The following is a 230,686-nucleotide window of genomic DNA, read 5'->3' on the forward strand; positions in this document are numbered from 1 at the left end:
CAGCGCCGCCGCCCTCGTTCAGTGAGTGGGCTTATAGAACTAACCCCTTTTCCAAGTCAACACACCAAACCAAAGTTTTTTGACATTTTTGTAACAGGTTGAAAATGAAGGGCTTTTAGCGCCTTCCGCTCAAAGCGAAGAAATTCGCCGCCCGATCGGGCGGTTTTTGAGATTCGTTTTCGCCGAATCCCGAAAGAATGGCTTCGGCGAGGGAGGCAAGGTCTATATGGGAAGCCCGACGGGGAATTCCAGGTGCTTGCCTATGACGCGCCTCACTGGCTAGTCTGGGAGGAAAGAACGACCCGGCGAAGTGAAGGACGCTTATTCTCGATGAAGAACGGCCGGCCGGCGCTATCCTTGCCTATAAGACGATGACAGGGCGAAAGTGACAATCAGTGCATCATTGCCGGAGCTTCCGGTTTCCCATGTCCTGCCGGCCGTCGGTGCCGCCCTGGGCGAGCAGAAACGCGCCGTCCTTTCCGCACCCCCCGGCGCCGGCAAGACGACGCTGGTGCCGCTTTACCTGCTTGACCAGGCCTGGCGCGGCGACGGCAAGATCATCCTACTGGAGCCGCGGCGGCTGGCAGCGAGGGCGGCGGCAAGCCGAATGGCGTCATTGCTCGGCGAACAGGTTGGCGGCACGGTCGGCTACCGCATGCGCCTCGACAACAGAATATCGGCGGCGACGCGGATCGAGGTGGTGACCGAAGGGGTTTTTGCCCGAATGATCCTCGACGATCCGGAGCTCACCGGTGTCTCTGCGGTGATCTTCGACGAATTTCATGAGCGTTCGCTCGATGCCGATTTCGGGCTGGCGCTGGCGCTCGATGTTCAGTCGGCGCTGCGCGAGGATTTGCGTATCCTCGTCATGTCGGCGACCCTCGACGTCGAACGTGTGGCAGACCTTCTCAACCATCCGCCTGTCATCGAAAGCCTGGGGCGCAGCTTTCCGATCGATATCCGCTACCAGGATCGGACGGGCGGCGAGCGCATCGAGGATGCGGTCACACGGGCGATACTCGATGCCCATGCCGATGAAACCGGCTCGATCCTCGCTTTCCTGCCCGGCCAGGCGGAAATCACCCGAACCGCGGAACGGCTGCAGGGACGATTCGGACCCGAGACACTGATTGCACCGCTCTATGGCAATCTTGGCCAGAAGGAGCAGGACGCGGCAATCCGGCCGGCATCGAAGGGCACGCGCAAGATCGTGCTTGCGACGTCGATCGCCGAAACCTCGATTACGATCGACGGCGTCAGGATCGTGATCGACAGCGGGCTGCAGCGCCTGCCGGTGTTCGAGGCGTCGACCGGGATCACACGGCTGGAGACGGTGCGCGTGTCGCGGGCGTCCGCCGATCAGCGGGCGGGCCGTGCCGGGCGAACCGAAGCGGGCATCGCCGTCAGGCTGTGGCACCAGGGACAGACAGCGGCCCTGCCGGCCTTCACGCCACCGCAGATCCTGTCCAGCGATCTTTCCGGGTTGGTGCTCGATCTTGCCCATTGGGGCGTTCAGGATCCGGCATCGCTTGCCTTTGTCGACCAGCCGCCGGAGACGACGCTTAAGGAAGCGCGGGTGCTGCTTGGCCAGCTCGGTGCGCTCGACAAGGATGGGGCGCTGACAGCGCGCGGCAAGGTGATGCGCGATCTCGCTTTGCCGCCGCGGCTCGCGGCCATGGTCGTTTCCGCAGGCGAATCGGGGCACGCCCGGGATGCGGCATTGATCGCCGTGCTTCTCACCGAACAGGGGCTAGGCGGAACCAACATCGATATCGAGGAGCGGCTGCGACGCTTCAGGGCCGAGCGCGGCGAAAGAGCGGAGGCCTCGCGGCGACTGGCGGGGCGGCTGGCGAGCGGCCTCGACAGAGTCACTGCAACGGCGCCGGCGCTTGCGGGCCCGTTGCTGCTGCATGCATTCCCGGATCGAATCGCGCTTCAGCGCGGCGGGCGCGGCCGATTCGTCATGGCGAACGGGCGCGGCGCGGAACTGCCTGAGACCGAGAGGCTGGCCGGCAGTCAGATGCTTGTCATCGCCGACCTTACCGGCCGGGCGGCGCAGGCGCGGGTTCTGGCGGCAGCCGAGGTGACCCGCGGCGATATCGACGCCGAGCTGCCCGGCGAGATCAAAACCGGCGATCAGATCTTCTTCGACCGGCAAAGCCGGCAGATACGGGCGCGGCGGGCAACCCGGCTCGGTGCGATCGTCTTCGAAGAGACGCCCTTGCCGCGACCTTCCGGGCCAACGGTCACCCAGGCGCTGGTGGAGGGGGTGCGCGAGCTCGGGCTCGATCACCTCGCCTTCTCGAAGGAGGCCGTGCAGCTTCGCGAGCGGATCGGATTCCTTCACCGGACGATCGGCGAGCCGTGGCCCGATGTCGGCGACAATGCCCTGCTTTCCCGGCTGGACGACTGGTTCGGCCCCTATCAGACGGAAGCCCGCGGCCTCTCCGAAATTTCCGCAGCCGGGCTTTCGAACGGGCTGATGTCCTTGGTGCCGCACGAGTTGCAGCGCGACCTTAGCCGACTTGCGCCGACCCATTTCGAAGCGCCGACCGGCCAGAGGCATCCGATCCAATATGAGGGCGAGGAGCCGGTGCTGACGATCCGCGTGCAGGAGCTGTTCGGGCTGAAGCAGCACCCGGCGATCGCCGGAGGCCGTCTGCCGCTGCTGCTCGAACTGACCTCGCCGGCGCACCGGCCGATCCAGACGACCCGCGACCTGCCAGGCTTCTGGGCCGGTTCATGGAAGGATGTGCGCGCCGATATGCGCGGCCGCTATCCCCGGCATCCCTGGCCGGAGCGGCCGGAAGACGCCTTGCCGACGACACGGGCGAAACCGCGTGGTACATGAGGGCCATTTGAGGAGCCCTCGGCATGATCGACAAGACGGAAAGCCATACGCTGGAGGACCGCCATAGCAGCCGCAGGCTGCGCCTGCAGACGCTGGTGCGGCTGCGCTGGCTTGCGGTCGGCGGGCAGGCGCTGACGGTGTTCATCGTGGCCTTCTGGCTGAAATTTCCCTTGCCGCTGATTGCCAGCTCGTCGCTGATCGCCGCGCTTGCCTGGGTGAACTTCTACCTGACGATCCGCTATCCGCCGACACACCGGCTGGAATCGCCGGCCGCCTTTGCGCTGCTCGGCTTCGATCTTCTGCAGCTCTGCGCGCTGCTTTTCATCACCGGCGGCCTTGCCAATCCTTTCGCAGCCCTCGTCTGCGTGCCGGTCATCATCTCTTTTGCCTCGCAGCCGATCCGTTACAGCACGGCGCTGATCGGCTTTGCGATGGTCTGCATCACCGTGCTTGCCTTTTCGCCGTTTCCGCTGCCGTGGTTCGACGGCGTCGAGATCAATGTCCACAACGTCATGCAGTTCGGCGTCTGGTGCTCGATCGCCTCGACGATGGCATTCGCCGCCTTCTATGCCTACCGGGTGTCGATGGAAGCGAGCCAGCTTGCCGATGCGCTGGCCGCGACCGAACTGGTGCTGCAGCGGGAAAAGCATCTTTCGCAGCTCGACGGACTGGCGGCGGCCGCCGCCCACGAACTCGGCACGCCGCTTGCGACGATCAGCGTCGTCGCCAAGGAAATGGAGCGGGAACTCAAGGACGACGATCGTTTCCGCGAGGATGTGATGCTGCTGCGCAGCCAGAGCGAACGCTGCCGTGACATCCTGCGGCGGCTGACGACACTGTCCTCGGAAGGCGAAGCGCATATGCGGCGGCTGCCGCTTTCCTCGATGATCGAAGAGGTCGTCGCGCCGCACCGGGAATTCGGCATCGTACTGGAGCTGATCGAAAAGAGCCCGCGCAAGGACGAGCCGGTGACCGACCGCAATGCCGGCATCATGTATGGGCTCGGCAATCTGATCGAAAACGCCGTCGATTATGCGCGGGAGAAAGTCAGGATCACCGTCGAGCATGATCACGATAAAGTGCTGATCGTCATCGAGGACGACGGCAACGGTTACGCCCCCGATATTCTGACGCGGATCGGCGAGCCTTACATGACCAGGCGGCAGAAGGAGGATACGGCGGGCGGCCTCGGGCTCGGGCTTTTCATCGCCAAGACCCTGCTGGAGCGCTCGGGGGCATCTTTGATTTTCGAGAATCGCGACCCGGAAAGCGCGGGCGCACGTATCCGGATCGAATGGCCGCGCATGCTAATCGACGCAAATTCGACAAAGTGACTTTGTCGGCATAAGTAGGATATAAGCGGTTGACGCAGATCGGGCGTTCAAGCGCCAGGGCAAGACGATGACAGAACAAAATCACGAAAATTTCGCCGCCGGGGGTGAAGACCATATCGGTCCCGACGCCAGCCTGCTGATCGTCGACGATGACGGGCCGTTCCTGCGCCGGCTGGCCCGGGCTATGGAGACACGCGGTTTCCAGGTAGAGACGGCCGAATCAGTGGCGGAAGGTGTTGCGAAATCGAAAGGCAGGCCGCCGAAATATGCGGTGGTCGACCTTCGGCTCGGTGACGGCAACGGGCTCGACGTCATCGAAGCGATCCGCCAGCGGCGCGACGACACCAGGATCATCGTGCTGACCGGCTACGGCAATATCGCAACGGCGGTGACCGCCGTGAAGCTTGGCGCCGTCGACTATCTGGCAAAGCCTGCGGATGCCGACGACGTCTTTTCGGCGCTGACGCAGCGGGCGGGCGAAAAGGCGGAGCTTCCCGAGAACCCGATGTCGGCCGACCGGGTGCGCTGGGAACATATCCAGCGGGTCTACGAAATGTGCGAGCGTAACGTCTCGGAAACGGCGCGCCGGCTCAATATGCACCGGCGCACGCTGCAGCGCATCCTTGCCAAACGGGCGCCGAAATAGGCGAGACATCCGTCAGACATCATCGACGGTGAACGGCTTTCCGTTCGCCCATTCGGCCATCATCAGCCTTTGGGCGGCGGCACGCGAGAAATTGAGCGTGACGGATTTTCGCGTCGCCGGGGCCATGCGGTGTTCCGGCGCCTCGCGAATCATATGGGCGCCATAACCATCCGAGAGGAAAAGCCCGCACTCCTCGGGAAAGATGTCGAGCGGCACATCCTCGTGAGTCGCGAAGAACAGGCGGTCGCAATGCAGCCTGTATTCCGGCCACTTGCGATCGACTCTGAAATCCTCGATCGACGTCTTGATTTCGACGATCCAGACCTCGCCTTTTTCCGAAACGGTGATCAAATCGGCGCGGCGGCCGCTGGCCAGCGGCAGTTCGGGCAGCACGGCGTGGCGCATTTCATGCAGCAATATCTGCGTTCCCCGCCGCACCATCATGGCTCTGTCCGATTGCCGGCCATCGATTAACGGATTGTTATTGTAAACGCTCAAAATCGTCATGGATAACCATCCCAGGGGCTGGCGAGTTGTTGCAAAAAAACCATGCGCTTTTAATTTGCGCGGCAGACGGATTTGTCGCGCTGCAGTAGCCTTGCAAAGCGCAAGTTAATCGAAAATAAACCATAATCAACGATGGTCGAAAGACTGTTCTCCTTGCCCCAAAACTTCAAGAGTCATCTATGCGCATCCGCAATGCATTCCCGGTACTTGGCCTGCTGACGACGCTCGCACTGGCCGGTTGCTCCACGACATCAGACAGCGCATCCGTCGACGACAAGGGCGCAGGCCCGACCGTACAGACAGCCCAGATCTTCAACGACGCCTATGGCGTAACGAAGGATGCCGGATACTCTCTGCCGGCGATCCCGATCGACAGGGTCAAGCCGCAGTTCCGCCGCCAGGTCGTCAGCTACCAGACCACGGAGCGTCCCGGAACGATCATCGTCAACACGCGCGAGCGCTTCCTCTATTACATCCTGGCCAACGGCAAGGCGATGCGCTACGGCATCGGCGTCGGCAAGCAGGGCTTCGCATGGGCCGGCACCGCCTACGTCGCCTGGAAGCAGGAATGGCCGACCTGGCACCCGCCGAAGGAAATGGCCGTTCGCCGCCCAGACGTCGCCAAGTATGTCGAAGACGGCATGGGCCCGGGTCTCAGCAATCCGCTCGGCGCGCGCGCCATGTATCTCTTCAACGAGGACGGCAAGGACACGCTGTTCCGCCTGCACGGCACGCCGGAATGGGCTTCGATCGGCACTGCCGCTTCCTCGGGCTGCATTCGCCTGATGAACCAGGATGTCATCGACCTTTACAGCCGCGTCCGTCCCGGCAAGGGCACGTCCAAGGTCGTCGTCATCCAGTAAGCTAGAGACCGAATTCGGTATAAAAAAGGCCGCCGGACTGTCGTCCCGGCGGCCTTTTTCTGTTCCCGGCTATACTCTCAACCAGCCAGCTTCGCCTTCAGCTCGAGGCGGCGGCGGTGAAGCACCGGCTCGGTATAGCCGTTCGGCTGCTCCCTGCCCTTCAAGACGAGATCGAGAGCGGCCTGGAAGGCGATCGAGCCGTCGAAATTGCCTGCCATCGGCCGGTAGGCGGGGTCCGCCTCGTTCTGCCGGTCGACGACGGCGGCCATGCGCTTCATGGTTTCGACGATCTGAGCCTCGCTGACAACCTTGTGATGCAGCCAGTTCGCCATGTGCTGGGCCGAGATGCGCAAGGTGGCGCGATCCTCCATCAGGCCGACATTGTTGATGTCGGGCACCTTCGAGCAGCCGACGCCCTGATCGACCCAGCGCACGACGTAGCCGAGGATGCCCTGGGCATTGTTGTCGAGTTCGCGCTGGATTTCCTCCTGAGACCAGTTCGGCCGCACCGCAACCGGCACCGAGAGAATGTCGGAGAGCTTGGCGCGGGCCCGGTCCTTCAGCCCCTGCTGAACCCTGGCGACATTGACACGATGGTAATGGGTGGCGTGCAGGGTTGCAGCCGTCGGCGACGGGACCCAGGCGGTGTTGGCCCCGGCCTTCGGGTGGGCGATCTTCTGTTCCAGCATCGCCGCCATCAGATCCGGCATCGCCCACATGCCCTTGCCGATCTGGGCGTGGCCGGCGAGGCCGCATTCGAGACCGATGTCGACGTTCCAGTTCTCATAGGCTGAAATCCAGGCTGCCTGGCGCATGTCGCCCTTGCGGATCATCGGGCCTGCTTCCATCGAGGTGTGGATTTCGTCGCCGGTACGATCGAGGAAACCGGTATTGATGAAGACCACGCGCTCGCGGGCAGCGCGGATGCACTCCTTGAGATTGACCGTCGTGCGGCGCTCCTCATCCATGATACCCATCTTGATGGTGTTGCGCGGTAGCCCAAGCGCATCTTCGACCCGCGAAAAGATCTCGACGGCGAAGGCGACCTCCTCGGGCCCGTGCATCTTCGGCTTGACCACATACATGGAGCCGGCGCGGGAATTCTTCCTCCGGCCAGCCGGGCCGATATCGTAAAGTGCGATCAGGCCGGTGATGACGGCATCCATGATGCCCTCAGGCACTTCATTGCCGTCCTTGTCGAGAATCGCCGGATTGGTCATCAGGTGGCCGACATTGCGCACCAGCATCAGCGAGCGGCGATGCACTTCGAAGGCGGTGCCATCCGGGCCTGTATATTCCAGATCCGGGTTAAGCTTGCGGATGAAGCTCGCCCCGCCCTTTGCCACCTCCTCCTGCAGATCGCCCTTCATCAGGCCGAGCCAATTGCTGTAGACGACGACCTTGTCCTCGGCATCGACGGCGGCAATCGAATCCTCACAGTCCATGATCGTAGTGATCGCCGATTCCAGCCAGACATCGGAAATATGAGCCGGATCGGACTTGCCGATGGCCGTCGTCGCGTCGATGACGATCTCGATATGGATGCCGTTGTTCTTCAGGAGAATATGCGTCGGGGCGGCGGCATCGCCGCGATAGCCGGCAAAGTGTCCGTCATTCCCAAGCGATATCTGTTCGCCGTCGATCGATCGGAGGGCGAGCGCTCCATCCTTGACGGCGAAACTGCCGACATCCTTCCAGTGGCTCTCCTGCAGCGGCACCGACGTATCGAGGAAATCGCGCACCCAGGCGATGACCTTCTCACCGCGTTTCGGGTTGTACCCCCTGCCCTTTTCGGCGCCGTCACCCTCGGGAATGGCGTCCGTGCCATAAAGCGCATCATAGAGCGAGCCCCAGCGGGCATTGGCGGCGTTCAGCGCATAGCGGGCGTTCATGACGGGAACGACCAACTGCGGACCGGCGATCGAGGCGATCTCGGGGTCGACATTTTGGGTCGACACCTGGAAGTCCGATCCCTCAGGCAGGAGATAGCCGATTTCGCGCAGGAAGGACTGGTAGTCGTCCATATCCGCAGGCGCGCCATGCCGGCGATACCAGTCGTCGATCTTGAGCTGCAGCTCGTCGCGTTTTGCCAGCAGCGCCCGATTCCTCGGAGCGAGGTCGTGGACGATCGCCGAAAAATCGGCAAAGAACTTGTCCGCATCGACCGCCAGGCCCGGCAAAACTTCCTGGACGAGAAAATCATGAAGGACGGCTTCGACGGCAAGCCCGTTCTTATCAATGCGGCTCATGCGGCATTCTCCCTGCAACAACTGTCATGCTGCCACTTTGCCCGGCTTTCATTCACAGTCAATTCCGCAATAATTCGAAAGATTTATGCCACTCGGGAAACTATGCGCGGCGTCACGTGCATCGGCAGGCCGTTCTGCGGCTGCGTCGTCAGCTTCTGCACCGGCCAGGGGTTGGTCTCATCGGTGGAATCGAAGCGATAGCGATGCATCAGGACGGCAAGGGCAATCACCGCCTCCTGAAGAGCAAAGGTTGCGCCGATGCAGACACGCGGACCGGCGCCGAAAGGCAGGAACTGGAAACGGCCGATAGAACCGCGATTTTCGGGCAGGAAGCGCTCGGGCATATAGGCGCGCGGCCTGTCCCAATAGAGTTCGTGGCGGTGCAGCGTCCAAGGCATGATCAGCACCGTGACCCCAGCCTCAAGCTCGACCCGCTCGCCCTTGGGGCTTATCCAGGAATCATCCGCTATGGCGGCGCGATTGATGGATGGCGCCGGCGGATAGAGGCGCAACGTCTCCTCGAAGGCGGCGCGCGTCTGCGGCATCATATCCAGCCATGCCACTGGTTCGGCCCCGGTGGCGAGCACCGCGTCGATTTCCGCCTCCATCGCCTCGCGGATATGCGGGCTGTTCGAGACGCAATAGAGCGTCCAGGCCAATGCCCGAGCCGTGGTCTCATGGCCCGCGCCGATAAAGGTCAGGATATTGTCTTCGATTTCTTCCTTCGTCAGCCCGTCGGGGCCGGCCTGCTCCAGCAGCAGGGTCAGGAAATCTTCGGGCGCCGTGCGGCGATCCGCCTTCATCTTGGCGAGCCGCATATCCATCGTGTCGCGTACGATGGTGCGGAATTTCTCCAGCACTTTCTGCCCGCCGATGCGTGTCACACGTGGAACCCAGGCCGGTGCGCGCATCAGATCCATCGGATCGACGCGGCCCATGCGATGCAGGAGCGCGTTGACGTCATCGGCGAAATGGCCGCTCGAGGTGACGATTTCACCTGAAAATAACGTGTCGGCCAGAATCGCGAAGGTCAGCTCGGTCATATCGGTGCTGATGTCGAAAATTGCCCCCGCCTCGCCCCCGCTCTGATATTTGCAGGCATAGTCTTCCGACTGGCGCAGCATCTGCCCGGCAAAGCCCTGGGCATGGCGAGGTGTGAAAACCGGCGCCACCGCCTTGCGTGATCTTTTCCAGACAGAACCTTCGGCAGTCAGAAGACCGTCGCGGAGGATCGGCCGCAGGACGAGCTGGCGCACATCCGACATGCGGTAATTATTGGCATTGTCGACCAGCACATGCTTGATCAGGCCGGGATCGTTGACGATCAGCGTCCTCTGGCCGAAGAAATTGGTGCGGATCCAGGGCAGCGTGTAGGACGGTTCGCCCCAGAGCTCGAGCGGGTTGCGCAGAATGGTGCGGATGATTTCCAGCCGGCTCGGCGGCGCAGTGCGCGGCAGCGGCGCCGGCGGAACGAAGGGATCAGGACGCATGTCCATCGGAAAAGCCTTTCGGGGAAGATCGACGCCTTCCCGTCAGGCTTGAAGCTAGAGCAGGCCCTTGAGTTCGTCCAGCTTGTCGTTGATCAGCCAGCCGTAATAATTCTCCTCGGGCCAGACAGCCGTGCCGGAAGCGCGGTTTTTCGCAGCAAGGGCTGCGGCGCGCTGGCGCGAGTTGCCGACATTATAAAGCGTCGCGGTCAGGCCGGGATTGCCCGAAATATCCATGCCGGCAATCTCCTTGTAATCGTCGATCGACCGGCGGATCGAGGCGGCGACGAAGGCGAGCGAGATATCGGGATCCATGATCGCCCTGTAGACGGCGCCGGCATTCTTCTCGTTCAGCTTCGGATAGCCGGAGACGCGTGACACGAGATCGGAGAGCATCAGCGCCGTCAGCGGATTGACCTGGCCGAGGCCGAAGGTCTGGCCGGCATAGAAGGGCTGAAAGAAGACTGCGCTGAAGCGGTTGTTGGGGAAGCTCTCGCCACCCACCGTCTTGCCGCGGAAATCGCTTTCCCAGACATCCTCGCGGCAGGACCAGAGCGTGTAGGAATCACTCTTGGCCTTGCATTCGGCAAATTGCGGCCGCGCCACGAAATCGTCGACGTTTTCGCCGTCATAAGCGAAGCGGAAGCTTTCTCCGGCATAGGAAGCAGCCTTGACATAATAGGCCTGCAGCCGGTCGTAGGCGTCGACATTATAGGTGTGTTCGCCGACGATCGCGCCGACGACATGGATGGGATTGATGCCGTAAGCGCTGGAGACCTTGCGGATCTTGCCCATCAGCTCGCGATCGGTCGCCAAGAGCTCGTGGACCTTTTCATATTTCAGATCGAAGCTGCTCTTGGTTCCCTTGGTGCGCCTGACGGACGCGCCCGGAATATCGGGCTGCTCGGCATGACGGTTGCCGGCCGGCACCGTCTGCATGGCGAAGGCAGGCGCCGAATTCACCAGGGCAGCGGCAATCAAAAGGCTTGTCAAAAGGCGTCGCACGATCCGCTATCCCGTCCCGTTCCATCGTCCTGTTTGCGATGCGGCTGACTGGACCAGAATCTTGGCCGAATAAAGCCGGAGCGGAAAACAAAACGGGCCTTCACTAAAAAGGAAAAGGCCCGCTGTCGAGAGAGCGTTCGTCACAATCCGGCATTCACATCGGGAAAGACATGGACCGGTGCGCCGATATCACAGAATGAAGCGCGAGAGATCGGTATTCTGGGCGAGATCACCGACATGTTCGCGCACATAGGCGGCATCGATGGTGACGGCCGTGCCGCCGCGATCGGGCGCATTGTAGGAAATATCGTCCAGGACCCGCTCCATCACCGTCTGCAGACGGCGGGCGCCGATGTTTTCGACGGAGGAGTTCAGATGCACGGCGACATCGGCGAGCGCATCGATCGCGTCGTCGGTGAATTCGAGGCTCAGGCTTTCGGTTTCCATCAGCGCACGGTACTGGCGGATGAGACTCGCTTCCGTCTCGGTCAGGATCCGGCGGAAATCCTCCTTGTTCAACGGCCGCAATTCGACACGGATCGGCAGGCGGCCCTGCAGCTCGGGAAGAAGATCCGACGGTTTGGAGACATGGAAGGCGCCGGAGGCGATGAAGAGGATATGGTCCGTTTTCACCGGCCCGTATTTGGTCGAGACCGTCGTGCCTTCGACGAGCGGCAACAGGTCGCGCTGGACGCCTTCGCGCGAAACGCCGGCGCCCATGCCGCCGTCACGGGCGGCGATCTTGTCGATTTCGTCGAGGAAGACGATGCCGTCATTCTCGGTGGAGCGAACGGCCTCGCGCTGAATCACCTCATTGTCGATCAGCTTGTCGGATTCATCGCGGATCAGGTCGGTATAGGAGGCCTTGACCGTGGTGCGGACCTTCTTGGTGCGTCCGCCCATCGCCTTGCCGAACATTTCCGACAGGTTGAGCACGCCGATATTGGCGCCCGGCATGCCGGGTATTTCGAAGCCGCCCATGCCGGAACCGGCATCGGCCACCTCGATATCGATTTCCTTGTCGTCGAGTTCGCCGTCCCTCAGCTTCTTGCGGAAGCTTTCGCGGGAGGCGGGCGATGCGGTGGTGCCGACCAGCGCATCGAGAACACGCTCCTCGGCGCTGACATGCGCCTTGGCCTGGACCTCGATCCGTTTCTTCTCACGCACCAGACCGATGCCGACCTCGACCAGATCGCGGATGATCTGCTCGACATCGCGGCCGACATAGCCGACTTCGGTGAATTTGGTGGCTTCCACCTTGATGAAGGGCGCGCCGGCGAGTTTCGCCAGGCGGCGGGAGATCTCGGTCTTGCCGACACCGGTCGGGCCGATCATCAGGATGTTCTTCGGCATGACTTCGTCGCGCAGGCTCGGGTCGAGCTGCTGGCGGCGCCAGCGGTTGCGCAGCGCGATCGCAACGGCGCGTTTGGCATCATGCTGGCCGATAATGTAGCGGTCGAGTTCGGAAACGATCTCGCGGGGGGAAAAAGTCGTCATTGCCTGTCATTCTCCTGGCGGTCCGGGGCCATCAACAGCACCCGGCCGCAATTCCTCTTTGTTCGCCGCAGCAGCGGCCGGAAGACCTGACGGTCAGCCTTCGACATCCAGCGTTTCCACCACGATATTGTGGTTCGTATAGACGCAGATGTCGGCGGCGATTTCGAGGGCGCGGCGCGCGATCTCTTCGGCCGATTTATCGGTATCCATGAGCGCGCGGGCGGCGGCGAAGGCAAAATTGCCGCCCGAACCGATCGCCGTCGTGCCATGCTCGGGCTCCAGGACGTCGCCATTGCCGGTGATCGCCAGCGTGATCGACTTGTCGGCGACGAGCATCATGGCTTCGAGATTACGCAGGTATTTGTCGGTGCGCCAGTCCTTGGCGAGCTCGACGGCGGCGCGCATCAGCTGACCGGGATATTGCTCCAGCTTCTTCTCAAGCCTTTCGAGCAGGGTGAAGGCATCGGCGGTGGCGCCGGCAAAACCGGCGATCACCTCACCCTTGCCGATGCGGCGCACCTTGCGGGCATTGCCCTTCATGACGGTCTGGCCGAGGCTCACCTGGCCATCGCCGGCCATCACCACCTTGCCGCCTTTTCGAACTGTAATGATCGTTGTCATCAAACACCTGTCTGCCCACGACGCGGGCTTTTACCTCGACCGCACATCGGCCCTGTTGAGCCCTATGTAAGCAGGCCGGCGCCGTTTGCAAATGGGCGGGCTTTTCTCTTGCCCGGCTTCTGGATATTTGCCGATACGCCTGATAAGGAACGGCCTTATTCCGATGGAGGGCCATATGGCCGAGACCGCAGCAAGCCGCACGGGCAGCGTTTCCCGCAAGACCAACGAAACCTCGATTTCCGTCTCCGTCAATCTCGACGGCACCGGCAAATCGAAGATTTCGACCGGCGTCGGCTTCTTCGACCATATGCTCGACCAGCTTTCGCGGCATTCCCTCATCGACATGGAGATCGAAGCCAAGGGCGACCTGCATATCGACGACCACCACACGGTCGAGGATACCGGCATCGCCATCGGCCAGGCGATCTCCAAGGCGCTCGGCGACCGGCGCGGCATCACGCGCTACGCCTCGATCGATCTCGCCATGGACGAGACGATGACCAAGGCCGCGGTCGATCTTTCCGGCCGGCCGTTCCTCGTCTGGAACGTCGCTTTCAGTGCGCCAAAGATCGGCACGTTCGACACCGAGCTCGTTCGCGAATTCTTCCAGGCGCTCGCCCAGAATGCCGGCATCACCTTGCATATTCTCAACCATTATGGCGCTAACAATCACCATATTGCCGAGACATGCTTCAAGGCCGTCGCCCGCGCATTGCGCACGGCGACAGAGATCGATCCGAGACAGGCAGGCCGCGTTCCCTCGACCAAGGGCACGCTCGTCTGAGCCCTCAAGGGAGCGGCGACAATGACATCCAGCTATATCTTCCTGACACCGCCCGGCAGCGCAGGCACGCGCCTTGACGAGACGCGCGTGATCCGCGACGGCTTCACATGGCTCGGTCTGCTGTTTCCATGGGCCTGGCTGCTGGCCCATCGGCTGTGGCTATATGCGGCGGCCGCCTTTCTGCTGCAGGCGATCGGCGGCGCACTGATGGACGAGCCGGGTCTCTGGCCGGCGGGCGCGGCACTCACGCTGGGCGTGAACCTGCTGGTCGGCCTCGAGGGCCAGAATCTCCGTATCCGCAACCTCGCCGGCAAGGGCTGGAATGAAGACGCACTCATTGCAGCCGATACGATCGGCATTGCCGAAGACGTCTACTTCTTCGACAGGGCGGCTCCTGCGGCCGGGGATGACGCCGCGACACCGGACTGGCAGAACAAGAGCCGGCCGAACGGCCCGCATGGCCAAGCGACATCGCTTGGTCTCTTTGGTTTTGATGGAGGACGCTGACGATGCGCGTCGCGATTATCGACTATGGCTCGGGCAATCTGCGCTCGGCCACCAAGGCTTTCGAGCGGGCCGCCCGTGAGGCGGGCATCGATGCGCATATCGATCTCACCGACAGGGCCGAAAATGTTGCCGCCGCCGATCGTATCGTGCTTCCGGGTGTCGGCGCCTATGCCGATTGCCGGCGCGGCCTCGATGCCGTGCCCGGCATGGCCGAGGCGCTGATCGAGGCCGTCGAGAAGAAGGCGCGGCCGTTCCTCGGCATCTGCGTCGGCATGCAGCTCATGTCATCGCGCGGCCTCGAGAAGACCGTGACGCAGGGCTTTAACTGGATCCGCGGCGACGTCGTCGGGATGACGCCCGACGACCCGCAACTGAAGATCCCGCAGATCGGCTGGAACACGCTCGACCTGCAGCGGGACCACCCGGTCCTCAACGGCATTGCGACCGGCCCGCAGGGGCTGCATGCCTATTTCGTGCATTCCTACCATCTTGCCGCCGAGAACGCCGAGGATGTCATCGCGACCGTCGACTATGGCGGTGCGATGACCGCTCTCGTCGGACGCGACAACATGGTCGGCGCCCAGTTTCACCCGGAAAAGAGCCAGAAACTCGGCTTGGCGCTGATCGCCAATTTCCTGCGCTGGAACCCGTAATAGCTCAGCCTTATTTCCCCTTTATGGAAAAGGCGGAACAGGAGTGCGCTCGATGCCGGCGTCGCGGAAATCAGGCAAGGTGTTCTACACGCTGAGACCCTCCAGAGAAGGCCTGCCTCCCTTCTCGGACATCCGGCTTCCCGACGGAACGATCATCCGCCGTGTCGATGAGACCATTCACAAAAGAGCGCTTTCCAATGCAGCCAAGGCGTTGAAAGAAAGGCTGGACCGATGACCCATGAATTCCTTGCCGGCAGCGAGAATTCGCAGCTGCGCGCCAACGGCATCAACGCCGCCGACATCACTGAAGCCGTGCTGGAATTTTATATCGAAGGCGAGGACGATCTGATCGGCCTGCTTGGCTACGCCCTCTACGAGCGGCAGAGGCGCGACTTCGTCCTCAGCTATCGCAAGCGCAATGCCGGCCGGTCGCCCAATGAGGCCGAGCTTGCCGCGATCGCCGGCAATTATCTCTCGACCGACCTGCGCAATACGCTGCGCGACCGCGCCTCGCAGATCCTGTCGAGTTATGCCGAAACCTATGTGGAGGCGATGGAGCCGGAAATCCGGCTGGCCGCCGTCAACAGCCAGGCGCTGCGACAGGTGCGCGACATCGAAAAATCGATGAAGCGGCGCCTCGGCTTCTGGCGCCAGGTCCGTGCCGGCTTTACCGTCACCCTGCTCCTTCTTCTGCTTTTCGGCGCGGCCACCATTGCCGCTGTCTTTTTCCACTCGGATATCGTAGATGCGTGGAATGCGCTGATGGTACCGACCACTCTACGGACGTAAGACGATATGATCCTTTTTCCCGCGATCGACCTGAAGGGCGGCCAATGCGTCCGCCTGAAGCTCGGCGACATGCAGCAGGCGACGGTCTACAACACCGATCCGGCCGCCCAGGCGACATCCTTCGAAGAGCAGGGTTTCGAATGGCTGCATGTGGTCGATCTCGACGGCGCGTTTGCGGGACATTCGGCCAATGGCGACGCCGTCGAAGCCATCTTGAAGGCAACGAAAAATCCGGTACAGCTCGGCGGCGGCATCCGCACCCTCGATCATATCGAAGCCTGGCTGTCGCGCGGGCTGCGGCGCGTCATTCTCGGCACCGTTGCAGTCAGAAATCCTGATCTGGTCATCGAGGCCTGCCGGAAATTTCCCGGCCACGTCGCCGTCGGCATCGACGCCAAGGGCGGCAAAGTGGCCGTCGAGGGTTGGGCGGAGGCGTCCGAACTCGGGATCGTCGAGCTCGCCCGGAAATTCGAGGGCGCCGGCGTTAGTGCGATCATCTACACCGATATCGACCGGGACGGCATCCTTGCCGGCATCAACTGGGCTTCGACGCTGGAGCTTGCCGAGGCCGTTTCCATTCCCGTCATCGCCTCCGGCGGCCTTGCCTCGCTCGACGATGTCAGGCGTTTGCTGCAGCCGGATGCGCAGAAGCTCGAAGGGGCGATTTCAGGCCGGGCGCTTTACGACGGCCGTATCGATCCCAAAGAGGCGCTGGCGCTGATCAAGGCCAACAGGGCAAAGGAGACCGCATAATGACCCTTAAAGCCCGTGTCATTCCCTGCCTCGACGTCAAGGACGGCCGCGTCGTCAAGGGCGTCAACTTTCTCAATCTCGTCGATGCCGGCGATCCGGTCGAAGCGGCCAAGGCCTATGATGCGGCCGGCGCCGACGAACTTTGCTTCCTCGACATCACCGCTTCCTCGGACAATCGTGAGACGATCTTCGATGTCGTCTCACGCACCGCCGACCAATGCTTCATGCCGCTGACGGTCGGCGGCGGGGTGCGCAGCATCGCCGATATCCGCAAGCTGTTGCTGTGCGGCGCCGACAAGGTCTCGATCAATTCGGCAGCGGTCAGCAATCCGGATTTCGTCACGGAGGCGGCCGACAAGTTCGGTGACCAGTGCATCGTCGTTTCGATCGACGCCAAGCGCAGACGCACACAGGCGGTTGGCGGCGACAATCTCAGCGCCTGGGAAATCTACACGCATGGCGGCCGCAACGCGACCGGCCTCGACGCCGTCGAATTCGCCCAGAAGATGGTCGAGCGCGGTGCCGGCGAGCTGCTGGTCACCTCGATGGACCGCGACGGCACCAAGGTCGGCTACGATCTGGAACTGACGCGGGCGATCGCCGATGCGGTGCGTGTGCCCGTCATCGCGTCGGGCGGTGTCGGCGACCTCGACGACCTCGTCGCCGGGGTCAAACAGGGCCATGCCAATGCCGTGCTCGCCGCGTCGATCTTCCATTTCGGCACCTATTCCGTCGGCGAGGCGAAGCACTATATGTCGAAGTGCGGCATCGACATGCGTCTCGACTGAACCTTGAAAGCGGACATATGAGCGGATTTTCCCTTTCCGATCTCGAAAGCATCGTCAAAGAGCGGTCGGCGGCCTCGCCGGAGCAATCCTGGACAGCCAAGCTCGTCGCCGCCGGCCAGCCGAAAGCGGCCAAGAAGCTCGGTGAAGAGGCGATCGAAGCCGTGATGGCGGCGGTGACCGGCGACCGCGACAATCTGACATATGAAGCCGCCGATGTGCTCTATCACCTTTTGGTCGTATTGAAGATTGCTGAAATACCGTTAGAGAATGTCATGGCCGAACTCGAGCGCAGAACCGCGCAGTCCGGCCTCAAGGAAAAGGCCGGCCGGCAGAGTTCATGAGTATCGCGACTGAGATTATCGGGGTGCCGGAAACGTTGGATCACTTCCAGTCGGACTCCTATTCGCCCTACCACTTCTTCTCTTCCGAACAATGGGCGAAGTTCCGCGCCGATACGCCGCTGACGCTGACCAGCGACGAGGTCAAACGTCTGCGTTCGATGGGCGACCCGATCGACCTCGACGAGGTCAGGCGCATCTATCTGTCGCTGTCGCGGCTGCTGTCGGCGCATGTCGAATCCTCGCAGATGCTGTTCGAGCAGCGCAACCGCTTCCTCAGCCTCTCCGATGTGACGAAGACTCCCTTCGTCATCGGCATCGCCGGCTCGGTCGCCGTCGGAAAATCGACCACCGCCCGTATCCTCAAGGAGCTTCTGGGACGCTGGCCTTCCAGCCCGAAGGTCGATCTCGTCACCACCGACGGCTTCCTTCATCCGAATGCCGTGCTGCAGCGGGAAAAGCTGATGCAGCGCAAGGGTTTTCCGGAGAGTTACGACACGGCGGCGATCCTGCGCTTTCTCTCGGCAATCAAGGCCGGGCAGCCGGATGTCAAGGCACCGAGCTATTCGCACCTGGTCTATGACGTGCTGCCGGACGAATACAAGATCGTCGACCGGCCCGACATCCTGATCTTCGAGGGCATCAACGTGCTGCAATCGCGCGACCTGCCGGCCGGCGGCAAGATCGTGCCGATGGTCTCCGATTTCTTCGACTTCTCGATCTATATCGATGCCGCCGAAGACCAGATCCACAACTGGTACGTCGCCCGTTTCATGCGGCTGCGCGAGACCGCCTTCCGCGATCCGAACTCCTTTTTCCATCGCTACGCCTCGATCAGCGACGCGGAAGCGCTCGAAATCGCCGGAGATCTCTGGGCGAATATCAACCTGAAAAACCTGCGCCAGAACATCCTGCCGACGCGGCCGCGTGCCGATCTCATCCTGAAAAAGGGCAAGGATCATCTGATCGAGCAGGTCGCGCTGCGGAAACTATAGCAGGCGCTATTCCGATCCTCACGGATTGACGCGGCGCAGCGTCAGATTGATGCGGCCGCCATTCTTCAACAGCGTCGAGGTCGCCGGATGAATGCGGTCGACGCCATGGAAACAAAGCCTCCCCTCGCCGCCCAGAACGACCAGATCACCGCTCGCAAGCTTGAAAGATAGCGTGCGATCATTGCGGTTGAGACCGCCGACACGAAAGAGGCAGCTATTGCCGAGCGAGATCGAGACAACCGGCGCCTGTAGATCCCTCTCGTCCCTGTCCTGATGCAGGCCCATGCGCGCTTCGTCGGAGTAGAAATTCACCAGACAGGCTTCCGGCGGCTTGTCGTAACCGGCCACATCATTCCAGATAGCGAGCAATTCCTGCGGCATATCCGGCCAGCGCCTGCCGGTTGCCGGATGCGTCGGCTGGTAGCGGTAGCCGCGCTCCTTGTCGGTCACCCAGCCGAGCGGCCCGCAATTGGTCATGCGCACCGACATCGGCTTGCCGGTGCCGGGCATGACCGGCGCATAAAGCGGCGCCTCGGCGACAATGGTGCGGATCACCTCGACCAACGCCTCCTGGCGCGCCCGGTCGAGATAGCCGGGAAGATGGCGAATACCGCTTAAGAGTTCGGGCATGTCAGTCGCCGCTGCTGCCGCCAGGGCGGCCGCGCATTTTCTTGACTTCCGAGCGGCCGGATTTTTCCTTCAGGCGGCGTTCGACCGAACCCTTGGTCGGCCTGGTCTTCTTGCGCGGCGGCGGCGGCGGTTTGGCGGCCTCCAGAATCAGCTCCTTCAGCCGCTCGCGCGCATCCTCTCTGTTGCGGTCCTGGCTGCGAAACCGGCTCGCCTCGATCATCAGCACGCCGTCCTTCGACAGGCGCCGGCCGGCGAGCTTGACCGCATTGGCCTTGACGCGATCATTGAGCGACGGCGAATTCGGAATGTTGAAGAACAGCTGGACCGCGGTCGACACCTTGTTGACATTCTGCCCGCCGGGACCGCCCGCCAGAACGAACTGTTCCGTCAGCTCCCATCCGGCGATGGTGATCCTGTCATCGATATAGAGCGCGTCGCTGGCCATGCGGCGTTCTATCTCACATCGGCGGCGAATTGAAAATATCGACCGTCAACCGAAAAACCCGGCAATCCTGCGATGCCGGGTTTCACGTGAGTCAGAGAATCTGTTTAAGGCGAGCTTCGCTTATTCGGCCGCAACCTTTACGCCCGGGGCCGCGTCGCGGACGCCGCCGTCGACGTGATCCTCGAATTTGGCGAAGTTGGCGATGAACATCGAGACCAGCTTTTCGGCCTGCGCGTCATAGGCTGCCTTGTCGGCCCAGGTCGAGCGCGGGTCGAGGATGCTGCTGTCGACACCGTTGACGGAGACCGGCACGGCGAAGCCGAAGTTGGTGTCCGCACGGAATTCGACCTGGCCGAGTTCGCCGGTGAGGGCAGCCGCGAGAAGGGCGCGCGTCGCCTTGATCGGCATGCGCTTGCCGGTGCCGTAGGCGCCGCCGGTCCAGCCGGTATTCACCAGCCAGCACTCGACGCCATGACGGCTGATCAGCTCCTTCAGCAGGTTGCCGTATTCAGCCGGATGCCGCGGCATGAAGGGCGCACCGAAGCAGGTGGAAAAGGTCGCTTCCGGCTCGACGACACCTTTTTCGGTGCCGGCCACCTTGGCGGTGTAGCCGGAAAGGAAGTGATACATCGCCTGGTCGGGCGTCAAACGGGCGATCGGCGGCATGACGCCGAAGGCATCGGCGGTCAGCATGATGATCGTCTTCGGATGCCCGGCCCGGCCGGTTTCCGAGGCGTTCGGGATGAAATGCATCGGATAGGCGCAGCGGGTGTTCTCAGTCAGCGAGCCGTCATCGAAATTCGGCTCGCGGCGCTCGTTCAGCACGACGTTTTCGAGCACGGTGCCGAAACGCTGCGTCGTCGCGTAGATTTCCGGCTCGGCTTCGGCCGACAGACGGATGGTCTTGGCGTAGCAGCCGCCTTCGAAGTTGAAGATGCCGTTTTCGCTCCAGCCGTGTTCGTCATCGCCGATCAGCGTGCGGGCCGGATCGGCCGACAGCGTCGTCTTGCCCGTGCCGGACAGGCCGAAGAACACTGCCGCATCACCGTCCGGACCGACATTGGCCGAGCAGTGCATCGGCATCACGCCCTTGGCCGGTAGCAGGTAATTGAGAACGGTGAACACCGATTTCTTCATTTCCCCGGCATAGGAGGTGCCGCCGATGAGGACGAGACCATTGGTCAGGTCGCAGGCGATCACCGTTTCCGAACGGCAGCCGTGGCGGGCCGGATCGGCCTTGAAGCTCGGCAGATCGATGATCGTCAGCTTCGGCGCGAAGGCCGGCAGCGCTGCGGCCTCGGGGCGGATCAGCAGATTGCGGATGAACAGCGAATGCCAGGCAAACTCGGTGACGACCCGGGTCGGCAGCGCATGGCCTTCTTCGGCACCGCCGACGAGATCCTGGACGAACAGGTCCTTGCCGGCGGCATGCGCCAGCATATCCGCACGCAGTAGAGCGAAATGCTCCGGCGAGAGCGGCTTGTTGTTGTCCCACCAGATTTCGCCATCGGTATTGCTGTCGCGAACGACGAACTTGTCGCGTGGCGAACGGCCGGTGTGCTGGCCGGTGAGGGCCCGCAGCGCACCCTGAGCAGTCAGTTCGGCTTCGCCCCGGCGGATCGATTCTTCATAGAGCGCGGCGGCGGAAAAGTTGTAGCGGACGCTGGCTGCGCCGCCCAATCCAACCGTTGCCAGCTCTGTTGCCGGGTTATGAACTCCGAACATTTCCATGGCTAGTTCCCTTCGCTCAGGCTCGTTGCCGTTAAAACTAATCGCGAAAATACGGGCAGAAATTTTAAAACACAAGAGACAAAACTTGAAAAAATATAGTAATATCAATTATTTAATCGATTTAAATTTAGCGCCATAATTTTAAATCGTTTTAGATGGGGACGTTGAAACATTTTACCGCACCACTCAAGATTGCCTTCGAAATCCATGACAATCTTTCCCTTTATCTTTGCCACAATTTGTTCCACCTTTATCCTCCATAAGCGCATCCGGTCATTGAGACCGCCTGGGGAAAGCAAATCCGGGAGATTGCGCACTGATGACGGAGACCAACACCATGCCGACAATCGCGCTCGTTGATGACGACCGCAACATCCTCACCTCGGTGTCGATCGCACTGGAGGCCGAAGGATATAAGGTCGAGACCTATACGGACGGTGCTTCGGCCCTCGACGGCCTTCTGGCGCGGCCGCCACAGCTGGCGATCTTCGATATCAAGATGCCGCGCATGGACGGCATGGAATTGCTGCGCCGGCTGCGGCAGAAGTCGGACATTCCCGTCATCTTCCTCACCTCCAAGGATGAGGAGATCGATGAACTCTTCGGCCTGAAAATGGGCGCCGACGATTTCATCACCAAGCCGTTTTCGCAGCGCCTGCTGGTCGAGCGCGTCCGCGCCGTGCTGCGCCGCGCCTCAAGCCGTGAAGCCGCAGCCGCCGGCGCCAGCCCCGCCGGCGCGCCGAAGAACGGCGCCGTGCAGCAGGCCCGCTCGCTGGAGCGCGGGCAGCTGGTCATGGATCAGGAACGCCATACCTGCACCTGGAAGGGTGAGGCCGTGACCCTGACGGTCACCGAATTCCTGATCCTGCATTCGCTGGCGCAGCGCCCCGGCGTCGTCAAAAGCCGCGACGCGCTGATGGATGCAGCCTATGACGAACAGGTCTATGTCGACGACCGGACCATCGACAGCCACATCAAGCGGCTGCGTAAGAAATTCAAGATGGTCGACAACGACTTTGATATGATTGAAACGCTCTACGGAGTGGGATACCGCTTCCGCGAAGCAGCCTGAGTCCAAACGGCGCAGCGCGAGACATAGTTGAGGGCTGCGGGCCGGTTCATCCGGCCCCGCCCTTCGAAAGGGCCAGTCATTGGCACAGTTGGTGCAGGAAAGGGATCTCGACGATGCGGAGGGCGTGAGCACCCGTCGCGTCCGAGGCCGCCGTTGGTCGCATCCCTTCACGCTGATCCGCCGCATCTTCGGCAATGCCGTGTTTTCGAGCCTGACACGGCGCATCGTCTTCTTCAATCTCGTCGCACTGCTGGTGCTCGTCGGGGGTATCCTCTACCTCAACCAGTTTCGCGAAGGGCTGATCGACGCCCGCGCCGAGAGCCTGTTGACGCAAGGCGAGATCATCGCCGGCGCTATTTCGGCTTCGGCATCGGTCGATACCAACTCGATCACCATCGATCCGCAGAAGCTGCTCGAGCTGCAGGCCGGCCAGAGCATCACCCCGGTGCCGAACGACGAAGACCTCGAATTCCCCATCGATCCCGAGAAGGTCGCGCCGGTGCTGCGCCGGCTGATCTCTCCGACACGCACGCGCGCCCGCATCTTCGATGCCGATGCCAATCTGCTGCTGGATTCGCGCCATCTTTATTCGCGCGGCCAGGTGCTGCGCTTCGACCTGCCGCCGGTCGAGGAGGAGAAGCAGACCTGGAGCGAATGGTTTGCCACCCTGTTCAACAAGGCGCTGCAGCCCGGCAACCTGCCGCTCTACAAAGAAGCGCCGGGCGGCGACGGCTCGATCTATCCTGAGGTGATGAACGCGCTCACGGGCGTGCGCGGCGCCGTCGTGCGCACGACCGAAAAAGGCGAGCTCATCGTTTCCGTCGCGGTGCCGATCCAGCGTTTCCGCGCCGTGCTCGGCGTGCTGCTGCTGTCGACACAGGCAGGCGACATCGACAATATCGTTCATGCCGAGCGGCTTGCCATCATGCGCGTCTTCGGCGTCGCCACGCTCGTCAACGTGCTGCTTTCGCTGGTGCTCTCGTCGACGATCGCCAACCCGCTGCGCCGCCTTTCAGCCGCCGCCATCCGGGTGCGCCGCGGGGCCAAGACACGTGAGCAGATTCCTGACTTCTCCGCCCGCCAGGATGAAATCGGCAATCTTTCCATTGCGTTGCGGGAAATGACGACGGCGCTCTACGACCGCATCGATGCGATCGAGAGTTTCGCCGCCGATGTCAGCCACGAACTCAAGAATCCGCTAACGTCGCTGCGGAGCGCCGTCGAAACGCTGCCGCTTGCCCGATCCGACGATTCCAAAAAGCGGCTGATGGACGTTATCCAGCACGATGTCCGCCGGCTCGACCGGCTGATCAGCGATATCTCCGACGCTTCCCGCCTCGATGCCGAGCTCGCGCGTGTCGATGCCGGTTCCGTCGACATGGAGGTGCTGTTGCGCGACCTCATCGAGGTTTCACGCCAGGTCAGGAGCACCAAGAAGCAGGTGGAGATCGAATATGCGATCGAACGCAAGCCGAACGTCAAGACACGCTTCGTCGTCAACGGCCACGACCTGCGCATCGGCCAGATCATCGCCAACCTGATCGAGAATGCCCGCTCCTTCGTGCCTGAGAAGGGTGGCAAGATTACCGTGCGGCTGGTGCGGACACGTTCGCGCTGCGTCACCACGATCGAAGACAATGGCCCCGGTATCCAGGCTGAAAATATCGACCGCATCTTCGAGCGCTTTTATACGGACCGGCCGGAATCGGAAGGCTTCGGGCAGAATTCGGGGCTCGGCCTGTCGATCAGCCGCCAGATCGCCGAGGCCCATGGCGGCTCGCTGAGAGCGGAGAATATCACCGATGCCGAAGGCGGACAGGTGCTCGGTGCCCGCTTTATCCTCGCTTTACCAGTCGATGCCGCCGCATGACCGCGGCTCACAACATCCATGCGACCGCGATCATCGTCGGCAGGACGGGGCTTCTGTTCAGCGGCCCATCCGGTTGGGGAAAATCGATGCTGGCCTTCACCTGCATGACCGAGGCGCGCCGGCTCGGGCTGTTCACGGCGCTGGTCGCCGACGACCAGGTTCTTCTTTCTGAAAAGACCGGCAGCGTGGTGGCCACATGCCCGCCATCGATCGCCGGGCTGATCGAACTTCGCGGCACCGGCATCGTCCGGCAGGAGCACGTGCCCCGGGCCACGATGCATTATGCCGTGCTCCCGGGCAGTGCTTCCGGTGAAAACCGCGTGCCTCCGGAGGGCGAAATCGTCAGCCTCGCGCCCGGTTTTTCGCTTCCCGCATTGCGGTTGCTCACAGGCGTCTCTTCACCGCTTGCAATCCTGATGGCGAAAGCACCGGATATCGGGCATTGACGCCTTCCGGATTGATCAATCTGCCTTATATATTCGCATTTTTATCTTGCACTTCGGCTTTTCATCGCCAAGATGTGCCCCCACCGGTGGACGTAATTGCTGCATTGCGATATTGGGGCCACCGTTGGCGTATATGGGAGCAGTAATATCATGATCGGACTTGTGCTTGTCACTCATGGCAAGCTGGCTGAAGAGTTTCGTCATGCTGTCGAGCACGTCGTCGGTCCTCAGAAATTCATCGAGACGGTCTGTATTGGCCCCGAAGACGACATGGATCAAAGACGGCAGGATATTCTGGAAGCTGTTTCCGGTGCCGATGACGGCCATGGCGTCGTCATTCTGACCGACATGTTCGGCGGCACGCCGTCCAATCTTGCCATTTCAGTTATGAGCAGCGGCCATACCGAAGTGATTGCCGGCGTCAACCTGCCGATGCTGATCAAGCTCGCCGGCGTGCGTGGCGAGAACAACATGGAGAAGGCGCTGGTGGAGGCTTCCGAAGCCGGACGGAAATATATCAATGTCGCGAGCCGTGTGCTCAGCGGAAAATAACGGCCCTTCATGACATCGCTCTCCCGGGAACTCCTCATTATCAACAAGCGCGGCCTTCACGCGCGCGCCTCCGCCAAATTCGTGCAGATGGTCGAGACCTTCGATGCCGCCATCACCGTTTCCAAGGACGGAATGACGGTCGGCGGCACCTCTATCATGGGCCTGATGATGCTGGCGGCAAGCCCCGGCTCGAGCGTCGTCGTCTCTGCAAGCGGCAGCCAGGCCGAGGAAGCCCTCGAGGCCCTTGACCAGCTGATCCAAAACCGGTTCGGCGAAGAGATGTGAGCAAGTTTGAACTTGCTGCATAATTTTATCCTTAGATCGATTCCGATTTAAGGAATTCTGCAGCGGGTCCCGCTCATATAAACATATAAAGACTTCTTTATATCCTTATTGCCTTCCCATCCGAAGCCTGCTAAACGGCGGATATGCCGTGCGCTAGAGCATGCCGCATCGAACCTGCTTCATGCGACGCGCTTCAGCTCTCTTTTTTGTGCATCTCGTTGTCCCGGAACCGCTGCACATTTCCGGGCGACATGCATCAGGACGCGGCCCATCCGTCGCGCGGTCATCTTTCGCGCCTGCGCCAATTTTGAGACGTTTTTCAGCCTGGAGGCCTCTATGAGCACTGAAAAAGATTATGTCGTCGCCGATATCGGGCTTGCGGATTTCGGCCGCAAGGAAATTACCATCGCCGAAACCGAAATGCCGGGACTGATGTCCTGCCGCACCGAATTCGGCGACGCAAAGCCGCTGAAGGGCGCGCGCATTACCGGCTCGCTGCATATGACCATCCAGACGGCCGTGCTCATCGAGACGCTGGTGGCCCTCGGCGCCGAAGTCCGTTGGGCCTCGTGCAACATCTTCTCGACGCAGGATCACGCCGCTGCCGCGATCGCCGCCGCCGGCGTTCCTGTTTTCGCCATCAAGGGGGAGTCGCTTGAGGATTACTGGGTCTATACCGACAAGATCTTCCAGTGGGCCGATGGCGGCCTTTCCAACATGATCCTCGATGACGGCGGCGATGCCACCATGTACATCCTGCTCGGCGCCCGCGCCGAAGCCGGCGAGGACGTGCTGTCGCATCCGCATTCCGAGGAGGAGGAAATCCTCTTCGCCCAGATCAAGAAGCGCCTTGCCGCTTCGCCTGGCTGGTTCACCAAGCAGCGCGACGCGATCAAGGGCGTCACCGAGGAAACGACGACCGGCGTCAACCGCCTGTACCAGCTCAGCCAGAAGGGCCTGCTGCCCTTCCCGGCGATCAACGTCAACGATTCCGTCACCAAGTCGAAGTTTGACAACAAGTATGGCTGCAAGGAATCGCTGGTCGACGGCATCCGCCGCGGCACCGACGTGATGATGGCCGGCAAGGTTGCCGTCGTCTGCGGCTATGGCGACGTCGGCAAGGGTTCTGCCGCTTCGCTCTCCGGCGCCGGCGCCCGCGTCAAGGTGACCGAAGCCGATCCGATCTGCGCCCTGCAGGCCGCCATGGACGGTTATGAAGTCGTGCTGCTCGAGGACGTCGTTTCCTCGGCCGATATCTTCATCACCACCACCGGCAACAAGGACGTCATCCGCATCGACCATATGCGTCAGATGAAGGACATGGCGATCGTCGGCAATATCGGCCATTTCGACAACGAAATCGAAGTTGCAGCACTGCGCAATCTCAAGTGGACCAACGTCAAGCCGCAGGTCGACCTGATCGAATTCCCCAAGGGCAACCGCATCATCCTTCTTTCCGAAGGCCGCCTGCTCAACCTCGGCAACGCCACCGGCCATCCGTCCTTCGTGATGTCGGCCTCCTTCACCAACCAGACGCTGGCGCAGATCGAGCTCTTCACCAAGCCCGATCAGTATTCCAACCAGGTCTATATCCTGCCGAAGCATCTCGATGAAAAGGTCGCGCGACTGCATCTCGACAAGCTCGGCGTGAAGCTGACGCAGCTTTCCGAGGAGCAGGCTGCCTATATCGGCGTATCGCCGAAGGGCCCGTTCAAGTCCGACCACTACAGATATTGATCTGATCGTTAATATCCACAAGATGTAGAAGCCGCGGCATTGACAAATGTCGCGGCTTATTTTTTGGGCGCTCCCTTCCCGCCGATTCCCTTCCGAAGTATTGTTTTAAGACTTGATTCGTGGCGCCGGACCCTGTCCGGCCGCTGCGGAAATGGGATGTCTTGTCGTAATGCGGCACATTGAAGGACGGAGACATACCGCGGATGTCGGAAATGAAAAACAGCCTGCCCGGTCAGGCGGATGACGGCGTTTGCGCCGATCGCCGCCCGCTGATCGCAGGCCAACAACATCAATCTGCAACGGCACACGAGGCCGCAAAGCAAGAGCATGGATCATTGGCGCGCTTTTTGAAAGCCTGCGCGGCCGGCACGGCGCTTGCCGCGCTGGCGCGGCCGGTTCTGGCACAGGGCGAGCAGCAGGCGGCGGCCTCGGCTCACCTCTTCACATCCTCGCAGGTTGTCGGCGTTTCCGTCGTCATCGGTGTCATATCGGCAGCACTGCTGTCGACGCTGTGGCTGGTCCGCCAGCGCGGCAATCTGGAAAACGAGAGCCGGGAAATCCGCTCGGCGCTTTCCGATGCCCAGCAGCGCATTTCGCAATACCAGGCGCTGATCGCCGACAAGAACCGACGGATCGTCATCTGGGACGGCAATGCCCGTCCCGAGCTGCTCGGCCAGCTTCCGCCCGAGACCGGTGCGCCGCAGGACGGCGAATTCCTGGCCTTCGGCCTCTGGCTGAAGTCACGTTCGGCCGCCGATCTGGAAAAGGCGATCGACCGGCTGCGCGACGGGGCACAGAGCTTCGACATGGTGGTGGAAACCATCCGCGATGAAATCCTCGAGGCGCAGGGCCGGGTTTCCGGCGGCCGCGCCTTCGTCCGTTTCGTGGCGCTCAACAATCTGCGCGCCGAGCTTGCGGAACTCCGGATCGAGCGCGACCGGCTGATGACCTCGATCTCGGCCTTCCAGACCATGCTCGACGCGATCGACATGCCGGCCTGGCAGCGCGATCCGGCCGGCCGCCTCACCTGGGTCAACCAGGCTTATGGCGAGGCCGTCGAAGCGCGCTCGCCGCAGCAGGCGATCAATGAAGGCCGCGAGATGCTGACGACCGTTGCGCGCGAACGCATTCGCGCCACGGTGACGCCGGAATCGCCCTTCCACGACACGATCTCGACGGTGGTGCACGGCAACCGCACGTTCTTCGATGTCGTCGACGTCAGGCTTCCCGGCGGCTCGGCCGGCATCGCGATCGATGTGTCGGATATAGAGGCGGTGCGTGCCGAGCTGGAACGGACGCTGAAGAGCCATGCCGAAACGCTCGACCACCTCGCCACGCCCGTCGCCATCTTCGACGGCGACCGCCGACTGCAATTCTACAACCAGGCTTTCGTTGCGCTCTGGGAGCTGGATATCGCCTTTCTCGAAGGCCGGCCCGACAATAGCGAGCTACTCGAGCGGCTGCGGGCCGCCAAGAAACTGCCGGACCAGCTCAACTGGAAAAGCTGGAAGGAAGCAGCCCTTTCCGTCTATCGCGCGCTCGACACGCAATCCGACCTCTGGCACCTGCCGAACGGGCAGACATTGCGTGTCTTTGCGACCGCCCATCCGCAGGGCGGCGCCACCTGGGTGTTCGAAAATCTGACCGAGCAGGTCGATCTCGAAACGCGCTACAACACACTGGTCAAGGTGCAGGGCGAAACGATCGACCATCTTTCCGAAGGTGTGGCGGTGTTCGGCCCGGATGGACGCATCCGCCTGTCGAACCCGGCCTTCCGCGCGCTCTGGGGGATCACCGAAACCGAAGCCAAACCCGGCACCCATATCCGCGCGCTCGGCGAGGCCTGCGCGCCGTCCTATGACCGGCCGGATGGCTGGAAAGCCTTTGCGGAACTGATCACCAGCTTCGACGACGAACGCCGTTCGGGCCAGGGAACGCTGGAACTCTTCTCCGGCCTGGTGCTCGACTATGCCGTCATCCCGCTGCCGAACGCCCAGACCATGCTGACCTTCGTCAATATGACGGACAGCGTGCGTGCCGAGCGGGCGCTGACCGAGAAGAACGAAGCGCTGCGCAAGGCCGATGAACTGAAGAACGATTTCGTCCAGCACGTATCCTATGAGCTGCGCTCGCCGCTGACGAATATCATCGGCTTCACCGACCTTCTGCGCACCCAAGGGGTCGGGCCGCTGAACGAACGGCAGGCCGAATATATCGACCATATCTCGACCTCGTCCTCGGTTCTCCTCACGCTCGTCAACGACATTCTCGACCTCGCAACCGTCGATGCCGGCATCATGCGGCTCAACTATGCGGAAATCGATCTCAACGACCTGCTCGACGACGTCTCGATGCAGATCGCCGATCGCCTGCATGAAAGCGGCGTCGCGCTCGAAATCACCGCGCCGGCCTACCTCGGCTCGATCGTTGCCGACCCGCAGCGGCTGAAGCAGATCCTGCTGAAGCTGCTTTCCAATGCGGCGAATTTTTCGCCCGAGGGCACCTCGATCGCGCTGGAATGCCATCGCGAGGGCACGGATTTCGTTTTCTCCGTCAGCGATCGCGGCCCCGGCATCTCCCCTGATATGATCGCCACCGTCTTCGACCGCTTTGCCACGGGCGCAAAAAGCGGCAAACGCGGCGGCGCCGGCCTCGGCCTGTCGATTGTCGACAGCTTCGTCAGCCTGCATCATGGCGACGTGACGATCGACAGCGAGCCGGGCAAGGGCACGACCGTCGTCTGCCGCATCCCCTCGGTCGATATCCCGCATTCCGCTGCCGCCGAATGACGACCGGCGATACGATCTCGGTTTTGCTGAAGGACGAAGCGGCAACCATCCGCTTCGGCGAAGACCTGGCGCTGGCCCTGAAAGCCGGCGACTGCCTCGCCCTTTCCGGCGATCTCGGTGCGGGCAAATCCTCGCTCGCCCGGGCGATCCTCCGCGCCATCGCCGACGACGAGCGGCTCGAAGTCCCGAGCCCGACCTTCACGCTGGTGCAATCCTACGATCTGCGCTTGCCCGTTTCGCACTTCGATCTCTACCGGCTCGGCCATCCAGACGAACTGACGGAACTCGGCTTCGACGAGGCCCTGGAGAACGGCATCTGTCTCGTCGAATGGCCCGAGATGGCTGAGGGCGAACTGCCGGCCGAGCGCATTGCACTGCGGCTGGACCATGAAGGCAGCGGCCGCCGGGCAACGATCAAAGCCGCCGGCGCACAAGCTCTGCGCATCCATCGTGTTCTGGCGATCCGCGATTTCCTCGCCAAGGCCGGCTATCCCGATGTCAAACGCCGCTTCCTGACCGGCGATGCGTCGCTGCGCGCCTATGAAGCGATCTATCCGGATGGTGGCCCGCGGAAAATACTGATGGATTGGCGCCCGCATCCCGAGGGACCGCCGGTCCATGACGGCAAGCCCTATCCCAAGGTCGCGCATCTCGCACAGAATGCCTATCCTTTCGTTGCGATTGCCGATGTGTTGCGCGCGCGGGGTTTTGCGACGCCGGAGATTTATCAGGTCGATTATGAGCAAGGCATCCTGCTGATCCAGGATCTCGGCACCGAAGGGGTGCTCGCTGACGACGGACGGCCGATCGCCGAACGTTACCGGCAAAGCGTCGTCTGCCTTGCCCATCTTCATTCCATGCAGATCCCGCAGGATATTCCTGTTTCGACAACGCATACGCATCACATTCCGGACTTCGACCGCACGGCAATGAAGATGGAAGTGCAGCTTGTGCTCGATTGGCACATCGCCTGGAAGCGCGGTACACCGCCCACGGATGCCGAACGGGCGGAGTATCTGGCGATCTGGGATGCGCTCATCGACGAGCTCGCCACAGCCGAGAAGAACCTGCTGCTGCGTGACTTCCATTCGCCCAATATCATCTGGCGCGAAGAGGAAAGCGGTATTCGCCAGATCGGCATCATCGACTTCCAGGATGCGATGATCGGCCCGACCGCCTATGACCTTGCATCCATCGTCCAGGATGCGCGCGTGACGATCGAACCAGGGCTTTTCCGACAGCTTATGGACGATTATCTCAGCCTTCGGCGCGCCCAGGGCGGCTTCGACGAAGCCGGATTCATGAAAGCCTGGGCGATCATGTCGGCGCAGCGCAACTGCAAGCTTGCCGGCCTTTGGGTACGGCTGTTGCAGCGCGACGGCAAGCCCGGCTATCTCAAACATATGCCGCGAACGCTCGCCTATCTCCAGGTCGCGTTCGAGCACGAAGCGCTTGCCCCCTTGCGCGATTGGTGCGCAAGGGCTGGAATAGGCCAGAGCGAATCATAAGTTCCGGATCAGGATGACCATCAGACAAGCCATGGTACTGGCCGCGGGTCTCGGCACCCGCATGCGCCCGATCACCGACACGATCCCGAAGCCGCTGGTGAAGATCGACGGCAAGCCGATGATCGACTACGCGCTGGATTCGCTGGTTGCGGCCGGCGTCGAGCGGGCTGTTGTCAACGTCCACCACTTTGCCGACCAGATGCTCGACCATCTCGAGGCTTATCGCGGCCTCGACATCGTCGTATCGGACGAGCGGGAGGCGCTGATGAATTCCGGCGGCGGACTGGCGAAGGGGCTGACGCTGCTGAACCGCGACAATATCTTCGTCATGAATGCCGATCTCTTCTGGATCGGCGAACAGCCCGGGCGGCCAACGAACCTGCAGCGCTTAGCCGGATTCTTTGATGCTGAGCGCATGGACATGGCGCTGCTCTGCGTCGGAATCGACGATACGACGGGTCACAACGGCAAGAATGATTTCAGTCTGGCGGCCGATGGCCGGCTGACGCGCTATCGCGACGATCCCTCCAATCCGGTCGTCTATGCCGGAGCGATCGTTATGAACCCGTCGCTGCTCGACGACGCGCCGCAGGATGCCTTCAACCTCAATATCTATTTCGACAAGGCGATCGCGCGCGGACGGCTTTTCGGCATGGTGCTCGACGGCCATTGGCTGACGGTGGGAACGCCGGAGGCGATCGGCGAAGCGGAGGAAACGATCCGCAGGTTGCGGACGTTCGCGTGAGATATGACGGAGCGGCACGAGCCACGCATTCTGACGATCCCGGCGGGCCTCTCCTTCCTGAAAACGCTGGCGACGACGCTTTGCGACGGCCGGCTGACGCCGCTCTTCCGGCATGAGGCCGACGATCCGCTGTCGCTTGCCAGGGTAACGATCTATCTGCCGACCCGGCGCGCCGTGCGTGTGCTGCGTTCGGAATTCGTCGATCTGCTCGGCGGCCGCTCCGCGATCCTGCCGGTCATCCGTCCTCTCGGCGAAACCGACGACGACAGCGGTTATTTCGACGAGGCGCTGCCGGCAACGATCGATCTTGCCCAGCCGCTGTCGAATACCGCCCGTCTGCTGGAGCTTGCCCGCCTCATTCTCGCCTGGCGGAATAAACTGCCGGAAATCGTCCGCCACATTCATTCGGATTCGCCGCTGGTGGCGCCGGCAAGCCCGGCGGATGCAATCTGGCTCGCCCGCAACCTTGCGGAACTGATCGATTCCATCGAAACCGAAGACCTCGACTGGTCGGAACTGTCAAAACTCGACACCGGCGATTACGCCGCCTGGTGGCAGTTGACGGCGGAATTCCTGCAGATCGCCAGCGCATTCTGGCCGGAACGGCTTTCCGAACTCGGCAAATCCTCGCCGGCGCGGCACCGAAACGCCATTCTGCGGGCCGAAGCAAACAGGCTTTCGGCAACGAAGCCCGCTGGACCGATCATAATCGCCGGTTCGACGGGTTCGGTTCCCGCCACCGCCGATCTCATTGCCGCCGTCGCCAATCTGCCCGAGGGCGTCATCGTGCTTCCGGGCCTTGATCTCTCCATGCCGGAACGGCACTGGCAGATGGTGGCGCCGGAGCTTTCGCCGGGCCAACACGCCAATCCCGCAAGCCGAAGCCACCCGCAATATGGCCTGTCGTCGCTGCTCAAGCGGCTGAAGCTCACGCGGGCCGACGTCACCCTTCTCGACAGGCCGGAAGCCGATCTCGACCGGCGCGCCGAAATCCTGTCCCGGGCGCTCGTGCCGGCTGAGGCGACCAGCGATTGGGGCGCCTGGAAGAGCGAGCTGCCGGAGGGCGCGTTCTCTTCAGCTTTCGCCGATGTCTCGCTGATCGAAGCCGCCAACGAACGCGAGGAAGCGACCGCGATTGCCATTGCGCTCCGGCTGGCATTGGAAAGATCGGGGCAGGACGGCGAAAGCCGGGCCGCCCTCATCACTCCCGACCGCAATCTCGCCCGCCGGGTGATGGCGGAACTTTCCCGCTTCGGCATTCTCGCCGACGATTCGGCCGGCACGCCGCTTGCGGCCACACCGCAGGGCACGTTGCTGCAATTGCTGCTGGAGGCAGCACTGCGCCCGGGCGATCCGGTGGCGATCGTCTCGCTGCTCAAACATCCGCTGGCACGCTTCGGCCTGGAACGCGACGCATTGATTTCCGCCACCGAGGCGCTCGAACTGCTGGCGTTGCGCGGCGGCGTGGCGGAGGTCGATATCAGCAGGCTCGAGCCGTTGCTGACCCAGCAGCTTGCCGAACAGGCGCAGGACAGGCACGCGCCGCAATGGCGAAAGGCGCTTTCGCCCGACGCCGCCGAGGCCGCCTACGACCTTGCCCGCCGGGTCACACAAGCGACCGAGCCGCTGGCTTCGACCGTGATCCGGCACCGGCCGGAAGATCGCGGGAGGACGGCTGGTTTCACCTTGTCCGAATGGTCAGAGCGCACCGGCCGCTCGCTTGAAGCGGTGGCGGCCGATCCGCACGGCAATCTCGCCGATCTCTGGTCCGGTGAGGCGGGAGATGCGCTCGCCGCCCTGCTCGGCGAAGTGATCGACACCAGCGGCCAGATGGAGGCCGACGGGCCGCAATGGATCGACATCATGGCAGCGCTTGCCGCCGGTCATGCGGTGAAGCCGCGCGCGCTCAGCCATCCCCGCCTCTTCATCTTCGGCACGCTGGAAGCCCGCCTGCAGAGCGTCGATATGCTGATCCTCGGCGGCCTGAACGAGGGCACCTGGCCGGGGCAGACCGCCAACAATCCCTTCATTCCCCGCATGATGAAGACGGAGATCGGACTGGAGCCGCCGGAACGGCGCATCGGCCAGCTGGCGCATGACTTCGAGATGGCGAACGGCACACGCCATCTGATCTATTCGCGCGCGCTGCGCCAGGGCTCGACACCGACCGTCGCTTCGCGCTGGCTGCAGCGGCTGCTGGCGCTCGCCGGAGAAGGGTTCGAAGCGGAATTGAAGGGACGCGGCAACCGCTTCCTCCAATGGGCCGGCCTGATCGATCGCGGAGAAGCCCAGGCACCAGCACAGCGACCCTCGCCGAAACCACCGCTGGCACTGCAGCCGAAATCCTACTCCTTCAGCGAAGTCGGCCGGCTGCGCCGGGACCCCTATGCCATCTATGCCCGCCGCATCCTGCGTCTCGATCCCGTCGATACGTTCAACCGCGATCCGGGAGCGGCCGAACGCGGCACGCTCTACCACAAGATCATCGACCGGTTCATTCGCGAAGCCCATGTCGCCGGCACACCTGAGGCAACAGCGGCGATGGAGCGTATCCTTTCCGAGCTTTTCGACATGGAGCAGCTGCCGCCGCATATCGATGCCGTGTGGCGACCACGTTTTCGTGCGGTGGCCCGCGCCTTCCTGGATTGGGAGGCGGGGCGGCGGCCCGGCATTCGCAAGACGCTGACGGAGGTGCGCGGCGGCATCGAACTGGAACCGATCAATATCCGGCTCAACGGTGTTGCCGACCGGATCGATGTCACCGGGCCGAACGCCGCCGATATCATCGACTACAAGACCGGCTACAATCCCTCGCCGACGCAGGCACGCGTGCTTCTCGATCCGCAGCTTGCGCTCGAAGCAGCGGCCTTGCGCGGCGGCGCCTTCCGCGATGTCGGCAGTCTCGTGCCGCAGGATCTGCTCTATGTCCGCCTGCGGCCGGGACGCCGTTTTCTGGTCGACACCGTCAACAATGAGAGCTCGGCGCGCAGCGATAAGGCGAAATCGGCGATGGATCTCGCCGAGGAATCGATCGACCAGCTGGTGAAGTTCGTGACGCTGCTGCAATCCGGCGAGAAAGGCTTCACCTCGCGGCTCGTCCCAGCGCAGCAATTCGATTTCGGCGGCGACTACGATCATCTCGCCCGCGTCTCCGAATGGTCGACGGCAGAAACCGAAGAAGGCGGCGGCGATGAGTGACGTGACCGCGCTTCCCAATGGCGACGATCCGGGCACCTGGATCGGCTGGACGACGATCCAGCAGGCGATTGCATCCGATCCCGAGCGCTCGGCATGGGTCTCGGCCAATGCCGGCTCCGGCAAGACGCATGTGCTGACCCAGCGCGTCATCCGGCTTCTGCTTGCCGGCGCGCGGCCTTCCGCCATTTTATGCCTCACCTATACCAAGGCTGCCGCCTCCGAAATGTCGAACCGCGTCTTCGAACGGCTGGCGGACTGGGTGGTGCTCGACGATGAAGACCTTGGCCGGCGGATCACCCAGATCGAGGGGACGGCGCCTGACGGAATAAAGCTTGCCGAGGCCCGCCGGCTGTTTGCCAAGGCGCTGGAGACACCCGGCGGACTGAAGATTCAGACGATCCATGCCTTTTGCGAGGCGCTGCTGCATCAGTTTCCGCTGGAGGCCAACGTCGCCGGGCATTTCTCGGTTCTCGACGACCGCGCAGCAGTGGCGCTGCTCTCCGACGCGCGCCGGGCGCTGCTGACGGCTTCCGCGCCTGAGGGAGACAGCGCCCTTGCCGAGGCATTCGCCTATGTGCTCGATCTCGGCGACGAATCCGGGCTGGAGAACCTGCTCGCCGATATCGTCGCCAACCGCAACGCCATCCGCCGTTTTACGGCGACGGCCGAACGGCAGGGCGGTGTCGCGATGGTTTTGCGCGAAAGGCTCGGCCTTGCCGCCGATGACACGGAAGGCCGGATCGCGGCGCAATATTGGCCGTTGCCTGAGCTTTCCGGCGGCATGCTGGAGCTTTATCTGTCGCTTGCCGACCAGAAGGGAGGCGCGAAAGCGCAGGAAGTTGCCTACGGCCTCAGGCTTGCCGGGCGGGAACGCGATGACGCGAAGCGCGCCGAGTTTCTCGAGAAAATCTTTCTGACGGCGAAGGGCGAACCGAAGGCGGATTCACAATTCACCGTCAAGGCCATGCTTGCCGAAGCACCGCAGCTGGCGGGCGCCATCGCCGCTGCCCGCGCCCATGTCGCTGCAAGCCGCGACCGGCTGAAACTGATGCGGATTTATGGCGCGACGCATGCCGCCCTCGTGCTCGCGGACCGGCTGAATCACGACTATGAGGAATTGAAGAAGCAGCGCAGCCAGCTCGATTTCGAGGATCTGATCACCCGCACCGCCGACCTGCTGACGAAAAGCGGCGTTGGTCCCTGGATCCACTACAAGCTCGATCGCGGCATCGACCATATCCTCGTCGACGAGGCGCAGGATACCAGCCCGATCCAGTGGAGCGTCATCCAGTCGCTCGCCGAGGATTTCTTCTCCGGCGAAAGCGCCCGGCCGATCGTGCGCACGCTCTTTGCCGTCGGCGACGAGAAACAGTCGATCTATTCCTTTCAAGGGGCGCGGCCCGAGCGGTTTTCCGAGGAAAACGACCGGACGCGGCGGCGCGTATCCGACAGTGGACAGAATTTTTCTTCCGTGCGCCTGCCGCTTTCCTTCCGCTCAACCGCGGATGTGCTCGAGGCCGTCGACCATATTTTCAGGGAACCCGGCAATGCGCGCGGCCTCAGCGCGCTTAACGAACCGGTCGTGCATCGCTCCAGCCGCATCGGACATCCCGGCGCCGTCGATCTCTGGGAGATGGTCGCGCCTGAGGCGGTGGTGAAGGAGGAGGACTGGACGGCACCCTTCGACGCGACGCCGGAAAGCGCGCCGGCCGCAATCCTGGCGAGGCGGATCGCCCATTCGATCGGTGCGCTCGTCGGCCGCGAGACGATCGTCGACAAAGGCCGGGAGCGGCTGATCGAAGCCGGCGATATCCTGGTGCTGGTGCGCAAGCGCGACGCCTTCGTCAACGCCTTGACGCGCGCCTTGAAACGCCGCGGCGACATTCCGGTCGCCGGGGCCGACAGACTGGTGCTGACCAGCCATATCGCCGTGCAGGATCTGCTGGCGCTCGGCCGTTTCCTGCTGCTGCCGCAAGACGATCTTTCACTCGCCGCCGTGCTCAAGAGCCCGCTTTTCGATCTTTCCGAGGACGACATTTTTGCGATCGCCGGCCTGCGCGGCGATAATGAGAGCGTCTGGAGCCATCTCAAACGCTTCGCCGCCGACGGCACCGAGCGTTTCCGCGCCGCCGTGGAGAGGCTGGAGCTGTTCCTTCGGCAATCCAGGAGCCTGTCGGTTCATGATTTCTATGCGCGTGTGCTGGGCAGCCATGGCGGGCGGCGACAATTCCTGGCCCGGCTCGGCACCGAGGTCAGCGATATCCTCGACGAATTCCTGACCTTCACGCTCGACCACGAGAGCGCCGGCCTTCCCGGGCTGCAATCCTTCATCTCGACGCTGGAGCTCGAAGCCCCGGTGGTCAAGCGTGAGCAGGACAAGGGGCGCAACGAGGTGCGGATCATGACGGTGCATGCCTCCAAGGGTCTCGAGGCTCCAATCGTTTTCCTGGTCGACGGCGGTTCGAAGGCCTTTACCCATACCCATCTGCCGAAGCTTCGCCTGATCGAGACCGACGCCGACGAGCCGCCGATGCCCGTCTGGGTTCCCGTCTCCGATCTCGCCAATTCGCTGACGCAGAACGACGCCGTTCGTATCCAGATGCTGGCCGAAGAAGAATACCGCCGATTGCTCTATGTCGCCATGACGCGTGCCGCCGACCGGCTGGTCGTCTGCGGCTATCGCGGCGTGCGTGTGAGCAACGACACCTGGCATATGATGATCTCGACGGCGCTGCGCGACGACCATCCGCATGTCGAGGCGACCACATTCTCCGGTCCCGATGGCGAATGGCCGGGGCTCAAATGGCGTGTGCCGCGGGTGGAACGAAGCTTCGAGCGTATCGACCGCAGCCAGGAGCGCGGAAGCGAGGAGAGGCTGCCGGACGGTCTGTTGCGGCCATTGCCGCCGCAGGCCGAGCTGCCGCGGCCGCTCAGCCCCTCCGGCGCCGGGACGATCGTCGATGAAGATGAAGGCGGCTTGCTCGTCGTTTCGCCGCTGTTCGGCGAGACGGAGCGCAGCGATCGGTCGCTGGAGAAGGGCCGGCTGATCCATCGCATGCTGCAGGCGCTTCCCGAAATTCCGCCTGTCGAACGGGCTGATGCGGCAGGCCGCTATGCCGAGCGGGCGGCGCGGTTCTGGCCGGAAGCCGAACGGCGCAAGCTCGTCGATTCGGTTCTGAAACTATTGGACGAAGAAGGTCTGCAGGCCGTCCTCGGGGCGCAGGCCCAGCCCGAAGTCTCGATCATGGGCACCTTGACGCTGGAGGACAGGCGCTATGCCGTCTCCGGCCGCATCGACCGGCTTGCCGTGCTAGCCGATCGTGTCGTCATTCTCGATTACAAGACCAATCGGGTGCCGCCGACGACAGAGGCGGCCATCCCCTTCGCCCACCGGGCACAGTTGGCGATCTATCGCGAGATCCTGGCGCCGCTCTATCCCGACAAGCCTATCGACTGCATGCTCGTCTATACCGAGAACGCCTCGCTCTATACGCTGAGCGAAAAGGCGCTCGGTTTGGCGCTTGCAGGACTGAAGACAAAGTGAAATACCGGACATTGAAAATTTGGCACCGCAGCATCACATGTGGTTCAACACCCAATTCCTCTGAAGGAGCAGCCCATGGCTACCGTGAAGGTCGATATCAATAACTTCCAGTCGGAAGTTCTGGAATCCGCAGAACCCGTCGTCGTCGATTTCTGGGCTGAATGGTGCGGCCCGTGCAAGATGATTGCGCCGAGCCTTGAAGAAATCTCCGTCGAGATGGAAGGCAAGGTTAAGGTCGCCAAGCTGAATATCGATGAGAATCCGGAGCTTGCCGCGCAATTCGGCGTCCGCTCCATTCCGACGCTGGCGATCTTCAAGGGCGGCGAAGTTGCCGATATTTCGGTCGGCGCCAAGCCGAAGACCGCTCTTTCGAACTGGATTTCGAACGCTGCCTGATCGATTGATATCGCATTGATGAAAAAGCCCGGCTTCGACCGGGCTTTTTTCATGTCGTATTCTTCATTTCGCCCCTCACTTCGGAGGTGTGCCGTTGTCCGAAAGCACATCGCCGACGAGATAGAGAGAGCCGCCGACGAGGATGCGCGGCGGCAGCCCCTCCGGATCGAGCACGGTTTTGATGGCTTCCAGCGCATCGCCGACCGTCGACATCGGTTCGGCAACCAAGCCGGCATCATAAGCGGCGTTCGACAAGATCACCGGGTCGATCATCGCCTCGCTACCGCGGATCGGCACGCAGAAGACCTTCTCGACCAAGCCGGCGAAGGCCTTGAAATAGCCGACCGGGTCCTTGGTATTAATCATGCCGATGATGAGGAAAAGCGGCCGAGACTGGCGCTCCTCGAAATTGGCCATGGCTTCGGCGATCACTTCACCGGCACCGGGATTGTGCCCGCCATCGATCCAGATCTCGGCACCGGCGGGCGCATGCTGAAGCAGCCGGCCTTCGCCCAGGCGCTGCAGCCGGCCCGGCCATTCCACCGAATTCATCGCCTTTTCCATCATCGTCTCAGTGACGGTGAAACCCGCCGCCTTGACGGCGCGGATGGCGGCGGCGGCATTGGCATATTGATGGCGGCCCGGAAGGCGCGGCAGCGGCAGGTCGGCAAGACCGAATTCGTCCTGATAGACGAGCCGGCCATATTCCTCATGCGCCATGAAATCCTGCCCGAAAACGGCGCTCGGGCAATGCAGCCTTTCGGCCGTCGACATCAGCACGTCGAGTGCCGCGTCATATTCCTGATGACCGATGACGACGGGAAATCCCGGCTTCATGATACCGGCCTTTTCGGCAGCGATCAGCTCGACCCGGTCGCCGAGATAGGGCTGGTGATCCAGCGAAATCGGCATGATCACCGAGACGGCCGGATCGGAAATGACGTTCGTGGCGTCGAACCGGCCGCCGAGGCCGACTTCGATGATCGCGGCATCGGCCGGCTGTTCGGAAAACAGGATGAAGGTGACCGCCGTCAGGATTTCGAAGACGGTGATGTGCTGTCCGGCATTGGCATCGGCCACACGCCGCAGGGCCTCGGCAAAGACGGCGTCATCGACAAGCTGCCCGCGCCCGCCCGCCACACCGATGCGATAACGCTCGTGCCAATTGACGAGATGCGGCGAGGTGTGGACATGAGCGCTGTAGCTGCCGGCTTCGAGCAGAGCGCGGCAGAAGGCGGTGACCGACCCCTTGCCGTTGGTGCCGGCGACATGGATCACCGGCGGCAGTTTCCGGTGCGGATTGCCGAGCACATCGAGAAGACGAATGATGCGGTCGAGAGACAGATCAAAACCCTTGGGATGCAATCCCATGAGCTTGTCGATCTCCTGTGCTGCCTCACTCACCGCGGTTTGGCCTCTGGGTATCAATTCGGCACCCCGCCCTATCGGTTATCAGGCGCTCGCCGCCAGAGCGATCGCGCCGCCATTCATGGTATTCGCCACTGACACCGGCTTCTTCGTCAGGATCTTCAGGACCCGCGCCAGCGTTTCCGGGATATCGTGACGCTTGACGACCATATCCACCATACCATGTTCCAGCAGATATTCGGAGGTCTGGAAGCCTTCGGGCAGTTTTTCGCGCAAGGTCTGCTCGATGACGCGCTTGCCGGCAAAGCCGATTTCGGCGCCCGGCTCGGCCAGATGAATATCGCCGAGCATGGCGTAGGAAGCCGTGACGCCGCCTGTCGTCGGGTTGGTCAGGACGACGATATAGGGCTGACCGGATTCCTTCAGCAGGTCGACGGCAACCGTCGTGCGCGGCAGCTGCATCAGCGACAGGATGCCTTCCTGCATGCGCGCGCCGCCGGAAGCGGGGAACATCACCAGCGGGCACTTTTCCGAGGTCGCACGCTCGAAAGCCTTAACAATCGCTTCCCCGGCAGCCATGCCGAGCGAACCGCCGATAAAGTTGAATTCGTGCACGACCGCCACGAGTTTCAGCCCCTGCACCTTTCCGAGGCCGGCAAGGATCGTATCCTCCTGTTCGGTCTTCAGGCGGCTGTCACGCAGGCGATCGCTATATTTCTTCGAATCGCGGAATTTCAGCGGGTCCTGGGCGACCTTCGGCTGCGGCAGCGATTCATATTCGCCATTGTCGAACAGATCGGCGAGGCGAGCCTTGGCCGGCATCTTCATGTGATAGCCGGAGGCCGGAATGACCCATTTGTTGCCTTCCAGATCCTTGTGGAAGACCATTTCGCCGGTTTCCGGGCACTTGATCCAGAGGTTCTCCGGCACTTCGCGACGGCCCAGCATGGAATTGATCCGCGGGCGAACGTAGTTAGTGATCCAGTTCAACTCAATTCTCCTAACTGACTGGTGCCAATGTGGGCAAACTATTCGGCAGCAACAAGGCGCGCCGAACGTGTTCCCGTGGAAAGGCCGCGCACCAGCGTGGCAACAGCCTGAACCGTGTCCGCCGTCGCCTTGCCGTCAGCGGTCAAGCTCGTGGCGACCTGATTGACGATGGCGGTGCCGACAACGACGCCGTCGGCCGAACCGCCGATGACCTTCGCGTGTTCGGCCGTCTTGACGCCGAAGCCGACGCAGACGGGCAGTTGCGTGTGCTGCTTGATGCGTTCGACCGCGCCCGACACCAGCGACGGATCCGGTAGCGCCGAACCGGTGATGCCGTTCATCGAGACGTAATAGACGAAGCCGGAGGTGTTCTTCAAAACCTTCGGCAGGCGCTTCTCATCCGTCGTCGGCGTCGCCAAGCGGATGAAATTGATGCCTTTGCGGATCGCCGGGATGCAGAGTTCGTCGTCCATTTCAGGCGGCAGATCGACGACGATCAGGCCGTCGATGCCGGCAGCGATCGCGTCGTCGAGGAATGTCTCGACGCCGTAAATATAGATCGGGTTGTAGTAGCCCATCATCACGATCGGCGTGGCGTCGTTGGTCTTGCGGAAATCGGCCGCCAGCTGCAGCGTCTTCTTCAGCGTCTGGCCGCCTTTCAGCGCACGCTGACCGGCGAGCTGAATCGCCGGGCCGTCGGCCATCGGATCGGAAAAGGGCATGCCGAGCTCGATAATGTCGGAACCCGCTTCCGGCAGCGCCTTCATGATGCCGAGCGAGGTGTCGTAATCAGGATCGCCGCCCATGAAATAGGTCACAAGCGCCGGACGGCCCTCGGCCTTCAGCTCGGCAAAGCGTTTGTCCATGCGTGCGGTCATGTCTTACAGTCCCATTCCCAGAATCTTGCCGACGGTGAAGATATCCTTGTCGCCGCGGCCGGAGAGATTCATCAGGATGATCTCGTCCTTGCCCATCTTCGGTGCGCGCTTGATCACCTCGGCAATCGCGTGCGAAGGCTCGAGCGCCGGGATGATGCCTTCGAGGCGGGTCAGGATCTGGAAGGCCTCAAGCGCTTCGTGATCCATGATCGGCACATAGTCGACGCGGCCGGTATCGTTCAGCCAGGAATGCTCAGGGCCGATGCCGGGATAATCGAGACCGGCCGAAATCGAATGGCCTTCCTTGATCTGGCCGTCGCCATCCTGGAGCAGATAGGTGCGGTTGCCGTGCAGCACACCCGGAGAACCGGCGGTGATCGAGGCGCAATGTTCGTCGCCCTGCAGGCCCTTGCCGCCGGCTTCGACGCCGACGATCTTCACGGTGGGATCATCGAGGAAAGGATGGAAAATGCCGATCGCGTTCGAACCGCCGCCGACGGCAGCGACGACGAGATCCGGCAGGCGGCCTTCGGCTGCCAGCATCTGCTCTTTCGCTTCCGTGCCGATCACCGACTGGAAATCGCGGACCATCTCCGGATAGGGGTGCGGACCGGCCGCCGTTCCGATCAGGTAATAGGTATCCTCGACATTGGTGACCCAGTCGCGAAGCGCCTCGTTCATGGCATCCTTCAGCGTGCCGCTGCCCGCCGTCACCGGCTTGACCTCCGCGCCGAGCAGCTTCATGCGGAAAACGTTCGGCGCCTGACGCTCCACGTCGGTGGCGCCCATATAAACGACACAGGGAAGGCCGAAGCGCGCGGCAACGGTGGCCGAGGCGACACCGTGCTGGCCGGCGCCGGTTTCGGCGATGATGCGGGTCTTGCCCATGCGCTTGGCGAGCAGGATCTGGCCGATGCAATTGTTGATCTTGTGCGAACCGGTGTGGTTCAGTTCCTCGCGTTTGAAATAAATCTTCGCGCCGCCGAGTTCGGCCGTCAGCCGTTCGGCGAAATAGAGCGGGCTCGGGCGGCCGATATAATGGGCTCCGAGATGCTTCAATTCGGCCTGGAATGCCGGGTCGTTCTTCGCCTTATCCCACTCGTCCTGCAGATCGAGGATCAAAGGCATCAATGTTTCGGCAACGAAACGACCGCCATAGATGCCGAAACGGCCGTCTTCATCGGGCCCGGAACGGAAGGAATTCGGTTTAGGCGTTTCGTTCACTCTCAACTCCCTGAGGCCATGACAGGCGCATCCGCCTCTTCGACCGCATCGAAAAATTCATCGATCATTGCGACGCTCTTGACGCCAGGCGCGGTTTCGACACCCGAGGAGACGTCGATACCACGCGCCTTGGTCTTCACAAGCGCATCCGCGACATTGTCCTTGTTCAGCCCGCCGGAGAGCATGTAGTCGATGCTGCCGTCGAGCCAGCTCAAAAGGCTCCAGTCGAAGGAAATGCCGTTGCCGCCGGGCAGTTCCGAACCCTTCGGCGCTTTCGCGTCGAACAGGAAACGGTCGGCGATGCCGATATAGGCTTCAACGCGCTTCAGATCGTCGGCCGTGCGCACGGAAAAGACTTTCATGACCGGCAGGCCATAGAGCGCCTTGATCGTCAGCACATGTTCGGGGCTCTCGTTGCCGTGCAGCTGCAGAATATCCGGCTTCAACAGCGAGACGATCTCATCCAGCTCGTCATTGGTGGGATCGACGACGACGGCGACGATCTTCGCCTTGCCGCGTGCCGGTTCGGCCAGTTTACCCGCCAGGTCCGGCTCGATGTAGCGTGGGCTCTTTTCGAAAAAGATAAAACCGATATGGGTCGCGCCGCGTTTCAGCGCACGATCGATCGCTTCGGGCGTCTTCAAGCCACAGATCTTGATATCGGGTTTCATGGCAGCGAAGTGACACGAAATGCAGCAAGAGTCGAGCCAATTTGCGTGCTAGGCTGCATTTAGCGCCAACGTCGGTCAGTCGAAATCAATGGCGTGCAGCTGGCTTCCGTGCCGCTTCAGCCAGGATTTCGCTTCCTCCATGCCGGGGCAGAGCTTCTTGCAAAGCGCCCAGAAGCGAGGCCCGTGATTCATCTCCCTGAGATGGGCAACTTCGTGGGCGGCGAGATAATCGATCACCGAGGGCGGCGCCATGACGATGCGCCAGGAAAAGCTCAGATTTCCCTCCGATGAACACGAGCCCCAGCGGCTGCGCGTGTCCTTCATCGAGATCGAACGGATCGGCGCCCGGATCGCTGCGGCATGCATCGTCGCCAGCTTCACCAGTTCGGCGCGCGCCTCCTTCTTCAGAAAGGCCGCGATGCGCCGTCCGACATGTTCCTCCATTCCGCTGACGCGCAGCACCGGTCTGCCGTCTATCGAAACCGCCTCCGTCAGCCCGCGCAAGCTGCCGGTATGCTGGATGCGATGGGAAAGGCCGCGAAAGAGAATTTCGCCGCCGTCACGCAGGCCGGCATCGGTCGAAAACTTGGCAAGTTTGGTGAGCAGCCAACCCTGGTGCCGATCGAGAAAGGCATTGACCTCGCGCGCCGCAAGACCTTTCGGCACCGTCATCTTCAAGGCCCGGCCGCCCGGCTCGATGCGCAAGGTGATGCGCGTCGCCCGGTCGTGCTGCTTGATGGTCAACGGCATCAGCCGGCCGGCCACGTCAAGCGTCCGCGTTTCGGGCGGGGCCGGTTTCCGGGTTTTCGGCCTTGTCTTCAGAAGTGAGAACATGGCTATTTTCTATCCGATTCGCCGGCGGAGCGGACATAGAAAAACCGGCATCGGGAGATGCCGGTCATCAATTCAGCGTTCAGGCCGTCATGGCGTCTGGTATTCGGCGACCGGGCCATTGTCGTCACGCTTGGCGTTCTTGCGGTCACGCATGAAGCGATCGAACTCTTCCTGGTCCTTGGCGCGGCGAAGTTCGCGCATATAGGCGTCGAACTCCTCGCGCATTTCATCGAGCTTGCGGCGCTCTTCCTCGATCCGGTCGATCTCGGCCTTGCGCCAGTCGTCGAAGGCGACATTGCCGGTCGAGAAATGCGGGCGGCGACGGCCGTTCGAACGGCGGCAGGAGGCAAAGAAGCCATCGGTCGCCTGGTTGACGTCACGCTTGAAGCCGCGCAGACGGTCGCCGAAGATGATGTAGGCAAGCATGGCAAGACCCAGAGGCCAGAAAACCATGAAGCCGAGAATCATCAGGGCAATGGTAGCCGGAGTCCAATCCGGTCGAAGCAATGCTGACTGGTTCATCGTGCGGGTATCCTCGCTTTCCACGCCCGGCAGGATACCGAACGCTGAAATCGATGTGGTTACCGCAACAACCACCTTCAAGACGATTGCCCGCGAAATCGGACAAGGCCTTGAATCGGTTTTACTAATTCAGCTATGCCTGATTTAGGCCGTGCGGCCGCCCTTGATGACACGCGGGAGCGGCGGCTTGACGGCAGAACGGGAATGCCGACGGACGAAATCGAGGATGCGCGGCGCGATCTCGCGGCGGAACCGCGAGCCGTTGAAAACACCATAATGACCGACATCCGGCTGCAGATAGTGCATGCGCATATCTTCAGGAATGTTCACGCAGATCGTCTGTGCCGCCTTGGTCTGGCCGACCCCCGAGATATCGTCATTCTCGCCTTCGACGGTCAGAAGCGCCACTTTGCGGATCGCTGCCGGATCGACGCGTTTGCCGCGATGCATCAGTTCGCCCTTCGGCAGCGAATGCTTGATGAAGACCTGCTCGACCGTCTGCAGGTAGAATTCGGCGGTCAGATCCATGACTGCGAGATATTCGTCGTAGAAGTCGCGATGTTTTTCCGGTTCGCCGTCGTTCTTCACGAGATGCATGAAGAATTCCTTGTGGGCGACAAGATGCCGGTCGAGATTCATCGACATGAATCCCGAAAGCTGCAGGAATCCAGGATAGACCGGGCGCATGAAGCCCGGCTGCGGCCAGGGCACGTTCATGATGACATTGTCGGAGAACCACTGCAGCGACCGCTCCTGGGCGAGCTTGTTGACCGCCGTCGGGTTGATGCGCGTGTCGATCGGGCCGCCCATCAACGTCATCGACGCCGGCGACAGCGGATCATTGGCTTCCTCCATCACCGCAGCAGCGGCCAGCACCGGAACGGACGGCTGACAGACGGCGATCACATGCGTGTCGTGACCGAGGAAATGCAGCATCTCGATGACGTAGTCGACATAATCGTCGAAATCGAATCTGCCTTCCGTCATCGGCACCATGCGGGCGTCGATCCAGTCGGTGATATAGACATCGGCACTCGGCAACAGCGCCTCCACCGTGCCGCGCAACAGCGTCGCATAATGGCCGGACATCGGCGCGACGATCAGGATGCGCGGATCGTTGCCGCGGGCGGCGGCTGGAACACTGCGGGCGAAATGCAGGAGATTGCAGAAGGGCCGCGACCAGACGACCTCTTCGCGAACAAAAACCGTCTGATCGCCGATCGTCGTCTGCTTCAGCCCGAATTCCGGCTTGCCGTAGCGGCGCGTCGTGCGTTCGAACATTTCGAGACTTGCGGCCATCGTCCGGCCGAGCGGCGTATGCGAAAACGGATTGAGCGGATTGGCATAGGCAAACCGCATGATATCGGCCGCGGCGCGAAACGGCGCCATAGCGGCATGGTTCAATTCATAAAGCTGATAAAACAAAGGCGCCACCTTTCTCTATCGAAAAGATGACGCCGATTGAAAGGCATCGAATCTTTCCGTTACGCGGGCACGTTACTCAGACTAACAGTTTTTTGTTGCACAGCAACATGGACGAACCAGACCGCACAAGAAATGCCGGAGAAGTGACTCTCCGGCATCAGTATCGACTGGAAAACTTAAGTTTCTCAGCGGAAAGCGTCGTTAATGATCCGCTACGAAGGTCTGCTTCTGCGTGCCGAGACCCTCGATGCCAAGTTCGACCACATCGCCGGCCTTGAGATAATGTGGCGGTTTCATGCCCATGCCGACACCAGGAGGCGTTCCGGTGGAGATGACGTCGCCCGGATGCAGCGACATGAACTGGCTGAGATAGGCAACGATATGGGCGACACCATAGACCATGGTCTTGGACGAGCCGTTCTGCATCGTCTGGCCGTTGACCTTCAGCCACATGCCGAGGTTTTGCGGATCGGCGATCTCGTCCTTGGTGACCAGCCAGGGACCGATCGGTCCGAAGGTGTCGCAGGATTTGCCCTTGGTCCACTGACCGGCGCGTTCCGTCTGGAAGGCGCGCTCGGAAACATCATGCGACACGCAATAGCCGGCGACGTAATCGAGCGCGTCGGCTTCGCTGACATATTTCGCGGTCTTGCCGATGACGACGCCGAGTTCGACCTCCCAATCGGTCTTTTCCGAACCGCGCGGGATCCGGACGCTGTCATTCGGACCAACGATGGCCGAGGTCGCCTTCATGAAGATCACCGGCTCGGGCGGCACCGTGGCGCCGGTTTCGGCGGCATGGTCGGAGAAATTGAGGCCGATGCAGATGAATTTGCCGGTGCCGGCAACGCAGGCGCCGATACGACCGGGGGCAAGCTCCGGTAGGCTCTTCGGATCGATTGCCGCGATCTTTGCAAGGCCCGCCGGCGAGATCGCCTCACCGCCGATATCGGCAACGTGACCGGAAAGATCGCGGATCTTGCCATCGGCATCGAGAAGCGCGGGTTTTTCATTGCCCGCTTGGCCAACACGCATCAGCTTCATGGAATTCCTCCTCATGGAAAACGGATTTGCAGCCACCTATGAACGAATTATTCACCGGTGTCATTACGGCTTTGCCGCGAAGCGGTACGGCTTTCCTTGAAATTCGAATGGATTTCGGCCCAAACCGCATGAATTGCGGCCTTATGCTTTGAAAATTTCTGCAAGATCGGGACCGACGGGAACGATCCCTGCCGGGTTGAGACTTTCGATCGAGTAGTAGCCGCGCTTGATATGGTCGAGGTTGACCGTTTCCGCGATGCCCGGCCAATCCAGCATGCGGCGGCAGAAGGCGCGCAGCTTGGCATAGTCGGAAAGCCGGCGCAGATTGCATTTGAAGATACCGTGATAGGCGACGTCGAAGCGCACGAGGGTGACGAAGAGCCGGATATCGCTTTCGGTCGGATGCCCGGCGAAAAGAAAGGACCGATCCTCGAGCTGCGGCTCGACCCAGTCGAGGCAGGCAAAGACCTCGGCGAAGGCTTCTTCGTAAGCAGGCTGCGTGGTGGCGAAACCAGCGCGATAGACGCCGTTATTCAGGGCCGGATAGATACGGTCGTTGAAAGCATCGATCGCGTTGCGTCTTTCGGCCGGATAGAGATCGATCGGGTTTTTCGCCAGGTCGCCGAAGCCGCTGTTCAGCATGCGCAGGATATCGGCGGATTCATTGTTGACGATGGTCTTTCTCTGCTTGTCCCAGAGAACCGGCACGGTGGCCCGCCCGGTGAAATCCGGCGCCGCCCTGGAATAGATTTCGTGCAGATAGGTCGTGCCGTTGACATGATCCTCCGTCGCGCCGGGATAATCGCCGAAGCGCCAGCCCTGTTTTGTCAACAGCGGCTCGACGACGGAAACGGAAATGGTGTCTTCCAGCCCCTTCAGCGTGCGGCCGATCAGAGTGCGCGACGCCCAGGGACAGATATAGGCGACATAGAGATGGTAACGGCCGGCACTGGCTTTGAAGCCGCCCTCGCCGGTCGGCCCGGCGCTACCATCCGGCGTCACCCAGTTGCGGAAACTCGAGGTCTGCCTGACGAAGCCGCCCTTCTCGTCCTTTGCCTGGACGGGCTGCCAGTCCTCCGTCCATTTTCCCTTCACCAGCATGCACAACTCTCCGACCGATTGACTAGGCTTCCATTATCCTGCTTCGCCGGCGGTGTGAGGCCGCCTTTATGGAGACAGTCTGTACACCCCGACTGCGACGACGATACGCTTGCCAAGGCTGCGAAGCAGGAAATATGAGTGGCTGCAGTCCGAGATGAGATGGAGTTCGACATGCACCTCTCCCAAGCCGTCGTGCGCACCGAGCATGCAAGCCGCTACCTGCAGCAGCTCTGCAAACACTGGAGCCATAAATTCAGCGTCGATTTCGATCCGCATAGGGGCCGGGTGCCGTTCAGCGAGACGGCCGAGGTGACGTTTGCCGCCGACGATGCGGGCCTGACCATGATACTTTCCGTCGCCGATCCCGCACAGCAGGCAAGGATGCAGGGTGTCATCGACGATCACCTCAAGCGCTTCGCCTTCCGCGAGGAGCTCGACATCGTCTGGACGGACTGACCCAAGCCCCGATCCGAATTCCGCCTCCAGCTCCCGGAACCAGCATGACAAAAAGCAACAGCCGCGAATCCCAATATCCGATCGATCCGATGTTTCTCGACCGCTGGTCGCCCCGCGCCTTCACCGGCGAAATCATCGAGGAGGCACAGCTGCTCAGCCTGCTCGATGCCGCCCATTGGGCGCCCTCCTCATCCAACCACCAACCCTGGCGCTTCATCTATGCGCTCAAGGGTTCTCAGCATTGGGAGACATTCGTCGCATTGCTCGTCGACGCCAATCAGGAATGGGCTAGGAATGCGTCGGCGCTGATCTTCGTCGTGTCGCGCAGCTTTACCGGCGCGGCCGGTTCCGCCGAGGAAAAGCCCAGCTACACCCATTCCTTCGACGCCGGCACCGCCTGGGGATATTTGGCGCTCCAGGCCCGTCTCTCGGGGTTCTATGCCCATGGCATGGCCGGCATCAAACACGACGAGATCAGCAAGACGTTTGGCATTCCCGAGGGCTACCGGGTCGAGGCCGGTGTTGCCGTCGGCCGTCTGGCCGACAAGAGCGTCCTTTCCGAGCGCAATCAAGCGCGCGAATTCCCCAGCCAGCGCAAGCCGCTCTCCGAGGTGGCTTTCAACGGCCGTTTCGTCGCGAACTGAGCAATTCCAGCAAAAGTGGACGAAAAAGCCCCGCCGTTCACGGGGAGCGGCGGGGCTTTTATTGAAGAAATACCAATCAGATATCGAGGTTTGCGACGCTCAATGCGTTGTCCTGGATGAATTCGCGCCGCGGTTCGACTTCATCCCCCATCAGCCGGGCGAAGAGGCCGTCGGCATCGGTGGCGTCGTTGACCTTGACCTGCAGCAGCGAACGCACGTTCGGATCGAGCGTCGTTTCCCAGAGCTGCTCGGCGTTCATCTCGCCAAGACCCTTGTATCGCTGCATGGTCAGGCCCTTGCGGCCGGTTGCAAAGATTGCGTCGAGCAAGGCGCGCGGGCCTGAGATCTCGAGGTCGCCTTCGCGGCGATGCAGCGACGGCGGCGTCTGATAGATTTCCTTGAGCCGTGACGTCAGCTGATCGATGTGCCGGGCATCCGAGGAGCCGATCAGCGCCATGTCGAGCACGACGATCTCCTTGACGCCGCGGACCATGCGTTCAAGGCGCAGGCCGCCATCGCTGCTCAGATCGCCCTGCCAGCCGCGTTCGGTTTCCTCGGCGATAATGTCGAGACGGCGTGCCACCTCGCTCGTCAATGCCTGCGCTCTTGCCCGGTCGCTGACGAGCTCGGCATTGAGGGCACCGGCGATCGCCGCCTGTTCGATGACCGCACGATTGTAACGCGAATGGAGATTGTCGAGCAAAGCGCGCATGCGCAGCGCGTCGAGGATGACCTCGCGCAGATCCTGGCCGGTGCGGACTTCGCCGCTGCCGAGCTTCAGCGCCGCATCTTCCAGACCCTGGCTGATGAGATATTCCTCGAGCGCCTTTTCGTCCTTCAGATACTGCACCGACTTACCGCGCGCGACCTTATAGAGCGGCGGCTGGGCAATGTAGAGATGACCGCGTTCGATCAGCTCCGGCATCTGGCGGAAGAAGAAGGTCAGCAGCAGGGTGCGGATATGGGCGCCGTCGACATCGGCGTCCGTCATGATGATGATTTTATGGTAGCGCAGCTTCTCGGCATTGAACTCGTCCTTGCCGATGCCGGTGCCGAGCGCGGTGATCAGCGTGCCGATTTCCTGGCTCGACAGCATCTTGTCGAAACGGGCGCGTTCGACGTTCAGGATCTTGCCGCGCAACGGCAGGATCGCCTGGTTTTCGCGCGACCGGCCCTGCTTGGCCGAGCCGCCGGCCGAATCACCCTCGACGAGGAAGACTTCGGATTTTGCCGGGTCACGTTCGGAGCAGTCGGCAAGCTTGCCGGGCAGCGAGGCGATATCGAGAGCGCCCTTGCGGCGGGTCAATTCGCGCGCCTTGCGGGCAGCTTCGCGCGCCGCGGCGGCTTCGACGACCTTGCCGACGAGAATCTTTGCTTCACTCGGATGCTCTTCGAACCAGGTGTTCAGCGCCTCGTTGACGAGACTTTCGACAACGGGACGCACTTCCGAGGAGACGAGCTTATCCTTGGTCTGCGAGGAGAATTTCGGATCGGGCACCTTGACCGACAGAACCGCGGTCAGGCCCTCGCGGCAATCTTCGCCCTGCAGCGTCACCTTTTCCTTTTTGGTGATGCCGGAATTATCGGCATAGGACACCACCTGGCGCGTCAATGCCGCGCGGAATCCGGCCATATGCGTGCCGCCGTCACGCTGGGGAATGTTGTTGGTGAAGCAGAGCACGTTCTCGTGATAGCTGTCGTTCCACCACATCGCGACTTCGACGGTGATGCCGTCCTTTTCGCCGCGGATGGCGACCGGCTTGTCGACCAGCGACTTCTTGGCCCGGTCGAGATAGGCGACGAAAGCCTCGAGGCCGCCGTCATAGCGCAGTTCTTCCTGCTTGATATCGGAATGGCGCTTGTCGGTCAGCAGGATGCGCACGCCCGAGTTCAGGAAGGCGAGTTCGCGCAAGCGATGCTCCAGTGTGCCGTAGTCGAACTCCGTCATGGTGAAGGTATCGCTGCTCGGCATGAAGCTCACTTCGGTGCCGGTCTCGTTCGGCGCTTCGCCCGTGACCTTCAGCGGCGCATCGGCGACGCCATGGGTGAAGCTCATTTCATGGATGTTGCCCTGGCGGCGGATCTTCAGTTTCAGCCAGACTGACAAGGCGTTGACGACGGAGACGCCGACGCCGTGCAGACCGCCGGAGACCTTGTAGGAATTCTGGTCGAATTTGCCGCCGGCATGGAGCTGCGTCATGATGACTTCGGCCGCCGATACGCCTTCGCCGCTATGAATGTCGGTCGGGATGCCGCGGCCGTTATCGGTGACCGTCACCGAGCCATCCGGATTGAGCGAGACGGTGACGATGTCGGCATGGCCGGCAAGCGCTTCGTCGATGGCGTTGTCGACGACTTCATAGACCATGTGGTGAAGGCCGGAGCCGTCGTCGGTATCGCCGATATACATGCCGGGGCGTTTGCGCACGGCATCAAGGCCCTTCAGAACCTTGATGGAATCTGCGCCATATTCGGTGCTTACGCCGTTTTCCGTCGCGGATGTATCGCTCATTCTGTCGAGATTTTCCCTGTTGTCGTAAAGCTGCGGCGGGCCTTGCGAATCACCGGCTTCCTTCACTCTCGTATATAGGTTTTTTGGGCACACTTCCCAATGGCAAGTCCCCCGAACAAGGCATAAAACAGGGGATTATGACGCTTTTCCGTCGCCTTTGCCGCCATTTTCGAGAAGAGCCGATAGCCGGCCGATCTCGGCACTGTCAAGGTTGCGAATCCGCCGCGCCAATCGGTTGGCAAATTCGGTATATTCCGGCGGCAGGCCAGAGGTGTCGATGACGACACGCGGATCGGAGGAGCGGGCGAGCAGAAACAGTTCCTCGGCCTCATCCCAGATGATGTTGAAATAGCCGGCGATGCGCTGCAGCAGATCGAATGTCGGTAAACCACGCTTGCCATGTTCCAGCGCCGAGAGATAGGCGGGCGAGACATTCAGCGCTTCCGCCATCTCCTTCTGCGAGACACCCTTGCGCGCTCTCAGCCTGCGAACCGCCTCTCCGAAGGGGGTCATGGCCTTTCCCCATGCCGCCGCGACAGGCGAATGTAGAGCGCACCCTCACCGCCATGATGCTGTGCGGCCGACTCGTAGGAGGAAATCAGGTAGCGGAATTCCGGCTTCGAGAACCACAGCGGCACGGCCCGCTTCAGCGCGCCGTCGCTGCCCATCGAGCTGCCCTTGCCGGTGATGACCAAGACATGACGCATGCCGCGCTCGTGGGCGCGGATCAGGAAATCGAGCAGGATGGCATGAGCCTCGCTCTGCACCAGACCGTGCAGGTCGATCCGTGCTTCGAGCGCCAGCCGGCCCTTGGCGATCTTGCGCTTGACCGGCTTCTCCAGCGGATGATGCACGCCGGCCGATGGTTTCGAGACCGAAGGCGCTACTGGTTGCAGCGGCAGAGGCGCGGCGGATGCCTGCTTTCCGGCTTTCTCCTGTTCGGCGGCGGCTTCGGCCTCGACGAGAAAGGCATCGAGTTCATTCAACTCACCCGCCTTACCAGGCATCGGCCGGGTGCTGCGGGCAACCTTGCCCCAGAGGATCCTCTCATCGGCGCTGAGTTTTCGATCCCTGGCCATCAGTCGAACCGTCCGGCGGCGGCCTTGGGAATAAGGATGGTGAAATCGGCGTCGTTGCGGACGGTGCCGGCCGTTTCTCCCGCCAAATCCCCCGAGCCGGTGAAGATATCACCGCGCGCCGGGCCGACGATCGCCGAGCCGGTATCGAGCGCCAGCATCAGCCGGCGGAAGGGCCGGCCGTGATCGAGATGGGTGAGGCTTTCGGCGCGGATGAAAAAGGGAAAGCCGAATGTATGGATCAGCCGGTCGACGGCAAGCGAACGGCCCGCAAGAAGCGGCACCTTGGCCGCCGCGATCGGACCGGCCTGAAGATCGGCGGTTCGCAGGCTGATAGCTTGCGAGGGCGCCTCACGAAAGAAGATATAGGAGCGGTTATGCCACAGCACCTCGTCGACACGCTCGGGATTGCGCGCCAGCCAGGCCCGGATCGTCTGCATCGAGATGTCGGCGCGAGCAATCTCGCCCCGGTCGATCAGCAGCTTGCCGACCGCCGAGAAGGGATGGCCGGCCTTTGCAGCATAGGTGATGCGGCCGATACGGCCATCGCTGTAGCGCAAACGGGCCGCCCCCTGCACATGCACGAAGAAGACGTCGACCTTCGACTTCGCCCAGGCGATTTCGAGACCGCGGCCTTCGAGAAACCCCTGATCGATGGCGCGGCGATCCGGATAGGCAGCGATATGGCCGTCATGCAGGCGGGCGAATGCATAGGAATTGTCGAGCTCGGCGGGGCGATTGGCATCGTCGAGATCGATCAGATCGTCCGGGCGCCGGTAGAAAGGGAAACGGAAAACGTCGTCCGGCCGCTCCGACACCTCGATCTCAGGTTCGTAAAAGGCGGTGACGAAGCCGGGATTGCCATCCTTGCGGCGGATCAGGAAGGGGCGGCAATGCGTCTCGAAAAAAGCGCGCGCCGATGAGGGCGATGACGGCGTGAAATCCTCGGCGGCCAGCAGAAGCGGAAGCAGGTCTTGCGAACTCAGGCCGAGCGATCCGGTGCGGTAGGGTTTGACATCGCTGATCTGGCGGCGGCAGCGTCGCATGACCTCAAAAAGGCCGGAGGGATCATCATCCTTCCAGCCTTCCAGAGTGTCGAAGCTTATGGCCTGCAGGACGAAGTCCGGCGCGTGGTCACTCATGTTCCGATTCGGTCGCCACGAGTTTCCAGTTCGGATCGCGCGAGCGGGTGTCGCGGGCGAAGGTCCAGAGGTCATTGACCTCGGCGACGTTTTCGGCGTCGCCTTCGATCAGCACATCCGCCTTGTCGTAGGTCGCCGATATCAGCTGGCTGATGATACGCACGGTGATCTGCGCTTCGCTGCCCTTCGTCTCCGCATGGGTGAGTTCGGCCTTGTCGATGCCGACGAAGGTGGACTTCACCTTCTCGCCCCGGCTTTCGCGCTCGCCGATCGCCGCCTCGAAGCCGTCATAGACTTCGCGCGACAGCAGGTTCTTCAGCGTTTTCCGGTCGCCGTCGGCATAGGCCATGACGATCATCTCGTAAGCCATACGGGCGCCGTTCAGAAACTCCTTCGGGCTGAAGGCGGGATCGGCCTTGTTCAGCGCCCGCAGCGATTCGTTGAGCGGCGTTCCGGGTGCGGCGAAGGCATCGATGGCGGCGAAACGATCCTCATCCTCGCTCGTCGAATCGCGGCGCGGCAGCGTCACGACCTTGCCGGCATCGGCGGCTTCGGCCGGAGCCGCATCGCGCGGCGTATAGAGATCGCGCGGCGGCTTCTCATTTCCCGTGCGGCGGCCCAGCACGGAGCGGAGCTGAAAGAAAATCAGCACAGCCGCCACCAGGAAGAATAATGTGATGAAGTCGTTCGAACTCATATCGTATCGCAGCCGCCGTTAACATCTCTGATTTGTACTCCCATATAGTCTGCCTATACAGATGATTCAAATGATGGCTGGCATCTTCGCCGGCGCCAAGAGGAGACCGGCAAGCCCGGGACATGACGACCATGCGTTTTTCGATCCTGCCAGCTTTCATTCTGCTGCTGCCGCTCGCCGAAATTGCCGGTTTCGTCGTCGTCGGCCGGGCCATCGGATTGTGGCTGACGCTGGCGCTTGTCATGCTGGGCTTCGTTCTCGGGATGGTTCTGCTGCGCCGGCAGGGCATCGGTATTTTGCGCCGCATGTCGAGCGAAGGACGAAACGGGGTGATGCCGGGGCGCGAGTTGCTGCGGCCGGCGATGAACGTCATCGCCTCGCTGCTGCTGATCATTCCCGGCTTCCTCACCGATATCGTCGCGATCCTCATTCTCATTCCGCCGGTGCGCGAACTCGTCTGGCGGGCGATCGCCAAACGCTTCGTCACCGTCAATGCAGAGGGCGGTTTTTCCACCGGCCCAAAACCCGATTTCCGCGACCGCAAGCCGAATTCGAAGGTGGTCGATCTCGACGAGGAGGACTATCATAGGGAGCCGGACCGCAACTCGCCATGGTCGGGCAAACATCTTGGCGATTGAAGCACTTCGACCGATCAACGGCGCCAAGCGCCCAGGGTTGTAAGCCCTTCCCTGAAATGTTAGATGGCGGCACCATTCCCATGCCCCTCGAGGAAAAGCCAATGGCAGACGATAACAACAGCAACGGTGCGGCCAGCCCCACCCTTTCGATCCTTGCGCAATATACCAAGGATCTCTCCTTCGAAAATCCGGGTGCGCCGCGTTCGCTGCAGGCCCGCGACAAGGCGCCGACGATCAACATCAATGTGAACGTCAACGCCAACCCGCTTTCGGATACGGATTTCGATGTCGTGCTGTCGCTGAATGCCGAAGCCAAGGACGGCGACAAGACGGTTTTCCATGCCGAACTCACCTATGGCGGCGTCTTCCGCGTTGCTGGTTTCCCGCAGGAACACATGCTGCCGGTTCTCTTCATCGAGTGCCCGCGCATGCTTTTCCCCTTCGCCCGTCAGATCATCGCTGACGTCACCCGCAACGGCGGTTTCCCGCCGCTGATGATCGACCCGATCGACTTCACGCAGATGTTCGCTCAGCGCGTTGCCGAAGAACAGGCCCGCGCCAAGGTTCAGGCCGTTCCGAACTGAGCGGATGTTTTTTCTCTGAGATGCGGATGCCCGGGCTGGTCCCGGGCATTTTCAATTGAGGCCGGTTTAATTGCGGCCGGTTTGATCGAGGTTGGCGTATTTCGCCCAGATGCCTTTTTCGCCGAGCTTGGCGACGAGCGCCTCATGCGCCTGCGCCTCGGACTGGCTGAGGCGGGCGGCAAGCGGGCGGGGCCGCTCGAGCACGGATGCAATCACCACATCCTCTTCCTCCGCCCCATCGCCGCGACCATTCTGACCCGATGTAGCGGTCATGCTCAGGCCGAAAGCTGCCTGCCTGCCGCCGATCATCTCGATATAGACCTCGGCGAGCAGTTCGGAGTCGAGCAGCGCGCCGTGTTTGGTGCGGTGCGAATTGTCGATGCCGTAACGGCGGCAGAGCGCGTCGAGCGAATTCGGCCCCATCGGATGTTTGCGCCGCGCCATCGACAGCGTATCGACCACCCGCTCTGGCAGGATCGGCGGCAAACCGATCCGCGCCAATTCGGCGTTGATGAAGCCCATATCGAAGGTGGCGTTGTGGGCGATCCACTTGGCATCGCCGAAGAAGGCAAGGATTTCTTCGGCGACCTCCGCGAAAGGCTTCTTGTCCTTCAGAAATTCGTCGGTAATGCCGTGCACGGCGAGCGCATCCGGATGAACCTTCTGATCGCCGGGATTGATGAAGATATGGATCACGTTGCCGGTGGGGAAATGGTTGAAGAGCTCGATGCCGCCGATTTCGATGATGCGGTCGGCGCGATTGTCGAGGCCGGTGGTTTCCGTATCGAAGATGATCTCACGCATTCCGGAAATCTCCTTTGGCAATCCGTATTTTCAGGTCGGCGATAATCTCGAGCACCCGTTCCTTCGTCTCCGCGATACTGCGGCTGCTGTCGATCAGATAATCCGCCCGGCGCCGTTTTTCCGTGTCCGGCGTCTGGCGTGAGAGAATCATCTCGAATTTTTCCTCGGTCATGCCTTCGCGCGCAAGCACCCTCTCGCGCTGAATCTGTGGACCGGCGCTGACGACGACGACGACATCCACTCTTTCCCAGGCGCCGGTTTCGAAGAGCAGCGGAATATCAAGGACGACCATCTCAGCACCGGCGGCGCGCTGCCGCTTCAGAAATTGCGTCTCACGTTTGCGCACCAGCGGATGGACGATCGCTTCGAGGCGTTTGAAGCCATCGGGATCAAGCGCCAGCTGACGGCCGAGTTCGTGCCGGTCGACGGCTCCATCCTTCATCGTACCGGGAAAGGCGGCATCCACCAGGGGTGCTGCCTCGCCGGCATAGAGATCGTGGACCACGGCATCCGAATCGTTCAGCGGGATTCCAGCCTCGGCGAAGAGTTTGCCCGCCGTCGATTTTCCCATACCGATGGAGCCGGTCAGTCCGATCTTCAGCATCAATGGGCTTCCATATCCGCGATGATCAGCGCGCGCAGCGCGGCGTCGACGACGGGACGCTGGCCGAACCATTTTTCAAAACCCGGAACGGCCTGATGCAGCAGCATACCGAGGCCATCGACAGTGGAAAATCCCTGTTCTTGCGCCTGCGCCAGGATCGGCGTCTTCAAGGGGATATAGACGATATCGGTGACGACGGCGTCGGCTGCAAGCGGCGTGAAATCGAGCTGGGGTGCGACCTCGCCGTCCATGCCGAGCGAAGTGGTGTTGATGAAGAGGCCGGCGCCTTTCATGACTTCGGCAAGTGCTGCGGCCGGATGGGCGAAAACTTTCGGACCGAAGCGATCGGCCAGTTCACGCGCCCGTTCGACGGTTCGGTTGACGACGTGGATCTCTTTGAAACCGCGGTCTCGAACCGCCTGGATGATCGCCCGGCTGGCGCCGCCGGCGCCAAAGACGACGGCCGTGTCATGCCGGTCCCAGCCCGGATGACGTTCGTCGAGATTGGCGGTGAAGCCGCGGCCGTCGGTATTCGTCGCCTGCAGCAGACCGTCTTCCAGCCAAAGCGTATTTGACGCACCGAGCTCGTGCGATAATTCGTCAGGCTTGTCGGCGAGACGGAAAGCCAGCTCCTTATGGGGAATGGTGACATTGCCGCCGACAAAGCCGGAACTGCCATCCTTCAGCGTAGCGATGAAATCGGCAAAGGCCTCGGGCGCCACTTCATGGGCGCGATAGCTGCCTGGCAGACCCAGCGTCTTCAGCCAATATCCGTGGATCAACGGCGAGCGCGAATGCTTGATCGGAAAACCCGTGACAAAGGCTTTCGGCCCGAATGTTTCACGTGAATCACCCATCGATCGCTCCTAGGTCTCGCAATTTTTTTAAGAGAGGCAGCATGGGCAGGCCGAGGATGGTGAAATAGTCACCCTCGATTTTCTCGAAGAGCTGAATGCCCTCCCCCTCCAACTGATAGGCGCCGACGCTGGACAGCGCCCTGTCGCCAACCCGCGCCAGATGCCTGGCAATGAATTCCACCGTCAACGGCCGCATCGTCAGATCGGCATGGGCGAGATGTTCCCACACCACTGCACCATTGCTGACGATCGCGACGGCGCTGTTCAGCCGGTGGGTCACGCCGGAAAGCGCCTGAAGGTGGTTGGCGGCATCAGCCATATCGCGCGGCTTGTGGAAGACGCGATCGCCGAGCGACATCGTCTGATCCGAACCGATGACCAGTCTGTCCGGAAAACGGCTACTGACATCCTCGGCTTTGGCCTTGGCCAGGACGAGGGCCACCGCATCCGGTGTTGCGCCGGCTTTCTCAAGCGGCGCCTCGACCGCCCGTTCATCGATCCTTGCGGCATGCGCCTCAAAGGATAGACCGGCATTTTCCATCAGCATCCGCCGAAAGGGGCTCGACGATGCGAGGATGAGTTTCTGCGTCATGGGTTCCTCGATGGAGCGACTGCCGGTCAGCGCTTAACGCAGCTTCGGGCGCAGGGCAACGATTGCCGCGGCGGTTTCTTCGATCGAGCGGCGGGTCACGTCGATCAGCGGCCAGTTGTGGCGAGCGCAGAGCGAGCGGGCATATTTCAGCTCCTCGGAAATCGCGGCGCGATCGGTATAATGTTCACGATCGAAGCCATGCGTGGCGCCGAGGATGCGATTTTCGCGCACCTGGGAGATACGGTCGGTGGTGGCGATCAGGCAGACGATCAGCGGCTTGGTCGCGACGAACAGGCTTTCCGGCAATGGCACGCCATACACGATCGGAATGTTCGCCGTCTTGATGCCGCGGTTGGCGAGGTAGATGCTGGTCGGTGTTTTCGACGTGCGGCTGATGCCGATGATGACAACATCGGCGTCATTGTAATCGTCCGGCATCTGGCCGTCGTCATGATCCATGGTGAAATTCAGCGCTTCGATACGCGCGAAGTAGCCGGCATTCATCACATGCTGGGCGCCGACGCGACGGCGCGAGGGTGCACCGAGATAGATCTGGAACGCGTTCATCACAGGCTCCAGCACATTCACAGAGGCGACACCCATCTCGACGCAACGCTCGTCGATCAGACTGGCAAGCTCCCGGTCGACGATCGTATAGAGCACGATGCCGGGGGCGTCATCGATCGCCTGCAGAACCGGCAGCAGCTGCTTGCGGTTGCGGATCAGCGGATAGACATGTTCGATCGGCTGAGCGGATCTGAATTGTGCCGATGCGGCGCGGCCGGCAGAGATCAGAGTCTCTCCGGTTGAGTCAGAAATCAGATGCAGATGAAAGAAGTTCGTTCTGTTCTCCACGCTATTTTCCGCTGCCTGTTGAAAACACTGGATGAAAGAGAGCTAAGGCGGGGAGGCAGCTCCCGGCAAGGGAAAACATGCCTCTTTATCCACATTTCGAATTTTGCGGATCGGTTTCGGCGGGCCCTGTGGATGATGGGGAACAGGTTGATTTGTTGAGACCAGCTCCACAGCTTATCCACAGCGACAAGAAAAATCACCTGTCCGGAAGGATTTGGAATCATTTTCAGATTCGGCTTCTCCCCGAACTTTCCGCAGAATTGTGAAATGCTTCCAAGATTTTTTACGGGCACGCGACAAATGGCGTCGGCGGTGGATAGATTTTAATCCTTGATAGACACCGACTCTAAGAAATAGAAACCTTTTAAAATATCTTTGATTTTTTATAGGGAAGAAGCGCTTGAGCGAAACGCGCCGAAAGATCATGAGGGTTCTCGATGGCGAAAGCCTCTCCCCTCCTCCTCTCTGGCTGATGAGGCAGGCTGGGCGTTATCTCCCGGAATATCGGGAGACGCGGGCAAAGGCCGGAAGTTTCCTCGATCTCTGCTACACGCCCGATTACGCCGTCGAAGTGACATTGCAGCCGATCCGCCGTTATGGCTTTGATGCGGCGATCCTGTTTTCCGATATCCTGGTCATTCCTGACGCGATGAAACGGAATGTCCGCTTTACCGAGGGCCATGGCCCGGAGATGGATCCGATCGATGAAGCCGGTATTGGTCGATTGAGCGGGGAAGAGGTTGTCGATTATCTCCAGCCGGTTCTGAAGACGGTGCGGCGGTTGCGTGAGGAGCTGCCTGATGAAACGACGCTGCTCGGCTTCTGCGGCGCGCCCTGGACGGTTGCGACCTATATGATCGCCGGTCACGGTACGCCGGATCAGGCCCCTGCCCGTCTCTTCGCCTATCGCCATCCCCGCGCCTTCGAACATCTGCTGATGCTGCTTGCCGACGTCTCGGCCGACTATCTCGTCGCGCAGATCGATGCCGGCGCCGACGCGGTGCAGATCTTCGATTCCTGGGCCGGCGTTCTCGGCGAGAGGGAGTTCGAGGCGTTCGCGATCAGGCCGGTTGCGCGAATGATCGCTTCGGTCAAATCGCAGCGGCCGCACGCGCGGATCATCGCCTTTGCCAAGGGCGCTGGCTATCAGCTGAAAACATATCGTCAGAAGACCGGCGCCGATGCGATTGGCCTCGATTGGTCGGTGCCTTTGGCCTTTGCCGCCGAACTGCAGAAGGATGGACCGGTTCAGGGCAACCTCGATCCAATGCGCGTCGTTGCCGGCGGCCGGGCGCTGGAAGAGGGTATCGACGATATTCTGCAGCATCTCGGCCATGGACCGCTGATCTTCAATCTCGGCCACGGCATCACGCCACAGGCCGATCCCGAGCATGTGCGCCTGCTGGTCGATCGCGTGCGGGGGTCGACGTGACGGTGGAAAAGCAGACCGATCGCCGGCCCGGCGCCTATGCCCGCCGGCGCGCCCATTTTGCTTTGGCTTTCTTCGCCCTGATGGCGGTCGGGCTTTTTGCCTGGAACCCGGACAATCTCTATCTCTGGATCAAGGCGCTCCACATCATCGCGGTGATTTCCTGGATGGCCGGGTTGTTCTATATGCCGCGGCTGTTCATCTACCACACCGATGCCGAACCGGGTTCGGTGCAATCGGAAACTTTCAAGGTGATGGAGCGCCGGCTGCTTCGGGTCATCATGACGCCGGCGATGATGCTGACATGGATTTTCGGCCTCTATCTTGCCTGGTCGGTCTATGGATTCCAGGGCGGCTGGCTGCATGCCAAGATCGGCCTCGTCGTGCTGCTGACCGGTGTTCATATGTTTTTCAGCCGCGCCGTCCGAGCCTTCGAGCGAGATGAAAATCGCCGCTCCGCGCGCTATTGGCGCTTCATGAACGAGGCGCCGACCTTGCTGATGATCGTGATCGTGATCCTTGTCGTGGTCAAGCCGTTCTGAGGCGAAAATCGTCCTCAGGTTAAATTTGCTTCATTTTAAGCAGCCCTCTTGCGGCGGCGATAACGAGTCGCTATTTTCCGCGCACCTCATCTACGTGGCATGTGTGTAGAGTTCAGTCGTCTGCGAGCCCTTTCGCAGTACCGAATACGACCCAACATCGCCTTTCCCCTGCAAAATTGAAAAGAGTATTGGTCACTTCATGGCTGAAATGAAGCTTCAGGAACTTAAAAGCAAATCCCCGACGGATCTTCTGGCTTTCGCCGAATCGCTCGAGGTCGAGAATGCCAGCACGATGCGCAAGCAGGAGCTGATGTTTGCGATCCTCAAGATGCTCGCCAGCCAGGATGTCGAAATTATCGGCGAAGGGGTCGTCGAGGTTCTGCAGGATGGTTTCGGTTTTCTGCGGTCGGCCAATGCAAACTACCTGCCGGGTCCGGACGATATCTATATCTCGCCGTCGCAGATTCGCCGGTTCTCGCTCAAAACAGGCGATACGGTCGAAGGACCGATCCGGGGACCAAAAGAAGGCGAGCGCTATTTCGCGCTGCTGAAAGTCAACACCATCAATTTCGACGATCCGGAAAAGATCCGTCACAAGGTGCATTTCGACAATCTGACGCCGCTCTATCCGAACGAGCGCTTCAAGATGGAACTCGAGATCCCCACTTCCAAGGATCTGTCGCCGCGGGTGATCGACCTGGTGGCGCCGCTCGGCAAGGGTCAGCGCGGATTGATCGTCGCACCGCCGCGCACCGGTAAGACCGTGCTGCTGCAGAACATCGCTCATTCGATCACGGCAAACCATCCGGAATGCTATCTCATCGTTCTGCTGATCGATGAACGCCCCGAGGAAGTGACCGACATGCAGCGCTCCGTCCGCGGTGAAGTCATCTCCTCGACCTTCGACGAACCGGCTGTACGCCACGTCCAGGTGGCGGAAATGGTCATCGAAAAGGCCAAGCGTCTTGTTGAACATGGACGCGACGTCGTCATCCTGCTCGATTCGATCACCCGTCTTGGGCGCGCTTACAACACCGTCGTTCCCTCCTCCGGCAAGGTGCTGACCGGCGGTGTCGACGCCAATGCGCTGCAGCGCCCGAAGCGCTTCTTCGGCGCCGCGCGCAACATCGAGGAAGGCGGTTCGCTGACGATCATCGCCACGGCGCTGATCGACACCGGCAGCCGTATGGACGAAGTCATCTTCGAAGAGTTCAAGGGCACCGGCAACTCGGAAATCGTCCTCGACCGCAAGGTCGCCGACAAGCGCATCTTCCCGGCGATGGATATTCTGAAGTCCGGCACGCGCAAGGAAGACCTGCTCGTTCCTCGCCAGGATCTGCAGAAGATCTTCGTGCTTCGCCGCATTCTGGCGCCGATGGGGACAACCGATGCGATCGAATTCCTGATCGACAAGCTGAAGCAGACGAAGAACAATTCCGACTTCTTCGACTCGATGAATACATAATCCTTAGCCGGATTCATCCTACAGAAGCTGGGGGCATCCGAACGATGTCGCCAGCTTTTCTGTTTGGCAGGATCGATTCGGGTTGGAACCGAAACAGGCGATATTGGAATGTTGCATGATACGATCTTTGCGCTGTCGAGCGGTGCCACGCCCTCTGGTGTGTCGGTCGTTCGAATTAGCGGCCCGTTAACCAAGGAGATCTTGGTCGGGCTTATCGGATCAGTTCCGAGAGCGCGGTATGCATCGCGTCGAACAATTCGGACTCGTAACAATCAACCGATCGATAACGGCCTGGTATTATTCTTTCCCGCACCACACTCGTTTACCGGCGAAGACGTGGCCGAACTGCAGCTGCACGGCAGCAAAGCCGTGCTGGCGGCGTTGTTTCAAGAGCTTGGCGATGTTCCAGGCGCTCGAATGGCGGTTGAAGGTGAGTTCTCCCGCCGGGCTTTTGAAAACGGCAAGCTTGATCTCGTCGAAGTCGAAGGCTTGGCCGATCTCATCGGTGCCGAAACCGAGATGCAGCGACGGCTTGCTGTCGAACAGAGCGCCGGCGGGCTGTCCCTCATTTACGATTCGTGGGCGGAACGATTGACGCGCGCCCGCGCATTGATCGAGGCGGAACTCGATTTTGCCGACGAGGACGACGTCCCCGGTTCGGTGTCCGAGATGGTCTGGGCCGATATGGAAAGGCTGCGCCACGATATCGGCGAGCATCTCGCGGCAGCTTCGGCGGGAGAGATCATCAGGGACGGCTTCAAAGTGGTGATCGCCGGTGCCCCGAACGCCGGGAAATCCAGCCTGCTGAACGCTCTGGCTCAGCGCGACGTGGCCATTGTCACCGAGATCGCCGGAACCACCCGCGATATTCTGCAGGTCGATCTCGATATTGATGGCTATCTGATCAAGCTCTATGACACGGCAGGTCTTCGTCAGGCGGATGATCGTGTTGAGATGGAGGGTGTGCGGCGGGCCCGTGTTGCGCTTCGCGATGCCGATCTCGTGCTGCTGCTGCTCGACATGACGAACCCCTTACTCCCCGACGACTTGGACCCGGCTTTGCCGCATGTTACTGTCGGGACGAAGAAGGACCTTGGGGATGCCGTCTCGGCTCATTACGATCTGCAGATCTCGGCGGCAACCGGTGATGGCTTGCCGGAATTGCGACAGCTGATCGGCAAGAACGTCGCGACGCGGTTTACCGGCCTGTCCATGGCGGTCCCCAGTCGGCAACGGCATAAGGATTCGCTCACGAAATGTTTGGCGGCGCTTGAATTGGCGATATTGGCGACGGACATCAATCTAGAGCTGCGGACGGAACAGCTTCGCGTTGCTGCGGACTATTTGGGGAGAATTACCGGCAGAGTGGATGTGGAACAGCTGCTCGGGGTGATCTTCTCGGAGTTTTGTATCGGCAAGTGATTCACGTGAAACACCCGGTATATGCTAGGTCTCAGGTGATACGACTGCCGGATTTGGAGTCTCGGATGACCGACAATATCTATGATGTCATTGTGATAGGCGGCGGCCATGCCGGCTCGGAGGCTGCCAGCGCGGCCGCGCGCCTCGGCGCCAAAACCGCTTTGGTGACACATCGACGCGACACGATCGGCGTCATGTCCTGTAATCCCGCAATTGGCGGGCTTGGTAAAGGCCATCTGGTCCGCGAGATCGACGCGATGGACGGGCTCATGGGTCGCGTTGCCGACGTCGCCGGCATCCAGTTCAGGATGCTGAACAAGAAAAAGGGCGCAGCCGTGCGCGGACCTCGGACCCAGGCCGATCGAAAACTCTATCGTCTGGCGATGCTGGCGGCGATCGAGGCAACAGCCGGTTTGGATATTATCGAGGGCGATGCGTTCGATCTGCAGGTCGTGGACGGCCGCGTGGCCGGCGTGATCATGAAAGATGGCCAGGTGCTGACGGCGCCGGCCGTTGTTCTGACGACCGGTACCTTTCTCCGCGGCCTTATTCATATCGGTTCGGAAAAGACGCCGGCTGGCCGTGTCGGCGAAGCACCGTCGATCGGACTGTCGGCCACCCTGGCCAGGCTTGGATTGCGGTTGGGACGGCTGAAGACCGGGACACCGGCACGGCTGGACGGAAAGACCATCGACTGGCAGGCCGTCGGCCGACAGGGCGCCGACGCGGAGCTTATCCCCTTCTCACTGATGACCGACGCGATAGCCACGCCGCAGATCGAATGCGGAGTCACCCGGACGACCGAGGCGACACATCGCATCATTGTCGATAACATCATGCGGTCGGCAATGTATTCCGGTCAGATCGAAGGCGTCGGGCCTCGTTATTGTCCGTCTATCGAAGACAAGCTGGTCAAGTTCGGCGAGCGCGACGGACATCAGGTCTTTCTGGAGCCCGAAGGTCTGGACGATGATACCGTTTACCCGAACGGCATCTCGACATCGCTGCCGGCGGAGGTGCAGGCAGATTTCATTAAGACGATTCCTGGTTTGGAGAGGGCGAGAATCATTCAGCCGGGTTATGCGATCGAATATGATCATGTCGATCCAAGAGAACTGACGCCTTCGCTCGAAGTCAAACGGCTGAAAGGCCTGTTTCTTGCCGGCCAGATCAACGGCACCACGGGTTACGAAGAGGCGGCCGCCCAGGGTCTGGCCGCCGGGCTGAATGCTGCTCTGCGAAGCAGCGATTCGGATCCGTTTCATTTTAGCCGCACAAACTCCTATATCGGGGTGATGATCGACGACCTCACCTCGCGCGGCATTACGGAACCGTATCGAATGTTCACATCGCGGGCGGAGTATCGACTGACGCTGCGAGCCGACAACGCCGATATCCGCCTGACGCCGCTGGCGATGCGGCTTGAATGTGTGAGCGGGGAACGGGAACAGCGATTCACACGCTACCAGGCAGATATTGAGGCTGGTCGGAGGCTGCTGCAGTCACTGACTGTGACGCCGACCGAGGCGCGACGCGTTGGTTTGAACATCAATCTCGACGGTCAGCGCCGAACGGCCTATGACCTGCTCTCCTATCCAAATTATGATTTCGACACCCTTCGGAAAGTTTGGCCTGAAGAGCTGGGAACGATTTCAGGAAAGACGGCGGAAGCCTTGGAAATCGAAGCGGGTTATTCCGTCTATCTGGATCGACAGGCCGCGGCGATTGCCGATCAGCAGCGCGACGAAGACCGGCATATACCGGCCGATTTCGACTACGCCGCGCTGTCCGGGCTCTCGAATGAGCTTAAAGCCAAGCTCGGGGCGACGCGCCCTTTCAACATTGCCCAGGCTGCGATCGTCGAGGGAATGACCCCCGCCGCCGTCGCGTTGCTGCTCGTGCATTTACGTCGACGCAACTCTCCTGTGCGTCACAGCGCTTGATAAATTTGAGAGACTTTCAGAATGCGATTAAACGGCTTGCGTGTTTCACGTGAAACACAGGAACGGCTGCAGCACTTCGCGGCACTCTTTCAGAAGTGGGCAAAAGCCATCAATCTGGTGGCACCGTCGACGCTTGACGATCTTTGGAACCGGCACATTGCCGACAGCAGTCAGGTGTTTCAGATCCATCCAAAGCCGGTCACCTGGGTCGACCTCGGCAGCGGCGGTGGTTTCCCCGGCGTCATCACGGCGATCTTTCTGGCCGAGCTGCAGGACGGATGGGTGCATCTGGTCGAGAGCAACCATAAGAAAGCAGCCTTTCTTAGGACAGCGCTGCGGGAAACAAACGCCCGCGGCAGCGTGCACAGCACGCGAATCGAGGATGCTCATGCGGAGATTGGCGTGTGCGAGGCGATTTCGGCGCGGGCGCTCGCCGACCTCGACGGGCTTCTCGACTATTCCGCCGTCTGGATGCTGGGGACGAAAGATTGTCGCGGCTTTTTTCATAAAGGCCGGGATTACCTGAGGGAAATCGACAAAGCACGTGGTCGGTGGGAATTCGATCTGTTAGAACATAGAAGCGCCGTCGAGCAGGAATCTGTTATTTTGGAAGTATCAAATCTCCGGCGCTTGGTTTAACAGATCGGATATTGCGGCAATGGCTGGCGAACGACATCGGATTATCACCATCGCAAATCAGAAGGGTGGCGTTGGCAAAACGACCACCGCAATCAATCTGGCAACGGCGCTCGCTGCTATTGGCGAGCGGGTCCTGATCGTCGACCTCGATCCGCAGGGCAATGCCAGTACCGGTCTCGGTATCGACCGTCGAGATCGCAAGCTCTCCTCTTATGATTTGATGGTCGGTGAGCGCGGGATCACGGAGGTGACGCTGGAAACGGCGGTTCCTAATCTCTTTATCGTTCCGTCGACGATGGATCTGCTCGGCGTCGAGATGGAGATCTCGCAGCAGAGCGATCGGGTGTTCAAATTGCGCAAGGCCCTGTCCTCGCCCGAGGCCATGGCATTTTCGTATATTCTTCTGGATTGCCCGCCCTCGTTCAACCTGCTGACGATGAACGCGATGGCGGCAGCCCATTCGGTGCTGGTGCCGCTGCAATGTGAATTCTTCGCGCTTGAGGGGCTGAGCCAATTGCTCGAGACCGTCAGTCAGGTTCGCCGGACGGTCAATCCACGCTTGGATATTCAGGGAATCGTCCTGACGATGTTCGATGCACGTAACAATCTTGCCCAACAAGTGGTCAATGATGTGCGCACGCATCTCGGCGAAAAAGTTTACCACACATTAATTCCGCGCAACGTGCGGGTCTCCGAGGCCCCCTCCTACGGCAAGCCGGCTATTCTCTACGATCTGAAATGCGCCGGCAGCCAGGCCTATCTGCAGCTTGCCTCGGAGGTCATCCAGCGCGAGCGCCAGAGACTGGCCGCGTGATTATCATTGCAGGGTGAGTTTGGATCATGAATGACGATGTATCGAAAAGGCGATTGGGCCGTGGCCTTGCGGCGCTGATTGGCGAAATGGATCAGCCTGTCCCGGTGGAAGCGGAGCGGACGATCAGTGCCGACCGAATGATCCCGATCGAGTTTGTCAGCCGCAACCCGCGCAATCCTCGTCGTTTCTTCGACGACACCGAGCTGCATGATCTTGCCAGCTCCATTCGTCAACATGGGATCGTGCAGCCGATCGTCGTGCGGACGATGGGCCGGGATCAATATGAGATCATTGCCGGCGAGCGACGTTGGCGCGCCGCCCAACTGGCTGGCTTGATCGAAATCCCGGTCATTGTCCGCGACGTGGATGACAAGACGGCGCTGGAGATCGCCATTGTCGAAAACGTCCAGCGGGCTGATCTCAATCCGCTCGAAGAGGCGCTGGGTTACGAGCAGCTGATTGCCGAATATGGCTATACGCAGAATGATCTCGGCGAAATCATCGGCAAAAGCCGCAGCCATGTCGCCAACTCCCTGCGCCTATTGAAGCTGCCCGATCCGGTTCGCGATCTGCTGGCCGCCGGCAGCCTCTCGGCCGGGCACGCGCGTGCGCTGGTTTCGACGCCGGACCCGGCGGGTCTTGCCCGCACCATCGTCGCCAAGGGCATGTCGGTGCGTGACGCGGAAAAGCTGGCGCAAAACAATATCAAAGCACAATCCGAACCGCAGTTGGCCGCCTCGCGGCGGGATCAAAAGGATTCGGACACGCTGGCTTTGGAGCGGACGCTGTCCGATGCACTCGGTCTCGATGTTGCGATCAATCACAAGACGAGCGGCGGCCAGATCAAAATTTCATATAAGTCGCTGGAGCAGCTCGAAGAAATCTGCCGACTGCTTGAAAGGCGCTGACGTCTACTGCGCGAAACGCTTTTGTGCCGCAGCGACATGCGAGAAAATAAAGAGCTAAAGCGCGAGCGATTCTAAAAGATTGCGGCGTGCTTTAACGCCCGTCGTCCGGACGTCCAGCGCTTCGGGGTGGACATCGCATAACAGAGATTTGGTCAGGCGGATTTACGGCCGGATTGAAGGGTGGTGGACAGAAGCGTTTGCATCGCAACGCTGTCTTCCAGCACCTGTCGCCGTCGGCTTTGCAGAATGGCGGCCTGCAGGCGATTGGATTCACGCGCGATGCTTTCCGCGGTCCATTGGCGCAGCGCCTGCTCGATGATCGGCTTGCGGCGGAAATGCAGATGACGACCCAGCGTCTGCATGATCTGAGGCGCCTGCAGGCGTTTTTCTTCCATTTCGGCGCGCATCGTATCGAGAAGCTGAAACTGCTTCAGACAGGCCTGCAACACGAGAAAGATCGCGGTTTTCGAGCTGCTGATCTTCTGCATGGCGTGCAGAAAACCGTTGAGATCGCCACTCAAGATCGCATCGACGGCATCGTCAACCGAGATCGCACTGGCGTCGCCGATTATTTCGGTAACGTGATGTTCTTCCACCGTCTGGACGCCGCGGCAATAGAGAGCGAGTTTGCGCACCTCGTTGCGTGAAGCTATGCGGTCGCCGCCGATCAAGGCGATCAGCGCCTGGCGGGCGGCCGGCGTGATGCCGAGCTTCTCTGCGCTCAATTCGGTATCGATCAGGGCATTCAGGGCGCGGCTGTCATCGGCATAGGATGGGATCGTCATGATCGATCGCGCAGCCTCGGCCGTCTTGCGAAGCAGGGAACCTTTCTTCAAGTCTCCGGCTTCGACGATCAGATGGGCGGCTTCGAGCGGCTTGTCGGCCAGCACCGCCAGGGGATCGACAAGATATTTTTCATTGGCGGCGCCGCGGATCCAGATCAGTTTCTCGCCACCGAACAATCCGATGGACTGCGCTTCGTCGAGCAAGCGTCCGGGATCTTTCTGCAGGTCACCGATATCGAGCTTGGTCAGTGAGAAGGGATCATCGAGGGCGACACCGGTCTTGCCGGCAAGCAGACCGGCACGTTCGGACACGAGGCCGCGGTCCGGCCCGTAAATGACGAAGATCCGGTAGTTCCGCGCCGATTTCTGCAGGAAGGTTTCGAATTCGTGGGATTTTATCTCCGCCACATCTCCGCCCTCAGCGGCTGAGTGCAGCGGCGATATCGGCCCCGACGAATTCCGCCACCTGATCGGCCGCGCGATTCTCGGCATCCCGGATCGCCCGCTGCTTGGCGAATTCCTGGTCAGGGAAATCCACCAGGGCCGTGGTCGCGCGGTTGCCGGCCTTGATGACGTGGTTGTCGATCGTGGCGCGCAGCGTGTAGGTGACGGTAACCGTGACACGGCCGGCGCGCGAGGTATCGGCCGATTCCGTCAGCAGCGTGTCGGCCACAGAGGAGGTGGCGTGCAAGTCGACCTGATAGTCCGGCTTTTCAGCTTCGCCGGCACCACGCGATGCCAGGAAGATCAAGTGATTGCGGACCTGCTGCTCGACCCGGCTGCCCGCCGGGGAAAAGCCGACCGAGGCAAGCTTTTCGGTCAAGCCGGAATTTTCCGAATAAAGCGGCCGGACCTGGCAGGCAGAGAGAAAAGCCGCGGAGGCAAGGATCATGGCGATGCCGGCATTGCGAGCCAGCTTGCAAGCGATATCAGACGACAATGTTCACAATCCTTTGGGGAACCACGATGATCTTCTTCGGGGCCTGTCCGTTCAGCGCGTTCTTCACCGCATCCAGATTCAGCACGGCGTCGGTGACGGCATTCTGATCTGCGTCGCGAGAAATTGTCAATTCAGCGCGTTTCTTGCCGTTGATCTGGACCGGCAGGACGACATCGTTTTCGATGACGAGCGTTTCGTCGTATCGCGGCCAGCCGGTCCGGGCAAGCAGCCCGTCATTGCCGAGCGCTGTCCAGCATTCCTCAGCCAGATGCGGCGTCATCGGCGCGACCAGCTGAACGAGGATCTCGGCGGCATTGCGCACCGCTGCGCGATATGTCGCATCACCCTCGCCCGCCGCGACCCTGGTCATCGGCGCCGCCAGCGCGTTGACCAGTTCATAGATTCGGGCGACGGCCTTGTTGAACCAGAGCTTGTCGTAATCGTTCTCGACGGCCTTCAGGGTCCTGTGGGCGGCCTGCGAGATCGACAGTGCTTCCCCCTCGGTCGCCGGCGCAGGCGCGACCGCGGAAAGCGGTTCCGCGGCCTCGGAAATCAACCGCCACAGACGCTGGGTGAAACGATGGGCGCCTTCGACGCCGGCTTCGGACCAGATGACGTCACGCTCCGGTGGGGAGTCGGACAGAACGAAGAAACGGGCGGTATCGGCGCCGTAGGAGGCGATGATATCGTCGGGATCGACGACGTTCTTCTTCGACTTCGACATCTTCTCGATCGAGCCGATGGCGATCTCCTCGCCCGAAGTCAGCAGGAAGGCGCGGCGTTTGCCGTCGAGCTCCTCGATACGGAGGTCGGCCGGCGCCACCCATTCCCGGCTGCTCCCGGCCCCACGGCTATAGGTCTCATGAACCACCATGCCCTGGGTGAAGAGACCCTTGAAAGGCTCGGTGGCGGCGACATGGCCGGTCTCGCGCATGGCGCGGGTGAAGAAGCGGGAATAGAGCAGATGCAGGATCGCATGCTCGATGCCGCCGATATACTGGTCGACCGGCAGCCAACGGTTAGCCGCCTCAGGATCGGTCGGCTTTCCTTCCCAGGGCGCGGTGAAGCGGGTGAAATACCAGCTCGAATCGACGAAGGTGTCCATCGTATCCGTCTCGCGGCGGGCGTCCTTGCCGCAGGTCGGGCAAGAGACATGCCGCCAGGTCGGATGACGGTCGAGCGGATTGCCCGGCTGGTCGAAGGTAACGTCGTCGGGCAGCTTGACCGGCAGGTCTTTCTTCGGCACCGGCACGACGCCGCAATCATCGCAATGGATGACCGGGATCGGGCAGCCCCAATAACGCTGCCGGGAAATGCCCCAGTCGCGCAGACGGAAATTAACCTTGCGCTCGCCCTGCGGCGCATTGCCGAGCGAAGCCGCCGACAGCCGGTCGGCAACGATATTGAAGGCTTCCATGGTCGTCTTGCCGTCGAGGAAGCGCGAATTGATCATCACGCCATCGCCGTCATAGGCTGTGTCGCCGACGGAAAAACTCGCCGCATCGCCATCCCTCGGCATGACCACGGGCACGACCGGCAGGCCGTATTTCCGGGCAAAATCCAGGTCGCGCTGGTCGCCCGAGGGGCAGCCGAAGATCGCGCCGGTGCCATAATCCATCAGCACGAAATTGGCGACATAGACGGGCAGTTCCCAGGAGGGATCGAGCGGATGGCGGACGCGGATGCCGGTATCCATGCCCTTCTTCTCGGCGGTTTCGAGGGCGGCGAGCGAGGTGCCGGCGCGGCGGCACTCCTCGCAGAAGGCCTCGATGTCGGCATTCTTGGCGGCGGCATCCTTCGCCAGCGGATGATCGGCGGCAATCGCCAGGAAGGAGGCGCCGAACAGCGTGTCCGGCCGGGTGGTATAGACCGTGATTTCGGTTTCGCCGGCCGGCGCCGTTTCCGGCACGATCTCCCAGCGGACCGTCAGGCCTTCCGAACGGCCGATCCAGTTCTTCTGCATCAAGCGCACTTTTTCCGGCCACTGGTCGAGCGTATCCAGCGCATCGAGCAGATCCTGGCTGAAATCGGTGATCTTGAAGAACCATTGCGTCAGTTCGCGCTGTTCGACCAGCGCGCCGGACCGCCAGCCGCGGCCGTCGATCACCTGCTCGTTGGCGAGCACGGTGTTGTCGACCGGGTCCCAGTTCACCTTCGACTGCTTGCGGTAGACCAGGCCTTTCTCCAGGAAATCCAGGAAGAGATGCTGCTGGTGCTGGTAATATTCGACGTCGCAGGTGGCGAATTCGCGGCTCCAGTCGAGCGACAGCCCCATGGCCTTCAGTTGCGCCTTCATCGAGCCGATATTCTGGTAGGTCCAGGAGGCCGGATGCACGCCGCGCTCCATGGCGGCGTTCTCTGCCGGCATGCCGAAGGCGTCCCAGCCCATCGGATGCAGCACATTGTAACCGCGGGCGCGCTTGTAGCGGGCGACGACATCGCCCATGGCGTAATTGCGGACATGGCCCATGTGGATGCGCCCCGACGGATAGGGGAACATTTCGAGGACGTAATATTTTTCGCGCGGATCGGAATTGTCGGTCTCGAAGACCTTGTCTTCGTTCCATTTCTGCTGCCAGCGGGGCTCGGCATCGCGCGGATTATAACGTTCGGTGGCCATGTTATTCGAAATTCCGGAAAATCAGGGGAGGTTGGTCGAGACCTTCACCATGAAACCACCGTAGCGTCAAGTTTTGCAGGCGCTGCAAGCGCCCGATCTTCGTTGCGGCCAGGCGATTTCGCGAGAGCGGGTCTTGGCAAGCACAGATTGGCTGGTTAGTTCATTGCCAATCCTTTCATGCTGGTATGTCGAGGCAGAACGATGGAACTTCAAGAGCGGTTGAACGACGTGCGGTCGCGGATCGCGGCTGGTGAACGCCAGGCAGCCCGCGCTGCGGGTTCCGTTCAGCTCGTCGCGGTGTCGAAGACCTTCGAGGCGGAGGCGATCCGCCCGGCCATCGACGCCGGCCAGCGCGTCTTCGGCGAGAACCGGGTGCAGGAGAGCCAGGGCAAGTGGCCGGCGCTGAAGGCCGAACAGCCGGATATCGTGCTGCATCTGATCGGACCGCTGCAATCGAACAAGGCGGCGGATGCGGTGGCGCTTTTCGACGTCATCGAGACGGTGGACCGGGAAAAGATCGCCCGCGCGCTGGCCGAGGAGATGGAGCGGCAGGGCAAGAGGCCGCGGCTCTACGTCCAGGTCAATACCGGGCTCGAGCCGCAGAAGGCCGGCATTGCGCCTGACGACACGCTAGCTTTCGTCACCCTCTGCCGCGACGAGCTCGGTCTTTCCATCGAAGGTCTGATGTGCATTCCGCCGGCGGAGGAAAATCCCGGGCCACATTTCGCCCTGCTGGCAAAGCTCGCGCTCACATGCCGCGTCGAAAAACTGTCGATGGGCATGTCGGGCGACTATGAGACGGCAATCGCCTTCGGCGCCACCAGCGTGCGCGTCGGTTCCGCGATTTTCGGCGCGCGCTGATACTCTGCTTTGGTCGGGCTTCCCGTTCCCCTTCCCGCTGCCTAGATTAATCGAGGCTTGCATTCCTGGGGAGGAGCAGATGCAGAACGGCTATCATCAGGCCTATACGGCCTGGAAACGCGATCCCGAAGCCTTCTGGCGCGAAGCCGCGGCCGATATCGACTGGTTCAAGCCGCCGGAGCGGGTGTTTTCGCCAAATGATGGCGTCTATGGCCGCTGGTTCTCAGGGGCCGAGACCAATACCTGCTATAATTGCCTGGATCGGCATGTCGCTGCCGGACGCGGCGGCGAGACGGCGGTGATCTTCGATAGTGCGATGACCAGCGAGAAGCGCCGTTTTACCTATGACGACGTCCTTGACGAGGTGAAGGCCATCGCCGCGACGCTGGTCGATCTCGGCATCGGCAGTGGCGATCGCGTCATCCTCTATATGCCGATGGTTCCACAGGCGGTGTTTTCGATGCTCGCCTGCGCCCGCATCGGCGCGGTTCACTCCGTCGTTTTCGGTGGTTTTGCCGCCAGCGAGCTTGCCGCCCGCATCGACGATTGCGGTGCGAAGCTGGTGATCACCGCGAGCTGCGGGCTCGAACCCGGCCGCATCGTCGCCTACAAGCCCCTCGTTGACCAGGCGGTCGAGATGGCGCGTTCGAAGCCGGAGCGCTGTCTGGTGCTGCAGCGGCCGGAACTCCGGGCAGATCTCGTCAGCGGCCGCGATCAGGATTTCGAGGCGGCGGTGGCGCAGCATCGCGGCGCCGAGGTCGCCTGTGTTCCGGTCAAGGCGACCGACCCGCTCTACATCCTCTATACCTCCGGCACCACCGGCCAGCCGAAGGGCGTCGTGCGCGATAATGGCGGTCATATGGTCGCGCTCCACTGGTCGATGCGGAATATCTACGGGCTGAAACCGGGCGAGGTCTTCTGGACGGCCTCGGATATCGGTTGGGTCGTCGGACATTCCTATATCGTCTATGCGCCGCTGATTTCAGGCGTCACCACCCTGATCTTCGAGGGTAAACCAATCGGCACGCCGGATGCCGGCGCATTCTGGCGTATCGTGTCCGAATATCAGGTGCGGGTGCTTTTCACGGCGCCGACGGCATTCCGCGCCATCCGGCGGGAGGATGGCGACGGGGAACTGATGCGGCGGTATCCGATGCCGGATCTGCGGGCGCTGTTCCTCGCCGGCGAGAGGGCGGATCCGGAGACGCTGAAATGGGCGGAGCGCATGCTCGCCGTACCCGTCATCGATCACTGGTGGCAGACGGAGACCGGCTGGCCGATCGCCGCCAATCCGCTTGGCCTCGGCGCCCTTCCCGTCAAGCACGGTTCGCCGGCGCTGCCGATGCCCGGCTATGACATCGCCGTGCTCGACGATGCCGGCCATCCGATCGAGCCGGGAACGCTCGGCAATATCGTCATAAAGCTTCCCTTGCCGCCCGGCTGCCTGCCGACCCTCTGGAACGCGGACGACCGTTTCCGGTCGGCCTATCTCGACGAGTTTCCCGGCACCTACAAGACCGCCGATGCCGGCTATGTCGATGAGGACGGTTATCTGTTCATCATGTCGCGCACCGACGACATCATCAATTGCGCCGGTCATCGGCTTTCGACCGGGGCGATGGAGGAAGTCTGCGCCCGTCATCCCGATGTCGCCGAATGCGCGGTGATCGGGGTGATCGACAGGTTGAAGGGCCAGGTGCCGTGCGGTTTCCTGGTGCTGAAACGGAATGTTTCCCGCGAGGTGACGGCGATCGAATCAGAGGTGGTGGCGATGATTCGCGATCAGATCGGGCCTGTCGCCGCCTTCAAGATGGCCATCACCGTTAACCGATTGCCGAAGACACGCTCCGGCAAGATCCTGCGCGGCACGATGCAGAAAATCGCCGACGGCATACCCTGGAAAATGCCCGCAACCATCGATGATCCAACGGTTTTGGAGGAAATCGCCGAGGCGTTGCGCGGGCGCGGTCTGGGCTCTCTGCCGATGTGAAATTAAACATTCCGCAAGCCTAATTGAGGAATTGTTAACCATGTGATGCAAGGGTTTGTTAACGGCAAGGGCTTGCATAGCAGGCTTTGCATGACGCGGTCGCCGTTACCGGCCTGCTGCATAATTCCTTAAATCGGAATCGATTTAAGGACAAAATTATGCAGCAGTTGAAGTGCTGCAGCGTCCTTTGCGCGTCTGAAAAAACGCGCGGCGCTGTGGTCCGGAATGCCCTTTCTCCCAAGATTGTGGAACGGATCATGACAAGCATCCTTACCAACAACGCTGCCATGGCAGCGCTGCAGACTTTGCGCGGCGTAAACGACGGCCTCAAGGACACCCAGGGTCGCGTTTCCTCGGGTTATCGTGTCGAAAAGGCGGCTGACAATGCCGCCTACTGGTCGATTGCCACGACCATGCGTTCTGACAACAAGGCACTTTCGGCCGTCTCCGATGCGCTCGGTCTCGGCGCGGCCAAGGTCGATACCGCCTATTCGGCCATGGACAGCGCGCTCGACGTCGTCAGCGACATCAAGGCCAAGATTGTTGCCGCCACGGAAAAAGGCGTCGACAAGACCAAGATCCAGCAGGAACTCGACCAGCTGCAGGAGCAGCTGCTCAGCATTGCCCAATCGGCGTCTTTCTCCGGTGAAAACTGGGTCGCCGGCGCTGATGGTACGAAGAGCGTGGTTTCCTCCTTCGTGCGCGACGGCAGCAACGCCGTTTCGGTGAAGATGACGGACTATGTGCTCGATTCAGGCTCGCTCGGAAACGTGCTTTTCGGCATGACGAGCACGGGTGCGATCGAGACGAGCAGCGGTATCATCGGTACCGCCTTCAACGGAACCTATGGCGGCACCGTCATCGTCATGGCGTCGATCTACGATCTCGACATTACCGGCTTCACCCAGGGCCAGCTCGACGCAGCCTTGACCGGCGTCGAACTGGTTCTTGGCGCCATGACTGCCGCCGGCTCGGCGCTCGGCTCGATCTCGACCCGGATCCAGCTACAGGAAAATTTCGTCAACGGGCTTCACGATTCGATCGACTCCGGCGTTGGCCGCCTGGTCGATGCCGATATGGAAGAGGAATCAAGCAGGCTCTCGGCGTTGCAGACGCAGCAGCAGCTCGCCGTCCAGTCGCTGTCGATCGCCAACAGCTCGGCGCAGAACATCCTCACCCTGTTCCGCAGCTAAACCGACAGGCAATCCGCAACAAAAAACCCCGCCGATCAGCTCATATCGGCGGGGTTTTTCATGAGATCGTCGATCTCTCAGTACTGATCGTCGTCGTCTTCGTCCTTCGGCGCCGAGCGCAGCGAACTCAGCTTGCGGAAGACGGCGTCGGCGTCGATTTCCTTTTCCTTTTCTTCCTCGCGCTCGTAGCTCGGGCTCAGGCGCTCGGTTTCCTGGGCCGATTGCAGCGTCGCGCCAAGCTCGGCGGCGGTCGGCAGCGGCCGGCCCTTGGAAGCCTTCTCCACTTCCATGTCGAGATCGATTTGGCTGCAGAGGCCGAGCGTTACAGGATCCATCGGCGCCAGGTTGGCGGAGTTCCAGTGGGTGCGCTCGCGGATCTGCTCGATCGTCGATTTCGTGGTGCCGACGAGGCGGGAAATCTGCGCGTCCTTCAGCTCCGGATGGTTGCGAACGAGCCAGAGAATGGCGTTCGGACGGTCCTGACGCTTGGAAACCGGCGTATAACGCGGGCCGCGGCGCTTGGATTCCGGCACGCGCACCTTGGGTTCGGAAAGCTTCAGCTTGTGGTTCGGATTGGCTTCGGCGCGGGCGATCTCGTCGCGGGAGAGCTGTCCGGTCGAGATCGGATCGAGGCCCTTGATGCCCTGCGCGGCTTCACCGTCGGCGATCGCCTTGACCTCGAGCGGATGCAGTTTGCAGAACTGCGCGATCTGATCGAAAGACAGTGCCGTGTTGTCGACAAGCCAGATGGCGGTCGCCTTCGGCATGAGCAGTGTTTGAGCCATGGATATAGTCCTTCTATCGTCCGCGCCGGTCGCGGTCCGTGGATTGTCACCACAATGTCCGGGAAATATGCCGCTATATAACCGCACTGTCGCAGAATTGCAATTCTTCCGAAATGAAATGACCTTTGTCTAATTGCCGCCACGATGCGAGCTGCTATGAATTGCCGTGATTTGAAATCCGGGCCCTAAACCCACGCGGCCCGTCGCATGTTCCATGAGGAGGAGTTGCATGTCGGAGAAGATCTATCCGGTCACGAAGCCGGTGAAGGCGCGCGCCCTGATCGATAAGGAAAAGTACCTGAAATGGTACGAGGAAAGCGTCGAGAACCCGGACAAGTTCTGGGGCAAACACGGTAAGCGGATCGACTGGTTCAAGCCCTATACCAAAGTCAAGAACACGTCCTTTACCGGCAAGGTCTCGATCAAGTGGTTCGAAGACGGGCAGACCAACGTCTCCTATAATTGCATCGACCGCCATCTGAAGACCAATGGCGACCAGGTGGCGATCATCTGGGAAGGCGACAATCCCTATATCGACAAGAAGGTCACCTATAACGAGCTCTACGAACATGTCTGCCGGATGGCGAACGTGTTGAAGAAGCACGGCGTCAAGAAGGGCGATCGCGTCACCATCTATATGCCGATGATCCCGGAAGCGGCTTACGCGATGCTCGCCTGCGCCCGCATCGGCGCGGTGCATTCGGTGGTCTTCGGCGGCTTCTCGCCCGAAGCGCTCGCCGGGCGTATCGTCGACTGCGAATCCACCTTCGTCATCACCTGCGACGAAGGTCTTCGCGGCGGCAAGCCGGTGCCGCTGAAGGACAATACCGATACGGCGATCCATATCGCCGCCCGCCAGCATGTGCATGTCAGCAAGGTGCTGGTCGTGCGCCGCACCGGCGGCAAGACCGGCTGGGCGCCGGGCCGCGATCTCTGGCATCACCAGGAGATCGCCACGGTGAAGCCGGAATGCCCGCCGGTGAAGATGAAGGCGGAAGATCCGCTGTTCATTCTCTATACGTCAGGTTCAACAGGCAAGCCGAAGGGCGTGCTGCACACGACCGGCGGTTATCTCGTCTATGCGGCGATGACGCATGAATATGTCTTCGACTACCATGACGGCGACGTCTACTGGTGTACGGCCGATGTCGGCTGGGTCACCGGCCACTCCTATATCGTCTATGGGCCGCTCGCCAACTGCGCGACGACGCTGATGTTCGAGGGCGTGCCGAACTTCCCCGACCAGGGCCGTTTCTGGGAAGTCATCGACAAACACAAGGTCAACATCTTCTATACCGCGCCGACGGCGATCCGCTCGCTGATGGGGGCCGGCGACGACTTCGTCACCCGTTCCTCGCGTTCGTCGCTGCGCCTGCTCGGCACTGTGGGCGAACCGATCAACCCGGAAGCCTGGGAGTGGTATTACAATGTCGTCGGCGACAAGCGCTGCCCGGTCATCGATACCTGGTGGCAGACGGAAACCGGCGGCCACATGATCACGCCGCTGCCCGGCGCCATCGATCTGAAACCCGGCTCGGCGACCGTGCCGTTCTTCGGCATCAAACCGCAGCTGGTCGACAATGAGGGCAAGGTGTTGGAGGGTGCTGCCGACGGCAATCTCTGCATCACCGACAGCTGGCCGGGCCAGATGCGTACCGTCTATGGCGATCACGAACGTTTCATCCAGACCTATTTCTCCACCTACAAGGGGAAATATTTCACCGGCGACGGCTGCCGGCGCGATGACGACGGCTATTACTGGATCACCGGCCGTGTCGACGACGTGCTCAACGTCTCCGGCCACCGGCTCGGCACCGCGGAGGTCGAATCCGCGCTCGTCTCGCACAATCTGGTGTCGGAAGCCGCCGTCGTCGGTTATCCCCACCCGATCAAGGGCCAGGGCATCTACTGCTATGTGACGCTGATGGCCGGCCACGAAGGAACGGACACGCTTCGCCAGGACCTGGTGAAACATGTGCGTGCCGAAATCGGCCCGATCGCCGCACCCGACAAGATCCAGTTTGCGCCCGGCTTGCCGAAGACCCGCTCCGGCAAGATCATGCGCCGCATCCTGCGCAAGATCGCCGAAGACGATTTCGGCGCGCTCGGCGATACCTCGACGCTCGCCGATCCGGCCGTCGTCGACGATTTGATCGCCAACCGGCAGAACAAGGCGACTGCTTAAACAACAAGGCCGTTCCCTCTTGTTGGAGCGGCCTCAGTTTGTTGACAAAGTCTCCTCCGTCATGCTCGGCCTTGTGCCGAGCATCTGACCACTGCAATTGTTTGACAGGAAAGCATTTATTTTCAGATACTTAATTGGACGTGGGTAGATCCTCGGCACAAGGCCGAGGATGACGTCGCCGGTTTTGCAGGGGTTTGTCAGTAGCCTGAAGCCGCTCCTTTGTTGGAGCGGTCTTATTTTTCCGCGCGGGAAATGCCGTTGCTTTTGAGCGGCGCTCTGGCTCCCGGCGCGGCATCAGAAATCGATCGCCCGGCCATTGATCTCGTAATCGCCGAAGCGGGCCGGCTCGGCGCCGCCGCGGCCGCCGGTTTCCGGCGGCAGCTCCAGCGGCTTCTGGTTTTTTCGCCGCTCCTCGGCTTCGGCAAGCGCGCGTTTGGCAGCCGGGGACAGCATCTTTCGCGGCGGCGATGCCTCGGCCGTCGGCGTTTCACTATTGTCGTTATCGGCGTCCTGCATGGCATCTCCTGCCGGAAAATATTGAAAATGGCTGGTGAATAACCAAATCATAATGCGCCGGTGCCGGGATTGAAAGCTTGTCACGGCGAATCGGAGATGGAGATCCGCAATGAACCTCGTCCGCACTGCCATGTTGCTCGCCTTCATGACGGCGCTTTTCATGGTTGTCGGCTTTCTGATCGGCGGTCGCGCCGGCATGATGATTGCCTTCGTCATCGCCGCCGGCATGAATTTCTTCTCCTATTGGAATTCCGACCGCATGGTGCTTTCGGCCTATCGCGCCCAGCAGGTCGATGAGCGCAACGCGCCGGAATTCTTTGCGATCGTGCGTGATCTCGCCCGTAATGCCGGCCTGCCGATGCCGAGGGTCTATCTCTACGACAGCCCGCAGCCGAATGCCTTCGCCACCGGCCGCAATCCCGACAACGCAGCCGTCGCCGCCTCGACCGGCCTGCTCCAGGCATTGTCTCCCGAGGAAGTCGCCGGCGTGATGGCGCATGAGCTCGCCCATATCCAGAACCGCGACACGCTGACGATGACGATCACGGCAACGCTTGCCGGGGCGATCTCGATGCTCGGCAACTTCGCCTTCTTCTTCGGCGGCAACCGTGAAAACAACAACAATCCCCTCGGTTTCGTCGGCGTCCTCGTCGCGATGATCGTGGCGCCGCTTGCCGCCATGCTGGTGCAGATGGCGATCAGCCGGACGCGCGAATATTCTGCCGACCGCCGCGGCGCCGAAATCTGCGGCAATCCGCTCTGGCTCGCTTCCGCGCTCGGCAAGATCGCGCGGGGTGCTGCCCATGTGCCGAACGAGGATGCCGAGCGCAACCCGGCAACCGCGCATATGTTCATCATCAATCCGCTCTCCGGCGAACGCATGGACAATCTGTTTTCCACGCATCCGAACACCGAAAACCGCATCGCTGCGCTGCAGGACATGGCGCAGGGCGGCATGAACGTCTCGACGCCGCCGGTTCGGGCTGCTAATCCGTCGCGCAAATCGCGCTCTGTTCCGGATACGGGTCTTGGTCGCGGTGGTTCGCAACCGCCAAAAGGTCCATGGTCTTGAATTCAGACGGCACGAAGAAACCATTCCGCAAGCATAAGCCCGCCACCGAGCGATCCGCGCCTGTAAAGCCGGGCATGCAGGCTCGGGCTGCAGCGGCAAAAATTCTCGCCGCCGTCGTCGATCGCAAACTGCCGCTCGACGGCGCTCTCGATCATGAACACGGCAATCCGGCCTACCGGGCACTTGGCGAGAGCGACCGGGCGCTGGTCCGCGCCATCCTGAACACGACGCTGCGCCATCTGCCGCGCATCGATGCCGCCATTGCAGCGCTGCTGGAATCGCCGCTGCCGGAAGGGGCACGGGCGCTGCACCACGTGCTGGCAATCGGGGCGGCGCAGATCCTCTATCTCGACGTGCCGGATCATTCGGCTGTCGATCTTGCCGTCGAGCAGGCCAATCAGGATCCGCGCAACCGGCGTTTCGCCAAACTGGTCAACGCCGTTCTTCGCCGGCTCGGCCGCGAGAAGAATGAGCTGCTCGCCGAGATCGGCAAGGTCGCGCCGATGCCGGCCTGGTTCATTGCCAGGCTGGAAAAAGCCTATGGCCGGGAGGCGGCGCTGGCCATTTCGGAATCCCAGCTCCAACCGGCCGCAATCGATCTGACCGTCAAGTCGGACGCGGAAGGCTGGGCAAAGCGGCTGAACGGCATTGTCCTTCCCACCGGCGGCGTGCGGCTTGCCGCCTTCGATGGCGGCATCCCGTCGCTCGAAGGCTTCGACGAGGGCGCGTGGTGGGTGCAGGATGCGGCTGCGAGTATCCCGGCCAGGCTTTTCGGCGATCTCTCGGGCAAACGCGCCGCCGATCTCTGCGCCGCACCCGGCGGCAAGACGGCGCAGCTCATTCTTGCCGGCGGCGCGGTCACGGCACTCGACCAATCGGAAAACCGGCTGAGACGGCTGCGGTCGAATCTCGACCGGCTCGACCTGAAAGCGGAGACAATTGCGGCGGATCTGACGACATTCGAGCCGGCCGAGCGTTTCGATGCGATCCTGCTCGATGCCCCCTGCTCTTCCACCGGCACGACACGCCGGCACCCCGACGTGTTGTGGACCAAGGGGCCGGAGGATATCGCCAGGCTGGCGGCGCTGCAGGAGCGGCTGCTGCGTCATGCGCTGACATTGCTGAAGCCTGATGGAACGCTGGTTTTTTCGAATTGTTCGCTGGATCCTGCCGAAGGCGAGGAGGTCGTCGCCCGCGTTCTGGCCGATACGGATGGGATCGAGCGCGTTCGGATCGATGCCGGCGACTGGTGCGGCCTGGAAGCGGCGATCACGCCGCTCGGCGAATTCCGCACGCTTCCCACCATGCTGAAAATGCCCGATGGCATCGCCTCAGGCCTCGACGGCTTTTATGCCGCCGTACTGCGGCGCGTGGCCTGATTGCGGGCCACGCACGTCGCGACAGATCCGCCCACGCAAGACGCTTCACATCCCCGCGTGACTCGGATGAAACAACGGTAATTTGCGTATATTCGAACATTGTTACGAATTAATTCATTGCGGGCGATGAAATCGACCGCTTTTCACCTATTCTTAACCACGAGGGTCAATAGACAATAGAATATGCAGTCCGGTCGGCGTTTTGCGAGCATGTATGTTCGGGAGGCTTGGCGGCGCGCCTTGCGCCGCGTCGCGTTGCTGCGCCTAAAACTCTTCCGCCATTCGATCAACGTGCCCGAACGTCTAATCGTCGCGCCGACCGATCTCCGCAGCATCGATTCGCATGTGGCCGACGAGATCCTCAACGGACGGTTTCTCCTGGCCGGGCGCATGCTGGAAACGGGTGGAAAGTCACCCTTCACCTTTACCCTGCCGTCGCGCCCCTTCGCGATCCGCCTTCACAGCTTCGGCTGGCTGCGGCATATGCGGGCGAACAAGACGGAGCGCGGTTCGGCCGCCGCACGCGCGATCGTCGACGGCTGGCTTTCCGTCCATGCCGGCCGCATGGAGGGCATTGCATGGGAGGTCGACGTCACCGCCCAGCGCGTCATCGCCTGGCTCTCGCATTCGCCGGTGGTGCTGCAGAATGCCGATCGCGGCTTCTATCGCCGCTTCATGAAGTCGCTGGCGTTTCAGGTGCGGTTCCTAAACCGCATGGCGCCCTATACGCTTGGCGGCCTGGAGCTGTTTCGGCTGCGTATCGCGCTCGCCATGGCCTCCGTCGCCATGCCTGTCCGTGCATCGACGCTCAGAAGGGCGGCGCAAGCGCTCGACCGCGAATTCGATAGCCAGATTCTGCCGGATGGCGGCCATATCTCGCGCAATCCGCGCGTCGGCCTGGAATTGCTGCTCGATCTGCTGCCGCTGAGACAAACCTATGTCAATCTCGGCCATGACCTGCCGCAGAAGCTGATCTCCGGTATCGACCGCATATATCCGGCATTGCGGTTCTTTCGCCATCAGGATGGAGATCTGGCGCTGTTCAACGGGGCGACCTCGACGCTGGCAAACGAGCTGATCTCCGTGCTCAGATATGACGAGACCGCCGGCCAGCCGTTCAAGGCCTTGCCGCAGTCACGTTATCAGCGGCTTTCCGGGGGAAAGACAGTCATCATTGCCGATGCCGGCACAACGCCTTCTGGAGGCGGGCTGCGGACCGTGCATGCCGGCAGCCTCTCCTTCGAAATGTCGTCCGGCCGCCACCGCTTCATCGTCAATTCCGGCTCGCCGAAATTCGCCGGGCACCGCTATGTCCAGATGGCGCGCACGACGGCGGCGCATTCGACCGTCATCCTCAACGACACCTCGTCCAGCCGCTTTTCGCCTTCGCCCTTCCTCAATCACGCGATCACCGAACCGGTCAGGATCGTCGCCGTCGAGCGTGCCGAAACGGAAGACGGACGCGACGGCATCAAGCTCAGCCATGACGGCTATCTCAAGGCCTTCGGCGTGGTGCACGAACGTGAGCTGACACTCAATGCCGCAGGCTCGATCGTGACCGGCCACGACAGGCTTGTCGTCCGGGAAGGATATCAGCATGACGAGCCCCTGAAGGCCGTCGCCCGTTTTCATATCCATCCCTCCATCGTCCTGCATCAAAGCGACGGGGAGTCCGTGCTGCTGACGGCGCCGGACGGCGAAAGCTGGCTGTTTTCCGCGCCCGGCAATGAAGTGCTGATCACCGAGGACATCTTCTTTGCCGACAGCTCCGGCATTTGCGGTTCGGACCAGATCGAAATCGACTTCGATCTTGCCGAGAAGACGGAAATCCGCTGGTTTTTGTCCCGCAAGGGATAGCACCTGTTTGCGCGGCGGCGAAGCTGTGCTAACGCGGCCTCACAATGCGAGCGTCCTGGAGCAGGATGGTCTTAGGCCCAGCTCGGCCTGAAATCCGAATCCTCCTCTAAACCAAGCGGATGTCTCCCGAAGCCCGAACGGAGAAGGTTTCATGGCCGTCACTTCCAAGAAGATCCCCGCCCCCGACAAGGTCGAAATCAAGACCGCCCTCCTCTCCGTCTTCGACAAGACCGGGATCGTCGAACTCGCCCAGGCACTGTCTGCCAGAGGCGTGCGGCTGCTGTCGACCGGTGGCACCTACCAGGCGATCGCCGCCGCCGGCCTTGCAGTCACCGATGTCTCCGAGATCACCGGCTTTCCCGAGATCATGGACGGACGGGTCAAGACGCTGCATCCGACGGTGCATGGCGGCTTGCTGGCGATCCGTGACGATGGGGAACACCAGGAGGCGATGAAACAGCACGGTATCGAGGCCATCGACCTCGCCGTCATCAACCTCTATCCTTTCGAAGAAGTGCGCGCGGCCGGCGGCGATTATCCGACAACCGTCGAGAATATCGATATCGGCGGCCCGGCGATGATCCGCGCATCAGCCAAGAACCATGCCTATGTGACGATCCTGACCGATCCCAGTGATTATGCCGAGTTCACGGCGCAGCTTTCCGCAGATGGCGGCAAGACGGCCTATGCCTTCCGCCAGCGCATGGCCGCGAAGGCCTATGCCCGCACCGCGGCCTATGACGCTGTGATTTCCAACTGGTTCGCGGAAGCGCTGTCGATCGACACGCCGCGTCACCGCGTTATCGGCGGTGCTTTGAAGGAAGAGATGCGCTACGGTGAAAACCCGCACCAGAAGGCCGCCTTCTACGTGACCGGCGAGAAGCGCCCGGGTGTTTCGACGGCTGCCCTGCTTCAGGGCAAGCAGCTTTCCTACAACAACATCAACGATACCGATGCCGCCTACGAGCTGGTCGCCGAATTCCTGCCCGAGAAGGCACCGGCTTGCGCCATCATCAAGCATGCCAATCCCTGTGGCGTCGCCACCGGATCGAGCCTGGTCGAGGCCTATCAGCGGGCGCTAGCCTGCGATAGCGTTTCCGCCTTCGGCGGCATCATCGCATTCAACCGGACGCTGGATGCCGAAACGGCCGAGGAGATTGTCAAGCTCTTCACCGAAGTGATCATCGCCCCCGATGTTACCGAGGAAGCGAAGGCGATCGTCGCCCGCAAGCCGAACCTGCGGCTGCTCTCCGCCGGCGGCCTGCCCGATCCGCGCGCCGCGGGCCTGACGGCGAAGACCGTTTCCGGCGGCCTGCTGGTCCAGAGCCGCGACAATGGCATGGTCGAGGATCTGGAGCTCAAGGTCGTCACAAAGCGTGCGCCGACGGCGCAGGAGCTTGAGGACATGAAGTTCGCCTTCAAGATCGGCAAACACGTGAAATCGAACGCCGTGGTCTATGCTAAGGACGGCCAGACGGCCGGCATCGGCGCCGGACAGATGAGCCGCGTCGATTCCGCCCGCATCGCGGCGCTGAAAGCCGAAGAGGCCGCCAAGGCGCTTGGCCTTGCGACCCCGATGACGCATGGTTCGGCAGTGGCTTCAGAAGCCTTCCTGCCGTTTGCCGACGGTCTTCTGTCGATGATCGCCGCAGGAGCGACGGCGGTGATCCAGCCGGGCGGCTCGATGCGCGACCAGGAGGTCATCGATGCCGCCGACGAACATGGCATCGCCATGGTCTTTACCGGCATGCGCCATTTCCGGCACTAATTGGGCGTCTATGCCCGATCCGCCGGATAGGGCGTGCGGACGAGCAGCACCAGGCCGCTGGCGAGAAACAGGATCAGCGTTGCCATTCCGAGCCGCGGTGATCCGCTCAGATAGGTCATCAGCGAGAAGAGCAGCGTCGCCATGAAACTCGTGGCGCGCCCCGAAAGCGCGTAGATGCCGAAGTAGCGGCCGGCTTCTTCAGGGCTGACGCTGCGGGCGAGATAGGAGCGCGACGAAGCCTGAACCGGCCCGAAGGCGAACCCGATCAACAGGCCGTAAAGGATATAGGCTTTTTCCGCGGCGGTGCCGAAGAGGCCGCCGGAATCCGCCGTCGGCAGCGGCAGAAGGCCGAACAGCGTGTAGCCCGGCCCTGTCGAAATGATGCCGATGGTGGCGAGAAGCAGCATGGTGAGGCTGATGACGACGGTCACCTTCGAACCGACACCCTTGTCGATGCGGCCGGCGATCAGGCAGCCAAAGATTGCGACGACGTTCAGGATGATGCCGTAAATGCCGATCTCGATCGTCGCCCAACCGAACATGCCGGCGGCGAAAATGCCGCCGAGGATCAGTAGGCCGTTGACGCCGTCCTGGTAGATCATACGGGCGATAAGAAACCTCAGGATGCCGCGGCGCTCCTTGAGTTCGGCAAGCGTGTTTTTCACTTCCCGCAGGCCGGCGCGGACGGCGGTGCCGAAGGGAAGGCCCCTGCCGACATCCGGCGTGAAGAAAAACATCGGCAGGATGAAGATCAGATACCAGACGGCCGAGATCGGCCCGGTGATGCGTGCATCCTCTCCGGTCCGAGGATCGAGGCCGAACAGCGGATCGAGTCCAAGGATGGTCTTGCCGCTCTCCGGGCTCGCCGCCAAAAGCGTGACGACGGCGATGAGCACGATGATGCCGCCGAGATAACCGAGCCCCCAAGCGGTGTTGGAGAGCTTGCCGACCTCGTGCTTGGCCACGAGTCGCGGCATCATCGAATCGTTGAAGACGATCGAAAACTCCGCCGAGATCGAGGCGAGGATCATGAAAATGACGGGATAAACAACGGGCGAGCCGGGGGCTGCGAACCACAGGCAGAAAAGGCTGACGATCTTGATGATCGCGAAAAAGCCGATCCAGGGTTTGCGGGCGCCCGACTGGTCGGCGATCGAGCCGAGGATGGGCGAGAGCAGGGCGATGATCACCGAGGAGATCGTCGCCATGTTGCTCCACGTCGTCTGCGCGGAAACCGGGTCGTCGGTCAGGCGGGATACGAAATAGGGTCCGAAGATGAAGGTGGTGACCACGGTAAAGAAGGGCTGGGCTGCCCAATCGAAGAACATCCACCCCCAGATGCCCTTCTCCGTGGCCTTCGGCGGCCGCGTTCCTGTCCAATCGATGCGATTCAACATCCGCTCCTTTTTCGCGGACTGTCTCACCTCACCCGGTCGCGCGCAAGATCGGTCAGGATACCTGCGGCAACGGTAATGCGCGCAAGGTTGGGATCGCCGCCGTCGCTGAGGCTCGAAAGCTCTTCGACGATCCGGTTGATGCGGATGCGATCCTGGGCATGCCAGGCCTGAACGGGGAGCTTTTCCTTGCCGTGATCGGACAGCGCCGAGATGACGATATCGCGTCTTGCGCTGGCGATCTGGTCGATGCTGCGGGCAAGCGCCAGGTTCTCGTAATGGTCGGAGGTGAGGATCCGCCCGCCCGCCGCCAGCAGCCTGGCAATCCGGAAAGTCTGCGACACCGCGAAGTAGTTTTCGGCGGCACGCACCAGCGGCTCTCCGGTGCGTTCTGCAATCTGCATGATTTCAGGCACCAGCGCGAAGCTCTGGAGGTTGGCGATCTCGGCCGCGAGCTTTTCCGGCACGCCCGATTGGGCGTATTCGGCCTGGCGCGCCGCTGCATCGCCGGCCGATTGTTCGGCGAAGGCGGGCCGCAGTTTTTTCAGCGCAGCCTGCAGCCGGCTAATCACCTCGGCCATATCGGCCTTGGTCATGCCGGTCTTCAGGAGCAGGCGCGTCAATACGGTAAAGCTATGGCTGATTTCCTCGTAGATACGGTTCTGCATCTCGCCCGATATTTTGCCGTCGAGCGCATCCGTCTCGGCCCAGAGCCGGGTCAGGTCGAAACCGTCGCGGGCGACGATTGCGGCGCGCACCACTTCCGATGCCGAAGCCGCCGTCGCGTCCATCATCGCAACGGTGAAGCTCGGCCCGCCGCGGTTGATCGCTTCGTTGGCAAGCACCGTCGCGACAATTTCGCGCTTCAGCCGGTGACCGGCGATATCGCCGGCGTTCGACTTCTGCATTTTGATGGGGAAATAATTCAAAAGCGTCGCGGTAAAATAGGGATCGTCCGGCAGATCGCTGGCGGCCAGCGCATCGAAGAGCACGATCTTGGCATAGGATACCAGCACACCGATTTCCGGCCGCGTCAGCGGCTTGCCGGCGGCATAGCGTTCGGCCAGCGTCTGCTCGTCCGGCAAAGTCTCGACCTTGCGGTTCAACTGACCGGCGCCCTCGAGCACGCTCATGAAACGGCCAAGCTCCAGACCATTGGCGGTGCCCTTGCGTTCGGTCAGCGAGATCGCCAGCGACTGCAGATAGTTGTTGCGCAGCACCAGGCTCGCCACTTCGCCGGTCATCGAAGACAGAAGCTGGTCGCGTTTTGCCCGCGTCAGACGGCCGTCATGCATGGCGGCGGCCAGTGCGATCTTGATGTTGACTTCGACGTCCGAGGTGTTGACGCCAGCCGAGTTGTCGATGGCGTCGGAGTTGCAGCGCCCGCCGTTGAGACCATAGGCGATGCGGCCTTTCTGGGTGACGCCGAGGTTTGCGCCCTCACCGATCACCTTGGCGCGCACCTCCGCAGCCGTCACGCGGATCGGGTCGTTGGCGCGGTCGCCGACTTCGGCGTCGGTTTCGGACGGCGCTTTCACATAGGTGCCGATGCCGCCGAACCAGAGCAGGTCGACCGGGCTTTTCAGGATCGCCGTGATGATCTCAAAAGGCGTGGCGACTGATTTGTCGATGCCGATCGCGGCCACCGCTTCCGGTGTCAGCGTGACCGATTTCATCGCACGGGAAATGATCATCGCCCCCTTGGAGAGCACGCTTTTGTCGAAATCCTGCCAGCTCGAGCGCGGCAGGTCGAAGAGCCGCTGGCGCTCGGCAAGCGTCTTTTCCATATCGGGATCGGGATCGATAACGATATCGCGGTGATCGAAGGCGGCTATCAGCCGGATCTTCGGAGAGAGCAGCATGCCGTTGCCGAAAACGTCGCCCGACATGTCGCCGACGCCGGCAACGGTGAAGGGCGTCGTCTGGATGTCGATGTCCATTTCACGGAAATGGCGTTTGACGGTTTCCCAGGCGCCGCGGGCAGTGATGCCCATCTTCTTATGGTCGTAACCGGCCGAGCCGCCGGAGGCGAAGGCATCGTCCAGCCAGAAACCGGCTTCCTGCGCAAGCGCATTGGCGGTGTCGGAGAAGGTCGCGGTGCCCTTGTCGGCGGCGACCACGAAATAGGGATCGTCACCATCGAGCCTGACCGTATCCTTCGGCGGTACGATCTCGGCGCCCGATATATTGTCGGTGATCGACAGCAGCGTGCGGATATAGGTCTTGTAAGCCTCGCGGCCGGCATTGAAGATCTCGTCGCGGCTGCCGCCGACGGGGAGCTTTTTCGGATAAAAGCCGCCCTTGGCGCCGACCGGCACTATGACCGCGTTCTTCACCTGCTGGGCCTTGACGAGGCCGAGCACCTCGGTGCGGTAATCCTCGGCGCGATCCGACCAGCGCAGACCCCCGCGCGCCACCTTGCCGAAGCGCAGGTGCACGCCTTCGACCTCGACGCCATAGACGAACATTTCGCGGAAGGGTTTCGGCTGCGGCAGCCCGTCGACCAGGTGCGGATCGAGCTTGAAGGCCAGCATCGGCTTCGGCGAGCCATCCGGGTTCCTCTGGAAATAATTGGTGCGCAGCGTCGCATCGACGATATTGACGTAGCGGCGCAGGATGCGGTCGTCGTCGAGGCTCGGCACCTCGGCAAGCTCGGTTTCGATCGCCTGGTGCAGGTCGGCCAGCTTCTTGATGCGGACCTTTTCGGAAAGCTTGGTATCGAGGGTGTCGTGGAACAGCCGGAAGATGGCGGCCGCGACACCGGGATATTTGTCGAGCGTGGTGGCGATATAATCCTGCGAATAGGCGATGCCGGCCTGGCGGAGATAACGGGCATAGGCGCGCAGTACGTTCGTCTCGCGCGCCGAGAGCCCGGCCGAGAGGATCAGCCGGTTGAAGCTGTCATTGTCGATCGTGCCGGCGAAGGCGGCGACGAAGGCTTCCTCGAGAGGGGCGCCGTAACGCTGCAGATCGATGTCGCCGCCGTTGCGGGCCTCGAGCTCCATATCGTGCAGCACGACGAGTTTCGTTTCTCCGTCCGCGGCCGGTACGTCGATGTCGAAGGTGCGTTCGCTGACGACATTGAAGCCGAGATTCTCAAGAAGCGGCACGCGGCGCGACAGCGCCAGCTGGCCGCCGGCGTGGAAGATCTTCAGCGAGAGGGTCCGGCCCTCATCTTCCTGGCGATGGTAGAACTGAATGCGAAGCGGCTCGCCTGCGGCGCAGGCGCCGATATCGGCGAGGTCGGCCACGGTTTCTTCAGGCGTGAAGGAATCCTGGAAGGCCTGGTCGACGGAGATTTTCGGCGCCTTGGGTCCGGCCAGCGCCTCGAAACGATCGTCCCAACGGGCGGTGATCTCGCGGATCACCTGCTCGAGCTTTGCCTGGGGAATGCGCGGCGTCTTGCCGCCGGAGCGGCCGATAATGAAATGCACGCGCGCCACGCCGCCTTCCGGGAAAGCCGGGTAATAGGCGGAGACACGACCGTCATAGACCGTCTTCAGATAGGTGCCGATCCGCTCGCGGACGATCGAGTCGTATTCCTCGCGCGGCACATACACGATCACCGAGACGAAGCGGTCGAAATGGTCGATGCGCGGCAGGACACGCACGCGCGGACGGTCGGCGAGGTCATTGATCTGCTCGGCAAAACTGGCAAGCAGCGTGGTGTCGATCTGGAAAAGGTCGTCGCGCGGATAGGATTCCAGCGTGTTGTCGAGCATGCGGCCGGAATGGCTCATCGGGTCGAAGCCGAAATGCTCCTTCACCTTCTCGATCTTGGAACGCAGCAGCGGGATTTCAGAGGCGAGCGACGTATAGGCCGTCGAGGTGAAAAGCCCGACGATGCGCAGCTCGCCGGTGACGTTGCCGTTTGCGTCGAAGCGTTTGACGCCGACATAATCCATATAGGCCCGGCGATGGACGATGGATTTCACATTCGCCTTGGTGACGATCAGGAAGTCGGGGCCGTCGAGGAAGGCAAGAATTTCAGGCGTCGTCGTCACGGCATCCTTGCCGGTGCGCAGCACCAGAACATCAGGGTTGGAGAGCATGCCGAGGCCCGCACCCTTGTCTCGCTCGACCTTGGCGTCGGCACCCTTGCCGGAATAGACATATTCACGCATCCCGAGGAACGTGAAATTCTCGTCGCGCAGCCATGTCAGGAAGGCGACGGCTTCATCGCGATCGGCCTTCTTCCGGCTGGCGCCATTGGCTGAAAGCTCGGCGATCACGCCGTCGATCTTGGAAAGCATCGGCTTCCAGTCGGAGACCGACAGACGGACCTGTTCGAGCACGGTTTCGACGCGTTTGACGAGATCTGCGGCCTGGGCGGAATTGAGCGGTGCGATATGGAGCTGGATATGGCTGACGCGGCTGGCCGGGTCGCTCGGGTGATCGGCGGAATAGAGCGCAGGCGCCTTGCCCTTCTCCATGACCAGGATGGGATGCACGGCCATGAACAGGTCGCGATAGGTGCTCGTCACCTCACCCATGACCGACTCAAACAGGAAAGGCATGTTCCGGTCGGTGACCGAAAGCACCGACACGGCAGTGCCGTCAGGGGTCACATCGGCAATGGTGTCGATGCCGACGCGCGGCGCCTTGCCGTTCCAGGCGGCAAGTTCCTTTGCCGAATGCACGGCGGAGAGCGCCAGCATCTCCGGCGTATAGAGTTCGAGATCGTCATTGCTGGCCCGTCCGAAGAGAATTTCCGGATCGAGATGCGCCTCGCCCGTCGCCTTGGCGATCTTGCGCGCGCTTTCGATCTGCTTTTCCCGTTTCGGATTGTTTCTGGCAGCCATGAATCGCCTCCCGCAATGGACTGGTTTTCTGCAAGCTAGCAGAAGATTCCTCGAAAAAATCTCTAAAATGGGGGCCTGAAAGATTGTTTTGACGCTTTTTTGACCCAGAAAATGGGAAATTGTCAGAGATTTTTCGCTTTCGTGGCCAAAATGAACGGAAGGGCCTCTTTTTAGGTTTTTCGTTTCACACACATTTCCATGCTCACATGAAGAATGGTTGACAGCGTGGCGTCAAAAAGATCATCAAACGCATCGTCATTCGGATCTTGATATCATGTCGGAAAATGCAGCGGGCGCAGTCATCGTCATCTCCAGTCATGTGGTGCGCGGCTCGGTCGGCAACCGGGCGGCCGTGTTTGCGCTGGAGACGCTCGGTCATCCGGTCTGGGCGCTGCCAACCATCGTGCTGCCCTGGCATCCCGGCCACGGCCGCTCGACGCGGCTGACATTTGCGGAAGCGGATTTCGACGCGGCGATCGACGATCTGATCCGGGCGCCCTGGATCGGCGAAGTCAAGGCAGTGCTTTCGGGCTATTTCGGCAATGCCGCACAGGCGCGCTCCGTCGCCCGGCTGATCGCCGCGCTCAGGCAGGATAATCCCGAGCTGCTCTATGTCTGCGATCCCGTCATGGGCGATCTCGGCGGGCTCTACGTGCCGGAAGCGACCGCCGAGGCCATTCGCGACCATCTCATCCCGCTCGCCTCGCTCGCGACGCCGAACCGCTACGAGCTTGCATGGCTTTCCGGGGCGGCGCTCGAAGACAACAGCGCGATCATGGAGGCGGCGCTGGCGCTCGGGCCGTCGCGCATGCTCGTCACCTCGGCCGTGCCGATGATGGCGGGCGGTACCGGCAATCTCTATCTTTCCGGCCGCCACGCGCTTCTTGCCGAACACCGTGTCGTCGAAAACCCGCCGAACGGTCTTGGCGACTTGCTGGCCGCCGTCTTCCTGTCGCGTCTGCTTTCCGGTCTCGAGGACGAAAAAGCGCTGCAGCTTGCCACGGCCAGCGTCTTCGAAGTGCTGGCGCGTGCCGTCAGGCGCGGCAGCAACGAGCTAATGCTGGCGAGCGATGCTTCCAGCCTTTCGACGCCGATGGCGATGGTGCAGATGCGCCGGCTCGTGCACCCGGCGCAGCGGCGGAAAAAATGACGCATATGCCGACGCGTTCATTTTGCATTGCAGCAGTTGAAATTGTCTGCCGCGCGCGCTAATCCAGAAGCATGCAGCGTTTTCCAAATTCCCTTCTGGACGGTTACCGCAACTTTATGAACGGGCGTTATGCCGACGCCCGCGACAGGTATCGGCTGCTTGCCGAAAACGGTCAAAGCCCCAGCACGCTGGTCATTGCCTGTTCGGATTCACGTGCGGCGCCGGAGCTGATCTTCGATGCCGGCCCCGGTGAGCTCTTCGTCATCCGCAACGTCGCCAACATGGTGCCGCCCTACGAGCCGGACGGTCATTTCCATTCAACATCGGCCGCGCTCGAATTTGCGGTGCAGGCGCTGAAGGTCTCGGATATCGTCGTGATGGGCCATGGCCGCTGCGGCGGCATCCGCGCCGCGCTCGATCCGAATGCCGAGCCGCTGTCGCCGGGCGATTTCATCGGCCGCTGGATGTCGCTGGTCAAGCCCGCCGCCGAGCAGATCCAGAGCAATGACGTGATGACGGCCGCCGAGCGGCAGACGGCGCTGGAGCGTGTGTCGATCCGCAATTCGATCGATAATCTCAGAAGCTTTCCCGACATCAAGGCGCTCGAGGAAGCGGGAAAAATGCATCTTCATGGCGCCTGGTTCGATATTTCCACAGGCGAACTCTGGGTGATGGATGCCGAGACACGTGACTTCATTCGTCCCGAAATCTAGGGATCTGCCGCTTTATCAGTTTATTAAGAATTGCTGCTAAGATTGCCGTCAATTGGTCGCGCACGACCGACGTTTTGATCACCGTGGCGATTGGCGATGAAGTTCGAGACCATCAAAAGGGTTATCCTGGCCGCCATCATGCTGCCCTTCGTCTTCATGCTCATTGAAGGCGTCGTCGTCATACGGGCTTCGGTCAAGCAGTATAGGGATCTGGAGAAAGACCGGCAGTTCGCCGACGTGCTCGCCCGCGGCGGCTCCATCGCAGCCACGGAGATCCTGAGTGAAATCGGCGCCACTCGCCTTTATCTCGCGCGTCCCAGCAGCAAGAGCGCCGCCGATATGCAGCGAAGCCGGGCAACGCTCGATGACGAGCGCCTTGCCTTCTATGCCAGCCTGCCTTCCCGCGATACGCTCGACGAAGGGCTTGTGGAAGAATTGTCGATGCTCAGCCTTGCCTACAGCCGCATCGTCGCCGCGCGCAGTGCCGTCGACCAGGGCCGCTATGTCGGCAGTGATCCCGGGTCGATCTACTGGTATGCAGCCCTCAAGCAGCTTGCCGTCGTCGATGCGCTGTCACCCCTGATCAGCGATCCGGTGCTGCTCGAGAAATCCAACCAGCTGATGGGCATCATGCTGGCCTATTACGGCGAAAGGCTGATTACCGGTGTTGGCACCCGATATCTCGATCATGGTGTTTCCGCCAGATTTCCGGTGGAGCTGTTCATCCAGGGCAAGGTCATGCTCGGCGAGGGCATGGACCACATGGTCTTTCATTCGGCGGCGCCGATCGTGCGGGATATCGTCGCCTATCTCGGTCGCCGCGACCAGGTGAAGGCGAATGCGATCACCGATGCCATCCTCGCCGGATCGCGGCCGAAGGGCGCGGTGCGCGAGGCCTGGGCGGCTGCGCAGAGCGAACGCATGGCTTTCCTGCAGCAGAAGATGATCGAGGCGGCGAGCGATATTCACGAGACCGGCGAAAATTTTTCGACGCGCTCGCATTTGCATCTGACGCGGATCCTGGCGCTGTGCGCCGGCCTGCTCATTCTCGCGACGTTGGTGATGCTGCTGGCGGCAAGGGGCCTGCGCCTGATCGACCGGCTGGCAAGGGACCGGGAGACGCTGGTCGGCGAGTTGCGCAACGCGGCCCAGACCGATCTCCTGACCGGTCTTTACAACAGGCGCGGCTTCGAGTTCGCCGCCTCGGCCCTTCTCACGCAGGCCGAGCACGGATCACGCTGGATTTCTGTCGTGCTCTTCGACCTCGATCATTTCAAGAAGATCAACGATGTCAACGGCCATGATGCCGGCGATGCCGTGCTCCGGCATGTCGCGGGCGTCGCGCGCGAGAATTTCCGCTCCTTCGATCTGCTGGTGCGCCATGGCGGCGAGGAGTTCCTGGCGCTCCTGCCGGATTCGACCCCCGACGACGCAGCAATCGTTGCCGAGCGCGTGCGGCTGGCGATCGAGGCGGCGGAAATCCCATTGGAGAGCGGCGATATCCTCAAAGTGACGGCGAGTTTCGGATGCGCCGGCCGGGCAAATGACGCCGCCAACCGGAATTTCGAGGATCTGGTCAAACGCGCCGATCTCTCGCTTTACGCTGCCAAGGCCTCCGGCCGCAACTGCGTCGTTTCGGGGCCGATCGTGCCGGCGCACGAGGAGCGCCGCAAGACGGCGTCCGGCGGCGGTTTTGATTCCCGCCTATGAAAAAAACGCCGCATCTCGCGGCGTTTCCTGTCATTCCTGTCGATAGAGGCTTACCGGCCGTCGATCTGCTGACCGATATAGGCGATAGCCTGCTGGTAGACGCTGGCGGCGTTCCAGCCCTGGATGGCAACGAAGTTCGGCTCTCCCGGCTGATAGCCGGCGCCGGCGCGCCAGCCATGGCCCTTGAGGAAATTCGCGGTCGAGGCCAACGCATCGGCGCGGGAACCGACCATGTCGACGCGGCCGTCGCCATCGCCGTCGGCACCGAAGCGCACGACATTGCGCGGCAGAAACTGCGTCTGGCCGATTTCACCATGGGCGGCACCCTTGGCCTGCGGGCTCAGATAACCCTCGGAGACGAGCTGGAGCGCGGCATAGAGCTGGTCGGTGAAATAATCCGAACGGCGGCAGTCATAGGCGAGCGTCGAAACGGCCGACAGCGTATGCTGGTTGCCCATATAGCTGCCAAAACCGGTCTCCATGCCCCAGATTGCGATCAGCGGGCCGGCCGGAACGCCGAAACGGCGCTCGATCGAGGCAAAAAGCGCCTGGTTGGCGGCCTTCATACTGCGGCCGCGGGAGATGACGGCGGCGCCGCCGCGCTTCTGCATGAACGCGTCGAAGGAGAGTTTGAAGCTCTTCTGGCCGCGGTCGGCGGCGATCGTCGGTTTGTTGTAATTGACGTTGGCGAAGGCGCGGCTGAGCACCGACTGGCTGACGCCGTTGGCCGCTGCCGTCTGTTTGAAATCGGCGACCCAGGCGTCGAAGCCGGCGCTGGTATTGCCACATTGCGGTCCTTGCGCGAACGCCGGTACCACATGGAGAATCCCCATTGCCGCAGCGGCCGCCAGAAATAACTTTGTCATGCGCATTGAGAAACCCCACTTTGCCCGGAAAAGCCCCGCTCACCGAGCAGGGCTTTAGCATCTTATGGTTTACAAATGGTATCAGGCAGCCTGCTTGCGCGGCTTGACAAGGCCGCGATTGACGAGCAGCTCGGCGATCTGGATGGCGTTCAATGCCGCGCCCTTGCGCAGATTGTCGGAGACCACCCAGATGTTGAGGCCGTTTTCGACCGTCGCATCTTCCCGGATGCGCGAGATGTAGGTTGCGTCCTCGCCGGCGGATTCATACGGCGTGATGTAGCCGCCGTTCTCACGCTTGTCGATGACGAGGCAGCCCGGTGCGTCGCGCAGGATGTCGCGGGCCTGGTCGGCGGTGATCTCGTTTTCGAACTCGATGTTGACCGATTCCGAATGACCGATGAAAACCGGCACGCGCACCGCGGTGCAGGTCACCTTGATCTTCGGGTCGAGCATCTTCTTCGTCTCGGCCAGCACCTTCCACTCTTCCTTGGTGTAACCGTCTTCCATGAAGACGTCGATGTGCGGGATGACGTTGAATGCGATACGCTTAGTGAACTTCTTGTTCTCGATCGGATCGGCGACGAAGACGGCGCGCGTCTGATTGAAGAGCTCGTCCATGCCGTCCTTGCCGGCGCCGGAGACCGACTGGTAGGTCGAGATGACGACACGCTTGATCTTGGCGAAGTCGTGCAGCGGCTTCAGCGCCACCACCAGCTGGGCGGTCGAGCAATTCGGATTGGCGATGATGTTGCGCTTGGTGAACAGGCTGATGGCATCCGGGTTCACTTCCGGCACGATCAGCGGCACGTCGGCGTCGTAACGCCAAGCCGAGGAATTGTCGATGACGACGCAGCCCTGCTGGCCGATCTTCGGCGAGAACTTCTTGGAGACCTCACCGCCGGCCGACATCAGGCAGATATCGGTATCGGAGAAATCGTAATTCTCCATATTGGAAACCTTCAGCGTCCGGTCACCATAGGAAACCTCGGTGCCTTGCGAACGCGCGGAGGCAAGCGCCACGACCTCATCGGCGGGGAAGCCCCGCTCGGAAAGGATGTTGAGAATCTCCCGGCCGACATTTCCGGTCGCTCCTGCAACTGCTACTTTGAAACCCATTTCTCAAGCTCTCTTTCTCTTCTCTCCTCTGGTCTGGTGAGGGGAAAGGCGCGACGGGTCGCGTCTTCCTGTCCCCAGCCAAGCCGGGGAGAGAGCGGCAGGCCAGAGACGTCAGACGGTTTTCGTCGTCGTTTTGGCCTTGGTTTTGGCAGAAACCGGAACGGCAATGTCCACCCCGGCAACCTGTGCCCGGTCATTGCGGTCAGCAATGGCGTGTTCGTCGCGAACCATGGAGATTCCTTTTCCGCTGTTGCTCTTAGAAGGTTTTCCACAGGAGTCAAGGTTTTTGCGCTCGAAGCAGGACGCGAAAGCGGCGGCCCACCGCTGCGACGTTTTGTCATGCCGCTGTCATCCTCGGGAGGTATCCCGGCCGGGTTAGCAATGTCTGCAACGAAAACGGGGGTTTTCCATGCGTACGCTTCTTGCCGCCTTTGCGGCCACCACCATCCTTGCGGGCGCCGCTCAGGCGACGACGGTCTATCCGTTCGATCGCGCGACGATTCTTGCCGGCTCACCGTTCGATTTCAAGGTCGAACTCAACAAGCAGGTCAAGCCCGAAGACGTGAAGATCACCGTCAACGGCCAGGATTACAAGACTGTTCTCGGCGGTGAATCGCAGTTCGTCGAACTGGAAAAGGGCAAGGAAGACAAGGCTCTCGGCTCCGCTCTCCTGTTGCGCGGCCTTAAGATTTCCGCTCCGGGCGACTACAAGATCGAAGTCGCTGCCGGCGATGAAACGAAGTCCGTTACCTGGAACGTTTATGAGACCGCGGCTCAGCCGAAGGCCAAGAACATCATCTTCCTGCTCGGCGACGGCCTTTCCGTGGCGCACCGCACCGCCGCCCGCATCATGTCCAAGGGAATGGCCGAAGGCAAGGCAAACGGCCGTCTCAACATGGACGATCTCGATCATATGGCGTTTATCGGCACATCGGCGACGAATGCCGTCGCCACGGATTCGGCCAATACCATGTCGGCCTTGATGACGGGTCACAAGACGGCCGTCAACGCGCTCGGCGTCTATGCCGACCGTACGCCGGCCACGCTCGATGACCCGCGTGTGGAAACCTTTGGCGAAGCCGTCCGCCGCACGACCAAGAAGTCGATCGGCATCGTCGCGACGGCTGAGGTGGAGGACGCGACGCCAGCTGCCGTCGTTTCCCATACCCGCAGCCGCAACGATAAGGCTGACATTGTCGGCATGCTGCTCGACGTCAAGCCGGAAGTCCTGCTCGGCGGTGGTTCGGCCTATTTCCTCGGCAAGGAGGTCGCCGGTTCCAAGCGCAAGGACAACCAGGACTATATTAAGCTGTTCCAGGATGCCGGCTACAAGCTCGCGACCGATAAGAACGAGCTCGCCGCCAATGCATCGGCCGCCGGCAATCTCCTCGGCCTGTTCCACACCGGCAATATGGACGTGACGCTCGACCGCGAATTCCTGAAGAAAGGCACAGTCGACAAGTTCCCGAACCAGCCGGGTCTCGTCGCCATGACCAAGGTCGCGCTCGACCGCCTCTCCAAGAATCCGAACGGCTTCTTCCTGATGGTCGAAGGTTCTTCGATCGACAAGATGTCGCATCCGCTCGATTGGGATCGCGCCGTCGTCGAAACCATCGAATTCGACCAGGCGATCGGCGTCGCGCGCGAATTCCAGAAGGCGCATCCGGATACGCTGATCGTCGTCACCGGCGACCACACGCACGGCGTTTCGATCATCGGCACCGTCGATGACGAGAAGCCCGGCACAGAAATGCGCGAAAAGGTCGGCACCTATGCCGAAGCCGGCTTCCCGAACTACAAGGACGAAAACGGCGACGGCTACCCCGACAAGATCGACGTCAGCCGCCGCCTGTTCCTCAGCGCCAATAACGGCCCTGACCATTACGAGACCTTCCGTCCCAAGCTCGACGGCCCTTTCGTTCCGGCTGTCCAGAACGAAAAGAAGGAATATGTCGCCAACGAACAGTACAAGGATGTTCCCGGCGCCGTCTTCGTTCAGGGCAATCTTCCGAAGAGCAGCGAGAGCGGCGTCCATGCGGTCGACGACGTCGTCCTGCAGTCGGCCGGTCCAGGCTCCGAGGAGTTCCATGGCTACATGGAACAGAGCGATGTTTATCGCGTGCTCGCCGACACTTTCGCGCTCGGCGCCAAGCAGACGAACTGATCTCTCGACGCGGATGATTTTAGGCCGGATCGGCCTAAAATCTGAATCCGCATCGCGATCAAAGAAATAGAGCATGATGTCGTCCGAAAACCGCTCACACTTTTCGGCATCATGCTCTGGCCGATCCCCGCAAGGCTGCTTGCCGGCCTTGCCTCTTTCGTCGATCATGGTCCCGGCCGTTCAGCGGCCGGGATTTGTTTCCTGGAGGTCGCCATGGACATATTCTCTTCGCTGCATCTCAGCCGCCGCCGGCTGATCGGCGCCGCCGTTGCGCTTCCCTTTGCCGCTTCCACCGTTCGCGCCGGCGATGCTTCACTCTCCTTTGACGAGCTCTATGGCAAGTTCGGCGTGCTCGGCCTCGAATTCTCCGAGAAGGTGAAGCAGCTCGCGAGCCAGGAAATCAGCATGAAGGGCTTCATGGCGCCGCCGCTGAAGGCCGAGGCGCAGTTCTTCGTGCTCACCGAGGTGCCGATGTCGCTCTGCCCCTTCTGCTCCTCGGATGCGGACTGGCCTGACAATATCGTCGTCGTCTATCTCTCGGAGAAACAGACCTTCGTGCAGCCGCGCCAGACGATCGAAGTGCGCGGCATGCTGGAATATGGTTCCTGGACGGACCCGGATACCGGCTTCGTCAGCCTGCTGCGGATCCGCCAGGCCGAATATTCCGCGGCCTGAACCGATATGCTCGCTCTTCATATCGAAAACCTTGACGTCACCTTCCCCGGCCTGTCCTCGCCCGCGCTGGCGATCGACCGTCTGTCGATCGACGCCGGCAGCAGGGTCGCCATTACAGGCGCGTCCGGATCCGGCAAGAGCACCTTCGTCAATGTTGTCGCCGGGCTGGAACGGACGCGGCAGGGCCGCATCCGTTGGAATGGCGAGGATATTGCGGGTTTTTCGGAAAGCCGCCGCGACCGGTTCCGTGCCGCCAATATCGGCCTGGTCATGCAGGAATTTCATCTCTTTCCCGGCCTGTCGGCGCTGGAGAACGTGCTTCTGCCGGCGCGGCTTGCGGGTGCGGCCACGGCTGATGTCATCGAGCGGGCGCATGCGCTTTTGAGCACGGTCGGTCTTTCCCGACCCGGCCAGAAAATCGAAACCATGTCGCGCGGCGAGATGCAGCGCGTGGCGATCGGCCGGGCGCTGCTGCGCAAGCCCGGCGTCATCATCGCCGACGAGCCGACGGCGAGCCTCGATGCCGAAAGCGGTGAGGCTGTCGGAAACCTTATCCTCGATCTCGCCATTGCCGAAGGCAGCACGCTGATCGTCGTTTCACACGACCAGCGGCTGGCGAGCCGCCTCGATCGGCGTATTACCTTCGGCTCCGGCCGGATCAGCGACGATTCCGCGGCAACGGCGGGAGAGGCCGCATGATCCGCTTCATCCTTGCCGATCTTCGCCGCCTCTGGGCGGGCTCGCTGGTGGTCGTGCTGCTGGTGGCGCTGGCGACCGCGCTCGGCGTTTGCGTCGTGCTGCAGGAGCGGGCGCTTCGTCTCGGCAGCGCCCGCGCCGCCGACAAGTTCGATCTCGTGATCGGCGCCGGCGGCAGCGAGACGCAGCTCGTGCTGTCCTCCGTCTTCCTGCAGCCTTCACCTTTGCCGCTGATGCCGGGTGAGGTCTTGGCCAGGCTTGCCGCCGATCGACGTGTCGACTGGGCAGCCCCGATCGGCTTCGGTGATTCCTTCTCCGGCTATCCGATCGTCGGGACGACGGTGCCGCTGGTGGAGAAGCTGTCCGGCGATTTTGCCGAGGGCAAGGTTTTCGCCCGCGAGGGAGAGGCGGTGATCGGCTCCGCGGTCAAGCTGCCGCTCGGGGCAGAGATCAAGCCGATGCATGGCCTGGCTGAGGAAGGAGGCGAGACTCATACCGAACTCGTCTACCACGTCGCCGGCCGCCTGCGGCCGACGGGGACTGCCTGGGACCGGGCCATTCTCGTTCCGATCCAGGCTGTCTGGCATATCCATGGCCTGGGGGCAGACGCGCATGAAAGCGCCGAGGAGGCAGGACACGATCACGAGCATGAAGGCGCCGATCATGATGCGCACGAGCATCATGGAGAAATCGACCCGGATGCCGCACTCGACGAAAACTGGGCTGCGGATGCGCCCGGGCTTCCCGCCATCCTCGTCAAGCCGAAGACGATCGCCGACGCCTACAAGCTGCGGCAGGATTATCGCAGCGGCAATACCGTTGCCGTCTTTCCCGGCGAGGTGCTGACCAATCTCTACGGCACGCTCGGCGACGCCAAGCAGATCCTCGTTGCGGTCGCCGCCGGCGCGCAAGCGCTCGTTGCCGCCTCGCTGGTGCTGGTCACGGTCATCCATATCGGCCAACGACGCCGCCAGATCGGTGCGCTCCGGGCCTTCGGCGCCCCGCGCGGCGCGATTTTCGGCATCGTCTGGCTGGAATTCTTCTTCCTGGTGGCAGCCGGCATCGGGCTCGGATTCACCTTCGGCTATGCTGCGGCGCTAACCCTGTCCGGCATGTTCTCTCAGACGAGCGGGATTGCCATGCCGGTCGGCTTCGCCCGTGAAGACACCGGGCTTGCGGCGGTGCTGTTCGCCTTTGCCGCCATCCTGGCCGCATTGCCGGCGGTGCTCGCCTACCGGCAATCGCCGGCGCAGGCGCTGAGAGCATAACTATGGCCGGCCGACTCCGCTGCCTGCAAAGCGCGTTGCAATTAGACTAAAGTCATAATCCCAAAGCATCTCTCTTTTTGATCGGTCGTTTCTGGCACACTCTCGTCAGGCGTGTCGCGGCCAGGGGTCTGCTTTGAGGAGAGTAGGTCGCGCGCGTTGCTCATCACTCTGTGGAGGACAGACAATGGCAAATGTCGCAAGCATCGACGGCGCGAAGGCCGGCCCGATGACCGGCGAAGAGAAGAAGGTGATCTTCGCCTCTTCGCTCGGCACCGTTTTCGAATGGTATGATTTCTATCTCTACGGTTCGCTCGCCACCTATATCGGCGCGACCTATTTCACCCAATATCCCGAGGCGACGCGCAACATCTTCACGCTGCTCGCCTTTGCCGCCGGCTTCCTGGTGCGCCCGTTCGGCGCGCTGGTGTTCGGCCGTCTCGGCGATCTGGTCGGCCGCAAGTACACCTTCCTGGTGACGATCATGATCATGGGTCTGTCGACCTTCCTCGTCGGCATCCTGCCGGGTGCCGCCACCATCGGCATCGCCGCCCCGATCATCCTAATCGCGCTGCGCCTGCTACAAGGTCTGGCGCTGGGCGGTGAATATGGCGGTGCGGCAACCTATGTCGCCGAACATGCGCCGAACGGGCGCCGCGGCTACTTCACCTCATGGATCCAGACGACGGCAACGCTCGGCCTGTTCCTGTCGCTGATTGTCATCGTTCTGGTTCAATATCTGATGGGTGCGGCTCAGTTTGCCGCCTGGGGCTGGCGCATTCCGTTCCTGGTCTCCGTCGTCCTGCTCGGCATTTCCGTCTGGATCCGCCTGAAGATGAACGAATCGCCGGCGTTCCAGCGCATGAAGGCGGAAGGCAAGGGCTCCAAGGCGCCGCTGACCGAAGCCTTCGGCACATGGAGAAATGCCAAGATTGCGATCATCGCGCTTCTCGGCGCCACCATGGGCCAGGCGGTCGTCTGGTACGGCGGTCAGTTCTATGCACTGTTCTTCCTGCAGAACGTACTGAAGGTGGACCTGCAGTCGGCCAATATCATGGTCGCCATCGCGCTCTTCCTCGCCACGCCGTTCTTCGTCATCTTCGGCGGCCTCTCCGACAAGATCGGCCGCAAGCCGATCATCATGGCAGGCCTTCTCATCGCGGCGGTGACGTATAATCCGCTGTTCAAGGCGATGACCTGGACGGCGAACCCGGCACTTGCCGAAGCCCAGGCCTCGATCCGGGCAACGGTCACGGCCGATCCGGCGGATTGCAAATTCCAGTTCAATCCGACCGGCACGTCGAAGTTCACCAGCTCCTGCGACGTGGCGACAGCGTTCCTGACGAAGAACTCGGTGCCCTATGACGTCGTTCCCGGTCCGGCCGGTCAGCCGGCAACGGTGAAGGTCGGCAATGGGACGATTGCGAGCTTCGACGTCGTCGCTGCCGGCGACAAGGCCAAGGGCATGACCGCCGCCTTCGAAAAGGGCGTCAACATCGCGCTCCACGATGCCGGCTATCCGCTGAAGCGCGGCGCCGCCAAGGTGCCGGATTCCAAGCTCGATGCTTTCATCGCAGCCAATCCGGAACTGTCGCTGAATGCCGATGCTGTGCGTGCCGGCGAGAAGGAAACCGTGCCAGCGGCCAAGCTGGTCGAGACCAAGCTGCTGACGGCCGATGAGGCCAACGGCGTCACCGACATGGCGGTCTACACCGTCGCCAATGGCGGCGCCTTCGCCATGGCCGCCGATCCTGCCCGCGTCAACTGGATCGGCACGATCGCCATCCTGTTCGTCCTCGTCATCTATGTGACGATGGTCTACGGCCCGATCGCCGCCCTGCTGGTCGAGCTCTTCCCGACCCGCATCCGCTATACCGGTATGTCGCTGCCCTATCACATCGGCAACGGCTGGTTCGGCGGCCTGCTGCCGGCTACGGCCTTCGCGATGAGCGCTGCCGCGGGCGATATCTATTACGGTCTCTGGTACCCGATCGTCTTCGCGACGATCACGCTGGTGATCGGCCTGATCTTCCTGCCGGAAACGAAGAACAGGGATATCCACGCGCTGGATTGAGCGGCGCGTCAGCGCTTGAGAAAAACGGCCCGGCGCTTACAAGGCGCCGGGCTTTTTGATGTCAGGAAAAAGGTGTTTGGCGATCGGCCAGCCATCCGGCGCCAATTTGAAGAGCAGGCCGCAGCGGGCAAAGACGATCGCCGTCAGCAGCGAGAACCAGCCGCCGAACGCAAGGCCGGCGATGACGTCGCTCGGATAGTGGGCGCCGACCATGACACGCGTCATGCCGAGCCAGATGGCGCCGGCGATGAAGAGAACGCGGTAGCGCGGAAACAGCAGGGCAAAGGCGGCGAAGAAGGCGCCGACCGTGGTGGAATGCCCAGACGGGAAACTTTCCAAAGCGGCATGGCCTGAAAAGGGCGTGAAGGAAAACATGCCCAAATCGTGAAAATGATCGGGACGCGCCCTGCCGATCGCCCGTTTCAGCAGATTGGCGAGAAGCCCGGAGAAGACGACCGTGGCGAAGAGATAGGCGCCGATCCAGCTGACATAGAGGGCCTGCGCCTTCGAGCGCGCCGTCTTCACGAGCTTGTAGCCCGCCCTGCCCTGAAAGAACAGCAGGATGCTGGTAAAGATCAGCCAGGCGGAATCGCCGAAACCGGTCATCATCTCGCCGAGGTGTTTCACCAGTGCAGGAGGTTCGCTGGCGCCGATCGGCGCATCGAACAGCAGCATGGAAAGGATGACGGCATTGAGCGTGATGAAAAGACAGGCCTGCCAACGCAAAGGCGGCATGATAGCGCCGTTCCGGCGCCAACGCTTGTCCAGGGAAGCCCAAAATGCCCGCATTCCGTCGTCCGTTCGAATTTGCCGGGTTGAAATTCGGCGCAAAAATACACGAGATTGTGGCCGAGAATAGTCTGTTTCGGATAATTCGACCGACCCCGTTCAGGCTTCTCGGTTTCACGAAAAAGCCCTCCGCATGGGTGATGCGAAGGGCTGAACTGTTTCACGTGAAATATATCAGGCGGAAAGCGCCTTGAACTCGGCGAGGATCGCATCGCCCATCTCGACGGTGCCGACCTGCCTTGCGCCATCGGCCATGATGTCGCCGGTGCGGATGCCCTTGTCGAGCACGTTGGCGATCGCTTTTTCCAGGTCGTCGGCTTCCTTCACCAGGTTGAAGGAGTAACGCAGGCACATGGCGAAGGAGGCGATCATGGCGATCGGATTGGCAATGCCCTTGCCGGCGATGTCGGGAGCCGAGCCGTGCACCGGCTCGTAGAGCGCCTTGCGCTTGCCTGTTTTGCCGTCGGGCGCACCGAGCGAGGCCGACGGCAGCATTCCGAGTGAACCGGTCAACATGGCGGCGACGTCGGAGAGCATATCGCCGAAGAGATTGTCGGTGACGATGACATCGAACTGCTTGGGCTGGCGCACCAGCTGCATGCCGCCGGCGTCAGCCAGCATATGCTCGAGCTGGACGTCGGAATATTTGGCCTTGTGCGTCTCGGTGACCACCTGGTTCCAAAGCACGCCCGACTTCATGACGTTGCGCTTTTCCATGGAGCAGACGCGGTTCTGTCGGGTGCGGGCCATTTCGAAGGCGACGCCGGCGATACGCTCGATCTCGTAGGTATCGTAGACCTGGGTGTCGATGCCGCGCTTCTGGCCGTTGCCGAGATCGATGATCTCCTTCGGCTCGCCGAAATAGACGCCACCCGTCAACTCGCGGATGATCAGGATATCGAGGCCTTCGACCAGTTCCGGCTTCAGCGACGAGGCCGAGGCAAGGGCCGGATAGCAGATGGCGGGACGCAGGTTGGCAAACAGCTGCAGATCCTTGCGCAGCCGCAGCAGACCGGCTTCCGGGCGGACTTCGTAAGGCACGCTATCCCATTTCGGGCCGCCGACGGCGCCGAAGAGAACGGCATCGGCGGCAAGCGCCTTCTGCATGTCGGCTTCCGAGATCGCCGCGCCATGGGCATCATAGGCGGAGCCGCCGACAAGGCCTTCGTCGGTGACGAAACCGGCATTCATCGCCTCGTTCATATAGGCGATGATCTTGCGGACCTCGCCCATGGCCTCGGGACCGATGCCGTCGCCCGGCAGCAGGAAAAGATTGCGCACAGTCATGAAACCCTCCTGGGAAAAACAAGTTGCGGTTTCTTAGACCCCGGAAATGGGCATTTCAAGCGAGAGAAGCGGTGAATCGGTACGCTTCGCTCTTCGCCGCAATGGTTGCTCCTGCGCCCGCAAACGGATTAGAATAGCAGCCTGGCTTTATGTCCCCGGATGTTTCCCATGCCTTCAGCATCGCTCCATCTCGATACGCCCTTGGTTCAGACAGCAGCTGGCTACAGCGCCAGTGGCAAACCGCTCCGGCTGAAGCTCGATGCGCTGCAGCCTTCCGGCAGCTTCAAGCTGCGCGGCGTCGGCCGGCTTTGCCAGCACGCGGTGGACAATGGCGCGCGCGAGATCTTCTGCGCATCCGGCGGCAATGCCGGCATTGCCGCGGCCTATGCCGGCCGGGCGCTCGGTGTGCCGGTCACCATCGTCGTGCCGGAGACGACGGCGGCCGATGTCCGCCAGACGATTGCCGCAACGGGCGCGAAAGTCCTCGTTCATGGTTCGGTTTTCGACGAAGCCAATGCCCATGCGGTCGAACTCGCAGAGAGCCGCAAGGCGAGTTATGTGCATCCCTTCGACCATCCGCTGCTGTGGGATGGCCATGCGACGCTGATCGACGAGGTGGTGGCCAAGGGTGTGACATTCGACTGCGTCGTCACCAGCGTCGGCGGCGGCGGCCTGCTTGCCGGTATTGTCGAGGGGCTGAGGCGCAACGGCCTTGCCGATGTGCCTGTAATCGCCGTCGAAACGGAAGGAGCGGCCTCGCTCAACGCCAGCCTCAAGGCGAATGAGCGCATCACCCTGCCCGCCATCACCTCGATTGCCACGTCGCTCGGCGCGCGGCAGGTGGCGGAGCATGTCTTCGACCTGCCGAAACGGCATCCGATCGAAAGCATTGTCGTCAGCGATGCCGATGCCGTTGCCGCCTGCCTGAAATTTGCCGATGCGCAGCGCATTCTGGTCGAGCCTGCCTGCGGTGCGGCCCTTGCCGTTGCCGATGTGCATGCCGGGCTGCTTGCCCGTTTCGACAATCCGCTCATCGAAGTCTGCGGTGGCATCGGCGTGTCGCTCGAAAAGCTGAGGCTCTGGAAAGAAAAGTTTCTCTGAGCTGAGATCAAAGAAAAAGCCGGGCAAAGCCCGGCTTGATCGACAATTTATTGGAGAGCGCTTAAGCCGCCCAAGGGTGCGAAGCGGCGTTCTTCTTCTCGAAGCTGTCGATCGCCTTGCCCTTCTCCAGCGTCAGGCCGATGTCGTCGAGACCGTTCAGCAGGCAGTGGCGCTTGAATTCGTCGAGATCGAACTTGATCGAGCCGCCATCGGGGCCGGTGATTTCGAGGTTCTCAAGGTCGACGGTGAGGATGGCGTTGGAGCCGCGCGAGGCGTCGTCCATCAGCTTGTCGAGATTTTCCTGGCTGACCTTGATCGGCAGGATGCCGTTCTTGAAACAGTTATTGTAGAAAATATCGGCGAAGCTGGTGGAGATCACGCAGCGGATGCCGAAATCGAGCAATGCCCATGGCGCGTGCTCGCGCGAGGAACCGCAGCCGAAATTGTCGCCGGCAACCAGGATCTTGGCATCGCGGTAGGCCGGCTTGTTCAGCACGAAATCCGGATTTTCGGAGCCGTCTTCGTGATAACGGGCTTCGGCGAAAAGGCCGGTGCCGAGGCCGGTGCGCTTGATGGTCTTCAGATAATCCTTCGGAATGATCATGTCGGTGTCGATATTGACGACCGGCAGGGGCGCTGCAACGCCCGTGAGCTTCACGAATTTATCCATGACCCATGCTCCATTTCAGCAAATCTACTTTCCTGAATGTGCATCTAGTCCAGTTTTTCGCCGAAATGAAGGAGAATCTTTGAAAAATGACGGCCACGCGACGTTTCGCGCGGCCTGACCTCTGCCTATGTGTCGCTACTTCGTCGGCGCGTTCAGGCCCCAGAGGACACCGAACGGGTCGCGAAGCTGGCCGTAACGGTCGCCCCAGAACATCAGTTCGACCGGCATGACGACTTCGGCGCCGGCAGCGACGGCGCGATCCCACCAGAAATCGATATCGTCGATAACCAGCTGGATGGCGAAGCCTTCATGGCCTTTGAAGGGGTGGCCGTATTCGGGATAGGCATCCGACAGCATGAGGGAGCTGCCGTTGATATAGAGATGCACATGCATCGTCCGGCCGCTCTCGTCGACCGGCACGATATAGGCTTCTTCGGCGCCGAAAGCTTTCTTGTAGAATTCCGCGGCTTTGACCGCGCCGCCGACTGTCAGATAGGGCAGCAGGCCGTTCTTGACCGGCGGCATCTTGACCGGATTGTTTTCCGTCGCATTCATGCTCATCCTCCATCGTTTTCAAGCGCCGGCTGGATGCCTGGCTGCTTCAAGGACGTAGCATGGGAGCATGATCCGACAATGTCGGTCAGTTTTTTTGAGCGAAGGCGGCTTAGAGATCGATGATCGTACCGCGGCCGTCGTTCCAGATGCGCATTTCGCGTTGGCCGTTGTTTGCCTTGGCGCGCACCGGAGCGGGCTTCATCTTCATCGACAGTGCGCGGCCGACCATCAGCACGGTCAGGATGCCGCCGACGGCGAGCGTCACCGAGAAGGTGAGCAGCAGCATGGCCACGAAAACGGTGGCGCCGGCAAGCATGAAGAAGATGGAGCGAATGTTCTGCATGGGTTTGGTACCTTTCTACAGAAAGGAATGTGGTCCTTCTTTTTCTTCTCTGCAAGGCAAGCATGGCTTTTTGTTGTCTTGCCGGGCTTTGCGAAGCTTGGCACTAATGATCGATGAGCCAAATAACCCCTCGCCGTTCCTTAAATTTGCGCCGCTCGGTGCTGAGCGTGCCCGCCATCAATCTCCGGGCGCTCGAAAAAAGCCATTCGCTTGATTGCGATGCGGTTATTTTCGATCTGGAGGATTCCGTCTCGCCCGAGAAGAAGGGGCAAGCGCGGGAAAATCTGCGCGCCTTTTTTGCGGGGCCGCCGCTTGAAGGCAAGGAAAGGATCGTCCGCATCAATTCTTTGTCATCCGAATTCGGGCCGGCGGACCTGGATCTGGTCAAGGCGCTTTTGCCCGACGCCGTTCTCCTTCCCAAGGTGGACGGACCTCGAGATATCACCGATATAGGCGATCTGCTCGCCGATGCGGATGCGCCGGAGGAGCTGCGCATCTGGGCGATGATCGAGACGCCGCGCGGCGTGCTGAATGCCGGAGCGATTGCAGAAGCCGGCCGCACGCCTGGCTCGCGGCTCGATTGCCTCGTCGTCGGCCTCAACGATCTGCGCAAGGAAACGGGCGTCTTGCCGCAGCCGGGACGAACCTATCTCGTGCCGTGGCTGATGCAGGTCGTCTTGGCGGTCAGCGCTTACGGGCTCGATGCGATCGACAGCGTCTTCAACGATTTCAGGGACGAGCAGGGTTTCGATGCCGAATGCCTGCAGGGCCGGGCCATGGGCTTTGCCGGCAAGATGCTGATCCATCCCACGCAGATCGAACCCGCCAACCGGCATTTCGGCCCGGACCCGGCAGCGATTGCGGAAGCGGAGGCGATCATATCAGCCTTTGCCGATCCCGCTTCCGATGGCTTGAACGTCATCAATTCAGGCGGGCGGATGATCGAGCGGCTGCATCTTGTCCAAGCCGAAAGCCTGGTTCATAAAGCTCGCCTGATTTCTGCAAGAAAGCCCGCCTGATGAAACTCTACCGCTTCCTGACCGGTCCCGACGACGCTTCCTTCTGCCACAAGGTCACCGCCGCCCTCAACAAGGGCTGGTCGCTGGAGGGATCGCCGACCTATGCCTTCAATGCCGCAACCGGCGCGATGCAGTGCGGCCAGGCGGTCGTCAAGACCGTCGAAGGCAAGGATTACCATCCCGAGATCAAGCTCTCCGAGCAATAGAACGTCCTGCCGGAGGCGTGGTGTTTCAGCGTTCGGCGGCTTCCTCGGCGCTTGCCTCGATCCGCTCCATATCATCGTCGCTCAGCCCGAAATGGTGGCCGATCTCGTGGATCAGGACGTGGGTGATGATATCGCCGAGCGTCTCGTCATTCTCAGCCCAGTAATCGAGAATGGGGCGCCGGTAGAGGCGGATGCGGTTCGGCATCTCGCCGGTTTCCACCGTGAAACGTTCGGAAATGCCCCTGCCCTCGAAAAGACCGAGCAGATCGAAAGGGGTTTCCAGCGCCATGTCCTCGAAAACGTCGTCATCGGGGAAATCTTCGATCTCGATCGTGAGATTGGTCGTCAGCTGGCGGAATTCTTCCGGCAGATGGCTATAGGCCTCCATGGCCAGCGACTCGAAGGCGCTGATCGTCGGCGCATGGCGGTCCCGCCAATCATCGCTCTGGTCTATGCGGGCCATGAATATTCCTTCCTTTGCGGGCCCATATAGAACCTTTATCGCCGGTTTTCGAGTGGGGAATCAAAGGCAGGAATAAATTCATAGAAAATGGCCGTTGACTCTTCATTAGCTCTCTGGAATCTATAAGAACATAACAGGAACAACACGGATTGGAGAACGCCATGGCGCAGCACGCCCTGGCGCGCGAGCGGCTTTTTGCGCTCCGCGAAACCATCGCCAGACTGGAGGGGAAACCCGCGCCGGCGCTTGCGGCAGCGGAGCGGGAAGCCCTGGCGGACGGAAGCAAGACACAGCGGAGACGTAGTCTGCCGCCTCTGGCGTTCGGAGTGGAGTGTCTTGATGAGGCGCTGGAAGGCGGTCTGCCGCTCGATGCGATCACCGAATTCCGCTCCGCTCTGTCGCGTGATGCCGGTGCGGCAAGCGGGCTGGCGCTGGCCGTCGCCGCGCGGCTGCAGAGCCAGGAGGCGGCTGCTGGCAGGCTTTCTCCGCTGCTCTGGATCGGCGATGCTGTCGGCACGCTGGAGGCCGGCCGTCCTTATGTTCCCGGGCTTCGGGATTTCGGGCTGAGCCCGGAGCGGTTTTTCCATGCGGCGCCGCGCAAACTGGACGAGGCGCTCTGGCTGGTGGAGACCGCAGTGGAAAGCGCTGCCTTCTCGGCCGTCATCTTCGAAGTGCGAGGCAATCCCGCCCATTTCGGCCTGACCGAAAGCCGCAGGCTTAGCCTCAGGGCGCGGGCTGCCCGCCGTCCGCTCTTTCTTGTCCGCCAGGCCGGGGCTGAGGAGGCAAGCAGTGCGGCTTTCCGTCTGCATGTCGAACCGGCTCCATCCGGTCTGCGGCCATTGCCGGATGGATCGAAGCTTTCCAGCAGCATCGGCAATCCGATTTTCCGTCTCACGCTGGAGAAGGGCCGCAATCCGGCCCCGCTCTGCTTTTTTCTGGAGTGGAACCCCCATGAACGCGAATTTCTCCCTGTCGCCGAGCCAAACCTCGTTCGTTCTCCAGGCGAGCAGTCAGCGCATTCTGGCGCTCAGCTTTCCGCATCTGCCAACGGACCGCATCGCCCGCAGGCGATGGGGGCTCTCCTGGCGTTCGAAAGGGCGTCCTGAGGCACCGCCTATCGTCTGTTCCGGCAAGCTCAACAATGCCATGCGGCTGACGGCGCTGGACGAATTGGCCGAGAGGCTGGGGCTGAAAAAGGAGCAGGGCGTTGCCGAAGCGCGTGCCATGTACCCAACGCTCGAGGTCGCGGAAGAGGATCCGGCGGCCGACCGCCGGTTGCTGGAGGCCATTGCCGACTGGTGCGACCGTTATACGCCTTTGGTAGCGTTCGACGGCAAGGAGGGGCTGTTTCTCGACATCAGCGGCTGCGCCCATCTCTTCGGTGGGGAAAAGGCGCTTCTCAAGGATGTGCTGTCGCGGCTTTTTCATATGGGGATCGATGCGCGCGGGGCGATCTCATCCTCACCGGGCCTTTCCTGGGCCGCGTCGCGCTTCGGGCAAGGCGGCGTGATCGAGGACGAGGAGACGGAGCATGTGCTGATGTCGTTGCCAGTGGCAGCCTTGCGGCTGGAAGGACAAACCGTCGATGCGCTGAAGAAGCTCGGTCTGAAATATATCGGCGACGTCATCGATGCACCGCGGGCGCCGCTGACCCGCCGGTTCGGCCCGGGACTGCTCCTGCGTCTCGACCAGGCGCTGGGACGTGAGGAGGAGCCGGTCTCGCCGCGGCGTCCGGTCGCCAGCCTCTCGGCCGAAAGCCGCCTGATCGAGCCGATCGGGACGGAAGAACAGATCCTTGCCGTCACCCGGCAGGTCGCCGTGTCGCTGCAGCCGTCGCTGGAGACGCGGGGGATCGGCGGACGGGTGTTCGAACTGGTGCTGTTCCGCGTCGACGGCAGGGTCTTTCGTATCTCCGTCGGCGCTTCGCAGCCGCTTCGCGAACCGAAATTCATTGCCGGGCTTTTTTCCGAGCGATTGCAGGCAGTCTATGACGATCTCGATGCCGGCTATGGTTTCGAAATCCTGCGGTTGAATGTGTTGCGGCATGATCCCTTCAATGAGGCCCAGGCGGATTTCGAGGGCGACCGCCAGGGCGAGATCTCGCTTTCGGCCTTCGTCGACCGGGTCTCGGCCCGGCTGGGTGCGGATTGCCTGCACAGCTTCCAGCTCCGCGAGAGCCATGTGCCGGAACGCGCCGTCATCACCGTTCCTGTAATGGATGGTCTTCCCCGGCGGAAGACGGCGCAGGACATTCAGCTCCCTTTCCGCCAAGAGCGCCCGTTACGGCTCTTTGCCACGCCGGAGCCGGTCGAGATCATGCTCGCCGAAGTGCCCGATGGTCCGCCGCAGATCTTCCGCTGGCGGCGCATGCAGCATCAGGTGGCAAGAAGCGAAGGGCCGGAACGGATCGCCATGGAGTGGTGGATCGACGGGGATGACGCCGAGGCGCGCGACTATTTCCGCATCGAGGACGAGACCGGGCATCGCTTCTGGATCTATCGACGCGGTTTTTACGGAAGGGAACTCGATCCTCGCTGGTTCATGCATGGTGTGTTTGCATGACGAGCGGATCCGCATTTTTCGAGATCGGCGCGAGGACGAATTTTTCGTTTCTCGAAGGCGCCTCCAGTCCTGAGGAAATGGTCGTGCAGGCCGCTCATCTCCGGCTCGGCGGTCTCGGCATTGCGGACCGGAACTCGGTTGCAGGCGTCGTCAGGGCGCATGCGCAGGCGCTGCAGCTCGAGGAGAGATACAGGAACAGAGATGCGATCATCGCCCAGGCGGAGAAGGAAGGGAAAAAGGAAAGGATTTTCGATCCCATCCGGATTCAGCCGGGCGCCCGTCTGGTCTTTTCAGATGACACGCCGGATATCCTCGCCTACCCCCGCAATCGACGGGGCTGGGCAAATCTCTGCCGCCTTCTCAGCGCCGGCAATCTGAAGGAAGAAGCGGTCAAGGGAAGCTGCCTCCTGACGGAAGCGGAGCTGATGGAATGGGGAGACGAGATGATGCTCGCGCTCGTTCCCGATCGCACCCTTGTCGATCGTCAGCCAGGCCAGTCGGCGCTGGAAGATTATCTGGAAAGGCTTCGCAGACGGTTCCGCAAGGGTTTTTTTATGACGCTGGCGCCAGCCTATGACGGCCGCGACCGGCAGGTCTTTGCGGTGCTTGCCATGCTTGCGGCGCGAAACCGCGTGCCGCTGATTGCGACCAACCAGCCGCTTTATCATCATCCCGAACGACGGCCGCTTTCGGATGTGGTGATCGCGATCCGGGAGCATGTCGAGATAGCGCAGGCCGGATTCCTGCTGGCGCCGAATGCCGAGCGCTACCTTAAGGATTCACGTGAAATGGTCCGGATCTTCCGGGACTATCCTGGCGCGATCGAAAATAGCCAGGCCTTCTTCGATAAGCTGACCTTTTCGCTGAAGGAATTGGAGCATAATTATCCGCCTGAAAACGATCCCGGCGAAACGCCGCAGCAGACGCTTGAGAGGCTGACGAGAGCGGGAGCGACAAGGCGCTATCCCGAGGGTGTGCCGCTCAAGGTGGCGCAGCAGATCGATTATGAACTGAAACTCATCGGCGACAAGAACTATGCCTCCTACTTCCTGACGGTTTACAGGATCATCCAGCACGCCCGTTATGACCTCAAGGTCTTGTGCCAGGGGCGCGGCTCGGCGGCAAATTCGGTCATTTGCTATTGCCTCGAAATTACGGAAGTCGATCCTCAAAAGAGCACGCTGCTGTTCGACCGTTTCATTTCGATGGACCGCGACGAACCGCCGGATATCGATGTCGATTTCGAACATGATCGGCGCGAAGAGGTCATTCAGTTCATCTACAGAACCTACAAAAGAGAACATGCCGGGCTGACGGCGGGGGTGACAACCTACCGGACCCGTTCGGCAGGCCGCGAGGTCGCCAAGGCCTTCGGACTGTCGGAGGATGTCCAGTCGGCGATCAGCAGCCTCGTCTGGGGCTGGTCGGAGGACAATCTCTCCGAGCGGGATGCCAAGGCGGCCGGCCTCGACATCAAGGATCCGGTCACCAGGAACGTGCTGAAATATGCTTCCGAGCTTCTCGGCTTCCCGCGCCACCTCACCCAGCATGTCGGCGGCTTCGTCATCACACGGGACCGGCTCGACGAGGTGGTGCCGATCATGAAGACGGCGATGCCGGATCGCTACATGATCGAATGGGACAAGGACGATCTCGACAACGTCAAGATCCTCAAGGTGGATGTGCTGGCGCTCGGCATGCTGACCTGCCTGCGGAAGGGTTTTTCGCTGCTTGAACTGCATTACGGCGTGAAGAAGACGCTCGCCGATCTCGGCAACAGGGAACATGGGGACGAAGGCAGACCCGTTTACGAGATGATGGGCCGGGCCGATACGCTTGGCGTTTTCCAGATCGAGAGCCGGGCGCAGATGAGCATGCTGCCGCGTCTTAAACCGAAGCTATTCTACGACCTCGTCATCGAGGTGGCGATCGTCCGGCCGGGACCGATCCAGGGCGATATGGTGCATCCCTATCTGAAGCGCCGGGAGCAGCGGACCAGGAATATCCCGATCGAATATCCGAGCGAGGAGCTGAAAACGGTTCTGGAAAGAACCCTCGGCGTGCCGCTGTTTCAGGAACAGGCGATGCAGATCGCCATCACCGCCGCAGGCTTTGCGCCTGCGGAAGCCGACAAGCTTCGCAGAGCGATGGCGACATTCAAGCGAACCGGCACGATCGGCAATTTCGCGACGCGGTTTATCGAGGGAATGACCTCGAAGGGTTATACCCGGGAATTCGCGCAGCAGTGTTTCAACCAGATCAAAGGCTTCGGTGAATATGGCTTCCCTGAAAGCCATGCCGCCTCCTTTGCGCTGCTTGTCTATGCCTCCTCATGGCTCAAGGCCTATTATCCCGACGTCTTCTGCGCGGCGATGCTGAATTCCCAGCCGATGGGGTTTTATGCGCCGGCGCAGTTGGTCCGGGATGCACGCGAACACGGGGTCAAGATCCTGCCGGTCGACATCAACGAATCCGACTGGGATTGCGGTCTGGAGGCGGCCGGTTTCGATCCGAATGCCGTCGATTTCCGTCACCGTGAGATGCGCGGGATCATCAAGGCGCGGCATGCGGTGCGGCTCGGCTTTCGGCAGATCAAGGGCGTCTCGGATAAGGAGATGGAGCTGCTCGTCAAACATCGAGGTAGAGGCTACGGTTCCGTTCGGGATCTCTGGCTGCGATCCGGCCTGCAGAAATCCGTCATCGAGCGGCTGGCGGATGCCGATGCCTTCCAATCCCTCAAACTATCGCGACGCGACGCGCTCTGGGCGGTGCGGGCGTTGGATGTGAAGAGCGCGGCCGAGGAGCTGCCGCTTTTCGAGCCGGTCCGTCATGTCGATCTCCAGGCTGAGCCGGCAACGAAGCTGCCGGACATGCTGCCCGGAGAGCAGGTCATCGAGGACTATCGTTATCTCTCGCTGTCGCTGAAGGCGCATCCGGTCTCCTTCCTGCGTGAGGAATTGCGGCATGCCGATGTGACGCGCAATGTCGATCTGTTGACGGTTCCCAACGGCAGAAGGGTGACGATCGCGGGCCTGGTGCTGGTGCGCCAACGGCCGGGATCGGCCAAAGGCGTGATCTTTATGACGCTCGAGGATGAGACCGGCGTCGCCAATGCGATCGTCTGGCCGAAGATCTTCGACACATACCGCTCGGTTGTGATGGGCGCCCGGCTGGTGAAAATCCGCGGCAGGCTGCAAAGCCAGAGCGGCGTGATCCATACCGTCGTCGAGCATATCGAGGACATGACACCGGCGCTCGGCATCCTGCAGCGCGAGGCCCGGCGTTTCGGCGTCTGCGAGCGGGCAGACGAAGTGCTGAGCCCAGGTGTCGATCAGCGGCAGAAAAAGCGTGCGCATGCACAGGAGAGAGCGGATCTGGAAAAACGGATGGTGGCCACAGGCCGCAATTCCGGCATAGCGGAAACTGCCGAGGTGATGCCGCGCGGACGCAACTTCCATTAAAATGCGCCACACCGATCGGGATCTCGCTGCCCGCCTTCAGTTGCCTTATGGCGTCATCATCCTGGAAGCACTGGATAATCCCGGACGAAATGCATCGGCTTCTCATTTCGACGCCGCATCCGGTGAAGCGGGGCTCGAATTTTTTCTTGACAGCCACCATCTTCTTTAGCAGAAAACACGATAGTCAGTGTCATGTTTGGAATGAAGACGTGCTTGTCTGCAGCTGCAATTATATAACCGACAAGGAAATCCGGGAGGTTATCACCAACCTTCTCGATGAAGATTGTTGGCAGCTTATCGTGCCGGCGAAGGTCTATCACGCCATGGAAAAACGTGGCCGTTGCTGCGGCTGTTTCCCCAATGTCGTCGATATCATTATCCAGACGACCGAGGAATATCACGCCCGTCGCCACTCGACGGAGACCGAAATATTTGATTTCATGTCCCGCTTGAAACAATTCCATGAGGAAAACAGGAGAGCGGACATTGAAAGGCGACAAAAAGGTCATCGAGCGGCTTAACGAGGCGTTGTTCCTCGAGCTCGGGGCGGTCAATCAATATTGGGTTCATTATCGTCTTCTTGAGGACTGGGGCTACACCAAGCTCGCCAAGAAGGAACGCGCCGAATCTATCGAAGAGATGCACCATGCCGACCGGCTTGTTGCACGCATCATTTTCCTCGAAGGCCATCCCAATCTGCAGACCCTTGCGCCTCTGCGCATCGGCCAGAACGTCAAGGAAGTGCTGGAGGCCGATCTTGCCGGCGAATACGACGCCCGCGCGGCCTACAAGAAATCGCGCGATATCTGTTATGAGACCGGTGATTACGTTTCCATGAAGCTCTTCGAAGAGCTGCTGATGGATGAGGAGGGCCATATCGACTTCCTCGAAACGCAGCTCGAGCTGCTCGGGAAAATCGGCGAAAGCAAATACGGCCAGCTCAACGCCGACTCCGCCGACGAAGCCGAATAGGATTCAAACGAAGATCGGCCGCTTGGGTGGCCGGTCTTCCGCACCTGTATTATCGCAGCTGCAAACCAGTCCGATTATCCCGTATCGCTCAGTCTTCCGATTGCAGTCCTGCCAGATGCTGGAATTCGGCCACCACCCGGTCGTAGACGCTGCGCTTGAAGGAAACGATCAGCCCCGGCAGTTCCTGCATCGGCTTCCATTCCCAGGAATCGAATTCCGGCTCGTGGCCGCCGGGCGGCGGGTTGATGGCGATCTCGCTGTCGTCGCCATCGAAACGGAAAGCGAACCAGCGCTGCGTCTGGCCGCGGAATTTTCCCTTCAATCCGATGCCGATCAGTGCCGGCGGCAGATCATAGTTGATCCAGTCTGCCGCTTCGGCAAGCAGGGTCACCGTCTTGATGCCGGTCTCCTCGTAGAGCTCGCGATAGGCGGCGTCCAACGGATCCTCGCCCTTGTCGATGCCGCCCTGCGGCATCTGCCAGAGCTGCGGCGAGCCGTCATATTCCGAATTGCCGTCGGGAATGCGCCGCCCGGCCCAGACGAGGCCATCGCGGTTCAGGATCATCACGCCGACGCAGGGGCGGTAGGGCAGATCCTCGGCTTTCACGGTCGCCTGGCTCATCTTCTTCTCCATTCAGGGAAACTTGTGTCAGGGATTTTTGGGGTCGTTGGAAAGGGCGGCGACGCCGACGATCTCGATGCCGCGCATCGCAGCCTCCTCGCTCCATTTGGCGATGGCGTCGACACTTTCGTCGAAAGCCGAGGCGACGCCGATCGCCTGACCGTTCTTGCGAGCGATGCGCTCGAGCTCGTCGAGCTTCTTCAGCACGGCGTTGATATCGAGCTGGCCGTCGAGCTGCAGGTCGGCGAAGGCATAGGGCAGTTCGGTTCCCTTGGCGACATCAGCCGTCTTCGACTGCGCCGAGGTGCCGTCGTCGAGGAACAGCAGGCCGCGTTTGCCGATATCGCGCATGACAGGCTCCATGGCGGTGGAATCGGAGAGGAAACGGCCGCCGAGATAATTCATGATGCCGGTATAATTGGTAATTTCGCCCATCGCCTTGTGCAGGTTTTCGATGTTGCGGGCGACAGGCTTCGAAGTCAGCAGCGTCTCGGGACCCGGATCGTTCGCCGGATAATCAAATGGCTCGAGCGGCACTTGCAGCAGGATCTCATGGCCGCCGCGGCGGGCTTCCTGCATCCAGCGCTGCAGGCTGTTGCCACTTGCGGCAAAGGCGAAGGTGATTTCTTCAGGCAATTCGGCGATGGCGCGCTGCGTCCCGGTCTGGCTGAGTCCGAGGCCGCTGACGACGATGGCGATGCGGACGCCGCGCGCACCGGATGAAGGGCGGGCATACTGATCCATCGGGCGCCGGCCATCAGGGCCGACGATCGGAAGCCTGCCGAACGGGGTGTCTTCGAGCAGCGCCTCATTCGGCTGGGCCGCCATGCGCGGATCCTGGCCGATCTGCATGGCATCGACCAGCACCGGCCCGCTGCCGTCGCGCGGGCGGGGGCTATATTTGGTGACCACGGAGCCATCGCCGGTGACCATCTGTTCGACATTGGCGCCCGAGCGCGGTTCGGCGCGCGGCATGCCGTCCGCCGTCTGGTTGGCGGTTGTCGCCGGTGGCTGGGGGCTATTGGCGGGCGCTGCGGCCTGTTCGGCCGCTGGGGGCTCGGCGCGTTCGAGACCATCGCCACGAAACGCCGTATAGAGGGAAAAGCCGCCTATCGCGAAAAGGCAAAGACTGGCGGCGATACGGCCGAGGCGCAGAACACCCGGGCGCCGGCTGCCGGTTTTGCGGTTGCGGCCTAAAGGCGCATGCAGGTCCGTTCCCAATTTTTTACCCGCTCCAAAACCGGGAAACAGCAGAAAGGCTCAAGGCCGGGCGAGGTGCCCGGCCTTGAACTGATCATTACTTGGCGACGACGGCCTTGTCAGGGTTCGGCGGGAAGGCCGGATCGGTCTTCTTGCCGCGCAGCAGATCGAGCGCGTAGTTCAACTGAACGTCATCCTTCGGATCCGGGGGCACATAGGCAACGGAGCCCGAACCTTCGTCGGTCTCGCTCTGGCCCTTGATATGGCCGCGCAGGCTGGATTCGCCTTCGGTCACCATCTTGCCCTGCAGTTCCTCCGGCAGCGGCTCCTCGACCTTGATGTCGGGGGTGATGCCGGTGCCCTGGATCGAGCGGCCCGACGGCGTGTAGTAGAGCGCCGTGGTCAGGCGCAGCGCGCCGTTTTCGCCGAGCGGGATGATCGTCTGGACGGAGCCCTTGCCGAAGGAGCGCGTGCCGAGAACGGTGGCGCGGCGCAGATCCTGAAGCGCGCCGGCGACGATTTCCGATGCGGAAGCCGAACCGCCATTGATCAGCACGATCACCGGCTTGCCATCCGTCAGGTCGCCCGGGCCGGCATTGAAGCGGCGGGTTTCATCGGGATTGCGGCCGCGGGTCGACACGACCTCGCCGCGCTGCAGCAGCGCATCGGAGACGTTGATCGCCTGGTCGAGCAGACCGCCCGGATTGAGGCGCAGGTCGAGGACATAACCCTTCAGCTTGTCGGCCGGAACGGTGTCCTTGATCTTCTTGATCGCCTTTTCCATGTCGGGATAGGTCTTCTCGGTGAAGGAGATGATGCGGAGATAACCGACATCGTCCTCGACACGCGATTTGACGGCCTGGACGGCGACGACGTCACGGACGATCGTCAGCTCGATCGGCTTGTCGGCGCCCTTGCGGATCAGCGTCAGCTTGATCGGCGTGTTGACGGCGCCACGCATCTTCTCCACGGCGTCCTCAAGCTTCAGGCCACGCACGGACTGGCCGTCGATCTCGGAGATATAATCGCCGGCGAGAACACCGGCCTTGGCGGCGGGCGTATCGTCGATCGGGGTGATGACCTTGACGAGCTCGTCTTCCATGGTGACTTCGATGCCGAGGCCGCCGAACTCACCCTTGGTCTGGGTGCGCATGTCCTCGGCGTCCTTCGCATTCATGTAGCTCGAATGCGGATCCAGCGAGGAGAGCATGCCGTTGATGGCGTTTTCGATCAGCTTGTCTTCGGCCGGCGGCGTCACGTATTGGGCGCGCACACGCTCGAAGACGTCACCGAACACCGAGAGTTCCTTGTAGGTGGATGATCCGGCCGCTTCTGCCGGCACACCCGCCGAGTAAATGACGCTCATGGCAGTCGCACCCATCAATGCGCCGACCAGAACAAGAGAAGCCCTACGAATCATTGCGTGCCTTTCCAGTGTCTTTGGCGGTCCACCACGGTCGGGAATCGACCGGTTTACCGTCCTTTCGAAATTCAATGTAAAGCGTTGGCCGGTCCGTTTCCAGCGCCAATGCAGTTGCGCTTGCCACTCTTTTCGCCCCCATCACGGCGAGCGGCTCGCCGGAGAAAACGAATTTTCCCTGACGGGTATTGATCGTATCCATTCCCGAGAGAACCAAGTGGTAGCCATCGCCGGTGTCGAGGATGATCATCTGGCCGTAACTGCGGAAAGCGCCGGCGAAAACCACCAGGCCATCGGCAGGCGCGGTCACCACAGTCTCCGGATTGGTGGCGACCGTCATTCCCATCGCCTCGTGCCCGGTGCCGTCGGCATCGCCGAACTGGCGCAGGATATCGCCCGCAACGGGCACCTCCAATTTCGCCTTCAATTCTCCGAAGGGATATGCGGGCGCAATGCGGTTTTTATCGGGCACACCGCTGTCGGCCAGGGCCTTGGCCTGGGCGCGCTGCTCGTCGGTCATCAGCCTGCGGTTCTCCTCCGCCTGGCGGGCGGCGGCGGCCGCGTCGCGCACCGAAGCGATCTCGGATTCCATCGAGGCAACGAGGCCTTCCAGGCTGGTCGCCTTGCCCGCCAGTTCCTCGGAGCGTTTTCTCTCGGCCTGGAGTTCGGCGGCGTTGCTGCGGCTGAGCTTGTCGTTTTCGGCAAGCAGCAGGTCCATGCGCCGCTCTTCCTCGATGCCGTTGGTCATCGTCGCAGTCAGGCCGGCCTTCTCGGCGGCGCTTGCGGCCTGCAAGGCGGCGAGGCTTGCAAGGTCTCCGGCAAGCTTGTCGGTCTCCTTGCGGATGCCTGGAACAACGGCGCCGAGCAGGATGGCGCTGCGCACCGAGGCGAGTGCGTCATCAGGGGTGACGAGCAAAGCGGGCGGCGGGTTGCGGCCCATGCGCTGGAGCGCTGCCAGCACCTCGGCCAGAAGGCCGCGGCGCTCGTGCAGGGAACGGCGGATGTCATCCTCCTTGACGCCGAGATCGGCAAGCTTCTTCTCGCTTTCGAGGATCTGCTTGTCGAGCCCCTTGCGGCGGGCGGCAGACTCGATCAACGCCTGGCGGATGCTTTGCGTGCTCTTTTCCAGATCGGCGATGCTCTGTTGAAGCGCACTCACCTTGTCGCTGGAAAGACTGATGGTTTTCGACAGGGTTTCGAGTTCGGCGCGGGTCTTATCCCGTTTGACGGCCAGTTCGGCGGCCGGATCGGGTGGCGGCGGCTCGGCTGCCGGCTGCTGGCCAGATTGTGCCGCTTCAGATGGGGCATCCTGCGCCCGGACGATGAAGGGATCTGCCGACACGGCAATCGCCGCCACACCGATACCGGCAGCGATAGCCGGCAGGATCATGCGGTGTCGCCTGGTGGATGCTCTCGTCATGCGTGTTGGGGCACTTTCTCAAATCGCGCGGAGACTAAGCTGATTTGGCGCGCTTTGCCAGAAAGTTTGAAGCCCAACGGGTGACCAAGCAAACACGGCTGCGTGACCATGCGAATTGCCGAGGCATGAGGCCGGTGGGGCATCAGACGCGGTGATAGGGGTGGCCGGAGAGGATGGTGACGGCGCGATAGAGCTGTTCGGCAATCAGCGTGCGCACGAGCTGATGCGGCCAGGTCATCTTGCCCAAGCAAAGCGTGGCGTCGGCACGGTCGTAGAGGGAAGGATCGAGGCCGTCGGCGCCGCCGATGGCGATCAACAGCTCGCGTTTGCCCTGGTCGCGATAGGAGCCGAGCAGGCCTGCGAAGGCTTCGCTGTCGAGCGCTTTGCCGCGTTCGTCGAGAAGAATGAGGACGCTGCCGTCGGCAAGCGATTTCACGAGCTGCGCCGCTTCCTCGCGCTTGCGGGTTTCCGCGTTGGAGGCGCGGCTTTCGGCCACTTCGGCTACACGGGTAAGTTCGAGGCCGACGGCAGGGCCGGCCTTGGCGAAACGGTCGAAATAACGGGCCGCAAGATCCTTTTCGGGGCCGGATTTCAGCCGTCCCACCGCGAAAAGACCAATTCGCATTCATCCGCTCCCGCTGGTGCGGCACATCGGGCGCATAAGGCGCCGCCGGCCGGTTTTCATGTTTTCCGGCCAGCCAATGCCACATTCAGGCGCCGGACAGAATGCCGGCCTGCCTGTCAGTGCCGTGTTTCTTCATCCATATCCGGAGCCGCCCACATCTTTTCGATGTTGTAGAACTCGCGGATTTCGGGACGGAACACATGCACGATAATATCACCCGTGTCGATCAGCACCCAATCGCCGCCTTCCTGACCTTCGACGCGGGCCGTGCCGAGGCCGTCGTCCTTCAGGTCGGTGAGCAGGTGATCGGAGATCGCCATGACATGCCTGTTCGAGCGGCCGGAGACGACAATCATGTAGTCTCCCAGCGCCGATTTTCCGGCAATGTCGATGGTGACGATATCTTCAGCTTTGGAGTCCTCGAGGCTGGCGAGGACGGTTTCTAGGGCGCGGGCGGCGGCATCGGCGCCACGTTCCGCACTCTTCGGGATAACGGCGAACGTTTTTCCCTTGGCGTGTACTGTTGTCAGTGCTTTCCCTTTCCTGGAATGACAAACCATGCACAACACGAGATCCGATCGAGACCGGATCATGGTTAAGATAGGCATCAAACCATTAATGTTTCAAGACGTGCTAAGATACAGAGCGGCCGAAAATCCGATCTGGCGTCCGAATTGAAGAATATTGCGCCTCGGGCTGCTTCTCGCGGGCGGTGTACAGTTTCCGTACCGCCGCGTAAAGTGCGGCAAATTTCACGATTTCACGATTCGATGACCGATCCAGCCGCAAAAACACTCGTGCCCGTCCTGCGAATCAGCTTCCCGGACGAGGATCGTCTCGGTCACGGCAAGATGGAGTTGCTGGAACATATCCGCGCCACCGGATCGATCTCGGCGGCGGGGCGGGCGATGGACATGTCCTATCGCCGCGCATGGCTGCTGGTCAGCGAAATGAACCGGATGTTCCGCGAACAGGTGGTGGAGCCGCAGCGCGGCGGCCAGAAGGGCGGCGGCGCGGTGCTGACGCCGTTCGGCGAGGAATTGCTCGAGCGTTTCCGGCGGATGGAAAAGACGATGCGCGAAAGCCTCGCCGAGGATCTCGCCTGGCTCGAAGGCAAGCGCAGCCTATAGGAAACGGATCAGGCCTCCAGAGCCACCGTCTTGATGACGGCAAAGACTGTTTTGCCGGGCTGAAGATCGAGGCGCTCGCAGGAGAGCGTCGTGATGCGCGCGAGAATGACGTCGCCGCCGCAATCGATCCGGATTTCCACCGTTCCGTCCTCGTCCGACGAGATCGCCGCGATCCTGCCTTCGAGAATGTTCAGCGCGCTGAGGCCCTCGGGCCTGGTGGTCGCCAGCATGACGTCGCGGGACGGGATGCGGATGCGCACCGGTCTGCCTGAAGCAAGCGCTGCGCTCGGAATATGCAGCCGAGAGGATTTCAGGGCGACGGTCGACAGGCGGTGACGCGGATCGAAGCTTTCGACGGTGCCTTCGAGCAGCGCGCCCGCCTCTTTCCGATCGGCCGCCGCAGAGGGACGGCTCAATATGTCGACGGCCGGGCCGGTCGCTTCGACCTTGCCGTCGCTGAGGACGACGACCTGATTTGCCAGCCGCGCCACCTCGGCGATCGAATGGCTGACATAGACGATCGGGATTATCGTCTCGTCGCGCAGCCGCTCCAGATAAGGCAGGATCTCGGCCTTGCGCGCCTCGTCGAGGGCGGCGAGCGGCTCGTCCATGAGAAGCAGGCGGGGCGCGGAGAGAAGGGCGCGACCGATGGCGACACGCTGCTTCTCGCCGCCGGAAAGTTTTGCGGGGCTGCGTTCCAGCAGCGGCTCGATGCCGAGCAGGTCGACGATGCGATCGAAGCTCTCGCCGCCTGCGGTTTTCGCCGCAAACCAGCGGCCGTAGGAGAGATTGGCGCGGACGCTGAGATGCGGGAAGAGCCGCGCCTCCTGGAAGACATAGCCGAAGCGGCGGCGGTGTTTCGGGACGAATAGGCCGGTTGCGGTTTCGGTCAGGGCCTCGCCGTCGAGGACGACGCGGCCTTCGTCCGGGCGGGCGAGGCCGGCGATGATGCGGATCAGCGAGGTCTTGCCGGAGCCGGAGCGGCCGAACAGCGCGGTGACGCCACGCTCGGAGGTGAAGGCGGCGTCGAGCGAAAAGCCGCCGAGCCTTTGTTTTGCCGCGACGATCAGCGTCATTCCGGATCGATCCTTTGGCCGGCGACGCGGGCGAGGAATTCGGAGGCGAGCAGCGCGACCATGGAAATAACGATGGCGACGAGCGTCAGGCGCAGCGCACCGGCATCGCCGCCCGGCACCTGGGTGAAGGTATAGATCGCTGATGACAGCGTCTGGGTTTCGCCCGGGATGTTGGAGACGAAGGTGATGGTCGCGCCGAATTCGCCCATCGCCTTTGCGAAGGAAAGGATCATGCCGGTGATGATGCCGGGCAGGGTCAGCGGCAGGGTGATCGTCAAAAACACCCAGGCGGGACCGGCGCCGAGCGTTCCGGCCGCCTCCTCCAGCTTGCGGTCGACCGCCTCGATCGACAGACGAATGCTGCGCACCATCAGCGGAAAGGCCATGACGGCGCAGGCGAGCGCCGCGCCCGTCCAGCGGAAGGAAAGAACGATGCCGAAATACTGGTCGAGCAGGCTGCCGACCGGACCGCGGCGGCCAAACAGGATCAGGAGAAGGAAACCGGTGACGACCGGGGGCAGGATCAGCGGCAGGTGCACGATGCCGTTCAGCACCGACTTGCCCCAGAAGCGGCCGCGGGCAAGCAGCAGGGCGACGAGGATGCCGAAAGGCAGGCTCGCCAGCATGGCGACAAAAGAGACGCGCAGGCTGAGCAGGATCGCCGTCCATTCCTCATTGCTCAGGCCGAACATATCCAAACGAAATTGTCTCCATGAAATTTGAAGGCTGTCGAGGCGATTGCCTGTTTGATGACAAACCTCGTTCTTTACCGGCGTCACCCGATGCCGGCCCCTCATCCGCCCGCCGGCACCGACCGGGGTCGAGCCACGCGTCTCGACCCGTCCTTCGGACCCCCGTAAAACGGGGCGAAGGGGATATGCCGCGCCCTCTCCGTCCCCACCAACCTTTCGCAGGGCACGTCCCCTCGCCCCGTTTACGGGGAGAGGGTTAGGGTGAGGGGCCGCTTCACGCTAAGCCGTCACCATCGATTCCGCAATCAATTCAACCCATCATTTCAGGACAGTAAAACCCTGCGCCGTGAAAAAGGCGGCTGCCTTGTCGGATTTCAGGAAGTCGAGATAGGCTCTCGCATCCGGGTTCTTGCTCTCGGCAAGAATGGCGGCCGGATAGATGATCGGCGGATGCGAATCGGCCGGGAAGGTGCCGACGATGGCGACACCCTGATCGGCGGCGGCATCCGTCTGGTAGACGATGCCGTAAGGCGCTTCGCCGCGGGAGATGAGGGCAAGGGCAGCACGCACGCTTTCGGCGCCGGCGACCTTGCTTTCCACCGATTTCCAGACGCCGAGCTTTTCCAGCGCGGCCATGGCGTATTTGCCGGCCGGAACCGATTTCGGCTCACCCATGGCCAGCTTGCCGTCACCCAAAAGCGCTGCGAGATCGAAGCCCGGCTTGATCTCGACCGGCTTTGCCTTGGCCTTTTCAGCAACGAGCACGATCCGGTTGCCGAGCAGGTTGGAACGGCTGTCGGCCTTGATGAGGCTCTTCCCGGCGAGGTAATCCATCCAGGCAATGTCGGCCGAGATGAAGATATCGGCGGGCGCTGCGTTCTCGATCTGCTTGGCGAGCGCCCCGCTTGCCGCATAGGAGGCGACGGCTTGCCTGCCGCTCTCCTTGACCCAGGCGGCATTGGTGGCATCGAGCGCCTCCTTGAGGCTTGCCGCCGCAAAGACCGTGAGCTTTTCGGCTGCGGTGGCAGGTGTCGGCAGCGCTGCTGCCCCAAGCCACAGGGCTGATATTGCGGCGGTTGCCAGTTTCATCCATTGGCGGCGGTTCTGCATGATGACTCCCAGAGTTCGAAATATTTCAAGGAATATAACGGTGCTCACGCTTTGGCTAGTGGATGTATTCAGGAAAATATAACAGCATCGGTTGACCGCTGGGCATTCACCTATTCGGGAAGCGCATGGCTTTGTGAGAAACGGAAATCCGCGGACGCGCAGCCTTCCCACTGAGCGCCAATCCGCAATCGACAGGGCCTGCCTTTGCGGCTACCTCGCTGGGTTGCACCTAAAAACGGCAGTATTTCGCGGGCCGTCCTCGGAAGGATTGCAGCACTCGCATTGCTGCATTGCACAAATTGATATTCACCTTCCCGCGGAATATGGTAGAACAGACTCATCGAAACGGCTTCTCCTCCTCCCATAGCCGTTCGATAGGGTCGACAACACTCCTCCTCCCAGTTGTCGATCGAGTTTATAAGCCCGACGGATCCTCCCCCGTCGGGCTTTCTCGTTTCCGGGATTTCCTTGAAAATCAGCCTATTCGGCACTGCCCGGCAGCGCACCGTTGCGGATTGCCGTCGAGCTCAGGCCGGAGCGCGGCCCGTGGATGAAGGTCCAGGCCGGCGCGGGTTTCTTCCAGAGAATGCGCGCGTCGTCCTCGTCGACACGGGCGAAATCGAAGGTCCTGGTCATCTTCGAGGAGAGGTAGGAGAGCGTGGCACCCGGCCGGTCGATCACGGCGATCGGGAAGGTGCGGACGATTTCCTGCCATTTCTGCCATTTGTGGAAGGTCTGCAGGCCGTCGGCGCCCATGATCCAGATGAAATGCACATGCGGATTGCGGGCCTTGACGCGGGCGAGCGTATTGGCGGTGTAGCTGACGCCAAGCGACTGTTCGAAAGCGGTGACCTTGACGCGCGGATCGGCGGCGACACGCTCGCTTTCGGCAATGCGCTCGGCAAGTGGCGCCAGCTGGTTGCGGCTCTTCAGCGGATTGCCGGGGGTGACCATCCACCAGAGCTGGTCGAGGCCTAGCCGCTTGATGGCGATCTCGGCGACCAGCGCGTGGCCCTGGTGCGGCGGATTGAACGAACCGCCGAACAGACCGACGACCATGCCGCGCTCGCTGTGCGGCATGCGGAGATAATGCCGGTCCAAACTCTCCGCCGTCACGTCAGGGCCGCGTCTGTCCGGCGCCGTGCACCCGATATTTGAACGAGGTCAGCTGCTCGACGCCGACCGGGCCGCGGGCATGCATCTTGCCGGTGGCGATGCCGATTTCCGCGCCCATGCCGAACTCGCCGCCATCGGCAAACTGCGTCGAGGCATTGTGCAGCAGGATCGCCGAATCGACTTCGGTGAAGAAACGCGCGACGACATCGGGGTCCTCGGCGATCACGGCCTCGGTGTGGTTCGAGGAATATTTCTGAATATGGGCGATCGCGCCGGATATGCCGTCGACGACGGCGACCGAAATGATCGCGTCGAGATATTCGGTCGACCAGTCCTCCTCGGTCGCGGGCTTCAGGCCGGGGGCGACCTTCAGCACTGTCGGCGAAGCGCGGACCTCGCAGCCGGCATTCGTGAGAACCTCGAGCAGCGGCGTCAGATGCGTGCCGATTGCGGCGCCATCGACGAGCAGGGTTTCTGCCGAGCCGCAGATGCCGGTGCGGCGCATTTTGGCATTGACGACGATCTGCTTGGCCATCTCGATATCGGCCGAGCCATCGACATAGATATGGCAGAGGCCCTCGAGATGGGCGAAAACCGGCACGCGGGCCTCGCTCTGCACGCGGGCGACCAGGCTCTTGCCGCCGCGCGGCACGATAACGTCGATCGCTCCGTCCAAGCCGCGCAGCATGGCGCCGACGGCGGCGCGGTCGGTGACCGGAACGAGCTGGATAGCATGCTCTGGAAGTCCGGCGGCCTTCAGGCCTTCGACCAGGCAGGCATGGATCGCCTGCGATGAGCGGCGCGAGTCCGAACCGCAGCGCAGGATCACGGCATTGCCCGCCTTGAGGCAGAGGGCGCCGGCATCGGCGGTGACGTTCGGCCGGCTTTCGAAAATGACGCCGATGACGCCGAGCGGCGTGCGGACGCGCTCGATCTTCAAGCCGTTCGGCCGGTCCCAGGCGGCGATGACTTCGCCGACGGGATCGGCAAGGGCGGCAATGGCGCGCAGCCCCTCGGCCATTTCGGCGACGCGTTTGTCGTTCAGCGTCAGCCGGTCGACGAAGGAGGCGAGCATGTCGCTGCCTTCGGTGTCTTTCAAATCCTTGGCATTCTCGGCAAGGATCTCGGCCTTGTTGGCCAGGATCGCATCGGCCATGGCGTTCAGCGCCCTGTTCTTGGCCTCGGTGGACGCAAAGCTCAGCGGTCGCGCGGCAGCCTTTGCCTTGCGGCCGATGTCATTCATCAGCGCGTCAATGTCGGGGCTTGCCGCAACGGTCTCAAGCATGGGCCGCGTCCTTCTTCTGCCTTTCCGATTTCGAACCGATCTGTCCCGTCATCACCATATCGTCGCGATGGACCATGGCGGCGCGGCCGGGATAACCGAGAATGGCCTCGATTTCCGCCGACTTGCGGCCGGCAATCCGGCGGGCATCCTCGGCATCGTAGCTGACCAGTCCGCGGGCGATCTCGCGACCTTCAGGGCCGACGATCGCCACCGTATCGCCGCGGCTGAACAGGCCGGAAACGCCACGCACGCCGGCGGGAAGCAGGCTCTTGCCGGCCCCGAGGGCGGTGACGGCGCCGTCATCGACACGCAGTTCGCCGGCTGGCTGCAACTGCCCGGCGATCCAGGTCTTGCGGGCGGTGACCGGTGTGCCCGATGGCGCGAACCAGGAGGAACGCGCGCCGTTTTCGATTGCCGACAGCGGGCTGTCGGTCTTGCCCGAGGCGATGATCATGGCGCAGCCCGATGTCGTGGCGATCTTGCCGGCATCGATCTTGGTGCGCATGCCGCCGCGTGAGAGCTCGGAAGCGGCGCCGCCGGCCATCGCCTCGATCTCGGGGGTGATTTCGGAAATCGTCTCCAGGAAGGTCGCCTTCGGGTCGAGATGCGGCGGTGCGGTATAGAGGCCGTCGATATCGGAGAGAAGGACGAGCAGGTCGGCGCCGGTCATCGTCGCGACGCGGGCGGCCAGGCGATCATTGTCGCCATAGCGGATCTCGCTGGTGGCGACCGTGTCGTTCTCGTTGATGATCGGCACGGCGCCGATTTTCAAAAGCTGGTTGATGGTGGCGCGCGCATTGAGATAACGGCGGCGCTCCTCGGTGTCGCCGAGCGTCAGCAGGATCTGGCCGGCGACAATGTCGCCGTGCGACAGGCTTTCCGACCAGGCGCGGGCCAGCGCGATCTGGCCGACGGCGGCGGCGGCCTGGCTTTCCTCCAGTTTCAGCGCGCCGGAGGGCAGGTCGAGCACCGAGCGGCCGAGCGCGATGGCGCCGGAGGATACGACGAGCACATCGATGCCCTTGGCCTTCAAGCCGGAAATGTCAGCGCACATGGCGTCGAGCCAGGCCTTCTTCAGCCCGGCCTTGCGGTCGACCAGCAGGGCCGAGCCGATCTTGATGACGATGCGGCGGTAGCGGCCGAGCGGCTTACGGCTGGTCATCGGCCCCATCCTCGCCAATGTCCTCAGCCTCATCGGCGACAACAATGTCGCGATGGCGCAGCTTCGGCACCTTGGCCGGCTTTTCCTCGGCATTTTCCTCGACGATGATGTCGCGCAGCGCGCGCAGCACCTCGGTCATGCCCTTGCCGGTGACGGCCGAAATCTGGAACGGCGTCTTGCCGCAGGCCTTGGCCAATTCCTTCGTCTTCTTCTTCAGTTCGGCCTCGTCGAGCACGTCGATCTGCGACAGCGCCACGATTTCCGGCTTATCCGTCAGCTCGTTGCCATAGGCTTCGAGCTCGTGTTTCACCGTCTTATAGGCTTTGCCGACCTTTTCCTCCTGGGCGGAGACGAGGTGGAGCAGCACGCGGGTGCGCTCGACATGGCCGAGGAACCGGTCGCCGATGCCGACACCCTCATGGGCGCCTTCGATCAGGCCCGGAATGTCGGCCAGGATGAATTCCCGCTCGTCGATGGTGGCGACGCCGAGATTGGGGTGCAGCGTGGTGAAGGGATAGTTGGCGATCTTCGGCCGGGCACGGGTGACAGATGCCAGGAAGGTCGACTTGCCGGCATTGGGCATGCCGACGAGGCCGGCATCGGCAATCAGCTTCAGCCGCAGCCAGAGGGTCTTTTCCTCGCCGGGCAGGCCGGGATTGGCCCAATCCGGCGCCTGGTTGGTCGAGGTCTTGAAATGCGCGTTGCCGAAGCCGCCATTGCCGCCATGGGCGAGGCAGTAACGCTGGCCTTCGACGGTGAGATCGCAGATCAGCGTTTCCCGGTCTTCCTCGAAGATCTGGGTGCCCACGGGGACCTTCAGCGTCACGTCGCTGCCGTTGGCGCCGGTGCGGTTCCTGCCCATGCCATGGGTGCCGATCGTCGCCTTGAAATGCTGCTGAAAACGGAAATCGATCAGCGTGTTGAGGCCGTTGACGGTCTCGACCCAGACATCGCCGCCACGTCCGCCATCACCGCCGTCGGGGCCGCCGAACTCGATGAATTTCTCGCGCCGGAAGGAAACGCTGCCCCCGCCGCCGTCTCCGGACTTGATATAGACCTTTGCTTCGTCGAGAAATTTCATTTTACTTCCAGTATCCGGTGGCAGTTGGACGGCCCGTCTTGGCCCATTCGATATAGGCGGTTCCGACGGAGGTCAAAGATTATCGTGAATTTTGCGAGCTATAACATACAGTACGGCTTCGGTCTCGACGGCAGATACGATCTCGAGCGCATTGCCCGGAGCCTTGAGGGCGCCGATATCATCGCGCTGCAGGAGGTGACCCGCGGCTTCGCGCGCAACGGTTTTGCCGACATGGCGGCCGACCTTGCCGCCTTCTTTCCCGACCATTTCTGGGTGTATGGGCCGGCCTGCGACCTGCATGTCGAGGCTGCCGGAAGCGAGCGTCCGCCGGTGCGGGGCATGCGTTTCCAGTTCGGCAATATGGTGCTGTCGCGCTGGCCGATCCTTTCGACCCGGACGCTGCTTCTGCCGCGCAGCCGCACGATCGGCAAGATCAATCTTCAGCGCGGTGCAACCGAGGCGGTGATCGCGGCACCCGGGGGCGCGATCCGCGTCTATTCCGTCCATCTCGACCACGTCTCTCCAGACGAGCGCATCCGCCAGCTGCAATGTTTGAACGCGCATATCAACGCTTTCCTCCACGAGGGCGGGTCGCTGACGGGGGGTGGTGAATTCGATCTGCCGGAGCCGCCGCTGCCGGAGGATTACGTCATCATGGGCGATTTCAACATGGAGCCGGAATCGCCGGAATATTGCGCGCTTGCCGGTGCCGGCGGCGGATATTACGGCCGCATCGCCCGGATCGGCACGCCGGTCGACGCCTTTGCGGCGCTCGAAGCTTACCGCCCGGAGAGCTACAGCTGGATGAATCCCGAAGATCACGGCGAACGCATGCATCTCGATTATTGCTTCGTCAGTTGCGGCCTCAAGGGCCGGTTGCAATCCGCCCGGATCGATACGCAATCCGTCGGCTCCGATCATTTCCCGCTATGGGTCGAGATCGGGAATTGACGGAGACGCCGCCACGGGCGGCGGCGGCTCTCCTTTTTGTTTACGCCACCTTGCGTGGCTGCAGCATGCCCGGCTGAAGCACGGTCTCGATGTGCGACACCATGGTGTTGCGGGCGAAACAATAGATTTCGCCGCAGCCCGTCATGTGGAAACCGAGCTTCTCCTGCAATCGCAGCGAAGCCGGGTTGTCGGCGAAGACGCCGGAATGGATCGGCGTCTCCGGCATGCGGCGCGAAAAGCGCTCGACAATTCCAGCCACCGCCTCGCTCATATAGCCGCGCCGCCAGTAGTAGCGGTTCAGCCAATAGCCGAGGTGCCAGCGGCCGTGACGCAGTTCGATCGAGACGTTGCCGATATGGACATCGTCCTTGCCGGTGATCGCCAACGGCCAGTCCGGCAGGGCGCCCGAGGTGACCGGGACCAGCCAGTCCAGCGCATCCTGCCGGTCGAACGGCGAGGGGACGCGGGACAGCATGCGCGTGACGGCGAAATCGGAAAGCGATTCCGCAATGTCAGGCGCATCGCTCAGCCTGTGGGGGCGGAGCGTCAGCCGGGCGGTCGAGATGACAGGCGCGGGGCCCGGCATCATCGGCTTGACCTCCGGCCTTTGCAGCGCGGTCGTGCTCATGCGATGTTCCCCCAGCTTCTGAGCGACATCCAGGTCTTGCGGTCGAGCCTGTACCATTCCACCGGCACGTTGCTGCCGAGCGCCAGCGAGGCGGCAAGCCCCGATCCCTGGAACTGGAAGCCGCACTTCTGGATGACGCGGCGCGAGGCGACGTTCATCACCCGGCAGCGGGCGTCGATCTGATCGACGTCCTGGCGGGTTCTGAACACCATATCGACCAGGGCATGGCAGGCCTCGGTTGTATAGCCCTTGTTCCAATAGGGCTCGCCCAGCCAGTAACCGATCTCGACAGTCCTGCCGTCGGCATGCGGCTCTACACCGCAGCAACCGATAAAGGCGCCGTTTTCGGCTTTGGTGATCGCATAGACGCACTTGCCAATCTCGCCCTTTTTCGTGCGACGCACGAAGTCGGCAGCATCATCGGCGGTATAGGGGTGCGGCATACGCGATACCATGGTGGCGACTTTGGCGTTATTGGCGAGATGGGCAAGGGCGTCGATGTCTTCTTCGTGGGGCGCGCGCATGACGAGCCTTTCCGATAACAAGACAGGGCAATCGGTCCTTAACCGCTCCGGCCTCAGCCGTTCTTCGGAAGACACCTGGCCTTCCCGGGGCGACCGTGATTGGTCTACCCTTAACAATTCGCCTTGCATGTTCAGTCCTCCTGTTTGGACAAAGAAAAAGGGGAGATGGCGCCCCATCTCCCCTGTTTTCTGGACTGAACCTGGTACGGCCAGCCGGGTCGATGAGACGCCGGCTGTTTTAGAGCGCTACCGGCTTATTCCGCTGCTTCCGCTTTCGGCATGACAGACACGTAGACGCGACCGTTGGCCTTCGTTCGGTAGTTCACATTGCCGGCGGTAAGCGCAAAAATCGTGTGATCCTTGCCGAGGCCGACGTTGGAACCCGGATGCCACTGCGTCCCGCGCTGACGCACGAGGATGTTACCTGCGATGACGGCTTCGCCGCCGAACTTCTTCACGCCAAGGCGCTTGGATTCGGAATCGCGACCGTTGCGCGAGGAACCGCCAGCTTTTTTGTGTGCCATTGGAGTTCTCCTTAAAACCTTGTCCCGTTGATCTTACTTGGCAGCCACGATGTCCGTGATACGGACGACCGTGTGATGCTGACGATGGCCGCGCGAACGCTTCGAATTCTGACGGCGGCGCTTCTTGAAGGCGATGACCTTCTTGCCGCGGTTCTGTTCGACGACTTCTGCCTTGACAGAGGCGCCGGTAACGAAGGGCGCACCGATCGCAGCGTCGGCGCCTTCGCCGATCACGAGCACTTCGGTGAATTCAATGGAGTCGCCAGCGGTGGCTTCCAGCTTTTCGATGGTCAGCACGTCGTTGGCTGCCACACGGTACTGTTTACCGCCGGTCTTGATGACTGCGAACATTTTTTATCCTTTCATGTTCGTTCCAGCTCTCCCCGCTGATCAGCAGGGTGGCCGTCTTTTTATCAGTCTAGGTTAAGCAGGGATTTCAGAGGGCTGGCCTCGAGTTCTTCCTGCCGGTGAAGCCCCGCGCAAGCGCGAGACGGCTAAGGCACGGATTACTCCATACCTAGTGCGCAGCCGAAATACGCGAGTGACAAAAAAGTGTCAAGGCAAAAGGATGGTATGCTTCGACTTTTCGGCTTGCCAACCCGTCACAGGCTCGTTATGAGAACGCCCGCGCCGAACAAGCGCCGACCAGACCGCGGAGAGGTGGCAGAGTGGTCGAATGCACCGCACTCGAAATGCGGCATACCTGCAAGGGTATCGTGGGTTCAAATCCCACCCTCTCCGCCATAATGCTTCAAGCGCGCCAACGCTTGTGATTTCAGGACGTTGGTATAGCTAGGCGTCAGTGACCTAGCACCTTCTTCACCCAGGCCGCAATCTCGTCGCCGCTGCTCATATCCGCCTGCACCAGCCCATCGATCATGAAGGTCGGCGAGACGTGGATGCCGTTTTGGCGGGCATATTTGCAGTGCCATTTGATCTCCCGGTCGAGGTCCGGGATTGCGAAGGCGTCCTTCAGCTTGATGCCGCTAAAGCCCTCCAGGCGCTCGATGATCTGGTTCGGCGTCACGTCCATGTTCGGGCCGCCGGCATGGTGGTCGAACTCGAATTCTTCTCGATGCGTAGCGATGGCGGCCATGACCTTCTTTGCCGTCTCCTTGCCGCCTTCCAGCGTCGAGGCTGCGATGATGCAGCGGACGATCACGCCGGAATACATATGCCAGGGTTGCGACTGCAGGCGGATCTTCACTGTGATCCTCTCCTCGCCGGCTTGATCGAGAAGGGCGTCCAGCTTGTTGAATGCTTTGGCCGAGTAGGGATCCGTCGGCTCGAGGAAGGCTTCGAATATGCGTGGGCCATTGCCCCAGCTCAAGGAATCTGCGTGCCACGAAGTATCGGTCATAGCGATGTCCTTTCCGTTCGTGAATCGGGTATGCGGCTTAACGTATTAGGCTCCAGAAGCCATGCTTCTTTCCATGTTGGCGCTTCAGCTCGGTGACATAGGCGTCGTGAGGCCGGGCGCTGCCGAAATCGTCGATGTGAGGCGCGAGCGAGGCGCATTCCGCCAGATGGCGCGCGGCATGCCGGTAACGGCTGGATCGGCCGTTCTCGACCGCGAAGCCGATCATCGAGCGCAACAGTATGGTTGCCGCGAGCGGGTGTTTCTCCCGCAGCATTTCGGCGCCCGACGTCATCAGCTCGTAACGGTCGCCGTCCAGTTCCGCCTGGCGGTTGAAGATGAGTTTCGCGGCTTCGGCGTGTGCGGGCCAGGCGAGGAAAAAGGCAAGGGCTCGATGAACATCAGGAAAGCCGTGCGCGAAGGCGAATGCCTTCTCTTCGGCCTCAATGTCGTCGAAGTCGGCGAGCTTTCGCAGGAAGGCGCGAAGATGCTCACCGTTCAGCGACTGTTTGAAGCATTGCCATCGATAGGCCTGCGCTTCCTCCCCCCGCCCGAGCGCTTCGAGCGTTTCGACGCGGGCTTCCTGCCATTCAAAAGGCATTTCGAACCGGTGATCGACGCCGTCCAAAATCCTCAATGCTTCCTCGGCGCGTCCAGCTAGGAGCAAGCGGTCGGCGATCTCCGTTGCGACCGTCGGCGAAGTTAAGGTCCCCTCCGGCTGCTGGGCGATGAAAGCATCGACATCATCCTGGGCATCGGCAATGTCCTGCAGAGCGATGCGTGCCGCCCGTCGCGGTTGGTTGGCATAGATCTCGTTCCTGTAGATTGGTCCGTTTCCGCCCCAGCCGAGAATTTCCCGGTCGGCGTCGGCGGGCTCCTCCTCCGCCTCGTTCAACCATTGCACCAGGAGGCTCTTCAAACGGTCGAGGCCGTCCTTGCCCAGCGCCGGAACCATCTCGGCGATCAGCGGGTCATATTGGCCGTGGTCGTTATCCTGCAACGCAGCGAAAACCTTGTCGGCAAGGACATCGATACCGATTCCCGCGGAGCTGGCGATGACGCCGGCATCGGCGCATGCCTGATGGAAGGTCTCGGTGAAGGCGATGTCGTTGCTGTTGGATCGGTGGAAAATCGAATCGGCAACGGCAAGGAATTGCCAGATGAGATCGAACGCTTCCTTCGGATCGTCGGCGGCCACGACGGTGACGATCGCGGACCGCTGCGTTTCGAGGTCCGCGTTGACGGCTTTTACTTTGTGCCATTCGATGACGCTCTGCGCTCGTGCGATGCTGCCGAGGCGCTTGCGGATCTCACGCGCGACCTCGATGCTGCCCTGATTGCCGGCCAGTTCCATGCGCAGCCGCCGTTTATGGGCGGCGCTGCCGGTGCTGATTTCGATCAGCAGTTCGGCGAGACGCTGCGCACCGAGCACTTCCAGGTTTTTCGCGTTGAGAGTCGTCTTTGCTGCCATGGGTCACCGCTGTCGTTTCGGCGGACAGTATCTTAGCGTTGAAATCAGTCCAAGGTGCCGGGGTAATTCCGGGTGCAGCCATGCCGCGAATTCGTATGTTTTTATCGGCGTTTAGTCTCGCCGAATCATGACCGTTAGCTAAAAAATAACGCTGCCTCGTAACGACTCCTAAAGCCGGTTTTGGCACCTTGTTACCTGTTTAACATTGCTTCCAAATTTTCCGCTGGGGTTTGTCATGAGTCATAATAAAGACGCCTGGGTCAGCCAGCGCGCTTATTCACTGTGGGAATCGGAAGGCAGGCCGGATGGGCGCGGGGAAAGCCATTGGGCTCAGGCGCTGAGGGAGTTCGAGCAGCTGGAGCTGACCAAAGCCTCGCCCGATGGAAACGATCTCATCGAGAAGCTGAAGGCAGCCGGGCGGCTGATGCGGGTCTATGACGAGGCGGTCCCTGCCGTCGAGACCGACCTGCAGCTGAAAGCGGCTCGTTAGGCCATATTGCCACCTCTCGAATATTCAGCGGCATTCCAGGCGGACGATCGGTCTTGCCGGCAGGCGTCGCCACGTCAATGACATCAGCATCGGGGAATATCGAAAGCGTTCTCGGATAGAGTTCAGCCGCCCTCGAACGGTGCCCGATACAGCCAATCTACTGGCGGGCGGCCCAGTTCAGGCCGCGGCGCAGGATGAGCGGCATGTAGGGATGGTCGAATTCGGCGGCGACATGGCCGAGCGCCGAATAGAAGATGCGGCCGGCGCCGAAATGGCGCTTGAAGACAACAGGCATCACGACATTGCGGGCTGCCGGATCGTAAGCGCCGGTGAAGGTGGTGGTCGCCAGGATTTCGACTGTCGGATCATAGTGCAGATAATATTGCTCCGACCTATAGTCGAAGTCGGGAATGCCCTCCATCACAGGATCGTCCTGGCGGGTGACGGCGACGCGGAAGTCGATGATGTTGCCGGGATGGGCGACCCAGGTGACGCCGGAGACATAGCGGAAAGCGGCGCTTTCCTTGAAGGAGGTGGCAAGCGCGCCGTGATGGCCGGCAAGCCCCAGTCCGCCGCGTACGGCTTCGACCAAGGCGCTAGCGTGGGGTTTTTCCAGCGTTTCGCCGGTGATGATCGGTACCAGCAGGTCGGCTTTGGCGAGCGCCGGTGATCCGAATATGCCGAGATCGCCGGTGACCTCCACCGCAAAATCGTCCTCGCGCAGCAGGTCGGCGACGATATGAGCGCATTGCTCCGGCTCATGGCCCTGCCAGCCGCCCCAAACGACCAATGCCTTCCTCATTCGCGCGCTCCCTGGCTGATTGCTGCGGTCCATGTTGTGAATGCCCCTTAAAACGGGCGGTTACGCAAATCACGCGAATAATTCCGACTGCCGCGGGGGCGGTTCGGCATTTGACCTATTGTCCGTTCACGCCTATCGCAATTCCTTCTTTTTATTGACGTGTATCTCGTCTAGGTTTCTTTTATCTCTCGCTAATAATAAGGGTGGTGCATGGCAGGTGAAACGGTTCTTGTCGTCGGCGGCGCCGGTTATATCGGCTCGCATACGTGTCTCGACCTGGCGAACAAGGGCTACAAGCCTGTCGTCTTCGATAATTTTTCCAACGGCCATCGCGAGTTCGTCAAATGGGGGCCGGCCGAGGAAGGCGATATTCGCGATCGCACCCGGCTGGACGAGGTGCTGGCCAAGCACAAGCCGGCGGCGATCCTGCATTTTGCCGCGCTGATCGAGGTCGGCGAATCGGTCAAGGATCCGGTTTCCTTCTATGAGAACAATGTCATCGGCACTCTGACGCTGCTTTCGGCGGCGCAGGCGGCCGGCATCAATGCCTTCGTCTTCTCCTCGACCTGCGCCACCTACGGTCTGCCGCAGAGCGTGCCGCTCGACGAGACGCACCGGCAGGTGCCGATCAATCCCTATGGGCGGACGAAATATATCGTCGAACAGGCGCTTGCCGATTACGACCAGTACCGGAGCCTGCGCTCGGTGGTGCTGCGTTATTTCAATGCGGCCGGCGCTGATTTCGAAGGCCGGATCGGCGAATGGCACCAGCCGGAAACGCATGCGATACCGCTGGCGATCGACGCGGCACTCGGCCGCCGCCAGGGCTTCAAGGTGTTCGGCAGCGATTACGAGACGCGCGACGGCACCTGCGTGCGCGACTATATCCATGTGCTGGATCTTGCCGATGCGCATGTGCGCGCCGTCGAATATCTGCTGAAGGGCGGCGATTCCGTCGCGCTCAACCTCGGCACCGGCACCGGCACCACGGTCAGGGAATTGCTCGGCGCGATCGAGGATGTGTCGAACCGGCCTTTCCCGGTGGAATATATCGGCCGGCGCGAAGGCGATTCGCATACGCTGGTCGCCAATAACGACAAGGCGCGCGACGTGCTCGGCTGGGTGCCGCAGTATGATCTCAGTCAGATCATCCGCTCTGCCTGGAACTGGCATGCAAAAACCAACCAGCACTGAGCCAACCGGAATTGAGCCAGCCGGAAAAGAGAGCGACCGCCGGCCGAACATCCTGCTGATCACGGCGGACCAGTGGCGCGGTGATTGTCTGTCTTCAGTCGGTCACCCTTGCGTGAAAACGCCCAATGTCGACGCACTGGCGCGCCAGGGAACGCTGTTCCGGCGGCACTATGCCGGGGCGGCGCCCTGCTCGCCGGCGCGGGCGACACTCTATACCGGCCTCTACCAGATGAACCACCGCGTCTGCCGCAACGGTTCGCCGCTCGATGCCCGCTTCGACAATCTGGCGCTGGCCGCCCGGCGGGCGGGTTATGACCCGACGCTGTTCGGCTATACCGACACGGCGCCCGATCCGCGCGGCATGGATGCCAATGACCCGCATCTGACCACCTATGAAGGCGTGCTGCCGGGCTTTACCGCACGCCAGCTGCTGCCGGAGCATGAAAGGCAGTGGCTCTCCTGGCTCCGGTCCCGCGGCCATCGGGACGCCGTCAGCCGCGACATTCATATTCCCGTCGGTGCGCGCGCCGGCGACATTTCCGATGCAGCGCCGGCCTATTCCAGCGACGAGACCCAGACGGCGTTCCTCGCCGGCGAGTTCATTCGCTGGCTAGGCGAACAGGACCGGCCGTGGTTTGCGCATGTTTCCTTCCTGCGGCCGCATCCGCCCTTTTCCGTGCCGGGGCCGTTCAACCGAATGTTCAGGCCCGGTGATGGGCCGGCTTTTGCGCGCGCGGCAAACGCCCAAACGGAAGAGGCAAGTCATCCCTATCTCGCCTATGCCATGCCGCGCACCGGCAAGAGCAGTTTCATCCATGGCGCGACGGGACCGCTCAGCGACTGGGATGGCGAGGATTTCGCGGCGATCCGAGCGATCTATTACGGCATGATCGCAGAGGTCGATGCGCAGCTCGGCCGGATCTGGCAGGCCCTGAAGGATGCGGGCGCCTGGGACGATACGCTTATTGTCTTCACCTCGGATCACGCCGAGATGGCAGGCGATCACTGGACGCTGGGGAAGGGCGGTTTCTTCGACGGCAGCTACCACATTCCGCTTGTCATTCGCGATCCCGCAAGCGGGGCGGCGGGCGGGGTCGTCGATGATTTCACCAGTGCCGCGGACATTTTTCCCACACTTTGCCAAAGGCTCGGCATCGAGGCGAAAAACGGGCTCGACGGCCGATCGCTGATGCCCTTTGTCGAGGGCGGGAGCGGAGCGGGCTGGCGGGACGCGGCATTCTGGGAATTCGATTTCCGCGATATTGCCGGGGGCGAGCCGGAGCGGCATTTCGGGCTCAGGTCGAATGAATGCAATCTCGCGGTGATCCGCGATGCGCGGTTCAAATATGTGCATTTTGCCGCCTTGCCGCCGCTGCTCTTCAATCTCGGCGACGATCCGATGGAGCTCGACAATCTCGCGGCCGATCCGGCCTATGCGGCGACCCGGCTTGACTATGCCGAAAAGCTGCTGTCGCTGCGGGCGCGGCATCTCGACCAGACGCTCGCCTATACCGAGCTGACGGAAAAAGGGCCGGCGACGCGCCGGCCCTGACGTCTTTTACCCGAGATAATCGCGCTTGCCGATCGGCGCACCCTGGTTGCGCAGGATGGCGTGGGCGGTCGCGACGTGGAAATAGAAGTTCGGCAGGGCGAAGACGGTGACATATTCGCTCCCCGGAAGCACGATGCCGCTGTTACCAGGCAAAGTGATTTCACGCGTTTCCGCGCCCTCCAGCGCGTCCGGGGAGAAGCCGGCGAGATAGGCTTCGGTCTTGGCCAGCCGTTCGCGCAGTTCGTCGAACGTCTTCTCATTGTCCTCGAACTTCGGGGCGTCGGTGGCGGTCAGCCTGGAGAGGGTGAATTTGGCGCTGTCGCTGGCGCGCTGATATTGGCCGGAGAGCGGCAGCATGTCGGGCGCGAGACGCGCGGCGACCAAGACGGCGGGATCGATGTTCTTTTCCTTCGCATAGGCTTCCGCCTTGTCGAGATAGGTTTTCAGGCTGGCGAGGCCGCGCTGGAACATCGGAACGGTGAGGCGATAGATCGAAATGGACATTTGCCCTGTCTCCAAAATCCTTAAATGACCGGCCGCGTCGAGAGATCGAAGACGCCTGCGGCCGCGGCCTTGTCTTCGAGCCTCCCATAGATGGAGGCGGCTTTCGCCTTTCACAACAGAGGCAATGCAGGCGCCCATCGTAAAGTGCGCGGCCTTGCGCCTTCTTCCCGATCTCGTTGCCGCTAAAGAGGCTTGACGCCGTTCCCAGAAAATGGAATGAATATTCCGAAGAGCAAATTTTACGGTTTGTTTGTTCCGTTTTATGCGGAGCGCCGCAGGAGAGGCGGCGGGAAAATTCCGGCTCCAGGGCAAATGCCTGGAGCTCCGGCGTGAGGAGGGTGCAGCCGGGCACCATTTGTGGAGGAAGTGAAAATGAAAAAGTTTATCCTGGGCACTGCGATGGCGCTCGTCATGTCGACGGCCGCTCACGCAGAAACCGTCGGCGTATCGATGGCGAAATTCGACGACAACTTTCTGACCGTTCTGCGCAACGGCATGACCGATTATGCCAAGACGCTGAGCGGCGTGACGCTGCAGGTCGAAGACGCGCAGAACGACGTCTCCAAGCAGCAGAGCCAGATCCAGAATTTCATCGCCTCCAAGGTTGATGCCATCATCGTCAACCCTGTCGATACCGATGCGACCACGGCAATGTCGAAGCTTGCCGCCGATGCCGGCATTCCGCTTGTTTACGTCAACCGCCAGCCGGTCAATGTCGACACGCTGCCGGAGAAGCAGGCTTTCGTCGCATCCAACGAGCAGGAATCCGGCACGCTGGAAACCAAGGAAGTTTGCCGCATTCTCGGCGGCAAGGGCAAGGTCGTCGTCATCATGGGCGAGCTTTCCAACCAGGCTGCGCGCATGCGCACCCAGGACGTCCATGACGTCATCAAGACCGATGAATGCAAGGGTCTTGAGATCGTCGAAGAGCAGACCGCCAACTGGGATCGTACTCAGGGCGCCGACCTGATGACCAACTGGCTCTCCAGCGGCATCGAATTCGACGCGGTGATCTCCAACAACGACGAAATGGCGATCGGCGCCATCCAGGCGCTGAAGGCAGCCGGCAAGGATATGACCAAGGTCGTCGTCGGCGGCGTCGACGCCACGCAGGACGCGCTTGCCGCCATGCAGGCAGGCGATCTCGACGTCACCGTCTTCCAGGACGCTGCCGGCCAGGGCAAGGGCGCGCTCGATACCGCGCTGAAGATCGCCAAGGGCGAAAAGACCGAGAAGAAGGTCTATATTCCCTTCCAGCTCGTGACGCCTGAAAACGTCAAGGACTTCGTCACCAAGAACTGAGGCGAACGCCAAACGGGATGCGGGCTTTGCCCGCATCCTTTTCGCCTGTCCGTATCCGGAGGAGATGATATGGCCGTCAGCCCGACAACCATGGCCGCCGTGCGTGCGAGCGGTGCAGTCCCGAATGCGGAATATCTGCTGAGCGCCGAAGGCGTTCGCAAGGAATTTCCCGGTGTCGTCGCCCTCGACGACGTACAGTTCCGGCTGAAACGCGCCTCCGTGCATGCGCTGATGGGCGAAAACGGCGCCGGCAAATCGACGCTGATGAAGATCCTCGCCGGCATCTACATACCGGATAAAGGCGATATCCGCCTGAAGGGCATCGAGATCCAGCTGAAATCTCCGCTCGACGCGCTGGAGAACGGCATTGCCATGATCCATCAGGAACTGAACCTGATGCCGTTCATGACGGTCGCCGAAAATATCTGGATCCGCCGCGAGCCGAAGAACCGCTTCGGCTTCGTCGACCACGGCGTGATGCATCGCATGACCGAAGAGCTGTTTGCCCGGCTCAATATCGACATCGATCCCGATATCGAGGTCCGGTACCTGTCGGTCGCCAACCGGCAGATGGTCGAGATCGCCAAGGCGGTTTCCTATAATTCCGACGTGCTGATCATGGACGAGCCGACTTCGGCGCTGACCGAGCGCGAGGTCGAGCATCTCTTTCGCATTATCCGCGACCTGAGGGCGCAGGGCATCGGGATCGTCTACATCACCCATAAGATGAACGAGTTGTTCGAGATCGCCGACGAGTTCTCGGTCTTCCGCGACGGCCGCTATATCGGCACGCATGCCTCGACCGAGGTGACCCGCGACGACATCATCCGCATGATGGTCGGGCGCGAGATCACCCAGATGTTCCCCAAGGAAGAGGTACCGATCGGCGAGGTGATGCTCTCCGTCAAGGATCTCTGCCTCAACGGCGTCTTCAAGAACGTCTCCTTCGAGGTAAGGGCGGGCGAAATCCTCGGGGTGGCCGGCCTGGTCGGTTCCGGGCGGTCGAATGTCGCCGAAACATTGTTCGGCGTGACGCCGGCAAGCTCCGGTTCGATCGAGCTCTACGGCAAGCCGGTGACGATTTCTTCGCCGACCGAGGCTATCCGTCACCAGATGGCGTTCCTGACCGAGGACCGCAAGGATACCGGCTGTCTGCTCATCCTCGATATTCTCGAGAACATGCAGATCGCCGTGCTCCAGGACAGATATGTCAAGGGCGGCTTCGTGCAGCAGGGCGCCATCGAGGCGACCTGCGAAGACATGGCAAAGAAGCTGCGGGTGAAGACGCCCAATCTTTACGAGCGGGTGGAAAATCTGTCGGGCGGCAATCAGCAGAAGGTGCTGATCGGGCGCTGGCTGCTCACCAATCCGCGCATCCTCATTCTCGACGAGCCGACGCGCGGCATCGATGTCGGCGCCAAGGCGGAAATCCACCGGCTGGTCACCGAAATGGCGCGAAACGGCGTCGCGGTCATCATGATCTCGTCCGAGATGCCCGAGGTTCTCGGGATGAGCGACCGCATCATGGTCATGCATGAGGGACGCGTGACCGGTTTCCTCAATCGCGATGAAGCAACGCAGATCAAGGTGATGGAGCTGGCTGCGCAGTGATGCGCCGTCCGTGATCGCCAAAGGGAGGTTTGACATGAGTACCAAGGCAGCAGAGGGCGCGGCTCCGCTCGCAACCCGGCAAAGGCGGCGGCGCTTGCCGACCGAGCTCAGCATTTTCCTCGTGCTCGTCGGCATCGCGCTCATCTATGAAGCGCTCGGCTGGATGTTCATCGGCCAAAGCTTCCTGATGAATTCGCAGCGTCTGACGATCATGATCCTGCAGGTCTCCGTCATCGGCATCATCGCCGTCGGCGTCACCCAGGTCATCATCACCGGCGGCATCGATCTTTCCTCGGGCTCGGTCGTCGGCATGACGGCGATGATCGCCACAAGCTTCGCCCAGTCGTCGACCTGGGGACGGGCGGTCTTCCCGTCGCTGACCGACCTGCCGGCTTTCGTGCCGATCATGATCGGGCTGCTGATCGGGGCGGCTGCGGGTCTGGCGAACGGCGCGCTCATCGCCTACACGAAAATCCCGCCGTTCATTGCAACGCTCGGCATGTTCGTTTCGGCTCGCGGTGTCGCGAAGTGGTATACGAAGGGACAGCCGGTGTCCGGGATCACCGAGCAGTTTCACTTCATCGGCACCAAGGCCTGGCCGGTCGTCGTCTTCCTGGTGGTGGCGCTGATCTTCCACATTGCGCTGCGCTACACCCGTTACGGCAAGTTCACCTATGCCATCGGCGCCAACCCGCAGGCGGCACGCGTTTCCGGCATCAACATCGAGGCGCACCTCGTCAAGGTCTATGTGATCGCCGGATTGCTGGCGGGTCTCGCCGGTATCGTCACGGCGGCACGCGCCGAAACCGCGCAGGCCAGCATGGGCGTCGGATATGAACTCGATGCGATCGCCGCGACCGTCATCGGCGGCACTTCGCTCACCGGCGGCGTCGGGCGCATTACCGGCACCGTCATCGGCACCATCATCCTCGGGGTCATGACTTCGGGCTTCACCTTCCTCAGGATCGACGCCTATTACCAGGAGATCGTCAAAGGTCTGATCATCGTCGCGGCTGTGGTCATCGACGTCTACCGGCAGAAGAAGCGCCGCAAGCACTGATCTCAGATGGTGCGATCCGATGGTTTTTGCGGGGGCTTCGGCCCCCGTTCCGTTTTTAGAGCGCCAGGGCGGAATTTATAAAAAAGAGGTGGCGAATTCCGCCAGCTTTTCTATTCTGGTCTTCCCGCTCGGGCAGCGCAGGAAGACAGATGCAATTCGTATTTGACGGTCACAACGACGTTCTCCTTCGACTCTGGACACATTCAAAAGACGGCAGCGACCCGATCGCGGAATTCGCAAACGGCACGACGCTCGGCCATATCGATGCGCGCCGGGCGAGAGAGGGCGGGCTTTCGGGCGGTCTCTGCGCGATCTACATTCCCTCGGGCGATCTGGTCTTTGCCGATCCGGATGCTGACGGCCGTTATGTCACGCCGATGGCGGCCCCTCTCGATCCACTGCCTTCCCTTGCCATTGCCACTGAAATGGCGGCAATCGCGCTGCGGCTCGACCAGGCCGGCGCCTGGCGGCTCTGCCGGACGGTGAAAGATATCCGCGGCGCCATGGCCGACAATATTTTCGCCGCCGTCCTGCATATGGAAGGCTGCGAGGCGATCGGCGCCGATCTTGCGGCGCTCGAGGTATTCTATGCAGCCGGGCTGCGGTCGCTCGGGCCGGTCTGGAGCCGGCACAATGTCTTCGGTTACGGCGTGCCCTTCGCCTTCCCGATGTCGCCGGACACGGCACCGGGCCTCACGGATGCCGGTTTCGAGCTGGTCAAGGAATGCAATCGTCTCGGCGTCGTGGTCGACCTTGCCCATATCACCGAAAAGGGCTTCTGGGACGTGGCGAAGACGACCGACCAGCCGCTGGTCTCCAGCCATTCCAATGCCCATGCATTGACGCCGGTCGCGCGCAATCTGACGGACAGGCAGCTCGATGCGATCCGCGAAAGCCGCGGGCTCGTCGGCATCAATTATGCCACCGCCATGCTGCGCCCCGACGGCCGCTCGGACAGCGACACCCCGCTTGCCGACATGATCCGCCATATCGACTATCTGGTGAACCGCATCGGCATCGACTGCGTGGGCCTCGGATCGGACTTCGACGGGGCCACCATTCCTGAAGAAATCGGCGATGCCAGCGGCAATCAGAAGCTGATTGCCGCTCTCAGGGAGGTTGGCTATGGTGAGGCCGATCTCACGAAACTTGCCCGTGAAAATTGGATTCGCATTCTGGCGCAAGCCTGGCGGGAGGATCGCGCCTAAAGCGCTGCGCGCCTCTGGACGCGGCAGGAGTGGACAATAGTTTTAATGAGGCATGACCGACAAAACGCTTCGTAATCAATCAAGAACAGGGGAACAGACCATGATGATCACCAAGCTCAGCCGCAATTTCCGCCTGCTTTCCGCAGGGGCCGCTCTTTCGCTGCTGATGATGGCGGCACCTTCCGCCTTCGCCGAGACACCCAAGGATACGCTGGTCGAAGGGTTCGCCATCGACGACATCATCACGATGGATCCGGGCGAGGCATTCGAGCTTTCGACGGCCGAAATCACCAGCAACAGCTACAGCCTGCTCGTCCGTCTCGACATGGACGATACCTCCAAGGTGAAGGGTGATCTGGCGGAGAGCTAGAGCGTTTCCGATGACGGTCTCACCTATACGTTCAAGCTGAAATCGGGCTTGAAATTCGCCTCCGGCAATCCGGTCACCGCCGAAGACGTCGCCTGGTCATTCGAGCGCGCCGTCAAGCTCGACAAGAGCCCGGCCTTCATCCTCACCCCAGTTTGGCCTGACCGGCGACAACGTCACGGAAAAAGCCAAGGCGGCCGATGCCGGCACCTTCGTCTTCACCGTCGACAAGGCCTATGCGCCGAGCTTCGTGCTCAACTGCCTGACGGCAACGGTCGCCTCTATCGTCGACAAGAAGCTGGTGATGGAGCATGTGAAGGCGGTGACGCCGGATGCCGAGCACAAATACGACAATGATTTCGGCAATGAATGGCTGAAAACCGGCTATGCCGGCTCCGGCGCCTACAAGCTGCGCGAATGGCGGGCCAATGAAGTCGTCGTTCTCGAGCGCAACGACAATTATTACGGCGACAAGGCGAAACTCAACCGCGTCATTTACCGCTATATGAAGGAAAGCGCTGCCCAGCGGCTGGCGCTCGAAGCCGGCGATATCGATATCGCCCGCAACCTCGAGCCTGGTGATATCGACGCCGTTTCCAAGAATGCCGATCTGGCGACGACGAGTGCGCCGAAGGGCACGATCTATTATGTCAGCCTCAACAACAAGAACGAGAACCTGAAGAAGCCCGAGGTGCAGGAAGCCTTCAAATATCTGGTCGACTACGATGCGATCGGCGCGACCTTGATCAAGGGGATCGGCGAAATCCACCAGACCTTCCTGCCGAAGGGCCAGCTCGGCGCGCTCGACGAAAATCCCTACAAGCTCGATGTCGCCAAGGCCAAGGAACTGCTCGCCAAGGCCGGCGTGCCCGATGGCTTCTCGATCACCATGGATGTGCGCAACAACCAGCCGGTGACCGGCATCGCCGAATCCATGCAGCAGACGCTGGCGCAGGCCGGCGTGAAGATGGAAATCATCCCGGGTGACGGCAAGCAGACGCTGACCAAGTACCGCGCCCGCACCCATGACATGTATATCGGCCAGTGGGGTTCGGACTATTTCGACCCGAATTCCAATGCCGATACCTTTACCGGCAATCCCGACAATTCCGATGCCGGCACGGTCAAGACGCTCGCCTGGCGCAACACCTGGGAAGCGCCGGAGCTCGACAAGCAGGCCAAGGCCGCGCTTCTCGAACGCGACGCCGCCAAGCGTGCCGCCATCTATCAGGATATCCAGAAGAAGTATCTGGCAAACAGCCCCTTCGTCTTCATCTTCCAGCAGACCGAAGTGGCCGGTTACCGCAAGAACCTGAAGGACTTCAAGCTGGGTCCGAGCTTCGACACCAATTTCGTCGGTCCGATCGCCAAGGAATAGTCCGGCAGGATCGATCGCTTGAGCACCGTCGAAACAACACAGCAGGCGCGGCCCCGAAAGGGCCGTGCCAGGGCCTTTGCAAAGGCGCTGGGGCGGTTCCTGTTTGCCGCCGTCACCACCTATCTCGGCCTGCTGGCCGTCACCTTCTTCATCGGCCGCGTCGTGCCGATCGATCCTGTGCTCGCCATTCTCGGCGACCGCGCGCCCAACCATGTCGTCGAGCGGGTGCGCCAGGAGATGGGCTTCAACCTGCCGCTCTATCAGCAGTTCTTCATCTATATCAAAGGCATACTGTCCGGTGATTTCGGCAATTCGGTGCTGACGACCAATCCCGTCATGGTCGATATCCGCCGTGTCCTGCCGGCAACCATCGAGCTTGCGACGCTCGGAACGCTGATCGGCGCTTTCGTCGGCGTGCCGCTCGGCGTACTCGCCGCCGTGCGCCGCGGCAGCATCGCCGACCAGGTCGTGCGCGTCGTCGGCCTCGTCGGTTATTCGGTGCCGATCTTCTGGCTGGCGCTGATTTCGCTGGTCATTTTCTATGCGCAGCTGCGCTGGGTGGCGTTTCCCGGCCGCATCGACATCGTCTTTGAATATACGTTCACGCCGATTACCGGCTTGTATCTGCTGGACAGTGCCTGGCAGGGGCAATGGGATGTCTTCTACGACGTCTTTCGCCACATCATCCTGCCTGCATCGCTGCTCGGCTATTTCTCTCTCGCCTATATCAGCCGCATGACGCGCAGCTTCATGCTGAACGAGCTTTCGCAGGAATATATCGTTGCCGCGCGCGCCAAGGGACTTTCGGAAACGCGGGTGATCTGGGGCCATGCGCTGCGCAATGCCGCCGTGCCGCTGGTCACCGTCATCGCGCTTTCCTATGCCGGCCTGCTCGAAGGCTCGGTGCTGACCGAGACCGTCTTTTCCTGGCCGGGCATCGGGCTCTACATCACCAATTCGCTGCAGAACGCCGACATGAACGCCGTGCTCGGCGGCACCATCGTCATCGGCACTGTTTTCATCGGCATCAACCTTCTGTCCGACCTTCTCTACCGGACGCTCGACCCGAGGACGCGAAACCGATGACCGCTCCCGCCAGCCCATTTCCTGCGATGAGCCGCCGCGAATGGCTGCTGTCCGACCGGCCGCAATCGCGCCTGCAGGCCCGCCTCGGCCGCGCCTATGTCACCTGGCGGCAGTTCACCGCCAACCGGCTCGCCGTCGTCGGCCTGCTGATCATCGTCGCGCTGCTTTTCATCGCCGCCTTCGCCAATCTCATCGCCACCCATGATCCCGTCGTCGGCGATCTGCGCAATGCCCGGCTGCTGCCACCGGGAACGGCTGAATACCTGCTCGGCACCGACGACCAGGGCCGCGATATCTATTCGCGGCTGATCTACGGATCGCGATTGACGCTGTTCGTCATCGTGCTGGTCGCCGTCATCTCGGCGCCGATCGGGCTGATCGTCGGCACGGTCTCCGGATATGCCGGTGGCTGGGTCGATGCGACGCTGATGCGTATCACCGATATCTTCCTCGCCTTTCCGAAGCTGGTGCTGGCGCTCGCCTTCGTCGCAGCCCTCGGTCCCGGCATCCAGAACGCGATCATCGCCATCGCCATCACCTCATGGCCGCCCTATGCCCGCATCGCCCGCGCCGAGACGCTGACAGTCCGGCGGTCCGATTATATCTCGGCGGTGAAGCTGATGGGCGCCTCGCCGTTCCGCATCATCCTGCGCCATGTGATGCCGCTCTGCATCTCCTCGCTGATCGTGCGAGTGACGCTCGACATGGCGGGCATCATCCTGACGGCGGCCGGTCTCGGCTTCCTCGGTCTCGGGGCACAGCCGCCGCTGCCGGAATGGGGGGCGATGATCGCCTCGGGACGGCGCTTCATCCTCGATCAATGGTGGGTCGCGGCGATGCCCGGCATCGCCATCCTCATCGTCAGCCTCGGTTTCAATCTGCTCGGCGACGGCCTGCGCGACGCGCTCGATCCGAAGGAGGCCGGCCAGTGACGACACTTCTGACGGTCGATAAGCTCAAGGTCAGCTATCCCACCCGCACCGGGGTGATCGAGGCCGTGCGCGGCGTCTCCTTCACGCTCGGCAAGGAAAGGCTCGGCATCGTCGGCGAATCCGGCTCCGGCAAGTCGCAGACCGGCCGGGCGATCATGGGGCTAACGCCGAAACACGGCATCGTCACCGCCGACAGGCTTGAATTCAACGGCATCGACCTCCTCAAGGCCTCCGCCGGCGAAAGGCGCAGGCTGCGCGGCAAACGCATCGCCATGATCCTGCAGGATCCGAAATATTCGCTCGATCCTGTGATGACGATCGGCCGGCAGATCTGCGAAACCCTGCGCACGCACGAGAAGGTCGGCAAGGCGGAAGCGCGCGAGCGGGCGCTCGCCATGCTGGAGGCGGTGCAGATCCGCGATCCGAAACGTGTCTTCGACCTGCATCCGCATGAGGTTTCGGGCGGCATGGGGCAGCGCGCAATGATCGCCATGATGCTGATTGCCGGGCCTGAACTGCTGATCGCCGACGAGCCGACCTCGGCGCTCGACGTGACGGTGCAGCTCGATGTGCTCAGAATCATGGACAGGCTGGTGGCGGAGCGCGGCATGGGGCTGATCTTCGTCTCTCATGATCTGAGGCTGGTCTCCTCCTTCTGCGACCGGGTCATCGTCATGTATGCCGGAAAGATCGTCGAGGAGCTCGCGGCCGCCGATCTCAGACATGCGCAGCATCCCTATACGCAAGGCTTGCTGAACTGCATGCCCGAGATCGGCCAGAACCGTCATCCGCTGCCGGTGCTCGATCGCAGGCCGGAGTGGGCGGCATGAGCGCAGCTTTGGAGGCCGACGACCTCAGCGTCGTCTATGATCAATTTCATGCGCTGAAAGACGTCAGCATCACGGTCGAAGGCGGCGAATCCTTCGGCCTCGTCGGTGAGTCCGGCTCGGGAAAATCGACCTTGCTCAGGGCCGTGGCCGGGCTGGCGCCGATCAGCGGCGGGGCGATACGCATCGATGGCGAAGCGCTGAAGGGTTCGAAGCGCAGCAAAACCTTCTATCGGCGCGTGCAAATGGTCTTTCAGGACCCCTATGGTTCGCTGCATCCGCGCCAGACGATAGACCGGCTCCTGCTCGAACCGCTGGCGATTCACGGCATTGGCGACAGCGAGATGCGCATCGCCCGCGCGCTTGACGAGGTCGGCCTCGGCAACGGCTTCCGTTTCCGCTATCCGCACCAGCTCTCCGGCGGCCAGCGGCAGCGGGTGGCGATCGCCCGGGCGCTGATCGTCGAGCCGTCGATCCTGCTGCTCGACGAGCCGACATCGGCGCTCGACGCCTCGGTGCAGGCCGAGGTGCTGAACCTCTTGGAGCAGATCCGGCGCGACCGCAAGCTCACCTTCGTGATGGTGAGCCATGATCTCGGCGTCATCACCCATATGTGCGAAAGGCTGGCGGTCATGCGCAACGGCGCCGTTGTCGAACGCTTGAGTTCGAAAGATCTGGCAAGCGGTGCGGTTCATGAGGACTACACGAGAAATTTGATGATCGCGAGCAAGGGCTTCGTCAAAGCCTGAAGGGTAATCTTTTCAATTCCTTGAAAAGAAAAGACCGGCGGTGGCGTTAAGGATAAGACTTCCTTAAAAGACGACCATTCAACTAGACTATTGACAGCCGCCCCGCTTCTGTCATGATCCTGTTAACGATTGTTAGCTTTCGTGATCAATGGAGGTTGAGGCATGTTCTTTCTCGGTGGGATGACCATGGGCTACCTCGATCCTCCCGTGAAAGCCGATCGCCGGGACCAGGCTTCGGTCTCCATTCCTGCGGAAAAGGATCGTCGGCTGATCGAGATCCCCGCCAACCCGTCTCAGACCGAAGACGCCGTCGAGCGCTCGTGGATCTGGGCATGGCGCACAGTCTGCTAAAAAGCGGGCTGCTAAAAAGACGAACTGCTAAAAGGGCTGGTTGAATTTTCTCTTTCGTTCGCTCTGGACGGAAATTTATCTCTACCTACTTGATAGAGAAAATAAGAATATGACCGCGAGCCGCACAACCGGCCGCTTAAAAACAACGGAGGCGACATATGGCAGATCTGGGTATTTCGCATGCTCACGTGAACCAGTACGGTTCCGCAGCGATTAAGAAGCCGATGACCACGCGCCATAGGCTTCAGATGGCGGTCCATGGAGCAATCTTCACGGCCGCATTCCTGTTCGTCGTGGCCATGGTTTGCGGGATCGTCGGGTAATCGGCGAGTGATAGACGCGGCAGATGCCGGCGTTGCGGCGGTTATCGCCTTTTCTGGTTGATCGGAATCCGATCTTCCTCTTCGTTCTTCTGTACTTTTTCATGTCATCATGGGCGGCCGCATCGAACTTCTCGTGCGACGCATTTTCGATCCCGTGTCTGCATGTCGCCGTTTTGAATCGGTGGTGCCACCCGTCCGGGATCACATGTTTTTCCTGAAATCGAAGAGTTCTTGCATTGCCGGAACCAGGATCCGGCATTGTGTCGTTCGCGCGGTCCCCAGCCCGCCAGCCGCGGCGCGCATGCCTCTTGACTTGAATTATCCCGATGATGTCCAATTTTCGACATGGCTTTCGCCGAGAGGGTATCGAGGGTCTTGATCACCCGTCGGGCCGCGCCCTGGATCGGGGTCTAGCCCGTTCGCATCGCTCGGCCCAAGCGTCATTTATCCCGGCTTCATCGATCTTCGAAGAATCGGGCTCCGTTCATGTAGCAGTCATGATAAGCAGTGCAAAAGGCTGGGCAAAACAGCCATAACTTCGTTTGGATCCAGAACCGAACCCATGTCTATTTCTAATCTTTCTCCGAGCCTTCCGCGCGAACCCGAGACCAAGCAGATCGATCACAACGATTCGATCCGCTCGACCTATCTTGCCATCGAGGACATCAAGGCGATGGGCGATGCGGTCGCCCGTGGCGGCGTCGACCGGCTGCCGGCTTTTGCCCCCTTCGATTTCTTCGCGCGCCACAAGGAAAACGAGAAGGAAATTCTGCGCGTCTACCGGACCACGGCGACCGACGTCGAAGCCGGCGAGACGATTACGCCGGCGGCGGAATGGCTGCTGGACAATCACTATATCGTCGAAGAGGCGATCCAGGAGGTGCGGCGCGACTTCCCCCGCCGCTTCTATCGCGAATTGCCGACCATGACCGTCGGCGGTGTCGAGGTGCCGCGCACCCTCGTGCTGGCCTGGCTCTATGTCGCCCACACCCACAGCACGATCTCGCAGGAAAGCCTGACGGCGCTGGTCGACGGCTTTCAGGCCAGCGAGACGCTGAGGATCGGCGAGCTCTGGGCCTTGCCTTCGCTTGTGCGTTACGTGCTCGTCGAAAACCTTCGCCGCATTTCCAGCCGTGTCGAAGCCAGCCGCCGGCTGCGCCGCCGCGCCAACGAGGCGGCCGACGAACTGGTGCGCCTGACCGATCCGGCCGCGGCCGCCAGCTATCTGAAGACGCTGGAACCGCTGGCCGAGGACAATACTTTCTCGACGCAGTTCCTCTATCGCATGCGTGACGGCTCGCAGACGTCGAGCCTGGCGATCACCTGGCTCGATGAGCGGCTGGAAGAGCTTGGCCGCAACACCGAAGAGGCGACGACGGCCGAACACAGCCGCCTCTCCTCCGGCAACGTGACGATGGGCAACATCATCCGCAGCCTTCGCGAGATCGACGATGCCGAATGGTCGGTCTGGGTCGAGCAGGTCAGCCATGTCGACAAGCTGCTCTGGGATCATTCGGACTACGGCATCCTCGATTCGGGCTCGCGCAACAAATATCGCAAACAGATCGAAAAGTTGGCCAAACGCTCGCCGCTGACGGAAATGGAAATCGCCCAGCTGGCGCTCGACATGACGGATGCCGCCAAGGCCTCCGACGAACCGCAGACGCATGAACCGAATGTCGGCGGCTTCCTGTCCGGCGCCCAGCGGCCGAAGCTCGAGGCGCGGGCGAATTATCGCCCGACGGTCACCCAGCATTTCGTGCGGGCGGTACGCCAGTTCAACTGGCTGGCCATTGCCGTGCCCGTCATGCTGCTGACGGTCATCGCCATGGCGATCGTCGGCCGGTTCATGGCCAATGCCGGCATGGGGGCGATCGAAATCGCCCTGCTGCTGATCATGTTCTCACTGCCGGCGTCGGAGGGGGCGACAGGGCTCTTCAACACGGTGCTATCCTTCTTCGTGACGCCGGCGCGCCTCGTCGGCTACGAGTTCAAGGAAGGCATTCCGGAGGATGCGCGCACCCTGCTCGTGGTGCCCTGCCTCATCTCGAACCGCGACAGTGTCGACGACCACGTGCGCAATCTCGAGGTTCATTACCTCGCCAATCCGCGCGGCGAACTCTATTTCGCGCTGCTCAGCGATTGGCCGGACAGCGAGGCCGAGGAAACGCCCGCCGATCTCGAGGTTCTCGACTATGCCAGGCGCGAGATCGCCAATCTTTCCGCCCGCTATGCCTATGACGGCAAGACGCGTTTCTATCTGCTGCATCGCCGCCGCCTCTACAATCCCTCCGAAGGCGTGTGGATGGGCTGGGAACGCAAGCGCGGCAAGCTGCACGAGCTGAACATGCTCTTGCGCGGCGACCGCGACACGACCTATCTGCCGGGCGCCAATACCGTGCCGGCCAACGTGCAATATGTCATGACGCTCGATGCCGATACGCGCCTGATGCGCGATGCCGTCACCAAGCTCGTCGGCAAGCTCTATCATCCGATCAACCGCCCGGTCATCAATCCGAAAACCGGCCGTGTCGAAAGCGGCTACGGCGTGCTGCAGCCGCGTGTCACCCCGTCGCTGACGACGGGCAAGGACGCCTCGGTCTTCCAGCGCGTCTTTTCGATCAACCGCGGCCTCGATCCTTACGTCTTCACCGTTTCCGACGTCTATCAGGATCTCGCCGGCGAAGGCACCTTCACCGGCAAGGGCCTCTATCATGTCGATGCCTTCGAAGCGTCGCTGAAGGGCCGGATCGACGAGAACTCGGTGCTCAGCCATGATCTTCTCGAAGGCTCGATGGCGCGCTGCGCCCTCGTCACCGATCTCGAACTGGTGGAGGATTTTCCGATCCGCTACGAGGTTGAGACCTCGCGCCAGCATCGCTGGGCGCGCGGCGACTGGCAGCTGCTGCCCTATATGTTCAATCCGAAATACGGCGTCACGGCACTCGGCCGCTGGAAGATGTTCGACAATCTGCGCCGCTCCCTGACGCCGATCGCCTGGTTCTTCGCCTCCGTACTCGGCTGGTATTTCATGGGTCCGCTCGGCGCGCTGATCTGGCAGATTCTGCTGATCTTCTGCCTGTTCGTCGCGCCGACGCTGTCGCTGATCAACGGCATCATTCCGCGCACCAGCGATATCATCGCCCGCGCCCATCTCTATACGGTCTGGTCCGATATCACCGCCGCCAATGCGCAGGTCGCACTGCGGATCGTCTTCATCGCCGATTCCGCGGCCATGATGGCCGATGCGATCGGCCGTTCGCTCTACCGCCTGTTCGTCAGCCGCAAGCTGATGCTGCAGTGGCGGACTGCCGCCAGCGTTCAGGCCGGCGGCCAGGGGACGCTGATCTCCTATTACAAAGGGATGTGGCATGCGCCGGTTCTGGCGCTGCTGGCACTCGGTTTTGCAGCCCTGCCCGGCGGCAGCGCCTTCGTCGTCGGCATTCCCTTCGCGCTGTTGTGGATCCTGTCGCCTGTCGTCGCCTGGTATGTCAGCCAGTCGGCCGAGACCGAGGACCGGCTCGAGGTCGCCGATTCAGTGTCGAGCGAGCTGCGCAAGATCGCCCGGCGCACCTGGCGTTATTTCGAGACCTTCACCACCGCCGAACAGAACTATCTGCCGCCTGATAATATCCAGGAAACGCCGCATGTGATCGTCGCGGCGCGCACCTCGCCGACCAATATCGGCGTCTATCTGCTCTCCGTCGTCTCCGGCCGGCAATTCGGCTGGTTCTCCTTCGAGGAGACGCTCGAGCGGCTGGAGCAGACGATTTCGACGATCGACCGAATGGAGAAATTCCGCGGCCATCTGTTCAACTGGTATCACACCGATACGCTGCAGACGCTGGGGCCGCGCTATGTCTCGGCCGTCGACAGCGGCAATCTCGCCGGCCATCTGATCGCCATTTCGTCGGCCTGCCGCAACTGGGCCGAGGCGCCGTCCGCCCATATGCAGGGCAATCTCGACGGTGTCGGCGACACGGCCGGCATTCTCGGCGAAGTGCTGGCGGATCTGCCCGATGACCGCAAGACCGTGCGGCCGCTGCGCCGGCGCCTGGAAGAGCGCATCGTCGGCTTCCAGAACGCGCTTGCCGCCGTCAAGCGCGAGCATGAATTCGCCTCGATCCGCATCATCAACCTTGCCGTTCTCGCCCGCGACATCGAAAAGCTCGCCGCCAATCTCGACCATGAGGTCAAGTCGAAGCAGAGCGAAGAGGTCACCCAATGGGCGGCATCCCTGGTGAAGGTCTGCGAGGCGCATATATCGGACAGCACCTTCGACCTGTCCAAGGTCGATGCGCTGAGGCCGCGCCTGGTGGCGCTGCGCGACAAGGCCCGCGATCTGGCCTTCTCGATGGATTTCGGCTTCCTGTTCCGGCCGGAGCGGCGCCTGCTGTCGATCGGCTACCGCGTCGAAAGCGGTGAACTCGACCAGGCCTGCTACGACCTTCTTGCCTCGGAATGCCGCCTGACCAGCCTGTTCGGCATTGCCAAGGGCGATCTGCCGACGGAGCACTGGTACCGCCTCGGCCGCCAGGTCGTGCCCGTGGGTTCGCGTGGCGCGCTGGTCTCCTGGTCCGGCTCGATGTTCGAATATCTGATGCCGCCGCTCGTCATGCAGGAGCGCGGCGGGGGCATTCTCAACCAGACCAACAATCTTGTTGTCGTCGAACAGATGAATTACGCCCGCAAGCTCGGCATTCCGTGGGGCATTTCGGAAGCGGCCTTCAATGCCCGCGACCATAACCTCAACTATCAGTACACGAATTTCGGCGTGCCGACGCTCGGCCTGAAGCGCGGCCTCGGCCACAATGCGGTCATTGCGCCTTATGCATCGCTGCTCGCCAGCCAGTACGACCCGCCGGGCGCGCTCGAAAATCTGCAGCGGCTGCGCAAGGTCGGTGCACTCGGCAAGTTCGGCTTCCACGATGCCGTTGACTTCACGCCGACGCGCGTGCCGGAAGGCAAGAAATGCGCCGTGGTCTACAATTATTATGCCCACCATCACGGCATGTCGATCGCAGCCGTCGCCAATGTCGCCTTCAACGGCCATCTGCGCGAGCTCTTCCACTCCGATCCGGTCATCGAGGCAGCGGAGCTTCTGTTGCAGGAAAAGGCGCCGCGCGACATTCCGGTGATGAGCGGCAAGCATGAATCCGATACGCCGGCCAGCATCCAGGACGATCTGCTGCGGCCTGAGATCAGGAAGATCAGCGATCCGGCTACGCGTGACCGCGAACTCGTGTTCCTGTCGAACGGTCATTATTCGCTGATGCTGACGGCGACAGGCGCCGGTTATTCCCGCTGGAACGGCCTTTCCGTTTCCCGCTGGAAAGCCGATCCGACCGAAGACCGCTGGGGCAGCTTCATCTTCCTGCGCGATACCGCTACGAATGAATGGTGGTCGACGACTTCCGAGCCGAAGGGTGTCGAGGGCGAAACGATCAAGGTCGAATTCGCCGACGAGAAGGCGCAGTTCACCAAGACGGTCGGCGACCTCACCAGCGAGGTGGAATGCATCATCGCGACCGAGCATGATGCCGAGGCCCGCCGCGTCACCCTGCTCAACATGGGCACGGAAGACCGTTTCATCGAAGTCACCTCCTATCTCGAACCGGTGATCACCTCCGACGATACCGACAATGCGCATCCGGCCTTTGCCCGCATGTTCGTCAAGACCGAGATCGGCAAGCGCGGCGACGTCATCCGCGCCGAACGCAACAAGCGCGATCCGAACGAGCCGAACATCAGCATCGCCCATCTGATCGTCGACAATGCCGGCGATACCCGTCATACGGAATTCGAGACCGACCGGCGCAAGTTCATCGGCCGTGGCCGCAGCCTTGCCGATGCGGCGGCCTTCGATCCGGGGGCGACGCTTTCCGGCAGCGACGGCTTCATGCTCGATGCGGTGATGTCGCTGCGCCGCACCGTCCGCGTGCCGGCCGGCAAGAAAGTCAGCGTGATCTTCTGGACGATCGCAGCACCGAGCCGCGACGAAGTCGACAAGGCGGTCAACCGCTACCGTCATCCCGACGCCTTCACCCACGAGCTGGTCCAGGCCTGGACGCGCACGCAGGTGCAGATGCGCCATGTCGGCGTCACCTCGCAGCAGGCGGCGGCCTTCCAGCATCTCGGCCGCTACCTCGTCTATCCCGACATGCAGCTGCGCAAGGACGAGGCGACCGTCGAGGCCGGCCTACAGTCGCAATCGGCGCTGTGGCCGCTGGCGATCTCCGGCGACTTCCCGATCTTCACACTGCGCATCAACGACGACATGGATCTCGACATCGCCCGCGAGGCGCTGCTGGCGCAGGAATATCTGCGCTCGCGCGGCGTCACCGCCGATCTCGTCATCATGAACGAACGCGCCTCATCCTATGCGCAGGACATGCAGCACGCGCTCGACGCCATGTGCGAAAACGTCCGCCGCATGGGCCAGGCCGACGGGCTGCGCCAGCATATCTTCGCGGTTCGCAAGGACCTGATGGAGGAGAGCACCTATCATGCGCTGATCGCGGCTTCCCGCGTTACGCTGCATACGAAGAACGGCAAGGTGGTCGACCAGATCAACCGCGCCGTGGCGCGGTTTGCACCCTCCAAGGAGGAGCTGCAGGAGATGGAACGGGCCGAGCGCAACAAGGTCCCGGTCAAGCGTGTCGCGCCGGTGCCGCCGCCCGTCGTGCCCGCCGTCGTCATCGAGGAGGAAGGTGATCTCGACTTCTGGAACGGCATCGGCGGCTTTGCCCGCGACGGACGCGAATATGTCGTCCGCCTGCCTGGAGGTCACGCGACGCCGCAGCCCTGGATCAATGTCATCTCCAATGACAGGTTCGGCTTCCACGTGTCGGCCGAGGGTGCGGGCTTTACCTGGAGCGCCAATTCGCGCGACTATCAGCTGACCTCCTGGTCGAACGATGCGGTGATCAACCGTTCGGGTGAGGCCTTCTATCTCGCCGATCTCGACAGCGGTGCGGTCATGACGCCGTTTGCAGCGCTTTCGCGCCGGCCGGATATCCGTTTCGAAGCCCGCCACGGGCTCGGCTATTCCGTTTTCTCCAGCGTTCAGCACGATATCGCGCTGGAACTGACGCAGACGATCGATCGCGAAAGGCCGGTGAAACTGCAGCGCCTGCGCCTGCGCAACACCGGTTCGACCAGCCGCAGGCTGCGTCTCTACGGTTATGTCGAGTGGATCCTCGGCAGCAATGCGGCACGCACCGCGCCCTTCATCCTGTCGAAACACGACGAGGAGACGGGGGCTTTGTTTGCCACCAATCCTTACAGCATCGATTATTCCAACCGCACCGCCTTCTTCGCGGCGAGCGAGGTGCTTTCGAGCTTCTCGGCAAGCCGGCGCGAATTCGTCGGCAAGGCGGGAACGATCCGGGCGCCGCAGGCCGTCATCTCCGCTGCCTCGCTTTCCGGCACCGCCGACCTCGACGGTGATCCGGCCGCAGCGCTTGCGATCGACGTCGAGCTTGGCGCCGGCGAGGAGCGCGACTTCACCTTCTTCCTCGGCGATACGCCGACGGAGGAAGAAGCGCGCAGCGTCATCGCCGATATCCGCAAGGCTTCGTTCGACGATGCCGTCGAGGCGAACCGGGCCTTCTGGCGGGATTTTACCGGCAGGCTGCAGATATCGACGCCGGATCGCGGGATGAACAATCTCGTCAACACATGGCTGCCCTATCAGAGCCTCGGCTGCCGCATCATGGCCCGCACCGCCTTCTACCAGGCAAGCGGCGCCTTCGGCTTCCGCGATCAGCTGCAGGACACGCTGGCCTTCGTGCTGCACGAACCCTCGCTTGCCCGCCGGCAGATCCTCAATGCCGCTTCGCGCCAATTCCGCGAAGGCGACGTGCAGCATTGGTGGCTGCCCGGAACGGGTGCCGGCGTGCGCACATTGATCTCGGACGACGTCGTCTGGCTCAGCCACGCGATCCATCATTATTGCAGCGTCACCGGCGATAAGAGCGTGCTCAACGAGGAGATCGCCTTCCTGGAAGGGCCGGCTCTACTCGAAGGCCAGCACGACTCCTTCTACAGGCCGGAGATTTCCGAGGACAAGGCGAGCGTCTACGAGCACGCGGCGCTGGCGCTCGATCTCGCCATCGCCCGCAAGGGGGCAAACGGCCTGCCGCTGTTCCTCGGCGGCGACTGGAACGACGGCATGAACCGCGTCGGCATCGGCGGGCGCGGCACCAGCGTCTGGCTCGGCTGGTTCCTGGCGGGCGCCTTGCGCTCCTTCATTCCCTATGCCGAAGAGCGCGGCGACACGGCCCGCACGGAGCGCTGGTCGGCGCATCTGACCGAGCTGAAGAAGGCGCTCGAAACCGCGGCCTGGGATGGCGGCTACTATCGTCGCGGCACGTTTGACGACGGTGCACTGCTCGGCTCGAGGGAAAGCCCGGAATGCCGGATCGATTCGATTGCGCAGTCATGGAGCGTGCTGTCGGGCGAGGGGGATCCGGCCCGCGCCGTCACGGCAATGAATGCCGTGCTCGACCAGCTGGTCGACGAGGATGCCCGCATCATCCGGCTGTTCACGCCGCCTTTCGTCAATTCCGCCAGGGATCCCGGCTATATCAAGGCCTATCCGCCGGGTGTGCGCGAAAACGGCGGGCAATATACCCATGCCGCGACCTGGGTGGTGATGGCGCTGGCGGAGCTGAAGCGGGGCGACGACGCGTTGCGCTGCTTCCAGATCCTCAACCCGATCACCCATGCGCTCGACAAGGCTTCGGCGGAGCAATACCGCGTCGAACCCTATGTCGTGGCGGCCGATGTCTACGGCCACGATCCCTACACGGCGCGCGGCGGCTGGACCTGGTACACCGGCTCCGCCGGCTGGCTCTACCGCGCCGCCGTCGAGGGCATTCTCGGTATCCGGCTGAAGGGCGGCCGGCTCTACGTGCGGCCGTCGCTCCCTTCGGAATGGGACGGTTTTGCGGCAGAGGTGGAACAGGGCGGCGGCAAATACCGCATTTCGGTCTCAAAAGCGTCCAATGCCAGCGGCTACACTCTGTCCATCAACGGCTGCGAAGTCACCGATCCCGAAGAGGGATATCCGCTCGGATAACAGCGTTCTCCACGCTGAAAAACACGGCGATTCGCGACGGCCAAAAGGGAACCCTTTTGGCCGTCGTCGCGTTTGCAAATCGGATAATAAGGAGACAACCATGGCTAGCACGCCGACCGAAGCCGTCGTCACCGGGCGCAGTTCCCTATCCGCAGCTGCGCCGATGCGTGATACCAGGCTCGACGTCTTGCGGGGCGTGGCGCTGATCATGATCTTCATCAATCATGTTCCCGGACAGATCTTCGAATATGTGACGACGAAGAATTTCGGTTTCTCCGATGCCGCCGAGGCCTTCGTGCTGATCTCGGGCATCGCCGTCGGCCTCGCCTATGGTTCCGGCTTCCGGCCGGGAAACCGGCTGAAGATGGCGGTCAAGGCGATAAAACGCGCCTTCACGCTTTATCTCGCTCACATGATCACCACCTTCATGACGCTGGCGCTGTTCATCTCAGGCGCGTGGCTGTTTCACCGGCCGGGCTTGCTTGTCGAAATCAATATCCTGGCGGTGCTGATGAACCTGAAGGAGGGTATTCCGGCGCTGCTGCTGCTCGGCCATCAGATCGGCTACAACAATATTCTGCCGATGTACGGCGCGTTGATGCTGATGGTGCCGATCATCCTGCTTTTGAATGCGCGCAGCCCGTTGCTGGCGCTCGGCGTCTCCGGCACGGTCTGGCTGCTGGCGGGCATCTACGAGGTGGCGCCGCACAATATGCTGATCGAGAGCTACTGGTTCCTCAATCCGCTTTCCTGGCAGTTCCTGTTTACGATCGGCATCGTTTCGATGCTGCATATCAAGCGCGGCGGCGCGATCCCGCGGCATCCGCTGCTGTTTGCGGCCGCGGCCGGCTACGTCGCGCTGTCCTTCGTCTGGGTGACCGGCCATCTCTGGGCCTTCGGCAATTCGCTGGCAGCGCTTGGCCTTCCCACGGTCATCACCGGTTTCGACAAGACCTTCCTGTCGCTGCCGCGGCTGCTGCACGTGCTGGCGCTGACCTATCTCGTCATCAGCATTCCGGCGTTCTCGCGCATCCTGCGCCGTCCTGCGGATCATCCGCTGACTATTCTCGGCCGCCATTCGCTGAACATCTTCGTCGCCGGCACGATCCTCGCCATGGTCGGTCAGGTGGTGCTCTTTATCACCAACAAGGACCCGCTGGTCGGCCCGCTCTTCGTGATCGCTGGCATCGCGACGCAATTCGCCTATGCCTATTATCTCGAACGCAAGCGCCAGCAGGGCAAGGTCAACGGCAAACTCGTCGCCGAGCCCGCCACCGTCCCGGTGCCCGTCCGCATCGGCGGAACAGCCAACGCCTATCGCCGAACCGAGCGGAAATAAGCCTCGGATGCGCCTGTGACATGAAGGAGCCGGTGGCCGATGGCCGCCGGCTCAATTTTTGTGGACGAGGATGTTCACCAGCTTGCCGAGGGGATCGCGCACGTAAAAGCGCCTGACGCCCCAGGGCTCGTCGGCCGGCCCGTACTCGATCGGAAAACCGGCAGCCGACATCGCCTCGAAAGCCGTATCGAGATCATCGACCTCGATCGAAAAATCGGGCACCGGCGTTCCGGAACCGCCTTCCCTGGCGATGCTCAGCTGGACGTTCATCGGCCTCTCCGTGCCGAAGGTCGTGATCCAGCCATGATCCATGATGACGTCGAGACCGAGGATATCCTGATAAAACTGCCGGGCCGGCGTGATGTCAGGTGCCTCGATATTGGCGACGATGCGCATGACCTTCATGGTTTCTCTCTCCGGTAGTCGGTAACAAACCGAAAATTAGGAAGATCGGCAGGGTGGTCAATCGGTATTGGAATCGAGACGGTGCGGCGTGTGAGCCCCCCTCTGCCCTGCCGGGCTCGGGGCGAGCCGCGGGTCTCGCCCGTCCTTCGAAGCCCCCACAGGTGGGGAGATCGGCCAGTGGTTGGCCCTCAATCCCTCTCTACTGTCGTGCGGAACATCAGCTGGTCATTATTTGGGGAAGCCGTCGCCGCCCAGCCAATCTCCCTCCTTATTGTGGGGGAGATGCCCGGCAGGGCAGAGGGGGTATCCACACGGCAGAGGGCCGATGCATATCGTCCACAGCTGTATTGGGGAAAGCAAAGTCTCAAAGCATGGCATATGAATGCAGTCCGACGCAGCCGCTTAAACCGGCCAAACAAAAAAGGCCGGAAGGGAGCTCCCCTTCCGGCCTTTGTCTTGAAACCCGAAGCGATCAGGCGGCTTCGGTGGCGTGGGCCTTGCGGACTTCTTCGTCCGTCAGGATGCCGCTGGCGCGCAGCAGGGCGGCGAAGCGGCCGTTGCTGTGGCTGAGGTCGTCGAAGCTGCCTTGTTCCACGACGCGGCCGTCATCCAGGAAGAGCACCATATCGGCTTCGCGGACCGTCGACAGGCGGTGGGCGATGATGAAGGTGGTGCGATTCTCACGCAGATTGTCGATCGCGGCCTTGACGCGGTTTTCTGTCTCGACGTCGAGTGCCGAGGTCGCCTCGTCGAGCACCAGGATCGGCGCGTCCTTGAGGATAGCGCGGGCAATGGCGATGCGCTGGCGTTCGCCGCCGGAGAGCTTGTTGCCGCGTTCGCCGACATGCGTATCGTAGCGATCCTCACGGGTCTCGATGAAGTCGGCGGCGGCGGCGGCCTCGGCCGCACGGCGCATGTCCTCTTCACTCGCACCTTCACGGCCCAGGCGGATATTGTCGCTGATCGAACGGTTCAGCAGGCCCGCATCCTGGAAGACGGTGGCGATGTGGCGACGCAGCGATTTGCGGGTCACCTTGGTGATATCGGTGCCGTCGACGAGGATCTGGCCGCCCTGGGGGTCGTAGACGCGCTGCAGCAGGTTGACGAGCGTCGTCTTGCCGGCACCGGTCGGGCCGACGATCGCGACCGTCTGGCCTGCCTTCACCGAGAAGGAGACATTGTGCAGGCCCTGCGAGCTGTTGCCGAAGCCGAAGGAGACATCGCGGAATTCGATCGCACCCTTGACGTCCTTGATCTCGCCGTTGCCGGCCGGTTCTTCGCGTTCACGCACCGAGTCTTCGAGCGCATAGAATTCCTCGAGCTTGGAACGGGCTTCGAAAATCTGCGTAGCGAACTGGCGCATCAGGTCGAGGCGGCCGATCAGCAGGTTGGCAAAGCCGATGAAGGCGATGACGTCGCCGACGCGCAGCTGGCCAGCCTGGACGAGCACGGTGCCGATGATCAGGACCACCATCATTGCAATGGTCGACGCCATGCGGTTCAGCGCGCTGGCGATCGCCCACCAGTCGAGCACCGGATACTGGGCCTCGAGCAGGCGGTCGGCAAAGGATTTCAGCGCCTTGGTTTCAGCCTCGATGCGGTTGTAGCTGTGCAGCACCGAAACGTTGCTGATCGAGTCGCTGACATGCGAAAAGACGGTGTGATAATGGTTTTCGACCGAAGCCTGGCCGTCTTTGGTGCGGCTCATGACGACGCGGCCGATCAGCCAGTAGGCGACGGCGAGCACCATGAGCACGGCGGAAAGGCGCAGGTCCATCGCCATTGCGGTCGGGATCAGAAGGGCAAGCGCGATGACCGTCGACAAATGGTTGCGCATGAATTCCAGCCAGAGGCCGAACAGCGTTTCGCAGGCGCGCAGCAATGTATGTAGCGCGTTGGAGGTGCCGCGCTGATGGTGCCAGCCAAGCGGCATGGAAATGATCCGGCCGAAGGCTTCCGTCAGCAGCGTCGCCCGCCGGCCATGGGCCAGCCGGTCGGCCTCGCGGGCGACCAGGACGAAGGCAATGGTGTTGAAAACGGCGAAAGTCGCCCACATGAAAAGGATAGGCTTGACCTCACCCTTGCCGGAAATCGCATCGATAATGCGACCGAACAGGATCGGCTCCGCGATGGTAATCGTCGCCAGAACGATGTTGGCCACCACGACCAGGGATACGCGCAGCTTGTAGGCGCCAAGATAGCGCAGAGCTCTTGCATAGACCTTGAATAGCGTCACGTCGAACCTCTTATGCATCTGCGAAAACGGGATGATGCGATGCTACAAAAGGCTACCTGAACCGGCGATTAACGGCGCATTCAGGGTTCAATCCAGGCGACGATTAACCCGATCGTACTATCGCAGGATGCGATGAGATTGGGTATAGCGTTGAAATTGCTGGTCGGCTATACCCGCAACAATTTGCGCTTGCATTTTAATAAATGTTTAGCGCAGCATTAAATTAGAGACTGCATTTTTTGAAGAAGACCGTTTCGCGACCAATTTGAAAGCCGCCGACGGCCTCGATGCGGGTATCACGTCCGGGCAAGGGGCATTTTGTGAATATTAATTTGTTAATTCAATTGCTTATAATTCTCGAAGAATCTCCAAACCCTCGGGCCGTGGTCACCGAGCTCGAACAGGTGATCAAAGATTGCGGCTTCGAATATTATGGCCTGCTGCGCCATTTGCCGCAAAATCCAGTGCAGCAGAATCCGGAACCCCGGGCCGCGGCGCTTGCCGGCCGCTGGCCCGAACAATGGCCGCAAATCTATACCGCGAAAAAATATGTCCTGGTCGATCCGATGGTGCGCTATCTCGTCCACGCGCAGCGGCCTTTCCGCTGGCGGGAGAGTTTGGCAGCCTTCGGCAAGGATGCGCAGCAGCGCCGTATGGAGCAGATGATGGTCGATGCCTTCGGTCATGGACTGGAAGACGGTTACATCTTTCCCGTTCACGGACGGAACGGCATTCTCGGCAGCCTCAGTCTCGCCGGCAAACCTGTCGAGCTGTCGCCGGTGGAGATCGCCCTGTTCGAGGCGGTGGCGCGCAAGAGCTTCTGGCGATTGCTCGAGCTGAAAGACGAGGCGCAGGCGCTGGAAACCGTGCTGCCGGCCGACACGCCGCTGACGCGACGCGAAATGGAGATCCTGCATTATCTCGCCGAAGGCATGACCTCGATGGAAATCAGCAAGATGCTGAAGATCTCAAACCACACCGTCGACTGGTATATGAACGGCTTGCAGAACAAGTTGAAGGCGAAAAACCGGCAGCAGGCGGTGGCGCTTGCCTTCCGTCACCGCCTGATAAGTTAAAACACGATACCGAAAGTGTAAGCGGCTTTCATGCTATCTCTCTGATTTCGATAGGGATTCGGATCTAGGCCGATCTGGCTTGACACCATCTGTCTCCAGAATGGCGAGAAATTGCATTTCGCAGTCGCAAGAGAAATTGAACTTCCTGTGACAAGAAGTTAAGAATTTCCTTCGCGGGTGCAGCATGCCCGCGTCTGAACGTCTGAGGAGACCGTTTTGCCCATTTCCAAGATTCTCGTTGCCAACCGCTCCGAAATTGCCATTCGCGTCTTCCGCGCGGCCAACGAGCTTGGAATAAAAACCGTGGCGATCTGGGCAGAAGAGGACAAGCTGGCTCTGCATCGCTTCAAGGCGGACGAAAGCTATCAGGTCGGCCGCGGCCCGCATCTTGCGCGTGATCTCGGGCCGATCGAGAGCTATCTGTCGATCGACGAGGTGATCCGCGTCGCCAAGCTTTCGGGCGCCGACGCGATCCATCCTGGTTATGGCCTCTTGTCGGAAAGCCCCGAATTCGTCGATGCCTGCGACAAGGCCGGCATCATCTTCATCGGCCCGAAGGCCGATACGATGCGCCAGCTCGGCAACAAGGTGGCGGCGCGCAATCTGGCGATCTCCGTCGGTGTGCCGGTCGTGCCGGCCACCGAACCGCTGCCGGACGATATGGCCGAAGTGGCGAAGATGGCGAAAGAAATCGGTTATCCCGTCATGCTGAAGGCTTCCTGGGGCGGCGGCGGGCGCGGCATGCGCGCCATCCGCGATCCGAAGGATCTCGCCCGCGAGGTGACCGAGGCCAAACGCGAGGCGATGGCGGCCTTCGGCAAGGACGAGGTCTATCTGGAAAAGCTCGTCGAGCGCGCCCGCCATGTCGAAAGCCAGGTTCTCGGCGATACGCACGGCAATGTCGTGCATCTGTTCGAGCGTGACTGCTCCATCCAGCGCCGCAACCAGAAGGTCGTCGAGCGGGCGCCGGCGCCCTATCTTTCCGAGGCGCAGCGCCAGGAGCTCGCCGCCTATTCGCTGAAGATCGCCGCGGCCACCAATTATATCGGCGCCGGCACCGTCGAATATCTGATGGATGCCGATACCGGCAAATTCTACTTCATCGAGGTCAACCCGCGCATCCAGGTCGAGCATACGGTGACCGAAGTCGTCACCGGTATCGATATCGTCAAGGCGCAGATCCACATCCTCGACGGTGCTGCGATCGGCACGCCGGAATCCGGCGTTCCCGCGCAGGCCGATATCCGCCTCAACGGCCATGCGCTGCAGTGCCGTATCACCACCGAAGATCCCGAGCACAACTTCATTCCGGATTATGGCCGCATCACCGCCTATCGCTCGGCCTCGGGCTTCGGCATCCGGCTTGACGGCGGCACCTCCTATTCCGGCGCCATCATCACCCGCTTTTATGATCCGCTGCTCGTCAAGGTCACGGCCTGGGCGCCGAACCCGTCCGAGGCCATCAGCCGCATGGACCGGGCGCTGCGCGAGTTCCGTATTCGCGGCGTGGCCACCAACCTGACCTTTCTCGAAGCGATCATCGGTCATCCGAAATTCCGCGACAACAGCTACACCACACGCTTCATCGACACGACGCCGGAGCTCTTCCAGCAGGTCAAGCGCCAGGACCGGGCGACGAAGCTGCTCACCTATCTCGCCGACGTCACCGTCAACGGCCATCCCGAAGCCAAGGACCGGCCGCGGCCGCTGGAAAATGCTGCCCAGCCGGTCGTTCCCTATGCCAACGGCAACGAGGTGAAGGACGGCACCAAGCAGCTTCTCGACACGCTCGGCCCGAAGAAGTTCGGCGAATGGATGCGCAATGAGAAGCGCGTGCTTCTGACCGATACGACGATGCGCGACGGCCACCAGTCGCTGCTCGCCACCCGCATGCGCACCTATGACATCGCCCGCATCGCCGGCACCTATGCGCATGCGCTGCCGAACCTGCTGTCGCTCGAATGCTGGGGCGGCGCGACCTTCGACGTCTCGATGCGCTTCCTGACCGAAGATCCATGGGAGCGGCTGGCGCTGATCCGCGAGGGCGCGCCGAACCTGCTGCTGCAGATGCTGCTGCGCGGCGCCAACGGCGTCGGCTACACCAATTATCCCGACAATGTCGTCAAATACTTCGTCCGCCAGGCGGCCCGCGGCGGCATCGATCTCTTCCGCGTCTTCGACTGCCTGAACTGGGTCGAGAACATGCGGGTGTCGATGGACGCCATCGCCGAGGAGAACAAGCTCTGCGAGGCGGCGATCTGCTATACAGGCGATATCCTCAATTCGGCCCGCCCGAAATACGACCTGAAATATTATACCGACCTTGCCGTCGAGCTGGAAAAGGCCGGTGCACACATCATCGCGCTCAAGGATATGGCGGGCCTGCTGAAGCCCGCGGCGGCGAAGGTGCTGTTCAAGGCGCTGCGCGAGGCGACCAGCCTGCCGATCCATTTCCACACGCATGATACGTCGGGCATTGCAGCGGCAACCGTGCTTGCCGCCGTCGAAGCCGGCGTCGATGCCGTCGATGCGGCGATGGATGCGCTCTCCGGCAATACCTCGCAGCCCTGTCTCGGCTCGATCGTCGAGGCGCTGCGCGGCTCGGAACGCGATCCGGGCCTCGATCCGGAATGGATCCGCCGCATCTCCTTCTACTGGGAAGCGGTGCGCAACCAGTATGCCGCCTTCGAAAGCGATCTGAAGGGGCCGGCATCGGAAGTCTATCTCCACGAAATGCCGGGCGGCCAGTTCACCAACCTGAAGGAACAGGCCCGTTCGCTGGGTCTGGAGACCCGCTGGCATCGGGTGGCGCAGGCCTATGCCGACGCCAACCAGATGTTCGGCGATATCGTCAAGGTGACGCCGTCTTCCAAGGTGGTCGGCGACATGGCGCTGATGATGGTCAGCCAGGACCTGACGGTTGCCGACGTCGTCAGCCCCGAGCGCGAAGTCTCCTTCCCGGAATCGGTGGTCTCGATGTTGAAGGGCGATCTCGGCCAGCCGCCGTCGGGGTGGCCGGAGGCGCTGCAGAAGAAGGCGCTGAAGGGCGACAAGCCCTATACCGTGCGTCCCGGCTCGCTGCTGAAGGAAGCCGATCTCGATGCCGAGCGTAAGGTGATCGAGACGAAGCTGGAGCGCGAGGTCAGCGACTTCGAATTCGCTTCCTACCTGATGTATCCGAAGGTCTTCACCGATTTCGCGCTCGCTTCCGATACCTACGGCCCGGTCTCGGTGCTGCCGACGCCCGCCTATTTCTATGGCCTCGGGGATGGCGAAGAGCTGTTTGCCGATATCGAACGCGGCAAGACGCTCGTCATCGTCAACCAGGCGATGAGCGCCACCGACAGCCAGGGCATGGTCACCATCTTCTTCGAGCTCAACGGCCAGCCGCGCCGCATCAAGGTGCCGGACCGCGCCCATGGGGCGACGGGGGCAGCTGTGCGCCGCAAGGCCGAACCCGGCAATGCCGTCCATGTCGGTGCGCCGATGCCTGGTGTCATCTCACGCGTCTTCGTCTCTGCAGGCCAGGCGGTCAGCGCCGGCGACGTACTCGTCTCGATCGAAGCGATGAAGATGGAAACGGCGCTGCATGCGGAGAAGGACGGCACCATCGCCGAAGTACTGGTCAAGGCGGGCGATCAGATCGATGCCAAGGACCTGCTCGTCGTCTATGGCGGTTGAGCGAGGGGCGTTCTACTACCGGCGATCTGCAGCCAATCACCCGATTGTGTATTGATCGGGCTGCCAGAAAGCTGATTTTTTCGCAGCGTTAGCCGCCTCCTCGCCTTGCCCGGCGAGGAGGCTTTCTCATAGACTTGCGCTCCCACCATCCGTCCCCAAGACCAATCAGGAAATCATCCCCCATGAGCAAGCTGAAGATTGCCGTCATTGTCGGCAGCACGCGTATTGGCCGTTTTGCCGAACATCCGGCCAAGTGGATCGCCGAACTGGTCGGCGAGCGCTCCGACCTGGAAGTCGAGCTTCTCGATCTTCTCGACTACCCCATGCATTTCTTCGGCGAAGCGCGCGCCACGACGGCGGAAAGCGATGCCGCAGAGCGCTGGAAGAAGAAGCTGCGCGAATTCGACGGCTTCATATTCACCGTTGCCGAATACAACCATGCGCCGACGGCCGTGCTGAAGAACGCGATTGATCTCGGCGAATTCATCCAGAAGCCGGTCGGTTTCGTCGGTTACGGCGGCGTCGGCGGTGCCCGTGCGGTCGAGCAGCTGCGGCTGATCTTCGTGGAAATGAGCGCTGCTTCAGTCAAAACAGGCGTCCATATCGCATTCAGCGAATATCTTGCCGTTCTCAAGGAGGGCAAGAGACTTGGCGATTACGCCCATCTCAACGAAGCTGCCAAGAACCTGCTCGATCAGATCACATGGTGGGGCAATGCGCTGAAGGCAGCGCGCGCCGTCGCCACGGCCTCCTGATTGGCACTCCGGCAATGCCGGGATGGCCGCATCCCGGTATTGCCTCAGATATCGTAGGTATGGGCGGCGTTGATCGTCGAGATGAAGCGCTTGGTGCGTTCGCGTTCCGGCGCGGTGAAGATCGCCCTGGCGCTGCCGGTCTCGACCACGCTGCCGGCTTCCAGAAAGACGACGTCGTTGGCGATCTTCGAGGCAAGCCGGAGATCATGGGTCGCCATCACCATGGTCGTGCCTTCGCGGGCAAGCTGGCCGAGAACGTCGACCACTTCGGCCGAAAGTTCCGGATCGAGCGCAGAGGTCGGCTCGTCGCAGAGAAGCACGCGCGGCGACGGCGCCAAGGCGCGCGCGATCGCCACACGCTGCTGCTGACCGCCTGAGAGCGTCGACGGCCAGGCGTCGGCCTTGTGGGTCATGCCGACCTTGGTCAATAGCTCCATGGCGCGTTCGCGCGCCTTTTCCCTCGGCCATTTCAGCACCGTCACCAGGCCCTCCATGACATTCTCGATCGCGGTCTGATGCGGGAAAAGCTGAAAATTCTGGAAGACCATGCCGGTCTGGCGGCGGATCTTCTGGATCGCCTGCCAACTCGTTCGTTTGTCCGGCGCAAAGGACAGCGTTTCCTCTCCGAGACGGATCGCGCCTGATGTCGGGATTTCGAGCAGGTTGATGCAGCGCAGCAGCGTGCTTTTGCCGCCGCCTGAGGGGCCGACCAGCGCGGTGACGCTGCCTTCGGGAATACGGATGCTGATATCCTTAAGGATGACGGCGTCGCCGAAGCGTTTTTCGATGTTGGAAAGCTCGATCATGCATTGGCCTCCAGCATGCCGCCGTACCGCGCGAAGCGGCGTTCCAGCCGTACCTGCAGCTGCGAGAGGACGGAGCTCAGCGCAAGATAGAGCAGCGCCGCCTCGATATAGAGGATCAGCGGCTCATAGGTGGTGGCAACGATGCGCTGCGCCGCCTGGAAAAGTTCCGGCACGGTGATGGCGGCGGCCAGCGATGTATCCTTGACCAGCGAGATGAAGGTGTTCGACAGCGGCGGCACGGCGACGCGGGCGGCCTGCGGCAGGATGGTGCGGCTCATTGCCTGCCGCCAGCTCATGCCGATCGAATAGGCGGCTTCCCACTGGCCCTTGGGCACCGAGGAGATGACGGCGCGGATGATTTCGGAGCTGTAGGCGCCGATATTCAGGGTAAAGCCGATGAGGGCGGCGGGAAAGGCATCGAGCAGAATGCCGATGCTCGGCAGGCCGTAGAAGATCACGAAGAGCTGGACAAGAAGCGGCGTGCCGCGGATGACCCAGACATAGAAACGGGCGATGGCCGCGACAGGCCCCGGACCGAAAAGCCGGGCAATCGCGGTGATCAGGCCGAGGATCAGGCCGAAGGCGAAGGACAGCAGCGTGAGGGGGATGGTGAAGATCAAGCCCGCCCAGAGGAGCGAGGGGAGCGATTCCGCCATCAATTGGAGCCAGTGCGGCAAAGGGATGTTCCCTCTCGTGGGTTGGTGCGTTTGAGGTGTACCCCTCCCCAACCCCTCCCCACAAGGGGGAGGGACTTAATCCGGCTCCCGCGCGGCATGAACGAGTGACCGAGCTGCAAGTCGAGACGTGTATTTTGAGATGAGGCGGTGCCCCGGCCAAAGCCCCTCCCTTGTGGGGAGGGGTTGGGGAGGGGACTTTCCGGCGCTTACTTCGAAACGTCCTGGCCGAAATATTTGTCGGCGATCTTCTTGTAGGTGCCGTCGGCCTTGATGTCGGCGAGCGCCTTGTTGATTTCGGCAAGAAGCTCCGGCTCGTTCTTGCGGATGATGACGCCGGAATAGTCGGCATTTTCCTGCTCGGCGGCGATCTTCACCGGCGCGTCCGGCTTGTGCTTCTTGAAATCGAGGAAGGAGAGGCTGTCGTTGATCGTCGCGTCGGCGCGCTTGGTCAGCACCAGCTGGATCGATTGATCGAAACCATCGGTGCCGACGAGTTCGGCGCCGGCTTCGGTTGCGATCTTGCCGAAATTGCTGGTCAGCGACTGGGCGGATTTCTTGCCCTTCAGGTCGGCGAAGGTCTTGATGCTGTCGTCGCCGTCGCGGACGATCAGCACGGCCTTGGAGGCGATATAGGGTTCGGAGAAATCATATTTCTGCTTGCGGGCTTCGGTGATGCCGACCTGGTTGATGACGGTGTCGTAGCGCTTGGCGTCGAGACCGGCGATCAGGCCATCCCACTTGCCTTCGACGAATTCGGCCTTGACGCCGAGCTTGGCGGCGATCGCTTCGCCGATCTCGACGTCGAAGCCGACGAGCTTGCCGCTTTCGTCATGATAGGTGAAGGGCGCATAGGTGCCCTCGGTGCCGATCTTGAAGACGCCGGCCGATTTGATCGCGGCAAGGTTTTCGCCGGCATGGGCAGGCAGGAGGGCAGCAGCCTGAATGAGGGCGGCGGCGGCAGCGGTTTTCAACCAGTTCATTGTTTTATCCATCCTTGGGAGGTTGTCATCGGATGAGGGATAGTTCGCAGAAATTTAGGGCGCCGGAAGCGTAAAAAACTGCGAATAAAAGCAGCAACTGCAAATATTTTTCTCAAGCGGCCGGTTGAGCGGTGAATCTAGAAAGAAACAGGCATCACGCCGTGATGCGGCGGCGCAGTCTCTCGCTGACGATGATAATCAGTCCGGCAGCGAGGATCATGGCCGCGCCGAATACGACATTGGGCGTGGGGATATCGGCCCATATCAGATAACCCAGGAGGAAAGCCCAGACGAGGGATGTATATTCGAATGGCGCAAGCACGGAGACCGGCGCCTGCCGCATGCCCTCGAAGAGAGCGAACTGCGCGCAGCCGGCGACGACGCCGGTGGCGATGAGAAGCGCCAGCTGCGTCGTATCGGGGGTCTTCCAGGTGTAGAGAACGGCAAGGCCGGTCATGACAAGGAAAAAGACGTTGGAGACAACAAGCTGGACGATGGTCTTCTCGTGCAGCGAGGTCTTGCGCAGCAGCACCATGGCGCTGGCCCAGAGGACGGCCGCCTGCAGGGCCAGATATACCGGCCAGGAGATGGTGAGGCCGATAGGGTTGCAGGCAATGAGCACGCCGACGAAGCCGACGCCGACGGCAAGCCAGCGCGCCGGCGTGACGTCTTCCTTCAGGATGAACCATGCAAGCACGGTTCCGACGACGGGTGCCGCGTAATAGAGCGTGGTCACCTCGGCAAGCTGCAGGCGGCTTGCGGCGGAATAATAGGAAAGCCAGGCACAGAGAAGAAGGATGCTGCGGGCGATCATCGGCTTGATGATCGGCGATGTCATCGTCTGGCGGGCCAGTTTGCCGCGGCCAAAGGCGAGACAGCCGACGAGGATGGTGAGACTGCGGAAAAACAGGATCTGCCAGACCGGAATGCTTGACGTCAGGATCTTGATGATCGCGTCATGGAATGTGAACGCCATATAGGCGGCGCTCGTGAGCAAGATGCCCAGGCTGACGGAGTTTTTCACGGGAACACCAGGTGGCGGAATGCCGGCGGGACGCGGGGAATGGGCGATCGATATTCCCGGCCTCTTGATCGGTCAATAGGCGATCTTTCGCTCTGATGGTGCAGCTTTGTTTCAAAACGTCAGGAAACGTGTGTTTGTGCATATTGCGCGCCTGATCATAAGTGTTTATGCACGTTTCAGGTTTTTAGAGAGCTGATCCGGTAAAAACATGCAGGATTTTTTGTTGCGCGAGCGCCAGGGCGTGATTTCCGAGAGGCTGCGGTTGAATGGCCGCGTGCTGGCGACGGAACTTGCGCTCGAATTCGGCGTCTCCGAAGATACGGTACGGCGCGATCTGCGCGAGATGGCCGCGGCAGGGCTCTGCGAGCGGGTTTACGGCGGCGCATTGCCGATCTCGCCGGCGCATGGAAGCCTGACGCAGCGGATCGGTTTCGCCGTCGACCGGAAACAGGCGCTGGCGCGCGCTGCGACACAGCAGATTGCCGCCGGTTCGACGGTATTCTTCGATGCCGGCAGCACCAATCTGGCGATTGCCAACGCATTGCCGGCCGAACTTGCGCTGACGGCTGCAACGAATGCGCCGGCGATCGCCGCGGCGCTGATCGACAAGCCTGCCGTCAACGTCATCCTGATCGGCGGAATGGTGGACCGGCAGACGGGCGGTTCGCTCGGTGCCAAAGCCTTGCGGGATATGGAGCAGCTTTCGCCCGATCTCTGCATTCTCGGCGCCTGCGGCGTCGATCTTGAGGCCGGCATCACCGTATTCGGTTTCGAAGATGCCGAGTTCAAGCGGTATGCGGCGTCGAGAAGCAGAAAAGTGCTGGTGGCGGCAACTTCGGAGAAATTCGGCACCGCTGCCCCGCACAGCATTCTGCCGATTGCCCATTGCGAGTGTCTTGTCGTCGAGCACGATGCCGATCCGGCTGTTCTCGCCGATTACCGCGCGCGCGGATGCAGAACCGTTGTCGCCGAGAAAACGAACTAGGCAGTTGCCATCGAGTTTAGGGAAACCGGGCGCGTGCAAGCCCGGCAATGAGGAAAGACCGAGAAATGGATAGTCATGTGAATGCGCCGCCGGCAGCGCGGAGCGGCTTCATTACCAGAAGCAGGGCGGCGGTTTCCCTGCTCTTTCTCATGAACGGCTTCGTCGTCGGCTGCTGGGCGCCGAAGATCCCCGATTTTGCCGAGCGGCTGGCGCTCTCCAAGTTCGAGCTTGGGCTGATGATCCTCGTCTTCGGCGTCGGCTCGCTGGTCATGATGCCGATCGCCGGGGCGCAGATCGCCAAACACGGCTCGCGTATCGTCGTTCAGGTGCTGGCTGTCTGCGTGCTGCCGCTGCTCCTGGCGTTGACGCTCGCGCCGAACGTGATCACCGGGGCAATCTCGCTCTTCCTGTTCGGCGGGTTCATCGGCGCCATGGATGTGGCGATGAACGCCAATGCGGTGTCGGTCGAAAAATCCATGCGCCGCTCCATCATGTCGTCCTGCCACGCTTTCTGGAGCCTTGGCGGGCTGATCGGCTCGGGTCTCGGGGGCATCGTGATCTCCAAGCTCGGTATTCTCGGCCATGCCGAACTGGCGACGGTGCTGGCGGCGATCTTCCTCGCCGTTGCCTGGCCGATGATCCTGGCGGATCCGCCGCATCCCGATACCAAGAAGGAAAAGACCAGGCTGCCGATGGTGCCGCTGCCGTGGCTGCTCGGATTGATGGCCTTGTTCTCCATGGTGCCTGAGGGTGCGGTTCTGGATTGGGGGGCGCTTTATCTCCGCCAAGAAATGGATGCCTCCGTGGCGCTTTCCGGTCTGGGTTTCGCAGCCTTTTCGGCGACGATGGCGATTATGCGCTTTGCCGGCGACCTGGTGCGCGATCGCCTCGGTGGGGTCAAAACGCTACGGATCTGCACCTTGTTTGCCATCGTCGGCATGCTGCTTGCAGGTCTGGCGCCCAATGCCGAGATCGCCATCCTGGGCTTTGCCTTTTGCGGCATCGGCATTTCCAACATGGTGCCGATCGCCTTCTCGGCGGCGGGCAACATTCCCGGCCTCAAGCCCGGCATCGGCATCTCGGTCGTCACGACCATGGGTTATTCCGGCATGCTGGTCGCGCCGTCCCTGATCGGCTTCGTCGCCGAGCATGTCGGCTTTGCGGCGGTCTTCATGGCGCTGCCGGTGCTGCTGCTGGTGGTTTTGCTGTTCTCCAAGCTCGCCCACTATGCCGATGGCGTGTCCGGTCACTGAGCCGCCTCCCAACAAAAGTGATATCAGGGGCGGTTGACAAGAAAGCGGTCATGATCCACCTGAAAGGCACTGTTTCTAAAGCGCGGGGCGATCTTTCGGGTTTGCTCCTCGCGCTTCAGGTCTTATTTTTACGCATGTCGTGATCGCAAAACCGCTGCAGATTTTTGCGCGACATGCTTTAGGGGTGCAAGAACTCTCCATGCCATCAGCCGCCGATTTTGATCCGAAACCGCGCCGCGCTTCCGTTGCCGTCGATGTCGGCGGCGTCATCGTCGGCGGCGGGGCGCCGGTGGTCGTGCAATCGATGACGAACACCGATACGGCCGATATCGATTCGACCGTCGCTCAGGTCGCCGCTCTCCACCGGGCGGGCTCGGAGCTGGTGCGCATCACCGTCGACCGTGACGAGAGCGCGGCTGCCGTGCCGAAGATCCGCGAGCGGCTGTTGCGGCTCGGCATGGACGTGCCATTGATCGGCGACTTCCATTATATCGGCCACAAACTGCTTGCCGATCATCCCGATTGTGCCGCAGCGCTGGCGAAATACCGCATCAATCCCGGCAATGTCGGCTTCAAGGACAAGAAGGACAAGCAGTTCGCCGAGATCATCGAGATGGCGATCCGCTACGACAAGCCGGTGCGCATCGGCGTCAACTGGGGCTCGCTCGATCAGGATCTCCTGACGGCGCTGATGGACCAGAATGCGGCAGCCGGTTCGCCGCTTTCGGCCCGGCAGGTGACGCGCGAGGCGATCGTGCAGTCGGCGCTGCTTTCGGCAGCCCTTGCCGAAGAGATCGGCCTGCCCCGCAACCGCATCATCCTCTCGGCCAAGGTCAGCCAGGTCCAGGACCTGATCGCCGTCAATTCCATGCTCGCCGAACGTTCCAATCACGCGCTTCATCTCGGCCTGACCGAAGCCGGGATGGGCACCAAGGGCATCGTCGCGTCGTCGGCGGCGATGGGTTTCGTGCTGCAGCAGGGCATCGGCGATACGATCCGCGTGTCGCTGACGCCCGAGCCGAACGGCGACCGTACACGGGAAGTCCAGGTGGCGCAGGAAATCCTTCAGGTCATGGGCTTCCGCCAGTTCATCCCCGTCGTTGCCGCCTGTCCCGGCTGCGGACGCACGACGTCGACGGTGTTCCAGGAACTGGCGCAGAACATCCAGAACGATATCCGTAAGAACATGCCGGTCTGGCGCGAGAAATATCCCGGCGTCGAGGCGCTGAACGTCGCCGTCATGGGCTGCATCGTTAACGGGCCCGGCGAGAGCAAACATGCCGATATCGGCATTTCGCTTCCCGGCACCGGCGAGACGCCGGCCGCCCCCGTTTTCATCGACGGCAAGAAGGCGCTGACGCTGCGTGGTCCCAATATCGCTGCCGACTTCGAGGCACTCGTCGTCGATTATATCGAGAAACGCTTCGGCCAGCGCACGGCGGCAGAATGAACGCCTGGAAACTTGCATGAGCCGGTACTGGTCGCCCATCGTCAGCAAGCTCCGGCCCTATGTGGCCGGGGAGCAGCCCCGCATCCCCGGTCTGGTCAAGCTTAACACCAACGAGAATCCCTATGGGCCGTCTCCCGCGGCGCTTGAGGCGATAGGCCAAGCGGCGGACGATCGTCTGCGGCTCTATCCCGATCCGGCGGCGACGGAACTGCGCGAGACGATTGCGACCCGTCACGGGTTGACGACGGATGAAATCTTCGTCGGCAACGGCTCGGATGAGGTCCTCGCCCACGCGTTTCAGGCGCTGCTGAAACACGAGTTGCCGCTTCTCTATCCCGATGTGAGCTATAGCTTCTATCCGACCTATAGCCTGCTATACGACATCGACGCGATCGAGATTCCCGTCGATGATCAGTTCCAGATCCGGCTGGCGGATTACGACCGGCCGTGCGGCGCGATCATCATCCCCAATCCGAATGCGCCGACCGGCATCGGCCTGCCGCTTGCCGACATAGAGGCGCTTGTCGCCGCCCATCCGGATGCGGTCGTGGTGATCGACGAGGCCTATGTCGATTTCGGCGGTGACAGCGCCATCCCGCTCATTTCCAAATATCCCAACCTGCTTGTCGTTCAGACTCTGTCGAAATCCCGCTCGTTTGCCGGCCTACGCGTCGGCTTCGCGCTGGGGCAGCGGGAGCTGATCGATGCGCTGGTGCGCGTCAAGGACAGCTTCAATTCCTATCCGCTCGATCGCCTGGCGCAGGTCGCCGCGACGGCGGCGCTCAAGGACGAGGCATGGTTCGAGACATGCCGGAAGAGACTCATCGCCAGCCGGGACGGTCTCGTCAGGGAACTCGAAGCGCTGGATTTCGAAGTGCTGCCGTCCCAGGCGAATTTCGTTTTCGCTAGAAATAAAGGCCGGTCGGGTGCCGCGCTGCAAGCGGCTCTGCGGGAGCGTGGTATTCTCGTCCGGCATTTCGCCAAGCCGCGTATTTCGGATTTCCTGCGCATCAGCATCGGCACCGACGAGGAATGTGCCCGTTTGGTTTCCGCTCTCAAGGAAATACTGGCAGCCTGAGTTGCCGTTCAGCTCTTCCGGTCGGCGATGAAATGCGCCGCGGCGATGAGGGTCGAGGCCCGGGCGCCGTAGGGGGCAAGCAATGCCTCGGCATCGCGGACGTGCCGGCGGAGCTCGGCCTCGGCCCATTCCATGCCATGCAGCGCCACGAGCGTTCCCTTGCCGCGGGCGGCATCCTTGCCGGTCGCCTTGCCCATGGTCGCGGCATCCGAGGTCAGGTCGAGAATGTCGTCGGCGAGCTGAAAGGCAAGGCCGATCTTTTCGCCGAAGGCGCGCAAGCGGCGGCGATCTTCCGGTGGGCTTGCCGAGATGAGGGCGCCGGCTTCGCAGGCGAAGCGGATCAGCGCGCCGGTTTTCATCGCCTGCAGGCGGATGATCCCCGCCTCATCGGGAGCCTGCTTCTCCGCCGCGAGATCGAGCGCCTGGCCACCGGCCATGCCGCCGAGACCGGCGGCGCGGGCAAGCGACAGCACCAGCGATGCCTTGTTCGTATCGGCAAGCGCCGTTTCCGGCGCGGCAATGATGTCGAAAGCGTAGGTCAGCAGGCTGTCGCCGGCAAGGATCGCGGTGGCTTCATCGAACTTGATATGAACCGTCGGTTTGCCGCGGCGGAGATCATCATCGTCCATCGCCGGCAGATCGTCATGCACGAGCGAATAGCAGTGGACGCATTCAAGGGCGGCACCGACGCGGAGTGCCGCCTGCCCGTCGCCGCCGAGAAGGGCGGCACTTTCGACCACCAGGAACGGGCGCAGCCGCTTGCCGCCGTTCAGCACGGCATAATGCATGGCGCTGCGCAGCGTCTCGGGCCTGGCGATCTCATCGGAAAGGGCGTTCGGCAAAAGCAATGCGTCGAGCAGCGCCTCGATCTCGCCGGCGTTGTTCTTCAGCCTCGTCTCGAAAGTGTCCCGGTTCGCGTCCATGGGCGCTGTTTGGCATGAGCGCCCCCGGGCTTGCAACGGAATTGTCGATGGGCGCAGCAAGATTCGCCGCGCACTCTGGCATAAGCGGCCTACAGGCGTTATGAGAACGACAGGAGCGAAATCGGGCTGGGGACATTGGATATAGCGCCGGAGAGAGAGGACATCGCCGACATGCCGGTCCATCGGCAATGGTTCGGAGACCGGCATGTGCTGAAACGCATCGTACTTGCGGTGCTGGCGCTGGTGATCCTTCCCTATGCGCTGATCTTTTTTTATCTGCTGCCGTTCATTCACCCGGTCTCGACGCTGATGCTGCGCGATCTCGTGCTGTTGCGCGGTTATGACCGCAGATGGGTGTCGATTGACGAGATCGCCCCGGTTCTGGTGCAGTCGGTGATGATGTCCGAAGACGGGCAATATTGTTTTCACGGCGGCGTCGACTGGGCGGAAATGCGCATGCTGGTCGAAGATACGCTGAAAGGCCAGGCAACGCGCGGCGGCAGCACCATCCCGATGCAGACGGCGAAGAACCTCTTTCTCTGGAACAGCCGCTCCTTCGTGCGCAAGGCGATGGAGCTTCCGCTCGCCGTCTCCACCGATTTCGTCCTGTCGAAACGGCGGCTGATGGAAATCTATCTCAACATCGCCGAATGGGGTCCGGGCATTTACGGAATCGAGGCAGCGGCCCAGCATCATTTCAAGGTGCCGGCCTCGAAGCTGACACGGCGCCAGGCATCGCTGCTTGCGGTCTCGCTGCCGAACCCGATCGACCGCAACGCCGGCAAACCCGGCCGCGGCCTTCGCCGGCTTGCCGGCGTGATCGAGAGACGCGCCCAGGGTTCCGGCGATTACATCAAGTGCATCTATGATTGAGATCAGAACTTGTCGTTGGTAGCCTCAAGCGTCATCTGACATTCTTGGTTCTGCCATATGGGCGGTGCAGTCCAATCAGAACCCTTGAGTCGCCCATGACCGTTACGATGTTTTCTCCCGAGCTTCTCCTCTATTCGAAGACGCACAATCCGAACCCGCCCACCCATCTCGGCAGCCGCTATCGCAAGGTCGGCGGCTTTCTGCCGGAGGCCGGCAACACCATAGTCTGTCATATCGAAAAAGGCTCGCGGACGCAGAGGGTGCTGATCGAGGCGCGGGAAAAATATCTGGCGATGCCGGAGGCCCGGCAGTTCCTCTTCACGCCGATATCAAGCCTCCACATGACGCTTTTTGAAGGGACCATCGAGACCAGACGCCGGCAGGATTGCTGGCCGGTCGATCTTCCGCTCGAGACGCCGATCGCCGACATGACTGAACTGATGGCGGCGCGGCTCGAAGGTTTCTCGATGGCGGCCCCCTTCAAGGTCGCCGTCGTCGAAGCTCGCCCGTCGGGCCTGCTCGTCGACGGAGCGACGGAGAACGACCGCAAGGTCATGCGCGCCTGGCGCGACGCCTTTGCCGATCTCCTCGGTTATCGCCAGCCGAACCATGAAGACTACAAGTTCCATGTGACCTTCGCCTATCCGATCGAGCGGCTGGAGGACGAAGCCTTGCCGCGCTGGCAGGCGATGCTCGACGAGGTGGCCGAGGATATCCGTCGCAAGGCCGCTGTTTTCGAGCTGACGCCGCCGGCATTCTGCGTGTTCGAGGACATGAACCATTTCCACGAATTGCTGATCTTCGATTTCGACGCCTGAACGGGAGATGCCCATGGACAGACCGACGCTCTATATCGCCAACAAGAACTATTCCTCCTGGTCGTTCCGGCCGTGGATGGCGCTGACGGGCGCCGGCATCGATTTCGAGGAGGTCCTGATCCCCTTCGACGACGCGGGCGGCAATCCCAATATCAAGGCCGTGTCGCCGACCGGGCGCGTGCCGCTTCTGCAGCATGGCGCATTGAAGATCTGGGAATCGCTGGCGATCATCGAATATGCCGCCGAGCTTTATCCGGACGCCGGCCTTCTGCCTGCGGATCGCGCCCAGCGGGCGCTCGCCCGTTCGGTTTCGATGGAAATGCTCTCGAGCTTCCGGGCTCTGCGGAGCGCCTGCCCGATGAATATCCGCCGGCCGAAAGCCAGGATCGCATTGCCGGATGGGGTCGATGCCGATATCCGCCGCATCGAGACGATCTGGCGGGATCTCCTGCAGCAATCCGGCGGGCCGTTTCTTTTCGGCGCGTTCGGGGCCGCGGATGCGATGTTTGCGCCGGTCGTCAACCGGTTCGAGATCTATGACCTCGTCGACCGAAGCGATACGCTCGCCTATATGCAGACCATCAAGGCGTATCCGGCCTGGCGGAAATGGGAAGAGGCGGCGCGCGCCGAGCCTTGGATCGTGCCGGAAGACGAAGTCTGAACGGCGAATCGTCGGCGTGTCAAAAAATCTGCATGGGGACTGGTCAAGGCCGCCCCTTGCATGTATAAGCGCGCAAAATTTCCGAAATCGCGACATGTCCGTTTCGGCCGCCAGTCTGGCCGTGGGAATGTTTTGCCCGCAAGTGGAGTAAGAGAAATGGCTGTACCGAAGAGAAAAACAAGCCCGTCCAAGCGCGGTATGCGCCGTTCGGCTGACGCGCTGAAGGCTCCGACCTATGTCGAAGACAAGAACTCCGGCGAGCTGCGCCGCCCGCATCATATCGACCTGAAGACCGGCATGTATCGCGGCCGCCAGGTTCTGACGCCGAAGGAAAGCGCATAATTTCCGATTCGGCTTGTCCGATCGACAAGTTTCAAGGCCGGCGTCACGCCGGCCTTTTTATATTCGGCGATATAATATTTGCGGTCACTTGCAGTGGGGCAAGGGTTTGCGGCAGTATTCCTCCAGCCGCCAAGGAGATTGCCGATGATAGCCGCAATGCCGCTGATGATTATCCCGTTTATTCTCTACAATCTGGCGATGCTCGGCCTGATGGGCGATGGCGGTATTCCGGCGCTGCAGCATGACATCATCGTATTGTCGATGATATCAGGCGCAATCTGGAGCATGGCGCTCGGCGATCTTTTCATCGTCATAGCGCTGGTCGTGCTGTTCTTCGAAATCCTCAAGGCAACCAGAACCGGCCCGGGCAACCTCCTCAACCACATCTTGTCGATGCTGGTGTTCATCGCCTTCCTGGTCGAGTTTCTGCTCGTCCGGGATGCTGCGACGCAGGTCTTCTTCATTTTGATGACGATCGCTCTGATCGATGTTATCGGCGGGTTTGCCGTGTCGATCCGGAGCGCCGGGCGGGATGTCTCGATCGGATTATAGATTGTCGAGTTTGTTCTGAAGGGCGCGGAGCTGTTCCTTCAGCTCGTCGATATCCTTGGCCTCGGCTTTGCGGCTTTCCTTGGCAGGCGGCGTCATGAAGGGCGAGAACATCTGCATCGCCTGCTGAAACAGCTCGGTGTTGCGGCGAACCTGGTCCTCGACCATCTGCATCGGCAGTTGCAGGTTCTTGCCGAGCGGTGTTTCGCCGAAGGCGCGGTTCACCTGCTCGCGCATCTGCGACTGCTGTTCGGTGAAGGCGCGCATCGAATGTTCGAGAAAGCTCGGCACGACCATCTGCATCTGGTCGCCGTAATAGGTGATGAGCTGGCGCAGGAAGGAGATCGGGAGAAGCGTGTTGCCGGTCTTCGATTCCTGTTCGAAGATGATCTGGGTCAGCACCGAATGGGTGATGTCATCTCCGCTTTTTGCATCCTGGACGGTAAATTCTTCGCCCTTCTTCACCATCTCCGCCAGGTCTTCCAGCGTGACGTAGGTGCTGGTGCCCGTATTGTATAGCCGGCGATTGGCGTATTTCTTGATGACTATCTGACCCTCATGCTTCGCCATATCAGTCTCCTGGACCCCCGTCTGAATTATGGATATTCCTCCACTTCAGACTGTAAACGCAAAAGAAGGCCGGTGACAATCTCTTTGTGCGATGCGGCAAACCTTTCACAGAGCAGATGAATCGGGCTTTCCAGGGCTACCGCCGAAAAATGACGGCGACCGGTCTTCGCGTTTGACTTGCGCTCCAAGCTTTGCCAGTTTCGTCTTATGTAAGTGAGACGAAAAACGAGGAGCGTCCCCATGAGCAATTCATCCATCGTCATCGCCAGCGCAGGCCGAACGGCAGTCGGCTCGTTCAACGGCGCTTTCGCAGCGGTTCCCGCGCATGAGCTCGGCGCTGTCGTCATCAAGGGTGCGCTCGCTCGCGCCGGCGTCGATGCCGGCGAGGTCGATGAGGTGATCCTCGGCCAGGTGCTCTCCGCCGGCGAGGGGCAGAACCCGGCCCGCCAGGCGGCGATGAAGGCCGGCATTCCGAAAGAGGCGACGGCCTGGGGCGTCAACCAGCTCTGCGGTTCGGGGCTGCGCGCCGTCGCGCTCGGCATGCAGCAGATCGCCACCGGCGACGCCAAGATCATCGTTGCCGGCGGCCAGGAATCCATGTCGATGGCGCCGCATGCCATGCACCTGCGCGGCGGCGTCAAGATGGGCGACGCGAAGATGGTCGACACGATGATCAAGGACGGCCTGACGGACGCCTTCCACGGTTACCACATGGGTATCACCGCCGAGAATATCGCGCGTCAGTGGCAGCTTTCGCGCGACGAGCAGGATCAGTTCGCCGTCGCCTCGCAGAACAAGGCGGAAGCGGCGCAGAAGGCCGGCCGCTTTGCCGACGAGATCATCCCCTATGTCATCCAGACGCGTAAGGGCGACGTGACCGTCGATGCCGACGAATATATCCGCCACGGCGCCACGCTGGAGGCGATGGGCAAGCTGCGCCCGGCCTTCGACAAGGAGGGCACGGTGACGGCCGCGAATGCCTCCGGCCTCAACGACGGTGCCGCCGCAGCGGTGCTGATGAGCGAAGCGGAAGCGGTCCGGCGCGGCATCCAGCCGCTCGCCCGCATCGTTTCTTGGGCAACGGCGGGCGTCGATCCTTCCATCATGGGCACCGGCCCGATCCCGGCTTCCCGCAAGGCGCTCGAAAGAGCCGGCTGGTCGGTCGGCGATCTCGATCTCGTCGAAGCCAACGAGGCTTTTGCGGCGCAGGCCTGCGCCGTCACCAAGGATCTCGGATGGGATCCTGCGATCGTCAACGTCAACGGCGGGGCGATCGCCATCGGCCATCCGATCGGCGCTTCCGGCGCGCGTGTTCTCAACACGCTGTTGTTCGAAATGAAGCGCCGCGGCGCCAAGAAGGGCCTGGCCACGCTTTGCATCGGCGGCGGCATGGGTGTCGCCATGTGCTTCGAAGCACTTTAAACAGCATACGATCCGTCGTTGATTGAAAATCCCGCCACGGCGGGGCGAAAACAAAAAGGGAGCGGAACATGAGCAGAGTGGCTTTGGTCACCGGGGGGACACGCGGCATCGGCGCGGCCATATCCGTAGCGCTGAAAAACGCCGGATACAGGGTTGCCGCCAATTATGCCGGCAACGACGAGAAAGCCAGAGCCTTTCACGAGGCCACCGGCGTTCCGGTGTTCAAATGGGATGTTTCGGATTACGCCGCTTGCGGCGAAGGGATCGCCAGGATCGAAAGCGAGATCGGGCCGGTCGAAGTGCTCGTCAACAATGCCGGCATCACCCGCGACGCGATGTTTCATAAAATGACGCCGCAGCAGTGGCACGAGGTGATCAATACCAACCTCACCGGCCTGTTCAACATGACGCATCAGGTCTGGACCGGCATGCGCGACCGCAGCTTCGGCCGCATCGTCAATATCTCGTCGATCAATGGCCAGAAGGGCCAGATGGGTCAGGCGAATTATTCGGCGGCCAAGGCCGGCGATCTCGGCTTCACCAAGGCGCTGGCCCAGGAGGGGGCGGCCAAGAACATTACCGTCAACGCCATCTGCCCCGGTTACATCGGAACCGAGATGGTGCTCGCCGTGCCGGAGAAGGTGCTGAACGAACGCATCATACCGCAGATTCCGGTCGGCCGTCTCGGCGAGCCCGAGGAGATCGCACGCTGCGTCACCTTCCTCGCCTCCGACGATGCCGGCTTCATCACCGGTTCGACGCTGACGGCCAATGGCGGGCAGTTCTTCGTCTAACCTTCCTCGAAAATCGGAATCGATTTGAAAGCGATAGCGTGTCCTGCCGGATGCGCTATCGCTTTTTGTATGGATGCGCCCCCTGAGGAGGTTCAGGAGCGGTCGCCGGCGTTCGGGTGACGCCGTGGCGGAATCTTGACCGGCACGCGCTGCGGCGAGCGATCCTGGCCGCGAAGAGCTGAGATTGCGGTTGTCAGGAAAGCCAAGGCGATGAGAATGGCGACGGTGGAATTCAGGAAAATCTGACCCATGGAAACGTTCCTTGCGGATGCGCCCGGCGGCTTCGCCTGCCCACTGCGCTCATGAAGGAAATATGCGCCTGCCTGACGGAGGTCGGTAGGTTTGGCTTTCGCGACCGATCGTCAACACCGTGTTGACAGGCGGGCAAAAAAGAACGGGCGCCGAAGCGCCCGTTGGGAAGTCCGATATGCTCTTGCCGGTCAGTAGCGGCAACGAGCCTCGTAGCGGCGGCCGTAGCGGTCGCGATAGACGCAGTAGCCGCGGCGTTCGACCGACTGGCCGATGAGGGCGCCGGTCAAACCGCCGGCAACGGCGCCGACGGCTGCACCACCCCAGCTGTTGGTGACGACACCACCGATGACCGCGCCCGTGCCGGCGCCGATCGCAGTGCCCTGCTCGGTCGCTGTGCAGGATGCCAGAGCGCCGACGAGCGCACCAATAAGAACAATCTTCTTCATCATGTCGTAACTCCCCAGGTTTGTTTGGCCTTTAGATGCGGCCCATGAGTACAAGGATAATGATAATCACGAGAACTAGCCCCAAACCGCCAGAAGGTCCATAGCCCCAGCCACGGCTATAACCCCAATTCGGTAAGGCTCCGATCAAGAGCAGAATGAGGATCACAAGAAGTATCGTGCCAAGCATGGTGTGTTTCCTTCATTTCATCCGCAATTTGAATGGACGAGAAACACACATTGGCGATTTTTGTTCCCGGTTGAGCCAGGAAATGTGACGCGCCTTGACCTGCGCCGCATCGAAATTTGCTTGTATGGTTAAAAAATTGTTTGAATACAATATGTTGCGGTGAACAAAGCGGGAAGGTCCCGATGTCGCCGATTCGTCAGCGATTCGTTCCGTTTTTGATCGGGACGCCCTCGTCGACCATTCGATCTTAACGGAATCTGAATCCGCCTTCCTGGAGATTAATGCCGATGGATAAGGCGGACCGGGGAAAGCCATCGGCGATCCGCATCTAGCGCACGGACTGAATTTCGCCACCAGATGTGGCCGTGAACGAAAGGCGAAAACGGCAGGGTCAGCGATTCGTCGCCGATTCGTTCCGGCTTTGGTCGGGAGGTTAATTTCGGGCACAATTTTCGATTGTCCGCCGGCGGACGGAATCATTGTTCGCGACGACGAAAATGCGAAGAGGAGGGAGTCCGGCGATTCAGCATCTAGTGGGAAAAAGTGATTCAAAATCAATACTTAGCCGTGAACAAAAGCTGAATCAGCAGGAGTCAGCGATTCGTCGCTGATTCGTTCTCACGCTGTTCCGAATCGCAGATCCGGGCGCTCGGCGTGACTCGCAAAGGTCGTATTCCCCGATGCATTTTGAAATCTGCCCTTGCGTTTGTGGCGGCGGCTGTCCATGTGTTCTCTGGCTTCCCTCGCGGAAGCACTCTATTCCTGGGGGCTGCCTGCCTCATTTGCATGGACCATGACTCTGACTTCGCAGCCGATGATTTTGAGCGGACGCGGTGTAACCGCGGTGCTTGGGCCGACCAATACCGGTAAGACCCATTATGCCATCGAGCGCATGGTTGCGCACGGGACCGGCGTGATCGGCCTGCCGCTGAGGCTGCTGGCGCGCGAGGTCTATACGCGAGTGGTGGAGAAGGTCGGCGCGCAGAATGTCGCGCTGGTCACCGGTGAGGAAAAGATTTCGCCGCCCAATGCGCGTTTTTCGGTCTGCACCGTCGAGGCGATGCCGCGCGAAACCAAGGCCGCCTTCGTCGCGATCGACGAGGTGCAGCTCGCCGGCGATCTCGAGCGCGGCCATATCTTCACCGACCGCATCCTGCATCTTCGCGGCCGCGAGGAAACGCTGCTGCTTGGTGCTGCGACGATGCAGCCGATCCTGCAGCAGCTCCTGCCCGGCATCACGATCGTCGAGCGGCCGCGGCTTTCGCATCTCTTTTATGCCGGGCAGAAGAAGATCACCCGGCTGCCGCAGCGCTCGGCCATCGTCGCCTTCTCGGCCGACGAGGTCTATGCCATCGCCGAGCTCATCCGCCGGCAGCGCGGCGGCGCGGCCGTCGTGCTCGGCGCGCTCAGCCCGCGCACCCGCAACGCGCAGGTGGCGCTTTATCAGGCCGGCGATGTCGAATATCTGGTGGCGACCGATGCGATCGGCATGGGCCTCAACCTCGATGTCGATCACGTCGCCTTCGCCCAGGACCGGAAATTCGACGGCTACCAGTTCCGCAATCTCAATCCGGGCGAACTCGGCCAGATCGCCGGGCGTGCCGGGCGGCACGTGCGCGACGGTACTTTCGGCGTCACCGGGCAGGTTTCGCCCTTCGACGAGGAACTGGTGCAGCGCATCGAGGGGCACGAATTCGACAACGTCAAGGTTTTGCAGTGGCGTACGACCGAGATGGACTTCTCCTCGATTCAATCCTTGCGGACAAGCCTTGAGGCGGGGCCGCGCGTGCCAGGGCTGACGCGGGCGCTGCCTGCGGTCGACCAGCAGGCGCTCGAACAGCTTTCGCGTTATCCCGAGGTCATCGACCTTGCCGACAGGCCGGCCCGCGTCGAAAAACTCTGGGAGGCTTGCGCGCTTCCCGACTATCGGCGTATCACCCCGGCACAACATGCCGATCTTATCTCGACCCTCTTTTCCGATCTCGTCCGCTATGGCACGGTGAATGAGCAATTTCTTGCGGAGCAGGTTCATCGCTCCGATCGGACAGATGGGGAAATTGACACGCTTTCGGCGCGAATCGCGCAGATAAGAACCTGGACTTATGTTTCGAATCGGCCTGGTTGGCTTGCCGATCCGACACACTGGCAGGAAAAGACGCGGGAAATCGAAGATCGATTGTCCGACGCGTTACATGAAAGGTTGACGAAACGCTTTGTTGATCGCAGGACATCTGTGCTCATGAAGCGCCTGAGAGAGAATGCGATGCTGGAAGCTGAAATCAGTGTGAATGGCGATGTCTTCGTTGAAGGACATCATGTAGGGCAATTGAGCGGATTCCGTTTCACGCCGGTGGCGGGAACGGACGGACCGGATGCCAAGGCGGTTCAGGCTGCGTCGCAGAAAGCGCTTGCGCTCGAATTCGAGGCCCGCGCGGCGCGAATCCATGCGGCCGGCAACAGCGACCTGGCGATCGGCTCGGATGGGTTGATCCGTTGGATCGGCGACCCGGTGGCGCGGCTTTCGGGTAGCGATCACGTCATGCGTCCACGCGTGATTCTGCTGGCCGACGAACAGTTGACGGGCAATGCCCGCGATCATGTCTCCGCCCGTGTCGAACGCTTCGTCAATCATCATATCAGCACGGTGCTGAAGCCGCTCGACGATCTGTCGCGCGCCGAGGACCTGCAGGGCCTGGCCAAGGGGCTGGCCTTCCAGCTCGTCGAGAATCTCGGCGTGCTGTTCCGCCGCGACGTGACCGAGGAAGTCAAGTCCCTCGACCAGGAGGCGCGCGCCTCGATGCGCCGCTACGGCGTGCGTTTCGGCGCTTATCATATTTTCGTCCCGGCGCTTCTGAAGCCGGCGCCGGCCGAGCTCATCACGCTGCTCTGGGCGCTGAAGAACGACGGTCTGGACAAGCCGGGCTACGGCGATCTCATTCCGGTGCTTGCGGCCGGGCGGACCTCCGTCGTCACCGATCCGAGCTTCGAGCGGATGTTCTACAAGCTCGCCGGCTTCCGCTTCCTCGGCAAGCGCGCCGTGCGCATCGACATCCTCGAACGGCTTGCCGATATCATCCGGCCGCTGCTGCAGTGGAAGCCAGGTCAGGCAAATCGCCCGGAGGGCGCCTACGACGGCCGCCGCTTCACGACGACGACGGCGATGCTGTCGATCCTCGGTGCGACGCTTGAGGACATGGAAGAAATCCTCAAGGGTCTCGGCTATCGCGCCGATGCCGTGAAGGCGGAAGAGGCATCGGCACATCTTGCGACGCAGGATGCGGCCTCAGTGCCGGCCGCCACCGCGGAAACGCCTGCCGACGAGACAGCCGAAAAGGCCGATCACGACGATGCCGACGGCGAGACTGCTGCCGAGCCATCCGCAACCGAGGCGGCTTCGGCTGATGTCGACACGCCCGTGGTGGACGCGGCCGAAACCACCGCTGCTGACGATGCGATCGAGACATCCGCTCCCGCGGAAACGGCATCCGCCCCTGAGGAAGCGGCATCCGCTTCCGGGGAAGCCGGCGAGCCGGTGGAACCGAAGCCGGTTCTTCTGTGGCGTCTCGGCGGCCGCAACGACAATCAGCGCCAGGCGCGCGGCGGGCATGGCGAACGCCGTGGCGGCCAGGGCCAGGAGCGCGGTCAGAACCAGGAACGCGGCGACCGCAATCGCCGGCCGGGCGGCGGTGAAGGCGGCGAGGGCAATCGCGGCGGCGAAGGCCGCGACAATAATCGTCACAACCGCGGCAAGGACGGCGGCGGCCGCGATGGCGGCCGGCCGCAGCAGGCAAGAGGCGACCGCAACAACCAGCCACGGGGCGACCAGCCGCGCGGCGACCGGCAGGACCGCAAGGATCGCGGCGAGCGCAATGACCGCAACGATCGCAACAACAACCGCGGCGGTTCGCAGCCGCTGCGCTTCGAGGCCAAGCCGCCGCGCAAGGAGAAACCGATCGATCCGGATTCACCTTTCGCCAAGCTCGCGGCTCTCAAGGAGCAGATGAAGAAGTAATCATGAGCGCGGAGACACAGCCGACAAGCGGTTCGCGCCAGCGCATCGACAAATGGCTGTTCTTCGCGCGCATGGTGAAGTCGCGCTCACTGGCGCAGAGCCATATCCAATCGGGGCATCTGCGCATCAACGGCGAGCGCTGCAATCATCCGAGCCAGATGGTCAAGCCGGGCGACCGGATCGAGCTGACGCTGGAGCGGCGCGATGTGGTTCTCGTCATGCGCCTTGCCGGCGAGCGGCGCGGCCCCTACGAGGAAGCCCGCCTGCTCTACGACGACCTGTCGCCGCCGCCCGATGAGGCAAAACGCCTCACCCCCTATGAGCAGGCGATCCGGGCGACCGGCACGGGGCGTCCGACCAAAAAGGAACGACGCGCAATCGACAGGCTGATGTCGGAGGAGGATTAGAAAACTCTGCCCGCGGTGGCGGCGTTTGCAGATCGTTTATCCTTGAAATCCGGCGTTAAAGCCGATAGTGGACTGACAACCTGCCGGAAGCGTGCTTGCCTCCCAAGCCAGCCCACGTTTTTCCTCCGGCACGGGGATAGGCGCGACGTTCCAGGTTGCCCGGCCCCCATCTGCATGGAATCCTGGAGTTCTTCATGACCTATGTCGTGACCGACAATTGCATCAAGTGCAAATACACCGATTGCGTGGAAGTGTGCCCCGTCGACTGCTTCTATGAGGGCGAGAATTTCCTCGTCATTCATCCCGACGAATGCATCGATTGCGGCGTCTGCGAACCCGAATGTCCCGCCGAGGCGATCAAGCCCGATACCGAGCCGGGCCTCGACAAATGGCTGAAGATCAACACCGAATATGCCTCCATCTGGCCGAATATCACGGTCAAGAAGGATCCGTTGCCGGAGGCCAAGGAGATGGATGGCGAGACCGGAAAGTTCGAGAAATATTTCTCCGAGAAACCCGGTTCCGGCGATTGAGACGGCGCCTGAATTCGGTTGCCGGATTTGGGCGGCTGCGGGGCAAAACGGTTTAAAAGCTGCATGAGGAATATGGGTGACATGTGTTGCCCGCATGACTCAAGTGAAGCAAATTATTGATTTCCTCATATTTTTATGATAGGTTTTGCATACTGTTCCATTTGTGGCATGACGCATGCCCAAAACCATCACGAAAGCAAAACAAATCCGTACGCGGTTTCCGTGACATATCAACGCTTTGAGCGCCGGGTCCCAAGATCGTGCGCAAGAAGTTCTTTGCTTTTGCCCGATGGGACCAGAGTGAAGTCACCCGACGGATACTACCGTCTCACCCGGGCCTGACTGACCCGGCTCCGGCCGCCGCCGGAAGCGTAACAGGGAGTTTTTGAATAGAATGACGACTCAGCAGAAAAAGCCTTCCACAGCTCGCCATGGCTTCAAGACCGGTGAATCGATCGTCTACCCCGCTCACGGCGTCGGTACCATCACCGCTATCGAAGAGCAAGAAGTTGCCGGCATGAAGCTCGAACTTTTCGTTATCGATTTCGAAAAGGACAAGATGCGCCTGAAGGTTCCGGTCGCCAAAGCGATGAGCATCGGCATGCGCAAGCTTTCGGAAACGGATTTCGTCGAGCGTGCATTGAAGGTCGTGCAGGGCAAGGCGCGCGTCAAGCGCACCATGTGGTCCCGCCGCGCCCAGGAATATGATGCCAAGATCAATTCCGGCGATCTGATTTCCATCGCTGAAGTCGTGCGCGATCTCTATCGTGCCGAGAACCAGCCCGAACAGTCCTATTCCGAGCGCCAGCTTTATGAGGCTGCACTCGACCGCATGGCGCGCGAAATCGCCGCCGTCAACAAGATGTCGGAAACCGAAGCCGTCCGCCTCGTCGAGACCAATCTCAACAAGGGTCCGAAGCGCGGCAAGGCGATCGAAGAAGACGATTCGCAGGACGAAGCCGCCTAAGACGCTTCAGTTTTCCCCATCAAAAAACCCGGCGCAAGCCGGGTTTTTTATTGGAACTTTTTCCCGACTGCCGCGTTTAACACACGTAATTGCGGACTGCTCGTGGGGCAAGGCCTCGACGGGCGAACTGCTATTCCGTCAATGTTCGATGAGGAGCGGATCATGCCTTTTCAATATTGCCCATCCGGCAAGGTGAAGAAACAGGTCCAGCCCGGCCGTCTTACCGGCACATGATGAAGAACTAGGGCCTCCCCCTGAAAAGTCCAGGGGCGAGGTCTTTATGCATTCGGAACCCCATTCAGTCCGGACAGCGATGTGCCGGAAGGTGCGTTTTATTGTTCATTTAGGGCGAGAGGCCTGTTTCAGGAGATCGAAATGAAGAACATGTCTGCAGACCGGCGCATGATCAAGATCGCGATGGCCGCCCCCTATCTCGCCCGTCAGGAAGAACACGATCTCGCCATCCGCTGGAAAGATCACGACGACCGCGGCGCGCGCAATCAGATTGCCATGGCCCACATGCGGCTCGTCATATCCATGGCGGGCAAGTTCCGCAATTTCGGCCTGCCAATGAGCGATCTCGTGCAGGAGGGTTATGTCGGCCTTCTGGAGGCTGCCGCCCGCTTCGAACCGGAACGCGACGTGCGCTTTTCCACCTATGCGAGCTGGTGGATCAGGGCGTCGATCCAGGATTATATCCTGCGCAACTGGTCGATCGTGCGCGGCGGCACGAGTTCGGCGCAGAAGGCACTGTTCTTCAATCTGCGCCGCCTGCGCGCCAAGCTCGCCAAGGGCGACACGCAGCTGACGCTGCAGTCCATTCACCAGGAGATTGCCGCGGCGCTCGGCGTCAGCCTCGCCGATGTGCAGACCATGGATGCCAGGCTTTCCGGCAACGACGCCTCGCTGCAGGCGCCTTCGGTCTCCGGCGATGCCGAGAGCGCCGAGAAGATGGACTTTCTCGTCAGCGATGATCCTCTGCCGGACGAGCAGGTTTCCAACATGATCGACGGCGAGCGCCGCCGCATCTGGCTCGCCTCGGCCCTGAAACATCTCAACGAACGCGAGATGAAGATCATCAGCGCCCGGCGTCTGGCCGAAGACGGCGCCACGCTCGAAGAACTCGGCGCCGATCTGGGTATTTCCAAGGAACGTGTGCGACAGATCGAAAGCCGGGCGATGGAGAAGCTCCGCAGCGCACTGGTCAGCGCTGATCCGCACATGGCGGCCTACGCTTAGACAAGCGCTACAGCGCCCGTAACGCCTCGAAAGACGCAGGGCGCGGTAAACCTCATTCTCCTCCAGCAGCACTGACTGGCCCGGCGCAAGCCGGGCTATTTTTTATTCGGCGATGATCTTGACGCGATCGCCTGGCGAAACGGCTGCACCGGTGGGCAGGGCATTGATGAGTTTGAAGAGATCGAGCTTGCGGTCGGTGCCCATCATGCGGGCAGCGAGCGTCGAGATGTTTTCACCCGGCCGGACGGTGACAACGCGGATGCGCAGCGGCTTCAGCGAGGCTGCCTCTGCCGGCGTCATGCGCCGGAAACTCGCGCGCAGGACATTGGCCGTCGGCTCAAGGGCGTCGCTGCCCTTCGGCACGGCGGTCAGGAAACGGAAGATCTGCGAATTGTTGCGGATGACGGTGACATCGAAATCCCAGCGGTCGGCGCTTGCGCGCGCGGTGGCTGCTTCCATGCCGTTGATGGTGACCGGCTGGATGGTCGACGGGTCGAGACCGGTCACCCAGCCGCTGGAGATATAGTTGGTGAGGCTCTGGTTCTGATTGTCGGCGACGCCGTCGAAGCGGACGGCGATGTCGTTCGGGCCGGTGGCCATCACCGCTTCGACCTTGTTGTCGATGTGGAAATCAGGCGGCACGTCGAAACGGATGCCGAGGCCGCCATGCAGGAAGGTCTGGCCGCGCACATAGCCTTCCTCGGGGCTGTCGCCGTAGAGCAGGCCGTCTATGCCGTCGAGATAATAGTCGCGACCCTTGTCGCCGACCGAACCTTCCTGGCCGAAGGCGCGCGCATGGGTGCGGGCAAGCTCGATGCGCTGCGCCGAATTCGGATGGCTGGACAGGAAGTCCAGGCTCTGGTCGGCTTCCGGATCGACCGACATGAAGCGGCTGTACGCGGCCATGGAATCGAGGAAGCGGGCGGCGGCATAGGGGTCGTAGCCGGCTTCGCCGAGCATGCGCACGCCGATGACGTCGGCCTGCAGCTCCTGCTGGCGGGAGAAAGCGGCGAGCCGCAGCTTGCCGCGGGCCAGCGCCTGCTTGCCGGCGATATCGCTGGAGAGGACCTCGGCGACGACGCGGCTGGCGATGACCTCAGCCTCTTCGCGCTTCTGCCGCTCGATGCCGTGGTTCGCCGTCACGTGGCCCATCTCGTGCGACAGCACGGCGGCGACCTCGGAGGCGTCGTTGGCCAGGGCGAGCAGGCCGCGGGTGACGTAGAGATAACCGCCCGGCAGCGCGAAGGCGTTGATCGCCGGCGAATTCAGGATGGTGATGCGGTAGGACTGGCTCGGATTTTCCGACACCGCCGTCAGCGCGCCGGCGATGCGGGCGACGAGGCGTTCGGTCTTGGCGTCCTTGTATTCGCCGCCGTAGCTTGCCACGATGCGCGGATGTTCGCGGGCGCCCATCGCCGCGCGCGGGTCGTTCTTCTGCACCTCGTCGACGATCTGCGGATTGGAAGAAGGCGAGACGCTCGGTTGATAGGATTGCTCGATCAGCGTTTGACAGCCATTCAGCACCATTGCGACGGCCGAAAGCAGCATCAGGCGACGCGCGATGCGCCGCGGCGCGGAGACGGCATCACTGGAAAGCGCGGGCGATTTCCACGTCGTCAAGCTGTCCAGTCTGGTTCTCCGTATCATGTCGCTATTTTGCCGGTTGCCGCAGATTGGCACCGACCGTGGCAAGGGGATTTCAACGGGTGCGCACCCCTGATCTCGCACTGCACAATCGGCCGATACAAGTCCTTGCTGTAGCTGATTTACGCATCGGTTGCATAGCGAGACTCTGCTTAAATGTGGCGGCGTTGCATTTTGGCAAGCCTCGGGCGTCGAGGCCTTCCTTCGCTCGGATGAAATTATGGCGAAAGTTCCGTCACAAAGCCGAGATTCGTCGGCGGCGCAGAAAAAGAACGGGGTGATTGAAGCAACCCAGCCGACAGCGGCGGCAATGCGAGAAAATTGCAATCCTTGATAGCTGCTCTGTGGAAGCAACTCCTTGGGATGAGGTATCCGCGGGTTCGATTCGGTTATTCCGCGGCTTCCGCCGTCGTCGGTTGCGGCATCTTCACCTCACCGGCGCGAGGCAGCTGCACAGGTTTCAGCATGATGGCGGCGGTAAGGCCGATCAGCGCAATGGCGCAGGCGGTCATGAAGAGCGGCGAGAAGGCGGCGGCATAGATATCGGCGACGGCCTGGCGGCTCGCTTCGGGAAGGGAAGCCATCATCTTCGGCGTCAGCTGCTCGATATCGGCGACACCGGGGATCGAGACGCCGACCTTGCCGAGCCCGGAAGCGACGATGGCGCCATAGATGGAGATGGCGATCGACGCGCCTCCCATGCGCGACAGCGTCACCGAGCCGGTGGCGGCGCCGACGTCGCGGGCAGGCGCTGCATTCTGCACGCCGATGACCGGAACTTGCTGGGCAAGGCCGATGCCGATGCCATGCAGCATCATGATCGCGCCGATGAAAACGATCGGCGTTCCCGCATGGATCTGCGACATCAGTGCGAAGGCGATGGCGCTGCAGGTCAGGCTTGCAATGGCGAAGGGCTTGTAGCGCCCCGTCTTCGAGATGATCCGGCCCGCCGACAGCGATCCGCAGACGAGGCCGCCAGTAAGAAGGATGAAGAGAAGGCCGGCGGCAGAGGGCGAAAGGCCGGTGGTGGTTTGCAGAAAGAGCGCGAGATAGTTGACCATTCCGATGGCGATAGCGCCGCCCATGATCGAGATCAACAAGAGCAGGCTGAAGGTCGAATTGCGAAAGAGTTCCAGCGGCACGATCGGCTCCGGCGCGCGGCGCTCGACGAATACCCAGGTGACGGCGCAGACGAGGCCGAAGGCGACGATGGCGATACTCTGCGGCGAGACCAATGCGCCGAACAATTCGCTGCTGTCGGTGGCGAGCACGATGCTGGTCGTCGTCAGGGCGAGCAGCAGCGCACCGGCATAATCGATCCTGGGGCGGCGATGCGGCTTGCGATAGGGCAGCATGAAGGCGAGACCGGTAAGGACGAGGACGCCGATCGGCACGTTGACGAGGAAGATCGAGCGCCAGCCGAAAAGATCGCTCATCGTGCCGCCGAGCACCGGACCGATCGCGCCCGACGCCATCAGCACCAGACTGGAATAACTCTGGTAACGCGCCCGCTCGCGCGGCTCGAACAGATCGGCGTTGACGGCGAAGATCGACACCATGATGCCGCCGCCGCCAAGACCCTGCAGCACGCGGGCGGCGATCAGCGTGTTCATCGAGACCGCGAGGCCGCAGACCGCCGAGCCGACGGTGAAGATCATGATCGCCGTCATCATCACATATTTGCGGCCGAAGAGATCGCCGAGTTTGCCATAAAGCGGCATGACGGCGCTCAGCGACAGGAGATAGGCCGAGCCGATCCAGCCGAAACGCTCGAGATGGCCGAATTCGCCGACGATCGTCGGTAGCGCCGTGGAAACGATCTGATTATCCAGCGTCGCCATGAACATGGCCGTCATCAGGAAGAAAAAGAGGATAAGCCGGCGATGGGGATCCGTCACGAGCGGCGCAGGCGCGAGTTGCATGTCCATGGGAGCATCATTCCGATCTGATGGATAATTTATGTGCTATCAGCATATAGTTGTCAATGGCACATTAATGACATCGGCATATTCAATTTCTGCTTCCGCTCTGTTATGCTGTCGTCATGAATGAAGCCCTGACCAGGATCCTGTCCAACAGCCCGGCCGAGCCGGACGACGAAAACGTGTCTCTCATCGGCCGGAGCATGGCGCGTATGCGGCTGATGACCGGGCGGCGGCTGATCGGCCGGCTGGCCATCCAGAGCGCCGCACCGGGTCTCGAGCTTTCGCATCTCGATGTGCTCGATGCCGTGCGCAGGGCGCAGCCTGCCGGCGAGGTGACGGTCGGCCTGATCGCGGAGATGCTGCGCATCGATCCGTCGCGGGCAAGCCGGGTGGTGGCCGAGATGGTGACCCGCAACGTGCTGCGCCGCGAGGCCTCGCAGGCCGATGCGCGGCGGATCGTCGTCGTCATGACGGCGACGGGCGAGGCGTTGCTTGCAGAAATCCGCGCACAGAAAATTGCGATCATCTCCGAGATCGTTTCCGATTGGCCCGAAGAGGATGTCGATCGCTTCGCGACCCTGTTCGATCGTTTCATCGGCGGTTACGAGGCGATCTTCCTGTCGCGCGACAAGGATACGCCGGGCTGAGGTGAACGCGGCGGATCGGTCGTCGCCCCTTCCCCTCCACCCCCCGTTTGCGCTAAGGGCAATGCCCATGAGCCAATCCACCTTCACCATTCTGCTCGGCGGCGAACTCAGCCTGACGGAACGCCTGCACCGTGCTGTCGGCGGCAGCCGCTTCATCGCGGCCGATGGCGGCATGCGGCATGCGGCGGCACTCGGTGTCACGCCGGAGCTCTGGGTCGGCGATTTCGATTCGACGCCTGATGATCTCGAGGGTGCCTTTCCCGATGTACCGAAACAGCCCTATCCCAAGGCAAAGGCGGCGACGGACGGCGAAATCGCCGTGTCGGAAGCAATCGCGCGGGGTGCGCGGCGGCTGATCCTGGCCGGAGCACTTGGCGGCGAACGCTCGGACCACGCGCTTCAGCATCTGCTGTCGGCGGTCAGCCTGGCGGAAGAGGGTTTCGATGTGCTGCTGACCTCGGGCAAGGAGGAGGCTGTGCCGCTGCTCGCCGGTGCAATCGAACTGGACCTACCCAAGGACAGCCTGGTTTCCGTGCTCGGGTTCAGCGAGCTGACCGGGCTTTGCATCGACAATTCGCGTTATCCGCTGGCGGATTTCCATCTGCCTTTCGGCTCGTCGCGCACCATTTCCAATGTCGCGGAAGGCAAGATTCGCTTTTCGCTCCGCAGCGGCCGGGCGATCGTGCTCGCCAGGCCCTATGATTTTTCCGGAGTCTGATTTTTGGCCCCTCCCATTCTGAAACTCGACGATATCTTCCTGAGCTTCGGCGGCGCACCGCTGCTGGCGGGTGCCAGCCTGCAGATCGAGCCGGGTGACAAAATCTGTCTCGTCGGCCGCAATGGCTCGGGAAAATCGACGCTTCTGAAGATCGCCGCCGGCCTGGTCGAGGCGCAGTCCGGAGAGGTCTTCCGCCATCCGTCCTCGACGGTGCGTTATCTCGAACAGGCGCCGGATTTTGCCGGCTTCAACACCGTTCAGGCCTATGCCGAGGCCGGCCTCGGGCCGGGCGACGACCCCTATCGCGTCACCTATCTGCTCTCCCATCTCGGGCTGACCGGCGAGGAAGATCCGAGAACCCTTTCCGGCGGCGAATCGCGCCGCGCCGCGCTCGCCCGCGTGCTGGCGCCCGAGCCCGATATTCTCCTGCTCGACGAGCCGACCAACCATCTCGACCTTCCCACCATCGAATGGCTGGAAGGCGAGCTGCAGAAGACGCGCAGCGCTTTGGTGCTGATCTCGCACGACCGGCGTTTCCTCGAAAAAGTCTCGACGGCAACCGTTTGGCTCGACCGCGGCACCTCGCGCCGGCTCGACAGGGGATTTTCGCATTTCGAGGCTTGGCGCGATCAAGTGCTGGAGGCCGAGGAGCTCGAGCAGCACAAGCTCGGCAAGGCGATCGAGCGCGAGGAGCACTGGCTGCGTTATGGCGTCACGGCGCGGCGCAAGCGCAACATGCGCCGCCTCGGCGAGTTGCAGACGATGCGCTCGCAATATCGCGGCCACAAGGGGCCGCAGGGCACGGTGCAGGCGACGGCTTCGGACGCGCAGGAATCCGGCAAGCTGGTGATCGAGGCCGACAAGATCACCAAGAGCTTCGGCGACCGGCCGATCGTCACGCCCTTTTCGATCCGGGTGCATCGCGGCGATTGCATCGGTCTGGTCGGCCCGAACGGCGCCGGCAAGACGACGCTGTTGAAGATGCTGACCGGGCAGCTTTCGCCGGATGGCGGCACGATAAAGCTCGGCACCAATCTGGAGATCGCGACCCTCGACCAGAAGCGCGAGGACCTCGATCCCGAGGACACGCTTGCCAATTATCTGACGGACGGGCGCGGCGAAAACCTGCTTGTCAACGGCGAACAGCGCCATGTCACCGGCTATATGAAGGAGTTCCTGTTCCAGCCGGAACAGGCGCGAACGCCAATCAGAAGCCTCTCCGGCGGCGAGCGCGCCCGGCTGATGCTGGCGCGTATTCTGTCGCGCCCTGCGAACCTGTTGATCCTCGACGAACCCACAAACGATCTCGACATCGAAACGCTCGACCTGCTGCAGGAGATCGTCGCCGGTTTTCCCGGCACCGTCATTCTCGTCAGCCATGACCGCGATTTCCTCGACCGCACCGTGACCTCGACGATCGCACCCGCCGTGCCGGACGCACCTGACGGCCGCTGGATCGAATATGCCGGCGGCTACTCCGACATGCTTGCCCAGCGCAAGGGCGCGCTGGAGGAGCGCAAGCGAGCCGAGAAGGCGGCGGAGAAGCCGAAGACGCAAGGTGCAGCGCCTTCCGGAGGAGGCTCGAAGAGCAAGCTCTCCTTCAAGCAGAAATTCGCGCTGGACAATTTGCCGAAGGAGATGGCGAAAGCCGAAGCCGAGATCGCCAAACGTGAACAGGTGATGGGCGACCCCAATCTCTTTACCCGTGATGCCGCGGCCTTCAACCGGCTTGCCGGCGAGATGGAGAAGCTGCGCGCCAGCCTTACCAAGATGGAAGAGGAGTGGCTGGAACTCGAAATGCTGCGGGAAGAGCTGGAAGGCTGAGCTTTTCCTCGCGGCTCACTTTTCATTGATTCGTCAGCCCGTCGCCAGGCGGCATAAGGTGCCGTCCGGCAGCCGGGGATATTGCCGATCGCAATGGCGACAAGGAAAAGTCAGATGTCTCGCACGCCTCGTTCCCGTTTTTTCACAGCACTTGCCGCCGGTGGCTTTGCCGCGCTCATCTTATCGCAGGCCGTACAGGCGCAGGACGGCCAACGCATTCGCGTCCGCGGCGCGATCGAAAGTCTGAACGGCGACACGCTCGTCGTCAAGACGCGCGAAGGCAGCGATGCGACGATCACGCTGAAAGCCGGCTGGAAGGTCGGCGGCATCAAAAAAGCCTCGGTCGAGGATATCAAGCCCGGCGATTTCGTCGGGGTTGCCTCGCTGCCGAAAGGCAGTGGCCCGGATGGGGCGATCGAGGTGCTGATCTTTCCGGCGTCGATGAAGGGCACCGGCGAGGGCAACGGTCCCTGGGATGCGCAGCCGAACAGCCAGATGACCAACGCGACGGTCAGCAATGCCGTCAAATCCGTCGACGGCCATACGATCACACTGACCTATCAGGGCAAGGAAAAGACCATCACCATATCAGACGGCACGCCGATCGTGACCTTGGCGCCGGCGGCCAAGGACGATCTGAAGGCCGGCGCCGGTGTCATCGTCACCGGCGAGAAAGCGGAGGATGGCAGCATTTCGGCCAGCCAGGTCGCCGTCGGCCTCAATGGTATCACGCCGCCGATGTGACCATTCGTGAAATCAAAGGGATGTAGCGTCTGTCGGCGCGGCGCTCTATAGCGCCGGCGCGGGCATGGCGGCGGCACCCGTACCGGCGCTGGTGCCGGTCTGGGCGACCTGCTGTTGCGGTGGTTCCTCGGATTTTGACGGCAGCGCCTGCAGATGCAGCACGCGCGGCTTCAAGACCTCGAGATAGGCCTCGGAGCGGCCGATATAGATCATGCCGCTTTCGGGCATGGAGGTGAGCAGCCCGGCCATGGTTTCCTGCCATTCCGGCTCCATGCCCTCAAGCACTTCGTCGAAAATGATCCAGCGCGGGCGCACGAGAAGCAGGCGGGCGAAGCCGATTGCCTTCTGTTCGTCGCTGTCGAGCAGTTTGTCCCAGCGGGCGCGGGTATCGAGCCTTGAGATCAGCGAATGCAGGCCGGCCTTCTCGAGGGCTGCCTCGACGGCTGATTTCTCGTAGGCATCGGGGCTTTCGGGGAAGGCCAGCGCCTCACGCAGCGTGCCGCCGGGAATATAGGCGATCTGTGGGACGAACAGCATATCGTCGACCGGCGGCAGGCCCATTGTGCCGCTGCCGCACGGCCAGAGGCCGGCCATCGCCTGGAAGAGCAGCTTGCGGTTGACGCTGTGATCGCCGTTGATCATGATCTTTTCGCCTGATTTGATCACCACATCGGTTTCGCGCAGGCGGAAGCCGCCGCATTCCTCGATGTCTTCGCCGATCTTGGCGACGATCACCACGTCTTTCAGCGTCAGCGTGTCGGCCGCGGTATTTTCATAGGTGATGCCGTCCTTCAGCTCGAAGTCCTCGTCGGTCTCGAGCAGCGCCTGGCGGAAATCGGTGACGCGCATCAGCGTGGCGCGCCATTCGGCGATCGGGCCGAAATTGGCGACATACCAGCGCAGCGCCGTATTGACCTGGTTGAAGGCGCCGACCGACATCATCAGCTGACCAAGCGTGAGGCCGCCGGAGAAATAGGCGGGCGCGGCGACGATGATCGGAATGACGATCACCAGCCAGCCGTAGCCGGCCGACACCCAGGTGAGGTTGGTATTGGCCATGGCGAGCCGCTTGACGACCCTCAGCACTGAACTGATGTCGGTGTTGATGCGTCGGCGCTCATTCTCCTCGCCGCGGGCGACGGTGATCGCCGGCATGTTCTCGTTGGCATGCATCAGGGTGAAGCGAAGCTCGGCCTCCTTCGAGAAGCGGTCGGCATTGAGCTTCACCAGCTTGCGGCCGACGACCTGGCTCAGCACCGAGGCGGAGGCGGCGTAGAAAATCGCCGCCCAGACCATGTAGCCGGGAATGGAGAAGCTGTGGCCGCTGATGTGGAAGATGAAGCCGCTGGAAAGCTCCCATAGCACGCCGATGAAACTGACGAGAAGAATGGTCGCCTGCAGCAGGCCGAGAACGAGCCCCGTCGTGCTTTCGGCGAGGTTGCGGGAATCCTCATGCAGGCGCTGGTCCGGATTGACGCCGATCAAGCCGCTGGAGGCGAGCCGCAGGGCCCGCTTGCGCTTCAGCCACTGATCGACGAGATCGCGTGACAGGCCTTCGCGCATATAGAGCGCCGTCATCTGGTTCAGCCAGGCCTGCAGCACGTTGAGCAGCAGCAGCGTACCGGCGATCATCGCGAAGATTTCGAGCTGATGGAAGAATTCGCCGAGGTCGCGGCGCTCCAGCGAATCGTAGAAGGGGGCGTTCCACTCGTTGAGGATGACCTGGCCATAGGCCGTCGCCAGGATGACGAGGATCAGCACGGTCGCCAGGAACAGCACCTTGCCACGCACTTCAGAATTCCAGAATGCGGAGAACATCACTCCGAGGCGGTAAGTCAGGCTGAGATCATACCCTACCCTATCCTGCCTTCGGATGCCCGGCCTCCCCTCGGTCTTATCTGCCATTACGCTTTTCCAACATCGCCCATTCTTACCATTATTAACATGGTGGCGTTACCGGTCTATCAACAGATTCTATCAGTCATTAAACTGTGATGATGCTTGCGTGGGTCGCTCCCGCATGCATTCGGCAGTTGATTCGCGGCTCGACTGGGTCTAATTAAGCATTCCGTGGTGATTTGGCCGGCCGGCTTGCAGCCACGTTAAAAAACTTGCTAAAGGGCCGCGTGCGGACCGGTAGCGATTTTTTTCGCCGCCGGTTTTTTGCTTTTTGATCGAGTGACCGCAATGCCCATCAAGATCCCCGATACGCTGCCCGCCTTTGAAACTCTCGTGCAAGAGGGTGTGCGGGTGATGACCGAGACGCTGGCGATCCGTCAGGATATAAGACCGCTGCAGATCGGGCTGCTCAACTTGATGCCGAACAAGATCAAGACCGAATTGCAGATGGCCCGCCTCGTCGGCGCCTCGCCGCTGCAGGTCGAGCTGTCGCTGATCCGCATCGGCGGTCACAAGGCGAAGAACACCTCCGAAGACCACCTGCTTGCCTTTTACCAGACCTGGGAGGAGGTGAAGCACCGCAAATTCGACGGCTTCATCATCACCGGGGCGCCGATCGAGCTTCTGCCCTATGAGGACGTTACCTATTGGGCGGAGATGCAGGAGATTCTCGACTGGACGGAAACGAATGTGCATTCGACGATGAACGTCTGCTGGGGCGCGATGGCGGCGATCTATCATTTCCACGGCGTTCCGAAATACGAGCTGAAGGAGAAGGCCTTCGGCGTCTACCGCCACCGTAATCTGAAGCCCTCGTCGATCTATCTCAACGGTTTTTCCGACAATTTCGAAGTGCCGGTGTCGCGCTGGACGGAGGTGCGCCGCGAGGATATCGAGAAATCCGACAAGCTGGAAATCCTGATGGAATCCAGCGAGATGGGCGTCTGCCTCGTACATGAGAAGCGGGGTCGGCGGCTCTACATGTTCAACCATGTCGAATATGATTCCACCTCGCTCTCGGACGAGTATTTCCGCGACGTCAATGCCGGCGTGCCGATCAAGATGCCGCACAATTATTTCCCGCATAATGATCCGGCGCTTGCGCCGCAGAACCGCTGGCGCAGCCATGCGCATCTTTTGTTCGGCAACTGGATCAACGAGATCTACCAGACGACGCCCTTTGACGTGGAGGAGATCGGCACGGATCTGTGAGCGATATCCCTTTCTGATCGCGGCCGGTTGCGGTTTGGGACAAATGCGGGCAGGTTCCGGTCGGATTGCTAGATATCAAACGGACGGTCGATCATGTCGGATAAGTTGGAGCGGGAAGTTTTCGGGCAGACGAAGGCGGGCGAAACCGTCTATCGCGTCGTCATCAAGGGCGGCGGGCTGACGGCCAAGGTCATCACCTGGGGCGCGGTCATCCAGGATCTGCGCCTTGAGGGACATGAGGCGCCGCTGCAGCTCGGCTTTGAGGATTTCGACAGCTACCCGCTTTATTCGGCCTATTTCGGCGCGACACCCGGCCGCTGCGCCAATCGTGTCGGCGGCGGCAAATTCACGCTCGACGGCAAGGACCACCAGCTCGAGCTGAACGAAAACGGCGTGACGCATCTGCATGGCGGCAGCGACAATATCGCCAAACGCAACTGGACGGTCGTCGAGCATGATGTCGACCGCGTGGTGCTGAAGATCGTCGATCCCGATGGCCGCGCCGGCTATCCCGGCAATTGCACCATTCAGGCAACGTATTGGGTGCATGGCAACGGCGAATTGTCGGTGACCTATGAATCGACCAGCGACCAGCCGACCCTCGCCAATGTCTGCCAGCACGCCTATTTCAACCTCGACGGCCGTGAGGACGCGCTTGGCCACGACATCATGATCGCTGCCGACCATTATCTGCCGACCGACGAGAAACAGGTGCCGACCGGCGAGGTCCGTTCCGTCGCAGACACGGAATTCGATTTCCGCGAGATGGCGCCGATGAAGCGTTTCGTCGGCAGCGAACAGGCGATGTACGACCATAATTTCTGCCTGTCCGGCGAGCGCACCGCCAAGCGCAGCGTCGCGCTCGCTCGTAGCCTCTATTCCGGTGTGTCGCTTGAGGTGCGCAGCACGGAGCCCGGTGTGCAGTTCTATGCCGGCTTCAAGCTCAATACCGGCGCTCCCGGCCTCGGCGGACGGAAATACGGCCCGTTCGCCGGCTTCTGCCTGGAGACGCAGGTCTGGCCTGATGCCATCAATCACCAGGGTTTCCCGAATGCGGTGCTGCGCCCCGGCGAAGTGCTGCGCCAGGAGACGGATTATATCTTCACCAAGAGCTGACCGTCTTTTTTCAGATGCGGCGCTGCGGACGCAGCGCTGTCAAATTTTATCGCTATGAAAACCTCTCCGGTGCCCGGGGAGGTTTTTTCTTGCCTGTGGGGGATTTCAGTCTTGCTGATTGGTTCTAAATAGGTTCTATTGTGCGCCGATGGATAGAACCAGTCTGATAGCGGAGCTGAACAGCCGCGGCCTGCGTGACCAGGCGCTGACCGGGCCGCTCTACAAGCGGCTGGCGCAGACGCTGATCGGCCTTATTCAGGAAGGATTGCTGAAGCCCGGCACGGCGCTGCCGGGGGAGCGCGATCTTGCCGAGGCCTTGAAGCTTGGCCGCGTCACCGTGCGCACCGCCTATCGCGATCTGATGGCGTCGGGCGCACTGGAATCGCGCCACGGGAGCGGTACTTTCGTATCGAGCAGGGTGGAGCGCATGGAGCAGTCGCTCTGGCGGCTTTCCTCCTTCTCCGCCGACATGCGCTCGCGCGGGCGCCAACCGGCTGCAAAGATATTGTCGCGGGCCGTCAATACGCCGTCACCGGAGGAATCTTTCCTGCTCGGTCTCGGCGGCGACGAGCCGGTGCTGCGGCTCGACCGGCTGCGTCTCGCCGACGGCCTGCCGCTGGCGATCGAACGCGCCGTGGTGCCGATCAAGTTCCTGGGCGAGCATGCCGGCGGCGAGGGGTCGCTTTACGATGCGCTGACGGCCAGCGGCCACAGGCCCGTGCGGGCGCTGCAGCGGCTGACCGCGGTCACGCTCGACCCGTCCTCTGCCGCGATCCTGAACGTCAAACCAGGCGCGCCGGCACTGCTGATCGAACGTGTTTCGCGGCTGGAAGACCAGCGCGTCGTTGAATACACCCGCTCGCACTACCGCGGCGATGCCTATGATTTCGTTGCCGAATTGAGAATCGGAGATGACCTATGAGTGAGAACCAGTCGCTGATGCTGCAGGAAGCCGGCCAATCGCCGGAGGTGGTGGCCACGCTGCTCGAAAAGGAGAAGCCGGTTTTTGCCGAGATCGCCCGGCTGTTTTCGTCCGCCCGCCCGAGCGTGGTGACGACGGCGGCGCGCGGCTCTTCGGACCACGCCGCCACCTTCTTCAAATATCTCTTCGAGATCACCTGCGGCGTTCCGGTCGCCTCGGTCGGTCCGTCGATCGCTTCCGTCTACGGTGCCGCGTTGCATCTCAAGGGCGGCGTGCATTTCACCGTTTCCCAGTCGGGCGCCAGCCCCGATATCGTGGCGCTGCAGGAGGCGGCGAAGAAGGGCGGAGCGACGACGATCGCCGTCGTCAACGTCACCGACAGTCCGCTTGCCAAACAGGCCGATATCGTTCTCGGTCTCAATGCCGGCGCGGAAAAGAGCGTGGCGGCGACAAAGTCCTTCATCGCCTCGGTCGCAGCCCTTTCCGGGGTGACGGCCGCGATCGGCGGCGCGTCTGGCCTGCAGGCAGCGCTGGAAAAACTGCCGGAGGCGCTTTCGGCAACCGCCGGAATCGATACGGCGGCAGCCGAAGAGGTGCTGTTCCATGCGACCTCGCTCTATACGGGCGGCCGCGGCCCAGCCTTTGCGATCGCGCTCGAAGCGGCGCTGAAGGCCAAGGAAACTTCCGGTCTGCATGCCGAAGCGTTTTCGCTGGCGGAACTGATGCACGGTCCGATGCGGCTGGTGCAGCCGGGCTTTCCGATCGTTGCTTTTGCGCCCGACGATGCGGCCTTCGCCAATAACGGCCAGGCGCTGGAGCGCCTGCAGAAGCTCGGCGCCACCACCGTCGGGTTCTCCACGCAGCCGCTTTCCGGCGTCAATCTGCGGGTGCCGACAACCGGCAACGGTCTCGTCGATCCGCTGGTGTCGCTGCTCGTCTATTACCGGCTGATCGAGTCGGTGACGCGGCGCAAGGGCTTCGATCCCGACAGGCCGGCAAACCTGCTCAAGGTGACGGAGACGGTCTGATGGCCCGCAAGATCTTCACCGGCGCCCGCATCTTCGACGGTGAGCGCTTCCATGACGGCAAGGCGCTCGTCGTTGCCGACGGCCGGGTCGAAGCGATCGCTGCTGCAAACGATCTGCCGGATGGCGAGACGGTGACGCTTGCGGGTGGCGTGCTGTCGGCCGGCTTCATCGATGCGCAGGTGAATGGCGGCGGCGGGCGCATGCTGAACGACGAACCCTCGGTCGACTCGATGGAGATCATCGCCGGCGGCCACCGGCCCTATGGCACGACATCGCTGCTGCCGACGCTGATCACCGATACATCAGAGGCATCGGCTGCCGCCATCGAGGCCGCGACAGAAGCCGTGAAGGCGAACCGCGGCGTAGCCGGGCTGCATCTCGAAGGCCCGCATCTGGCGCCTGCGCGCAAGGGCGCGCATCTGGCCGAACTGATGCGGCCGGTCGAGGACCGCCACGTCAAGGCCTTCATCCGGGCGCGCGAGGCGATCGGCACGCTGCTCGTCACCATGGCCGCCGAGCAGGTGACGGTTGCCCAGGTGCGCGAGCTTGCGGAAGGCGGCGTCACCGTCAGCATCGGCCATTCCGATTGTTCGAGCGAGGCGGCGGAGCAACGTTTCGATGCGGGGGCGCGTGGGGTTACGCATCTCTTCAACGCCATGAGCCAGATGGGGCATCGCGCCCCCGGCCTCGTTGGCGCGGCGATCGATCATCCCGCGACCTGGTGCGGCATCATCGCCGACGGCCATCACGTCGATCCCAAGGCCTTGCGCACGGCGCTGCGGGCCAAGCGCGGCGAAGGCAAGCTGTTCTTCGTCACCGATGCGATGTCGCTCGTCGGCTCCGAGAAGGATTCCTTCACGCTGAACGGCCGCACCGTCCGGCGCGAAAGGGGCGGCTTCTGCTCGAAGCTGGTGCTGTCCGACGGGACGCTCGCCGGCTCCGACGTCGACATGATCTCGACGATCCGTTACGGCGTCACCTATCTCGACCTGACGTTCGCCGAGGCTTTGCGCATGGCGACCCTTTATCCGGCCCGCTTCCTCAGGCTTGCCGACCGCGGCCACCTTTCGCCGGGCGCGCGCGCCGATCTCGTCCATCTCACCGATGCACTCACGGTTACCGCCACCTGGCTTGCCGGCGAAGCGGCCTGACACCAGGAGCGGTTCAGCTTTCAACGAAGCGCAGAACCGCTCTAACCTTTTGCTTTTACGCAATTCCGGACGGAAAACCGCTTCGCACTTTTCCTGGAATTGCTTTAGGAGACGTGGCATGACTGATATCACCGATGCCTACTTTTCCAATCTGATCGGTCGGCTGGAGACGTTGAAGCAGGCACTTGCCGAGCCGATGGCGCAGGCAGCGTCGGTGATCCTCGATGCGGCCCGTGGCGACAAGCGCGTCTATGTCTTCGGCACCGGCCATTCGCATATGCTGGCGGAAGAGGTGCACTATCGCGCCGGCGGGCTGGCCTTCACCGTGCCGGTGCTCGTCGGCTCGGCGATGCTGCACGAGGGAGCGGTCATCAGCTCGGTCTATGAACGGACCCAGGGCCTGGTGCGGCCAATGCTGGAGCGCTACGGCATGCAGCCGGGTGATGTCATCATTATCGCCTCCAATTCTGGCGTGAACGCCGCGCCGATCGAGGCCGCCGACTTTGCGCATGAAATCGGCGCGAAAGTGATCGCCATCACCTCGATCGCCTATTCCTCGGCGATCGCCAATGGCCGCCGGCGGCTTTCCGAGGTCGCCGATATCGTGCTCGACAATGGGCTACCGCCGGGCGACGCTGTTGTCGAGCTTGAAGGCACCGGGCTTCGGGTTGGGCCGGTCTCGACGGCGGTCGGGGTGACGGTCATCAATGCGATCTTCGCCGAAGTCGCCTCGGAGCTGTCGAAATCCGGCGATGCGCCGGTCTATCTCAGCGCCAACATGCCGGGTGCCGCCGAGATCAACCAGAAGCTCGTCAAGAAATACCGGCCGCGCAACCCGCATCTCTGAGAGAGCGGATAAAAGGCCTGCCGCTGTCGCAAGCACGGTTCATGACGCGATCAAGCGGCGAGAATGGAGCTGACCATCCGGGCAGTCTGCGGTGCCAGCGTCAAACCGATATGCCCGTGTCCAAAAGCAAACACGACCTCCCTTCCTCCTTTTGAAGGCCGGATAACGGGAACGGAATCGGGCATGGAAGGGCGGAAGCCCATCCAGCTCCGACTTGGTTCACCAAGCGTTGGGAAAATCCTGCGCGCATTTGCGAGCAACAGTTCAAGGCGCCTTGGGTTCGACGGAGCGGTAATGCCTCCGAGCTCCACGGTGCCGGCGACGCGCAAGCGGCCACGCATCGGGCAGAAGTAAAATCCATGATGCGTCGGGCATACCGGTCGTTCCACCGGCAGTGTTTCCATATCGAACTCGAGATGATAACCCCGCTCGGTGTCCAACAGTACCCGCTCACCCAGTTGCAGGGCCAGCCCGCGGGAATGTGCCCCGGCGGCGATCACCGCTGCTCGGGCATGAATGCTGTGGACCGAAGCCAGCATCCTCACTCCATTCCGCTCACGCGAAATAGTCGTCACGGAGTCTCGGACGAACTCGACCCCCGCTTGTCTGGCGGCGGCTTCCATCACGCTCATGAGCTCGCCGGGATCGGTGAAGTTTATCGCCTTCGGAAAGAAAAGCCCTCCGCCATGGACCTGCGGCAGCCGGGGCTCGAGGCTTTGCACCTCGTCAGGGGTGAGAAGCTGCTGCGCTATCCCGTAGTTTCGGCGAAGCTCGACATCCGAAGCGGCCGTCTTGAAGGCCTCAGGTGTTTGGTAGAGGTAGAGGCATCCCTTCGCACTTAAAAGATCGGATGCGCCGATCTCTGCTGCGAATTCGAGCCACTGTGATGAAGCGTCGGACAGAAGGTTGGCTATGCGGCTCGCATTGTCTCTGTATCTGTGCGGGAGGGATTCGTAGGCAAAACGCACCAGCCATGGAAACAACGTCGGCAAAGCGGCCTTGCGGATGGATAAGGGGCTGTCGGAATTGAGAAGCAGCGCGGCCAGGTTTTTAAGGACAGCGGGCGTGCCGACGGGAATGATCGCATAATCGGCGATCGTTCCGGCATTGCCGTAAGATGCGCCCGAACCGGGTTTGTTCGGTTCGATCAGCACGACATCGCGACCGTCGGCACGCAGCCGCAGAGCGGTCGCCACGCCGATCACACCGCCGCCGATGACGGCGATATCTGTTGTGAGCTTGTTCATCAGATATATGTTTACCTTAGAGAAGGAGGCCTGATGCCGACCGGACCCTGCCGCGGCGCCATGCGCTGCCGGAGCGGTTCTGGCCAATCAAGGCTAGCCTGGGGAAGCGTAGCGCGCGACATAGGCAGCCGTGCGTGCTTCCGTTGGACGGTCAAGCACATCTGCGGCAGTTCCCTGCTCGATGATAAGACCGCCATCGATGAACACGACCCAGTCCGACACCTCTTTCGCAAAGGGCAGCTCGTGGGTGACCAGGATCATCGTCATGCCGTCGGCAGCCAATTCCCGCATGACGCGGAGAACTTCACCGGTCGATTCAGGATCGAGCGCCGATGTCGGCTCGTCGAATAGCAACACCGTTGGTTCCAGCGCCAGAGCGCGTGCGATCGCCACACGCTGCTGCTCGCCGCCCGACATCTGTTCCGGATAAGCCATCGCCCGTTTGGCAAGCCCCACTCTGGTCAGAAGTTTCACGGCCCGTTCCACAGCCTGTCTCTCAGCAATCCCGGCCGCTTGCATCTGAGCGAGAATGACGTTTTCCACAGCAGTCAGGTGCGGGAACAGATTGAAACGCTGAAACACCATGCCGACGCGTTGCCGAAGCTTTGCAAGGTTGCGGCAGGTTACTTTGCCGTCAGTGAAGATCGTCTCATCGCCGACGGTGATCGTTCCCTGATCGGGACGCTCAAGCAAATTGACGCAGCGCATGAGGGTGGTCTTTCCTCCACCGCTCTGACCAATGATGCTGACGATTTTCCCGGCCGGAACATCGAGGTCGACGCGGTCAAGCACCAGGCGCCCATCAAAAGACTTGCGCAATCCGCTAATTTTAACGGCAGGGCGACCGACCGGCTGCTCTGACATGAAGGCAGTTTTGGCAGGAGTGGTGGTCATGGGTCAGACTTTCCCCTGGGCGAGATAGGTCCTGGCCAATTTGAGCCGACGCCGTCTGGCCAATGACAGTGGCACACCCGCGTGGATCTTGCGCTCGAGCAGAAGCAGACATTGTGACACCGGGTAGCAGATAACGAAATAAACGGCCGAGATCACGAGATACACTTCCAGCGCTCGGAACGTTTCCGAGGCTATCAGCTGTGCCTGCGTCATCAGCTCGGCAGCCGAGATTGTCACAAGCAGCGAGGTCGACTTGATCAGGTCGACGAACATGGTGTTCGTACCGGGAAGCGCCAGCCGCACCGCCTGCGGCAGAACGACATGGGTGAAAGTTTTGCCGCGCCCTAACCCGAGAGCTTGAGACGCCTCCTGCTGTCCCCGGTGTACGCCGGCGATAGCTGCCCGAAAGATCTCGGACAGGTAAGCCGCGTAGAAGAGTACCAAGCTCAACACGCCAGCCTCGAAAACCTCCAGTCTGATGCCTACGGAAGGCAGGCCGAAGTAGGTGAGGAAAATGATCGCAAGGAGCGGTACGTTTTTAAAAAGCTCCGTATAGAGCGCCGCGGGGACGCTAACCAGCCGGAGCCGGTTGAGCCGCATCAATGCAAGTGCAAGACCAAGGATCGTCGCGCCGACGAAGCTCGCCATGGTGTAGCCGAGGGTCTTGAGCAGACCCCCGGCAATGTTTCCGATGTAGTCGGTCCAGGGAACCTGGAACATATCGGTGAAGGATGACAACGCCGTCATGCTTCGATCTCACTTCGCGATGGAAGGCGGGTTCCAGTCGGCGGGACGGTCAACGCCGCGCCGCTGTGCCGCCATCTCGGGCGATGGGACCAAGAACTGCTGGGGATCGCCGCCCCATTTCGTGATCAAAGCCGCAAGGGACCCATCCTTGTACATGCCGTCAATCTGATCGGAAACAGCCTTGGTCAGCTTCGGCGACTGTTTTGGAAGGTAGAATCCGGTCATATAGGCTTGAAAATATTTGTAATCGGGGTGCGCGGCGACCTGCTCGTCTGTCGGCGGCTGCAGATATTCGATGCGGACCTTCATGTCGGGGCGCTGCTGCTGTTGATAGGTGATCAGCAGCGGATCGAGAAAACCGACGTCGAGGCGCCCGGCAGAAATATCCTGGAACACACTGTCGGCGCTCGGGAATGTATGGGGTGATGCGTTCGGGACCTGCGCGATGGATTTCGCCCAGACATAGCCGGTGACGGTACCGAGGTTCTTGCCTTCCAGGCTCGCAACATCGGGAAAGCTCGCCGTGCCGCTTACGGCCATGGCCGGCGGCGAATAATATGGCGGGTCCGTGAACAGGCCGACTTTCTGGCGAGCGTCGGACCATGCGATTCCGCCGATGGTTATATCAGCCCGCTGTGTCTGGACGGAAGCCAGCATGCCTGGAAAATCGGTGACGTTGATTTCGATCTTGAGGCCGAGCTTATCGGCGATGGCTGTCAGGATGTCGCTGTCGAGGCCGACGAGCTTCCCATCCTTGACCGCCGTATAGGGCATGTAGGGCTGGACCGTAACGACGAGCGCGCCTGGTTTCATCAGCTCCAGATCGTCGGCATTGGCCGCGGACGGCACGGCCGTCGCGAACAGTCCCAAACCCAGGATCGCCAAGGCAACGATCCCATTCGCCTGCGATTTTTTCGTCAATTCAGCACGTTTCATTTGAACCCCTCTTTGTGGTTATATATTGCTGATATATTGAAGATATGCCGACACTATATGAAGTCAAGCAGATTCGTTGAGCGTTTTTTTAGGCGGAGCAGTGTTTGGCTATGCGGAAATGGACAGAGAGAGGAATGCGCTGAATATGTCGGTATTCGAGGCGGAGTACGAAGCGGCTGAATCAACGCTGGCGGAGCGGACATACATTCGGCTGCGCGACGACATCATTACGACACTGCTTCCTCCGGGCACGCTTCTGCGGGAGGCCGAGCTTATGAAACGCATGGAAGTCGGACGCACGCCGGTCCGGGAGGCGCTTCAGCGTCTGCAATATGACGGTTTCGTCGTCGTCAGCGCGCGGCGCGGCACATTTGTCAGCAAGATCGATATCAATGATCTTACTGCCGTTTATGAGGCACGAGCACGGATCGAATCCTGGGCGACGCGACTGGCTGCGGAAAGGCTGCGCGAGTTCGAGCGGCAAGAAGCGCGGCAACTGATCGATGAGCTCAAGCAGACAACCGGTCCGATGGCGCTGGAAGACATCCTTGCCCTAGATCGCCGGGTTCACCGCTTCATCTACAAAGTGGCCAAGAACCCTTTCCTGTTCGATACGCTGGATCACTACCACAATCTGTCGCTGAGGATCCTTTACGTCGCCATGAAACGGTTTCCGACGCTGGTACCGCGTCTTGAGGACGTCTTGCATGATCAGGTCCTCATGCTTGAGGCCGTATGCAGAGGTGACGCAGATGAGGCTGAAAGGGTCGCAATGGCTCATGTCATGAGCTTCGAGAGCGAGGTCCGAAAGGTGATCTGAATTCGGATCTAAAGCGCGTCGCGATCTTTCAGATTCGCTTGTCGCGCTTTAGGTCTTTATTTTCTTGCATGTCGTTATCGCAAAACCGCTGCGCACTTTTGCGCGACATGCTCCAGGAATTGGGTGCAGCTTTAGCTGTACGAAGATATTTCCGGCAAAATGAGACGTCCGAAACAATCGCAGGGCCCGAGTTGATGCGACATCGACCGCTGCCCGAATTCTACATCTTGGTGAGGGGCCGGCGTGGGCCGGCCTCCCGAATGGAATGAACCCGGGATCAATCCTTGGCGCGCTCGACGTAAGAATTGTCTTCCGTTGCGATGACGACGCGGGTGCCGGCATTGATGTGCGGCGGCACCGATGTACGGATGCCGTTGGAGAGCATGGCCGGCTTGTAGGAAGAGGATGCCGTCTGGCCTTTGACGACCGGTTCGGTCTCGGTGATTTCGAGCGTGACGTGGCGCGGCAGTTCGAGCGCCAGCGGAATGCCTTCATGGATCGACAGGATGCAGGACATGCCTTCCTGCAGATAGGCCTTCTGATCGCCCATGGTTTCGACATCGACCACGACCTGATCGTAGTTACCCGGGTTCATGAAGTGGAAGCCTTCGCCGTCTTCATAGAGATACTGGAAGGAGACGTCCTCGACGAAGGCGCGTTCGACCTGTTCGGTGGTGCGCCAGCGTTCGGAGACCTTCACGCCGTCGACGATGCGGCGCATGTCGACCTGGGTGACCGGCGTGCCTTTGCCAGGGTGAAAGTTCTGGGCGGTGAGAACGACGTAGAGCTTGCCGTCGACATCGAGAACGTTGCCCTTGCGGACCGAAGAGGCGATGACCTTGACCATAAGACTTCCTTGTAACTCGGCTTTCGGCGTCGTAGATGACTGTCGAGACGCCTCTGAGACGCAAATATTTTTCTTTGGGGCGCAACTAACCTAAAATCCGGGAAATAGCCATCCCCATACCGGCTTCTCCGGCGAAGAAAGCTTGGAATGAACTCTTCGGCGAAAGCGTCCCCCTGGTGGACCCCGTCCGTGCATGCCGATCGCCGCCCGTTCCTGATCGGGCGCAATGCGATCCAGGCGGCATTGCGCGGGTTTTTCGCGCGCGAGGATTTCATCGAGGTGGATACGGCGGTGCTGCAGATCTCCCCCGGCAACGAGGCGCATCTGCATGCCTTCGCCACGGAAGCGCTGACGACGGATGGGCAAAAGGCGCCCTTCTATCTGCACACTTCGCCGGAATTCGCCTGCAAGAAGCTGCTTGCGGCGGGCGAAGAACGCATCTCGTGTTTCGCCCATGTCTATCGCAACCGCGAGCGCGGGCCGCTGCACCATCCCGAATTCACCATGCTCGAATGGTATCGGGCCGGCGAAAGCTACGAGAGCCTGATGATGGACTGCGTGCGGATCCTGGCGCTCGCGGCCGAGACGGCAAAGACCGAAAAGCTTGCCTATCGCGGCGGCGAGACCGATCCTTTCGCCGGCCCGGAGCGGGTCAGCGTTGCCGAAGCGTTCGAGCGCCATGCCGGCATCGATCTTCTCACCTCGGTCGCCGCCAACGGTTCGACCGATCGCGATCATCTGGCCGCCGAGATGAAGCACGTCGGCATGCGTGTTGCCGATGACGATGGCTGGGCCGATCTGTTCAGCCGGGTGCTGGTCGAGAAGATCGAGCCGCATCTCGGCTTCGGCCGCATCACCATCCTTGACGAATACCCGGTTTCGGAGGCAGCGCTTGCGCGCCCCTCGATGCGCGACCCCAGGGTTGCCGAGCGTTTCGAACTCTATGCCTGCGGCGTCGAACTCGCCAACGGCTTCGGCGAACTCACCAATGCGGCCGAACAGCGCCGGCGGTTTGAGATCGAGATGGCCGAGAAGGCGCGTGTCTACGGCGAGACCTATCCGCTCGACGAGGATTTCCTGGCCGCACTGTCGCTGATGCCCGAGGCAAGCGGCATCGCGCTCGGTTTCGACCGGCTGGTGATGCTGGCGACGGGGGCCTCGCGCATCGATCAGGTGCTCTGGGCGCCGGTTGCGGAGTATGGACGATGAATGCCGTCAAACCGATCAAGAGCGTCGATGATCTGGTGATGGCAGGGCTGATTGCGCCGGCCGATCGCCTGGCGCTGGAGGAGGTTGCCGCGCGCTACGCGATCGCCCTGACGCCCGCGATGATCAAGCTGATCGATCGCGCCGATCCGGATGATCCGATCGCGCGGCAGTTCGTGCCCGATGCCGCCGAACTCACGGTCTTCAGCGAAGAACGCGCCGATCCGATCGGCGATCATGCCCACAGCCCGGTCGAAGGCATCGTTCACCGCTATCCCGATCGGGTTCTGCTGAAGGCCGTGCATGTCTGCCCGGTCTATTGCCGCTTCTGCTTCCGCCGCGAAATGGTCGGGCCGCAGGGTCTCGGCACGCTCGATGCCGCCGCGATGCAGGCGGCTTTCGACTATATCAGAGGTCACGAGGAAATCTGGGAGGTCATCCTCACCGGCGGCGATCCGCTGGTGCTGTCTCCGCGCCGTCTCCATGAGATCATGGAGGCGCTGGCGGACATCGCGCATGTGAAGATCGTGCGATTCCACACACGTGTACCCGTCGTCGATCCTGGGAAAATCGACACGGCATTGATCGCCGCGCTGAAGGCGAGCGGCAAGACGGTCTATGTGGCGCTGCATGCCAATCATGTCAAAGAGCTGGGGCCGGAAGCGCGTGCCGCCTGCGCCCGTCTTGTCGATGCCGGCATTGCGATGGTCAGCCAGTCCGTATTGCTGAAGGGCGTCAACGACGATCCGGACGTGCTTGCGGCGCTGATGAAGGCTTTCGTCGAAATCCGCGTCAAACCCTATTACCTGCATCATCCCGATCTGGCGCCCGGCACCGGCCATTTCCGATTGACGATCGAGGAGGGGCAGAGGATCGTCGCGGCGCTGCGCGGGCGGATTTCCGGGCTCTGCCAGCCGACCTACATTCTCGATATCCCGGGCGGTTACGGCAAGGCGGTCGTCAGCGGCAGCGCCGTCCGGTCCAAGGGGGAAGGATGTTATTCCGTCTCGGACTATCGCGGCGACGAGCATTCCTATCCGCCGGCCGGCTGAGGCAAAACGGTGCTTTCCCGTGTCATTTCTGTACTCGCTGTGCCGGAAAAGGCAACGAGCGTGGCGGTTAATTCAGCGGTAAGTAGCTGATATAAAATATATATTATTGTCTGCACTGGAATTGTCGATAAAATTCTAACTGTGAGCCTTAATCATCTTTAACGCTATAAATTAGCGGAATTTTCTGTTTTCCGCACTAAAAGAACGCTCATGACAAGGCGATGAACGCCGGTTCGGGATCATGAGAATCTTGGAGTGATGGGATGAATAAGACAATCCGCGACCTCGTAGCCAAATTCGGCAAGCTTCCTGCGTCGATCGACCAGGTCGCCGACGATGCCGATCTTTATGCGGCGGGTCTGACGTCCTTTGCCTCAGTGCAGCTGATGCTCGGCATCGAAGAGGCGTTCGACATCGAGTTTCCCGACAATCTCCTGAACCGCAAATCCTTCGCGAGCATCTCGGCCATCGCCAGGACGGTCGATCTCATCCGGGACAGCCGGAAGGTCGCCTGATGAATTTCCCCGTCAAGATCATGCAGGACGGTCTTGTCGCAAGGGTCGCCCGCGTCGCTGAAATCGCCGCCAAACACGCCGATGCCGTCGATGTCGAAGGCCGTTTCCCCCGCGAAGCCGTGGATGCGATGAAGGCCGAGAGGCTGCTCGGCATCCAGGTGCAGCGCCATCTCGGCGGCGAGTCCGCCTCGATCACCGAGATCGCCGAATTGTGCTCGATGCTCGGCCAGGCCTGCGCCGCAAGCGCCATGGTCTTCGCCATGCATCACATCAAGCTGTCGAGCCTCGTCGAACACGGCGCCGACAGCGAATGGCATCGCGACTTCATGCGCCGCATCGCCGCCGAACAGCTGCTGATCGCCTCCGCCACCACCGAGGGCGGCATCGGCGGAAACCTGCGCAACAGCATTTGCGCGGTCGACGTCGATGGCGATATCTGCCGGCTCGAAAAGGATGCGACCGTCATTTCCTACGGCTCGCATGCCGATGCCATCCTCATCACCTCGCGAGCCCACGCGCAGGCGGCTTCCTCCGATCAGGTGCTGACGGCCTTCCTCAAGGATCAGTACACGCTCGAGAAGACGCATGCCTGGAATACGCTCGGCATGCGCGGCACCTGTTCCGACGGCTTCCTCTTCAAAGCGCAGGCGCCGGCGCATCAGATCCTGCCGAAGCCTTTCGCCGAGATCGCGGCGCAATCCATGCTCGCCTCCTCGCACCTGTTGTGGAGCGGCGTCTGGTACGGCATCGCGGTCGACGCCGTGGCGCGCGCCCAGGCCTTCGTGCGCGCCGCCGCCCGCAAGGCGCCGGATGCCCCGCCGCCGGGCGCGCTGCGGCTGGCCGAAGTTTCGAACCTGCTGCAGATGGTCAAATCCAACGTGGTTGCCGGCCTGAAGGCCTATGAGGATGCCAAGATCGATGTCGACAGGCTGTCCTCGATGGGCTTTGCCGTGGCGATGAACAACGTCAAGATCGCCTCGTCCGAGACGATCCTGGAGATCGTCAACCATGCCATGCTGATCTGCGGCATCATGGGCTACAAGAACGGCACGCCCTTCAGCCTCGGACGCCATCTGCGCGACGCGCATTCCGCGCAGCTGATGATCTCGAACGACCGCATCCTCGGCAATACGTCGAGCATGCTTCTCGTCCACAAGCAGGACACTAGCCTACTGGGGTAAAGCCATGGATATGCAGACCTCGTTTCTCGACCGGCTCTTCGAGTCCGGCCTGCTGATCGATACCGGCGTTGACGGTCTTTACGGCCGCAGCGGCCAGTTCGAAGATGTCATTACTGCTTTCGAACGGCTGATCGACACGTTCGGCGGCGCCGACGGCGCCGAGGCGATGCGTTTCCCGCCCGGCATGAACGTCGCGCTCTTCGAAAAGAGCGGTTACATGAAGAGCTTCCCGCAGCTCGCCGGCACGGTGCATAGTTTCTGCGGCAGCGAGCTCGACCATATGAGCCTGCTGCAGTGCATGGAAGTCGGCGACGACTGGACCAAGGACCAGAAGGCGACCGATATCGTGCTGACGCCGGCCGCCTGCTACCCGCTCTATCCGACGGTCGCCAAGCGCGGCAACCTGCCGAAGACGGGCGGCCTCTTCGATCTGCAGTCCTATTGCTTCCGCCACGAGCCTTCGAAGGATCCCGCCCGCCAGCAGCTGTTCCGCATGCGTGAATATGTCTGCATGGGCACGGAGCAGCACGTCACCGATTTCCGTCAGACATGGATGGATCGCGGTGTCGAAATGATGAAGCAGCTCGGCCTCGATGTGACCATTGACGTTGCCAACGACCCGTTCTTCGGCCGTGCCGGCAAGATGATGGTCAACAATCAGCGCGACCAGAACCTGAAGTTCGAGCTGCTGATCCCGATCACCTCGACGGCCAATCCGACCGCCTGCATGAGCTTCAACTACCATCAGGATTCATTCGGCCTGAAGTGGGGTCTGAACCTCGAAGACGGCAGCGTGGCGCACACCGCCTGCGTCGGCTTCGGGCTAGAGCGCATCGCGCTTGCCCTCTTCCACCATCACGGCCTCGATGTGAAGCAGTGGCCAGCCAGCGTGCGGAAAACGCTGTGGGGGTGAGCCGGTCGATGACATCGGTATTTTCGGGAATCGACCCGGAAACGTATCGTCAGCATGCGCTGCATTCCGGCGAGCGCGCCTGGCCGGAAACCAATTGCTATGTCGATCTCTGGATCGAGGTGCTGGCGACATCGGGTGTTGCGCCCGAGGCGATGCTCGGTTTCACCCTGAGCCAGGATTTCGAAGGCGACCAGTTCACCTTCTTCAAGGTGCCTCTCGAAGATCTCGAAGCCCTTTACGGTATTCGCGCCACCGAACTTGCGATCTATGACCGTGTCGAACGCCATGTCGACGTGCAGATCGCGCGGGGCCGTCTCTGCCTGATCGAGATGGATTCCTTCTACATGCCGGATACGCGCGGCACCGCCTACCGCCAGGAACACGGCAAGACGACGGTTGCGATCAACCGGCTGGACATTGCGGCCAGGCGCGTCGATTATTTCCACAATGCCGGCTATTTCCGCCTCGAAGGCGAGGATTTCGACGGGCTGTTCCAGTCGCAGCTGACGGAGAACGAGCCGCCGTTCCTTCCCTATACGGAATTTGCGCGGTTTCCGGAAAAGCCCGCTGATGAAGCGCATCTGCGCGCGACCGCACGGCGGCTTGCCGGCTTTCATTTCACCAGGCGTCCCCGCGAAAATCCGATCCGCGCTTTCGCGGCGGTCTTTCCCCAGCAGGTGGAAGCGGTGGCGGAACGGCCGTTCGGCTTCTTCCACAAATATGCCTTCAACACGCTTCGCCAGGTGGGCGCCAATTTCGAGCTGGCGGCGGATTACCTTGTCTGGCTTTCGCCAGGTGAATTCGCCGCCGCCGCCGAGCATGCCAGGCGCATTTCGGACGCGGCGAAATCGGTGCAGTTCCAGCTTGCCCGCGCCATCGCCCGCAAGAAGTTCGAGCCGCTGCAGGCAGCCCTTGATCCGGCCGCCGATGCATGGGATTCCATGATGACATCGCTTGCGGAGCGAATCTGAGGCCGGAGATCTGACCATGCGGGGGCGTTTGGCAAGCATCGGTGCCGAGGAAAGCCTGCTTTCCGAAGGCTGGAACCTGATCCTGACGGAGCCGGGCGCCTGCGCCCTGCCGCATGATATTCATCTTTCCGCGCAATTCATTCCCGCACCCGTTCCCGGCACCGTTGCCGCCGCGCTCGAAAAAGCCGGGCTGTTCGATCGGGAAAATCCAGAGCCGCTGAACACCAGGGATGCCTGGTACCTCTGCCGGCTGTTCGATGCCGAGCCCGGTGAGGCGATCCTGCGTTTTTCAGGGCTGGCCACACTTTGCCATGTCTTCCTCAACGGCCAGGAAATCCTGTTTTCCGAGAGCATGTTCACGGCGCATGAAATCCCGGTGACGCTTACGGGCGGCGACGAGCTGGCGCTCTGCTTCCGGGCGCTCGGCCCCCGCCTGTCGGAGCCCGGCCCGCGTGCACGCTGGCGGCCGCAGATGATAACGCCGGCGGGGCTGAAGAATTTCCGCACGACGCTGCTCGGCCATATGCCGGGCTGGTGCCCTGATATCCATGCGGTCGGGCCATGGCGGCCGATTTCGCTGGTGCGGCGCAATCCCCTCTCCATCGACAGTGTCGCCATCCGCGCCGTGTTGGACGAGAATGGCGCCGGCCGTCTCAGCGTCTCCCTGCACAGCAATGCCGAGCATCCCGAGATGCTGCTGCGCTGCGGCGGCATGGAGCAGCCTTTCGAGAAGATCGGCGACAATCATTACTCTTCTATTCTCAAGCTTTCCGACATCGAACCCTGGTGGCCGCACACGCACGGCGCTCCGCGTCTCTATGAGCTGACGCTCGTTTCTGACGGCGTGGAGTATCCGCTCGGCACGACCGGCTTCCGGCGGATCGAGGTCGAGCGCGGCGCCGATGGCGACGATTTCGCGCTCACCGTCAACGGCGAACGCGTCTTCTGCCGCGGCGCGGTGTGGACGACGGCCGATATTGCGCGTCTGCCGGGCGGGCGGGCGGATTATGAGCCTTTCCTGCGGCTTGCCGCTCAAGCCGGCATGAACATGATCCGCATCGGCGGCACCATGGCCTATGAGACGCCTGATTTCTTTGCGCTTTGCGACGAACTCGGCCTGCTCGTGTGGCAGGATTTCATGTTCGCCAATTTCGATTATCCGCGCAACGACAAGGCGTTTCTCGGCCACGTGCATGCGGAGGTCGAGGAATTCCTGCACGGCGTCCAGGCCTCGCCATCGCTGGCGGTGCTCTGCGGCGGCAGCGAAATCCATCAGCAGGCGGCGATGCTGGGTCTGCCCGTGGAATTCTGGAGCGGGCCGGTCACCGACGAGATCATCCCGGCCATCGCTACGCGCATGCGTCCCGACGTGCCCTATGTCCCGAATTCGCCTCATGGCGGGGCGATGCCGTTTTCACCGAATGCCGGTATCGCCCATTATTACGGTGTTGGCGCCTATATGCGGCCGATTGCCGATGCGCGCCGCGCCGATGTGCGGTTTGCTTCCGAAAGCCTCGCCTTCGCGCATGTGCCGCAACAAAGGACATTGCACCGTCATCTCGACGTGCCGGCCGTCCACAGCCCGCTCTGGAAGGCCCGCGTGCCGCGCGACCGCAGCGCCTCGTGGGATTTCGAGGACGTCCGCGACTTCTACCTGCAGCTTCTCTACGACCTCGATCCGGCTCAGCTGCGCCGCGAAGATCCGGACCGCTATCTCGATCTCTCCCGCGCCGTCACCGGCGAGGTGATCGAAGAGACCTTTGCCGAATGGCGGCGCAAGGGCTCCGCCTGCAACGGTGCGCTCGTCTGGACATTGCAGGACCTGTTGCCCGGCCCCGGCTGGGGGGTGATCGATTCCACCGGCGAGCCGAAGCCGGTCTGGTATGCGATGCGCCGCGCTTTCCGGCCGGTGCAGACGGTGTTCACCGACGAGGGCACCAATGGTCTCGACGTGCATGTCGTCAACGAGACTGATGCAGCGCTCGACGTGGAGCTGGAGGTTGCCTGCCTGCGCGACGGAAAGCAGCAGGTCGTCAGCGGCAGCAGGGCCTTCAAGCTGGCGGCAAGGGATACCGAGCGTCTTGCCGCTACCGCGCTGTTCGGCGCCTTTTTCGATACCACCTATGCCTTCCGTTTCGGGCCGCCGGCGCATGATGTCAGCGTGGCACGCTTACGATCGCTCGCCGACGGCGCCATTTTGGCGGAAAGCTTCCACTTTCCCTGCGGACGGGGGAAGGCGTTGCATGATGCCGGCATCGAGGCATCGCTCGGCAGAGACGGCGACGACTGGTTCGTCGATCTCAGGACCGACCGGCTGGCGCAATCGGTGCATATCGATGTCGACGGCTATCGGCCCGCCGACGACTGGTTCCATCTCGCCCCCGGCGCGATGCGGCGCGTGAAACTCCAAGCGCTCCCAGGCACCGAGGGTGATCTTCCGCCCGCAGGCGAAATCAGAAGCCTCGGCAGTTCGCATCGTGTCGTGCTCTCGGGTTGACGTCCTCTCCCGGCGAAAAATGATGCCCATCCATTGAGAAAGACCGTGATTTGAGAACGACATACCGCTTTTTGCGTGCCCATGTCCTGCAGCGGCTGATTCCGCGGTCGCGTCTTGCCTTCAATCCGCGCAAGCCGGTGGAAATCGCCGGCTATCTCTCGATGGCTGTCGGCGTCGGCGAATCGGCAAGGCTCTGCGCCGGTGCTTTGTCGGAGGCGGGCAGGGCGATTTCCCTCTCCGACGTCAGCACGCATCCGGACGAGAAGTCCTTTGCCGGATGGATGTCGTCGCGTCTCTCCACCGAGCTGCCGGGGAGCCGGATCTGGCACCTCAATCCACCGATGCTGCCGCGCGCCATCCTGAAGAAGGGTGTCGCGAATTTTACCCGCGCCTTCAATATCGGCTATTTCGCCTGGGAACTCGAAGTCGTGCCGGCGGAATGGCGCAATGCCATGCGCTATATGAACGCCATCTTCGTGCCATCGGAATTCACCCGGCGGACGATTGCGCCACTCACCAAGGCGCCGGTCATCGTCGTTCCGCATCCGGTGACCGAGGCCCCGGCGACGGACGGCATGCGGGAGAGGTTCGGCATCGAGAAGGATGCCTTTCTCGTCAGCTTCATCTTCAGCGCCGGCTCGTCGATCAACCGGAAGAATCCGCAGGCCGCGATCGAGGCTTTCAGGCTATTTGCCGCCGAAGCCCCAAGCGCCTTCCTGCTGATGAAGGCCAGCGGCGATGTGAACAAGGATGAAGCCCTCAGCGCGCTGGTCGCTTCGGTCGCAGGTGATGCCAGGATCCGGATCGTCACCGACAGGCTGTCGAATGCCGATATCAACGGCATCATCCGTTCTTCCGACGCCTATCTTTCGCTGCATCGTTCCGAGGGTTTCGGGCTGACGGTTGCCGAGGCGATCATGCAGGGCACGCCGGTTATCTCCACCGCCTGGTCAGGCACGGCGGATTTCTGCGACCCTGATAATACATGGCAGGTCGCTTCTTCCCTCATTCCGGTCGTCGATAACCATCCCGAATTTGCCGGGCTTGAGGGCGCGGTCTGGGCGGATCCTTCTCCGCAAGCTGCGGCGGCGCATCTGAGCGACATCTTCCGCGCGCCCGAGCTCGCGCAGGAGAAGGCGGAGAGGGCGCGCGCCTTCCTGCTGCGCTACCTCGCTGAGAACAGCTATGAGAAAGCGCTTCAGGCGCTGGCGGCGATGCAGGCGAGCTAAGGTGAGGTCGCCACTCCGCTTTATTTTAATATTTTTGCATTAGAGATGACGGGTATTTCGGCCTGACGGCCGATCCTGGCGGATGGACGGATGTCGAAGGGTATTATCGCAAATTCGGTGATGAATGCGGCGGCCGGCATGCTGCTGCTGCTGACGGGTTTCGTGTCATCGATCATAACCGCGCGGCTGCTCGGGCCGGAGGCCAACGGTATCGTCGCCTTCTCGCTGTGGCTGGTGGTCACGGGCGCCTCGATCGCCGAACTCGGCTCCAGCATCACGCTGTTGAAGACCTTGCCGCAGCTTTCGGCGGAAGGTTACGATATGCGCCGCCGGCGGGGCTTTGCCGCCATCCTCGTTAGCTTCATGATGTTTTCAACCGTCGTGCTGCTGGCGCTCTACGCCCTGTTCTTCCTGACGTCGGAGGAGATGCACTGGGCCGATACCGCGCCGTCCGTCGCTCTGGTCACCGGCGTGCTGTTCTTCGTCCAGGCGATCGGATCCTTCGTCAAATTCTACCTGATCGGCGAAAAGAAGCTCGGCGCCTTCTTCCGGCTGACGGTGGCCGTCTCGATTTTGCAGCTTGCCGGTGTTGCCGCCGGCGCCGTTTTCTACGGCGTCGAAGGCGTTCTCGTCGGTTATGCGCTCGGCCAGCTCGTGCTGTTCTTTGCCACGCTGCCGATCCTGCTTGCGCGGCGCGACTGGTGCGGGGTCTCGCTGAAAGCCCTCGCCTCCTCTTCCGTCATCCTGTCGATCCAGTTCATCATCGATTCCATCTTCCTCAATCGGCTCGAGTTGCTCTTCCTGCAGCAGTTCTGGTCGGTGGAGATGGTCGGTTACTACGCCGTCGGCCTGTCGATCGCCAATATCGCATTGCAGCTTCCGATCCAGATGACCGGCAGCCTGCTGCCCTATTATTCCGAGCGGCGGCATAACAGCGATGATTCGACCTTGCCGGTCGAGGTCTTCGCCGCCGTCACCCGCAGCATGGCCTATATCGTCTTGCCGATGAGCCTCGGGCTTGCGGCGATCTCCAGCGAACTGGTGCTCGTGGTGTTCGGCGAAGCGTTTCGCCGCAGCGGCACGGTGGTGGCGCTGCTGGCGCTGGTGGCGCCAGCCTATACCTTCATGCAGATCCTCAGCCTCTACCTCCTGTCAATGGACAGGGCGCGCTCCCGCCTGAACATCAGTGTGATAGGTGGCCTTCTGATGGTAGTCGGTTGTTTACTGATCATACCTAGGCTTGCCGCCGAGGGTGCCGCACTCGTGCGCATCCTCGTCTTCGTTGCGATGTCGGTGATGATGATCAGGCAGACAGGATTCGGATCCCAGCTTTCGGGCCTCTATACGAGCCTGACGAAGGTGACGCTCGCCGCCGTGCTCTGTGCCTGCGGGGCGATTTCGGCGCTGGAATTCATCCGGGGTCCGGTCGGCCTCGTCGTTGCAATCCTTGCCGGCACATTCTGCTATTTCGCGGCACTTCGCGTGCTGCGCGTCATGCCGGCCGAAGATGTCGAGGTCATGCGTTCCATTCTCGATAAGATGCCGCGCGTGCTGCAGCGCCCAATGGGGTACGCGATCAATTTCATTGCGCCGCGGCTTCCTGGAGACCCCGACCGCGCCAAGGTCGCGCCCGGTGAATTCTCGCTCGAACCGGCCGAGGGTGCCGGCCGCAGCGCTGCCCTGCCTGTCGTCTTCGACGGCACGATCGGCCTGTTCATGCCTGAAAATCCCGCGGTCCGGAAACGTTCGGCCGCCGTGCTCTTCGTCAGCCCCTGGGGCTTCGAGGAGATGTGCAGCCGCAAATTCTTCCGCGTCGCCGCCGAGCATTTTTCGGATATCGGCGTGGCGAGCCTGCGCTTCGATTATCGCGGTACCGGCGATGCGCTTGATTTCGGCCCGCTGCCGGCAAGGCTGGAAACCTGGGAAAATTCGATCCGAGCGGCCGCCGACAAGCTGAAGTCGCTCTCCGGCTGCGACCGCATCATCCTCATCGGACAGGGCCTTGGCGCAACGCTTGCCCATCGCATCGGCGCCTCGATCGACGGCGTCGATAGCCTCGTCATGCTGGCGCCGGTGCTGAGCGGCCGGGCCTATCTGCGCGAACTCAACATGTGGTCCAAGATCATCGATGCCGATCTTGGCCTCGGCAAGGAACATCTCCAGACCGCGAAGGTGCAGATCGCCGGGCTCGTCATGCCCGAAGAGATCGCCGCCGAACTCGGCAAGCTCAACATCGCCGCGCCGCAGGGGCTTGCATCACCGCGTTATCTGATCCTCGAACGTCCCGCCAAGGCCGACGATACCGGCTTTGCCGATGCGCTGACGGCGCTCGGTGCCGACGTCGAGCAGACGGTTTTCGAAGGTTATGACGAGCTCGCCACCAATCCGCTGTTTGCCAAGACGCCAGCTGGTGTCGTCGAGTTGCTGAAGACGTGGTTGGAGCGGGCGACGACGGAGACATCCGGCGCGCATTCGCCGACAACGGTCGAAAACGCGCTGCTTGCCGGCGAGGGTTTTGCGGAAACGCCGGTGCGTTTCGGCAGCCACGACCATCTGGTCGGCGTCGTCAGCCGGCCGCTCGGCGCGATCGAGGGCAATGCCGTGCTCTTCCTGTCGACCGCCTATGACCGGCATGCCGGCTGGGGACGGACGACGGTCGATATGGCGCGCGAGCTTGCCCGCCAGGGCGTCGTTTCGCTGCGC

General features: G+C 61.7%; 202 protein-coding genes, 1 tRNA gene, 2 pseudogenes and 1 riboswitch (1 of these 206 cut by a window edge). Of the genes and pseudogenes, 119 read left to right on the forward strand and 86 right to left on the reverse strand.

The window, feature by feature from the left end; translation table 11 throughout:
• Positions 1-385: 385 nt before the first annotated feature.
• From hrpB to BBJ66_RS06295, 3 genes are all read left to right on the forward strand, one after another.
• Positions 386-2,851 carry an ATP-dependent helicase HrpB gene (gene hrpB / locus BBJ66_RS06285; RefSeq protein WP_071085763.1) on the forward strand — a complete coding sequence of 822 codons (2,466 nt, stop codon included), beginning with the start codon at positions 386-388 and terminating at the stop codon, positions 2,849-2,851.
• Positions 2,852-2,874: 23 nt separating this feature from the next.
• Entirely contained in the window at positions 2,875-4,185 is a 1,311-nt protein-coding gene (locus tag BBJ66_RS06290) for an ActS/PrrB/RegB family redox-sensitive histidine kinase (protein WP_049732701.1), read from the forward strand.
• Between the two features lie 67 nt (positions 4,186-4,252).
• Positions 4,253-4,831 carry an ActR/PrrA/RegA family redox response regulator transcription factor gene (locus BBJ66_RS06295; RefSeq protein WP_049732700.1) on the forward strand — a complete coding sequence of 193 codons (579 nt, stop codon included), beginning with the start codon at positions 4,253-4,255 and terminating at the stop codon, positions 4,829-4,831.
• A gap of 12 nt (positions 4,832-4,843) precedes the next feature.
• On the opposite strand, the gene BBJ66_RS06300 is transcribed toward BBJ66_RS06295, so the two are convergent.
• The gene (locus BBJ66_RS06300) at positions 4,844-5,338 is read right to left on the reverse strand and encodes an MmcB family DNA repair protein (RefSeq protein WP_071085765.1); all 495 of its coding nucleotides are present in this window, start codon (positions 5,336-5,338) and stop codon (positions 4,844-4,846) included.
• A 179-nt stretch (positions 5,339-5,517) separates the two neighbouring features.
• Here BBJ66_RS06300 and BBJ66_RS06305 point away from each other — a divergent pair, with 179 nt between their 5' ends.
• Positions 5,518-6,201: a L,D-transpeptidase gene (locus BBJ66_RS06305; RefSeq protein ID WP_049732698.1), complete on the forward strand. Its 684-nt coding sequence runs from the start codon at positions 5,518-5,520 to the stop codon at positions 6,199-6,201.
• 77 nt (positions 6,202-6,278) lie between these two features.
• Here the strand turns inward: BBJ66_RS06305 and BBJ66_RS06310 are convergent, their stop codons facing one another.
• The 5 genes from BBJ66_RS06310 to hslV form a co-directional block, all read right to left on the reverse strand.
• Positions 6,279-8,450, reverse strand: coding sequence for a malate synthase G (locus BBJ66_RS06310; protein ID WP_071085767.1), 2,172 nt, complete (start codon positions 8,448-8,450; stop codon positions 6,279-6,281).
• Positions 8,451-8,533: 83 nt separating this feature from the next.
• Entirely contained in the window at positions 8,534-9,946 is a 1,413-nt protein-coding gene (locus tag BBJ66_RS06315) for a cytochrome P450 (protein ID WP_071085769.1), read from the reverse strand.
• A gap of 48 nt (positions 9,947-9,994) precedes the next feature.
• On the reverse strand, positions 9,995-10,942 hold the full coding sequence (locus tag BBJ66_RS06320; protein ID WP_071085771.1) for a DUF1402 family protein: 948 nt from the start codon (positions 10,940-10,942) through the stop codon (positions 9,995-9,997).
• Positions 10,943-11,131: 189 nt separating this feature from the next.
• Positions 11,132-12,439, reverse strand: a complete 1,308-nt coding sequence (gene hslU / locus BBJ66_RS06325) for an ATP-dependent protease ATPase subunit HslU (protein WP_071085773.1) — start codon at positions 12,437-12,439, stop codon at positions 11,132-11,134.
• Between the two features lie 93 nt (positions 12,440-12,532).
• Positions 12,533-13,060, reverse strand: a complete 528-nt coding sequence (hslV, locus tag BBJ66_RS06330; protein WP_049732693.1) for an ATP-dependent protease subunit HslV — start codon at positions 13,058-13,060, stop codon at positions 12,533-12,535.
• A gap of 175 nt (positions 13,061-13,235) precedes the next feature.
• Here hslV and hisB point away from each other — a divergent pair, with 175 nt between their 5' ends.
• The 9 genes from hisB to coaA are packed head-to-tail and all read left to right on the forward strand — an operon-like array spanning position 13,236 to position 18,667.
• Complete coding sequence (hisB, locus tag BBJ66_RS06335) at positions 13,236-13,844, forward strand: imidazoleglycerol-phosphate dehydratase HisB (protein WP_003583306.1); 609 nt, start codon at positions 13,236-13,238, stop codon at positions 13,842-13,844.
• Positions 13,845-13,865: 21 nt separating this feature from the next.
• A complete protein-coding gene (locus tag BBJ66_RS06340) occupies positions 13,866-14,351 on the forward strand; it encodes a DUF2628 domain-containing protein (protein WP_071085775.1) in 486 nt (161 codons plus the stop codon).
• Between the two features lie 2 nt (positions 14,352-14,353).
• Positions 14,354-15,004, forward strand: a complete 651-nt coding sequence (gene hisH, locus BBJ66_RS06345) for an imidazole glycerol phosphate synthase subunit HisH (protein WP_071085777.1) — start codon at positions 14,354-14,356, stop codon at positions 15,002-15,004.
• A 52-nt stretch (positions 15,005-15,056) separates the two neighbouring features.
• Entirely contained in the window at positions 15,057-15,239 is a 183-nt protein-coding gene (locus tag BBJ66_RS06350; protein WP_071085779.1) for a hypothetical protein, read from the forward strand.
• Positions 15,236-15,793, forward strand: a complete 558-nt coding sequence (locus tag BBJ66_RS06355) for a hypothetical protein (RefSeq protein ID WP_071085781.1) — start codon at positions 15,236-15,238, stop codon at positions 15,791-15,793. Before BBJ66_RS06350 ends, BBJ66_RS06355 begins: the two co-directional genes overlap by 4 nt.
• 6 nt (positions 15,794-15,799) lie before the next feature.
• Positions 15,800-16,546: a 1-(5-phosphoribosyl)-5-[(5-phosphoribosylamino)methylideneamino]imidazole-4-carboxamide isomerase gene (gene hisA / locus BBJ66_RS06360; protein WP_071085782.1), complete on the forward strand. Its 747-nt coding sequence runs from the start codon at positions 15,800-15,802 to the stop codon at positions 16,544-16,546.
• A complete protein-coding gene (hisF, locus tag BBJ66_RS06365; protein ID WP_071085784.1) occupies positions 16,546-17,334 on the forward strand; it encodes an imidazole glycerol phosphate synthase subunit HisF in 789 nt (262 codons plus the stop codon). Before hisA ends, hisF begins: the two co-directional genes overlap by 1 nt.
• Positions 17,335-17,351: 17 nt before the next feature.
• The gene (locus BBJ66_RS06370; RefSeq protein WP_049732685.1) at positions 17,352-17,675 is read left to right on the forward strand and encodes a phosphoribosyl-ATP diphosphatase; all 324 of its coding nucleotides are present in this window, start codon (positions 17,352-17,354) and stop codon (positions 17,673-17,675) included.
• A complete protein-coding gene (gene coaA / locus BBJ66_RS06375; protein ID WP_049732684.1) occupies positions 17,672-18,667 on the forward strand; it encodes a type I pantothenate kinase in 996 nt (331 codons plus the stop codon). Before BBJ66_RS06370 ends, coaA begins: the two co-directional genes overlap by 4 nt.
• Before the next feature lie 18 nt (positions 18,668-18,685).
• Here the strand turns inward: coaA and BBJ66_RS06380 are convergent, their stop codons facing one another.
• The 3 genes from BBJ66_RS06380 to BBJ66_RS06390 all read right to left on the reverse strand — a co-directional run bounded on the left by BBJ66_RS06380 (position 18,686) and on the right by BBJ66_RS06390 (position 21,473).
• Positions 18,686-19,297 (reverse strand): alpha-ketoglutarate-dependent dioxygenase AlkB family protein, encoded by a 612-nt coding sequence (locus BBJ66_RS06380; RefSeq protein ID WP_071085786.1) that lies wholly within the window; start codon positions 19,295-19,297, stop codon positions 18,686-18,688.
• 1 nt (position 19,298) lies between these two features.
• The gene (gene arfB, locus BBJ66_RS06385; RefSeq protein WP_071085787.1) at positions 19,299-19,742 is read right to left on the reverse strand and encodes an alternative ribosome rescue aminoacyl-tRNA hydrolase ArfB; all 444 of its coding nucleotides are present in this window, start codon (positions 19,740-19,742) and stop codon (positions 19,299-19,301) included.
• Positions 19,743-19,862: 120 nt separating this feature from the next.
• A complete protein-coding gene (locus BBJ66_RS06390; RefSeq protein WP_049732682.1) occupies positions 19,863-21,473 on the reverse strand; it encodes a phosphoenolpyruvate carboxykinase in 1,611 nt (536 codons plus the stop codon).
• A gap of 337 nt (positions 21,474-21,810) precedes the next feature.
• Here BBJ66_RS06390 and BBJ66_RS06395 point away from each other — a divergent pair, with 337 nt between their 5' ends.
• From BBJ66_RS06395 to trxA, 12 genes are all read left to right on the forward strand, one after another.
• Positions 21,811-22,545: a response regulator transcription factor gene (locus BBJ66_RS06395; RefSeq protein WP_190238074.1), complete on the forward strand. Its 735-nt coding sequence runs from the start codon at positions 21,811-21,813 to the stop codon at positions 22,543-22,545.
• A 79-nt stretch (positions 22,546-22,624) separates the two neighbouring features.
• Entirely contained in the window at positions 22,625-24,415 is a 1,791-nt protein-coding gene (locus BBJ66_RS06400; RefSeq protein WP_049732680.1) for a sensor histidine kinase, read from the forward strand.
• Complete coding sequence (locus tag BBJ66_RS06405; protein ID WP_049732679.1) at positions 24,412-24,861, forward strand: HPr kinase/phosphorylase; 450 nt, start codon at positions 24,412-24,414, stop codon at positions 24,859-24,861. Before BBJ66_RS06400 ends, BBJ66_RS06405 begins: the two co-directional genes overlap by 4 nt.
• A gap of 150 nt (positions 24,862-25,011) precedes the next feature.
• The gene (locus BBJ66_RS06410) at positions 25,012-25,413 is read left to right on the forward strand and encodes a PTS sugar transporter subunit IIA (RefSeq protein WP_003544139.1); all 402 of its coding nucleotides are present in this window, start codon (positions 25,012-25,014) and stop codon (positions 25,411-25,413) included.
• A gap of 9 nt (positions 25,414-25,422) precedes the next feature.
• The gene (locus BBJ66_RS06415) at positions 25,423-25,698 is read left to right on the forward strand and encodes an HPr family phosphocarrier protein (protein ID WP_003544133.1); all 276 of its coding nucleotides are present in this window, start codon (positions 25,423-25,425) and stop codon (positions 25,696-25,698) included.
• Between the two features lie 336 nt (positions 25,699-26,034).
• On the forward strand, positions 26,035-27,435 hold the full coding sequence (gene ahcY, locus BBJ66_RS06420) for an adenosylhomocysteinase (protein ID WP_049732678.1): 1,401 nt from the start codon (positions 26,035-26,037) through the stop codon (positions 27,433-27,435).
• A 203-nt stretch (positions 27,436-27,638) separates the two neighbouring features.
• Positions 27,639-30,224, forward strand: a complete 2,586-nt coding sequence (locus BBJ66_RS06425; protein WP_049732677.1) for a PAS domain-containing sensor histidine kinase — start codon at positions 27,639-27,641, stop codon at positions 30,222-30,224.
• Positions 30,221-31,732 (forward strand): tRNA (adenosine(37)-N6)-threonylcarbamoyltransferase complex ATPase subunit type 1 TsaE, encoded by a 1,512-nt coding sequence (tsaE, locus tag BBJ66_RS06430; protein WP_071085789.1) that lies wholly within the window; start codon positions 30,221-30,223, stop codon positions 31,730-31,732. The genes BBJ66_RS06425 and tsaE overlap by 4 nt, the downstream gene beginning before the upstream one ends.
• Before the next feature lie 13 nt (positions 31,733-31,745).
• Entirely contained in the window at positions 31,746-32,477 is a 732-nt protein-coding gene (locus BBJ66_RS06435) for a nucleotidyltransferase family protein (protein WP_071085791.1), read from the forward strand.
• 3 nt (positions 32,478-32,480) lie between these two features.
• Positions 32,481-35,675 (forward strand): double-strand break repair protein AddB, encoded by a 3,195-nt coding sequence (gene addB / locus BBJ66_RS06440; RefSeq protein ID WP_071085793.1) that lies wholly within the window; start codon positions 32,481-32,483, stop codon positions 35,673-35,675.
• Complete coding sequence (gene addA, locus BBJ66_RS06445; protein WP_071085795.1) at positions 35,668-39,219, forward strand: double-strand break repair helicase AddA; 3,552 nt, start codon at positions 35,668-35,670, stop codon at positions 39,217-39,219. The genes addB and addA overlap by 8 nt, the downstream gene beginning before the upstream one ends.
• 75 nt (positions 39,220-39,294) lie before the next feature.
• A complete protein-coding gene (trxA, locus tag BBJ66_RS06450; protein ID WP_004672616.1) occupies positions 39,295-39,615 on the forward strand; it encodes a thioredoxin in 321 nt (106 codons plus the stop codon).
• Positions 39,616-39,690: 75 nt separating this feature from the next.
• Here the strand turns inward: trxA and BBJ66_RS06455 are convergent, their stop codons facing one another.
• From BBJ66_RS06455 to BBJ66_RS06500, 10 genes are all read right to left on the reverse strand, one after another.
• Positions 39,691-41,043: a bifunctional folylpolyglutamate synthase/dihydrofolate synthase gene (locus BBJ66_RS06455; RefSeq protein ID WP_190238069.1), complete on the reverse strand. Its 1,353-nt coding sequence runs from the start codon at positions 41,041-41,043 to the stop codon at positions 39,691-39,693.
• A 24-nt stretch (positions 41,044-41,067) separates the two neighbouring features.
• The gene (gene accD / locus BBJ66_RS06460) at positions 41,068-41,973 is read right to left on the reverse strand and encodes an acetyl-CoA carboxylase, carboxyltransferase subunit beta (RefSeq protein ID WP_071085799.1); all 906 of its coding nucleotides are present in this window, start codon (positions 41,971-41,973) and stop codon (positions 41,068-41,070) included.
• A gap of 38 nt (positions 41,974-42,011) precedes the next feature.
• Positions 42,012-42,851 (reverse strand): tryptophan synthase subunit alpha, encoded by an 840-nt coding sequence (gene trpA, locus BBJ66_RS06465; protein ID WP_049732670.1) that lies wholly within the window; start codon positions 42,849-42,851, stop codon positions 42,012-42,014.
• A gap of 3 nt (positions 42,852-42,854) precedes the next feature.
• Positions 42,855-44,075: a tryptophan synthase subunit beta gene (gene trpB, locus BBJ66_RS06470; RefSeq protein WP_049732669.1), complete on the reverse strand. Its 1,221-nt coding sequence runs from the start codon at positions 44,073-44,075 to the stop codon at positions 42,855-42,857.
• A 2-nt stretch (positions 44,076-44,077) separates the two neighbouring features.
• A complete protein-coding gene (locus BBJ66_RS06475) occupies positions 44,078-44,746 on the reverse strand; it encodes a phosphoribosylanthranilate isomerase (protein ID WP_071085801.1) in 669 nt (222 codons plus the stop codon).
• 75 nt (positions 44,747-44,821) lie between these two features.
• A complete protein-coding gene (locus BBJ66_RS06480; RefSeq protein WP_071085803.1) occupies positions 44,822-45,580 on the reverse strand; it encodes a M48 family metallopeptidase in 759 nt (252 codons plus the stop codon).
• Between the two features lie 87 nt (positions 45,581-45,667).
• A complete protein-coding gene (locus BBJ66_RS06485; protein ID WP_012559402.1) occupies positions 45,668-46,102 on the reverse strand; it encodes a DUF2852 domain-containing protein in 435 nt (144 codons plus the stop codon).
• A 144-nt stretch (positions 46,103-46,246) separates the two neighbouring features.
• Positions 46,247-47,527, reverse strand: a complete 1,281-nt coding sequence (locus tag BBJ66_RS06490) for a polyhydroxyalkanoate depolymerase (RefSeq protein WP_071085986.1) — start codon at positions 47,525-47,527, stop codon at positions 46,247-46,249.
• A 201-nt stretch (positions 47,528-47,728) separates the two neighbouring features.
• Positions 47,729-48,571, reverse strand: a complete 843-nt coding sequence (locus BBJ66_RS06495) for a fumarylacetoacetate hydrolase family protein (RefSeq protein WP_049732665.1) — start codon at positions 48,569-48,571, stop codon at positions 47,729-47,731.
• A 141-nt stretch (positions 48,572-48,712) separates the two neighbouring features.
• Positions 48,713-49,672: a glutathione S-transferase family protein gene (locus tag BBJ66_RS06500; protein ID WP_083335524.1), complete on the reverse strand. Its 960-nt coding sequence runs from the start codon at positions 49,670-49,672 to the stop codon at positions 48,713-48,715.
• Between the two features lie 171 nt (positions 49,673-49,843).
• On the opposite strand from BBJ66_RS06500, the gene BBJ66_RS06505 reads away from it, so the two are divergent.
• Both BBJ66_RS06505 and BBJ66_RS06510 read left to right on the forward strand, forming a co-directional pair.
• Positions 49,844-50,128, forward strand: coding sequence for a DUF2218 domain-containing protein (locus BBJ66_RS06505; RefSeq protein WP_071085988.1), 285 nt, complete (start codon positions 49,844-49,846; stop codon positions 50,126-50,128).
• Between the two features lie 44 nt (positions 50,129-50,172).
• Positions 50,173-50,772, forward strand: coding sequence for a nitroreductase family protein (locus tag BBJ66_RS06510; RefSeq protein ID WP_071085807.1), 600 nt, complete (start codon positions 50,173-50,175; stop codon positions 50,770-50,772).
• Positions 50,773-50,848: 76 nt separating this feature from the next.
• Here the strand turns inward: BBJ66_RS06510 and gyrB are convergent, their stop codons facing one another.
• From gyrB to BBJ66_RS06535, 5 genes are all read right to left on the reverse strand, one after another.
• Complete coding sequence (gene gyrB / locus BBJ66_RS06515) at positions 50,849-53,284, reverse strand: DNA topoisomerase (ATP-hydrolyzing) subunit B (RefSeq protein WP_049732705.1); 2,436 nt, start codon at positions 53,282-53,284, stop codon at positions 50,849-50,851.
• A 135-nt stretch (positions 53,285-53,419) separates the two neighbouring features.
• Positions 53,420-53,797, reverse strand: coding sequence for a helix-turn-helix domain-containing protein (locus tag BBJ66_RS06520; RefSeq protein WP_003544097.1), 378 nt, complete (start codon positions 53,795-53,797; stop codon positions 53,420-53,422).
• Complete coding sequence (locus BBJ66_RS06525; protein WP_071085810.1) at positions 53,794-54,363, reverse strand: Smr/MutS family protein; 570 nt, start codon at positions 54,361-54,363, stop codon at positions 53,794-53,796. The genes BBJ66_RS06520 and BBJ66_RS06525 overlap by 4 nt, the downstream gene beginning before the upstream one ends.
• Entirely contained in the window at positions 54,363-55,502 is a 1,140-nt protein-coding gene (gene mltA / locus BBJ66_RS06530; RefSeq protein WP_071085812.1) for a murein transglycosylase A, read from the reverse strand. The genes BBJ66_RS06525 and mltA overlap by 1 nt, the downstream gene beginning before the upstream one ends.
• Complete coding sequence (locus tag BBJ66_RS06535; protein WP_049732660.1) at positions 55,495-56,199, reverse strand: Tim44/TimA family putative adaptor protein; 705 nt, start codon at positions 56,197-56,199, stop codon at positions 55,495-55,497. The genes mltA and BBJ66_RS06535 overlap by 8 nt, the downstream gene beginning before the upstream one ends.
• 131 nt (positions 56,200-56,330) lie before the next feature.
• Between BBJ66_RS06535 and BBJ66_RS06540 the strand changes: the two genes are divergently transcribed.
• Together BBJ66_RS06540 and secB are read left to right on the forward strand one after the other, a co-directional pair.
• A complete protein-coding gene (locus tag BBJ66_RS06540) occupies positions 56,331-56,837 on the forward strand; it encodes an FxsA family protein (protein WP_049732704.1) in 507 nt (168 codons plus the stop codon).
• Positions 56,838-56,938: 101 nt separating this feature from the next.
• Complete coding sequence (gene secB / locus BBJ66_RS06545; protein ID WP_049732659.1) at positions 56,939-57,421, forward strand: protein-export chaperone SecB; 483 nt, start codon at positions 56,939-56,941, stop codon at positions 57,419-57,421.
• Positions 57,422-57,487: 66 nt separating this feature from the next.
• On the opposite strand, the gene dnaQ is transcribed toward secB, so the two are convergent.
• From dnaQ to BBJ66_RS06570, 5 genes are read right to left on the reverse strand one after another with little or no spacing between them, the layout of a single operon-like run.
• A complete protein-coding gene (dnaQ, locus tag BBJ66_RS06550; protein WP_049732658.1) occupies positions 57,488-58,225 on the reverse strand; it encodes a DNA polymerase III subunit epsilon in 738 nt (245 codons plus the stop codon).
• The gene (gene coaE, locus BBJ66_RS06555) at positions 58,218-58,829 is read right to left on the reverse strand and encodes a dephospho-CoA kinase (RefSeq protein ID WP_049732657.1); all 612 of its coding nucleotides are present in this window, start codon (positions 58,827-58,829) and stop codon (positions 58,218-58,220) included. Before coaE ends, dnaQ begins: the two co-directional genes overlap by 8 nt.
• Positions 58,829-59,686: a shikimate dehydrogenase gene (locus tag BBJ66_RS06560; RefSeq protein WP_071085814.1), complete on the reverse strand. Its 858-nt coding sequence runs from the start codon at positions 59,684-59,686 to the stop codon at positions 58,829-58,831. The genes coaE and BBJ66_RS06560 overlap by 1 nt, the downstream gene beginning before the upstream one ends.
• Complete coding sequence (locus tag BBJ66_RS06565; RefSeq protein WP_049732655.1) at positions 59,679-60,278, reverse strand: Maf-like protein; 600 nt, start codon at positions 60,276-60,278, stop codon at positions 59,679-59,681. The genes BBJ66_RS06560 and BBJ66_RS06565 overlap by 8 nt, the downstream gene beginning before the upstream one ends.
• A gap of 33 nt (positions 60,279-60,311) precedes the next feature.
• The gene (locus BBJ66_RS06570) at positions 60,312-61,133 is read right to left on the reverse strand and encodes a pyruvate, water dikinase regulatory protein (protein WP_049732654.1); all 822 of its coding nucleotides are present in this window, start codon (positions 61,131-61,133) and stop codon (positions 60,312-60,314) included.
• A 400-nt stretch (positions 61,134-61,533) separates the two neighbouring features.
• Between BBJ66_RS06570 and hemE the strand changes: the two genes are divergently transcribed.
• From hemE to BBJ66_RS06610, 8 genes are all read left to right on the forward strand, one after another.
• On the forward strand, positions 61,534-62,565 hold the full coding sequence (gene hemE / locus BBJ66_RS06575; RefSeq protein ID WP_071085816.1) for a uroporphyrinogen decarboxylase: 1,032 nt from the start codon (positions 61,534-61,536) through the stop codon (positions 62,563-62,565).
• A complete protein-coding gene (gene hemJ, locus BBJ66_RS06580; RefSeq protein ID WP_184340531.1) occupies positions 62,562-63,104 on the forward strand; it encodes a protoporphyrinogen oxidase HemJ in 543 nt (180 codons plus the stop codon). The genes hemE and hemJ overlap by 4 nt, the downstream gene beginning before the upstream one ends.
• 199 nt (positions 63,105-63,303) lie before the next feature.
• Positions 63,304-64,569 carry a transcription termination factor Rho gene (rho, locus tag BBJ66_RS06585; protein ID WP_003589536.1) on the forward strand — a complete coding sequence of 422 codons (1,266 nt, stop codon included), beginning with the start codon at positions 63,304-63,306 and terminating at the stop codon, positions 64,567-64,569.
• Positions 64,570-64,671: 102 nt separating this feature from the next.
• The gene (mnmE, locus tag BBJ66_RS06590; RefSeq protein WP_190238075.1) at positions 64,672-65,991 is read left to right on the forward strand and encodes a tRNA uridine-5-carboxymethylaminomethyl(34) synthesis GTPase MnmE; all 1,320 of its coding nucleotides are present in this window, start codon (positions 64,672-64,674) and stop codon (positions 65,989-65,991) included.
• A 65-nt stretch (positions 65,992-66,056) separates the two neighbouring features.
• Positions 66,057-67,934 (forward strand): tRNA uridine-5-carboxymethylaminomethyl(34) synthesis enzyme MnmG, encoded by a 1,878-nt coding sequence (gene mnmG / locus BBJ66_RS06595; protein ID WP_071085820.1) that lies wholly within the window; start codon positions 66,057-66,059, stop codon positions 67,932-67,934.
• Positions 67,935-67,955: 21 nt separating this feature from the next.
• Positions 67,956-68,573, forward strand: a complete 618-nt coding sequence (gene rsmG, locus BBJ66_RS06600; RefSeq protein WP_071085822.1) for a 16S rRNA (guanine(527)-N(7))-methyltransferase RsmG — start codon at positions 67,956-67,958, stop codon at positions 68,571-68,573.
• Positions 68,574-68,592: 19 nt separating this feature from the next.
• A complete protein-coding gene (locus BBJ66_RS06605) occupies positions 68,593-69,387 on the forward strand; it encodes a ParA family protein (RefSeq protein ID WP_003571440.1) in 795 nt (264 codons plus the stop codon).
• Positions 69,388-69,413: 26 nt separating this feature from the next.
• Entirely contained in the window at positions 69,414-70,295 is an 882-nt protein-coding gene (locus BBJ66_RS06610; RefSeq protein WP_071085824.1) for a ParB/RepB/Spo0J family partition protein, read from the forward strand.
• 152 nt (positions 70,296-70,447) lie between these two features.
• On the opposite strand, the gene holA is transcribed toward BBJ66_RS06610, so the two are convergent.
• Genes holA through leuS form a run of 3 tightly spaced genes read right to left on the reverse strand, consistent with a single transcriptional unit; the run spans position 70,448 to position 74,640 of the window.
• Positions 70,448-71,488 (reverse strand): DNA polymerase III subunit delta, encoded by a 1,041-nt coding sequence (gene holA, locus BBJ66_RS06615; RefSeq protein ID WP_049732648.1) that lies wholly within the window; start codon positions 71,486-71,488, stop codon positions 70,448-70,450.
• A gap of 10 nt (positions 71,489-71,498) precedes the next feature.
• Positions 71,499-72,020: an LPS assembly lipoprotein LptE gene (gene lptE, locus BBJ66_RS06620; RefSeq protein WP_049732647.1), complete on the reverse strand. Its 522-nt coding sequence runs from the start codon at positions 72,018-72,020 to the stop codon at positions 71,499-71,501.
• Positions 72,010-74,640 (reverse strand): leucine--tRNA ligase, encoded by a 2,631-nt coding sequence (gene leuS / locus BBJ66_RS06625; protein WP_071085827.1) that lies wholly within the window; start codon positions 74,638-74,640, stop codon positions 72,010-72,012. Before leuS ends, lptE begins: the two co-directional genes overlap by 11 nt.
• A gap of 201 nt (positions 74,641-74,841) precedes the next feature.
• On the opposite strand from leuS, the gene BBJ66_RS06630 reads away from it, so the two are divergent.
• From BBJ66_RS06630 to BBJ66_RS06640, 3 genes are all read left to right on the forward strand, one after another.
• Positions 74,842-75,501 carry a YggS family pyridoxal phosphate-dependent enzyme gene (locus tag BBJ66_RS06630; RefSeq protein ID WP_071085829.1) on the forward strand — a complete coding sequence of 220 codons (660 nt, stop codon included), beginning with the start codon at positions 74,842-74,844 and terminating at the stop codon, positions 75,499-75,501.
• A gap of 79 nt (positions 75,502-75,580) precedes the next feature.
• The gene (locus BBJ66_RS06635) at positions 75,581-77,491 is read left to right on the forward strand and encodes a propionyl-CoA synthetase (RefSeq protein WP_071085831.1); all 1,911 of its coding nucleotides are present in this window, start codon (positions 75,581-75,583) and stop codon (positions 77,489-77,491) included.
• A gap of 257 nt (positions 77,492-77,748) precedes the next feature.
• A complete protein-coding gene (locus BBJ66_RS06640) occupies positions 77,749-78,684 on the forward strand; it encodes a flagellin N-terminal helical domain-containing protein (RefSeq protein ID WP_049732643.1) in 936 nt (311 codons plus the stop codon).
• Positions 78,685-78,761: 77 nt separating this feature from the next.
• Here BBJ66_RS06640 and BBJ66_RS06645 read toward each other — a convergent pair whose 3' ends face one another.
• Positions 78,762-79,469 carry a DUF1013 domain-containing protein gene (locus tag BBJ66_RS06645; RefSeq protein WP_003583207.1) on the reverse strand — a complete coding sequence of 236 codons (708 nt, stop codon included), beginning with the start codon at positions 79,467-79,469 and terminating at the stop codon, positions 78,762-78,764.
• A 229-nt stretch (positions 79,470-79,698) separates the two neighbouring features.
• On the opposite strand from BBJ66_RS06645, the gene acs reads away from it, so the two are divergent.
• Positions 79,699-81,654 carry an acetate--CoA ligase gene (gene acs, locus BBJ66_RS06650; RefSeq protein ID WP_049732642.1) on the forward strand — a complete coding sequence of 652 codons (1,956 nt, stop codon included), beginning with the start codon at positions 79,699-79,701 and terminating at the stop codon, positions 81,652-81,654.
• 294 nt (positions 81,655-81,948) lie between these two features.
• Here the strand turns inward: acs and BBJ66_RS06655 are convergent, their stop codons facing one another.
• Positions 81,949-82,170, reverse strand: coding sequence for a DUF1674 domain-containing protein (locus BBJ66_RS06655; protein ID WP_071085833.1), 222 nt, complete (start codon positions 82,168-82,170; stop codon positions 81,949-81,951).
• 109 nt (positions 82,171-82,279) lie between these two features.
• On the opposite strand from BBJ66_RS06655, the gene htpX reads away from it, so the two are divergent.
• From htpX to purH, 4 genes are all read left to right on the forward strand, one after another.
• On the forward strand, positions 82,280-83,242 hold the full coding sequence (gene htpX / locus BBJ66_RS06660) for a zinc metalloprotease HtpX (RefSeq protein ID WP_049733249.1): 963 nt from the start codon (positions 82,280-82,282) through the stop codon (positions 83,240-83,242).
• Entirely contained in the window at positions 83,233-84,621 is a 1,389-nt protein-coding gene (locus tag BBJ66_RS06665; RefSeq protein ID WP_071085835.1) for an RsmB/NOP family class I SAM-dependent RNA methyltransferase, read from the forward strand. Before htpX ends, BBJ66_RS06665 begins: the two co-directional genes overlap by 10 nt.
• A 183-nt stretch (positions 84,622-84,804) precedes the next feature.
• Positions 84,805-86,478: a heparinase II/III family protein gene (locus tag BBJ66_RS06670; protein WP_071085837.1), complete on the forward strand. Its 1,674-nt coding sequence runs from the start codon at positions 84,805-84,807 to the stop codon at positions 86,476-86,478.
• Positions 86,479-86,629: 151 nt separating this feature from the next.
• Positions 86,630-88,246 carry a bifunctional phosphoribosylaminoimidazolecarboxamide formyltransferase/IMP cyclohydrolase gene (gene purH, locus BBJ66_RS06675; RefSeq protein ID WP_071085839.1) on the forward strand — a complete coding sequence of 539 codons (1,617 nt, stop codon included), beginning with the start codon at positions 86,630-86,632 and terminating at the stop codon, positions 88,244-88,246.
• 8 nt (positions 88,247-88,254) lie between these two features.
• On the opposite strand, the gene BBJ66_RS06680 is transcribed toward purH, so the two are convergent.
• Both BBJ66_RS06680 and BBJ66_RS06685 read right to left on the reverse strand, forming a co-directional pair.
• The gene (locus BBJ66_RS06680) at positions 88,255-89,643 is read right to left on the reverse strand and encodes an MFS transporter (RefSeq protein WP_049733253.1); all 1,389 of its coding nucleotides are present in this window, start codon (positions 89,641-89,643) and stop codon (positions 88,255-88,257) included.
• Between the two features lie 23 nt (positions 89,644-89,666).
• On the reverse strand, positions 89,667-94,442 hold the full coding sequence (locus tag BBJ66_RS06685) for an NAD-glutamate dehydrogenase (RefSeq protein WP_071085841.1): 4,776 nt from the start codon (positions 94,440-94,442) through the stop codon (positions 89,667-89,669).
• Positions 94,443-94,716: 274 nt separating this feature from the next.
• Here BBJ66_RS06685 and pdxY point away from each other — a divergent pair, with 274 nt between their 5' ends.
• The 3 genes from pdxY to BBJ66_RS06700 all read left to right on the forward strand — a co-directional run bounded on the left by pdxY (position 94,717) and on the right by BBJ66_RS06700 (position 98,015).
• On the forward strand, positions 94,717-95,592 hold the full coding sequence (gene pdxY / locus BBJ66_RS06690) for a pyridoxal kinase PdxY (RefSeq protein ID WP_049733255.1): 876 nt from the start codon (positions 94,717-94,719) through the stop codon (positions 95,590-95,592).
• 71 nt (positions 95,593-95,663) lie between these two features.
• Complete coding sequence (locus BBJ66_RS06695; protein WP_049733256.1) at positions 95,664-96,305, forward strand: carbonic anhydrase; 642 nt, start codon at positions 95,664-95,666, stop codon at positions 96,303-96,305.
• Between the two features lie 96 nt (positions 96,306-96,401).
• Positions 96,402-98,015: a GGDEF domain-containing protein gene (locus BBJ66_RS06700; RefSeq protein WP_049733257.1), complete on the forward strand. Its 1,614-nt coding sequence runs from the start codon at positions 96,402-96,404 to the stop codon at positions 98,013-98,015.
• A 50-nt stretch (positions 98,016-98,065) separates the two neighbouring features.
• Here the strand turns inward: BBJ66_RS06700 and BBJ66_RS06705 are convergent, their stop codons facing one another.
• From BBJ66_RS06705 to BBJ66_RS34870, 3 genes and pseudogenes are all read right to left on the reverse strand, one after another.
• Positions 98,066-98,887 (reverse strand): lytic murein transglycosylase, encoded by an 822-nt coding sequence (locus tag BBJ66_RS06705; protein WP_049733258.1) that lies wholly within the window; start codon positions 98,885-98,887, stop codon positions 98,066-98,068.
• Between the two features lie 75 nt (positions 98,888-98,962).
• Positions 98,963-99,997 (reverse strand): aspartate-semialdehyde dehydrogenase, encoded by a 1,035-nt coding sequence (locus BBJ66_RS06710; protein ID WP_049733259.1) that lies wholly within the window; start codon positions 99,995-99,997, stop codon positions 98,963-98,965.
• Between the two features lie 111 nt (positions 99,998-100,108).
• Positions 100,109-100,338, reverse strand: a pseudogene (locus BBJ66_RS34870) (hypothetical protein).
• A gap of 68 nt (positions 100,339-100,406) precedes the next feature.
• Here BBJ66_RS34870 and BBJ66_RS06720 point away from each other — a divergent pair.
• The 5 genes from BBJ66_RS06720 (at position 100,407) to BBJ66_RS06740 (ending at position 106,871) form a co-directional block, all read left to right on the forward strand.
• Entirely contained in the window at positions 100,407-102,161 is a 1,755-nt protein-coding gene (locus BBJ66_RS06720; RefSeq protein ID WP_071085843.1) for an alkaline phosphatase, read from the forward strand.
• A 213-nt stretch (positions 102,162-102,374) separates the two neighbouring features.
• On the forward strand, positions 102,375-102,836 hold the full coding sequence (locus BBJ66_RS06725) for a hypothetical protein (protein WP_071085990.1): 462 nt from the start codon (positions 102,375-102,377) through the stop codon (positions 102,834-102,836).
• A gap of 6 nt (positions 102,837-102,842) precedes the next feature.
• Entirely contained in the window at positions 102,843-103,535 is a 693-nt protein-coding gene (locus BBJ66_RS06730; protein WP_071085845.1) for an ABC transporter ATP-binding protein, read from the forward strand.
• The gene (locus BBJ66_RS06735) at positions 103,532-104,800 is read left to right on the forward strand and encodes an ABC transporter permease (RefSeq protein WP_071085846.1); all 1,269 of its coding nucleotides are present in this window, start codon (positions 103,532-103,534) and stop codon (positions 104,798-104,800) included. The genes BBJ66_RS06730 and BBJ66_RS06735 overlap by 4 nt, the downstream gene beginning before the upstream one ends.
• Positions 104,801-104,984: 184 nt before the next feature.
• The gene (locus BBJ66_RS06740) at positions 104,985-106,871 is read left to right on the forward strand and encodes an MFS transporter (RefSeq protein ID WP_049733263.1); all 1,887 of its coding nucleotides are present in this window, start codon (positions 104,985-104,987) and stop codon (positions 106,869-106,871) included.
• A gap of 36 nt (positions 106,872-106,907) precedes the next feature.
• Here the strand turns inward: BBJ66_RS06740 and lpxE are convergent, their stop codons facing one another.
• On the reverse strand, positions 106,908-107,660 hold the full coding sequence (gene lpxE, locus BBJ66_RS06745; RefSeq protein ID WP_190238070.1) for a lipid A 1-phosphatase LpxE: 753 nt from the start codon (positions 107,658-107,660) through the stop codon (positions 106,908-106,910).
• 174 nt (positions 107,661-107,834) lie between these two features.
• Entirely contained in the window at positions 107,835-108,947 is a 1,113-nt protein-coding gene (gene leuB / locus BBJ66_RS06755) for a 3-isopropylmalate dehydrogenase (protein WP_071085848.1), read from the reverse strand.
• Positions 108,948-109,115: 168 nt separating this feature from the next.
• On the opposite strand from leuB, the gene BBJ66_RS06760 reads away from it, so the two are divergent.
• The gene (locus BBJ66_RS06760) at positions 109,116-110,048 is read left to right on the forward strand and encodes a pyridoxal-phosphate dependent enzyme (protein WP_071085850.1); all 933 of its coding nucleotides are present in this window, start codon (positions 109,116-109,118) and stop codon (positions 110,046-110,048) included.
• Between the two features lie 61 nt (positions 110,049-110,109).
• Here BBJ66_RS06760 and leuD read toward each other — a convergent pair whose 3' ends face one another.
• From leuD to BBJ66_RS06775, 3 genes are all read right to left on the reverse strand, one after another.
• Positions 110,110-110,718 carry a 3-isopropylmalate dehydratase small subunit gene (gene leuD / locus BBJ66_RS06765; RefSeq protein ID WP_049733269.1) on the reverse strand — a complete coding sequence of 203 codons (609 nt, stop codon included), beginning with the start codon at positions 110,716-110,718 and terminating at the stop codon, positions 110,110-110,112.
• Between the two features lie 135 nt (positions 110,719-110,853).
• Positions 110,854-111,273: a VOC family protein gene (locus tag BBJ66_RS06770; protein ID WP_049733270.1), complete on the reverse strand. Its 420-nt coding sequence runs from the start codon at positions 111,271-111,273 to the stop codon at positions 110,854-110,856.
• Between the two features lie 109 nt (positions 111,274-111,382).
• Positions 111,383-111,616 (reverse strand): hypothetical protein, encoded by a 234-nt coding sequence (locus BBJ66_RS06775; RefSeq protein ID WP_010028885.1) that lies wholly within the window; start codon positions 111,614-111,616, stop codon positions 111,383-111,385.
• A gap of 113 nt (positions 111,617-111,729) precedes the next feature.
• On the opposite strand from BBJ66_RS06775, the gene BBJ66_RS06780 reads away from it, so the two are divergent.
• The gene (locus tag BBJ66_RS06780) at positions 111,730-112,635 is read left to right on the forward strand and encodes an HpcH/HpaI aldolase/citrate lyase family protein (protein ID WP_049733271.1); all 906 of its coding nucleotides are present in this window, start codon (positions 111,730-111,732) and stop codon (positions 112,633-112,635) included.
• Positions 112,635-112,841 carry a DUF1737 domain-containing protein gene (locus BBJ66_RS06785; RefSeq protein WP_003589581.1) on the forward strand — a complete coding sequence of 69 codons (207 nt, stop codon included), beginning with the start codon at positions 112,635-112,637 and terminating at the stop codon, positions 112,839-112,841. The genes BBJ66_RS06780 and BBJ66_RS06785 overlap by 1 nt, the downstream gene beginning before the upstream one ends.
• A 25-nt stretch (positions 112,842-112,866) precedes the next feature.
• On the opposite strand, the gene BBJ66_RS06790 is transcribed toward BBJ66_RS06785, so the two are convergent.
• Complete coding sequence (locus BBJ66_RS06790; protein WP_071085852.1) at positions 112,867-113,304, reverse strand: metallopeptidase family protein; 438 nt, start codon at positions 113,302-113,304, stop codon at positions 112,867-112,869.
• 161 nt (positions 113,305-113,465) lie between these two features.
• On the opposite strand from BBJ66_RS06790, the gene BBJ66_RS35205 reads away from it, so the two are divergent.
• The 5 genes from BBJ66_RS35205 to bfr all read left to right on the forward strand — a co-directional run bounded on the left by BBJ66_RS35205 (position 113,466) and on the right by bfr (position 120,299).
• Positions 113,466-114,410, forward strand: a complete 945-nt coding sequence (locus BBJ66_RS35205) for an ImuA family protein (RefSeq protein ID WP_071085854.1) — start codon at positions 113,466-113,468, stop codon at positions 114,408-114,410.
• 10 nt (positions 114,411-114,420) lie between these two features.
• Positions 114,421-115,866 carry a Y-family DNA polymerase gene (locus tag BBJ66_RS06800; protein WP_274534067.1) on the forward strand — a complete coding sequence of 482 codons (1,446 nt, stop codon included), beginning with the start codon at positions 114,421-114,423 and terminating at the stop codon, positions 115,864-115,866.
• Positions 115,863-119,327, forward strand: a complete 3,465-nt coding sequence (locus tag BBJ66_RS06805) for an error-prone DNA polymerase (RefSeq protein WP_071085859.1) — start codon at positions 115,863-115,865, stop codon at positions 119,325-119,327. Before BBJ66_RS06800 ends, BBJ66_RS06805 begins: the two co-directional genes overlap by 4 nt.
• A gap of 89 nt (positions 119,328-119,416) precedes the next feature.
• Positions 119,417-119,848, forward strand: a complete 432-nt coding sequence (locus BBJ66_RS35210) for a (2Fe-2S)-binding protein (protein ID WP_083335526.1) — start codon at positions 119,417-119,419, stop codon at positions 119,846-119,848.
• Entirely contained in the window at positions 119,814-120,299 is a 486-nt protein-coding gene (gene bfr / locus BBJ66_RS06815) for a bacterioferritin (protein WP_071085861.1), read from the forward strand. Before BBJ66_RS35210 ends, bfr begins: the two co-directional genes overlap by 35 nt.
• A gap of 88 nt (positions 120,300-120,387) precedes the next feature.
• On the opposite strand, the gene BBJ66_RS06820 is transcribed toward bfr, so the two are convergent.
• The 6 genes from BBJ66_RS06820 to rsfS all read right to left on the reverse strand — a co-directional run bounded on the left by BBJ66_RS06820 (position 120,388) and on the right by rsfS (position 126,146).
• Positions 120,388-120,921: an RNA pyrophosphohydrolase gene (locus BBJ66_RS06820; RefSeq protein ID WP_049733276.1), complete on the reverse strand. Its 534-nt coding sequence runs from the start codon at positions 120,919-120,921 to the stop codon at positions 120,388-120,390.
• A gap of 27 nt (positions 120,922-120,948) precedes the next feature.
• Complete coding sequence (locus BBJ66_RS06825; protein WP_071085863.1) at positions 120,949-122,142, reverse strand: divergent polysaccharide deacetylase family protein; 1,194 nt, start codon at positions 122,140-122,142, stop codon at positions 120,949-120,951.
• Between the two features lie 76 nt (positions 122,143-122,218).
• Positions 122,219-123,541, reverse strand: a complete 1,323-nt coding sequence (locus tag BBJ66_RS06830; protein WP_003543943.1) for a S41 family peptidase — start codon at positions 123,539-123,541, stop codon at positions 122,219-122,221.
• The gene (locus BBJ66_RS06835; protein ID WP_071085865.1) at positions 123,531-124,931 is read right to left on the reverse strand and encodes a murein hydrolase activator EnvC family protein; all 1,401 of its coding nucleotides are present in this window, start codon (positions 124,929-124,931) and stop codon (positions 123,531-123,533) included. The genes BBJ66_RS06830 and BBJ66_RS06835 overlap by 11 nt, the downstream gene beginning before the upstream one ends.
• A 172-nt stretch (positions 124,932-125,103) precedes the next feature.
• Positions 125,104-125,586: a 23S rRNA (pseudouridine(1915)-N(3))-methyltransferase RlmH gene (gene rlmH / locus BBJ66_RS06840; protein ID WP_049733279.1), complete on the reverse strand. Its 483-nt coding sequence runs from the start codon at positions 125,584-125,586 to the stop codon at positions 125,104-125,106.
• A gap of 116 nt (positions 125,587-125,702) precedes the next feature.
• Positions 125,703-126,146, reverse strand: coding sequence for a ribosome silencing factor (gene rsfS, locus BBJ66_RS06845; protein ID WP_003589592.1), 444 nt, complete (start codon positions 126,144-126,146; stop codon positions 125,703-125,705).
• Positions 126,147-126,356: 210 nt separating this feature from the next.
• Here rsfS and BBJ66_RS06850 point away from each other — a divergent pair, with 210 nt between their 5' ends.
• Positions 126,357-126,716, forward strand: a complete 360-nt coding sequence (locus BBJ66_RS06850) for a winged helix-turn-helix domain-containing protein (RefSeq protein WP_071085867.1) — start codon at positions 126,357-126,359, stop codon at positions 126,714-126,716.
• Positions 126,717-126,724: 8 nt separating this feature from the next.
• Here the strand turns inward: BBJ66_RS06850 and modC are convergent, their stop codons facing one another.
• From modC to obgE, 7 genes are all read right to left on the reverse strand, one after another.
• On the reverse strand, positions 126,725-127,792 hold the full coding sequence (gene modC / locus BBJ66_RS06855) for a molybdenum ABC transporter ATP-binding protein (protein ID WP_071085869.1): 1,068 nt from the start codon (positions 127,790-127,792) through the stop codon (positions 126,725-126,727).
• On the reverse strand, positions 127,789-128,490 hold the full coding sequence (gene modB, locus BBJ66_RS06860) for a molybdate ABC transporter permease subunit (protein WP_071085871.1): 702 nt from the start codon (positions 128,488-128,490) through the stop codon (positions 127,789-127,791). The genes modC and modB overlap by 4 nt, the downstream gene beginning before the upstream one ends.
• A gap of 312 nt (positions 128,491-128,802) precedes the next feature.
• Positions 128,803-129,594, reverse strand: coding sequence for a molybdate ABC transporter substrate-binding protein (gene modA, locus BBJ66_RS06865; protein ID WP_071085873.1), 792 nt, complete (start codon positions 129,592-129,594; stop codon positions 128,803-128,805).
• 480 nt (positions 129,595-130,074) lie between these two features.
• Positions 130,075-130,674 (reverse strand): nicotinate-nucleotide adenylyltransferase, encoded by a 600-nt coding sequence (locus tag BBJ66_RS06870; protein ID WP_225880994.1) that lies wholly within the window; start codon positions 130,672-130,674, stop codon positions 130,075-130,077.
• A 37-nt stretch (positions 130,675-130,711) separates the two neighbouring features.
• Entirely contained in the window at positions 130,712-131,995 is a 1,284-nt protein-coding gene (locus tag BBJ66_RS06875; protein ID WP_071085875.1) for a glutamate-5-semialdehyde dehydrogenase, read from the reverse strand.
• Entirely contained in the window at positions 131,988-133,157 is a 1,170-nt protein-coding gene (gene proB / locus BBJ66_RS06880) for a glutamate 5-kinase (RefSeq protein WP_071085877.1), read from the reverse strand. Before proB ends, BBJ66_RS06875 begins: the two co-directional genes overlap by 8 nt.
• Complete coding sequence (gene obgE, locus BBJ66_RS06885) at positions 133,144-134,238, reverse strand: GTPase ObgE (protein WP_071085879.1); 1,095 nt, start codon at positions 134,236-134,238, stop codon at positions 133,144-133,146. The genes proB and obgE overlap by 14 nt, the downstream gene beginning before the upstream one ends.
• Positions 134,239-134,322: 84 nt before the next feature.
• On the opposite strand from obgE, the gene BBJ66_RS06890 reads away from it, so the two are divergent.
• Positions 134,323-135,189: an endonuclease/exonuclease/phosphatase family protein gene (locus BBJ66_RS06890; RefSeq protein WP_071085881.1), complete on the forward strand. Its 867-nt coding sequence runs from the start codon at positions 134,323-134,325 to the stop codon at positions 135,187-135,189.
• A gap of 40 nt (positions 135,190-135,229) precedes the next feature.
• Here the strand turns inward: BBJ66_RS06890 and BBJ66_RS06895 are convergent, their stop codons facing one another.
• The 4 genes from BBJ66_RS06895 to rplU form a co-directional block, all read right to left on the reverse strand.
• Positions 135,230-135,817: a GNAT family N-acetyltransferase gene (locus BBJ66_RS06895; protein ID WP_071085883.1), complete on the reverse strand. Its 588-nt coding sequence runs from the start codon at positions 135,815-135,817 to the stop codon at positions 135,230-135,232.
• Positions 135,814-136,470, reverse strand: coding sequence for a GNAT family N-acetyltransferase (locus tag BBJ66_RS06900; RefSeq protein ID WP_012559345.1), 657 nt, complete (start codon positions 136,468-136,470; stop codon positions 135,814-135,816). The genes BBJ66_RS06895 and BBJ66_RS06900 overlap by 4 nt, the downstream gene beginning before the upstream one ends.
• 125 nt (positions 136,471-136,595) lie before the next feature.
• Entirely contained in the window at positions 136,596-136,865 is a 270-nt protein-coding gene (gene rpmA / locus BBJ66_RS06905; protein WP_003567620.1) for a 50S ribosomal protein L27, read from the reverse strand.
• A 33-nt stretch (positions 136,866-136,898) separates the two neighbouring features.
• Positions 136,899-137,216 carry a 50S ribosomal protein L21 gene (rplU, locus tag BBJ66_RS06910; protein ID WP_003543907.1) on the reverse strand — a complete coding sequence of 106 codons (318 nt, stop codon included), beginning with the start codon at positions 137,214-137,216 and terminating at the stop codon, positions 136,899-136,901.
• A 303-nt stretch (positions 137,217-137,519) separates the two neighbouring features.
• Here rplU and BBJ66_RS06915 point away from each other — a divergent pair.
• Positions 137,520-137,609, forward strand: a tRNA-Ser gene (locus BBJ66_RS06915).
• 55 nt (positions 137,610-137,664) lie between these two features.
• Here BBJ66_RS06915 and BBJ66_RS06920 read toward each other — a convergent pair.
• Both BBJ66_RS06920 and BBJ66_RS06925 read right to left on the reverse strand, forming a co-directional pair.
• Positions 137,665-138,225: a DsbA family protein gene (locus tag BBJ66_RS06920; protein WP_071085885.1), complete on the reverse strand. Its 561-nt coding sequence runs from the start codon at positions 138,223-138,225 to the stop codon at positions 137,665-137,667.
• Between the two features lie 37 nt (positions 138,226-138,262).
• Complete coding sequence (locus tag BBJ66_RS06925) at positions 138,263-139,693, reverse strand: DUF6880 family protein (RefSeq protein ID WP_071085887.1); 1,431 nt, start codon at positions 139,691-139,693, stop codon at positions 138,263-138,265.
• Between the two features lie 235 nt (positions 139,694-139,928).
• Here BBJ66_RS06925 and BBJ66_RS06930 point away from each other — a divergent pair, with 235 nt between their 5' ends.
• Positions 139,929-140,183: a DUF2934 domain-containing protein gene (locus BBJ66_RS06930; RefSeq protein WP_049733292.1), complete on the forward strand. Its 255-nt coding sequence runs from the start codon at positions 139,929-139,931 to the stop codon at positions 140,181-140,183.
• 157 nt (positions 140,184-140,340) lie between these two features.
• On the opposite strand, the gene BBJ66_RS06935 is transcribed toward BBJ66_RS06930, so the two are convergent.
• Complete coding sequence (locus BBJ66_RS06935; RefSeq protein WP_071085889.1) at positions 140,341-140,985, reverse strand: ThuA domain-containing protein; 645 nt, start codon at positions 140,983-140,985, stop codon at positions 140,341-140,343.
• A gap of 210 nt (positions 140,986-141,195) precedes the next feature.
• On the opposite strand from BBJ66_RS06935, the gene galE reads away from it, so the two are divergent.
• Together galE and BBJ66_RS06945 are read left to right on the forward strand one after the other, a co-directional pair.
• Positions 141,196-142,179 (forward strand): UDP-glucose 4-epimerase GalE, encoded by a 984-nt coding sequence (gene galE / locus BBJ66_RS06940; protein ID WP_071085891.1) that lies wholly within the window; start codon positions 141,196-141,198, stop codon positions 142,177-142,179.
• Positions 142,157-143,731 carry an alkaline phosphatase family protein gene (locus BBJ66_RS06945; protein ID WP_071085893.1) on the forward strand — a complete coding sequence of 525 codons (1,575 nt, stop codon included), beginning with the start codon at positions 142,157-142,159 and terminating at the stop codon, positions 143,729-143,731. Before galE ends, BBJ66_RS06945 begins: the two co-directional genes overlap by 23 nt.
• Positions 143,732-143,737: 6 nt before the next feature.
• Here the strand turns inward: BBJ66_RS06945 and BBJ66_RS06950 are convergent, their stop codons facing one another.
• On the reverse strand, positions 143,738-144,235 hold the full coding sequence (locus tag BBJ66_RS06950) for a DUF1993 domain-containing protein (protein ID WP_071085895.1): 498 nt from the start codon (positions 144,233-144,235) through the stop codon (positions 143,738-143,740).
• 372 nt (positions 144,236-144,607) lie between these two features.
• Between BBJ66_RS06950 and BBJ66_RS06955 the strand changes: the two genes are divergently transcribed.
• The 13 genes and pseudogenes from BBJ66_RS06955 to BBJ66_RS07010 all read left to right on the forward strand — a co-directional run bounded on the left by BBJ66_RS06955 (position 144,608) and on the right by BBJ66_RS07010 (position 165,850).
• On the forward strand, positions 144,608-145,537 hold the full coding sequence (locus BBJ66_RS06955; protein ID WP_071085897.1) for a sugar ABC transporter substrate-binding protein: 930 nt from the start codon (positions 144,608-144,610) through the stop codon (positions 145,535-145,537).
• Positions 145,538-145,606: 69 nt separating this feature from the next.
• Positions 145,607-147,148, forward strand: coding sequence for a sugar ABC transporter ATP-binding protein (locus tag BBJ66_RS06960; RefSeq protein ID WP_064841137.1), 1,542 nt, complete (start codon positions 145,607-145,609; stop codon positions 147,146-147,148).
• Between the two features lie 34 nt (positions 147,149-147,182).
• Positions 147,183-148,208, forward strand: a complete 1,026-nt coding sequence (locus BBJ66_RS06965; RefSeq protein ID WP_049733299.1) for an ABC transporter permease — start codon at positions 147,183-147,185, stop codon at positions 148,206-148,208.
• 149 nt (positions 148,209-148,357) lie between these two features.
• Complete coding sequence (locus BBJ66_RS06970; RefSeq protein WP_049733300.1) at positions 148,358-149,416, forward strand: dipeptidase; 1,059 nt, start codon at positions 148,358-148,360, stop codon at positions 149,414-149,416.
• A 100-nt stretch (positions 149,417-149,516) separates the two neighbouring features.
• Positions 149,517-151,161, forward strand: a pseudogene (locus BBJ66_RS06975) (ABC transporter substrate-binding protein).
• 18 nt (positions 151,162-151,179) lie between these two features.
• Positions 151,180-152,247: an ABC transporter permease gene (locus BBJ66_RS06980; protein ID WP_049733302.1), complete on the forward strand. Its 1,068-nt coding sequence runs from the start codon at positions 151,180-151,182 to the stop codon at positions 152,245-152,247.
• The gene (locus tag BBJ66_RS06985) at positions 152,244-153,179 is read left to right on the forward strand and encodes an ABC transporter permease (RefSeq protein ID WP_049733303.1); all 936 of its coding nucleotides are present in this window, start codon (positions 152,244-152,246) and stop codon (positions 153,177-153,179) included. The genes BBJ66_RS06980 and BBJ66_RS06985 overlap by 4 nt, the downstream gene beginning before the upstream one ends.
• Complete coding sequence (locus BBJ66_RS06990) at positions 153,176-154,009, forward strand: ABC transporter ATP-binding protein (protein ID WP_049733304.1); 834 nt, start codon at positions 153,176-153,178, stop codon at positions 154,007-154,009. The genes BBJ66_RS06985 and BBJ66_RS06990 overlap by 4 nt, the downstream gene beginning before the upstream one ends.
• Positions 154,006-154,755, forward strand: a complete 750-nt coding sequence (locus BBJ66_RS06995) for an ABC transporter ATP-binding protein (RefSeq protein ID WP_049733305.1) — start codon at positions 154,006-154,008, stop codon at positions 154,753-154,755. Before BBJ66_RS06990 ends, BBJ66_RS06995 begins: the two co-directional genes overlap by 4 nt.
• 162 nt (positions 154,756-154,917) lie before the next feature.
• Positions 154,918-155,106, forward strand: coding sequence for a hypothetical protein (locus BBJ66_RS07000; RefSeq protein WP_049733306.1), 189 nt, complete (start codon positions 154,918-154,920; stop codon positions 155,104-155,106).
• A 158-nt stretch (positions 155,107-155,264) separates the two neighbouring features.
• Positions 155,265-155,429, forward strand: a complete 165-nt coding sequence (locus tag BBJ66_RS34875) for a hypothetical protein (RefSeq protein WP_190238071.1) — start codon at positions 155,265-155,267, stop codon at positions 155,427-155,429.
• Positions 155,430-155,991: 562 nt separating this feature from the next.
• Entirely contained in the window at positions 155,992-164,511 is an 8,520-nt protein-coding gene (locus BBJ66_RS07005; RefSeq protein ID WP_071085899.1) for a GH36-type glycosyl hydrolase domain-containing protein, read from the forward strand.
• Positions 164,512-164,611: 100 nt separating this feature from the next.
• A complete protein-coding gene (locus tag BBJ66_RS07010) occupies positions 164,612-165,850 on the forward strand; it encodes an OpgC family protein (RefSeq protein WP_071085902.1) in 1,239 nt (412 codons plus the stop codon).
• Positions 165,851-165,901: 51 nt separating this feature from the next.
• Here BBJ66_RS07010 and BBJ66_RS07015 read toward each other — a convergent pair whose 3' ends face one another.
• Entirely contained in the window at positions 165,902-166,255 is a 354-nt protein-coding gene (locus BBJ66_RS07015; protein WP_071085904.1) for a VOC family protein, read from the reverse strand.
• A 472-nt stretch (positions 166,256-166,727) separates the two neighbouring features.
• Positions 166,728-168,491 (reverse strand): glucan ABC transporter ATP-binding protein/ permease, encoded by a 1,764-nt coding sequence (locus tag BBJ66_RS07020; RefSeq protein WP_049733499.1) that lies wholly within the window; start codon positions 168,489-168,491, stop codon positions 166,728-166,730.
• Positions 168,492-168,811: 320 nt separating this feature from the next.
• Here BBJ66_RS07020 and BBJ66_RS07025 point away from each other — a divergent pair, with 320 nt between their 5' ends.
• From BBJ66_RS07025 to BBJ66_RS07035, 3 genes are all read left to right on the forward strand, one after another.
• The gene (locus BBJ66_RS07025) at positions 168,812-169,567 is read left to right on the forward strand and encodes a LuxR family transcriptional regulator (protein WP_049733500.1); all 756 of its coding nucleotides are present in this window, start codon (positions 168,812-168,814) and stop codon (positions 169,565-169,567) included.
• A 216-nt stretch (positions 169,568-169,783) separates the two neighbouring features.
• On the forward strand, positions 169,784-173,248 hold the full coding sequence (gene pyc, locus BBJ66_RS07030) for a pyruvate carboxylase (RefSeq protein ID WP_071085906.1): 3,465 nt from the start codon (positions 169,784-169,786) through the stop codon (positions 173,246-173,248).
• A gap of 182 nt (positions 173,249-173,430) precedes the next feature.
• Positions 173,431-174,003 (forward strand): NADPH-dependent FMN reductase, encoded by a 573-nt coding sequence (locus BBJ66_RS07035; protein ID WP_049733311.1) that lies wholly within the window; start codon positions 173,431-173,433, stop codon positions 174,001-174,003.
• A gap of 44 nt (positions 174,004-174,047) precedes the next feature.
• Here the strand turns inward: BBJ66_RS07035 and BBJ66_RS07040 are convergent, their stop codons facing one another.
• The 4 genes from BBJ66_RS07040 to BBJ66_RS07055 form a co-directional block, all read right to left on the reverse strand.
• Positions 174,048-174,809: an amino acid ABC transporter ATP-binding protein gene (locus BBJ66_RS07040; protein WP_071085908.1), complete on the reverse strand. Its 762-nt coding sequence runs from the start codon at positions 174,807-174,809 to the stop codon at positions 174,048-174,050.
• Positions 174,806-175,486: an amino acid ABC transporter permease gene (locus tag BBJ66_RS07045; RefSeq protein WP_071085912.1), complete on the reverse strand. Its 681-nt coding sequence runs from the start codon at positions 175,484-175,486 to the stop codon at positions 174,806-174,808. The genes BBJ66_RS07040 and BBJ66_RS07045 overlap by 4 nt, the downstream gene beginning before the upstream one ends.
• A 206-nt stretch (positions 175,487-175,692) precedes the next feature.
• The gene (locus BBJ66_RS07050) at positions 175,693-176,466 is read right to left on the reverse strand and encodes an amino acid ABC transporter substrate-binding protein (RefSeq protein WP_071085913.1); all 774 of its coding nucleotides are present in this window, start codon (positions 176,464-176,466) and stop codon (positions 175,693-175,695) included.
• 154 nt (positions 176,467-176,620) lie between these two features.
• The gene (locus BBJ66_RS07055; RefSeq protein WP_071085916.1) at positions 176,621-177,490 is read right to left on the reverse strand and encodes a DMT family transporter; all 870 of its coding nucleotides are present in this window, start codon (positions 177,488-177,490) and stop codon (positions 176,621-176,623) included.
• Between the two features lie 208 nt (positions 177,491-177,698).
• Between BBJ66_RS07055 and BBJ66_RS07060 the strand changes: the two genes are divergently transcribed.
• The 4 genes from BBJ66_RS07060 (at position 177,699) to hisC (ending at position 182,256) form a co-directional block, all read left to right on the forward strand.
• Positions 177,699-178,475 (forward strand): DeoR/GlpR family DNA-binding transcription regulator, encoded by a 777-nt coding sequence (locus BBJ66_RS07060; protein WP_071085918.1) that lies wholly within the window; start codon positions 177,699-177,701, stop codon positions 178,473-178,475.
• Between the two features lie 65 nt (positions 178,476-178,540).
• Positions 178,541-179,728 (forward strand): MFS transporter, encoded by a 1,188-nt coding sequence (locus BBJ66_RS07065; protein ID WP_049733316.1) that lies wholly within the window; start codon positions 178,541-178,543, stop codon positions 179,726-179,728.
• A 199-nt stretch (positions 179,729-179,927) separates the two neighbouring features.
• Positions 179,928-181,178, forward strand: coding sequence for a flavodoxin-dependent (E)-4-hydroxy-3-methylbut-2-enyl-diphosphate synthase (gene ispG, locus BBJ66_RS07070; RefSeq protein WP_049733317.1), 1,251 nt, complete (start codon positions 179,928-179,930; stop codon positions 181,176-181,178).
• Between the two features lie 16 nt (positions 181,179-181,194).
• Complete coding sequence (gene hisC / locus BBJ66_RS07075) at positions 181,195-182,256, forward strand: histidinol-phosphate transaminase (RefSeq protein ID WP_071085920.1); 1,062 nt, start codon at positions 181,195-181,197, stop codon at positions 182,254-182,256.
• 8 nt (positions 182,257-182,264) lie between these two features.
• Here hisC and BBJ66_RS07080 read toward each other — a convergent pair whose 3' ends face one another.
• Entirely contained in the window at positions 182,265-183,179 is a 915-nt protein-coding gene (locus BBJ66_RS07080; protein WP_049733319.1) for a polyprenyl synthetase family protein, read from the reverse strand.
• A 135-nt stretch (positions 183,180-183,314) separates the two neighbouring features.
• On the opposite strand from BBJ66_RS07080, the gene mtgA reads away from it, so the two are divergent.
• From mtgA to BBJ66_RS07105, 5 genes are all read left to right on the forward strand, one after another.
• Positions 183,315-184,052 carry a monofunctional biosynthetic peptidoglycan transglycosylase gene (mtgA, locus tag BBJ66_RS07085; RefSeq protein ID WP_049733320.1) on the forward strand — a complete coding sequence of 246 codons (738 nt, stop codon included), beginning with the start codon at positions 183,315-183,317 and terminating at the stop codon, positions 184,050-184,052.
• Between the two features lie 95 nt (positions 184,053-184,147).
• Entirely contained in the window at positions 184,148-184,870 is a 723-nt protein-coding gene (locus BBJ66_RS07090) for a DUF1868 domain-containing protein (protein WP_071085922.1), read from the forward strand.
• Positions 184,871-184,883: 13 nt separating this feature from the next.
• Complete coding sequence (locus BBJ66_RS07095) at positions 184,884-185,531, forward strand: glutathione S-transferase family protein (protein WP_071085924.1); 648 nt, start codon at positions 184,884-184,886, stop codon at positions 185,529-185,531.
• A 156-nt stretch (positions 185,532-185,687) separates the two neighbouring features.
• Positions 185,688-185,873 carry a 50S ribosomal protein L32 gene (gene rpmF / locus BBJ66_RS07100; RefSeq protein ID WP_003543812.1) on the forward strand — a complete coding sequence of 62 codons (186 nt, stop codon included), beginning with the start codon at positions 185,688-185,690 and terminating at the stop codon, positions 185,871-185,873.
• Positions 185,874-186,017: 144 nt separating this feature from the next.
• Positions 186,018-186,425 carry a hypothetical protein gene (locus tag BBJ66_RS07105; protein ID WP_049733323.1) on the forward strand — a complete coding sequence of 136 codons (408 nt, stop codon included), beginning with the start codon at positions 186,018-186,020 and terminating at the stop codon, positions 186,423-186,425.
• On the opposite strand, the gene phaR is transcribed toward BBJ66_RS07105, so the two are convergent.
• Both phaR and BBJ66_RS34555 read right to left on the reverse strand, forming a co-directional pair.
• Positions 186,420-186,992, reverse strand: a complete 573-nt coding sequence (gene phaR, locus BBJ66_RS07110; RefSeq protein WP_003567563.1) for a polyhydroxyalkanoate synthesis repressor PhaR — start codon at positions 186,990-186,992, stop codon at positions 186,420-186,422. The two genes, BBJ66_RS07105 and phaR, sit on opposite strands and share 6 nt — an antisense overlap.
• Before the next feature lie 26 nt (positions 186,993-187,018).
• Positions 187,019-187,249 (reverse strand): hypothetical protein, encoded by a 231-nt coding sequence (locus tag BBJ66_RS34555; protein ID WP_128146155.1) that lies wholly within the window; start codon positions 187,247-187,249, stop codon positions 187,019-187,021.
• Between BBJ66_RS34555 and BBJ66_RS07115 the strand changes: the two genes are divergently transcribed.
• Both BBJ66_RS07115 and BBJ66_RS07120 read left to right on the forward strand, forming a co-directional pair.
• A complete protein-coding gene (locus BBJ66_RS07115) occupies positions 187,233-188,414 on the forward strand; it encodes an acetyl-CoA C-acetyltransferase (RefSeq protein ID WP_071085926.1) in 1,182 nt (393 codons plus the stop codon). The two genes, BBJ66_RS34555 and BBJ66_RS07115, sit on opposite strands and share 17 nt — an antisense overlap.
• A gap of 68 nt (positions 188,415-188,482) precedes the next feature.
• Positions 188,483-189,208 (forward strand): beta-ketoacyl-ACP reductase, encoded by a 726-nt coding sequence (locus BBJ66_RS07120; RefSeq protein WP_049733325.1) that lies wholly within the window; start codon positions 188,483-188,485, stop codon positions 189,206-189,208.
• Positions 189,209-189,300: 92 nt separating this feature from the next.
• Here BBJ66_RS07120 and BBJ66_RS34880 read toward each other — a convergent pair whose 3' ends face one another.
• The 3 genes from BBJ66_RS34880 to BBJ66_RS07130 form a co-directional block, all read right to left on the reverse strand.
• On the reverse strand, positions 189,301-189,459 hold the full coding sequence (locus BBJ66_RS34880; RefSeq protein WP_167347779.1) for a hypothetical protein: 159 nt from the start codon (positions 189,457-189,459) through the stop codon (positions 189,301-189,303).
• 189 nt (positions 189,460-189,648) lie between these two features.
• Entirely contained in the window at positions 189,649-189,909 is a 261-nt protein-coding gene (locus BBJ66_RS07125) for a YMGG-like glycine zipper-containing protein (RefSeq protein ID WP_011653968.1), read from the reverse strand.
• 28 nt (positions 189,910-189,937) lie between these two features.
• On the reverse strand, positions 189,938-190,093 hold the full coding sequence (locus BBJ66_RS07130; RefSeq protein ID WP_003543790.1) for a DUF3309 family protein: 156 nt from the start codon (positions 190,091-190,093) through the stop codon (positions 189,938-189,940).
• A 793-nt stretch (positions 190,094-190,886) separates the two neighbouring features.
• Here BBJ66_RS07130 and BBJ66_RS07135 point away from each other — a divergent pair.
• The 5 genes from BBJ66_RS07135 to BBJ66_RS07155 all read left to right on the forward strand — a co-directional run bounded on the left by BBJ66_RS07135 (position 190,887) and on the right by BBJ66_RS07155 (position 197,251).
• Positions 190,887-194,105, forward strand: coding sequence for a DEAD/DEAH box helicase (locus BBJ66_RS07135; RefSeq protein WP_071085992.1), 3,219 nt, complete (start codon positions 190,887-190,889; stop codon positions 194,103-194,105).
• Positions 194,106-194,107: 2 nt separating this feature from the next.
• A complete protein-coding gene (locus BBJ66_RS07140) occupies positions 194,108-194,512 on the forward strand; it encodes an RNA-binding S4 domain-containing protein (RefSeq protein WP_049733326.1) in 405 nt (134 codons plus the stop codon).
• 194 nt (positions 194,513-194,706) lie between these two features.
• Positions 194,707-195,045 (forward strand): ferredoxin FdxA, encoded by a 339-nt coding sequence (fdxA, locus tag BBJ66_RS07145; protein ID WP_049733327.1) that lies wholly within the window; start codon positions 194,707-194,709, stop codon positions 195,043-195,045.
• 394 nt (positions 195,046-195,439) lie between these two features.
• Complete coding sequence (locus BBJ66_RS07150; protein WP_003543775.1) at positions 195,440-196,012, forward strand: CarD family transcriptional regulator; 573 nt, start codon at positions 195,440-195,442, stop codon at positions 196,010-196,012.
• Between the two features lie 375 nt (positions 196,013-196,387).
• The gene (locus BBJ66_RS07155) at positions 196,388-197,251 is read left to right on the forward strand and encodes an RNA polymerase factor sigma-32 (protein WP_003567549.1); all 864 of its coding nucleotides are present in this window, start codon (positions 196,388-196,390) and stop codon (positions 197,249-197,251) included.
• Between the two features lie 102 nt (positions 197,252-197,353).
• Here BBJ66_RS07155 and BBJ66_RS07160 read toward each other — a convergent pair whose 3' ends face one another.
• Together BBJ66_RS07160 and BBJ66_RS07165 are read right to left on the reverse strand one after the other, a co-directional pair.
• Positions 197,354-198,898 carry a M48 family metalloprotease gene (locus BBJ66_RS07160; RefSeq protein WP_071085928.1) on the reverse strand — a complete coding sequence of 515 codons (1,545 nt, stop codon included), beginning with the start codon at positions 198,896-198,898 and terminating at the stop codon, positions 197,354-197,356.
• A gap of 386 nt (positions 198,899-199,284) precedes the next feature.
• On the reverse strand, positions 199,285-200,823 hold the full coding sequence (locus tag BBJ66_RS07165) for an MDR family MFS transporter (RefSeq protein WP_071085930.1): 1,539 nt from the start codon (positions 200,821-200,823) through the stop codon (positions 199,285-199,287).
• Positions 200,824-200,939: 116 nt separating this feature from the next.
• On the opposite strand from BBJ66_RS07165, the gene BBJ66_RS07170 reads away from it, so the two are divergent.
• From BBJ66_RS07170 to BBJ66_RS07185, 4 genes are all read left to right on the forward strand, one after another.
• Positions 200,940-201,467 carry a MarR family winged helix-turn-helix transcriptional regulator gene (locus tag BBJ66_RS07170; RefSeq protein ID WP_049733330.1) on the forward strand — a complete coding sequence of 176 codons (528 nt, stop codon included), beginning with the start codon at positions 200,940-200,942 and terminating at the stop codon, positions 201,465-201,467.
• Positions 201,468-201,528: 61 nt separating this feature from the next.
• Positions 201,529-202,185, forward strand: coding sequence for a thiamine diphosphokinase (locus tag BBJ66_RS07175; protein ID WP_190238072.1), 657 nt, complete (start codon positions 201,529-201,531; stop codon positions 202,183-202,185).
• 3 nt (positions 202,186-202,188) lie between these two features.
• Entirely contained in the window at positions 202,189-204,009 is a 1,821-nt protein-coding gene (locus tag BBJ66_RS07180) for an ABC-F family ATP-binding cassette domain-containing protein (RefSeq protein WP_049733332.1), read from the forward strand.
• 114 nt (positions 204,010-204,123) lie between these two features.
• Positions 204,124-204,753: a DUF5666 domain-containing protein gene (locus BBJ66_RS07185; protein ID WP_071085934.1), complete on the forward strand. Its 630-nt coding sequence runs from the start codon at positions 204,124-204,126 to the stop codon at positions 204,751-204,753.
• 45 nt (positions 204,754-204,798) lie between these two features.
• On the opposite strand, the gene BBJ66_RS07190 is transcribed toward BBJ66_RS07185, so the two are convergent.
• The gene (locus BBJ66_RS07190; RefSeq protein ID WP_049733334.1) at positions 204,799-206,658 is read right to left on the reverse strand and encodes an ABC transporter ATP-binding protein/permease; all 1,860 of its coding nucleotides are present in this window, start codon (positions 206,656-206,658) and stop codon (positions 204,799-204,801) included.
• Positions 206,659-206,813: 155 nt separating this feature from the next.
• A riboswitch (SAM riboswitch) is annotated at positions 206,814-206,891 on the forward strand.
• Between the two features lie 49 nt (positions 206,892-206,940).
• On the opposite strand from BBJ66_RS07190, the gene metA reads away from it, so the two are divergent.
• From metA to BBJ66_RS07220, 6 genes are all read left to right on the forward strand, one after another.
• The gene (metA, locus tag BBJ66_RS07195) at positions 206,941-207,864 is read left to right on the forward strand and encodes a homoserine O-acetyltransferase MetA (protein WP_071085936.1); all 924 of its coding nucleotides are present in this window, start codon (positions 206,941-206,943) and stop codon (positions 207,862-207,864) included.
• Between the two features lie 93 nt (positions 207,865-207,957).
• On the forward strand, positions 207,958-208,980 hold the full coding sequence (locus BBJ66_RS07200; protein ID WP_071085937.1) for an aldose epimerase family protein: 1,023 nt from the start codon (positions 207,958-207,960) through the stop codon (positions 208,978-208,980).
• A gap of 148 nt (positions 208,981-209,128) precedes the next feature.
• Positions 209,129-209,902 carry a GntR family transcriptional regulator gene (locus BBJ66_RS07205; protein WP_071085943.1) on the forward strand — a complete coding sequence of 258 codons (774 nt, stop codon included), beginning with the start codon at positions 209,129-209,131 and terminating at the stop codon, positions 209,900-209,902.
• Positions 209,899-210,930 carry an SIS domain-containing protein gene (locus BBJ66_RS07210; protein ID WP_071085945.1) on the forward strand — a complete coding sequence of 344 codons (1,032 nt, stop codon included), beginning with the start codon at positions 209,899-209,901 and terminating at the stop codon, positions 210,928-210,930. Before BBJ66_RS07205 ends, BBJ66_RS07210 begins: the two co-directional genes overlap by 4 nt.
• Entirely contained in the window at positions 210,930-212,081 is a 1,152-nt protein-coding gene (nagA, locus tag BBJ66_RS07215; RefSeq protein ID WP_071085947.1) for an N-acetylglucosamine-6-phosphate deacetylase, read from the forward strand. The genes BBJ66_RS07210 and nagA overlap by 1 nt, the downstream gene beginning before the upstream one ends.
• Positions 212,082-212,199: 118 nt before the next feature.
• On the forward strand, positions 212,200-212,928 hold the full coding sequence (locus BBJ66_RS07220; RefSeq protein WP_071085949.1) for an SIS domain-containing protein: 729 nt from the start codon (positions 212,200-212,202) through the stop codon (positions 212,926-212,928).
• A gap of 50 nt (positions 212,929-212,978) precedes the next feature.
• On the opposite strand, the gene BBJ66_RS07225 is transcribed toward BBJ66_RS07220, so the two are convergent.
• From BBJ66_RS07225 to BBJ66_RS07240, 4 genes are all read right to left on the reverse strand, one after another.
• Positions 212,979-214,175 carry an NAD(P)/FAD-dependent oxidoreductase gene (locus tag BBJ66_RS07225; RefSeq protein WP_071085951.1) on the reverse strand — a complete coding sequence of 399 codons (1,197 nt, stop codon included), beginning with the start codon at positions 214,173-214,175 and terminating at the stop codon, positions 212,979-212,981.
• A 93-nt stretch (positions 214,176-214,268) separates the two neighbouring features.
• Complete coding sequence (locus tag BBJ66_RS07230; RefSeq protein WP_071085952.1) at positions 214,269-215,069, reverse strand: amino acid ABC transporter ATP-binding protein; 801 nt, start codon at positions 215,067-215,069, stop codon at positions 214,269-214,271.
• Positions 215,070-215,072: 3 nt separating this feature from the next.
• Positions 215,073-215,816: an amino acid ABC transporter permease gene (locus BBJ66_RS07235; protein WP_071085954.1), complete on the reverse strand. Its 744-nt coding sequence runs from the start codon at positions 215,814-215,816 to the stop codon at positions 215,073-215,075.
• Between the two features lie 9 nt (positions 215,817-215,825).
• Positions 215,826-216,752 (reverse strand): substrate-binding periplasmic protein, encoded by a 927-nt coding sequence (locus BBJ66_RS07240; RefSeq protein ID WP_049733344.1) that lies wholly within the window; start codon positions 216,750-216,752, stop codon positions 215,826-215,828.
• 145 nt (positions 216,753-216,897) lie between these two features.
• Between BBJ66_RS07240 and BBJ66_RS07245 the strand changes: the two genes are divergently transcribed.
• A complete protein-coding gene (locus tag BBJ66_RS07245; RefSeq protein WP_071085956.1) occupies positions 216,898-217,572 on the forward strand; it encodes a GntR family transcriptional regulator in 675 nt (224 codons plus the stop codon).
• A 277-nt stretch (positions 217,573-217,849) separates the two neighbouring features.
• On the opposite strand, the gene efp is transcribed toward BBJ66_RS07245, so the two are convergent.
• A complete protein-coding gene (gene efp / locus BBJ66_RS07250; protein WP_049733346.1) occupies positions 217,850-218,419 on the reverse strand; it encodes an elongation factor P in 570 nt (189 codons plus the stop codon).
• A gap of 147 nt (positions 218,420-218,566) precedes the next feature.
• Between efp and epmA the strand changes: the two genes are divergently transcribed.
• The 9 genes from epmA to BBJ66_RS07295 form a co-directional block, all read left to right on the forward strand.
• A complete protein-coding gene (gene epmA, locus BBJ66_RS07255) occupies positions 218,567-219,628 on the forward strand; it encodes an EF-P lysine aminoacylase EpmA (RefSeq protein ID WP_071085959.1) in 1,062 nt (353 codons plus the stop codon).
• Entirely contained in the window at positions 219,625-220,677 is a 1,053-nt protein-coding gene (locus BBJ66_RS07260; RefSeq protein WP_071085960.1) for a lysine-2,3-aminomutase-like protein, read from the forward strand. The genes epmA and BBJ66_RS07260 overlap by 4 nt, the downstream gene beginning before the upstream one ends.
• A gap of 263 nt (positions 220,678-220,940) precedes the next feature.
• A complete protein-coding gene (locus BBJ66_RS07265) occupies positions 220,941-221,192 on the forward strand; it encodes an acyl carrier protein (RefSeq protein WP_012559298.1) in 252 nt (83 codons plus the stop codon).
• Positions 221,192-222,373, forward strand: coding sequence for an acyl-CoA dehydrogenase family protein (locus BBJ66_RS07270; RefSeq protein WP_049733349.1), 1,182 nt, complete (start codon positions 221,192-221,194; stop codon positions 222,371-222,373). Before BBJ66_RS07265 ends, BBJ66_RS07270 begins: the two co-directional genes overlap by 1 nt.
• A 4-nt stretch (positions 222,374-222,377) precedes the next feature.
• Entirely contained in the window at positions 222,378-223,286 is a 909-nt protein-coding gene (locus tag BBJ66_RS07275) for an amino acid--[acyl-carrier-protein] ligase (protein ID WP_049733350.1), read from the forward strand.
• Positions 223,277-224,257 (forward strand): DUF1839 family protein, encoded by a 981-nt coding sequence (locus BBJ66_RS07280; protein WP_190238073.1) that lies wholly within the window; start codon positions 223,277-223,279, stop codon positions 224,255-224,257. Before BBJ66_RS07275 ends, BBJ66_RS07280 begins: the two co-directional genes overlap by 10 nt.
• Positions 224,258-224,273: 16 nt before the next feature.
• Complete coding sequence (locus BBJ66_RS07285; RefSeq protein ID WP_071085964.1) at positions 224,274-226,754, forward strand: glycoside hydrolase family 2 protein; 2,481 nt, start codon at positions 224,274-224,276, stop codon at positions 226,752-226,754.
• A 50-nt stretch (positions 226,755-226,804) separates the two neighbouring features.
• Positions 226,805-227,983 (forward strand): glycosyltransferase family 4 protein, encoded by a 1,179-nt coding sequence (locus tag BBJ66_RS07290; RefSeq protein ID WP_071085966.1) that lies wholly within the window; start codon positions 226,805-226,807, stop codon positions 227,981-227,983.
• Between the two features lie 90 nt (positions 227,984-228,073).
• A protein-coding gene (locus BBJ66_RS07295; RefSeq protein WP_071085968.1) for an oligosaccharide flippase family protein crosses the window boundary here: on the forward strand, positions 228,074-230,686 show its 5' portion. The gene runs 699 nt beyond the window's last position; the window shows 2,613 of its 3,312 coding nt (coding positions 1-2,613); it begins with the start codon at positions 228,074-228,076; its stop codon lies beyond the right edge, outside the window.

Source organism: Rhizobium sp. RSm-3 (genome assembly GCF_001854685.1).
In the GTDB taxonomy this organism is placed as follows: Bacteria; Pseudomonadota; Alphaproteobacteria; order Rhizobiales; family Rhizobiaceae; genus Rhizobium; species Rhizobium ecuadorense.

Bases quoted from the DNA above. Each gene is read 5' to 3' on its own strand.
- BBJ66_RS06290 (WP_049732701.1), top strand. From the start codon at position 2,875: ATGATCGACAAGACGGAAAGCCATACGCTGGAGGACCGCCATAGCAGC.
- BBJ66_RS06295 (WP_049732700.1), top strand. From the start codon at position 4,253: ATGACAGAACAAAATCACGAAAATTTCGCCGCCGGGGGTGAAGACCAT.
- BBJ66_RS06300 (WP_071085765.1), bottom strand. From the start codon at position 5,338: ATGACGATTTTGAGCGTTTACAATAACAATCCGTTAATCGATGGCCGG.
- BBJ66_RS06305 (WP_049732698.1), top strand. From the start codon at position 5,518: ATGCGCATCCGCAATGCATTCCCGGTACTTGGCCTGCTGACGACGCTC.
- BBJ66_RS06310 (WP_071085767.1), bottom strand. From the start codon at position 8,450: ATGAGCCGCATTGATAAGAACGGGCTTGCCGTCGAAGCCGTCCTTCAT.
- BBJ66_RS06315 (WP_071085769.1), bottom strand. From the start codon at position 9,946: ATGGACATGCGTCCTGATCCCTTCGTTCCGCCGGCGCCGCTGCCGCGC.
- hslU (WP_071085773.1), bottom strand. From the start codon at position 12,439: ATGACGACTTTTTCCCCCCGCGAGATCGTTTCCGAACTCGACCGCTAC.
- hslV (WP_049732693.1), bottom strand. From the start codon at position 13,060: ATGACAACGATCATTACAGTTCGAAAAGGCGGCAAGGTGGTGATGGCC.
- hisB (WP_003583306.1), top strand. From the start codon at position 13,236: ATGGCCGAGACCGCAGCAAGCCGCACGGGCAGCGTTTCCCGCAAGACC.
- BBJ66_RS06340 (WP_071085775.1), top strand. From the start codon at position 13,866: ATGACATCCAGCTATATCTTCCTGACACCGCCCGGCAGCGCAGGCACG.
- hisH (WP_071085777.1), top strand. From the start codon at position 14,354: ATGCGCGTCGCGATTATCGACTATGGCTCGGGCAATCTGCGCTCGGCC.
- BBJ66_RS06350 (WP_071085779.1), top strand. From the start codon at position 15,057: ATGCCGGCGTCGCGGAAATCAGGCAAGGTGTTCTACACGCTGAGACCC.
- BBJ66_RS06355 (WP_071085781.1), top strand. From the start codon at position 15,236: ATGACCCATGAATTCCTTGCCGGCAGCGAGAATTCGCAGCTGCGCGCC.
- hisA (WP_071085782.1), top strand. From the start codon at position 15,800: ATGATCCTTTTTCCCGCGATCGACCTGAAGGGCGGCCAATGCGTCCGC.
- hisF (WP_071085784.1), top strand. From the start codon at position 16,546: ATGACCCTTAAAGCCCGTGTCATTCCCTGCCTCGACGTCAAGGACGGC.
- BBJ66_RS06370 (WP_049732685.1), top strand. From the start codon at position 17,352: ATGAGCGGATTTTCCCTTTCCGATCTCGAAAGCATCGTCAAAGAGCGG.
- coaA (WP_049732684.1), top strand. From the start codon at position 17,672: ATGAGTATCGCGACTGAGATTATCGGGGTGCCGGAAACGTTGGATCAC.
- BBJ66_RS06380 (WP_071085786.1), bottom strand. From the start codon at position 19,297: ATGCCCGAACTCTTAAGCGGTATTCGCCATCTTCCCGGCTATCTCGAC.
- arfB (WP_071085787.1), bottom strand. From the start codon at position 19,742: ATGGCCAGCGACGCGCTCTATATCGATGACAGGATCACCATCGCCGGA.
- BBJ66_RS06390 (WP_049732682.1), bottom strand. From the start codon at position 21,473: ATGGAAATGTTCGGAGTTCATAACCCGGCAACAGAGCTGGCAACGGTT.
- BBJ66_RS06395 (WP_190238074.1), top strand. From the start codon at position 21,811: ATGCCGACAATCGCGCTCGTTGATGACGACCGCAACATCCTCACCTCG.
- BBJ66_RS06405 (WP_049732679.1), top strand. From the start codon at position 24,412: ATGACCGCGGCTCACAACATCCATGCGACCGCGATCATCGTCGGCAGG.
- BBJ66_RS06410 (WP_003544139.1), top strand. From the start codon at position 25,012: ATGATCGGACTTGTGCTTGTCACTCATGGCAAGCTGGCTGAAGAGTTT.
- BBJ66_RS06415 (WP_003544133.1), top strand. From the start codon at position 25,423: ATGACATCGCTCTCCCGGGAACTCCTCATTATCAACAAGCGCGGCCTT.
- ahcY (WP_049732678.1), top strand. From the start codon at position 26,035: ATGAGCACTGAAAAAGATTATGTCGTCGCCGATATCGGGCTTGCGGAT.
- BBJ66_RS06425 (WP_049732677.1), top strand. From the start codon at position 27,639: ATGTCGGAAATGAAAAACAGCCTGCCCGGTCAGGCGGATGACGGCGTT.
- tsaE (WP_071085789.1), top strand. From the start codon at position 30,221: ATGACGACCGGCGATACGATCTCGGTTTTGCTGAAGGACGAAGCGGCA.
- BBJ66_RS06435 (WP_071085791.1), top strand. From the start codon at position 31,746: ATGACCATCAGACAAGCCATGGTACTGGCCGCGGGTCTCGGCACCCGC.
- addB (WP_071085793.1), top strand. From the start codon at position 32,481: ATGACGGAGCGGCACGAGCCACGCATTCTGACGATCCCGGCGGGCCTC.
- addA (WP_071085795.1), top strand. From the start codon at position 35,668: ATGAGTGACGTGACCGCGCTTCCCAATGGCGACGATCCGGGCACCTGG.
- trxA (WP_004672616.1), top strand. From the start codon at position 39,295: ATGGCTACCGTGAAGGTCGATATCAATAACTTCCAGTCGGAAGTTCTG.
- trpA (WP_049732670.1), bottom strand. From the start codon at position 42,851: ATGACCGCACGCATGGACAAACGCTTTGCCGAGCTGAAGGCCGAGGGC.
- BBJ66_RS06475 (WP_071085801.1), bottom strand. From the start codon at position 44,746: ATGAAACCCGATATCAAGATCTGTGGCTTGAAGACGCCCGAAGCGATC.
- BBJ66_RS06480 (WP_071085803.1), bottom strand. From the start codon at position 45,580: ATGTTCTCACTTCTGAAGACAAGGCCGAAAACCCGGAAACCGGCCCCG.
- BBJ66_RS06485 (WP_012559402.1), bottom strand. From the start codon at position 46,102: ATGAACCAGTCAGCATTGCTTCGACCGGATTGGACTCCGGCTACCATT.
- BBJ66_RS06495 (WP_049732665.1), bottom strand. From the start codon at position 48,571: ATGAAGCTGATGCGTGTTGGCCAAGCGGGCAATGAAAAACCCGCGCTT.
- BBJ66_RS06500 (WP_083335524.1), bottom strand. From the start codon at position 49,672: ATGCTGGTGAAGGGAAAATGGACGGAGGACTGGCAGCCCGTCCAGGCA.
- BBJ66_RS06505 (WP_071085988.1), top strand. From the start codon at position 49,844: ATGCACCTCTCCCAAGCCGTCGTGCGCACCGAGCATGCAAGCCGCTAC.
- BBJ66_RS06510 (WP_071085807.1), top strand. From the start codon at position 50,173: ATGACAAAAAGCAACAGCCGCGAATCCCAATATCCGATCGATCCGATG.
- gyrB (WP_049732705.1), bottom strand. From the start codon at position 53,284: ATGAGCGATACATCCGCGACGGAAAACGGCGTAAGCACCGAATATGGC.
- BBJ66_RS06520 (WP_003544097.1), bottom strand. From the start codon at position 53,797: ATGACCCCCTTCGGAGAGGCGGTTCGCAGGCTGAGAGCGCGCAAGGGT.
- BBJ66_RS06525 (WP_071085810.1), bottom strand. From the start codon at position 54,363: ATGGCCAGGGATCGAAAACTCAGCGCCGATGAGAGGATCCTCTGGGGC.
- mltA (WP_071085812.1), bottom strand. From the start codon at position 55,502: ATGAGTGACCACGCGCCGGACTTCGTCCTGCAGGCCATAAGCTTCGAC.
- BBJ66_RS06535 (WP_049732660.1), bottom strand. From the start codon at position 56,199: ATGAGTTCGAACGACTTCATCACATTATTCTTCCTGGTGGCGGCTGTG.
- BBJ66_RS06540 (WP_049732704.1), top strand. From the start codon at position 56,331: ATGCGTTTTTCGATCCTGCCAGCTTTCATTCTGCTGCTGCCGCTCGCC.
- secB (WP_049732659.1), top strand. From the start codon at position 56,939: ATGGCAGACGATAACAACAGCAACGGTGCGGCCAGCCCCACCCTTTCG.
- dnaQ (WP_049732658.1), bottom strand. From the start codon at position 58,225: ATGCGTGAGATCATCTTCGATACGGAAACCACCGGCCTCGACAATCGC.
- coaE (WP_049732657.1), bottom strand. From the start codon at position 58,829: ATGCTGAAGATCGGACTGACCGGCTCCATCGGTATGGGAAAATCGACG.
- BBJ66_RS06560 (WP_071085814.1), bottom strand. From the start codon at position 59,686: ATGGGTGATTCACGTGAAACATTCGGGCCGAAAGCCTTTGTCACGGGT.
- BBJ66_RS06565 (WP_049732655.1), bottom strand. From the start codon at position 60,278: ATGACGCAGAAACTCATCCTCGCATCGTCGAGCCCCTTTCGGCGGATG.
- rho (WP_003589536.1), top strand. From the start codon at position 63,304: ATGGCTGAAATGAAGCTTCAGGAACTTAAAAGCAAATCCCCGACGGAT.
- mnmG (WP_071085820.1), top strand. From the start codon at position 66,057: ATGACCGACAATATCTATGATGTCATTGTGATAGGCGGCGGCCATGCC.
- rsmG (WP_071085822.1), top strand. From the start codon at position 67,956: ATGCGATTAAACGGCTTGCGTGTTTCACGTGAAACACAGGAACGGCTG.
- BBJ66_RS06605 (WP_003571440.1), top strand. From the start codon at position 68,593: ATGGCTGGCGAACGACATCGGATTATCACCATCGCAAATCAGAAGGGT.
- BBJ66_RS06610 (WP_071085824.1), top strand. From the start codon at position 69,414: ATGAATGACGATGTATCGAAAAGGCGATTGGGCCGTGGCCTTGCGGCG.
- leuS (WP_071085827.1), bottom strand. From the start codon at position 74,640: ATGGCCACCGAACGTTATAATCCGCGCGATGCCGAGCCCCGCTGGCAG.
- BBJ66_RS06630 (WP_071085829.1), top strand. From the start codon at position 74,842: ATGGAACTTCAAGAGCGGTTGAACGACGTGCGGTCGCGGATCGCGGCT.
- BBJ66_RS06635 (WP_071085831.1), top strand. From the start codon at position 75,581: ATGCAGAACGGCTATCATCAGGCCTATACGGCCTGGAAACGCGATCCC.
- BBJ66_RS06640 (WP_049732643.1), top strand. From the start codon at position 77,749: ATGACAAGCATCCTTACCAACAACGCTGCCATGGCAGCGCTGCAGACT.
- BBJ66_RS06645 (WP_003583207.1), bottom strand. From the start codon at position 79,469: ATGGCTCAAACACTGCTCATGCCGAAGGCGACCGCCATCTGGCTTGTC.
- acs (WP_049732642.1), top strand. From the start codon at position 79,699: ATGTCGGAGAAGATCTATCCGGTCACGAAGCCGGTGAAGGCGCGCGCC.
- BBJ66_RS06655 (WP_071085833.1), bottom strand. From the start codon at position 82,170: ATGCAGGACGCCGATAACGACAATAGTGAAACGCCGACGGCCGAGGCA.
- htpX (WP_049733249.1), top strand. From the start codon at position 82,280: ATGAACCTCGTCCGCACTGCCATGTTGCTCGCCTTCATGACGGCGCTT.
- BBJ66_RS06665 (WP_071085835.1), top strand. From the start codon at position 83,233: ATGGTCTTGAATTCAGACGGCACGAAGAAACCATTCCGCAAGCATAAG.
- BBJ66_RS06670 (WP_071085837.1), top strand. From the start codon at position 84,805: ATGCAGTCCGGTCGGCGTTTTGCGAGCATGTATGTTCGGGAGGCTTGG.
- purH (WP_071085839.1), top strand. From the start codon at position 86,630: ATGGCCGTCACTTCCAAGAAGATCCCCGCCCCCGACAAGGTCGAAATC.
- BBJ66_RS06680 (WP_049733253.1), bottom strand. From the start codon at position 89,643: ATGTTGAATCGCATCGATTGGACAGGAACGCGGCCGCCGAAGGCCACG.
- BBJ66_RS06685 (WP_071085841.1), bottom strand. From the start codon at position 94,442: ATGGCTGCCAGAAACAATCCGAAACGGGAAAAGCAGATCGAAAGCGCG.
- pdxY (WP_049733255.1), top strand. From the start codon at position 94,717: ATGTCGGAAAATGCAGCGGGCGCAGTCATCGTCATCTCCAGTCATGTG.
- BBJ66_RS06695 (WP_049733256.1), top strand. From the start codon at position 95,664: ATGCAGCGTTTTCCAAATTCCCTTCTGGACGGTTACCGCAACTTTATG.
- BBJ66_RS06700 (WP_049733257.1), top strand. From the start codon at position 96,402: ATGAAGTTCGAGACCATCAAAAGGGTTATCCTGGCCGCCATCATGCTG.
- BBJ66_RS06705 (WP_049733258.1), bottom strand. From the start codon at position 98,887: ATGCGCATGACAAAGTTATTTCTGGCGGCCGCTGCGGCAATGGGGATT.
- BBJ66_RS06710 (WP_049733259.1), bottom strand. From the start codon at position 99,997: ATGGGTTTCAAAGTAGCAGTTGCAGGAGCGACCGGAAATGTCGGCCGG.
- BBJ66_RS06720 (WP_071085843.1), top strand. From the start codon at position 100,407: ATGCGTACGCTTCTTGCCGCCTTTGCGGCCACCACCATCCTTGCGGGC.
- BBJ66_RS06725 (WP_071085990.1), top strand. From the start codon at position 102,375: ATGGACATATTCTCTTCGCTGCATCTCAGCCGCCGCCGGCTGATCGGC.
- BBJ66_RS06730 (WP_071085845.1), top strand. From the start codon at position 102,843: ATGCTCGCTCTTCATATCGAAAACCTTGACGTCACCTTCCCCGGCCTG.
- BBJ66_RS06735 (WP_071085846.1), top strand. From the start codon at position 103,532: ATGATCCGCTTCATCCTTGCCGATCTTCGCCGCCTCTGGGCGGGCTCG.
- BBJ66_RS06740 (WP_049733263.1), top strand. From the start codon at position 104,985: ATGGCAAATGTCGCAAGCATCGACGGCGCGAAGGCCGGCCCGATGACC.
- lpxE (WP_190238070.1), bottom strand. From the start codon at position 107,660: ATGCGGGCATTTTGGGCTTCCCTGGACAAGCGTTGGCGCCGGAACGGC.
- leuB (WP_071085848.1), bottom strand. From the start codon at position 108,947: ATGACTGTGCGCAATCTTTTCCTGCTGCCGGGCGACGGCATCGGTCCC.
- BBJ66_RS06760 (WP_071085850.1), top strand. From the start codon at position 109,116: ATGCCTTCAGCATCGCTCCATCTCGATACGCCCTTGGTTCAGACAGCA.
- leuD (WP_049733269.1), bottom strand. From the start codon at position 110,718: ATGGATAAATTCGTGAAGCTCACGGGCGTTGCAGCGCCCCTGCCGGTC.
- BBJ66_RS06770 (WP_049733270.1), bottom strand. From the start codon at position 111,273: ATGAATGCGACGGAAAACAATCCGGTCAAGATGCCGCCGGTCAAGAAC.
- BBJ66_RS06775 (WP_010028885.1), bottom strand. From the start codon at position 111,616: ATGCAGAACATTCGCTCCATCTTCTTCATGCTTGCCGGCGCCACCGTT.
- BBJ66_RS06780 (WP_049733271.1), top strand. From the start codon at position 111,730: ATGAGCCAAATAACCCCTCGCCGTTCCTTAAATTTGCGCCGCTCGGTG.
- BBJ66_RS06785 (WP_003589581.1), top strand. From the start codon at position 112,635: ATGAAACTCTACCGCTTCCTGACCGGTCCCGACGACGCTTCCTTCTGC.
- BBJ66_RS06790 (WP_071085852.1), bottom strand. From the start codon at position 113,304: ATGGCCCGCATAGACCAGAGCGATGATTGGCGGGACCGCCATGCGCCG.
- BBJ66_RS35205 (WP_071085854.1), top strand. From the start codon at position 113,466: ATGGCGCAGCACGCCCTGGCGCGCGAGCGGCTTTTTGCGCTCCGCGAA.
- BBJ66_RS06805 (WP_071085859.1), top strand. From the start codon at position 115,863: ATGACGAGCGGATCCGCATTTTTCGAGATCGGCGCGAGGACGAATTTT.
- BBJ66_RS35210 (WP_083335526.1), top strand. From the start codon at position 119,417: ATGCATCGGCTTCTCATTTCGACGCCGCATCCGGTGAAGCGGGGCTCG.
- BBJ66_RS06820 (WP_049733276.1), bottom strand. From the start codon at position 120,921: ATGAGCCAGGCGACCGTGAAAGCCGAGGATCTGCCCTACCGCCCCTGC.
- BBJ66_RS06830 (WP_003543943.1), bottom strand. From the start codon at position 123,541: ATGATTCGTAGGGCTTCTCTTGTTCTGGTCGGCGCATTGATGGGTGCG.
- BBJ66_RS06835 (WP_071085865.1), bottom strand. From the start codon at position 124,931: ATGATCCTGCCGGCTATCGCTGCCGGTATCGGTGTGGCGGCGATTGCC.
- rlmH (WP_049733279.1), bottom strand. From the start codon at position 125,586: ATGCGAATTGGTCTTTTCGCGGTGGGACGGCTGAAATCCGGCCCCGAA.
- rsfS (WP_003589592.1), bottom strand. From the start codon at position 126,146: ATGGTTTGTCATTCCAGGAAAGGGAAAGCACTGACAACAGTACACGCC.
- BBJ66_RS06850 (WP_071085867.1), top strand. From the start codon at position 126,357: ATGACCGATCCAGCCGCAAAAACACTCGTGCCCGTCCTGCGAATCAGC.
- modC (WP_071085869.1), bottom strand. From the start codon at position 127,792: ATGACGCTGATCGTCGCGGCAAAACAAAGGCTCGGCGGCTTTTCGCTC.
- modA (WP_071085873.1), bottom strand. From the start codon at position 129,594: ATGCAGAACCGCCGCCAATGGATGAAACTGGCAACCGCCGCAATATCA.
- BBJ66_RS06870 (WP_225880994.1), bottom strand. From the start codon at position 130,674: ATGCCGCACAGCGAGCGCGGCATGGTCGTCGGTCTGTTCGGCGGTTCG.
- BBJ66_RS06875 (WP_071085875.1), bottom strand. From the start codon at position 131,995: ATGCTTGAGACCGTTGCGGCAAGCCCCGACATTGACGCGCTGATGAAT.
- proB (WP_071085877.1), bottom strand. From the start codon at position 133,157: ATGACCAGCCGTAAGCCGCTCGGCCGCTACCGCCGCATCGTCATCAAG.
- obgE (WP_071085879.1), bottom strand. From the start codon at position 134,238: ATGAAATTTCTCGACGAAGCAAAGGTCTATATCAAGTCCGGAGACGGC.
- BBJ66_RS06895 (WP_071085883.1), bottom strand. From the start codon at position 135,817: ATGAGCACGACCGCGCTGCAAAGGCCGGAGGTCAAGCCGATGATGCCG.
- BBJ66_RS06900 (WP_012559345.1), bottom strand. From the start codon at position 136,470: ATGCAAGGCGAATTGTTAAGGGTAGACCAATCACGGTCGCCCCGGGAA.
- rpmA (WP_003567620.1), bottom strand. From the start codon at position 136,865: ATGGCACACAAAAAAGCTGGCGGTTCCTCGCGCAACGGTCGCGATTCC.
- rplU (WP_003543907.1), bottom strand. From the start codon at position 137,216: ATGTTCGCAGTCATCAAGACCGGCGGTAAACAGTACCGTGTGGCAGCC.
- BBJ66_RS06920 (WP_071085885.1), bottom strand. From the start codon at position 138,225: ATGACCGATACTTCGTGGCACGCAGATTCCTTGAGCTGGGGCAATGGC.
- BBJ66_RS06925 (WP_071085887.1), bottom strand. From the start codon at position 139,693: ATGGCAGCAAAGACGACTCTCAACGCGAAAAACCTGGAAGTGCTCGGT.
- BBJ66_RS06930 (WP_049733292.1), top strand. From the start codon at position 139,929: ATGAGTCATAATAAAGACGCCTGGGTCAGCCAGCGCGCTTATTCACTG.
- BBJ66_RS06935 (WP_071085889.1), bottom strand. From the start codon at position 140,985: ATGAGGAAGGCATTGGTCGTTTGGGGCGGCTGGCAGGGCCATGAGCCG.
- galE (WP_071085891.1), top strand. From the start codon at position 141,196: ATGGCAGGTGAAACGGTTCTTGTCGTCGGCGGCGCCGGTTATATCGGC.
- BBJ66_RS06945 (WP_071085893.1), top strand. From the start codon at position 142,157: ATGCAAAAACCAACCAGCACTGAGCCAACCGGAATTGAGCCAGCCGGA.
- BBJ66_RS06950 (WP_071085895.1), bottom strand. From the start codon at position 144,235: ATGTCCATTTCGATCTATCGCCTCACCGTTCCGATGTTCCAGCGCGGC.
- BBJ66_RS06955 (WP_071085897.1), top strand. From the start codon at position 144,608: ATGAAAAAGTTTATCCTGGGCACTGCGATGGCGCTCGTCATGTCGACG.
- BBJ66_RS06960 (WP_064841137.1), top strand. From the start codon at position 145,607: ATGGCCGTCAGCCCGACAACCATGGCCGCCGTGCGTGCGAGCGGTGCA.
- BBJ66_RS06965 (WP_049733299.1), top strand. From the start codon at position 147,183: ATGAGTACCAAGGCAGCAGAGGGCGCGGCTCCGCTCGCAACCCGGCAA.
- BBJ66_RS06970 (WP_049733300.1), top strand. From the start codon at position 148,358: ATGCAATTCGTATTTGACGGTCACAACGACGTTCTCCTTCGACTCTGG.
- BBJ66_RS06985 (WP_049733303.1), top strand. From the start codon at position 152,244: ATGACCGCTCCCGCCAGCCCATTTCCTGCGATGAGCCGCCGCGAATGG.
- BBJ66_RS06995 (WP_049733305.1), top strand. From the start codon at position 154,006: ATGAGCGCAGCTTTGGAGGCCGACGACCTCAGCGTCGTCTATGATCAA.
- BBJ66_RS07000 (WP_049733306.1), top strand. From the start codon at position 154,918: ATGTTCTTTCTCGGTGGGATGACCATGGGCTACCTCGATCCTCCCGTG.
- BBJ66_RS34875 (WP_190238071.1), top strand. From the start codon at position 155,265: ATGGCAGATCTGGGTATTTCGCATGCTCACGTGAACCAGTACGGTTCC.
- BBJ66_RS07005 (WP_071085899.1), top strand. From the start codon at position 155,992: ATGTCTATTTCTAATCTTTCTCCGAGCCTTCCGCGCGAACCCGAGACC.
- BBJ66_RS07010 (WP_071085902.1), top strand. From the start codon at position 164,612: ATGGCTAGCACGCCGACCGAAGCCGTCGTCACCGGGCGCAGTTCCCTA.
- BBJ66_RS07015 (WP_071085904.1), bottom strand. From the start codon at position 166,255: ATGAAGGTCATGCGCATCGTCGCCAATATCGAGGCACCTGACATCACG.
- BBJ66_RS07035 (WP_049733311.1), top strand. From the start codon at position 173,431: ATGAGCAAGCTGAAGATTGCCGTCATTGTCGGCAGCACGCGTATTGGC.
- BBJ66_RS07040 (WP_071085908.1), bottom strand. From the start codon at position 174,809: ATGATCGAGCTTTCCAACATCGAAAAACGCTTCGGCGACGCCGTCATC.
- BBJ66_RS07050 (WP_071085913.1), bottom strand. From the start codon at position 176,466: ATGAACTGGTTGAAAACCGCTGCCGCCGCCGCCCTCATTCAGGCTGCT.
- BBJ66_RS07060 (WP_071085918.1), top strand. From the start codon at position 177,699: ATGCAGGATTTTTTGTTGCGCGAGCGCCAGGGCGTGATTTCCGAGAGG.
- BBJ66_RS07065 (WP_049733316.1), top strand. From the start codon at position 178,541: ATGGATAGTCATGTGAATGCGCCGCCGGCAGCGCGGAGCGGCTTCATT.
- ispG (WP_049733317.1), top strand. From the start codon at position 179,928: ATGCCATCAGCCGCCGATTTTGATCCGAAACCGCGCCGCGCTTCCGTT.
- hisC (WP_071085920.1), top strand. From the start codon at position 181,195: ATGAGCCGGTACTGGTCGCCCATCGTCAGCAAGCTCCGGCCCTATGTG.
- BBJ66_RS07080 (WP_049733319.1), bottom strand. From the start codon at position 183,179: ATGGACGCGAACCGGGACACTTTCGAGACGAGGCTGAAGAACAACGCC.
- BBJ66_RS07090 (WP_071085922.1), top strand. From the start codon at position 184,148: ATGACCGTTACGATGTTTTCTCCCGAGCTTCTCCTCTATTCGAAGACG.
- BBJ66_RS07095 (WP_071085924.1), top strand. From the start codon at position 184,884: ATGGACAGACCGACGCTCTATATCGCCAACAAGAACTATTCCTCCTGG.
- rpmF (WP_003543812.1), top strand. From the start codon at position 185,688: ATGGCTGTACCGAAGAGAAAAACAAGCCCGTCCAAGCGCGGTATGCGC.
- BBJ66_RS07105 (WP_049733323.1), top strand. From the start codon at position 186,018: ATGATAGCCGCAATGCCGCTGATGATTATCCCGTTTATTCTCTACAAT.
- phaR (WP_003567563.1), bottom strand. From the start codon at position 186,992: ATGGCGAAGCATGAGGGTCAGATAGTCATCAAGAAATACGCCAATCGC.
- BBJ66_RS07115 (WP_071085926.1), top strand. From the start codon at position 187,233: ATGAGCAATTCATCCATCGTCATCGCCAGCGCAGGCCGAACGGCAGTC.
- BBJ66_RS34555 (WP_128146155.1), bottom strand. From the start codon at position 187,249: ATGGATGAATTGCTCATGGGGACGCTCCTCGTTTTTCGTCTCACTTAC.
- BBJ66_RS07120 (WP_049733325.1), top strand. From the start codon at position 188,483: ATGAGCAGAGTGGCTTTGGTCACCGGGGGGACACGCGGCATCGGCGCG.
- BBJ66_RS34880 (WP_167347779.1), bottom strand. From the start codon at position 189,459: ATGGGTCAGATTTTCCTGAATTCCACCGTCGCCATTCTCATCGCCTTG.
- BBJ66_RS07125 (WP_011653968.1), bottom strand. From the start codon at position 189,909: ATGATGAAGAAGATTGTTCTTATTGGTGCGCTCGTCGGCGCTCTGGCA.
- BBJ66_RS07130 (WP_003543790.1), bottom strand. From the start codon at position 190,093: ATGCTTGGCACGATACTTCTTGTGATCCTCATTCTGCTCTTGATCGGA.
- BBJ66_RS07135 (WP_071085992.1), top strand. From the start codon at position 190,887: ATGACTCTGACTTCGCAGCCGATGATTTTGAGCGGACGCGGTGTAACC.
- BBJ66_RS07140 (WP_049733326.1), top strand. From the start codon at position 194,108: ATGAGCGCGGAGACACAGCCGACAAGCGGTTCGCGCCAGCGCATCGAC.
- fdxA (WP_049733327.1), top strand. From the start codon at position 194,707: ATGACCTATGTCGTGACCGACAATTGCATCAAGTGCAAATACACCGAT.
- BBJ66_RS07150 (WP_003543775.1), top strand. From the start codon at position 195,440: ATGACGACTCAGCAGAAAAAGCCTTCCACAGCTCGCCATGGCTTCAAG.
- BBJ66_RS07155 (WP_003567549.1), top strand. From the start codon at position 196,388: ATGAAGAACATGTCTGCAGACCGGCGCATGATCAAGATCGCGATGGCC.
- BBJ66_RS07160 (WP_071085928.1), bottom strand. From the start codon at position 198,898: ATGATACGGAGAACCAGACTGGACAGCTTGACGACGTGGAAATCGCCC.
- BBJ66_RS07165 (WP_071085930.1), bottom strand. From the start codon at position 200,823: ATGGACATGCAACTCGCGCCTGCGCCGCTCGTGACGGATCCCCATCGC.
- BBJ66_RS07170 (WP_049733330.1), top strand. From the start codon at position 200,940: ATGAATGAAGCCCTGACCAGGATCCTGTCCAACAGCCCGGCCGAGCCG.
- BBJ66_RS07175 (WP_190238072.1), top strand. From the start codon at position 201,529: ATGCCCATGAGCCAATCCACCTTCACCATTCTGCTCGGCGGCGAACTC.
- BBJ66_RS07185 (WP_071085934.1), top strand. From the start codon at position 204,124: ATGTCTCGCACGCCTCGTTCCCGTTTTTTCACAGCACTTGCCGCCGGT.
- BBJ66_RS07190 (WP_049733334.1), bottom strand. From the start codon at position 206,658: ATGGCAGATAAGACCGAGGGGAGGCCGGGCATCCGAAGGCAGGATAGG.
- metA (WP_071085936.1), top strand. From the start codon at position 206,941: ATGCCCATCAAGATCCCCGATACGCTGCCCGCCTTTGAAACTCTCGTG.
- BBJ66_RS07200 (WP_071085937.1), top strand. From the start codon at position 207,958: ATGTCGGATAAGTTGGAGCGGGAAGTTTTCGGGCAGACGAAGGCGGGC.
- BBJ66_RS07205 (WP_071085943.1), top strand. From the start codon at position 209,129: ATGGATAGAACCAGTCTGATAGCGGAGCTGAACAGCCGCGGCCTGCGT.
- BBJ66_RS07210 (WP_071085945.1), top strand. From the start codon at position 209,899: ATGAGTGAGAACCAGTCGCTGATGCTGCAGGAAGCCGGCCAATCGCCG.
- nagA (WP_071085947.1), top strand. From the start codon at position 210,930: ATGGCCCGCAAGATCTTCACCGGCGCCCGCATCTTCGACGGTGAGCGC.
- BBJ66_RS07220 (WP_071085949.1), top strand. From the start codon at position 212,200: ATGACTGATATCACCGATGCCTACTTTTCCAATCTGATCGGTCGGCTG.
- BBJ66_RS07225 (WP_071085951.1), bottom strand. From the start codon at position 214,175: ATGAACAAGCTCACAACAGATATCGCCGTCATCGGCGGCGGTGTGATC.
- BBJ66_RS07230 (WP_071085952.1), bottom strand. From the start codon at position 215,069: ATGACCACCACTCCTGCCAAAACTGCCTTCATGTCAGAGCAGCCGGTC.
- BBJ66_RS07235 (WP_071085954.1), bottom strand. From the start codon at position 215,816: ATGACGGCGTTGTCATCCTTCACCGATATGTTCCAGGTTCCCTGGACC.
- BBJ66_RS07240 (WP_049733344.1), bottom strand. From the start codon at position 216,752: ATGAAACGTGCTGAATTGACGAAAAAATCGCAGGCGAATGGGATCGTT.
- BBJ66_RS07245 (WP_071085956.1), top strand. From the start codon at position 216,898: ATGTCGGTATTCGAGGCGGAGTACGAAGCGGCTGAATCAACGCTGGCG.
- efp (WP_049733346.1), bottom strand. From the start codon at position 218,419: ATGGTCAAGGTCATCGCCTCTTCGGTCCGCAAGGGCAACGTTCTCGAT.
- epmA (WP_071085959.1), top strand. From the start codon at position 218,567: ATGAACTCTTCGGCGAAAGCGTCCCCCTGGTGGACCCCGTCCGTGCAT.
- BBJ66_RS07260 (WP_071085960.1), top strand. From the start codon at position 219,625: ATGAATGCCGTCAAACCGATCAAGAGCGTCGATGATCTGGTGATGGCA.
- BBJ66_RS07265 (WP_012559298.1), top strand. From the start codon at position 220,941: ATGAATAAGACAATCCGCGACCTCGTAGCCAAATTCGGCAAGCTTCCT.
- BBJ66_RS07270 (WP_049733349.1), top strand. From the start codon at position 221,192: ATGAATTTCCCCGTCAAGATCATGCAGGACGGTCTTGTCGCAAGGGTC.
- BBJ66_RS07275 (WP_049733350.1), top strand. From the start codon at position 222,378: ATGGATATGCAGACCTCGTTTCTCGACCGGCTCTTCGAGTCCGGCCTG.
- BBJ66_RS07285 (WP_071085964.1), top strand. From the start codon at position 224,274: ATGCGGGGGCGTTTGGCAAGCATCGGTGCCGAGGAAAGCCTGCTTTCC.